This window comes from Brucella sp. RRSP16 (genome assembly GCF_052246815.1).
Lineage (GTDB): Bacteria > Pseudomonadota > Alphaproteobacteria > Rhizobiales > Rhizobiaceae > Brucella > Brucella intermedia.
Genome location: NZ_JBQQAM010000002.1, coordinates 340,453 through 513,081 on the forward strand (window position 1 = coordinate 340,453; position 172,629 = coordinate 513,081).

Here is a 172,629-nt window from a genome sequence, read left to right on the forward strand (position 1 = left end):
GAAATCTGTCGGCGAAGGCGTGAGCGAAATGCGCATTACGTACGGCCCCGGCTATCGGGTTTATTTCGTATCCATGGGATCAACTATCGTTGTTCTGCTGTGTGGTGGCGACAAGTCATCACAGAGCCGGGATATCGCGCTGGCGAAACAAATGGCGAAGGAGATTTAGAATGGTCCTTGAAACCACCCGTTTTGATGTTCTTGATCACCTCAAGACGCCGGAAGAGCGTGTTGCCTATCTGGAAGCGGCATTTGAAGATGGCGACCCTTCCCTTATTGCGCATGCTCTTGGTGACGTAGCCCGTTCCATTGGCATGACTACTGTCGCTAAAGAAGCCGGAATTACCCGTGAAGCCCTTTACCGCTCCCTGAGCGAGAACGGCGATCCAAAACTATCGACCTTGCTCGGCGTCATGAAGGCCCTTGGCCTGCACCTGTCTGTCACAGCCACGGATAAACGCGCCGCTTGACACTACGGTTGTAAAGTCGTCACGCCGTGGCGAAAAGTGTGATTTTCGCACACCAGAAGCTTCGCATAGTCCCGAAAAGTTGCAGGCTTTTCAGGATTATGCGAATGCAAATTGCTCTTTGCAGTCCTGCATCCCGAAGAATGCAACTGTAGTGCCAAGTTTCAGCCGGTTCTCCATATAAGGAAATTTCCATGCTCTGGACATTGTTCGGCATCCTTTCAGGTGCCTGTATTGCTATTCAGGCCCCCATCAATGCAGCATTGGCTCGGGGTCTTGGGTCGCCGGTAACGGCTGCCGCGATTTCGTTCCTTTCCGGCGCTGTGATCCTTGCGATCATTGCCGGGATTACCGCGCGCGCGACCGGCGCAATGCCGGCCTTCAACGTGCCTGCGGGCTGGCTGTTCGTGGCTGGCGGTGCGCTTGGCTGTATCTATGTGACCGCATCGGTGCTGCTGACGCCACGCATCGGCGCTGCCGCCGTGATGGGTCTGGCGGTCGCCGGACAGTTGATGGCCGGGCTCGCCGCCGACCGTATCGGCTTCATGGGCGTTGCCGTGCGTGAAATCACCGCCGGACGCGTCGCCGGTGCCGTTTTGCTGCTGACCGGCGCGCTGATGATCCGCTTCCTATAAGCAGAAAGGCCGCGCTTTTCAGCGCGGCCTTTTGTTTCCGGTGCAGAAACCGATCTCAGCCCCTGAACGTATATTCCGCAATCGACTGCGGCTTCATCTCGATGGAGAAACCCGGCAGCGACGGCGGCATATAGGCCGCGTTCCTGATGACGCACGGATCGATGAAGTGTTCATGCAGATGATCGACATATTCGATCACGCGGCCTTCCTTGGTGCCTGAAACGGCCACATAGTCGATCATCGACAGGTGCTGCACATATTCGCACAGGCCGACGCCGCCCGCATGCGGCCAGACCGGCTTGCCAAACTTGGCGGCAATCAGCAACACCGCCAGAACTTCGTTCAGGCCACCCATGCGGCACGAATCGATCTGGACGATGTCGATGGCGCCTTCCGCGATGAACTGCTTGAACATGATGCGGTTCTGGCACATTTCGCCGGTCGCGACCTTCACGTCGCCAATGGCTTCGCGAATCTTGCGATGGCCGGCAACATCGTCCGGGCTGGTCGGTTCCTCGATGAAGAACGGCTTGGAGAAGGCCAGCTTGTTGACCCACTCGATTGCCTGATCGACTTCCCACACCTGATTGGCGTCGATCATCAGGTAACGGTCCGGGCCGATCACTTCGCGGGCAATGGTGAGGCGGCGAATATCGTCCTCGAGATCGCGGCCGACCTTCATCTTGACGTGGTTGAAGCCCTCGTCGATGGCTTCCTGGCACAGACGGCGCAGCTTGTCGTCGTCATAGCCGAGCCAGCCAGCCGAGGTCGTGTAACAGGCATAGCCTTCCGCTTCGAGCGTGGCGATGCGCCCGGCCTTGCCAGCTTCGGCCTTGCGCAGGATTTCGACAGCCTCGTCGCGCGTCAGCGCATCGGTGAGGTAGCGGTAATCGACGATATCGGCGATTTCCTCCGGCGACATGTCGGCGACAAGCCGCCATACGGGCTTTCCAGCCTGCTTCGCAGCGAGATCACAGAAGGCGTTGACGACAGCGCCGGTTGCAAGATGCATGGCGCCCTTGTCCGGGCCGATCCAGCGCAACTGGCTGTCACCGGTCAAGTAGCGCCAGAATTTTCCAGGCGCCGCCCGGAAATCCTCCAGCGAGGCACCGACCACCAGATGCCGCATGGCGAGAATCGCCTGGCAGCAGATATCGTTGCCGCGACCGATGGTGAAGGTGAGACCGTGCCCCTTCAGCGCCTCGTCATCCGTGTCGAGAATGACATAGGCCGCGGAGTAATCCGGGTCCGGGTTCATCGCGTCGGAACCGTCCAGACTTTGGGAAGTCGGGAAACGCAGATCGAAGACGCGCAGATCAGTGATTTTTGTCATGATTTATCCGTGATCAGGGCGTGGTCCCGAAACAGGACGCCGGTTCGGGACCATGCTCAAACAAAGCCTAGATGTCGGCGCGCACGTTCTGCTTCTGGCTGCCGAGGCCTTCGATGCCAAGTTCCACGACGTCGCCAGCCTTGAGATAGCGAGGCGGCTTCATACCCATGCCGACGCCGGGAGGCGTGCCGGTGGAGATGATATCGCCCGGCTGCAAGGACATGAACTGCGACAGGTAGGAAACGAGGTGGCGAATGCCGTAGATCATCGTCTTCGACGAACCGTTCTGCATGGTCTCGCCATTGACCTTGAGCCACATGCCGAGGTTTTCCGGGTCTTCGATTTCATCCTTCGTCACCAGCCATGGGCCGGTCGGGCCGAACGTGTCGCAGGACTTGCCCTTCGTCCACTGGCCCTGACGCTCGATCTGGAAGGCGCGTTCCGACACATCATGGATGGTGCAATAGCCGGCCACGTAGTCGAGGGCGTCTTCTTCCGAGACATATTTCGCGGTCTTGCCGATGACGATGCCAAGTTCGACTTCCCAGTCGGTCTTTTCCGAACCGCGCGGGATGACGAGATCGTCATTCGGGCCGACGATGGCGGACGTTGCCTTCATGAAGATGATCGGTTCCGGCGGGACCGCCGCGCCGGTTTCGGCAGCGTGATCGGAATAGTTGAGGCCGATGCAGATGAACTTGCCGGTGCCTGCAACGCAAGGACCAAGGCGCGGATTGCCGTCGACCTTCGGCAGCGAATTGACGTCGATCGCGCCGAGCTTGGCCAGTGCATCAGGGGCAAGCGCCGCGCCGGAGAGGTCGCCTACATGGGCGGAGAGATCGCGGATCGCACCATCGGCATCGAGAATGCCCGGCTTTTCCTGACCGGCTTCACCGTAACGAAGAAATTTCATGAGTTTACTCCTTTGAGGGGATGAAAGAGAGGGCGTCAGGGTGGTCGACGCTATGGCTGCGCCATTTGCAGGCCGTCAGAGACTGAATGTCGACCGCCCTAGATCGTCCAGCCTCCGTCGATGTTGTAGGCCTGGCCGGTGGTGTAGGTGGCACCGGCGAGATAAACGGCGAGATCGGCGATTTCTTCCGGCTGGCCAATGCGGCCGATCGGCTGGCGGGCGATGAAGGCTGCGCGCTGCTCTTCATAATCGCCCTGCGCGCGCAAGCGGTCCTGCAGGGACGGGCTTTCCACCGTACCGGGGCAAATGGCGTTGCAGCGGATGCCCCTGGCAACATAATCGGCAGCGACGGCCTTCGTCAGGCCGATAACTGCGGCCTTGGTGACGCCATAGGCAAAGCGGTTCGGCACGCCCTTCACGCTGGAAGCGACCGAGGCCATGTTGACGATGGCGCCGTCCTTGCGTTCCAGCATGCCCGGCAGCACGGCGCGGATAGTGCGGATCATCGAACGAATGTTGAGATTGACCGCAAAATCGAGGTCTTCGTCCTTCATTTCGAGGATCGAGCCGCCATGGACGACACCGGCGCAGTTGAACAGGATATCCACCTGCCCGATTTCGGCGACGAGCGCCTTCACCTGCTCATCGTCAAGCACGTTGAGCTTGCGGGTGATGATGCCGTTGACGCCTTCGATCTCCTTGAGAGCATCGGTATTGATGTCGGTCGCGTAGACCTTCGCGCCCGCCTCCGCAAAGGCCAGTGCGCTTGCACGGCCGATCCCTTGCGCTGCGGCTGTCACCAGCGCGGTCTTTCCATCAAAACGTATCGTCATTTCCAAGCCTTCCGTTCGACAAGCAGGATGTGGTCGTCCCGCTGATTAAGCGTATTTCCGATATGAACCGCAGACGATCATAACCATGGGAAAAAGCAACCGGGTTGATGAACATCGCCGTGTCGCCGACGCCGCTTGCAAGGATCGGGGTGCCGTGGGCAAGATCGCAGACGCGACGGCGTGAATCATATCCGTCGCAGCGCGCTATTCCACGCTCCGCGCCAACAGGGCGGCTCCCGCCCGGCAGCACGCCTCGAAACTCACCTTGCATCCTGGCCTCCCGGCGGCGCTCCTCAACTCGCCCCCAATTGTAAATCATTTATTTATATGCAAACATATTACGCAAATCCGGTCAAGGCTTTCTCTGCCTGTTTGCACCTTTCGAATCCGCGGCCCTTCGTATATGAAGAATGATATTCACAAGGGGAGTTCACTTGGAAACAGAGGATCGCTATCGCGCCCCGGCGCTGGACAAGGGGCTGGATATTCTGGAACTGCTTGCAAGCGTGGATGGCGGCCTGACGCAGGCAGAGATTGCCAAACACCTCGACCGCAGCCCCAATGAATTCTACCGGATGCTGGACCGGCTGGTGAAGCGCGGTTATGTGACGAAGCTTGAAGGCGACCGCTATTCGCTGACCCTCAAGCTGTTCGGTCTGGCGCATCTTCATGCTCCGGTGCGCAGGCTTGCTTCCTTTGCCACGCCCTTCATGCGTGAACTCGCGGACCGCTCCAGACAGGCCAACCAGCTTGCGGTGTTCGACCGCGGGTCTGTCGTTGTCATCGCACAGCAGGAAGCCCCGGATTACTGGGGAATTTCGATCCGCGTCGGCTCGCATATCAGCCTGTTCGACACCGGTTCCGGCCATGTGCTTCTCGCCTTCCGTTCTCCCGAAGAACGCAAGATGATGATTGCCGAATATGCAAGGGACGTTGAAAGCGTAAAGCTTGATCAAGACTTCTACGAGCGCCTCGACCAGATTCGCGAACGCGGTTATGAAATGATGCCGAGCGCCCAGGTGGCGGGCGTCTATAATCTCTCGGCGCCCATCCTCGGCCCGGACGGTACCTGCATAGCCTCGCTGACCTGCCCCTATGTGACGCTCGTCAACTCGGCTTCCGCCCCCGACATCACACAGACCATCGGCCTGCTGCAAAAGACTGTCCAGGATCTGTCGAAACTGGTGGGCTCCGATATCGGAGCTGCCGAGTAGAGCGCCTTCCGAAAAGCGGAAGACCCCAATTCTTATTTGAAAACTCTCTTCTTTTTTGAAACTATGCGGGAGGAGGACGTTTTCATGATTATCGATACCCATCTGCATCTGATCGACAAAAGCGCGCTGAACTATCCATGGCTCGACGGCGTTCCGGCCCTCAATCGCGACTTCCTGTTCGAGACCTATCGGAAGCAGGCAGAGCGCTGCGGCATCGAGGCGGCGCTGCATATGGAAGTGGATGTGGCAGCCGCTGCCATTCAGGCTGAAACGGACCATATTCAGGAGATTTCCAGACGATCGGGTGATTTCATCAAGGGCGCAATCGCCTCCTGCCGCCCGGAGGAACCGGGCTTTGCGGAATATCTGGAACGCCAGCGCAGCAATCCCTTTGTCAAAGGCTTTCGCCGCGTGTTGCATGTCGTGCCGGACGATGTTTCCGAGGGCGCGCTTTTCCGCGAGAATATCAAGCGACTCGAAGGCACCGGCCTGACCTTCGATCTCTGCACCCTTCCCCACCAGATCGACAAGGTGCTGGCACTGGCCGACCTCGCGCCCGGCGTGCAATTCGTGCTCGATCACTGCGGCGTGCCGGATATCAGGTCGGGCGGGCTGGAAAGCTGGCAGAAGGGCATCAGCGAGGTTTCGCAGCGCGACAATGTGACGGCGAAGATTTCCGGCGTGATGGCCTATGCGGACGCGGAAAACTGGACCGTCGATACGGTGCGGCCGTATGTGGAGCATGTCATCCAGTCATTCGGCTGGGACCGTGTGGTGTGGGGCAGCGACTGGCCCGTCTGCACATTGGCAACCAATGCCGATGCAGGGCTTTCCACATGGGTGGCGACAACCCATGCGCTTCTTGAAGGATGCAGCAACGACGAAAAAACGCGCCTGTTGTCCGCGAATGCAATCCGTCTCTGGAAGCTCTAGGGTCCAGACTCGATTGATCCGGAGCCGGTGCGAAGCATCGTGTCAAAGAGAGGCGGATACCGGAGCGTTTTCCCTCAGCCCTTCGAGACGCCGTTTTCAACGGCTCCTCAGGATGAGGGAAGGAGCTGTCGCATCAAGCCCTCAAGGCAAAAACGCCGCCCGGTGGGGCGGCGTCTTTCGATCAGATTGCGAGTTCGACCTCGTTGCTGGCCAGTTCCAGCAAGGTCCACACATGATCGGCGAATGAGTTCCACACTTCGATGCGGTAATGATCCGCATTCCATTTCAGCAGGATGATCTGGGCCCGGTCGAAGATGGTGCGCGCAGCGCCCGGTGTCTGCATTTCAGCCAGATTGAGCGGAGACGCGGCATTGAGCAGCCATTCAGCCTGCGGGCCGGTAATGTCGATGCCGGTTTCGCGATGGCTCACTTCCGTCAGGCTGTGCGGCTCTGTTTCATAAAGCCCGGCGAAAGCCTGCGTGATGGCGGCACCCCTGGCTTCATCAGCCCAGATATACCATTCATCCGGTCCGATGCAGGCAACGGCAATATCATCCGTGCGGACAAGATCGCCGATCTTCGCCGGGATTTTTGCGCCCAGCGCCTTTTCAGCCAGGGCCAGCTTTGCCGGACCGATGCGCAGGACGAAGCGGGCGGCATCGTCCGCCGCGTGGATTTCCAGACGACCGGGAATGACGACCTTGCGGTTCGAATAAGGTTTGGTTTCAACGAGCATGGTTCAATCCTTATCCGTTCAGTTTCTTTCCTTCGGGGTCATAGAAGACCATGCCCGATACAGTGGCCTCATGCACGCTGCCATCCGGCATCGGCATATAAAGCGTTTCACCCATGCGAGCCTTGCCGCCCGACACCAACGCCATGGCGATGGACCGCCCGAGCGTCTCGCTCCAATAGGACGAGGTGACATGGCCAAGCATGGTCATCGGCAACGGCTGTTTTGGGTCGGCGACAATCTGCGCGCCTTCTTCCAGCACCAGCTTCGGATCATTGGTGAGCAGCCCCACGAGATGCTTGCGATCCGATTTCAGCATGTCCGGACGGGTGAGCGAACGCTTGCCGACGAAATCCGGCTTCTGCTTGCCGACGGCCCAGCCAAGGCTTGCATCGTCCGGCGTCACGGTGCCATCCGTGTCCTGACCGACAATGATATAGCCCTTTTCGGCGCGCAGGACGTGCATGGTTTCGGTGCCGTAAGGCGTGATGTCATATTGCTGGCCGGCCTCATAAAGCGCCTTCCACAGTGACAGGCCATAGCGCGCAGGCACGTTGATTTCATAGCCCAGTTCGCCGGTGAAGCTCATGCGGAACAGACGCGCAGGCACGCCGAGGAATTTGCATTCCGCAACCGACATATGCGGAAAGGCTTCGTCGGAAATATCCAGCCCTTCAACCATCGGCTCGATGAGCTTGCGCGCATTGGGGCCATTGATCGCGACCACGGCCCATTGCTCGGTGGTCGAGGTCAATGAGACTTTCAGCTCCGGCCATTCGGTCTGGAGATAGTCTTCCATCATGTTGAGAACACGCGCGGCACCGCCGGTCGTGGTGGTCACATGGAAGCGATCCTGCGTCAGGCGACCGACGACACCGTCATCGCGGATGAAGCCGTCTTCGCCGAGCAGCAGGCCATAGCGGCAGCGCCCGACGCCAAGCTTCGTCCATGGATTGGTGTACATGCGGTTCATGAATTCGGCTGCATCCGGGCCGACAACTTCGATCTTGCCGAGCGTGGAGGCATCGAACATGCCGAGCGACTGGCGGGTCGCCTTGCATTCACGCGCCACGGCCTGATGCATGTCTTCGCCGGTTTTCGGGAAGTACCATGCGCGCCGCCACAGCGACACCGGCTCGAAAGCCGCGCCATGCTGTTCGGCCCAGCTATCGATTGGCGTCTTGCGCGTCACGTCGAACAGCGGCCCACGGTTGTAGCCGCAGAAGGCGCCGAAGGTCGTCGGCGTATAGGGCGGGCGGAAGGTGGTGAGACCCACCTGCGGCGTCGGGCGCTTGAGCGCATCGGCTGCAACGGCCAGACCGTTGATGTTGGACGTCTTGCCCTGATCGGTCGCCATGCCGTTGGTGGTATAGCGCTTGACGTGCTCGATGGAGTGGAAGCCCTCGCGCACGGCCAGACGAATATCCTTGGCGGTCACATCGTTCTGGAAATCGATGAAAGCCTTGGCCTTGCCCGGATCGCGATCGGTCGGCAGTTCGCGACAGCTTACGCCGTCGCAGATGAAATCACCGGCCACAGCATAGTCTGATGGCTTGGCCTTGTGCCCGGCATCACTGGCTGCCGCGGCACCCGCTTCCGCACCCTCACGCAATGCGGCAGCCAAATCGAAATTGCCATTGCCCGCACCGGCACAGCGGCTTTCCTCGGTCGGCTTGCCCGGCAGATAGATCTGCCGTGCGTCGTCCCAGACCAGCGAGCCTTTCGTGTGCGAGAACAGGTGCACGCTCGGATTCCAGCCGCCGGACATCAGCAGCACGTCGCAGGCAATCGTGCGGGCAGCGCCGACAGAGCCATTGGAAACCGGATTGACCCGCACGGACGACACGCGGTGGCGTCCGCCCGTATCCGTCACCGTCCAGCCGGTCAGCGTCTCGATGCCGAGCATCTTCGCGCGGTTGACGAGGCTGTCGGCAACGCTTGAACGCACATCGATGATGGCCGGAACCTTGACGCCTGCGACCGCGAGATCGAAGGCCGCAAGCCATGCGCTGTCATGCGAGGTGACGACGACGGCCTGATTGCCGACCTTGACGCCATAGCGGTTGAGATAGGTGCGTGCGGCGGATGCCAGCATCACGCCCGGACGGTCGTTGCCAGCAAAGACCAGCGGCTTTTCGATGGAACCCTGCGCCAGCACGACCTGCTTTGCGCGCACCCGCCACATGCGTTCACGCGGCGCATTGGAGGCGGGTCTGGCCTGATGATCGGTCAGGCGCTCGCAAAGGCCGACCATGTTCTGGTGGTAATAGCCGATGGCCGTGGTGCGCGGCAGAAGCGTGACATTCGGATTGGCCTTGAGCGCGGCAATGGTTTCGCTGAGCCAGTCCCAGCTTGCACGGCCATTGATGACCGGCTCCGGCTCGGACAGAAGCGAGCCGCCAAATTCCGCCTGCTCGTCGCAGATGATTACCTTCGCACCGCTTTTCGCGGCCTCCAGCGCGGCGGCAAGACCGGCAGGCCCGCCACCGGCGATCAGCACATCGCAGAAGGCATAGCGGCTGGCATAGGTGTCGGGATCGGGCTCGGAAGGCGATTTGCCAAGACCGGCCGCGCCACGGATGAATGGCTCATAGACCTTGTTCCAGAAGCTCTTCGGCCACATGAAGGTCTTGTAGTAAAAGCCTGCCGAGAAGAACATGTAGAAGGCGTCGTTGATCGCGCCGACATCGTGCTTCAGCGACGGCCAGTGGTTCTGGGTTTCGGCCTTGAGGCCGTCATAGAGTTCCAGCACCGTTGCGCGGGTGTTCGGCTCGAAACGGCCCGGTCCGCGTGAAACGCCCATCAGCGCATTCGGCTCTTCGGAACCGGCGGAAAGAATGCCGCGCGGGCGGTGATATTTGAACGAACGACCGGCCAGATGCTCGCCATGGCTAAGCATGGCGGAAGCCAGCGTATCGCCCTCGAAGCCGGAATAGGACTTGCCGTTGAAGGTGAACCGCACGGACTTGGCCTTGTTGACGCGGCCTTTGTTATGAATGCGCATATCGGTCATTATTTCGTCTCCGCAGCCGGAGTTTCTGCCAAAGCAGGACGGGGTTCACCGGCCTTGTAGGTCATCGCGAACTTGTCGCTCACCGTGTCGCGCACCGCATTGAAGAAGCGGCCGCAGCCATTGATATGCCGCCAGCGTTCAAAATGGGTGCCGCGCGGATTGGAGCGCGTGAACAGGAAATCGCGCCATTCGTCGTCGGAAAGCGTCGATGGGTCGGCAGGGCGCGCAATATGCGCTTCGCCTGCATAGGCAAATTCCAGTTCCGGACGTTCCATCTCGCAATAAGGGCAACGGATTAAAAGCATATCATACCTCCCTTAGTGCGCGACGGCGGCGGCAGCCGCTTCGTCGATCAGGCGACCGGTGGTGAAGCGTTCAAGCGTGAAGGGTGCGTTGATCCAGTGCGGCTCATCGCGGGCAATCGTATGCGCGAAGACATGCGCCGAACCCGGCGTCGCCTTGAAGCCGCCCGTGCCCCAGCCGCAATTGACATAAAGCCCCGGCACCGGCGTCTTGCCGATGATCGGGGAGCGATCCGGCGTGACGTCGACGATACCGCCCCATTTGCGCAGCATCCGCATGCGGGTGAAGATCGGGAAGACTTCGCAGATGGCCGCAAGCGTATGCTCGATCAGCGGCAGGCCGCCGCGCTGGCTGTAGGACACATACTGGTCGGTGCCGGAACCGATCACCAGTTCGCCCTTGTCTGACTGGCTGATATAGGCGTGGACCGTGTTGGACATGACCACGCAGGGGAAGATCGGCTTGACCGGCTCGGACACCAGCGCCTGCAGCGGGAAGCTTTCAAGCGGCATGCGAACGCCTGCCGTGTCCATGACAATCGACGTGCTGCCCGCAGCAGAAACCGCCACCTTCTTCGCCTTGATGAAACCGCGTGGCGTATCGACGCCGGTGACGCGGCCCGAAGCATCGCGGCGGATAGCCGTGACCGGGCAATTCTGGATGATATCGACGCCGCGCTCGGTCGCGCCGCGCGCATAGCCCCAGGCGACCGCATCATGGCGGGCCACGCCGCCGCGCCGCTGCAAGGTGGCGCCCACAACCGGATAACGCGCAGTGGGGGAAATATCGAGCGGCGGGCAATATTCCTTCGCCTGCTCCTTGGTCAGCCATTCATTGTCGATGCCGTTGAGGCGGTTGGCATGGATATGACGCTTGAAGCTCTGCACGTCATGCACCGTATGCGCCAGCATCATGACGCCGCGCTGCGAGAACATGACGTTGTAGTTGAGGTCCTGGCTCAGCCCCTCCCACAGCTTCATCGCATGTTCGTAGAGATGCGCGCTCTCGTCATAGAGATAGTTGGAGCGGATGATGGTGGTGTTGCGGCCCGTATTGCCGCCGCCGAGCCAGCCCTTTTCGATGACGGCGACATTGGTGATGCCGTGCTCCTTGGCCAGATAATAGGCGGCACCCAGGCCATGCCCGCCCGCGCCGACGATGATTACGTCATATTCGGCCTTGGGTTCGGCATTGGGCCATTGCGGCTTCCAGTTCTTGTTGCCGGACAGCGCATTTTTAATAATCGAAGCTGCAGAAAAACGGGACATAGACAACCACCAGTTTCGCGACCGCAAGCGCCCTTCCGGCACATGCGAAGCCTTTGATGATATTTCTATTGTTTCCGTTTCAAACCCGACAGCAGGCTTGCGTCAAAAGACGCCACAAATACGACATGGCCACCATTTCGCGACATCCCGTCCGACGCCGGCGAGCCTGCCTGCGCCTGCAGCGGAACGGTAAAGCAGTTTCAAAAATGGCCCCTGTAAAATAGGACAACATTATTGTCCTTTTTCCTTTTCTTTTGTTGCGCAAAGGTCTACGCATTCTTTCGTAAAATCGCGTCCAAAATAAAAGAAACGCAAGAAAGGTGATTCCGTGACTAAGGAGAATCTACTCGAAAGCGCACTCGTTCGTCTGGACGAGGCGGCAAGCCACATCAACATCGATGCGGATGTCATCGAGAAGCTGAAATATGCACGTGAGACCATGAAAGTGCGACTGATGATTCGCATGGACGATGGCTCGCGCAAATCCTTTCTTGCGTGGCGCTGCCGCTACGACGACACGCGCGGACCGACCAAGGGCGGCATTCGCTACCATCCGGAATCGACCGCCGAAGAAGTCGAGACGCTGGCCTTCTGGATGACGTTCAAATGCGCGGTCATGAACCTTCCCTATGGCGGCGGCAAGGGTGCCATCCAGGTCGATCCGCGCCAGCTTTCTAAGGCTGAGCTTGAGCGCCTTTCGCGCGCCTATATCCAGGCTTTCTCCGGCATCATCGGCCCGGACCGCGATATTCCCGCACCCGACGTCTACACCAATTCCATGATCATGGGCTGGATGGCCGACGAATATTCCCAGATCGTCGGACAGTCCTCGCCTGCCGTCATCACCGGCAAGCCGCTGGCGCTCGGCGGTTCGCTCGGCCGCAACGATGCGACGGCGCGCGGCGGCTTCTATCTCGTGCGCCATCTGGCGCAGGATCTGGGCCTTGCTTCGCAGCTTCGCGTCACGGTTCAGGGTTTCGGCAATGCCGGACAGTTCATCGCCAAGCTGATGGCCGGCGACGGGCACAAGATCGTCGCCGTTTCGGATTCGTCCGGCGCCGTCTACTGCGCCGGCGGCCTTGATCTCGACCTGCTGATGCAGGCCAAGGAACAGGGCAAGTCGGTCGTTTCCACCGCCGGCAAGAATGGCCACGAAGCCATCTCCGCCGATGAGCTGCTTGCAGCCGAATGTGATGTTCTGGTGCCGAGCGCCATGGAAAACATGATCCATGCGGACAATGCGGCATCCATCAAGGCCAGGCTGATCGTCGAGCTCGCCAATGGCCCGGTGACGCCGGAAGCCGACAGGATACTGGGAGAAAACGGCGTCGTCGTTCTGCCGGATATTCTCGCCAATGCCGGTGGCGTGACGGTTTCCTATTTCGAATGGGTGCAGAACCGCCAGGGCTATTACTGGACGCTCGAAGAAATCCATGAGCGCCTGAAAACCATCATGGAACGCGAAGGCCGCGCCATCTGGAACCATGCCAAGCAGCATAATGTGACGGTCCGCTCGGCAGCCTATGTCCACGCGCTGCAGCGCCTTGCACAGGCCATCGAAGCACACGGCACGCAAAGCGATTTCATCGGCTGATCGAGCCCCCTGACATCACCCCTCCTGCCAGCCCGCTGTCAGGAGGGGTGTCGAACGACGGTTTCCTTTTCCCGCTCGCGCTATAGTTTACCTTCACGAGGAAAAACCAGCGCGATGGGATGAAAAGCATGTCGTACGGAAATCTATTCAAGGGAAGTGCCGTCGCACTTGCCCTCCTTGCGGGCGCAATCCAGTTTTCCAGCGTCGCGCATGCACAAGTGGTCGTCTCTTCCAAGATCGACACGGAAGGCGGCGTTCTCGGCAACATCATTCTGGCCGTTCTCAACGCAAACGGCATCCAGACCACGGATCGCATCCAGCTTGGCGCCACGCCCGTGGTGCGCAAGGCGATCACCGCAGGCGAAATCGACATTTATCCCGAATATACCGGCAATGCGGCCTTCTTCTTCAACAAGGCGGACGACCCGCTGTGGAAAGATGCCGCCAAGGCGTTCGAGACTGCGAAAAAGCTCGACTACGATGCCAACAAGATCGTCTGGCTCGCCCCCTCGCCGGCAAACAACACCTGGGGCATTGCGGTGCGCAAGGACGTCGCCGACGAAAACAAGCTTACGAATTTGAGCGAATTCGGAAAATACATTTCAGGCGGCGGAAAGGTCATTCTGGCCGCATCGTCGGAATTCGTGAATTCGGCGGCCGCCCTGCCAGCCTTCCAGACCGCCTACAGCTTCACCCTGAAACCCGACCAGCTGATCACGCTTTCAGGCGGCGACACGGCCGCGACCATCGCCGCCGCCGCCAACCAGACCAACGGCGCCAATGCGGCCATGGTCTACGGCACCGATGGCGGCATCGCGCCTTCCGGGCTTGTCGTGCTCGAGGACGACAAGCATGTGCAGCCGGTCTATCAGCCCGCCCCGATCATCCGGGAAGAGGTTTTGAAGAAAAACCCGAAAATCGAGGAGCTGCTGAAGCCGGTTTTCGCAAAGCTCGATCTCACGACCCTTCAGGAACTCAACGGCCGTGTGCAGCTCGGAGGTGAACCGGCAAAGGCGGTCGCTGAGGAGTTTCTCAAGACCAACGGTTTTCTGTAATAGGCGCGGGTATTTGCCGGGCATGAGTGCAGCAAATGAGACGATCCGGGCAAATGGCACGAAGGGCTTGCTTGCCCATATCGACAAGCTCGGACTGGTCATTGCGGCAATCGGCTTGTCGGGTTTGCTCCTGCCTTTTGCGAACTTTCGGGCAAACCGCATCGTTCACGGTGAGCCGCGCCATGTTTTCGACGCCCTGCCGACCGAACTGGCGCTGGCGCTTGCCGCTATCGTGGCGGGAGGGCTGCTGATCGGGCTTGTTCGCAGCAACAATTGGCTGCGGCTCGTGGCGGCTCTGTTCTGTCTTGCGACTGTGCTGGCGGCGATCGGGCTCGCCGCGACATATCTCTCGCCCGAAGGAAACAATTACGCACGCGTTTCTCCGGCTTCCGGCTTCTGGCTATTGTTTTTTGCCAGCGCCCTTTATGTCGCCGATGGGCTGGTGCGGCTGCGGGCCGGTCCGTTCCTGCGTGTGGGACTGCTGGTCGTTGCAGGTCTGCTTCTGGCGCTTCTGCTTTCGTCGGGCCTGTGGGACAGCATCTCCTTCATGAAGGAATATCAAGGCCGGGCGGACAGCTTCTGGAATGAAGCACAACGGCACATAGCGCTGGCACTGGGCTCGCTCCTCGCGGCCACGGTGGTGGGCATTCCGCTCGGACTTGTCTGCCATCGCGTGCCCAAACTGCGCGCTTTCGTTCTGAACAGCCTCAATATCGTGCAGACCATTCCGTCGATGGCGCTGTTCGGCATCCTGATTGCGCCGCTGAGCTGGGTCGCCACCCAGTTTCCATGGGTCGGCGCCCTCGGCATTCGTGGCATCGGCGCGGCACCGGCATTCGTCGCGCTTTTTCTCTATTCGCTGCTGCCAATCGTGGCCAACACCGTGGCAGGGCTGGCGCAGGTGCCGGAGCCGGTGACGGATGCCGCGCGCGGCATGGGCATGACCCGCCTGCAACGCCTCTTCAAGACCGAGTTTCCGCTGGCATTTCCCGTTATCCTCACCGGCATACGCATCGTCATGGTGCAGAATATCGGCCTGACGACCATCGCGGCGCTGATCGGCGGCGGCGGCTTCGGAACTTTCGTCTTTCAGGGGATCGGCCAGACGGCGATGGACCTCGTCCTGTTGGGCGCCCTGCCGACCGTTCTTCTCGCCTTTGCAGCCGCCGTCATCCTCGATGCCGCGATAGAAATCACGGAGAAAGGCAGCTCCCTATGATCGAGTTCGACCATATCACGAAGCGCTATAACGGGCGCGCAGCGGTCGACGCCGTGTGCTTCACCATCGAGCCGCACAGCATCGCCGCCATTGTCGGGACGTCGGGATCGGGCAAAACCACCCTGCTGCGGATGGTCAATCGTCTGGTCGAGCCGACCGATGGAGAAATCCGCATCGATGGGCGCAGCATCATGGATGAACCCGGCCATGTCCTGCGGCGGCGGATCGGCTATGTCATCCAGCAGAACGGGCTTTTTCCGCACCGCACCGTGGCGGAGAATATTGCAACAGTTCCGCTGCTGCTCGGATGGGATAAACCGCGCATCGACAGACGCGTCGATGAATTGCTGGACCTCTTCCAGCTCGAGGCTGCCGACTATCGCGACCGCTATCCGCACGAACTTTCCGGAGGGCAGCAGCAGCGCGTCGGCGTGGCGCGAGCGCTTGCCGCCGGGCCGAACATTCTTCTCATGGACGAGCCCTTCGGGGCACTCGATCCGGTTATCCGGGCCAAGGCGCAGGAAGACCTGAAGGCGATCCAGAAGCGGCTCGGCACGACCATAATCCTTGTCACGCACGACATGGAGGAAGCGATCTCGCTGGGCGACCGGATCGCCGTCATGGATGATGGAAAACTGCTGCAATATGGTCCACCGGCGGAAATCCTTGCTCGTCCGGCAACCGATTTCGTCGAGCGTCTTGTCGGTACGGGCGAACGGCCCTTCCGTCTCCTTTCGCTGATGGACCTGAAAACCGTGCTCCAGCCGGGTGATGCGAGCGGTGAAACCCTGCCGGTAACGGCATCGCAACGCGATGCGCTTGCCGCACTCCTGTGGTCCGGGCGCAAGGCGCTTCCCGTTCTCGACGCGGAAGGACGCCCTCTCGGCCGGGTCACGCTCGACAGGCTTCTGCATCAGGCAGAGCGTCCGGCATGAGATTGCTCGTGTCCATTGTCCCGCGCCTCATGCTTCTGGGCATCCTGCTCCTGTTCCTGGCGCGGCCCCGGCTGTTCGAGCCGCTGTTTCGCCCGCTCGTCGATGAAGGCGTGCCAGCCATCTATGATCACGCCAGCTTCGTGACATTGACCTTGCAGCATCTGGGCCTCGTGGCGCTCGCAACACTGGCCGCGACACTCGTGGCCGTCTCGTTGGCGATCTTCGTGACCAGAAAGCACGGCGCGGAGTTTCTGCCGCTTTCACGCAGCCTCGTGAACATAGGGCAGACTTTTCCTCCGGTCGCGGTGCTGGCGCTGGCCGTTCCCATCTTCGGTTTCGGGGACAAGCCGACCCTGATCGCCCTCTTCCTCTATGGCCTGCTTCCGATCTTTGAAAACACGCTGACAGGGCTGACCACCTTGCCATCGCCGGTTGTCGAAGCCGCGCGCGGCATGGGGATGACCAGCGCCCAAAGGCTAGTGAAAATCGAGGTTCCGCTGGCCATGCCGGTCATTCTGGCGGGCATCAGGCTTTCCGCCGTGATCAGCCTTGCGACTGCCACCATCGGGTCCACGGTCGCTGCCAGAACCCTTGGCGAAGTCATCATTGCCGGGCTGATTTCCAACAATCTCGCCTTCGTTTTGCAGGGCGGGCTCGTCGTGGCCGCACTTGCCATACTCATCTTCGATGGGTTTCAGGCAATTGAGCATTATCTCCTGAAACGTACCGGACGAACCGGAACCGCTCTTTGAAAGATGCCTCTGCATTCCTATATCCTTGGCTGGAACCAGCCAGCGAGGAACGGGATGAACATCGGGCAGGCAGCTGCAGCATCTGGCATATCGGCGAAGATGATCCGCCATTATGAAACAATCGGGCTCATCGAAGCCGCCGAGAGGACCGGTTCGGGTTACCGCGTCTATACGCAGAAAGATGTCGAAACCCTGCGCTTCATCCGCCGCAGCCGCGATCTCGGTTTTCAGGTTGAGCAGATCAAGGAACTGCTGGCGCTCTGGCGTGACCGCAACCGCGCATCGGCTGACGTGAAGAAGGTGGCGCTTGGGCATGTCGAGGAGCTGGAAGCCAAGATGCGCCAGTTGCAGGAAATGGCCGATACGCTGCGCTACCTCGCCAAGAACTGCCACGGCGACAACCGTCCCGATTGCCCGATCATCCACCAGCTTGCCGAAAACAGTGCCGAGGGCCGCAAACGTCCGGCTCCGCGCAAAGGCGAATTGCTGCACGGCAAGATCTGAGACCGTCAAATGAAAACGCCGGAATTGCTCCCGGCGTTTTTCATTCATATCGCTGCCTCAGCTCTTCGGCAGCGTATAGGCGATTACATAATCGCCCGGTTTGGTCCCGACCGAACCATGCCCGCCCGCCACCATCAGGACGAACTGCTGGTCGCCGACCGTATAGGTCATCGGGGTCGACTGGCCGCCAGCCGGAAGGCGGGCCTCCCAGAGCTGCTTGCCGGAAGTCAGGTCATAGGCGCGCAGATAGTCGTCCACCGCCGCGCCCAGGAAGACGACGCCGCCCGCGGTGATCATCGGGCCGCCGATACCCGGGACGCCTACCTTCAACGGAAGCGGAACCGGCGACATGTCGCGGATCGTCCCGTTGCGATGCTTGTAGGCAATCTTGCCGGTGCGCAGGTCCACCCCGGCGACATAGCCCCATGGCGGCGTCTGGCAGGGAATGCCGAGCGGACCGAGGAACGGCCCCATGAACACGCCATAGGGCGCGCCATCATTGCGGTTCAGGCCCTGCTCGCTTCCCTTTTCATCCTGTCCTTTCGGCGGAATATCGGCGCGTGGAACCAAACGGGAGGTGAAGGCGAGATAGGTCGCATGCCGAACATCACCTGCCGGACCGGATCGACCGCCACGCTACCCCAGTTGAACACGCCGAAATTGCCGGGATAGACAATCGTTCCCCGCAATGAAGGCGGCGTGTAGCGGCCTTCGTAAAACAACTGGTGGAACTTGATGCGGCAGGCGAGCTGATCGAACATCGTCACGCCCCACATGTCGCTTTCGCGCAAGGGCGGCGGGCTGAAAGTCAGATCGGAGATCGGCTGCGTGGGAGCCGTATGGTCTTCCGGTATAGCGCCTGTCGGCGCCGGGATTTCCCTGACCGGAATGATCGGTTCGCCGGTGCGCCGATCGAGGACATAGAGATCGCCCTGCTTGGTCGGGCCGACCAGCGCCGGGACACCGTTGATATCCAGCAGGACCGGCTGGGCCGGAACGTCCATGTCCCACAGATCATGGTGGACCGTCTGGCGCACCCAGCGAACCTGTCCGGTGTTCACGTCGAGCGCAACGATGGAGGAGGAATATTTCTCCACATTCTCGCTGCGGTCCATGCCAAGCTGGTCCGGCACCTTATTGCCGAGCGGCACAAAGACCAGTCCGAGCTTTTCATCCACACTCGAAACGGACCAGCTGTTCGGCGAGTTCGTCGTATAGTGCTCGCCTTCGGGGAGCGGCGTGGTCACATCCGGATTGCCGGAATCCCAATTCCACAACAGCTGCCCGGTGCGGATATCGAAGGCGCGAATGACGCCCGACTGTTCCTGCGTCGAGTAATTGTCATTGACGGCGCCGCCGACGATGATCTTGTCTCCGACAACGACCGGGGGCGAGGTGGAGTAATAATAGCCTGCCGGATTATATTTCATGCCATGGCTGAGATCGAGCGTCCCGCCATTGGCGAAATCCGTGCAGATTTCCCCGGTTGCCGTATCCAGCGCAATCAACCTTGCATCGGACGTCGGCAGATAGACCCGCTCGGCGCATTTCGCGCCTGCCGTTGCCGTTGCATCCTTCCAGTAGCTGACGCCGCGGCAGGTCTGGTGCTGGCGGTCCGTATTGAAGCCGACCTTCGGGTCGAACTTCCACTTTTCCTTGCCGGTCGCCGCATCCAGCGCAATCGCCCAGTTATGCGGGGTGCACAGATAGAGCGAATCGCCAATCTTGAGCGGCGTGACCTGATAGGTCGTTTCGCCCACGTCCTGCGGCTGCTTCACGTCGCCGGTCTGGTACTGCCAGGCAACCTGGAGTTTGGCGACGTTCTCCGGCGTTACCTGCGTCAGCGGCGAATAGCGCTGGCCGTAAGGCGTTCGACCGTATTGATGCCATTCGCCATCGGGCACGTTGCCGCCGAGATCGGGCGTCGCAGCCACTTTTTCCGTCGGCAGGTCGCCTGCGATATTGTAGGTGTCCTGCGTTATCGCATAACCGGCAACCAGGATTGCGATCACCGATGCCACGGCCAGCGGCAGGCCGCTGTCGCCTGCCCCCTTGTTCAGTGGCCTCCTGATCCATGGCGTCAGCAGCCAGAATCCAAGCAGCACGATGACGCCGCCGCGTGCGCCGAGCTGCCACCAGTCGAAGCCGACTTCATAAACGGCCCAGCCAAGCGATCCGAGAATGACGAGAGCGTAAACCCATAGTGCGGCGCCGCTACGCCGCGAAAGCAGAACGGCGGTCAGCAGAAAGCCGATCGCCGAAAGTATATAATACCAGCTGCCGCCCAGCAGGGCGAGCCAGATGCCGCCTGCTCCGAGCGAAAACCCGATCAAAAGAAGTACGAGAGAAGTTAACCAGATAAGCAAGATGTTACCCCCTTCCAGTACAATCGGCGTTCCGTCGCCGATGCGGGAAAACCGTGCGGACCAACCGCTCACCAATTTCGAGGCATTCCTGATATGGCCAGATATGGTTGCAAGTCTCGCAGCATTCGGTCTGCCGGACAACTCCCTACTGCGTGCCTATCCACATAGGCGAACATGGAAAAAATCCAGAGCGGCAGGTGTATCTTTCTATTGTCCGATTAGGAGGCGCGATCAGGACAAATGAGCGCCGCCCGTGATTAAGGCAAAGTGGCGGCAAAGGGGGTTTGCGCACTCAAAAGGCGCAAAACTGCACACAAACATGCATTTTTTCGCTCGACAATTGTGGCGAAGGAATGGCGAAAATGTGCGACCTGTGTCTTTTACGCGGCTTTTTCGGGATATCAGGCAGAGCCGCGCATGATGAGATGGCTGTCCAGACGCCGGATTTCCTTCTCGACTGCCGCCCCGCTTTCCTGCGCATTGATCCGCGAGAAAAGCATGTCGAGACCCAGTTGCGCGATTTGCCGGTAGTCCTGCGCGACCGTCGTCAGCGGCGGACAGGTGAAGCGGCTGAGAGGATGGTCGTCGTGACCGGCGACCCGAAGATCGCAGCCTTCTTCGCGCCCGACATGTCGCCGCCGTTCGAATGCTGCGGAAATGACGCCAAAGGCCAGGCGATCATTGGCGCATAAAACGGTTCGCGTCGGAAACCCGCCGCGATCCAGAATCCGGCCTGCTTCCTGATAGCCCAGTTCCTCGAAATTCCAGTTCTTGGCCGTGATGGGAAGCACGATCGGCTCAACGCCCAGCCTCTCCATGGTTTCGATATAGGCCGAACGCCGTTCCAGCGCGTTCTGGTTTACCGCCGGCATTTCGAGGAAGCAGGGATGTTCGCCCGTTCGGCAGAGATATTCGGTAATGTTGCCGATGCTCTGGCGATTATCGGTGCCGACAAAGGGTTGATCGTCGCCGATACGGCTGTCGAGGAAAACCGCAGGCGTCGAATCCGACAGGCTGGAAAGCAGCTTCGCATCCGTCTCGAAACCGAGCGGAGCCATCAGAACGCCCGCGATCTTGAGAGACATGAGCGTGCGCATCGCCCGCGCCTCGAGTTTCCTCTCGCCATGCGACGACAGAACGATCGGCCAGTAGCCTTCCGCCAGGCAGCGCATTTCGATCTGGCGGATGATTTCCGCATAGAACGGATCGGAAATATGGGGGACGATGACGCCGATATTCTTGGGCTTCTTGCGGTTGAGGCTGACCGCGAAGATGTTGGGCTGATAGTTGTAATCCTTCAGCGCCTTTTCGATACGAAGGCGCGTCGAGGGCTTTACGCTTTCTGGATTGTCGAAATATTTCGAGACCGTGGGACGGGACAATCCGCTTGCGGCTGCGAACTCTTCCATCGTCCTGATCTTCTGTTCGGTCATGCCCTGCTTTTCCCCTCGGGGTATCATAGCGATTTTACGGCGCCATCCAATTTGTTTTCATGCGTAAATTTTTTTCCGTTGAGACGCAACAAATTTCGGCGGGCGGTCCTTCGGCGATCCACGCTTTCCTGTTCTTGCGGCGGCTCATCCGCGCTGATGACGTTCAAATTCAATCGTTATAATTTTTACACGTGAAAAATTTTATATTGACACGTTGAACAAGCTCTATCATGTCTAGGGAAGCTCTTCTTGAGCTGGAGGCCCTGCCCTTCGGGAGGTTTGAAGTTGGCGACAACTGATGAACCTGCAGGAAAAACCCTTGTTCATGTCCCTACAGAAGGACGCCCCGGCGAGCGCCGGTCATTCGGAGGAAATCATGTTTCGCAAATCGCTCAGCCGTATTCTCTTTTCCGGCGTAGCCCTGGCCATGATGGCAGGCGCTGCATCTGCCGAAGGCATCGGCGCATCGCTTCTCACCCAGCAGCATCCGTTCTACATCTCGCTCGCAGACGCGATGAAGAAGGAAGCGCAGGCAGAGAATGTGCCGCTGGAAATCGCCATCGCCAATCAGGACCTGAGCAAGCAGCTCGCCGATGTGGAAGATTTCATCACCAAGGGCGTCGACGTCATCGTCATCTCGCCGGTTGACAGCAAGGGCGTTCGCTCGGCCATCAACAAGGCCCAGAAGGCAGGAATCAAGGTCATTACCGTCGATGTTCCGGCCAACAATGTCGATGTGACCTCCTTCGTCGGCACGGACAATTTCGCAGGCGGCGAGAAGGCCGCCGAACTGATGGCGAAGTCCATCGGTGAAAAGGGCAATGTCGCCGTTATCGATTACCCGACGGTCCAGTCGGTCGTCGATCGCATCGAAGGCTTCAAGAAGGGCATCGCCAAATATCCGGACATCAAGATCGTTGCGATCCAGCCGGGCATCACCCGTCCGGAAGCCCTTTCGGCTGCTCAGAACATCCTGCAGGCCAACCCGGATATCGTCGGCATCTTCGGCTTCGGCGACGACGCCGCACTGGCCGCTGCCTCGGCGGTGAAGTCGGCCAAGCTTGAAAGCCAGGTCAAGGTCATCGGTTTCGACGGCATGGAAGAAGCCCGCAACGCCGTGAAGAACGACCCGGTCATGGTTGGCGTCATTGCCCAGTATCCCGACCAGATGGGCAAGGTTGCGGTTGAAACCGCTGCCAAGGTCATCAAGGGTGAGGAAGTTCCGGCCAAGCAGCCGATCGTTCCGGGTGTCGTCACCAAGGACGGCGAAACCAAGTAACACCGCGTGAAACAGCGACGCTCCTCCCAGTCGCTGTTTCCATTCTGCGTGCGGCGGCCCGGCGAACACCACGCGCCTGCCGCCGCCGCATCCCTTTTGATCGCGGATTTCGTTCGAGCGAAGTTCCGCCGATAGACTGACAACGGAGAATGGAGGCCCCAAGAGTGACAGATACTGTGACAGCCGCCAAATCCGAACGAAAAGCCGTTTCGGACACCGTTCTCGAGATTCGCGATGTGGCAAAATCCTTCGGCCCGGTGGTCGCGCTGAAGCGTATGAACCTGACCGTTCGTCGCGGCCGCGTCCATACGTTGCTCGGTGAGAACGGCGCCGGCAAATCCACGCTGATGAAGATCCTCGCCGGCGTGTTCAAGCCGACTTCGGGAACGATACAGCTCAAAGGCGCGTCTTATGCGCCGAAAGACCCGCGCGATGCCCGCGCAAACGGCATTGCCATCGTCTTTCAGGAACTGAGCCTGTCGCGCAATCTCAGCGTCGCCGAAAACATCTTCGCCAATCACGAGCCAAGCCGCTTCGGCTTCATCCGGGAGCGCGAGCTGAACGCCGCCGCCGAAAAGCTTATCCATGAGCTTGGCCTGCCGGTCGATGCGCGCGCGAAGGTCGGCGACCTGTCGATTGCCCAGCGCCAGCTCGTTGAAATCGCCAAGGGCCTCAGCCAGCCCGCAGACGTCGTCATTCTGGACGAGCCGACCTCGTCGCTTTCCGACAGCGAAGCGGAAATCCTGTTCTCGATCATCGAGCGCCTGAAAGCACGCGGCACCGCCGTCATCTACATCTCGCACCGCATGGAAGAAATCATGCGGCTTTCCGACGATATTACGGTCGTGCGCGACGGCGAATATGTCACGACCACCGAAAAGAGCGAGACCACCATCGAGCGGCTGATCGCCCTCATGGTCGGCCGTGAGATGAACGACATCTATCCGCCGCGCGTCGCGCCAAGACCATCGGCGAGCGTGGCGCCCATCCTAGAAACGAAGAACCTTTCGGTCGCGGGCAAGTTTCACGATGTTTCCATCGGTGTGAAGCCCGGTGAGGTTCTGGGCCTTTTCGGACTGGTCGGCTCCGGCCGTTCCGACGTCATGAAGGCGCTGTTCGGGATGCTGCGGCCAACGGGTGAAATCCGCCTCGACGGAAAGCCTGTTGCCCTCTCCTCGCCTTCCGACGCCATTCGCAACGGCATTGCTTTCGTGACCGAAAACCGCAAGGAAGAAGGCCTCGTTCTTCCGCACAGCGTGGAACGCAACATCAACATGGTCGGGCTCGGCCAGCTGGCAGGCCCGCTCGGGCTCATGCGTTCCAGTGCGGAGCGTTCTGCCGCCAGGGCGGAAGTGCTGCGGCTTGCCATCAAGACAGCTTCGCTGGATACGGTTGCCGGATCGCTCAGCGGCGGCAACCAGCAGAAGATCGTGCTGGCAAAATGGCTCCAGACAAAGCCGCGCATTCTCATTCTCGATGAGCCGACACGCGGCGTCGATGTCGGCGCGAAATTCGAAATCTACCGCATCATCCGTGAACTTGCCGCCAATGGCGCGGCGATCCTGATGGTTTCCTCCGAACTGCCGGAAGTGCTGGGCCTCAGCGACCGCGTGGCCGTCATGCACAACAGGCATGTCGCCGCCATCGTCGATGCCGATGGCCTTACGCCGGAAACCGTCATGAGCTACGCAGCAGGAATGCATCAATGAGCAACGCAGATATTCAGAAGAAAGCCGTGGACGCCGAAGTCCGCCGTTCGCTTTTCAGCTCCCCGCTGGTGCGCCAATATGGCGGCATCATCATCTCGCTGGCCGTGCTCTGCGTGGTCTTCGCGGTGCTCAATCCGCGCTTTCTCGCCTTTAACAATTTCATGAACATCATGCAGCAGGTGGCGGTGATCGCCGTCGCCGCCTATGGCATGACCTATGTGATCCTGCTCGGTGAAATCGATCTTTCCATCGGTTCGATCATCGCCGTATCCGGCATGGTGGCGGCACAGGCCTTCGCCATGGGCTTCGGCTTCGTGCCGACGGTCGTTTTCACCCTTGCGGCGGGTGCCATCATGGGCGGGCTGAACGGTGTGCTTTCGGCAAAGCTGATGCTGCCATCCTTCATCGTCACGTCGCGACCATGGGCATCTATCGCGGCATGGTCAGCCTGCCGACCAATGGCGCGCCCGAAATCATCGACAATGATGCATGGCTTGCCATCGGTTCGGAAAGCTGGCTCGGCCTGCCGATCATCATCTGGATCGTCGGCGTCCTGTTCATCTTCAACTATATCCTCCTGTCGAAGACGGTCTTCGGTCGCCGCATCTATCTGTCGGGTGGCAACAAGGAAGCAGCGATCTATTCCGGTATCCGCGTCGACCGCATCAAGATCATCGTCTTCATGCTTTCCGGCGTCATGGCGGCGATCAGCGGCATCCTGCTTTCGTCGCGCCTGTCCTCGGCGCAGACCAATGCGGGCATGGGTTACGAACTCGACGCCATTGCCGCGGTCGTGCTTGGCGGCACCTCGCTTGCCGGCGGCGTCGGCACCATGGTCGGAACCATTCTTGGCGCGCTCATCATCGGCGTCATCAACAACGGCATGAACATGCTGTCCGTGCCCTATTTCTATCAGCTCATCGTCAAGGGCGTGGTCATTCTGGTCGCCGTCTGGCTCGACGTGCGCTCGAAATCCATGCGCACGTAATCGCGGTGCCCCATATGAAGAAGATCATCACCATCGGCGAGATCGTCGTCGAAATCATGGCCGTGGAAACCGGTAACGGTTTCAAGTCCGCCATCCCATTGATCGGCCCGTTCGCTTCCGGCGCGCCCGCGATCTTCATCGATCAGGCCGCCCGGATGGGCCAGCCATGCGGCATGGTCAGCGCGGTCGGCAATGACGATTTCGGCGCGCTCAATGTCGAGCGCCTGCAAAGAGACGGCGTGGATGTTTCGGCCATCGGCGTGCATCCGACAGCGGCGACCGGCAGCGCCTTCGTGCGCTATCGCCCGGACGGCAATCGCGATTTCATCTTCAATATCAAGCACAGCGCATGCAGCGCCATCGGCCTGACACCGGAAGCCGAAAGGCTGATCGAGACCGCCGATCACCTGCATATCATGGGTTCGGCGCTCTTCTCCGAAGGCATTGTCTCGGCGATCCACGAGGCGACGATCCGCATCAAGGCGAAGGGCGGCACCGTGTCCTTCGACCCGAATATCCGCAAGGAAATGCTGGAATTGCCCGGAATGCGCCAGGCATTGGCCCATGCGTTGGAGAATACCGACCTGTTCATGCCGAGCGGCCCGGAAATTTTCCTCTTCACCAGAGCGACCGAGGAAAAGGCCGCCGTGGAAGAACTGCTGGCGCGCGGCATCAAGGCCGTCGTCATCAAGCGCGGCGCGGAAGGCGCCAGCTATTTCGACCAGTCCGGCGAGGTTTTCGCGCCAGCGTTCAAGGTCGATGAAATCGACCCGACCGGCGCGGGCGACAGTTTTGGCGCGGCATTCGTCACCTGCTGGCTGCGCGACATGGCACCGAAGGACGCTCTCGTCATCGCCAATGCCACCGGCGCGCGCGCCGTTGGCGTCAAGGGGCCGATGGAGGGCACCTCGACCATGGCTGAAATCGATGCCTTCCTTCAGAAATACGGAGTTCCAGCATGAGCAGCACGAAAGTTCTGAGCGCACTTCCCGCACGTTACGCCAGCGGGGTTCGTGGCGGCATCACGTCGATCTGCTCTGCGCATCCTCTGGTGATCGAAGCAGCCCTGCTCGAAGGCGTGGCGACCGGCACGGATGTGCTGATCGAGGCCACCTGCAATCAGGTCAATCAGGATGGCGGCTATACCGGCATGACGCCTGCCGACTTCCGCCGTTTTGTGGAAGAAATCGCCACCCGCGTCGGCTTCGACACCAGGCGGCTCATTCTGGGCGGCGACCATCTTGGTCCCAACCCGTGGAAGCACCTGCCCGCCGAGGAAGCCCTTGCGAAGTCGGACGTCATGATCGACGCTTTCGTGCGCGCGGGCTTTACCAAGATCCATCTCGACACGTCGATGGGCTGCGCGGGCGAGCCGGTCGCCCTGCCCGATGCCGTGACCGCCGAGCGCGCGGCGCGGCTTGCAAAAGTTTCGGAAACTGCCGCCCGTGAAGCCGGCTACGATCTGCCGGTCTACATCATCGGCACCGAAGTGCCGATCCCCGGCGGCGCGATGGAAGAAATCGAAGAGCTGGAACTGACCAGGCCGGACGCGGCGGTCGAAACCGTCGCCATTCACCGCAAGGCTTTCGCAGCACTCGGACTGGACGATGCCTTTGCCCGCGCCATCGGCGTCGTGGTGCAGCCGGGTGTCGAGTTCGGCAACGAGAATGTCGTGTTCTACAATAGCGAGAAGGCGACGGCGCTGAGCGGCGTTCTCGGCGAAATGCCGCAATTCGTGTTCGAAGCCCATTCGACCGACTATCAGCCGGTGGAAGCGCTTTCCGATCTGGTTCACGACGGTTTCGCCATTTTGAAAGTCGGGCCGGGCCTGACTTTCGCGCTGCGCGAGGCGCTCTATGGCCTCGACCAGATTGCGGCTTTCCTTGACAAGCTGCCGGAAGAGGAAACCCTGCGCGGCAAGATGGAAGCGTTGCTTCTGGCCGAGCCGAAGAACTGGGAAAAATATTACCACGGCGATGGCGAGGAACTGCGTCTGCAGCGCCATTTCTCCTATAGCGACCGCATTCGCTATTACTGGCCGCATCCGGTGGCGACGGCTGCCGTGGACGCGCTTTTGAAGCGTCTGGAAGGCCGCAAGATACCGGAAACACTGATCAGCCAATATCTCGGCACGCTCTATCCGGCAGTCGCGGCTGGAGCGGTCGAAGCAACGCCGCATGCCTTGATGGTAGAAGCCGTCCGCAATGTTGTGCGGACATACGGCAAGGCTGTAGGCACCCACTAAAACAAAGGCGCGGTCAATACCGCGCCTTTCTTGTTCACGCCTCTATCGGGCTTTTGAAGGCCTTGAGCCGCAAGGCGTTGCTCAGGACAAAAATGCTCGAGAAAGCCATGGCGCCTGCCGCCAGAACCGGCGACAACAGCGTGCCGGTGAAGGGATAGAGAACACCCGCCGCGACGGGGATCAGTGCAACGTTATAGGCGAAGGCCCAGAACAGGTTCTCGCCGATATTGCGGATCGTCGCCTTCGATATGGCGATGGCATTGACCACGCCGCGCAGATCCCCCGACATCAGCACCACGTCAGCACTTTCAATCGCGATATCCGTTCCGGTGCCAATGGCGATACCGACATCGGCAGCGGCGAGTGCGGGCGCGTCGTTGATGCCATCGCCGACAAAGGCGATCCGCTTGCCGCCCGCCGAAAGGCGTTTCAGCGCCTCGACCTTGCCGTCCGGCAGCACTTCCGCAACCACTTCATCAATGCCCAGACGTTTGGCGATGGCCTCAGCCGTGCGGCGATTGTCGCCGGTGATCATCGCGACCTTCAGCCCCTGCTCGTGAAGGGCGGCAATCGCCGCTGGCGTGGTTTCCTTCATCGGATCGGCGACGGTGAGGATCGCCGCCAGCTTGCCGTCAATGGCCGCATAGAGCGGGGACTGTCCTTCATCGCCGAGGCGCTTCGCATCATCGGCAAAGGCAGCAACATCAGCCCCAAGCTTCGCCATGTAACGGTCGGCACCGATGGCCACCTCATGGCCGGAAACCTGCGCCTTCAAGCCGAAACCGGGGACTGCTTCAAAAGCCGATACGTCCGCGAGCTTCAATCCCTTCGCCTTCGCGGCTTCCACAATCGCGTCGGCGATCGGGTGTTCGGAGCGGGCTTCCACCGCTGCCACAAGCGCCAGAAGCTCGTCCCTGTCGAAGCCCTCGACCGTTGCGAAATGCGCGAGTGCGGGTTTACCTTGCGTCAGCGTGCCAGTCTTGTCGACGGCGATTACGGAAGCGTCGCGCAAGGTCTGCAAGGCATCACCACGGCGGAACAGGACGCCGAACTCGGCTGCGCGACCGGTGCCAACCATGATCGATGTCGGTGTGGCGAGGCCCATGGCGCACGGGCAGGCAATGATGAGAACCGCAATGGCGTTCACCAGCGCGTAACCCAGCATGCCCGTGCCGCCAATCGCCAGCCACAGGGCGAAGGTCAGGGCGGCGGCGACCATAACCGAGGGGACGAACCAGCCCGTCACCTTGTCGACCATGGCCTGAATGGGCAGCTTGTCGGCCTGCGCGTCCTCGACCATGCGGATGATCTGCGAAATCACCATGTCGCGGCCAACCTTGGTGGCGCGGAAGGTGAAGGCGCCGGTCTTGTTGATCGTGCCGCCCACCACTTCCGCGCCTTTTTCCTTGGCGACGGGCACAGGCTCGCCGGTGATCATCGATTCATCGACATAGGACGAACCTTCGATCACTTCGCCATCGACCGGCACTTTCTCGCCGGGACGAACCTGTACGACATCGCCTGCGCGCACATCTTCGAGCGGCACATCGACCGTTTCGCCGTCACGCACCACACGCGCCGATTTCGCCTGCAAGCCAACCAGCCGGCTGATAGCCGCACTGGTGCGCCCCTTGGCGCGCGCTTCCAGAAAACGCCCGATCAGGATCAGCGTGACGATGACGGCGGCGGCTTCAAAATAAATGTTTACCGTGCCTTCAGGCAGCACCGCCGGGAAAAAGGTCGCGACGACGGAGAAGCCCCAGGCCGCGAGCGTACCCACCACCACGAGCGAATTCATATCCGGCGTGCCGCGCAGGAGCGTCGGGATTCCCTTCCTGAAAAAGCGCAAACCGGGGCCAAACAGGACCAGCGTCGTGAGCACGAGTTGCAGATACCAGCTGTTCTGCATGCCGATGCGGTCCATGACGAACATATGAACCGCAGGGATGAGATGCGACCCCATTTCCAGCACGAAGACGGGCAATGTCAGAAGGGCGGCAAGGATGACGCTTTTCTTCAGCTCTGCCGCTTCCGCATCCCGCTTTTCGGACTGGGTTTCCTGCCTGTCGCTGCCTTGCCCGTCATCAAGCGACCGCGCCTCATAGCCGGCAGCTTCAACGGCCTTGACAAGCTCGTTGACCGACACCTGCCCGGCCAGATCGACATGCGCCCGCTCCGTTGCAAGGTTGACGCTGGCGCGGGTCACGCCCGGCACGCCGTTCAAAGCCTTCTCGACCTTGCTGACGCAGGACGCGCAGCTCATGCCCTCGATGGCCAGATCGATGCTGGCGGCTGGCACTTCATAACCCGCCTTGCGAATGGCATCGATCACCGACGGCAAATCCGGCGCGCCTTTGAAAGTCACGTCGGCGCGTTCAGTTGCGAGATTGACGGACACCTTGTCGACGCCAGGAACCTTGGCGACAGCTTTTTCCACGGACGACACGCATGAAGCGCAACTCATCCCTTCGACAGGGACAGGAAAGCTGATGGTTTCGTGATTTACAGGCTTGTTCATGGCAATCCCTTTCACCGCCCGGGAAGGGCATAATTCGAGAGTTGCTCCTTAAATAGTCCTTCCCACCGTTGGAAGGTCAAGCCTTTTCGACACAAGTTCCATATGGATATTGCGTTTGTCGCGAATGCGGCTCCCCACCCTTTCGGGAGATGTTTCTAGATCGGCAAGGTATTATGCGCCGCGACCAGCCCCAGCCCGGCATTGCTGCGATTCTGGATAAAGGAGTGCACGTCGCCCGCAGGCATTGGCCGACCGGTGAGGAAACCCTGAACCTCGCCAAACCGTTCCGACTTCAAGCGTTCAAGCTGCTGTGCGGTTTCCACGCCTTCTGCCGTGGTGACAATATTGAAACCGGCGCCAAGCGTCGCCACGGCCTGAATGATGGCGAGGTCACGCGTATCGACCTCGATGCCCGAAACGAAACTGCGGTCGATCTTGATCTTGTCGAACGGGAAGGAACGCAGATAGCTGAGCGACGAATAGCCGGTTCCAAAATCGTCCATCGCAATACGGACACCCAGCCGCCGAAGCTCGAACAGCAGCTCGATATTGTTCTTGCTGTTCGAGAGGAAGACCGATTCCGTGATTTCAAGCTCGAGCCTGTCTGGCGAAAGCCGCGCCGCTTCAAGCGCATCGGTAACCGATTGCAGGAGCGTCGTCTGGCTGAACTGGACCGGCGAGAGATTGACGGAAACCTTGATATCCTCCGGCCAGAGGACAGCTTCCCGGCAGGCCGCCCTCAAGACCCAGTCGCCAATCGGCCCGATCAGCCCGGTTTCTTCCGCCAGGGGAATGAACTCGGCCGGAGAAACCATGCCGCGCTCGGGATGACGCCAGCGGATCAGTGCCTCAAAGCCGGAAATCCTGCCGCTTTCAAGGTTGAAGATCGGCTGGTAGTGAAGCTCGAACTGTTCATCCAGCAATGCCTGCCGAAGCTCCCCGGTCATGACGTGACGCTTCTCGGCCGCCAGACGCAGGGAATGCTGATAAAAACGGAATGTGCGGCGTCCACCGGATTTTGACGCGTAAAGTGCCAGATCGGCGTTGCGCATCAACGCATCGGGATTGTCGCCATGCAGCGGCGCCTGGGAAATCCCCATGCTGCACGTTACAAATTCCGAATTGCCGACCAGTTTGAACGAGTCCTGAAAAGCCGAAAGCACGCGGACGGCGAACATCGCGATCTGCCCCAGCGTGCCGCTGCGATAGACGATTGCAAACTCATCGCCGCCCAGCCGCGCGATGAATTCGTCCGGGGTCGTAATCTGTTTCAGCCGGCGCGCGACTTCCTGCAGAAGCTGGTCGCCCGCCTGATGGCCGATACTGTCGTTGATGTTCTTGAAATGATCGATATCGAGATAGAACAATGCGAAAGGCTCGGAATCGCCGCCCTTCTTCAGCAGGCTCTCGACGTGATGGGCGAAATAGGCCCGGTTCGGCAGGCCGGTCAGGCTGTCGTGCATGGCGATATGCGCCATGCGCTCCTCGATTTCGCGCCGCTCGGTCACATCCTCGAGAAGGCCGATCAAATAGCGAGGCTCGTCGCCTTCGACCGGCGGAATGGAGCATCTTATGATCCGCATCGTGCGCGAGGTTCCGTCCTTGCGCTCGACCTTCCGTTCGACGCTCAGCACGTCCCGGCGCCGCATCGCCATGCGGTCCTGCTCGAGAATGACGGCTGCCTCGCGCTTTGGGAAAAGATCGAGGTCGGTAGCGCCGAGGGCTTCTTCTATCGGCTGTCCGCTCGCCACGGATGCCGCCTGATTGAAGAGCACGTAACGACCATTATCCTGCATGTCCTTGACGAACACACCAAGCGGCAAGTTGTTGACGAGGCTGTCCAGCAAGGTCTGCGCGTGACTTGCCTGACGATTGGCCTCCGTCACTTCCGTCCTGTCCTGAACGATGGCGAGAATGGCTTCCTTGCCGTCGAACAGCACCTGACGTCCGTAAGTCAGAACATCAATGGTTTCACCATTGGCGCGCAGATGCTGCCAGCGCTCCGGGCGCTCAAGGTCGCTGCGATCACGAATGGCGGCAAGCATCCGGTCCCGCTCGGTTTGCGGGCGAATATCGAGCACGGTCATGGCCGGGATTTCGTCGGCTGTATAACCATAAAGCCGGTATGCGGCGTCATTCATCACGATGAAACGCAGCGTTTCCGGGTCATAAACCCACATGGGTGTCGGATGCGTCGTAAAAAGGATGCGGAAGTCCTGTTCGGACGTGCGCGCCATCGTACCTTCCGCCGAAGCCGAAGCGCCCCCCCGCTTCCTCATCGCATTCCCCTCATCCTACTGATCCTACAGGATTATACGGCTCCACTCCACGAGCGGCCCGTCTCGTTTGTTAGCACTATGAGCAACCCGATTCAGATGCACCCCGAGCATAGATTAAAGCCGAGAATTTTAATAAACCATATACAAATTGGGGGTCGATTTAAGGAATTTCTTTAAAATCAGACTTTTTCCATCGCTTGACCGTCTTCAACTTCCGGCCTATGCCTATAGGCGCAAAAATTCGTTGGGGTGCCTTCGAAGCAATATCAGGAAAAGTGCCAAGCGGTTTTCCGTCCGGTATTGCGACACAAAAGGCTGAGAGGTGCGTTCTCGCGCCAACCCATTGAACCTGATCCGGGTAATACCTGCGTAGGGAACGGAGTTTGGCGCGTCGCGGACGGGGCAACACCCCAAATGGAGTCTCGGCTCCGACCAGGTTCATGACGTCTCATCTTCCGTTCGGAATGAGAGACGATATGATGGACCAACAGAACAGTTTCTCCCGAACCAAATCAACGAGCGACCCGTCGCGATCCGTGCCGATATGCGTCACGATCGCCGGTTCCGACAGTAGCGGCGGCGCTGGCATTCAGGCCGACCTCAAGACATTTTCTGCACTCGGTGTCTATGGCGCAAGCGTCATCGCCGCGGTGACCGTGCAGAACACCCGCACGGTCAGCGCCGTGCACGACATCCCGCCCGCCATCGTTGCAGGACAGATCGACGCCGTTTTCAGCGATCTCGACGTGGCGGCGGTGAAGATCGGCATGGTCTCCGTGCCCGAAACCATCGAGGCCATCGCGCGCGGCCTTGCCCATTTTTCCGGCCCCATCGTTCTCGATCCGGTCATGGTGGCAAAGTCGGGCGCCGCGCTCCTGAGTGAAAACGCCATTGCATTGCTGCGCGAGAGGCTGGTGCCGCTCGCCACCTTGCTGACACCCAACCGGCCCGAAGCAGCCTGCCTGCTCGACGCCGGAGTGGCGCGCGACGACGCCGAAGCTGAGGCGCAGGGGCGCGCGCTGCTGGAACTTGGCGCAAAGGCCGTCTTGATGAAGGGCGGACATGCGGAAGGCGAAACCTGCGTCGATCTGCTGGTTCGCCGGGACCAGCCGACGCTCCGTGTCGAAGCACTGCGTATCCTGACCGCCAACACCCATGGCACAGGCTGCACGCTCTCTTCGGCCATTGCCGCGGAACTGGCCCGGAACCTGCCGCTGGAAAAGGCGGTGCTGAGCGCGCATGCCTATCTGCAAGCGGCAATCCGCGCCGCCGACAGCCTGAAGATCGGACATGGCCACGGGCCGGTGCATCATTTCCACGGCCTCTGGAAAACCCGGACCGAGGAGATTGCCTGATGCGCGTCACCATTATCGGAGCGGGTGTGGCCGGTCTTGCCACCGCCGCCGAGTTCACCGATCAGGGCCATGCTGTGACAGTCATTGCCCGCAGCCCGCAGATCGGCGCCGATTGCTGTTCGTGGCTTGCGGGCGGCATGCTGGCGCCATGGTGCGAGGGCGAAAGCGCCGAAGAACCCGTCGTGCGGCTTGGGCAGGAAGCACTCGGCTGGTGGGAAAAGCACGTCTCCGGAGTCAAGCGTGAAGGCACGCTCGTCCTGTCGCACACGCGCGATGCCAGCGAGTTGCGTCGCTTCGTCCGCCGGACGGAAGCCTTCGACACAATCGATCAAGCACGCATTGATGCGCTGGAACCCGATCTGGCCGGACGTTTCCGGCAGGGTCTGTTCTTCGCGCGTGAAGGGCATCTCGACCCGCGCAGAACATTGATCGAGCTGGCCGGAAACCTGCAACGAAAAGGTGTCGTCTTCCATCTCGGTACGGAAGCGGACGCAGGGACAATCGACGCGGATATCGTGGTCGATGCCCGGGGCCTTGCCGCACGGGATGCGCTGCCCGACCTGCGCGGCGTCAAGGGGGAAATGCTGGTTGTCCGATCCCGCGACATCAATCTTTCGCGGCCCGTGCGGCTCCTGCATCCGCGCATTCCGCTTTACATCGTGCCGCGCGGCGACGGCGTGCACATGATCGGCGCGACCATGATCGAAAGCGGCGAGCGGTCCGGGATCAGCGTGCGCTCCACTCTGGAACTCCTGAGTGCCGCCTATGCCCTGCATCCGGCCTTCGGCGAGGCGGAAATTCTCGAAACCGGGGTCGATGCGCGCCCGGCCTTTCCGGACAACCTGCCTCGCGTCAGACGGCGCGGCAAAACCATCTATGTCAACGGGCTTTACCGCCACGGCTTCCTGCTCTCGCCGGCGATGGCGCGCATGGCGGTCGCCGCTGCGACCGCACCCGAAACCAGGCCCGAATTTGTGGAGGACTATGCATGACAATCGTGCTGAACGGTGAAGTCGTCACCACGACAGCCGCCAATCTGGCGGCGCTGCTCATCGAAATCGAACTGGATGAAGCGGTTGTCGCAACGGCGCTCAACGGCGAATTCGTGGCCAGCGACGAGCGCGAAGCCGCGATCCTGTCGGCTGGCGACCGCATCGAAGTTCTGGCCCCGATGCAGGGAGGCTGAGATGCTGGAATTTTATGGCAAGAAGTTTGAAAGCCGCCTGCTGCTGGGCACGGCGCTATATCCGTCACCGGCCATATTGGCCGATGCGGTGCGCGCCTCGCAAAGCGGTATCGTCACCGTGTCGCTCAGGCGTGAAAGCGGCGAGGCCCGCGCCGGACAGGATTTCTGGGCGCTGATCCGGGAACTGGGCGTGCAGGTTCTGCCGAACACGGCGGGCTGTCACACGGCCCGCGAAGCTGTCACCACGGCAAAAATGGCGCGGGAAATCTTCGGCACCAACTGGATCAAGCTCGAAGTCATCGGCGACCATGACACATTGCAGCCCGACCCGTTCGGCCTTGTGGAAGCGGCGCGCGCGCTATGCGACGACGGTTTCGAGGTCTTTCCCTATATGAATGACGATCTGGTCGTCGCGGAAAAGCTTCTCGAAGCCGGTTGCAAAGTGCTGATGCCGTGGGGCGCGCCCATCGGCTCGGGCCGCGGCCTGAACAATCCTTATGCGCTCAAAACCATGCGGGCGCATTTCCCCGACATTCCGCTTGTCGTCGATGCAGGCATCGGCGTGCCTTCCCATGCAGCGGCAGCAATGGAGTTGGGCTATGACGCCGTGCTCATCAACACCGCCGTCGCCAAGGCTGGCGATCCGGTCGTCATGGCACGCGGTTTCGCGCTTGCCGTTGAAGCCGGTCGGCTCGCCTTCGAGGCGGACGCCATCGAAGCCCGCGACATGGCCGCACCATCCACCCCTCTTCTCGGAAAGGCATTTTTGTAATGGCCCTCGATCCGTTCTACCCGATCTTCGACAGCGCCAGATGGCTGGAGCGCATGGTGCCGCTTGGCGTCAGGCTGGTGCAGTTGCGCGTCAAGGACAAGAGCGAACCGGAACTGCGCGGTGAAATCCGCGCCGCCCGGGAGATATGCCTTGCCCATGACTGCCAGCTGATCGTCAACGACTATTGGAAACTGGCGCTGGAGGAAGGCTGCGACTTCATCCATCTCGGACAGGAAGACCTCGACGATGCCGATCTCGATGCCATTCGCGCCGGTGGCCTAAAGCTCGGCGTTTCAAGCCATGACGAGGCGGAGCTGGACCGCGCCTTGTCGTTGAAGCCTGACTATATCGCGCTTGGCCCCGTCTATCCGACCATCCTGAAAAAGATGAAATGGCACGAGCAGGGCCTGCCTCGCCTCGGCCAATGGAAGGCGCGCATCGGCGACATTCCGCTGGTGGGCATCGGCGGTATGAGCGTGGAGCGCGCGCCGGGCGTTTTCGAAGCAGGCGCCGACATCGTTTCCGTCGTCACCGACATCACACTCAATGCCGACCCTGAAAGCCGCCTGCGCCAATGGATCGAAACCACGCGCGCTTATGCAGGCCATGCTCTGGAGCAAACCCTATGAAAAAGACTGCCTTTGCCGCCCTGTTCGGCCTCGCCCTCACCACTGCCACTTCGGCTCACGCCGATGACAAGCTGAAGCTCATTCTCGACTGGTATGTGAACCCCGATCATGGCCCGATCATCGTTGCCGACAAGCTCGGCTACTTCAAGGATGCGGGGCTGGACGTGGAAATCGTCGCCCCTGCCGATGCCTCGACCCCGACCAAGATGGTCGCGGCGGGGCAGGCCGATCTCGCCGTCTCCTATCAGCAGCAGGTGCATCTTCAGGTCCATGAGGGGCTGCCGCTCGTCCGTGTCGGCACATTGATCGACTCGCCGCTCAACTGCCTGATGGCCCGCGACGACGGCTCGGTGAATTCCATTGCCGATCTCAAGGGCAAGAAGATCGGCTATTCGGTCGCGGGCGTGGAGGAAACGCTCCTCGGCACCATTCTCGGACAGCATGGCGTGAAGCTTTCCGACGTCGAGCTCATCAATGTGAATTTCTCGCTTGCGCCGTCGCTGATGTCGAAGCAAGTCGATGCGGTGATGGGTGCCTATCGCAATGTCGAACTGAACCAGATGGCCGTCGAAGGCGTGCCGGGCAAATGCTTCTTCGTCGAGGAAGAAGGCGTGCCGGTTTATGACGAGCTGGTCTATGTCGCAGCCACGACCGGGCTCGACGCGGCGGAAAAGGACAAGATTTCCCGCTTCCTGTCGGCCACCGAGAAGGCCGCGCAATATATCGTCAATCACCCGGACAAGGGTTTCGAGCTGTTCTCGTCCTACAGCACCGAACTCAAGGACGAATTGAACCAGCGCGCCTGGAAAGACACCGTCGCGCGCTTTTCACGCGCACCTGCCAGCCTCGATACCGGCCGCTGGCGTCGCTATGAGGCTTATCTCAAGGAGCACAATCTGGTGCCCTCCATCCTGCCGGTCGAAAAATTCGCCATCGACGTCAATGCCGAAGGGAGCAAGTCATGAGCCAGCCGCAGCCGCATTATTCATCCGAACTGTTCACGCGCCTTCGCGCAGCGACGCTTGATGACTGGAAGCCCTATATCGAGCATGAATTCGTGCGGGGCCTTGGCGATGGCACGTTACCCAAGGCGGCCTTCCTGCATTATCTGCGTCAGGATTATGTCTATCTGCATCACTATGCCCGCGCTTTCGCGCTCGGTGTGGTCAAGGCGAATACATTGCAGGAAACCCGGCTCTGCGCCCAGATCATGCATCGGCTGACGGTGACGGAGCTGCCGCTTCATGTCGGCATCTGCGGCCGCGAAGGCATCAGCGAGGACGCGCTTTACGCCACGAAGGAAGAGCCGGAAAACCTCGCCTACACGCGCTATGTGCTCGATTGCGGACAGGCGGGCGATTTCCTCGACCTGCTGACCGCGCTCGTGCCCTGCGCGCATGGCTATGGCGAGATCGGCCTCAATCTCGCTGTGACGGCCCGCCCCGGCACGCCCTATCAGGAGTGGATCGATACCTATGCGGGGCCTGATTATCAGGACATGTGCCACACGGTGGGCAAGCTGTTCGATCAGGCCGCGAGGGACCGCATCGGCGATGACTTCGAGAAAAGCCCGCGCTGGCCAAGGCTCTGCCAGATATTTGCCACCGCAAGCAGGCTCGAAGCGGAGTTCTGGTCGATGGGGTTGAAGGCCGGATAGTGACCGAAGCGCTCTCGAACCGAAGCCGAATGAAACGCGCTGCCGATGGTCTGCTATCGGCAGCGGTGGCGCTCGCCATCTGGCAGGCGGTGGTGAGCATCGGCCAGATGCCGCGCTTCATCCTGCCGGGTCCGCTTGATGTTGTGCAGGCGCTGATCGGCAATGCCGGGCTGATTGCCGAGAACGCCATCGCCACCATCGGCGAAGTGCTGGGCGGTCTTGCCCTTGGCAGTGCGGTCGGCATTGCGACCGCCATCTGCCTGATGATGTCACCGCTGGCGCAGCGCCTCGTCATGCCCGCCATGGTGTTCAGCCAGGCGATCCCGATCTTCGCGCTCGCCCCCATCCTGACCTTGTGGCTCGGCTATGGCCCTGCATCGAAGATTGCGGTCACGGTGCTGATGATCTTCTTTCCCGTCGTTTCGACCTTCTTCGATGGTATGCGGCGCACTGACAGCAGCCTGATCGACGCGGCGGAAATCCTGGGGGCCGGGCGCATGGCGATCCTGTTTCGCATCCGCATCCCCTCCGCCTTTCCTTCGCTGGCGTCGGGCCTGAGCCTCGCTGCGGTCTATGCCCCCATCGGCGCCGTAGTGGGCGAATGGGTGGGGGCATCCAAGGGGCTCGGCTATCTGATGCTGCTCGCCAATGGACGCGCCAAGGTGGACCTGATGTTCGCCTGCCTGTTCGTTCTGGCGGCTTTCACCATGCTGCTGCACGGCACGGTGTCGCATTTCGCCCGCAAGCTTGCGCCTGGCCGCGAAAAGCCGCATAAAAAAACCGGCGGGAAATCGCCGGTTTTCATGTTTGTTCAAACTGCCATCAGGCCAGCGTATAGGCCGTCTTCACCGTCGTGTAGAACTCGGCGGCGTAGCGGCCCTGCTCGCGCGGACCGTAGCTCGAACCCTTGCGCCCGCCGAACGGCACATGGAAATCGACGCCCGCGGTCGGCAGATTGACCATCACCATGCCCGCTTCCGAATTGCGCTTGAAATGCGTGGCGTGCTTCAGGCTCGTCGTGCAGATGCCCGACGACAGGCCGAAATTCGTATCGTTGGCGGTGGCAAGCGCTTCTTCATAATCCTTGACGCGGATGACGGAAGCGACCGGGCCGAAGATTTCCTCGCGGCTGATGCGCATCTGGTTGGTGGCTTCCGTGAACAGCGCGGGCTGGAGATAGAAGCCCGGCGTTTCGCGGTTGAGGCGTTCGCCGCCAAAGGCAAGCTTCGCGCCTTCCTTGCGGCCGATCTCGATATAGTCCATGTCCTGCTTGAGCTGGCTTTCATCGACCACCGGGCCGATATGGGTGCCCTGCTTCAGCGCATTGTCGACCACAACGGTCTTCAGCTTTTCAATGGCGGCGGCAACGAACTTGTCGTGGATGCCTTCCGTGACGATGATGCGCGAGGAAGCCGTGCAGCGCTGGCCGGTAGAGAAGAAGGCGGAATTGACGACCGATTCCACAGCCACATTGAGATCGGCGTCATCGAGAACCACGACCGGGTTCTTGCCGCCCATTTCGAGCTGGAAGCGACGATTGTGCTCGATGGATGCAGCCGCAACGCGCTTGCCCGTGCCGGTGGAACCGGTGAAGGTGACGGCATTGACGTCGGCGCTGTCCAGAATGGTCTGGCCGACCACGGAACCCTTGCCCATGACGAGATTGAGCACGCCCTTCGGAAGACCGGCGCGATGCAGGATATCGACAATCGCCCAGGAACAGCCCGGCACGAGGTCAGCCGGCTTGAAGACGATCGTGTTGCCATAGCAGAGCGCCGGCGCAATCTTCCATGCCGGAATGGCGATCGGGAAGTTCCACGGCGTGATGATGCCGACGACGCCGACAGGTTCGCGGGTGATTTCGACGCCGATGCCCGGGCGCGCAGAAGGCAGAACTTCGCCTGCCAGACGCAGGGCTTCGCCGGCGAAGAAATCGAAAATCTGGCTGGCGCGGATGGTTTCGCCGATGCCCTCGGCCAGCGTCTTGCCTTCCTCACGCGACAGAAGACGGCCAAGCTCGTCCTTGCGCGCCAGAATCTCGTCTGCGGTTTTACGCAGGATCGCATGGCGCTCCAGAATGCCGGAACGCGACCATGCCGGGAAAGCGGCTTTCGCGGCGGCAATGGCTGCCTTGGTGTCTTCAGCCGTTGCGCGCGCATAGGTTCCAACGACATCATTGGTGTCCGAAGGATTGATGTTGGCGATCCCGTCGCCGCCGACCCATTCGCCCGCGATCAGATTTTGATGTACCGTCATGAACTCTCCCTGTGCGCCGCACGGCTCTGATATATCTCAGAACGACCCTTCACCCATGAGCGGCGGAATTGCAAGACCGGAGCCGTCCTGTAACGCAAAAAGTGAAAATAAGCCCCGGGCCAAGGCCTTGAAAGGCCCGCCTTGCAAATTTGTCACAGTCAATGACCAGTTGGAAAAATTGTCATTTTTCGCCTTGGCAAATATTTTTGCTCATTTATTGTGCACCTATCCGCAACACTGGCAAGAGGTATGAGATGCGTGTCTATTACCCATTCCCGATGGTGCCCAGTGTTCGCGCGGGCGCTTCCAAGCTTTAAGTCCTTGGCCCGCGATGCAGGCTGAGGCCTGAACGCCCTCCCTAAAGGGGCACATTCCAAAACTTCCAAATTTGCCGCAGCCCTCACCGGCTGCTTGTTTTGTCTTTGTTTTCACGCATCGTCCGACGCTGAACCGCTTCGCACTTTTGCTGAAAATGCTTTTAAAGGAACCAGAATCCGCCCGAACGCGGCCTGGTATTGTAGATATGACTCGGTTTCGCATCAATTTCCGGGGACCTGCTTTCCGCAACGTCCTCGGCTACACTTTCGGCCACTGGCGAAGTCAGCCCGTGCGGCTGACGCTGATGATAATCGGCATGCTGCTCGCAACAGCCGCAGATGTTCTGACCCCGCTCTATTCCGGGCGGCTGGTCGACGCGCTTTCATTGGGCAATGACGGCGCATGGGATGCGGCCATTCATGCGCTGATCGTCCTGCTTGCGCTGGGTGCATTGGCGCTGATCACGCGCCAGCTGACCTTCTATGTCATCACCGACTTCACCTTGAAGATCATGAGCGACATGGCAGCCAGCTCGTTCCGCAGGCTGCAGCGGTTCTCGACCGACTGGCATGCCAATGCCTTTGCCGGATCGACCGTGCGCAAGGTCTCGCGGGCCATGTGGGCGCTCGACCTGCTCAACGATACGCTGATCGTGGCCCTGCTGCCATCGGTCCTGATGCTGCTCGGCTCGGTCGCACTTCTATCGTGGTACTGGCCGCTGATGGGCCTGCTGGTTGCCATCGGTTCGGTGCTGTTCATCGTCTGCACCATCGTGATCTCGCTCGGCTTCGTCGCCCCTGCGGCAACACTTGCCAATAGCTGGGACACGCGCATGGGCGGCGCTTTGGCCGATGCCATTTCGTGCAATGCGGTTGTGAAGGCGTTCGGTGCGGAAAGCCGCGAGGATATGCGTCTTGCCAAGGTCGTCACCAAGTGGCGCGGCCGCACACGCCGCACATGGCTGATCGGTACGCTGAACGGTTTCATCCAGGGTGCGAACCTTCTGGTGATGCGCGGCGTCGTCATTGCCTTTGCGCTCTATCTGTGGAGCCAGGGCAAGGCAACGGCGGGCGATATCACCTTCGTCCTGACCGCCTTCTTCATGTTGCAGGGCTATCTGCGCGATGTGGGCATGCATATCCGCAACCTGCAGCGCTCGGTCAACGACATGGAGGAACTGGTCGATATCGAGGCGCAGCCTTACGGTATTGCCGACAAGCCGGGTGCTCCGGCCATCAAAATTGGAAATGGCGAGATCACTTTCGATCACGTCACCTTCCATTATGGCAGTCACGAATCCGCCCTCTATCGCGACTTCTCGGTCAAGATCGAGGCTGGCGAGCGCGTCGGTCTGGTCGGTCATTCGGGTTCGGGCAAGACGACCTTCGTCAAGCTGATCCAGCGGCTTTACGATGTCAGCGGCGGCGCTATCCGCATTGACGGGCAGAACATTGCCGATGTCACACAGGCATCGCTCCGATCGCAGATCGCCATCGTGCAGCAGGAGCCGATCCTGTTTCACCGGACGCTGGCCGAGAACATCGCCTATGCCCGCCCCGGTGCGACGCAGGCCGAGATCGAGGAAGCTGCGAAGCTTGCGAGCGCGCACGACTTCATCAGCCGCCTGCCGAAAGGCTATGCAACGCTTGTCGGTGAACGCGGTGTGAAGCTTTCGGGTGGTGAGCGCCAGCGTGTCGCCATTGCCCGTGCGTTTCTGGCAAATGCACCGATCCTCATTCTGGACGAGGCGACGTCGAGCCTCGATTCGGAATCGGAGGTGCTGATCCAGCAGGCGATGGAACGGCTGATGGTGGGCCGCACGACGCTTGTCATCGCACACCGGCTTTCGACGGTTCGGGCGCTTGACCGGCTGCTGGTCTTCGACAAGGGCAAGATCCTCGAAGAAGGCGACCATGATGCGCTTATCCGCAAGCCGGAAGGCATCTACCGCCGCCTGTTCGAGCGTCAGGCGCTGGAACTGACCAAGGGGCTGGAAGACGTCTTTTCGTAATCCAGTCTCCCATGTCGCCACCGACAGGGCCGGATGATTCCGGCCCTGTCTTCATTTCATATTCCCTATCTGTTTGTTTTTTCGCATGTCTTCGACCCGAAACCGCTTTCCGCTTTCGGGAGACATGCTCCATTCATCATCCGTTCAGATCACGGTGCGTATCACTCGCGGCCCAAGCGTGGCCCAAACGTGAGTTGACATTTCCATGACAGAAATGTGACAGGATTTTTGTGAAGTCTCGGAGTTGGTGAGTAAAAACATGCCGGGTGTGATGGAAAATACCGCAGCGCGTCGCTGGAGCGATGCCGCGATTTTCGGGCCTGCCCGTATTGCCTGGCCGCTGCGTCTGGCCGCCATTGCGCTTGCTTCCATGGTGCTTTCGACCCTGCTGGTTTTCGCCATCGAATGGATCGTGCGCGGCTCGTTCACCGATACGATGCAGTTCTTCCGCACACCGCACAAGCCCGCATGGACGACCGTGGCGCTTTTCGTCGTCGTGCTCACCGCAAGCGACGCCATTTTCGGGCGCATCCATTATGGCTTCATCGTCGTCGGGCCGCTGGCGCTGATTGCCGCCACGACCGCCCGTGAAAAAAGCCTTTATCTCGGCGATCCGCTCTACCCGAGCGATTTTCTCTATGCCCGTCAGATCGTGGATCTTCTGCCGCTGCTGGTGCGCGACCGGCCATGGAGCGCGGTGGGCATAGCCCTGCTGCTCATCGCCTCGGCAGCCTTGATGATCACCGTGACGCTGTTCTGGTGGCGGCGTTTCGACCCGATCCCGTGGAAGGGGCGGATGCTGCGTCTTGCCTTCGCGCTGCCGCTGCTCGCCTGGTTCGCGGTCATTTCTGATTATGCGAGTTTTTCGCTGGCCCGGGACCGTCTGCGCATTCTGCCCATCATGTGGGACCAGAAGGAAAATTACGCGCATAACGGCTTCACCATGGCTTTCATCCTGAATGTGCCGATGGCAACCGTCTTCGCGCCGGAAGGTTATTCCCCGGAGGCGATTGCCGCCATCGAACCGCCCGCGCAGCTCATCCCTGCCGCATTCGACAGCCGCAAGCCGGACGTCATCATGGTGATGAGCGAATCCTTCTGGGATCCGACGCGCCTTCCCGGCGTGGCCTTCAGCGCCGATCCGATCCCGACAGTGCGTGCGGAACAGTCCGGCCATGTCTTCTCGCCGGAATTCGGCGGCATGACGGCCAATGTCGAGTTTGAAGCATTGACCGGGTTTTCCAAGGCGTTCCTGCCTTCGGGCAGCATTCCGTACCAGCAATATATCCGTCGCCCGCTTCCCTCGCTTGCAAGCTTTTTCAAGGATCAGGGTTACGCCACGCGGGCCATCCATCCCTATCGCCAATGGTTCTGGAACCGTGGTCCCGTCTATGAAAGCATGGGCTTCGACCGGTTCATGTCAGAGGAAAACATGCCGCCGCTGGAAAAGCGCGGTGCGCTGGCGTCCGACGCTGCCTTGACCGATGAAATCATCCGCGAAGCCGATTCCATGGATGCGCCGTTCTTCTTCTTCGCCGTTTCTCTTCAGGGACATGGCCCATATGAGGCCAACCGCTATCCAGATTCCAAACTCGAGGTGCAGACCGACGCCAGCGAGCATACCCGCCAGTCGATCCGTTCCTATTCGCAAGGAGCGATGGATGCCGATGCAAGCCTTGCAAGGCTGATGGAGTGGGCATCCAAGCGTGACCGCGAAACCATTCTCGTCTTCTTCGGCGACCATCTGCCGCCACTCGGCCCCGTCTATGTCGAGACCGGCTTCATGGCAAACCGGGTTGCAAGCCGCACCGCATCTGCCGAAGATATGATGCTGCAGCACGAAACCCCGCTGGTTCTCTGGTCAAACAAGCGTGGGGCCGAACGGGGAACGGGCACGATCAGCCCCGCCTTCCTGCCGCTGCACATTCTGGACATGGCCGGGATGCAGCACCCCTATTACACCGGCTTCCTGCGCCAGTTGCACGAGCGCTACCGGGTCGTTGACAATCATGCAGTGTTTGACCGGTCGGAGAATGCCGAAGAGGGCTGGCAACAACGGCCGCCCTTCCCGCCGCTGCTGCGCGATTATCAGATGCTGCAATATGACATGATCTTCGGCAGCAATTTCGCCCGCGAGCGCTTCTTCCCCCCGCATCCCGAACAGAGTTAGACAGGTCTATACCGGCGCCTTGCCGGACGACTGGCGAATGACGAGTTTATAATCAATCTGCCGCGAAGCCGACAAATGGCCGGTTTCGATCTGTTTCAAGAGCATGTCCGCCGCGTCGCGCGTCATCTCGAAAATCGGCTGGCGGACAGTGGTGATCTGCGGCGAGACCATGCTGGCGATAGCGCTGTCATCGAAGCCCACCACCGTCAGCTGGTCGGGTATCGCAAGATTATGGTCATAGGCGACCTGCATGACGGCAGCCGCCATATCGTCGTTTGACGCAAACACCGCCGTCGGCGGCTCATCGAGCGAAAGCAATTTCTTTCCGGCAGCAAGGCCGCTTGTGAAACTGAAACCACCCTGCACCTCGTAATCCGGGTTACGCCCGATCCCCGCCTGCTCCAGCGCGCGCCGATAGCCCGCCAGGCGCAGTTCCGCCGAACGATGGGTTGGATCGCCAATGACGATGGCGATCCGGCGGTGGCCGAGTTTCAGAAGATATTCCATGAGATCGAAGGCGGCAGCCCCGTCATCAATCGTGACGCTGTCGGTCGGATGGACATTCACATCGCCCGCCACCCGCGCAAACGGCATTGCCGATGCCGTCAGTTCGGCGAGGATTTCAGGATCGTCCGACATGGGCGGCGTCACGATGATGCCGTCGAGGCCGGAGGCGTGCGCCGTTTCGATCAGCGCGCCGCGAATATCATCCCGATTTTCGACGGGAAAGATCAGCAGGCGGTATCGCGTGTCGCGCAGCCGTTCCAGCGCGCCCATCTGCAATTCGGTGACGTAGCTGGCGCTCGGATTTTCGAAGAAAAGACCGATCAGGTGAGACCGGCGTTCGACAAGGTTGCGGGCGGCGGCATTGGGGCGGTATCGCAACTCGCTTCCGGCCTGCCGGACCTTTTCGCGGATGGCCTCGCGCACATTCGGTTCGTCATTATAGACGCGCGAAACTGTCTTGATCGACACACCGGCAAGGCGTGCCACATCATGAATGGTTGCTCGTTTTCCTGCTGCGGCCATATCGGATCGTCTCCCTCCCTCTCCGATCTATCCTTCTGTTTTCACGCATTATCCGACGCAAAACCGCTTCGCACTTTTGCTGGAAATGCTCTAACCGCTTCGCCGCAAAACGAAAAGAGAAATCAGGGAATTGAGCAGACCCGCGATCGCGTCAGAAAGCGAACCTCGCGGCCATTGTCGAGCGAAAACATGCCTCCGCGTCCGGGGACGACATCGATGATGAGTTCGGTATGTTTCCAGGCTTCATATTGCGGGCCGCTGATATAGACCGGAGCACCACCGATTTCTCCGAGCTTCACGTCCGTGTCGCCCACCATGAATTCGCCTTGCGGATAGCACATCGGCGATGACCCATCGCAACAACCACCCGACTGGTGGAACATGATCGGCCCATATTCGGCCTGCAATTCCCGGATGAGATCAAGTGCGGCCTGTGTGGCGCTCACCTGTCCGTGGTCCGTATCGGGGCTTTTCTCCGCCATATCCTCCTCCCGGGACGACGAGCGGGCACTTGTGCAATGCCCGCCCGGATGTGCATTCTACCGCACCCTTGATGCGGCACGGGGCATTATTGCGTGAGGTCCATGACCACGCGGCCTTCGATATTGCCCTGCCGCATATCGTCAAAGATGGAGTTGATATCCTCCAGCTTTTCGGTGCGGATGGTGGCTCGCACCTTGCCATCACCGGCAAAATCGAGCGACTCCTGCAGATCGAGCCGGGTGCCGACAATCGATCCGCGCACTGTAACGCCGTTCAGCACCATATTGAAGATGGAAAGCGGGAAGTCGCCGGGCGGCAGGCCGTTCAGCGAGACAGTGCCGCCGCGCGACACCATGCCCAGCGCCTGTTCGAAGGCGATCGGCGAAACCGCCGTAACCAGCACGCCCTGCGCGCCGCCGTCGGTTTCCTTCTTGATATAGGCCGCCGGATCGTTATGCGTCTTGGCGTTGACGGTTACAGTTGCGCCGAGCCTGCGCGCAAGATCGAGCTTTTTGTCGTCGATATCGACAGCAGCAACATTGAGCCCCATGGCCCTGGCATACTGCACCGCCATATGGCCCAGTCCGCCCACGCCGGAGATAACAACCCAGTCGCCAGGCTTCGTATCCGTAACCTTGAGACCCTTGTAGACCGTTACGCCCGCACACAGGACCGGCGCGATTTCGTTGAAATCGATGCTCTTCGGCAAATGGCCGACGAAATTGGGATCGGCAACCACATATTCGGCAAAGCCGCCATTGACCGAATAGCCCGTATTCTCCTGTGCCTCGCAGAGCGTTTCCCAGCCGCCCAGGCAATGGCGGCAATGCCCGCATGCGGTGTAGAGCCATGGAACGCCGACCCGGTCGCCTTCCTTCACGTGTTTGACACCGCTACCCACGGCAGAGACGTAACCGACGCCCTCATGGCCCGGAATGAACGGCGGATTGGGCTTGACCGGCCAATCGCCCTCGGCTGCGTGCAGATCGGTATGGCAAACGCCCGACGCCTGAATGGCGACCTGTATCTGGCCGGGGCCGGGTTCGGGCACCGGCACTTCTTCAATCGTCAGGGGCTTTCCGAATGCGCGCACCACGGCGGCTTTCATTGTCTTTGCCATGAAGTTTCTCCTTCGTTGTCGAACTGAGCTGGCTTCCTGGGGGACGGAAGAAATGTGAAAATTCGCAGTCATGGACAAAAGGTCGCCCGGGCGTTTCCGCCCAGGCCCCTTGGGAGGGTATTGGGAATCGTTAAAGTCGACGCAATACTGGCATGAAGAGCGATCCCGACCCTTGATTGAACGCAATGCGAAGACGTTTTCTCCGCATTGCGTCTGCCGGGAGTTCTAGAAGAAGCCCAGCTTCTTCGGGCTGTAGCTCACAAGCATGTTCTTGGTGTTCTGATAATGGTCGAGCATCTTCAGATGGTTTTCGCGACCGATACCCGACTGCTTGTAACCGCCGAATGCCGCATGGGCCGGATAGGCGTGGTAGCAGTTGGTCCACACACGGCCAGCCTGAATGGCCCGTCCGAAGCGATAGGCGCGGGTCCCGTCGCGGGTCCATATGCCGGCGCCGAGGCCGTAAAGCGTATCGTTGGCAATCGATAGCGCTTCGGCGTCGTCCTTGAAGGTAGCGACGGACACGACCGGACCGAAGATTTCCTCCTGGAAGATGCGCATCTTGTTGTTGCCCTTGAACACCGTCGGCTTGACGTAATAGCCACCGGCGAGATCGCCCGGCAGAATATTGCGCTCGCCGCCGGTCAGCACTTCGGCGCCTTCCTGACGGCCGATATCGAGATAGCTCAGGATTTTTTCCAGCTGCTCGCTGGATGCCTGCGCACCGATCATCGTGGCCGGATCGAGCGGGTCGCCCTGCACGATGGCCTCCACGCGCTTCAGCGCTTTCTCCATGAACTTGTCGTAGATCGATTCATGGACAAGCGCGCGGCTCGGACAGGTGCAGACTTCGCCCTGGTTGAGCGCGAACATCACGAAGCCTTCGATGGCCTTGTCGAGGAAATCATCATCTTCCGCGGCAACATCCTTGAAGAAGATATTCGGCGACTTGCCGCCCAGTTCCAGCGTAACCGGAATGAGGTTCTGGCTGGCATATTGCATGATCAGGCGTCCGGTCGTCGTTTCGCCGGTGAAGGCGATCTTGGCGATGCGCGGGCTCGAGGCGAGCGGCTTGCCTGCCTCGAGGCCGAAGCCGTTGACGACATTGACGACACCGGGCGGCAACAGATCGCCGATCAGCTCCATAAGCACCAGGATCGAAGCCGGAGTCTGCTCGGCCGGTTTCAGAACGACGCAGTTGCCTGCCGCAAGGGCGGGCGCAAGTTTCCACGTCGCCATGAGGATCGGGAAGTTCCAGGGAATGATCTGGCCGACGACACCGAGCGGTTCATGAAAATGATAGGCGACCGTGTCGTGATCGATTTCCGAAATGCCGCCTTCCTGGGCGCGAATGACGCCTGCGAAATAGCGGAAATGGTCTATAGCGAGCGGCAGGTCGGCATTGGTGGTTTCACGGATCGGCTTGCCGTTGTCCCACGTTTCGGCAGCCGCCAGCGCGGGCAGGTTTTCCTCAATCCGGTCGGCGATGCGATTGAGGATGAGCGCGCGTTCAGCCGCGCTCGTCTTGCCCCAGGCATCCTTGGCGGCATGCGCTGCGTCGAGCGCCGCTTCAATGTCAGCGGCATCCGAACGGGCTATTTCGCAAAGCACCTGTCCGTTGACGGGCGACGTGTTGTCGAAATAGCGCCCCGATTTAGGCTCGACCCATTTGCCGCCGATGAAGTTTCCGTAACGCTTTGCAAAAGCCGGCTTCACGGTCCGGCTGAATTCAACCTTGTTCATGACATCCTCCCAGAAACAACGCTGCTCCTACAGCGCTTCATGGTTGAGGATCGCGCGGGAGCGGGGAAGAGTCATCCCACGCATTCAAGCTCGCAAGATCATGTGTCGCAATATTGAGACAGTTTCGCCCGCCTATTTCAGCGTGGCTTCATCAATGGGCGCGAATGATCTTCAGACGGTTCAGCTTGCGGTGCAGCGTCGCCCGGCTGATGCCCAGAAGCTGCGCCGCAAAGGAAATATTACCCTCCGCGCGGGCCAGTGCCCGCAGGATCACCCCGCGCTCCGATTCCGCCATGTCCTCGCGCGGGTCGGCGGGCGTCCCCAGAAGATCTGCGGCGGGCAAGGGGCCTGCCAGTGCATCATCGTCAAGCTCCAGGGCAAGGCGCGCCGCGCGCGTCGCGCCGACGACGAGGTCGTCCTTGTCGACGGCGATCAGCGCGCCACCGGTGCGGTCCGGGCTTGGCGCCAGCATGATGCGCGCATCGGGAAAAGCCTGACGGAAATTTTCAGCCTCGATGCGGCGCGCAGCGTCGATAACGGCCACCGATATAAGCTGCGCAAAAGCCTCGGTCAGATCGGCGCGGCAGGAGGAGACATCAAGTGCTGCCATCAGGCGTCCCTGATGGTCATGGATGGGAGCGACCGTGCAGGAAAGCCCGATATTGCGCGTATGGAAATGCTGGTCGCGATGGATCGTCAGCGGGCGCTGTTCAACGATGCAGGTGCCGATGCCGTTGGTGCCTTCGCTCTGTTCGCTCCAGACAGCACCGGTCCAAAGCCCCCAACGGTAGAAGGTGTCGTCATCGCCCGGCGCGCCGCGCCGTTCGACCGGCACGCCTTCGCTGTCGGCCAGCAACACACAGCAGCCAACGCCGCCGACGGCCAGATAAAGGCGGTCCATACTGGCTTGCGCTATGCTGACGAGGCGTTCGATCCGTTGATGGGCGGTTCGGAACTCGCCATCGGAAAGTGTGCGCACCGATCCCGGTTCGGCAGGGTCGAGCCCGTGCAGTTCCGCCGAGCGCCGCCACGAGGCGACGAGAGCAGACCGTGCAGCCCCACCCGCCGTCGTGATTGCGGATTGGATGCGGTCAGCATGTGTCCGGTCGTGCGGTGTGCCCATCTTTTCCTCCCAGGAAGGCTGGAACCCGCTATATGGGAGAATAATGACTGCTCAAAACACAACTGGCAAGTGCGGCTAGAGCGGCTCCTATTCTAACAGAATCGCCGGAACCGCTCTAACTATTTGTTTTATCGCATTATCCAACGCAAAACCGTTTCACACTTTTGCTGGAAATGCTCTAAAGATCGAGAGGGGTCAGGCGACGCGCGCTGGCTTCAGATATTCCTCAAGCGAGGAAACATCCGCCGCATTGAGGCGAAGACCCAGTTTCGTGCGCCGCCACAAGATATCCTCGGCGCTGACTGCCCACTCATTTTCCTGAAGATACCGCACTTCGGCTTCGTAAAGGTCGGCGCCGAAATATTGTCCGAGGTCGGTCAGGGAAGCGGCACCCTTGAGCAGGCTGTGGATGCGCGTTCCATATTGCCGGAACAGCCGTCGCGCATGGGCCGGGGCGAGGAAGGAATAAGCGGCGTTTACCTTCTGCAACTCACGCTCGAACTCGACATCCACGAAATCGCCGCCGGGCAACGGGGCGGCATGGGTCCATGGCGCTCCCTTCTGCCCCAGCCGCTGCTCGATCTTCTCCAGCATATGTTCGGCAAGCCGGCGCGCCGTGGTCAGCTTGCCGCCGAACACATTGATCAGGGGAGCAAGCCCATCGGGCGCATCCTCTTTCAGCACGTAATCGCGGGTCGCTTCCTGCGCCTTGCTCGCGCCGTCATCATAAAGCGGACGCACACCGGAATAGGTCCACACGATATCCGCGCGACTGACGGGTTCCTTGAAATATTCGCTGGCGGCCGCACAGAGATAGTCGGTTTCGCTGTCGGTGATCGCGACCTTGGCCGGATCGCCCTCATAATCCTGATCGGTCGTGCCGATCAGGGTAAAATCATCTTCATAAGGAATGGCGAAGATGATGCGCCCGTCATTGTTCTGGAAGAAATAGGAGCGCGGATCGGAAAATTTCCTGCGCACCACGATATGGCTGCCCTGAACGAGGCGGACATTGTGAAGCTGGCGATCTCCCTCCACGCCCTGCAGCACCTTGTCGGCCCACGGACCGGCGGCATTGACCAGCAGGCGGGCGCGAACTTCCTCGCGCTCGTGCGTGTCGGTATCTTCCAATGTGATGGTCCAGCATTCCCGGTCACGGCGGGCCGCCACGACCCTGGTCCGGGTGCGGATCATCGCGCCGCGATCCGCCGCATCCCGGGCGGTCAGGGCAACGAAGCGCGCATCGTCGACCCAGCAGTCCGAATATTCAAATGCCTTGGTAAAAAGCGGCTTCAAGGGCGCGGCCGCCGGATCGGAGCGCATATCGAGCGTCCGCGTGGCGGCAAGTTTTTTGCGTCCGCCCAGATGGTCGTAGAGGAACAGCCCCAGTCTCAGCAGCCATGCAGGGCGCACTCCGCCCTTGTGATAAGGCAGCACGAACCGCATCGGATGAATGATGTGCGGTGCATTGGCCCACAGCACTTCCCGCTCCATAAGCGCCTCGCGCACCAGACGAAATTCATAATGCTCGAGATAGCGCAATCCGCCATGGATGAGTTTGGTGGCCCGCGAGGATGTGCCGCTGGCCAGGTCGTTCATCTCGGCCAGGCCAACCGAAAATCCCCGGCCAATCGCGTCGCGCGCGATACCGCATCCATTGATGCCGCCGCCGATTACAAAAATGTCGAATAGTTTCTCTTGCGCCATGGCGAACCCCGAAGACCACTCTCCGAAAACCAAAGCGAATATAATTCATTTAATACGAAAGCAAATCGAAAATAAACGAAACTAGGACTCTTTTTCCGCTGTCGGGCTTTCGCCAAGGGTTTCAATCAGTTCGACCTCGTTTTCCCGGCACAGGTTCCGCAACTGGTCCGACGGGCAGTGATCGGTAATGAATGTGTCGATCTGCGATATATGGCCGATGCGCACCGGCGCCGTGCGCTCCAGCTTTGTGGCGTCGGTCACGAGGATGACATGCCGGGCATTGGCAATGATGGCCTGCGCCACTTTCACTTCGCGGAAATCGAAATCGAGCAGCGCCCCGTCTTCGTCCATGGCCGAGGCTCCGATGATCGCGTAATCGACCTTGAACTGCCGGATGAAATCAACGGCGGCTTCGCCGACGATCCCCCCGTCCGACGGACGCACGACACCGCCCGCGACCACTACCTCGATCGAGGCGTGAACCCGCAATGTATTGGCAACATTGATATTATTGGTGATGACCATAAGATTGTCATGGTCGACCAGTGCCTGGCTGACGGCCTCGGTCGTGGTGCCGATATTGATGAACAATGAAGCGCCATCGGGAATGATCTCCGCGGCAGCGCGCCCGATCGCTTCCTTCTCATGCGCCGCGATGCGACGCCGCGCCTCATATTCCATGTTCTCGACACCGGACGGATAGAGCGCCCCACCATGGATGCGGCGCAGCATCCGAGCCCGGCAGAGGTCGTTCAGGTCCTTGCGCACCGTTTGCGGCGTCACCTCGAATGCCGCGGCAAGATCGTCCACCAGAACCTGCCCCTGTTTGCGAGCGAGCTCTAGAATTGCGTTGTGACGGGGAGTGAGCTGCATTGTTGTCCTGAGGCTGGCATTATTCTGATCGCGTCCGGATAATTTCGCGGTTTTTCAATAGAAAGCAACCACTTCAGCCGGAACAATTTTCGACATAGGCCGCCTTTCTTCAGCGGCTGAAGCAGAATGGCCGGTTTGCCCAGCGCGAAAACGCGGGAAAAATCTGCACGTCAGGCAAGCGGGACCGGGTGCCGGCGCTCCCAATGTGGAGTAACGACACCGGACCAAACGAGAAATGATGATTTAATCGAGATCGAATTTTTCGCCATACATCCGGTGCAGCTTGCAAGCCACTTCCGTACGGTTTGCGGCGCCGATCTTCTTCATGATGTTATGGACATGCGCCTTCACTGTACCCTCGCTCATGCCGAGCTCGAAGGCGATGATCTTGTTCGACTTGCCGATCCGGATCGCATGGACAACCTCGATCTCGCGCGCGGTGAGCAGTTCTCCCAGAACGTCGTCGTCGATATCGGCCGGCGCGGTCTGAAAAACCATGGAAGCGGGCACATACATGCCGCCGGCGGTGGCAAGATGAATGGCCTCGACACAGACTTTTATATCGACCGAGGTGGGAATATAGCCGCGAGCGCCGATTTCCATGGCACGCACGACCTGAGCCCACTCCTCGCGTTCAGCGAGAAACACGACCGGCACCGGACGCCAGAGCTCGATCACAGCCTGCAGCTTTTCTGAGAAAAATGGGTCCGCCAGTCGCTTCGAACCTATATTGATCAGAACAACAGCAATATCCTCGGTTGGATCTGCCAGTTCGATCGTCGCTTGTGTTTCCACGGGAAGCTTGAGCCCGTTCAGCACAAGCCCGTTATAAAGACATTGCCGTTCAAGATTGCTCTTGCATACCAGCAACAGGCGCCGTTCCCGTACGGCCTCAATACCCGAAGCACCCCCCCTGTCATCCCCGTGCTCCGGAGCAGTCCAAATGCTATCCCCTCTTACTTCCAACATGTGATGCTCCCGGCATACTCAAGTTGCTCTATGTTTATGCATCCTACTATTACTTTCGTCAGAGACGAGTGTTTTCCAATGCTTACATGGATAGAGCCCTAACCATGACCAGCGTGAATATTGCTATCGGGAAATAATCGTGTCATTAACTTATGTTAGCAATGCATAAAATTTATGACCACTTGTAAGAAAGACTTGAACGGCAGGAGATATAGCCTCTATATCTTTGGTTTAGTTGATTTCCGATTTTACTGAAATTTGAGAAGCTCAAGACGGAATTTGAGTAACTCTTGCTCAAGGATATTCATGCTCACTGGCAGAAATATCCCTCGATTATTCATGTGTTCTTCCAAGCGGAAGATCGCCCTGTAGTTTTCAGAAAATGTTTGGAGCGCATTTCGATTTGCTTAGATGAGATCAGCGCCCTAACTGTTCGTCTTAATGCGCATTCTCGCCGAAAGGCCGTTTCACACATATCAAAATTTGCTCCAACGGGTTAAAAATGCACAGTGGCAGACAGACCACAGACCCATCGACTGAAGCGCTCATTGGTTTATTGGAGGCCTCTCCAATTTTCGCCAAGCTCGGAGCGCGGGAGATAGACGCGCTTTCTTCTCTCACCATTATCGAAGGCGACTTTGCCGCCGATGCCGCGATCATCAGGCAGGGAGAACAAATCAGAAGCCTCCATCTCGTGCGTTCCGGCTGGGGATGTGTCTATCGCGATCTGGCCAGCGGCGAGAGGCAGATCATCGACTTCCCCATGCGAAGCGATTTTCTGGGGCTGCGAACGGCGGACGGTTACAGCTATAACACCATCACGGCAATCACGCCCATGTCGGTGTTCGAAATTCCGCTCGTCTCTCTCGAGGCCTCCATTGAATACGCGCCGCGCCTCAGCCTGATCTTCATAGAGCTTCTCGCGCGCCAGCGATCCCTGCTTATCGAGCATCTTACCAATATCGGGTGCCGGGCTGCCTTCGTCCGCACCGCGCATCTGTTTCTCGAACTTTCCGACCGCGTGCAATCTTCGGGGATGGGCGATGCAAATTCCTTCTACTGCCCGCTGACACAATATCAGCTTGCCGATGCACTGGGGCTGACGCCAATTCATCTCAACCGGATGCTGCGCGACTTGCGGGAAGAAGGGCTGATCCTGTTCCGCTCAAACCGGGTGGAAATTCTGGACCGGAAGCGCGTGGCCGCCCTTGCCCAGTACGACGGAGAGTTCATGCGGATGTCGGTTTTCGGGAAAGAAGAATGACAACCGATGTAAGTACTCTATCCCACAGACCCCACATTAATTGTAGGTGCTGTTGTTTCCCGCTTTATTTCCGCTTTGGCGCTCTCCTCGGCAGTTCACCCTCTGGCCGAGGCGGATATGGCTTCAAGTTTTTAGGCGGCGACCATGAGTTGACCTTCGGTAGCGACTTTTTGATGCCTCGCTGATGAAGGTAAAGACCTGCTGTCAAGTACGCGTCCTCAAGCGCTCCGTGCCGCTTTCCGATACGTGATAAACCTATTCGGGCCAAGCAGTCATCGAGCTTGGCGGACTGGCCAGACCATATTTCTCGGGACCGCTCCATGGTGCAGAATACCGGATGGGGGAGCATATCCACTTCCGCCTTCCGAAACTCCCGTTGCACATAGCGCATATCGAAATCTGCGTTATGTGCCACGATTTCATCCGCCCAATCGAACCACTTACGGATTGGAGCGGCAAGATCAGAAAACAAGTCCTGATATCGTGTCATCCAATTATCGTAGCCATGCACGGCTTCCGCCTGCGGATGGCTGTCTTTCCTTGGATCGAATATCAGATGTAGAGACTGGTGAAGAAGTTCATCACCTTCGATTTTGACCGCCCCTATGGTCACGATCCGGTCGTATGGCAACAGTCCAGTCGTTTCAGTATCGACTACAATTACTCGCTTCTTGCGTGTATGGACCGCTGGGTTTGATAACTCGTCCATGCCTCCCCCCTATTTTTCGGGAATGAAGCATATTTCAGGTTGCATAATGGTGTAGCTTTTCGCCGCAGCATAGAAAAATCGCCCCGTAGGGCGCCATCTTGCATTTCAATGGGAGAAGATCACCAAGCCGAAACCAATAATCGGGGAATATCCAAGTTTCTCAGTAACTTGAAAGATGGTCGGAGTGAGAGGATTCGAACCTCCGACCCCCTCGTCCCGAACGAGGTGCGCTACCAGGCTGCGCTACACTCCGTGACCATGTGGCCTTGACCATTGAGGCGGCTTATAACGCTCCAGATTTCAAGCCGCAAGAGCATCTTGTCGTTTTTTTGAATGCCGAACCCGAAAAGCTGGAAAGAGCTTCAAACGGTCTCGAAAACCGGCAGCGTCCCGCCGCCAAACGCCACAAAATTGGGGTTGGCAAAACCGCCGACACCTTCGCTGGCGCGCTGGCCATAGGAGAGCGGTATCCCCTCGAAAGTGGTCGTTAGACCACCTGCGGCGCGCAGCACGGCATCGCCTGCCGCCGTATCCCACTCCATGGTGGGACCAAAACGCGGGTAAATATCGGCTTCGCCGCTGGCAATAAGGCAGAACTTCAGCGACGAACCGATGGAAACGCAGTTGGTAATCCGGTTGTCGTTCAAGAATTTTTCCGTTTCCGGGTTTTTATGGGACCGGCTGCAGACCGCCACCTGCTCGGCTCCATGAACGCGCACCCCTATCCCCCGCCGTGTTCCCAGCGCGTGATCCTTGGTCGTGGTTATTTCTTCCGCACCGCTGCCGGTTCCGACAAACAAGCGATTGCGAACGGGTGCATAAACGATGCCCAGAACCGGAGCGCCATCCTCGATCAGGCCAATATTCACCGTGAAATCGCCGTTGCGCAGCAGGAATTCACGGGTTCCATCCAGAGGATCGACCAGTAGAAACCGCCGTCCCAGTTGCGCGGGCAGGCGTCCCGCCGCCACTTCCTCTTCAGCCACAACCGGAATATCCGGGGCGACCGAAGCCAGTGCGGAAAGGATGATGGCCTCCGCGTCACGATCTGCTTCCGTGACCGGAGAAGAATCTTTCTTGCTGTGAACCGCGCAACCATTGGCATAGTGCTTCATGATCGTGCGGCCCGCCTCCAATGCGGCTTCCAGCAGCACGGCAAGCATTGCTTCGGCGCTCGGATCGGCTTTCGGGGAGGCTGAAATCTTCATTTGCTCAGATTGACCAGGTATCGCTGCCATAACTGCCGATGATACCACGTTCGGCAAGATACTTTTCTACTTCCGCGACGAGTTCGTCAACGTCCCGGCCCGTCGTGTTCAGCCGGAGCTCGGGCGATACCGGCGGCTCATACGGAGAATCGATGCCCGTAAAAGCCTTTATCTCGCCACGCAGGGCCTGCGCATAAAGCCCTTTCGGATCGCGGGCAATGCATTCCTCTATCGGCGTATCGACGAAGATTTCGACAAATTCACCTTCAGGCAGCCGGGAACGAATGCGATCCCGCTCGGCCCGAAAAGGCGAGATGAAGGAGACGAGCACCACCAGACCTGCATCGGTCATCAAGCGGGCGACCTCACCGACACGGCGGATATTTTCTGCCCTGTCTTCCTCGGAAAAACCCAGATCGCTGTTGAGCCCGTGGCGAACATTGTCGCCGTCGAGCAGATAGGTGTGCTTGCCGAGCGCATGCAGCCGTTGTTCCAGCCGGTTGGCGATGGTGGATTTGCCGGAGCCGGACAGGCCGGTAAACCAAAGCACAGCCGGTTTCTGAAATTTCTGTGCCGCGCGCGTCTGCTTGTCGAGATCGAAGGACTGCAGGTGCACATTCGTCGCTTGACGAAGCGCGCTGTCGATCATTCCAGCCCCAACGGTCGCATTGGTAAGCCGGTCGATCAGGACGAATGCCCCCGTTACGCGATTGTCGGCGTATGGGTCGAATGCAATCTGATCCACGGTCTGGAGATGGCAAAGCCCGATCTCGTTGAGGTCGAGGCGGGATGCATCCTTCCGGGTGAAGCTGTCAACGTCGGTCCTGTACACGATCTCATTGATCGTTACCGGCGTCTGATCGGTCTCGGTGCGCAGCAGATAGGAGCGGCCGGGATGCAAGGCATCCTCACCGAACCAGACTATATTGGCGGAGAAACGATCCGCCACTTCGGGCCGCGATTCCGTCCCCACCAGCATATTGCCGCGCGAGACCTCGATCTCATCCTCGAGCACCAAAGTGACAGCCTGTCCTTCGGAAGCCCGTGTCAGATCGCCGTCATAGGTGGCAATGCGCTTCACGCGGGATGCCTTGCCTGATTTGGCTACCACGACGGCATCGCCGACGCTGATCGAACCGGATGCGACGGTGCCGGAGAAACCGCGAAAATCGAGATTGGGCCGGTTCACATATTGCACCGGGAACCGAAAGGGCTTTGCCGCCACTTCCATGTCGATGCGCACGGTTTCCAGATGTTCGAGCAGATGCGGCCCCTGATACCAGCCCATGCGGGCGGATGGCAGGGTGACATTGTCGCCAAAGCGTGCCGAAAGCGGGATCGGCTGGATGCTGGCAAAGCCAAGCTCCTTTGCGAAGCCCATATAATCGGCAACGATGCGCTCAAAGGCCTCTTGCGAGAAATCGACGAGATCGATCTTGTTCACCGCCAGAACGATGTGGCGAATACCGAGCGCCGACGCAATGAAGGAATGGCGGCGTGTCTGGGTCAGCACACCCTGACGGGCATCGACCAGCACGATGGCAAGATCGGCTGTCGATGCGCCGGTCGCCATGTTGCGCGTATATTGCGCATGACCCGGCGTGTCAGCGACGATGAACTTGCGGCGGGGCGTCGAAAAGAAGCGATAGGCGACGTCGATGGTGATGCCCTGCTCCCGCTCGGCCTCCAGACCGTCCACCAGAAGCGCGAAGTCGAAATCGTCATCGGTCGTTCCGAACTTGCGGCTGTCGTTCTTCAATGACGCTAGCTGGTCCTCGAAGATCAGTTTCGTGTCGTAAAGCAGACGCCCGATGAGCGTTGACTTTCCATCATCCACCGAGCCGCAGGTGAGGAAGCGCAGCAGTGTCTTGCGTTCCTGATCGGCCAGAAAATCGCTGACTGCGGCATTGGTCGCAACAGGCTTGATTATAGCATTCATCAGAAATAGCCCTCGCGCTTCTTCTTCTCCATCGACCCGGCCTCGTCGCGATCGATGGCGCGACCTTGTCGCTCGGATGTACGGGCGATCAACATTTCCTCGACAATCCCGGAGAGGTCCGCCGCACTGGATTCAATTGCGCCGGTCAGCGGATAGCAGCCAAGCGTGCGGAATCGCACCAGACGGTTTTCCACCTGTTCGCCCGGACGCAATTTCATGCGCTCGTCATCGACCATGATCAGCATGCCATCGCGCTCGACCACCGGGCGATGCGCTGCAAAATAAAGCGGGACGATGGGGATGCTCTCTTGCAGGATATATTGCCAGATATCGAGTTCGGTCCAGTTCGAGAGCGGAAAGACGCGGATCGATTCTCCAGCGGAAACCCGCGTATTGTAAATCTTCCACATTTCAGGCCGCTGATTCTTCGGGTCCCAACCGTGCTGTGCGTTACGGAAGGAAAAGATACGCTCCTTGGCGCGTGATTTTTCTTCGTCGCGGCGGGCGCCGCCAAAAGCAGCATCGAACTTGTACTTGTCCAGCGCCTGCCGCAAGGCAACCGTTTTCATCACATGGGTATGGACATTCGACCCGTGGCTGAAAGGGCCGATGCCCTCGCGCACGCCATCCTCGTTGATATGCACGAGCAGCTCAAAACCCTTTTCGCGGGCCTGCGCATCGCGAAACTCGGTCATTTCGCGGAACTTCCAAGTCGTATCGACATGCAGAAAGGGAAATGGCGGCGGCGCCGGATAGAATGCCTTCATCGCCAGATGCAGCATCACCGACGAATCCTTGCCGACCGAGTAAAGCATCACAGGGTTGGAAAATGTTGCCGCAACCTCACGAAAAATATGGATCGCCTCCGCTTCGAGGCGCTGCAGATGCGTCAGGTTCTTGGTCAGGGATGCATGATGCACGACTACTTACTCCCGGCAACCGGATGGGGTCCAGAGCAGTTCCATCCAAACGGAGTTTGGAACCGCTCTATCTCTTTGTTTTTTCGCATTATCCAACGCAAAACCGCTTTGCGCTTTTGGCTGGAAATGCTCGAACGCGGGAGGGATGCCCAAGGTCAGAAAACGGGCCTTCATCCGGCGCAGATGCGGCAAAAGCCACAGTGCGCGCATTGTCGTGAAATGATGCGGGAAAGTGAAAGAAACCTATCGCGTATTGCAACTGGCTTGCGCGAAAAACTTACCGTATTTGCAAGCGGGGCCGGAACAAACTTGCGCGTGCTCGCAAAAGCCGATTTTCCGCCAAGTTACGGAAAATCCTACAATTTTTGTGCTATTAAACAAATTTTCCGTTCCGGAGCCGCCCGTCCGCCGGACGGCTCCAGAGCAAATTATTATCTGGCGAGGCTTGCCTGAACATCGTTCAGCGCCGCCTCCAGTGCGGACACCATCGTATCGATCTGCTGATCGTTGATGATGAGCGGCGGGCAGAAGGCGAGCGTGTCGCCCATTGCGCGCGAAATCACGCCGCGTTCCTGCAGGGCTGCATTGGCCTGTGCGCCCAACGCGCCTGCTTGTTCAAGGCCTGTCTTGGCCTGCTTGTCTGTGACAAGCTCGACACCGGCAATAAGACCGACGCCGCGCACTTCGCCGACCAGCGGGTGATCCTGCAAATCACGCAGGCGCTTCTGCATATAGGCGCCGCGGTCCCGCGCATTGGCAACCAGTTGGCGCTCTTCGATGATCGCAAGGTTTTCCAATGCCACAGCCGCCGCCACCGGATGGCCCGATGCGGTGAAGCCGGTGCCAAGTGTGCCGATCTTGTGGCTCTCTTCGGCAATCGGCGCGTAGACGCGCTCGTTGATGAGGAATGCGGAGATTGGCAGATAGGATGACGAAAGCTGCTTCGACATGACCAGGATGTCCGGCTTGATGTCAAACGTCTGGCTGCCGAACAGGTTGCCTGTCCGCCCGAAACCGCAAATGACTTCGTCGGCGACCAGCAGAATGTCGTAGCGCTTGAGAACAGCCTGTACCTTTTCCCAATAGGTTCTGGGCGGCACGACCACGCCGCCAGCGCCCATCACCGGCTCGCCGATGAAAGCGGCAATGGTGTGCGGACCTTCCGCGAGAATCAGTTGTTCCAGTTCATCGGCCAGCCGCGTTGCGAACTGCTCCTCGGTCTCACCCGCCTGCCCTTCGCGATAATGATGCGGACAGCCCGTATGCAATATCCGGTCGATCGGCAGGTCGAAGGAGCGGTGATTGTTGGGCAGGCCTGTCAGGCTGGCTGAGGCAATCGTCACGCCGTGATAACCGCGCTTGCGCGAGATGATTTTCTTGCGCTCCGGTTCGCCCAGCGCGTTGGAACGATACCAGATCAGCTTGATGACGGTATCGTTGGCTTCGGAACCTGAATTGGTGAAATAAGCCTTGCTCATCGGCACGGGAGCCATCGAAACGAGCTTTTCTGCCAGATCGATGACGGGACCATGCGAACGATAGGAGAAGGTATGATAGAAGGGCAGCTTCTTCATCTGCCGCGCAGCCGCTTCCGCCAGACGCGGCTCCGAAAAGCCGACGCCGACACTCCAAAGCCCGGCCATCGCCTCGATGTAACGCTTGCCCGTTACATCCTCGACATAAATGCCGTCGCCGCGCTCGATGACAAGCGGGCCCTCCGCCTCAAGTCGGACAGCATCGGTGTAGGAATGCAGATGATAACGGATATCGCGGGCTTCGAGAGAGTTTGGCTGAGCAGTCATTCATTGATCCTCCGGAAAGATAATGAATTTGTAGCCCGTTTCAGAAAAAGCGCAAACCGGAAGCTGCTGAAAAATGCCCTTCGGAACAAACCGCCGAGGGACTTAGGAAATATTTAGAGAAGTCCGAACGTGCGCGCCTTGGCGACCGCCTGAACCTTATTGACCGCAACCAGCTTTGTAAGCACGTTGCTGATGTGAAAATTCACCGTGCGTGTGGATATATTGAGGATCGTGCCGATGATTTCGGCAGTTTTCCCTTCACTCGTCCAGCGCAGGATTTCCCGCTCACGCATCGTCAGGTTCACTTCCGACACGCAGTTCATGGTTGGAACATCGAGATGTTCATACATGGCCAGATGCAGCATATTGGCTACGGTCTGCAATTGACGCCGCAACATTGAAATCTCGCCGGACGACAGCGCCGGACCGCTTCTGAGAAAGGACAGCATTCCAAACACGCCTTGCGCGGCCCAGCACGGTTGCGAAATACCGACCCTGATGCCGAATCGCTGGGCATCTGTCCATATCTGCGGAGCCTCCGCAAACAGCTTCGATGACCAGACCAGCGGCTCGATGCTGTTCAACGCCTTGCGAACCAACGGATCTATGTCCGCATATTTTCTGTCGGCATAATGATCGGTCCATTCCTGGGGCAACGAGCCAAAACTAAGCCATTTGACCACGCCGTTCAGCAGTGGAATGCGCATGAGATAGGCCGTGTGTGCAAATCCGCACTGTCTGGCATAGGTGTTTATGTATTCAAGGAGCTGTCCGGCATCGTCAGCAGATTGCATGGATTCATAAATTTGTTCCCATTTCATTGCAGACATCCCAATTAAAGACTAATTTTGAATTTATTAAAATGTAGCGCCCTTACACAAAACAGTTGCGCAGTGGATGGCTATCACAACCATCAGTTTCTGACTATATAGCAAAATAGTCTCATATGAACTCAAAGCGATAAATTGTGAATATTTTTATCACAACAGTCAGTTACTAAATTAGCACTAAATGAAATACTTTGACTTCCCATACAGCCGTGAGCAGGTCTGCGCTTCCGCTGCCGGAATAGCCAAAAACCTCCAACTGTTTCTTGTAAGCACTTCCGAATGGAACCCGTTTCATACTCCGCTGGAAATGCTCCTGCACCGCCGAACCTGAAACCGATTTGCATTCAGGAACAGTAGAGCCCTCTGACAGGTTCGGCAAACCTGTCAGAATGACTAGTATTTGAGATATGATTAATAAACGCCGATGAGCGAGAGGTCCGCGACGGCCGGTCAGGCCGCCGCATCCTCGTCTTTTCCAGCACCCGGCAAATAATTGAGTATAGGACCGAGCCAGCGCTCCACTTCCTCGACCGCCATGCCCTTGCGCGCAGCATAATCCTCGACCTGATCGCGCTCCACCTTGCCACGCCGAAATAGTAGCTTTCCGGATGGCCGATATAGAGACCCGATACCGAGGACCCAGGCCACATGGCGTAGCTTTCGGTCAGTTCCACGCCCGTATTCGCAGTCGCGTCCAAAAGGCGGAAAAGTGTCGTCTTTTCGGTATGGTCCGGCTGGGCCGGATAACCCGGAGCCGGACGAATGCCCTTATACGGCTCTCCGATCAGCTCTTCCGGCGTATAGGTTTCGTCGGAAGCATAGGCCCAGAACTCCTTGCGCACCCGCTCGTGCATCAATTCGGCAAAGGCTTCCGCGAAGCGGTCAGCCAGTGCCTTCACCAGAATGGCCGAGTAATCATCGTTGGCGCGCTCAAAACGTTCGGCTATCGCCACTTCTCCAATGCCCGCAGTCACGACGAAGCCGCCGACATAATCCTGCTTTCCGCTCTCGACCGGCGCCACGAAATCGGACATGGCCACGTTTGGACGACCATCGCGCTTGCTCAATTGCTGGCGCAGCGTGAAGAAGGTGGCAAGTTCCTGCTTCCGGCTTTCATCGGTGAAAAGACGAATATCGTCCCCTACCGCATTGGCTGGCCAGAAGCCGACGACAGCTTTCGGCGCGAACCATTTTTCGTCGATGATCTTTTTCAGCATCGCCTGCGCATCGGCCCAGAGCTGGCGAGCGGCCTCGCCCTGCTTTTCATCTTCCAGAATCGCCGGATAGCGGCCCTTCAGTTCCCATGTCTGGAAGAAAGGCGTCCAGTCGATATAGCGGGCGATCTCCGTCAGGTCGTAATCATCGAAGGTTCTTGTGCCGGTAAAAGTCGGCTTTGTCGGTACGAAGCTCTCCCAGTCGAGCTTGTGTGCATTGGCGCGAGCGCGGGCAAGCGGCAGGCGCTGCTTTTCCGCTTCGTTGCGGGCATGGGCGGCTGCTACCTTGGCATATTCCCCGCGCAGGCCATCAATATAGGCCTGCTTGCCTTCCGGCGACAGCAGGCTGGATACCACGCCGACGGCGCGGCTGGCATCGATGACATAAACAGCCTGCCCACGTTCGTAGCGCGGATGGATTTTCACCGCCGTATGAACACGGCTGGTCGTGGCGCCGCCGATCAGCAGCGGAATGTCGAAACCTTCCCGTTCCATTTCCGCAGCGACATGCACCATTTCATCAAGCGACGGCGTGATGAGGCCCGAAAGGCCGATCACATCCACTTTTTCGTCACGCGCCACCTGCAAAATCTTCTGCGAAGGCACCATGACGCCGAGATCGATGATCTCGTAATTGTTGCAGGCCAGCACGACGCCAACGATATTCTTGCCGATATCGTGCACATCGCCCTTGACCGTTGCCATCAGCACCTTGCCGGCGCTCTGACGTTCACCGCCACCGATGCCATTTTCGGCGTTAAGGCGTTTTTCCTCTTCCATGTAAGGCAGGAGCACGGCCACGGCCTGCTTCATCACGCGGGCGGACTTCACCACCTGCGGCAAGAACATCTTGCCCGCGCCGAACAGATCGCCAACCACGTTCATGCCGGCCATCAGCGGGCCTTCGATGACATGCAGGGGGCGTTCGGCAGACTGGCGCGCTTCTTCCGTATCGGCTTCGATATATTCGGTAATGCCGTTGACCAGCGCATGTTCAAGACGCTTTTCAACCGGCCATTCGCGCCATGTCAGATCCTGCGCCTTGGCTTCCTTCGAGCCGGAGTCGCGGAACCGCTCGGCGATTTCCAGCAGGCGCTCGGTCGAATCGGAGCGGCGATTGAGCACCACATCCTCGCAAGCCTCTCGCAGCTCGGGATCGATCGTGTCGTAGACCGCCAGCTGCCCGGCATTGACGATGCCCACATCCATGCCCGCCTGGATGGCATGATAGAGGAACACGGCATGCATCGCCTCACGGACCGGCTCATTGCCTCGGAACGAGAAGGACAGGTTCGACACCCCGCCCGACACATGCACATGCGGCAGGGTGGCGATGATCTGCCGGGTCGCCTCGATAAAGTCGACGCCGTAATTATTGTGTTCCTCGATACCGGTCGCGACGGCAAAGATATTCGGATCGAAGATGATGTCTTCCGGTGCAAAACCGACCTGTTCCGTCAGGATTTTGTAAGCGCGGGTACAGATTTCGACCTTGCGGGCTTCCGTGTCGGCCTGCCCGGTTTCATCGAAAGCCATCACGACCACCGCCGCGCCATAGGCACGGACAAGCCTGGCGTGATGAATGAAGGCTTCCTCGCCTTCCTTCATCGAGATGGAATTGACCACCGCCTTGCCCTGAACGCATTTCAGGCCAGCCTCGATCACCTCCCATTTGGAGCTGTCGATCATGATCGGCACGCGGGCAATATCCGGCTCGGCGGCAATCAGATTGAGGAATTCGACCATCGCCTTTTCGGAATCGATCAGGCCCTCATCCATATTGATGTCGATGATCTGCGCGCCATTGGCGACCTGATCCCGCGCGACATCGAGGGCTGCAGAGAAATCACCGGCCTTGATCAGCTTGCGGAAACGCGCGGAACCGGTCACGTTGGTGCGCTCGCCCACATTGACGAAGGGAATGTCCTTAGTCAGCGTGAATGGCTCAAGGCCGGACAGACGCATCAGCGGCGCAACTTTGACGGGCTTGCGTGGCGGGTGTTTTGCGACAGCCTCGGCGATGGCGCGGATGTGTTCCGGCGTCGAACCGCAGCAACCGCCAACCACATTGACCAGACCGTCACGGGCAAAGCCCTCGATCTGTGCGGCCATTGCTTCCGGCGTTTCATCATACTGGCCGAACTCGTTCGGCAGACCGGCATTCGGATAGGCGCAGACAAAGGTATCGGCAATCGACGACAATTCGTCGAGATGCGCACGCATGGCATTGGCACCCAGCGCACAGTTGAGACCGATAGTGAATGGCTTGGCATGACGCAGCGAATGCCAGAATGCGGTCGGCGTCTGGCCCGACAGCGTGCGGCCGGAAAGATCGGTGATCGTGCCGGAAATCATTACCGGTAGAAAAATGCCTTTTTCCGCAAACACTTCTTCACAAGCAAAGACGGCCGCCTTGGCATTGAGCGTATCGAAGATGGTTTCAATCAGGATGATGTCGGAGCCGCCGTCGATCAGCCCCCTGATCTGCTCGGCATAGGCAATGCGCAGGTCGTCGAAGGTGACAGCACGAAAACCGGGATTATTGACATCCGGCGACAGGCTTGCGGTGCGGTTTGTCGGCCCGAGAGCACCGGCAACGAAGCGGCGGCGACCATCCTTCTGCTCGGCACGCAGGGCGGCGCGGCGGGCAAGGCGCGCGCCATCCCGGTTCAACTCATAGACCTGATCTTCCATGCCGTAATCGGCCTGCGCAATCCTCGTGGAGGAGAAGGTGTTGGTTTCGAGAATATCCGCGCCCGCAATGGCGTAGGCGTAGTGGATTTCCTCGATAGCCTTGGGCTGCGTCAGTGTCAGAAGGTCGTTGTTGCCCTGAAGCTGGCAATCGCAGGCACCGAAACGCTCACCGCGAAAATGCTCTTCATGAAAACCAAGCCCCTGGATCTGGGTTCCCATCGCGCCATCGAGGATCAGGATGCGCTCACGCGCCGCCTTGGTGAGAGCTGCCAGTACTTCGGAGCCATCCGGCTGCGCTGCCGTTGCACCAAAAAGACCTTCGAGGGAAGAGGCCATAAAACACCGCCTGTATTCTGTCTGTTACCAGGCAACGGGGCCGGTTCGCGACGTCAAACCGGAATTGCCTGCCATACGCATCTTGCGAAGGTCGCTTAATGACATAAACATATCTTTATGTCAATTCGGAAGCCGTTCTCCAATCGCGTTGCCGGGACATCAACGATCTGTTGCTGGGTCCAAGAAATTGTGACTGCAGTGGGCCACCGCTCTGCCATAATGTCGGGCGTAAAATGGGCGCAGGGACGAAATGTATTGTTTATTTTTGCGCGCATCCTGACCGAAGGCGGTTTCGCATTCTCGGGATGCGCTGTGAGGAGAGACCAATGAAAAAGTTTGCTTATTCCCTGTTTGCCGCCTGCCTGTCACTCGGCCTGGGACTATCCGCAGCTTCCGGGACTGCGAATGCGACGCAACCATCTCTAATGGCGACGCCATCCGCACAGAATTCGGCGCCGAATGTGCATCAGGTCCAGTATTACGATTACCGGGGCGATCGTCGCTACTGGCGCGAACATCGCCGCCACTGGCGGCATGACTACCCGCGTTACCGTCCACACTATCGCTATGACCGACGCTATTGGGGACCGCCGCCTGCCTACCGCTACCGCGCAGCGCCGGTCTATCGCGGCGGCAACCCGCATGTGCGCTGGTGCTACAATCGTTATCGCTCCTATCGAGCCTATGATAACACGTTCCAGCCCAATTACGGGCCGCGGCGCCAGTGCTATTCGCCATATCTCTAAAACGAACAAGCCCCGGTTTCCCGGGGCTTTTTCTAAATGAACCGGCTCAAAAATCAGGTAACATAAGCACCGATGGAAGCCGCGACGAGGCCGATCGCGATCGCAATCATCACGCCATAGACGCGCGGCTTGTCGAAAAGAACGGCGAAAGCTGAAAACCAGCCGACGACCGCCGCGCCAAGCGCGAATAAAAAGCCCGGCTTGTCGCCGTGGTACAGGTTGGCCGCCATGAGACCGCCGATGATCAGCGCGCCAAAAACGATCATCAACCCTGTGGCATATCGCTCGTAATCGTCCATTTAAATTCCTCGGTTCCGCTCCCGCCGTGACAGGTGCCGGAAACTTTCGTCAATCCATTTGGCCATTTAAGGGCATTGGCCGGTCGCTTTCACACAATCATTATTCGTGTCGTTCTTCAACCATTTCGCTGCGCCATTTTTGGCAATTGTTGCGACTTTTCACGTGAACGTTCCTGTAGCGGCCCGATAAGCGGCCCGATAAACGGCATTGTCGTGATCAAAACCGTGCTAACATCACAGCCATGGAATCGTCAGGCGTCACCATTTTCGAAACAGAAATCGGACCGTGCGGCATAGCGTGGCGCGGGCAGAAAATCGTTGGCGTCGAAATCGGAGATGCCGACGAAAAGGAAACCCGGTATCGTCTGCGCGAGCGGTTTCCCGGGGCAGACGATAAAGAGGCGCCGGCTTTCGTTACCCGGGCAGTCGAGGGTGTGCGTGCGCTTCTGGCCGGAGCCGATGTTGATTTTTCGGGCACGCCGCTGGCGCTCGATGCCCAACCCGACCTCAACCGGCAGGTTTATGAAATCATCCTCGAACTGAAAACGGGCGAGACCACGACCTACGGCGCAATTGCCCGGCGGATCGGTGATGTGAGTCTCTCACAGGCTGTCGGCTATGCGCTGGGCAAGAATCCGTTTCCGATCATCGTTCCCTGTCACCGGGTGCTCGGCTCCAATGGCAAGGTCGGTGGCTTTTCGGCGGCGGGTGGCACGGCGACGAAACTGAAGCTTCTCAATATCGAGCGGGCGAGAACGTCCAGCGAGCCCGATCTTTTTGGCGGCCTGCCATTGCAGGAGAGGCCGCAGGCCGACTGGTAGTTATCATCTGCGAACGCAAAACCGCTTCGCACTTGGCTCGAAAGTGCTTCAGCCCTTGTCCGTCACCACATCTGCGGAAAAACGCAATTCGCGCATGGGACGCACAAGCTGTGTCGTGGCGTCGTAAGTCGGATGCCTTTTGAAAGCGAAAAGCGCTTCCTCATCCTTGAACTCGGCATAGACAACCAGATCGATGCGGTCGCACATCGGGTCGACCTTGGAATTCGGCAGGACTTCAAAAAGGTCAGCGTGGGGAATGGTGGCAAGTTGCTCCAATCCCCTTTTGACAGTCTCGATATCCTGATCTTGCCTGACGCTGAAGAAAACAATGTGCCGGATCACGCCGCGACTCCCTGAAATTGGTGAGGCGTGTCTAGCGCATCAAGGCGCGCAGAAAAATGGCAAATTTGAGCGATGCGCCTAACTTGCCTTGACGCGACGCCAGGCAAACCCGCCCTCTTCCGGAATGGAACCGCGACCCGGCTGATAATAGCCGGGGGTATCGACAAGCCGGTTTTCATCAAGCCGCTTCTGCGCGACCTTGTTTGTCACCTGCAATGTGTCGAAGCCCGTGCGCAGCATCAGGCTCGCCTGATCGATCAGCACGTCACCAACGGCGCGCAATTCGCCCGTAAAGCCTTCACGCCGTAAAATCTCGGCCTTGGAATAGGAGCGTCCGTCATTGAAAGCCGGGAACTGCAAGGCGATCAACGGTATGCTGCCAAGATCGTCCAGAAGCGGATCGATTGCTTCGCCCGGCGCAACAGTAACGCCGATCCGGCGGTTGGAGGCGCGGCGGCGCTCCTCATCCAGTCCGAGCCAGATGGCCAGCGGAATGATGACAGCCGAAGCATCGCCCGCTGCGTCCAGATCGTCGGCAAAGACATAGTCGTCCTCGCGAAAGCCATCGGCAGACCAGAGTTTTGTTTCGTTGATTTCACTCATTTGCGGTCCGTGGCTCCCAATGTTTTAAGGCTGTCGGCAAGACCCGTCAGATGGATGCCGCATTCCGTCTTTTCCGATCCGGCCCAGCGTCCGGCACGTTGATCCTCGCCATCGCTCACGGGGCGCGTGCATGGCATGCAGCCGATGGAGCGATAGCCCTGCGCCGTGAGCGGATGCGGCGGCAGTTCGTGCTTTTCGGCATAGGCCTTCAAGTCCGCCGCCTGCCAGCGCGCCAGCGGATTGATGCGGATGCGCGGGCCGACCGATTCAAATACCGGCAAACTTTCACGGGTCGATGCCTGAAACTGCTTGCGGCCTGTCATCCAGGCCCGATAGGGCGCGACCGCCCGCGCCATCGGCTCGACCTTGCGGATGAAGCAGCAGCGGTCCTTGTCGGTCATCGACAGGGCGCCGAACGGATCTTCGCTTTTGAGACTTTGCTCGACGGGAAGAATGTCCTGCACATCGGTCAGGCCAAGCCTGTCCACCAGATCGTGCCGATAATCGAGCGTCGCCCGGAAGTGCTTTCCCGTATCCAGAAACAGGACCGGGGTCGCCGGGTCGATTTCCGAAATCATGTGCAGAAGCACCGCGGATTCCGCGCCGAAGGAAGACACGACCGCGATCTGCCCCCCATAGAGTTCATGCGTGGCAAGCGCGATCACTTCCTGCGGGGAAGATGCGCCGTGGCTAGCCTCAAGAAGGCGGGCTTCGGCGGCAGCACTTTCTTCGGCATCAAGCTGCACGGCTGATTTCTCCATAAAGCGCGCGTTTGAAGGGCTCCATGCCGACGCGGCGATAGGCGGCAAGGAAGGTCTCGTCCGCGCTCTCGCGCAAGGCGAGATAGGTGTCCACCACCGTCTCGATGGCATCCACCACGTCTTCCGAGGAGAAACCGCGACCGGTGATCTCACCAATGGCCGAATGCTCGTCCGCCGAACCGCCAAGCGTGATCTGATAGAGTTCCTCACCCTTCTTCTCGACGCCCAGAATCCCGATATGGCCGACATGATGATGGCCGCAGGCATTGATGCAGCCCGAAATCTTGATCTTCAGATCGCCGATTTCAAGCTGGCGCTGCTGGTCGCCGAAGCGCTCGGAAATGCGCTGCGCCACCGGAATGGAACGCGCATTGGCAAGCGCGCAATAGTCGAGACCCGGGCAGGCGATGATGTCGGTGATGAGACCGGCATTGGGTGTCACCAGACCATCCGATTGCAACAGATCGTAGACGGCGGCGAGATCGGCCTTGGCGACATGCGGCAGAACCAGATTCTGCTCGTGGCTGACCCGGATTTCATCGAAGGAATAAGTTGCAGCAATATCCGCGACCAGCTCCATCTGTTCAGCGCTTGCGTCACCCGGAATGCCGCCAATTGGCTTCAGCGAAATGGTGACGACCGCGTAATCCGGGTGCTTGTGCGGCGTGACATTGCGGGCAACCCAACTCGCGAAAGCCGGATCGGCCTTTTGCGTGACGGCCAGTATCTCCCAGCCTTCCGGCCGCTGCGGCAGGTTCGGCATACGGAAATAGCTTTCGATGGCGTCAATATCGCGCTGCGGCAGCTTCAACTCACCGTAACGGATGTCTTCCCATTCGGCATCGATCTCGCGGGTCAGTTCTTCCACGCCCGTTTCGTGGACGAGAATCTTGATGCGCGCCTTGTACTTGTTATCGCGGCGACCATGCAGATTATAGACGCGGACGATTGCCGTCACATAGGTCAGCATGTCCTCGATGGGCAGGAAGTCGCGGATTTTCTTCGCCACCATCGGCGTGCGGCCCTGACCCCCGCCAATGTAGACGGCCAGCCCCAGATCGCCTGCCTCGTTCTTCTTCAGCTGCAAGCCGATGTCATGCACCTGAATGGCGGCGCGGTCATGCTCCGAGCCGACAATGGCGATCTTGAACTTGCGGGGCAGATAGGAAAATTCCGGATGCAGCGAAGACCACTGGCGCAGGATTTCCGCGAATGGGCGTGGGTCGGCAACCTCATCGGCGGCAGCGCCTGCGAAATGATCGGCAGTCACGTTGCGAATGCAATTGCCCGAGGTCTGGATAGCGTGCATCTCGACTTCCGCCAGTTCTTCAAGAATGCGCGGCACGTCCTTCAATGCAGGCCAGTTGTACTGGATATTCTGGCGCGTGGTGAAATGGCCGAACCCACGATCGTAGACGCGCGCGATGTGGCCGAGCTTGCGCAACTGGCGGCTCGACAGCGTGCCATAGGGAATGGCCACGCGCAGCATGTAGGCATGCAATTGCAGATAAAGACCGTTCATCAGGCGCAACGGCTTGAACTGATCCTCAGTCAATTCGCCCGCCAGACGGCGCTCGACCTGATCCTTGAACTGGGCAACACGGGCCGCAACGAAATCGCGGTCGAATTCATCATAACGATACATAGGCTAGGTCCAAATCCGCAATCAGGAAGCGCGCTTCAATTCAGGCTTGTCGAGAGGCAAATCGCCGAAGGTCACGATGGTCGGGCCGGAGAGACGGATGCGTTCGCGCAAGCGGATCGGGTAAAGCCCCTCCTCGCGTTCCTCGACATCGATCACGTTCACATCCACGACCAGATTGGCTTTCGCGGCAATCTTCCCAGCGTCTTCAAGCGCCTCGACGGCCTCCGCATGACGGGCGACCAGCGCGCCGTCGATGGTTTCCTGCCAGGAGCCATCGGCACCAAGCCACACAGCCTGCCCGTCGATGAGGCGGTTTGCAGTGAGAACTTTTACGACCATTTCCAAACTCCAAACTTTTGTTAACCGCGCATCCTGCGCTCTAACTTTTTGTTTTTGAGCGCATCTTGTCCGAAAACCGCTGCACACTTTTCGGGATGCGCTCTTAGGCTGCGACGGAAACCGGCTTGAGCGCCAGCGCTTCGGCCTTGTCGATTGCTGCACCAGCGACCGCATCGCCAATGATCACCATGACCGGGCCGGAAAGCTCCTTGCGGCTTTCGAGATCCGGCAGATCCTTCAACGTTCCGTGGAACAGGCGCTTGTCCTGACGGCTCGCATTTTCCACGACTGCCACGGCAGTATCTTCATGCAGGCCCGCCGCAATCAGGCGCGCGGCAACGGAAGCCGCGACCGTCGACCCCATATAGACGGCGATGGTTGCACCGGAGACGGCAAGCTTTGCCCAGCCCGGCAGCACATCGCCGGTCATGTCGTGGCCGGTCGTAAACACCAGCGAGGACGCGACGCCGCGCAGCGTCAGCGGCAGTTCCATATCAGCTGCGGCGGCGAAGGCCGAAGTAATGCCGGGCACGATCTCGAAGCCGATACCGGCGGCACGCAATGCCGCCATTTCTTCGCCTGCGCGTCCAAACACCAGCGGATCGCCGGATTTCAGTCTCACGACGCGCTTGCCTTCCCGGCCGAGCGTTACCAGCAGGCGGTTGATCTCTTCCTGGCTCTTGGAATGGCAGCCCTTGCGCTTGCCGACGGCAAGGCGTTCCGCGTCACGGCGGCCCATGGCAATGACACCCTCCGGCACCAGGGCATCATGCACGATCACGTCGGCTTCCATCAAAGCGCGGTGCGCCCGCAGGGTCAAAAGGTCCTCGGCGCCGGGACCGGCACCCACCAGCCAGACATAGCCGGATGCGTCCAGCGGCCACTCGATGAGATCATTTGCAGCGCGATAAGCCCCTTCACGGTCGCCATCTTCAATGGCGCGCGAAACGCTGCCCGAAAAGAAACCGCGCCAGAAGCTGCGACGCGCCAGCCCTTTCGGCAGCACGCGCTCGACCAGCGGACGCCAGCTTTCGGCAAAATGCGCAAGCTCGCCGAGGCGGGGCGAAAAGGCGGCATCGATCCGCGCACGCACCATCTGCGCCAGTACCGGGGCCGAACCTTCGGTGCCGATGGCGATTGCGATGGGGGCGCGGTTGACGATGGCTGGCGTCAGAAAATCGCAAAGCGCAGGCCGGTCCACCACATTCACCGGAACCTTCTGCGCTTTGGCCAATGCAGCGACGGCGCGATCCTGTGCTTCATCGCCGGTCGCGACGAAGACGAGCTTTGCGCCTTCCAGGTGCTCGCTGGCAAAGGGAGCTGCGACATGCTCCACATCATGCGCGGCGATGAAATCGGCCAGATGGCGTTCCGTTTCCTCCGCGACGATACGAATGCGGGCGGAGGTCTGCGCCACGAGGCGCGCCTTGTTCAAGGCTTCCTCGCCGCCGCCAACGACGACAACCACCTCGTCCGAAACCCGGAAGAAGGCGGGAAAATCAGCCAGCAGACGCTTCTGCGAAAAAGACATGAGCACCATCCTTTGAAGCATTTCCAGCGAAAGCGGATACCGGTTGTCCGGAAAAGCATCAGGCAACAAGACGGTGCTATTATTCATGGAAGGGCCTTGCTTTATAAGAAACGCCCTTGCGCGCGAAAATCTCGCCGCGCATCACTTTTTCTCAAATCAGGCGATTGCAGGATTTTCATTCCCGGAAGCGGGGCAAATATACTCTACAATTTTTATAGGATTTACATAGGCTTATAAGTAATTGCCGCTGGTGAAGAATGCTGGCACATGCTTCGGCCACCGCCTCGGCAGCACGGCGATCAGGTCGAAACGCAGCGACAGTCGGGCATGATCGGGCTGGCATTGCAACCAGAGATCGGCTGCGGCTTCGATACGGTGCATGGCCTGCGGCGTGACGGCCAGTTGCGCCGCTTCGAGGCTGTTCCGCGCCTTGACCTCGACGATGAGCACCAGATCGCCGCGCCGGGCGATCAGGTCGATCTCGCCAAGCCTTGTGCGATAACGCCGCGCGACGACCCGAAAACCTTTGAGGAGAAGCACCACCGAAGCAAAGCGCTCGGCGCTGTGTCCGCGAAAGAAAGCAGTTCGCTTTTTCTCGCGGAGGTCCGTCATCGCTGATCCGATTTCAGTTGCATGAGGCGCTGATAGAGCACCGATTTCTGGCCGCCGGTCATACGCGCCGCCTCGCCTGCGGCCTTGGACGGCGGCAGTTCGGCGGCAAGCGACAGAAGCAGCCTGTCGATATCTTCTTCGCTTTGCGCAACAGCATCGCCGACTGGCGGGCCAACCAGCAGCACGACCTCGCCGCGAATACGATCCTCGCCATCGAACTTTTCCGCAAGTTCACCCAGCGATGCCGTGACAACGGTTTCATAGGCCTTGGTCAATTCGCGGCAAAGCGCGCCCGCGCGTTCCGCTCCGAAAGCGGCAGCCATGTCGGCCAGTGTCGCGGCCGTGCGGTTGGGCGACTCGTAGAACACCAGCGTTGCATCGATATTTTTGAGGCTCTCAAGCTTCGACAATCGCTGTCCATGCTTGGACGGCAGGAAGCCGCAGAACATGAAGGCATCGGTCGGCAGGCCGGAAGCGGCAAGTGCGGCCAGCACGGCGGAAGCACCCGGAACAGGCACGACACGGATGCCCGCCTCGCGCGCCTCGCCCACCAGCCGGAAACCGGGATCGGAAACAAGGGGTGTACCGGCGTCGGAAACCAGCGCGACACTTTTGCCCGCCGTCAGCGCAGCAATCAGCTTTTCACCGGCCTCGGCGGCATTGTGCTCGTGATAGCTGATTGGACGGCGCGCTATGCCATAGCGGTCGAGCAGGACGCGGGTGACACGGGTATCCTCGCAAGCCAGAATATCGACGGAAGCCAGCGTTTCGATGCCGCGCAGCGTCATATCGCCGAGATTGCCGATAGGGGTCGAGACGATATAAAGCGCAGGCTCCAACGGTCGGGCACGCATCACCGTGCCGCCTACCACATATTCCCGCCGCTCACCGCCTGGTTCATCCGTCATCATGCGTCCTTCAGTGTCTGAATCAAGCGGCCAGATCGGCGACTAACGCATCCAGCACCAGCGCACCATCCGGCGTCGCGCGGATGAAGCTGCCATCCATCGGTTCGATCATGCCTTCCGCGATCAGTTTCGCCAATCGCTTTTCGTCCACGGCATGGCCCGAAAGCCGCTCGTAACGGGCAAGGTCGATGCCTTCACGCAAGCGCAGGCCCATCATCAGGAACTCGTCGCCTTCCTGCTCGCCATCGAGATATTCTTCCTCGATAATGCCGTGGCCGTTGCGCTCGACCTTGTCCAGCCAGGTTTCCGGGTGTTTTTCGGTCATGGTGACGGTACGCACATCGTTTTCCACGAAACGCCCATGGGCGCCGGGACCGATGCCGACATATTGCCCGTAACGCCAATAGACGAGATTGTGCTGCGACTCGCGCCCGGGCACAGCGTGGTTGGAAATTTCATAGGCTGGCAGTCCGTGCTCAGCCGTCACCCTTTGCGTTTCCTCATAAAGGGCTGCGGCGTGATCCGGGTCGGGCGTCGTCAGCTTGCCGGCCTTCCAGAGATTATAGAACTGCGTGCCTTCCTCGATCGTCAGCTGATAGAGCGACAGGTGATCGGCAGCAAGGCCGATGGCTTCCTTCAGTTCCTCGCGCCACGCCTCTATGGTCTGGTTCGGGCGCGCATAGATCAGATCAAAGGACAGGCGCGGGAAAATCTCACGCGCCAGCCGGATTGCCGCCTTGGCTTCCTCGACCGAATGCATGCGCCCAAGACGGCGCAGATCGGGATCGTTGAGCGCCTGAATGCCGAGCGACACGCGATTGACGCCCGCCGCGCGATAGCCGCGAAAGCGATCCGCCTCCACGCTGGTAGGATTGGCCTCCAGCGTCACCTCGATATCCGGTGCAACGGACCAATGGGACGCAATACCATCGAGAAGCGCGCCAACCGTTTCGGGCTGCATCAGCGATGGCGTGCCGCCGCCCAGAAATATGCTGGTGATCGTGCGCGGGCCCGTGCGTTCGCGCAGGCATTCCATCTCGCGAAGAAACGCCTCGGAAAAGCGGGCCTGATCGACCGGCTTGTGCCGAACATGGCTGTTGAAGTCGCAGTAGGGACATTTGGCCAGGCAGAACGGCCAGTGCAAATATACGCCGAACGCATCTTCCCCGTTTGCACGCGCGATCGGTATCGCCCCGGCGGTATTTGCGCGGGCAGCGTCCATTGCCTGCAAAGGGGGAAACAGCTTGTTCATTTCGCAGGCGCCGCTTCCACATTGAGCGCTTTTTCGGCAAAAAGCTTGAAGGCACGCGCACGGTGCGACAAGGCCGAAGCGTCGCCCGGTTTCCAGCCATGCTTCTCGTCGGCGGTCATTTCGCCGAAAGTCTTTGCATAGCCATCGGGCAGGAAAATCGGGTCGAAACCGAAACCGGTATTGCCCCGCGGCGGCCAGACAATCGTGCCTTCAACCTCGCCACGGAAATATTCCGCCTCGCCATCCGGCCAGGCAAGGCAGATGACCGACACAAACCGTGCCTTGCGCTGCTGCGGTTCGAGGGCGCCTTTTTCCTGCAGCAGGTTCTCCACCTTCTGCATCGCCATGTCGAAATCGCGCGTACCGTCCTCCGTCTCGGCCCAGTTTGCCGTGTAGACCCCCGGATCACCGTCAAGCGCATCGACCATCATGCCGGAATCGTCCGAAAGGGCGGGCAGTCCCGTTGCTTCGGCAGCCGCGAGCGCCTTGATATAGGCGTTTTCCTCGAAAGTCGTACCGGTTTCATCCGGCTCCGGCAGGCCAAGAGCAGCTACCGAACTGACCTCAAAACCGAACGGGCCGATCAGGCCGTCGAATTCCTTCAGCTTGCCCGCATTGTGCGAAGCAACGATCAGCTTGCCCTGTTCCAGTTTTCTCATTTTCAGTTCCATAGTTTGGGTTCGGCAATCTCCAGCGAATTGCCGGACGGATCACGGAAGTAAATTGAATGCGCGCCATTCGGCCAATCGAACTCGGCCTCTATCGCCACGCCATGTCTTGCCAGATGGCTGCGCCAGCCTTCCATCTCCTCGCGGCTTGCGGCGAAACAGACATGACCGGGCCCGCTGGTGCCGTGGGCCGGTACGGGCAAATGTCCGGCGGGCGGCGGCTTCAACGTTTCTTCCGCCTTGAAGAGAAGTAATATGCCCTCTCCGCAGCGGAAAAATGCATTGCGCTCGCTGACTTTGCCAACCGGCTCCAGTCCCATCGTTCCCTGATAGAACTCTATCGCCTCGGCGACATCGCGGACATAGAGAGCGGTTTCAAGAATGCGTGCTGCGCGCATGGATGAGGTCTCCTCGATATATGGAGCAGACCTCGTTCCTATCAGGCGACAGCCATTTTCTGCAAGGACACAAGACGATCAATGCCGCCGCGAGCAAGCTTCATCAGGCTGGCGAATTCTTCTTCCGAGAAAGGCGCACCTTCCGCCGTTCCCTGAATTTCAACGATCCCGCCCTTGCCGGTCATCACGAAATTGCTGTCGGTTTCGGCGACAGAATCTTCCGCATAGTCCAGATCGAGCACCGGCTCGCCTTCATAGATGCCGCAGGAAATCGCGGCGATATGGTCTTTCAGAACCTTCTCGACGCGCACCATCTGGCGTGCTTCCATCCAGCGCAGGCATTCATGAAGCGCCACCCAGCCGCCGGTGATAGCCGCCGTGCGGGTGCCGCCATCGGCCTGAATGACGTCGCAGTCCACGGTGATCTGCACTTCGCCGAGCGCCTGCATGTCGACAACGGCGCGGAGGCTTCGTCCGATCAGGCGCTGGATTTCCTGCGTGCGGCCACCCTGCTTTCCAGCGGCGGCTTCGCGGCGCATGCGGTCGCCGGTAGAGCGCGGCAGCATGCCGTATTCCGCCGTGACCCAGCCCTTGCCCGTGTTACGCATCCAGCCCGGCACCTTTTCCTCAAGGCTTGCGGTGCACAGGACATGCGTATCGCCAAACTTGACGAGGCAGGAGCCCTCGGCATGTTTGGAGATGCCGCGTTCGAAAGAGACGGCGCGCATTTCGTCAGCCGCACGCTTGGATGGACGCATTGAGAATTCCTCGATTCATTTACCTGTGCGGCTTTTTAGGCTTCCCACACACAAATAGAAAGGCGCTCTGCCCGAAAAACCGACAGAGATGTTGAGAGCCCTGTCACTATAGCCTAAAGCCTTTGACGCTTTGGCTTGTGCCCTTATATTTGGCCTATGTCATTCGTAAACTTCGCGACCATAATATGATGAAAACGCCGGAACACCAGCTTCTGAGTTCGCTCGACCAGCGTTCGCGCGATATTTTCAGGCTGATTGTGGAAACCTATCTGAACGATGGCGATCCGCTTGGTTCACGCAACCTGTCGCGATTGCTGCCGCACACGCTTTCTCCTGCGACCATCCGCAATGTCATGAGCGACCTGGAGCATCTGGGCCTGATCTATGCGCCGCATGTCTCGGCCGGACGCCTGCCTACGCAGATCGGACTGCGCTTCTTTGTCGACGCATTTCTGGAAGTGGGCGACCTGCCGCCGGAGGAACGCTCCTCCATTGAAGCGCAGGTTCGTTCCGCCGGCATAAACAATTCGGTCGAAAGCGTCCTGACAGAAGCAAGTCAGGTTCTTTCCGGCCTGTCGCGCGGTGCGGGCCTCGTGCTGGCCACCAAGGCGGAAGGCGCGCTCAAACATATCGAATTCGTTCGTCTGGAGCCGACCCGGGCGCTTGCAGTTATGGTCATGCAGAATGGCGACGTCGAAAACCGCGTCGTCAACCTCCCCGTCGGCATCAGCAATTCGCAACTGGTCGAGGCATCGAATTTTCTCAACGCGCATATTCATGGCCACACGCTTTCCGAAGCCAAGGCGGAGCTGAAAAAGCTGACGGAAGAAACGCGGCAGGAACTCGACCAGCTGTCGCAGGAACTGGTTGCCCAGGGACTGGCAGTCTGGAGCGGAGCCGGAACGGATCAGCCGGCGCGGCTGATTGTGCGCGGGCGCGCCAATCTTCTGGAAAACATCCATGCACAGGAAGATATCGAGCGGCTGCGCCATCTCTTCGATGACCTTGAAACGAAGGATGGCATGGTCCAGCTGCTCGATCTTGCCGAGGCTGGTTCGGGCGTCCGCATCTTCATCGGTTCGGAGAACAAGCTTTTCTCCCTTTCCGGCTCATCGCTGGTGGTGGCCCCCTATCGCGACAGCGAGCAAAGGGTTATTGGTGCCCTGGGAGTCATCGGGCCGACACGGCTCAATTATGCGCGGATCGTCCCGATGGTGGACTATACCGCACAGATCGTGTCCCGGCTCCTGCGTTAACTGTGAGACTTGCCGGGGCAAACCAAGGCACTGAAAATAGACCTTGATTTTATTGGCATGAAACTCGATATCCGCCCCAGACGATAGTTTGTTTTTCGCATTATCCGACGCAAAGGCTCATGCAGTTTTGCTGGAAATGCTCTATTCAAGACGGAAGTAGCATCATGGCTGACGAAAAAAACAAATCCCAGAACCCCGATCTTGAGCAGCGCGATATCAACAATCCCCGGGATCGTGAGGCGCTCAACCGTGCTGCCGACGAATTTCTGAAGGCACGCAAGGCCGAAGCCCGTGCAGAAGCTGCCGAGGACGAAGCCGAAGCGGAAGTGGACGATACCGCGAACCGGATTGCCATGCTGGAAGCAGATAATGGCGAACTGAAAGACCAGTTGCTGCGTGCCGCCGCAGAAATGGAAAACCTGCGCAAGCGCACCCAGCGTGACGTCCAGGATGCGCGCACCTATGCGGTGACCAATTTTGCCCGCGACATGCTGTCGGTTTCCGACAATCTGCGCCGTGCACTCGAGGCTATCCCTGCCGAAGCCATGGCAACCGATGCCAGCCTCAAGTCGCTCGCCGATGGCGTCGAAATGACCGAACGCGCCATGCTTCACGCTCTGGAACGCCACGGCGTCAAGAAGCTGGAACCGGAAGGCCAGAAATTCGACCCGAATTTTCATCAGGCCATGTTCGAAGTGCCGAATGCGGATCTGCCGAACAACACCGTCGTGCAGGTCGTGCAGGACGGTTACGCCATTGGCGACCGCGTTCTGCGCCCGGCCATGGTCGGCGTCTCCAAGGGTGGCCCGAAGGCTACTGCCGACAATGGCGCTGCCGCTCCCGAAGGCAATTCCTGATCCGAACAAAAACCGACGAGAATTGGAGCGGCGGCTTTGTCTGCCGCTCTTTTCATATCTGCGGTCTGGTTTCCGATAACATGCATATTGCTATTGGAGCACACCGGTGAAAAGTTGTCACAGAGCATGCTTCCCGAAAGTGGGAACCGGTTTCGGGGGATTCCGGCGTTTCGTTTAAACGGGATATGCTCCGGCATGTGCGGAGGAGAGCAACAGCGTGACGATTCCTGAGTTTTTGAATTTCGCAGGCGTTTTCGTTTTCGCTGCGACCGGTGCTCTTGCCGCCTCGCGCCGGCAGCTCGACATTATCGGCTTTCTGTTCCTTGCCAATATTACCGGTATTGGCGGCGGGACCTTTCGCGATCTCGTGCTCGGCGCGCCGGTTTTCTGGGTCGTCGAGCCCGCCTATCTGCTGGCCGGCACGCTGGCGGCGATCGTCGTCTATTTCACCGCGCACATGGTGGAATCGCGCTATCGCGTCCTGCTCTGGCTCGATGCCATCGGCATGGCCGCCTATACGGTATTGGGTGCCGCCAAGGGGCTGGCGCTCGGTTTCGGGCCGTCCGTCGCCATCGTGACCGGCATTTCCACGGCCACACTTGGCGGCATATTGCGCGACATGGTGGCTGGCGAGCCTTCCGTGCTGATGCGCCGCGAGATTTATGTCACGGCTTCGCTTGCCGGTGCGTGCCTCTATGTCCTGCTTGCCTGGCTGCATGTCGAACCAGCCATATGCGCAGTGGCGGCGGCTTTGACCGCCTTCGTTATTCGCGGGGGCGCCCTTTATTTCGGCTGGACATTGCCCGTCTATAAAAGCCGTCCCGGGCGCACCGAAGAAGAGCTTCAGCGCGACCGGATAATCAGGCCGGAATAAGCCTTATACCAGCCCGGCCTGGCTTGCGGCTGCCTGCAGGCTGAGTTGCGGGCGCGGGCCCATCTGCTGGATGATCAGGCCTGCCGCCAGCGAACCGAGACGCGCGCAATCTTCAAGCGAACGGTCGTTGGTATAGCCGTACAGGAAACCGGCGGCGTAAAGATCGCCTGCCCCCGTCGTATCGACCAGCGCATCGATTTCAATGGCGGGAACGGTCAGGGTCTGGTCGGGCGTGACCACGACCGCGCCTTTTTCCGAACGGGTGATGATTGAAAGCGCGCAATCCATGCGCATGGAGGCAATCGCCGTTTCGAGCGATTTCGTCTTATAGAGCGACTTGGCCTCGTCCTCATTGGCGAAGACGATATCGACCGTGCGCGAGCGCATAAGCTCCAGAAATTCCTCGCGATACCGGTCCACGCAGAACGGATCGGAAAGCGTCATCGCCATCTGACGGTTTTTCTCATGCGCGATCTTCGATGCAAGGACGATGGCTTCCTTGGCGCGCGGCGGGTCCCACAGATAGCCTTCGAAATAGGTCACTTTCGCATCGGACACCTTGGAGGTTTCGACATCCTCCGGGCCAAGTTCCACACAGGCACCGAGAAAGGTATTCATCGAGCGTTCGCCATCCGGCGTCACGAAAATCATGGAACGGGCGGTCGGCGATCCATTTTCCAACGGGCGCGTATCGAAGGCAACGCCCTGTGCGCGGATGTCATGCGCGAAAACACGACCCAGATGATCGGTCGCGACCTTACCGAAATAGGCCGATCGTCCGCCGAGACTTGCAACGCCTGCTGCGGTATTTCCGGCGCTGCCGCCAGACATTTCCGTCACCGGGCCTGCAATGCGGCCATAGAGCAATTCGGCACGATCCGCGTCGATCAGGTTCATCGCGCCTTTGACGATACCGTTTGTTTCCAGAAAAGACTCATCAGTGCGCGAAATAATGTCGACAATGGCATTGCCGATGCAAAGGACGTCGAATGTGGCCATGAGCGCGAGAAGCTCCCCTTTTGATTGGTCTCCTGTCCGCCAGAAGCAGATCGGTCACGTGGGTGCCGGTTTAGCCGTTTGCAATCCCTTTGGCTACCCTGCAAGCTTCCCTACCGTGATCGTGCGGCTTGCTTCGGAATGGAGGCATACCTATTTCCATCTTTGTCCACAGTCGGAATTGGGGCCCAAATGATCCTGGATGCTGCCTTGAAGGCTCTGAAGCGCCTGACCACACCGGAATTGCGCGCAGTTTTCTGGAAGACCCTCGGTTTGACGCTGTTGCTGCTAATCGGTCTTTGGGCCGCAGTCCGTCAAATCTTTTTTACTTTTGCCTGGCCATGGATGGAGCAGATATTGCCCGGCATGCCGGATTGGGCAGGCTGGCTCGGCATCGTTGCCGCCATCGTTGCAGGTCTTGGCCTGGCGCTTGTGCTCGCATTGATGATTGCACCCGTTACAGCGCTCGTCGCAGGCCTGTTTCTCGATGATGTCGCCGAAGTAGTCGAACGCGAGGACTATCCCAACGATCCTCGCGGCACGCCGTTGCCGACCGGCCGTTCCATCGTCGTTTCGCTGAAATTTCTCGGCATCGTCATCATCGGCAATATCGCCGCCCTGCTGATGCTGTTCATACCCGGCATCAACCTGATCGCCTTCTTCGTCATCAATGCCTATCTGCTCGGGCGGGAATTCTTCGAGTTTGCGGCCATGCGCTATCGGTCCGAAGCCGAGGCGAAGGCGCTACGGTCACATTATGGCGTGACGGTCTTTCTGGCCGGGCTGCTGATTGCAGGCTTCATGGCGATACCGATCGTCAACCTTCTCACCCCGCTTTTCGCGGCAACGATGATGGTCCATCTGCACAAGGCGATCTCGCAGCGCGAAAGCAAGCTCACGCCTGCGGCGGCAAGGGGATAAGCGGCGCGGGCACGTCGCAGGTTTTCGCCGGATATTTGCAGATATCCGCAATCACGCATTTCTCGCATTCGGGCTTGCGCGCCTTGCACACATAACGGCCATGCAGGATGAGCCAGTGATGCGCGTGAAGCATGTATTCGGCTGGAATGACCCGGACGAGGATGGCTTCCACGGCCTCCGGCGTCTTGCCGGGCGCAAGCCCGATCCGGTTGCCGATGCGCAGGATATGCGTGTCCACCGCCATGGTCGGCTGGCCGAAAGCCATGTTCAGCACCACATTGGCCGTCTTGCGGCCAACGCCCGGCAATTTCACCAGTTCATCCCGGTCGCCGGGAACCTCGCCGCCATGATCGCGGATCAGGGCTTCGGACAGGAGGATGACGTTTTTCGCCTTGTTGCGCCAAAGACCGATGGTACGGATATAGTCGCCGACTTTTTCCTCGCCGAGCGCCAGCATTTTCTGCGGCGTATCGGCAACGGCAAAGAGCCCTCGCGTCGCCTTGTTGACGCCTGCGTCGGTGGCCTGCGCCGAAAGAACGACGGCGACAAGAAGCGTGAATGCATTCACATGCTCAAGCTCGCCCTTCGGCTCGGGTCTCTGGATGGAGAAACGGCGGAATATCTCGTGAATTTCATCCGCCGTATAAAGCGTGCCCCGCACCCGACGCTGGGAACGGGCAGGAGATGCGTTCACGGGCGATTTGATTTTGGCCTTTTCCATTCCGCCTCTATAATGGTTTCCCTATCGACAAAACAATCAGCAGCTTGACGCAGGCCCGATGCGGCATTGCGAGATGATCTGAAAACGATGCACCACCCAGACGGCGCGGAACCCGACCGGTTCGACAAACCCATTTTCGAGGCCTTGCTCACGCCCTATCGTTCGCTCGGGCGGACGGGCTTTGCCGTGCTGATGGGAGCCCTGATCGGTTGCTGGATGTTCGTAGGCATTCTTTTCTGGTCCATCGGGGCCTGGCCCATCTTCGGGTTTTTCGGCCTTGATGTCCTGCTCATCTATCTGGCCTTCCGCTGGAATTATCGTGCCGCCCGGGCGCGGGAGGAAATCTCCGTATCGCGTTCCGCCCTGCATATTCGCAAATATGCGGCATCCGGCAAGGTGACCGCGCATCGCTTCAATCCGTTCTGGACACGGTTCAAGGTTGCGCGAAAGCCTGACATTGGCATCACCGGCATGAGCGTCGAGAGCCGCGAAATGAGCGTCGCGGTCGGCAAGTTCCTCAATCCCGATGATCGGGAAAGCTTCGCCACGGCCTTCGGCGCGGCACTCGCCGAAGCGCGTCGGTAAGCGCTCCTAAAGTTCCCGGGTATCTTGCGCCTGAACTTCACCCTACGATGGAGTGAAGGAATCCGGATTGGCCCTTGAAGTCAGGCTTTTCACAAGCCATATCAGTTAGCGAAGAGTACGCCGTATGGGTTCTCTTCATAACGGTCGCTTCTCATCAAGGACTGATGCAATGACAAGAATGACACCGTTTTCGAGCCCTCTGCTGCTCGGATTCGACACGATGGAAAAGACGCTGGAACGGATCGCTAAATCCGGCGATGGTTATCCGCCCTATAATATTGAACGCCTGCGTGGCGAGACTGGCTCCGAACGTCTGCGCATCACCCTGGCGGTGGCCGGGTTTTCCAGCGACGACCTCGAAGTCATGACGGAAGACAATCAGCTCGTCATCCGCGGACGCCAGACCGACGATACCGAACGGGAATTTCTGCATCGCGGCATCGCTGCCCGGCAGTTCCAGCGCGTTTTCGTTCTGGCAGACGGCATGCGGGTTCTCGGTTGCGATCTGAAAAACGGCCTTTTGGCCATCGATCTCGACCGCCCGGAACCGGAGCGGCTGATCAAACGAATCAACATAGCGGTGAAAGACTGAAACTGTTCAGTTTTTGTTCAGCACAAGTCCGCTATATTGAAAATGTGAAGCTCTGAAGCGGCATGGTCGCAAATGACATGCCGACGAAATGGAGGCTACGACCATGAACAGACAGATATTCACCGAAAACGAATTCGCCCATCTCGGCGAAGGTGAAGTTGCCTATGTGCGCAAGATCCGTTCTGATGACCTTGCACGCAGCTTCCCTGCCCTCCCACCGATCGAGCCGGGCCTGGAACTCTGGGCGCTCTTTGGCGCCAGCGGTGAGCCAATCGTGCTTTCCGATGTTCGCGCCACCGCGCTGCAGGGCGCACAGGAGCACGAACTGCGCACCGTGATGCTGCACTGATCTTTGGTGCGATAACGGCCGTCGCCGGTATCGCGTCGCTGGCGGCATCTGCCTTCCCGCACATCGTTTCTGCGAGCGGACAAACAAAACCGCCGTTCAAGCTGAACGGCGGTTTTGTTTACGAGAAACTATTTGAACTCAGGCCGCGTTGGACGCTGGCTGAGCGGTCAGGAATGAATAAAGCGCCTGCGCGTCATGCGTGCCGCGCAACTTCGCAACAGTATCGGCGTCGCGCAGCATACGGGCGATGCGCGAGAGAGCCTTCAGATGATCCGCGCCGGCATTTTCCGGCGCGAGAAGCAGAAAAACAAGATCGACAGGCTGATCGTCCAGCGCCTCGAAATCGACCGGGGTTTCCAGACGAGCGAAGATTCCGGCTATTTTGTTGATGTTCGCCAGCTTGCCGTGCGGAATGGCAACGCCATTGCCCACCCCGGTGGAACCGAGGCGTTCACGCTGGAGAATTGTTTCGAAAACTTCGCGCTCAGGGAGACCGGTCAGTTCCGCAGCCTTCTCAGACAGAATCTGCAAAAGCTGCTTTTTGGAGCTGGCTTTCAGCGCAGGGATAATCGCCCCTGGCTGAATCAGATCACTAAGATCCATTCTCTCCGTTCCTTCTTCAATCAGGCCTTTTCAGCCCGGTTTTGGGAAGCGCACGCGGCCGCCGATCGCGGTCCGCTGCGTGCGCTTCAGGTTTGCCGTCAGGCGCGGGGCGCGGCCTGGCGGGTGACCATCGATGGATCGACCCAGCCGATATTGCCGTCCGCCCGACGGTAGACGATATTAACTTCATCATTGCCGGCATTGCGGAATACCAGAACCGGATTCTCGATCAGATCCAGTTCCACGACCGCCGACGCCACCGACATGGTGCGCAGGGCGACGGACGATTCCGCAACAATTGTCGGCGCGTAATCCGCCGGAAGATCCTCCTCTTCCTCCGGCAGGGGTGCCATAACACGATATGCAACGTCATCATAGATCGCATCCGGCTGCGTGGCAGGACGCGATTTCAGACGGCGCTTGTAGCGGCGAAGGCGGGTTTCGATCTTGTCCGCAGCCGCTTCGAAAGCCAGTTGCGGATCCTGTGCCTCGCCAGTGCTTTGCAGAGTCGCACCGCTATCGAGGTGCAGGGTGCAATCGGCACTGAAACGCGAACCGGACTTGGTGACCGTAACCTGTCCGGAAAAGCCATGATCGAAATATTTGCCGACCGCTTCGTTAACCCGATCAATGATCCGGGTCGTGAAAGCTTCACCGACGTCCATATGCTTTCCAGATACACGCAGAGTCATTTGGCACACCTCATTTGCGTTACACCACAGAACCCAGTCTAATCACAAGGCGAGCGAAGCGCAAAGCGAACCAGCATCAAAGATGCTTTTCATCCAGTGCGTTTTCCAACCAGATCCATGATGCCGACGAGCTTCTCAGGCGCACTCTCCGCAGAGGTGTTGAAACACCTTCCGAAAAGCCTTCGAAGTCCTGGCTGCTCCCGGAAAAGCCCTTGAGGGGGTGGTTGCCACACATTTCTCTTACGTAACGCCCGGTTAGCGTCACCCGTTCGGGTGACATGCCTTGGAACGCCGCATTGTCCTTCCTTCAAACATATGCACAATCGCAATTTCTTCCAGAAATTACGCATTCCCGGACATTTCCCGCAGAAACATATGCTGGAAACGTCAATCTCATGCTTTCTCCCGAAAACCGGCCAATCCGGGAGATATGCTTCAATTCTGCTTTGACGCGGCTTCCGTGTAACAAGCCGTATTAGGGACCAGCGCCTCAGTTCACGCTGACCGCCTGTCGTGAAAGCCGGAAAACCGAGGCTTTAATTACGGGCCGCAGCGCGAGCCGGGCTTCTATTGGTTGAAATGGCGCTTGTCAATTGGCCCTCTTGCCAGTCGATCGCCCTGCAATATCGATCTTTTCACAAATCGAGATCGAATTTTTCTGAATGAACAGCGCGACAAGTCAAAAATTTTAGAGCGTTCCTCCCCTGTTTTCACAGGAGAACGAAGCTTGAAATACATTTCGGGGCCGCCTTGGCGGACGATCAGGAAGCCGACAATCTCGCCTTCTTTTCCCGCCTACGTTGTACCGATGAGGCAATATTCATCGATTCCCGGTATTTTGCGACCGTTCTTCGCGCTATATCCACACCGTCCTTCTTGAGGGCATCCACGATGGCGTCATCGGAAAGCACGTCGTCAGGCTTTTCGGCGTCAATCATCTGGCGGATGCGATGACGCACACTCTCGGATGAATGCGCGTCGCCCCCCTCGGAGGAGGCGATGGAAGCATTGAAGAAATAGCGCAATTCAAACACGCCGCGTGGCGACGCCATGAACTTGTTCGCGGTCACCCGACTGATGGTGGATTCATGCATGCCGACCGCATCCGCGACAATACGGAGGTTGAGCGGCTTCAAATGGGTCACTCCGTGACGCAGAAAACCGTCCTGCTGCCGCACGATTTCCTGCGTGACCTTCAGGATAGTGCGGGCGCGCTGGTCAAGGCTGCGCACAAGCCAGTTCGCAGTCTGCATGCAGTCCGAGAGAAACGCCTTTTCCTCGGCTTTCACCGAGGCGTTCACCTCGGCATAATATTCATTGTTGACGATGAGGCGCGGCATGGCTGCGGCATTCAACTCGATAGCCCAGCCGTCATCGCGCGACGGCGTCACCAGCACGTCCGGCACGATGGCATCGGCGACCGAAATCTCGAACAATGCGCCCGGTTTTGGATCGAGCATGCGGATTTCGGTCAGCATATCGATAATGTCGGCCTGATCGACGCCGCAGATTTTCTTGAGGGTAGCGAAGTCGCGCCGCGCCAGAAGATCGAGATTGTCGATCAAAGCTTCCATCGCCGGATCGAACCGATCCTTGAGGCGCAACTGTATCGCCAGGCACTCGCGCAGGTCACGAGCGAAAAGGCCATGGGGATCAAAGGTTTGCATTACACCGAGCACCCGCTCGATTTCGACCGTTTCCACCCCCAGGTTCTGGGCGAGCCCCACAATATCGACACGCAGATAGCCGCTCTCGTCCAGTGCGTCGGCAAGCGCGGTTGCGATGAACCGGTCCATCGTTGCGGAAAAAGTCAGCGCGATCTGTTCCGCCACATGCTCGCCCAGCGAAACCCGGCTCGCCGTGATCTGGTCGATGTCATAAGCGCTGGCTGAAACATATCCGTCGCCGCCGGCGGATTTCCATTGCGCGGCAAGGTCAGGCCCGATCTCATCGGAGCGCCCCGGATCGTCGGGAAAGATGTTCTCAAGCGAACTGTCGAAGGTGGAAGAAAGGCTCTCCGCATCGCCGGAGACTTCCGTCTTGAACCAGTCGTCCTCCGACGCTTGGGACTCTATCTCTCCCTCACCGGCCTCTCCATCGTCGCGGACGGAGTCCGAGCCTGCAAAATCATCATTTGCTGCCTCGATTCGGTCCAGAAGCGGATTTTTTTCGATTTCGGCGTCGAGAAACTGCTCCAGTTCCACATGCGTCATTTGCAGCAGTCTTATCGACTGCATCAACTGGGGAGTCATTACCAGCGATTGCGACTGACGGAAATCGAGCTTGGGCGACAATGCCATGCGACGCGTTATTCTCCCCGGTTTACCCCTGCCGACCTCCACGGACCGCATGTTCAGGCCGAACGGAATGAAAACTGGTATGAACCTTGCTTGTCAATTCAGAATGCGCGTTTTTCAAGCAAAAGGGGAAATTAGTCGCGGAAGGCATGGGCAAATGTGGAGGCGCGCTGTTTCGCGCGCTCCCAGATCATGATGCGTCAACATGGGAATTTGGAGCGCCGACCTGAATTCGTTCAGACCGATGGGCGCTCTAGAGAGTGAACTGGTCGCCGAGATAAAGCCTGCGCACGTCCGGGTTGGCAACGATTTCCGCAGGGCGTCCATGCGTCAGCACCTGACCGGCGTGAATAATGTAAGCGCGATCGATAAGGCCGAGCGTTTCGCGCACATTATGATCGGTGATCAGGACGCCGATGCCGCGGCTGGTCAAATGGCGGACAAGCTGCTGAATATCCGAAACGGCAATCGGATCGACACCCGCAAAAGGCTCGTCCAGCAGCATGAAATTCGGGCGCGAGGCAAGCGCACGCGCAATTTCGAGACGGCGGCGTTCACCGCCGGAAAGCGAAATGGCGGGTGCCTTGCGCAAATGCGCGATGTGAAATTCTTCCAGGAGCGCATCCAGTTCGGATGTGCGCTTGGAGCGATCCTTCTCCACCACTTCAAGCACGGCCTTGATGTTATTTTCCACCGAAAGCCCCCGGAAAATGGACGCTTCCTGCGGCAGATAGCCAATGCCAAGACGCGAACGGCGATACATCGGCATCGATGTGACATCAAAACCGTCGATCTCGATGGAGCCCGCATCAGCCGGAACAAGGCCGGTCACCATGTAGAAACAGGTAGTCTTGCCGGCACCGTTCGGCCCCAGAATACCGACGGCTTCACCCGCCCGCACGCCGAACGACACGCCGTTGACGACCTGACGGCCGCGATAGCTCTTGCAGAGACCGCGTGCCACCAGCGTACCCTTGAGACGCGCCGACTTACCCGGCTGGCCGGGCATGGCTCCGGCAACATCGGATGGTGCGTTCACATTTTGCGATGCGTCTTGCGACCCGTCGGCCTTCTTGTTCCAGAACAATCCCACGCCTGCTCCGGTCAGTTCTGCTTGGGCGCAGCACCGCCCTGCTGTTGATCTTTCGGAGCCATGATGATCGATACGCGACCCTTGGACTGCCCCTTGCAGCTTTCGACATTGGCGCGTCCCGTATCGAGATGCGCGGTCAGCTTGCAGCCGGTCACGACATTGTCGCCATCGGTCAGCACCACCTTCTGGCCCTGGAGAACCATCACCTGGTTTTTGGCATCATAGCGGCCCGTATCGCCGGTTGCGACCTGGGTGCCAGACTTGAGATAGACTTTTCCAGAAATGTCGATGTGATCGATGCTCGATGAATCGAGGCCACCCACGCCGGCACTTGCCGGTTCCGGCGCCTGAGCGTCACCGTCCTTCTTGGCCTTGTTGTAATAGACCGTCATCTGGCCGGCCTTGAGCAGCGCATCGCCCTGCGAAACGGCAACATTGCCGGTGAAGACCGCAACGCCTTCCTTGTCGCGCATTTCAAGCTTGTCGGCGTCGATCTTTACGGGAGCCTTGCTGTTGGAAAGCTTCAGGCCGTTCACAGCCGCGCCTTCCTGCGCCAGAGAGGCTGTCGGAGCCGCGACCATGCCGAGCGCCAGAACTGCAAATCCCATCCGCAAAGTGCGGGCCATCGTACCCTTGTTCATCTTGCCCGTCTCGCGTTCCATATATCACCAGCTCCCCGAAGCATTCGACCATTCCTGGGCCGACATGCGGTCAGACGCAACATTAAGCACTTTGCGTCCAAATGGGAACATTCGGCATCGCAAAATGCGATCAAAAAAGCGGTTTAGAGCCTGTGGTATTCCGATTGCATCAGAATCACGCTCTAACAATTTGTTTTCGAGCACATTTCAATCCGAAAACCGGCTTCGCAACGTACTCAAGCGCCCGCACAGATATGAATCGGTTCGAACGCTTCGCCTGTCCTCAAATCAGGCTTCCTTTTCAGGGAGCCTTGTTGGGCGAAACAACGCTGCCGTCAACGGTCATTCGAACCTTGTTCTCAAAAATCAGAACCTTGCCGTTGTCCTTGACCTGCATGCTGTCCGCCAGAATATGCGTGCTGCCGCTGCGGATGTCGACGGGCTTGTCGGTCGTGATCTGCCCGCTCTTGAGATTTACGTCCGCAGAATGCATCACCGCACGCAAACCATCATCCGTGGTAACAGTAAAGTCCTTATCAAGTTGCAAACGCCCATTGGCATTGTCGTAAACACCCGACGTCGCCTCGACCTTGGCCGTGCCCTTTTCACCAACCGGCAATTCGGCGGAAATGCCTTCCAGTGAAATCGCGCCGCTGTTCTTCGCATCCTGCGTCGCCTTGGCAGCGGTCATCGAATAAGGGCGGTTGTCCTTGGTGTATCCATTGAGATGCGGGCTCGTCATGACAAGCTTACCGCTTTCGCCGCCATTATTCACTTCCACCTTTATGGGTGTGTTCGGCGTCGCAAGAAACGTGTACCATGAGAACACGGCCGCCACGATAACAGCGGCCACCGGCAGCGCGGTCTTCAAGACACGAACACGGACAGAATGGCGCTGTGCCGCGTGGAAGAGCGCCTCTGCCTTCTCCGACGCCCCAAAGCGCATGCCGCCCTTGCCGCGACCCTGGGAGGTCACGTTCTGCGGCGCATGGCTGGGTGTCGTGTCGGCGGTCATGTTGCGTTCAGTTCCTCAATGCTTTCCTGGAATTCAATAATCGGCGCGCCTATGTCGCGCTTTTTCATTTCAATAAGGTTTATTTGGGGTGAAATAGACGGTCGCTCAATAGCTTCATACCGCACAAAACACCGCACCCGCCTCCCAACAGGGCAGCAGGAACGGTTTATGTGCTTGATAATTCATCCCATTTTGCACTCTACCGAGATTGATAGAATGCTAATCAACTCTTTGATATCACAAATCCGGGCCAAACTACAGCCGGGTGTGGCGTCATCATGAAAGCTGAACCGGCAACAAACCGGGAATCGCGGGCATCGCCCTGACAATATATATATCCCGGTAGGAAAGCATTTCGCGAAACAGACGATTTCCGGCCAGTCCTATTTTTCGAAGAGACTTGCCGCATGCCTTCATTCAAGGCAAAAGGTGAACTGCAAGCGCGAACCACGCTATTTGAACGAACGGATGGACGGGAATGGCTCAAGACGCCGAAGCAATCATCGAACGCCGGAAATTGCGCAGAAAGCTGACAGTCTGGCGCGGAGCGTTCCTGCTTCTGATCGCAGCCCTGATCGCCGGTTTCGCTTCGTGGTCCATGCGCGGCACCAATTTCAGCCAGCCGCACATCGCCAAGGTTCGCATCGAAGGCACCATCTTCGAGAATGAGGAATTGCTGAAGCGCCTCGACAAGATAGCCAGTGACGATGCCGTCAAGGGTGTGATTCTGGTCCTCGATTCGCCGGGCGGAACGACGGTTGGCGGGGAAGCCATTTTTGAAGCCGTGCGCAAGATTGCCGAGAAGAAGCCGGTCGTGACCCAGGTGGGCACGCTCGCCGCGTCCGCGGGCTACATGATTGCCAGCGCATCCGATCATATCATCGCGCGGCAGACATCCATCGTCGGCTCCATCGGGGTCCTGTTTCAATATCCCGACCTTTCGAAGCTTCTCGATACGATCGGCGTGAAAGTCGAAACCATCAAGTCGTCGCCGCTCAAGGCCGAACCCAACTATTTCAGCCCGGCCAGCGACGAAGCCAAGGGAATGATCAGCAATATGATCATGGATTCCTACGCCTGGTTCGTGGATATTGTCGAAAAACGCCGTTCATTTACGCATGAACAGGCGCTGGCGCTCGCCAATGGCGCCGTTTTCACCGGACGGCAGGCGCTGGACAAGAAGCTGATCGACGGGCTGGGCGGTGAAGAGGAAGCCGTTGCCTGGCTTGCAGGCAAGGGGCTCTCGAAGGATTTGCCTCGTCTGGAATGGAAGCCGGTCAACGACGATACCGGATTTTCGCTGCGCGACCTCATCATTCATGCCGGTGCGCGCCTCATCGGTGTGCCGCAGGAAGCCGATGGCATGTTGAAGCAGATTGCCAAGGAACGCATCTTTCTTGACGGACTTCTTTCGGTTTGGCACGTTGACGGTACGCCTGAAGCGAATTGACGCCGTCCGGGCAAACGCACACAATATCCGGCAGATACCGGACGAAACAAACAGAAGAACAGGGGTTTAAAGCCGTGATCAAATCGGAACTCGTTCAGATTATCGCCAGCCGCAATCCGCATCTCTTCCAGCGCGATGTCGAAAACATCGTCGGCGCGGTATTCGACGAGATCACAAACGCGCTTGCTGAAGGCAATCGCGTGGAGTTGCGTGGCTTTGGCGCATTTTCCGTGAAAAACCGCCCTGCCCGCAGCGGGCGCAATCCGCGTACCGGCGAAACGGTGGACGTGGAAGAAAAGTGGGTTCCGTTCTTCAAGACCGGCAAGGAACTGCGCGACCGTCTGAACGGCGCAGTCTGATAGACGCTATGGCGGCAAAACGCATCATCGCCATCATCGTTCTTGTACCGCTCGCCGTGGTTCTGATTGCGTTGTCGGTTGCCAATCGCGCGTCGGTGCAATTCACGATCGATCCGTTCAATCCGGGCAATCCGGCCCTCTCCTATCAAGCACCGCTGTTCCTGTTGCTGTTCGGAGCACTTCTCCTCGGTGTCGTCATCGGCTCCCTGGTGACCTGGTTCACGCAGGGCAAGCATCGGCGCAAGGAACGGATGTACAAGCAGGAGGCGGCCCGCCTGCTTGAACGCAGCACAGCCGCCGAAAAGCGCAATATATCGGTCGCGAATTCCTGAAACGGCCTTTATTCTCGAACCCGGAAGCAAACTTCCGGGTTTTCGACTGCTGAAATATCCTTTGTGCGCGGTTGAACGTCGTTTTCCCCTTCCACACCGGCCCTGTTTATCCTACCTAGACCCCAATCATGATGATTGGAGTTTCGGGTGAAAGCGCCAAAGGGAAAAGGCAAAAAGCCGTCGGGCGGCAAGCAGGAGCGTGGTTTCGAGCGCACAAGACACGATGCGCCACGTCCGGAAAACAAGCTTGAGAGCAGGTTTGAAGGCAAGTCCGATAAGGGCTCGTCCTTCAAAAAGCCTCGTCCCCAGTTCGCCAAGGCTGCACCCCGACCTGCGGACGACAAACCCGCCGCGCCGCTTCGCGAAATCAAGCCCTATGCCGGCGCCCGCCCGGCTGAAAAGCTCCCGCTCATCCTCGAAACGGAACCGTCACCCGATTATGCGCTTCTCGACAGCGGCAATGGGTTGAAGCTCGAGCAATACGGCCCCTATCGGATTGTCCGCCCGGAAGGTCAGGCTATCTGGCTGCCGAACCTGCCTCAGAAAGAGTGGGATCAGGCGGATGCCGTCTTCACCGGCAATACCGATGAGGAAGGCATGGGGCGCTGGGCATTTCCGAAACTGCCGCTCGGTGAAACATGGCCGATGCAGCACGACGGCATTTCCTTTCATGGCCGTTTCACCTCATTCCGCCATGTCGGCGTGTTCCCCGAACAGGCCGCGCACTGGTCATATATGGATGGGCGTATCCGGGACGGCGTAAAATCCGGGCGCAGCGTGAAAGTGCTCAATCTTTTTGGCTATACGGGCGTCGCCTCGCTGGTGGCGGCACGGGCCGGTGCGGAAGTGACCCATGTGGACGCATCCAAGAAAGCGATCCTGTGGGCGCGTGAAAACCAGGAAATGGCCGGGCTTTCCGATAAACCAATCCGCTGGATCTGCGAAGACGCGATGAAATTCGTGGCTCGCGAGGAACGGCGCGGCAGCTTCTACGACATCATCCTGCTTGATCCGCCTGCCTATGGGCGCGGACCGAGCGGCGAGGTCTGGCAATTGTTCGAGCATCTGCCCGCAATGGTCGATACATGCCGGTCCATCCTGACGCCGAAGCCGCTTGCAGTCATCCTGACCGCCTATTCGATCCGGGCTTCTTTCTTCGCCATTCATGAGCTGATGCGCGACCGTTTCACCGGTCTTGGCGGCACGGTCGAATCGGGCGAACTTATTCTGCGTGAACGTTCCGCCGACCAGTCGAAAGGGCGCGCGCTTTCCACATCCATGTTCAGCCGCTGGGTAGCAAAATGAGCCGTGACGACGATTTCTCAAAAGGCCAACGCGCCGAATATTCGAAAGTCGGACAGGTCAAGGAAGTCACCAGCCTTACCAATCCCATTGTGAAGGACCTGCGCTCGCTGGCGCTGAAAAAATTCCGTGACCAGCAGGGCGTGTTTCTGGCCGAAGGACTGAAGCTTGTCATCGACGCGCTGGAACAGGACTGGCGCATCAAGACGCTTGTCTTTGCGAAATCCGGCAAGGGCAACAAAATGGTTGAGCAGGTTGCCGCCCGCACCTTCGCCAAGGGCGGACTGGTGCTGGAAGTGACCGAAAAGATCATGGCCGCCATTACCCGCCGCGATAATCCGCAGATGGTGGTCGGCGTCTTCGAGCAGCAGTACCGCCCGCTTGCAAGCCTCAAGCCGAAGGGCAACGACGTCTATATCGCGCTCGACCGCGTGCGTGACCCGGGCAATCTTGGTACTGTCATCCGCACCGCGGATGCGGTCGGCGCCAAGGGCGTTATTCTGATCGGCGACACGACCGATCCCTATTCGCTGGAAACCGTGCGCGCCACCATGGGCTCGGTCTTTTCCATGCCGCTCTATAAGGTGAGCGAAGCCGATTTCCTCAACTGGCGCAAAGGCGTGTCCGGTCTCGTCGTCGGCACGCATCTGAAAGGCGCGGTCGACTATCGCACCATTCCCTATGCCAACAAGCCGGTCGTGCTGATGATGGGCAATGAGCAGCAGGGCCTGCCGGAAAGCCTTGCCGGTGCCTGCGACAAGCTTGCCCGCATCCCGCAGGCGGGACGTGCTGATTCTCTCAATCTTGCCATTGCCACCGGCGTGATGCTCTACGAAATCCGTCGCGACGCGCTCACGCTTGATGAAAGGGCTTCCGGATGAAGCGGCACGCTGTCTGGTCCTCACTTTTTGTCGTCATTCTCACGATACTGATCGATCAGGGCGTCAAGCATCTGGTGGAAACACGGATGGGCTACGGGCAGCAGATCGATCTCCTGCCGTTCCTCGCATTGTTCCGCACGCACAATGAAGGCATCGCCTTTTCCATGCTGGCCTGGCTGCACGACTGGGGACTGGTCGTGATCACGGCCGCAGTTATCCTGTTCGTGCTTTATCTGTGGTGGACCAACGCTCCGGACCGCATTTTCGCGCGTTACGGTTTTGCGCTTGTCGTCGGCGGGGCCATCGGCAATCTTATCGACCGGGTGATGCATGGCTATGTCGTGGACTATATTCTGTTCCACCTGCCGACATGGTCATTCGCCGTGTTCAATCTCGCCGACACGTTCATAACCATCGGCGCTGGGCTCATTATTCTGGAAGAATTTCTCGGCTGGCGTCGCGAGCGGGCCGCCCGCTGACAAGGCAGCTTGATCGGTTTCAGCCTTTCGCATAATTTAATCTCGTGAAATTATAAGATTTTTGAAGAGGATACGGTCCATCCACTTGAATTGACACATTGGTGACATGCTTCTGTCATCCTCGCGTAGCACTGAATCTGTAATGCTTCGGCCGAACTGGACGTCGTGTCCACGCAATCTTGTCGGAACATGGATTGGAATGGTTCCTGCTGAAATATCGGTGGGAAAGCCGTTCAGGAATACGTGAATAGACAAATCAGGAGCCATCATCATGACAGTACTGCTTGGAATGGACCAGCAAATCATTGATGATACCGTCATGTCAGGCTTAGAAGCACAACAGGCGCTGTTCGCGTCCGGCGGCGATCCCATTGTTCTGGGACGCATCGGATCGCTGGAAGTACGGCTTGCCAATTCACCTGAGGCCGTGGAAGCCGCGCAGGAATTGCGCTTTCGTGTCTTCTTCGACGAAATGGGTGCGCGCCGCGAAAGCATCGAGGCTGTGGAGCTTCGCGATGCCGACCGCTTCGACGCTATTTGCGATCATCTGCTTGTTTACGATACCGCCCTGCCCGTGCCGGAACACCAGCAGATTGTCGGCACCTATCGTCTGATGCGCAGCGATCAAGCCGACAAAGCGCTCGGCTTCTATTCCGCCGATGAATATGACGTGCAGCGTCTGGCCCTTTCGCGCCCCAATCTTCGTCTGCTGGAACTGGGTCGCTCCTGCGTGAAGGCGGAATATCGCTCCAAGCGCACCGTCGAGCTGCTGTGGCAAGGCGCCTGGGCCTACTGCCGCCGCCACTCCATCGATGTGATGTTCGGCTGCGCCTCCTTCCATGGGGCCGTGCCTGCAGCGCATGCGCTCGGCCTGTCGTTCCTGCATCATAACTGCCGGGCCACTCCGGACTGGGACGTGCGCGCCCTGCCGCACCGCTATCAGGCCATGGACCTGATGCCGAAGGAAGCCATCAACAACAAGGTTGCACTCTTCTCGATGCCGCCGCTGGTGAAAGGCTATCTGCGCCTTGGCGCAATGATTGGGGATGGTGCAGTGATCGATGAAGCATTCGGCACCACCGATGTGTTCATCATCCTGCCAATTGAGCGCATCTCCAGCCGCTACATTACTTATTACGGCGCTGAAGCGAATAGGTTTGTTTAGTCTGTAGATATTTCCCCTCGCCCTTCGAGACGGCCCTACGGGCCTCCTCAGGATGAGGGGAAATCATCTGGATACCCCTCGCCGAAAAACTCGACGCCCTCACCCTGAGGTGCGGAGCATAGCGAAGCCTCGAAGGGCGAGGGTCCAGAATCTCACGCCTTTCCGGCCAGTTCCTTCAACTTATAAATCAGGTCGAGCGCTTCACGGGGCGTCAGTTCGTCAGGGCTGATGGCAGAGACGGCTTTCACCAGTTCGCTGTCCTTCATTTGCACCTGCGGCTTCGGCTTTTCCTGCTGCAATACGACGGAGAACAGCGGCAGATCATCGATCAGCTTGTCCGCCTTGCCGGAGGTTTCACCGGCTTCCAGCTGGTGCAGAACATCGCGCGCACGATTGACGACCGCCTCGGGCAGACCCGCAAGACGCGCGACCTGCACGCCGTAGGAACGGTCGGCAGCCCCCTTTGCCACCTCATGCAGGAAGACGACATCATTGTCCCATTCCTTCACCCGCATGGTGACGTTGGAAAGCCGCTCCAGCTTTTCCGAAAGTGCCGTCATTTCGTGGAAATGCGTGGCAAACAGCGCACGGCAGCGGTTCTTCTCATGCAGATATTCGACCGCAGCCCAGGCAATGGAAAGGCCGTCGAAAGTCGCCGTACCGCGCCCGATCTCGTCAAGAATCACCAGCGAACGCTCGCCTGCCTGATTGAGGATCGCTGCCGTTTCCACCATTTCGACCATGAAGGTTGAACGCCCGCGCGCCAGATCGTCGGAAGCGCCGACACGGCTGAACAGGCGATCCACGACACCAATCTGCGCGGACCCGGCAGGGACGAAGGAACCCATCTGCGCGAGAATAGCGATCAGGGCATTCTGGCGCAGGAAAGTCGACTTACCGCCCATGTTGGGGCCGGTGAGAAGCCAGATCGCACCGTTTCCTCCATCCTTTTGCGGGGAGAGATCGCAATCATTGGCGACGAACGGATTGGCCGCCTGCCGTCGCAGGGCCTGTTCGACCACCGGATGACGGCCTGCCACGATATTGAAGGACAGGCTGTCATCGACCTGCGGGCGGCAATAGCCCTGCTCATCCGCCAGCACGGCGAGCGCTGCCGAAACGTCGAAGACTGCAAGCGCCGATGCAGCCGCTCGGATGCTGTCGGCATGGGAAACGGCTTCCGCCGTCAGTTCCTCGAACACGGCAAGCTCGATGGACAAGGCGCGGTCTGCGGCATTGGCGATCTTGCTTTCCAGTTCCGCCAGCTCGGTCGTGGTAAAGCGCATCGCATTGGCCATGGTCTGCCGGTGGATGAAACGGCCCTTGGCTTCATCCGTATCCGTCATCGCCCCGGCATTGTTGGCCGTCACCTCGATGAAATAGCCAAGCACATTGTTGTGCTTGATCTTGAGCGACTTGATGCCGGTCTCTTCTATATAATCAGCCTGGAGACCGGCGATTACCCGGCGTGACTGATCGCGCAAGGCCCGCATTTCATCAAGCTCGGCATTATAGCCTGCGCAAACGAAACCGCCGTCGCGTTTGAGAAGCGGCAATTCGTCGGCCAGGGCGCGGTCAAGATGCGCGGTAAAGATGGCGGGCATGGCGCTGACGGCATCGCGGGCATGTGCCAGTTCGTCCGGCAGCAACGCACTTTCCAACAGGTTTGCAATCGTGTGCGCAGCCTCGAAACCTCGCGCGAGGCTGCCCAGATCGCGCGGCCCGCCGCGTCCGACCGCAAGGCGCGAAAGAGCGCGCGGCATATCCGGCACACCTTTCAGTTCCGCACGCATGGCTTCGCAGAGCGACGGCTCGCTCAGGAACCAGGAAACGGAATCAAGCCGCAGCGCAATTTCCTTCGGATTGGTGAGCGGCGCGGTCAGGCGCTCGGCGAGAAGCCGCGCCCCGCCGCCAGTCACCGTGCGATCAACTGCCTTCAACAGGCTGCCGTCGCGGTTGCCCGACATTGTGCGGGCAAGCTCCAGGCTGGCGCGTGTGGCCGGGTCGATGAAAAGCGTGCCGCCCTCATGCTCGCGTTCCGGCCGCATCAGGGGGGGACGCTCGGAAATCTGCGTCTTTTCGATATAGGCAATCGCACCGGAAATCGCCGACAGCTCGGAGCGGCTGAACTGGCCGAAGCCATCCAGCGTCGCGACGTTGAAATAGCGCTGGATACGCGCTTCCGCAGCCGCGCTGTCGAAAAGTGTCGCCGGTTGCGGCGTCACCGCCTTGCCGACCAGATCGAAGACGGGGCGCAATTCCTCATCGTGGAAGGCGCTATCGGCTACCACCAGCTCACGCGGGTCCACCCGCATCACATCGGCGAAAAGCCGATCGGGCGTTGTTTCAGCCACGCGGAAGGTGCCGGTAGAAATATCGATCCAGGCAAGCGCCAATGCGCCATCGCCGCGCGTGCGCCCCATCGCCATCAGGAAATTGGCTTGCGCTGGGTCCAGCAGCTTTTCCTCAGTCAGCGTGCCGGGCGTGACGAGGCGGATCACATCGCGCTTCACCACGGACTTGGAGCCGCGCTTCTTCGCTTCCGCCGGGTCTTCGACCTGCTCGCAGACCGCAACCCGGTAGCCCTTGGCGATCAGCTTTTGCAGATAATCGTCGGCGGCATGGACGGGCACACCGCACATCGGAATATCCTCGCCCAGATGCTTGCCGCGCTTGGTAAGCGTAATGCCCAGCGCCGCAGATGCCTCCACGGCGTCATCGAAGAACAATTCGTAAAAATCGCCCATGCGATAAAAGAGCAGCGAATCGACATTCGCGGCCTTGATCTCGATATATTGCTCCATCATGGGAGTCAGGCGAACGGGCGCTGCCTCGGCGGCATCTTCTTCCGCTTCCAACATATTTTCGCTCGCCTTCGATTCCATCGGTAAACCTTCATTTATTGCCTGGCAAACAATGCCAAGGTCATAAAATTTCGTATTCCATCGTTTTTGGATGAATATCTATTCCCGCAAGCGCTGTTTACACAATGCGTGACTGGCGCTATCGAGGTTCTCCCGCAGATGAAACCGGAGGGAACATGCCAGCCTCGACGCCGAAGGGCAACACATCAGAACGCGCACCCACAGCCAGTGAGAAGGAAGCGCTAGACTTTCACGCGCAGGGTCGCCCGGGCAAGCTGGAGATCAACCCCACAAAGCCCATGACCACGCAGCGCGATCTGTCGCTCGCCTATTCTCCGGGCGTTGCCGTGCCGGTGAAGGCAATCGCCGAAGACGCCGCCCGCGCCTATGACTATACGGCGAAGGGCAATCTGGTCGCCGTCATTTCGAACGGCACCGCCATTCTGGGCCTCGGCAATCTGGGCGCGCTCGCATCCAAGCCCGTCATGGAAGGCAAGGCCGTGCTGTTCAAGCGCTTTGCCGACGTCGACTCCATCGATCTTGAAGTCGACACCACCGATATCGACGCTTTCATCAATGCGGTGCGCTATCTCGGCCCGTCCTTCGGCGGCATCAATCTGGAAGACATCAAGGCGCCCGACTGCTTCATCATCGAGAGCCGCCTGCGCGAATTGATGGACATTCCGGTTTTCCACGATGACCAGCATGGAACGGCCATCATCGCCGCCGCCGGCCTCATCAATGCGCTGCATCTGACGGGTCGCGACATGAAGACGACGAAGCTCGTCTGCAATGGCGCGGGATCAGCCGGCATCGCCTGTATAGAACTCATCAAGGCCATGGGCTTTGCTTCAGAAAACGTCATCTTGTGCGACACCAAGGGCGTCGTCTGGCAGGGTCGCGAAGAGGGCATGAACCAGTGGAAATCGGCGCATGCGGTAAAGACCGACAAGCGGTCGCTGGCGGATGCCATGAATGGCGCGGATGTGGTGTTCGGCCTTTCGGCCAAAGGCGCGTTTACGGAAGACATGGTGCGCTCCATGGCGCCGAACCCGATCATCTTCGCCATGGCCAATCCCGACCCGGAAGTGACGCCTGAAGAAGTGGCGCGCATCCGTGACGACGCCATCGTTGCGACTGGCCGTTCGGATTATCCGAACCAGGTCAACAACGTGCTCGGCTTCCCCTACATCTTCCGCGGCGCGCTCGACGTGCGCGCGACCACCATCAACGATGCGATGAAAATCGCCGCCGTCAACGCGCTGGCCGAACTTGCCCGTGAGGACGTGCCGGACGATGTTGTCGCGGCCTATCAGGGGAGCCGCCCGCGCTTCGGCCCGAACTACATCATCCCGGTCCCGTTCGATCCGCGCCTGCTTGCATCCGTCTCGGCCGCCGTCGCCAAGGCCGCGATGGAAACCGGCGTTGCCGGACGCGCCATTGCCGACATCGAAGGCTACAAGCGCGAACTGTCGGCCCGTCGCGATCCGATCGCCTCGACCCTTCGCGGTATCTATGAACGCGTGCGCCGCCAGCCGAAGCGCATCGTCTTTGCCGAAGGCGAGGAAGAACAGGTGATGCGTGCCGCCGTTTCCTACGTCAATCAGGGGCTCGGCACCGCTATTCTGGTGGGCCGCGAGGAACGGGTGCAGGATACGGCGAAGGCTGCCGGTCTCGACCTCGACCGTCCGGGTATCGAGATCATCAATGCGCGCCTGTCGAGCCGCAATGCTGCTTACGCCGACTATCTCTACGAGAAACTGCAGCGCAAGGGCTACCTGACGCGCGATTGCCACCGCCTCATCAATAATGACCGCAATCATTTTGCGGCATGCATGGTGGCGCTGGGCGATGCCGATGGCATGGTGACGGGCGTGACCCGCAATTATGCGACAGGTCTCGACGACGTGCGCCGCGTCATCGATTCCAAGCCGGGCCATCGCGTGGTTGGTGTTTCCATCGCGCTCTGCCGTGGGCGCACCGTGTTTATCGCCGATACCGCCGTCCATGAAATGCCGACCGCAGCCGAGCTTGCCGATATCGCAGTCGAAGCTGCGGGCATGGCGCGCCGCATGGGTTATGTACCGCGCGTGGCGCTCACCGCCTTCTCGACCTTCGGCCATATGGGCGGCGAACGTTCCGCCCGCATTCAGGAAGCCGTCCGCATTCTTGCAACGCGCCATGTGGATTTCGAATTCGACGGCGAAATGAGTGCCGATGTGGCGCTGAACCCCAAGCTGATGGAACAATATCCGTTCATCCGCCTGTCGGGTCCGGCCAATGTGATCGTCACACCCGACAATCACTCTGCGTCGATTGCCGCCGACATGCTGCAGGAACTGGGTGGCGCAACCATCATCGGCCCGCTGCTCGTCGGCCTCGACAAGCCTGCTCAGATCGTCACCATCGGTGCGAAGGATTCCGACATCGTCAACATGGCGGCAATCACCGCCTATAATGCGACGAACTGAAAGATCAGCGAATGGTAATACGAAGGCCGGGGTCTCCCCGGCCTTTGCTTTTGGATATTCATCATCCATAAAAGCGGCTATAGAGCGGTTCCGGTTAAAACGGAATCGTCGGAACCGCGCTAAGTATTTGTTTTGTCGCATTTGCCACACGCAAAACCGCTTCGCACTTTTGCTGGAAATGCTCTAGGATGGCCATCGTCCACTATCCTTTCCCCGCAAACCGGATCTACATGCCGCATGAGCGCACACGACCTTAAGCTGGAAGAGATCGTCAATCCCGAGACGCTGCGCCGCAAGCTCAACGAACTGGCGGATTCCACGGACGAAAACTACACCAGCCCTACCGTGCGCAAAGTGGTGCTTCAGGCCTTGAAGGACGCGCTGGTGCGCGGCCGCGCCAACGCGGAAGGCATGTTGATGAAGGACGGCGGCGGCACGCTCTGCGCCAAACGCCTTTCCTTTCTGATGGACACGCTGATCGAGGCGCTGTTCGAATTCGCCACCACCAAAGCCTATCCGATGATCAATCCGTCGAAGGCGGAAAATATGGCCATCGTCGCGGTGGGCGGCTACGGGCGCGGCGGGCTGGCGCCAGGGTCGGATATCGATCTTCTGTTTCTGCTGCCCTACAAGCAGACCCCGTGGGGCGAGCAGGTGGTCGAATACATGCTCTACATGCTGTGGGATATGGGACTGAAAGTCGGGCATTCCACGCGCAACATCGATGAGTGCATCCGTCTGGCGCGCGAGGACATGACGATCCGCACGGCAGTTCTCGATGCGCGGTTTCTCACCGGCAATCGTGAACTCTTCAAATCGCTTGTGGGCCGCTTCGACGAGGAAATCGTCAAGGATACGGGACCTGAATTCATTCAGGCCAAGCTTGCCGAGCGCGACCAGCGCCACCGCAAGGCAGGCGAAACCCGCTATCTGGTCGAGCCGAACGTCAAGGAAGGCAAGGGCGGGCAGCGCGACCTGCATACGTTGTTCTGGATCACCAAGTATTTTTACCGCGTCAAGACGAAGGAAGAGCTGGTCAAGCTCGGTGTTCTGTCGCGGGCCGAACTGAAACTGTTCAACAAGGCGGAAGATTTTCTCTGGGCGGTGCGGTGCCACATGCACTTCGCGACGCTTAAGGCAGAAGAGCGGCTTTCCTTCGACATCCAGCCGGAAATCGCCCAGCGCCTTGGCTATACGGCGCATCCCGGCCAGAACTATGTCGAACGGTTCATGAAGCATTACTTCCTCGTGGCGAAGGATGTGGGCGATCTCACCCGCATCATCAGCGCAGCGCTGGAGGAGCAGCAGGCCAAGCATGTGCCGGGCTTCAACCGCATCTTCCTCACCTTTTCACGGCGCAAGCGCAAGCTTTCCGCAGACGGCGATTTCGTTTCGGAAAATCACCGCATCAACATCGCGCGGCCCGATGTTTTCAAGGAAGACCCGGTCAATATCATCCGTCTCTTCCATCTGGCGGACAAGCACGGGCTGGAATTTCATCCAGAAGCGATGCAAAGCCTCACCCGCTCTTTGAAACTAATCAACGCCGATCTGCGCGAAAATCCCGAAGCCAACCGGCTTTTCCTCGAAGTCCTGACCTCGCCGCGCAATCCCGAACTCATTCTGCGCCGCATGAACGAATCCGGCGTACTCGGAAAGTTCATTCCGGACTTCGGCAAGATCGTCGCCATGATGCAGTTCAACATGTACCACCATTATACGGTGGACGAGCATCTGCTGCGCTGCATCGCCGTGCTGTCGGAAATCGAGCATGGCGAGCTTGAAAACGAACATCCGCTTTCAAACCACCTCATCACGACGGTGAAGCGCGACCGCAACCTGCTTTATGTGGCCCTGCTCTTGCACGACATCGCCAAGGGGAGACCGGAAGACCACTCGGTTGCCGGTGCGCGCATTGCCCGCAAGCTCGGTCCCCGCTTCGGTCTTAGTCCCGCCGAAACCGAAACCGTCGAATGGCTTGTGCGGGAACATCTGACCATGAGCATGGTGGCGCAATCGCGCGACCTTAATGATCGCAAGACCATCATCGACTTCGCCGATACAGTGCAGACGATGGAGCGGTTGAAACTTCTCCTGATCCTCACCGTCTGCGACATCAAGGCGGTCGGCCCCGGTGTATGGAACGGCTGGAAGGGCCAGCTTCTGCGCACGCTCTTCTACGAAACCGAGCTGGTCCTGACCGGCGGTTTCTCGGAACTGTCCCGCGCCGACCGTGACTATCAGGCGCGAGAGGCCCTGGCAGAACGGCTTTCCGACTGGCCCAAGGACAAGCGCGATGCCTATCTGGCCCTCCACTACACCAACTATTTCCTGACCGTCAGCCTCGAAGATCAGGTCCGGCACGCTCATTTCATCCGCGAAGCCGACCGCAACGAGCGGGCGCTGGCCACCATGGCGAAGCCACACACCTTCGAGGCCGTGACCGAAATCACGGTGCTGGCGCCCGACCATCCGCGCCTCCTGTCGATCATCACGGGCGCCTGCGCGGCGGCAGGGGCCAACATCGTCGACGCGCAGATTTTCACCACCGGCGACGGGCGGGCGCTCGATACCATTCTCATCAGCCGCGAATTCGACACCGACGACGACGAGCGCCGCCGTGCTGAACGCGTCGGCAAGGTTATCGAGGATGTCCTGTCCGGTAAGGCGCATTTGCCCGACGTTCTGGCCAAGCGTACCAAGCCGAAGAAGGCCGCCAAGGCTTTCAAGGTGGAGCCGCGTGTCGAGATCAACAACACGTTCTCCAACAAGTTCACCGTCATCGAGGTGGAAGGCCTGGACCGCCCCGGCCTGCTTTCGGAGTTGACCGGCCTTATTTCCGACCTTTCTTTGGATATTGCTTCTGCCCATATCACCACGTTTGGCGAGAAGGTGATTGACAGTTTTTACGTAACCGACCTAGTGGGCCACAAGATTTCAAATGCCACCCGTCAGGGCAATATCAGGCGCAAGCTGCTTGGTGTGCTGGGCGCGGAAAATGGCAGCAAGACAAACGGCCGCTCGTCGCAGGCCGCAGCATAGGTTTTTCAGTAAATGAGTTTGGTCAAAAAGTTCGCCACGGTCGCGTCCGGAACGCTGATGAGCCGGATTTTCGGCTTCACCCGCGAGATGTTCATGGCGGCGGCACTCGGCACAGGTCCGGTGGCCGACGCCTTCAATGCCGCTTTCCGTTTCCCGAACACCTTTCGACGACTTTTTGCCGAAGGCGCCTTCAACTCCGCTTTCGTGCCGCTTTTTGCCAAGGAAATCGAAAAGAACGGCATGGACGGCGCGCGTCGCTTTTCCGAAGAAGTGTTCGGCGTGCTCTTTACCGTGCTCCTGTTCCTGACCATCGTGATGGAACTTTCGATGCCCTTCATCGTGCGAACCGTGATCGCGCCGGGCTTCACGGACGATCCGGTGAAGTTCGAGAACACGGTGCACCTCGCCGTCATCATGTTCCCCTACCTTGCCTGCATGTCGCTTGCCGCGATGATGGGCGGGATGCTGAATTCGCTGCACCGTTATTTCGCGGCGGCAATAGCCCCGGTCTTTCTCAACATCATCCTGATCGGCGTCCTGGCCGTGGCCTGGTGGCGCGGCTATGATGCGCTGGCCGTGGGATATGGCCTTTCCTGGGGCGTCATGGCTGCGGGTCTGGTGCAGCTTGCCATTGTCTGGATTGCCGTGCGCAATGCAGGCATCAAGATCGGTTTCCGCCGCCCGCGCCTCACGCCCAATGTCAGGCGGCTTCTGGTGCTGGCGCTTCCTGCCGCCATTACCGGCGGCATCACGCAGATCAACCTACTCATCAACACCAATATCGCGTCGGGCATGGAAGGCGCGGTTTCCTCGCTCGTTTATGCGGACCGCATCTATCAGCTTCCACTCGGTGTCGTCGGCATCGCGGTCGCGACCGTGCTTCTGCCGGAACTGTCACGCGCATTGCGTGGCGGTCACATGAAGGAAGCGTCGAACCTGCAAAACCGTTCGGTCGAGTTCACCTTGTTCCTCACGCTGCCAGCCGCAGCCGCTCTCCTCGTCATGTCGGAGCCAATCGTGCGGCTTTTGTTCGAACGCGGCAAGTTCAGCCCGGATTCCACGCTCGTCGTCTCCAATATTCTGGCAATCTATGGCCTAGGCCTGCCGGCTTTCGTGCTGATAAAGGCGTTCATTCCGGGCTTCTTTGCCCGCGAGGATACCCGCACGCCGATGATTTTCGCTGCCATTTCGGTCGCGGTGAATGTCTCGCTTGCCATCTCGCTTTTCCCGCATTTCGGGCCGACGGGCATCGCCACCGCCGAAATCGTCGCGGGGTGGGTCAATGCTGTGCTGCTTTTTGCGACACTGGTGAAGCGGGGCCATTGGGGGCAGGATATTCCACTCCTCACCCGCATCCCGCGTCTTCTCGTGGCTGCCGCGATCATGGCTGTCGGCATCCATTTTGCCATCGGCTACTTCGCCCACGAGCTTTCCTCGGCTGCGCCGCTTGTTGTACGGGCGGGAACCGTGACCGCAATCGTCGTTGCCGCAATGGTCGTTTATTTTGGCTTTGCCTTTGGTCTCGGCGGCGCCAATACCGGGATGATCCGCCGCAACATCAAGCGCGGTGCGGCGAAGAAAGCGCCTGAAAGCGAGCAATAATTCGCGCTTGAAAGGCGACTGCGTCTCTGCGAAAAGACCAGCATTCAAAATCCCCGCTCTCCACCGGCGGGGCTAACTTTTTTAGGAAACGATCATGAGCACGTTCAAACCGCTTGTTTTCTCCGGCGCCCAACCGACCGGAAATCTTCACCTCGGCAATTATCTCGGGGCAATCAAGCGGTGGGTAGACATGCAGGACACCAACGACTGCATTTATTGCGTCGTTGATATGCATGCGCTGACCATTTCACCCGATCCAGCCGAGTTGACGAACTCGACCCGGGAAGTGACCGCTGCCTATCTCGCCGCTGGCGTCGATCCGAAGAAGAGCATCGTCTTCAACCAGAGCCGCGTCATGCAGCATGCGGAGCTGGCATGGGTGTTCAACTGCGTCGCGCGCATCGGCTGGATGAGCCGCATGACCCAGTTCAAGGACAAGGCAGGCAAGGACCGCGAAAACGCTTCGCTCGGGCTGTTCGCCTATCCGAGCCTTATGGCCGCCGACATCCTGCTTTACCGCGCCACTGCCGTCCCTGTTGGCGAGGACCAGAAGCAGCATCTGGAACTGACCCGCGATATCGCGCAGAAGTTCAACAACGACTATTCCGACCGTATCGCCTCGCTTGGGGTCGGTGTGGATATGAAGGTCGGTGACGAGCAGGTCTCTGGCTTCTTCCCGCTCACCGAGCCGGTTATTTCCGGCCCGGCCATGCGGATCATGTCGCTGCGCGACGGCACCAAGAAGATGTCGAAGTCCGATCCGTCGGATCTGTCGCGCATCAACCTGATCGACGACGAAGAGACCATCACCAAAAAGATCCGCAAGGCAAAGACCGACTCGGATGGCCTGCCGACGGAACTCGACGGCCTCGCCGGACGTCCGGAAGCGGATAACCTGGTTGGCATCTATGCAGCACTTTCCGCTCGATCGAAGGAAGACGTGCTCAACGAATTCGGCGGACGCCAGTTCTCCGAATTCAAGGCATCGCTTGCCGATCTGGCGGTCGCGAAACTTTCGCCGATCACCCATGAGATGCGTCGGCTGGTGGCTGATCCGGCCTACATCGACAGCGTTCTGCGCGATGGAGGCGAACGGGCCGGCGTGATAGCCGAACAGACCATGCGTCATGTCCGCGACATTGTCGGCTGGCTGCAGAACTAAATTCCGATTGACCAGCGGGCGGCAGCTTTTTTGCTGCCGTCCTCCCCGTTCGAAGATCGACTTTCGATCCTCAAGCTCCTGCAAATGTCAGCTTGCAGATGGCCGGTCCCGATGGCAAATTGCGGCCATGGTATCAAAACGACTTAGCCGGGAAGCCGGTCACCGCCGCAAGTTTCTTGCCGTCATCGACGAGACGCCCGAGTGCGGGCGCGCCGTTGCCTATGCCGCTCGCCGTGCAAAAAACACGGGCGGCTCGCTCATCCTGCTTTTCGTGATCGATGACTCCGATTTCCAGCAAATTCTGGGCGTCGGAGAAATCATGCGCGCAGAAGCACAGGATCGCGCGCAGGCGGCGCTGGAAAAATTCGCGGCAACCGTGCGCACGGATCAAGGGATCGAGCCGGAAATCAGCATTCGCGAGGGCGAAACCGCCGCAGAGCTGATCAGCCTCATCGAGGAAGATCAGGATATCGCCATTCTGGTTCTGGCTGCCGGTTCGGGCAAGGAAGGCCCCGGCCCCCTGGTGCAATCGCTTGCCAGCCGCTCGCAGTTCCCGATCCCGGTCACGGTCATTCCGGCAGGTATGAGCGACGACGACATTGATGCGGTGACGTGATCACCCTATATTGATGGCAACTGATATGCGCAGCATCGGGACAGCACTTGCGTCCATATGGATCTGCGCTTACGAGAATCGTTCCAAAATCTGAAAGCGGGACAACTGGCATGTTCATCCAGACTGAAACCACGCCCAACCCGGCGACCCTGAAGTTTCTTCCCGGCAAGGTCGTCATGCCGGAAGGCACCGCCGATTTCCGCGACCCTTCCACCGCCGGCAACACGTCGCCGCTCGCAGCCAAGCTTTTTTCGGTTCCGGGCGTAACCGGTGTTTTCTTCGGCTATGATTTCATCACCGTGACGAAGGAAGACGGCGAGTGGCAGCACTTGAAGCCTGCCATTCTCGGCACGATCATGGAACATTTCATGTCCGGCGCGCCTGCAATGGCAGGTAACAGCAATGCGGATGCCGCCGCTGCCCATGGCGATGAAGAATTCTTCGATGAAGCCGATGCGGAAACCGTCGAAATCATCAAGGAACTGATCGAAACCCGCGTTCGTCCAGCCGTTGCGCAGGACGGCGGCGATATCACGTTCCGTGGCTTTGAAAACGGCACCGTATTCCTGAACATGAAGGGCGCCTGCTCGGGCTGCCCGTCATCGACGGCAACGCTGAAGCACGGCATTCAAAACCTCCTGCGCCATTTCGTGCCGGAAGTGCAGCAGGTCGAACAGATTTGATCTGTTTGAAATTGCAAATGAAAAAGGCCGCGTGAAGCGGCCTTTTTCATATCCGGATGGCCCGGCTTATTGCTTTACGATGACCTTCGCGCCCTGTTCGGTGCGGTCGTAAAGATCCATGATATCCTGATTCATGAGACGGATGCAGCCGGAAGACATTGCCTTGCCGATGGACCACCATTCCGGCGTTCCGTGAAGACGATAGCCCGTGTCACCACCCTTGTTGTAAAGATAAAGGGCGCGCGCGCCAAGCGGATTACGCAGGCCGGGGTCCATGCCATTGCGATATTTTGCAAGTTCCGGCTGGCGCTTGATCATGGCGGAAGGCGGTGTCCAGGTCGGCCATTCGCGCTTCATGGCGACCCGCGCCGTGCCCGACCATTCAAAACCTTCACGCCCGACGCCAATGCCATAGCGCATGGCCTTGCCTTCCGGCATGATGAGGTAAAGGAATTTTTCCCGCGTATCGACGATGATCGTGCCCGGCTTTTCGTCCGTCGGATATTTGACGATCTGGCGACGATATTGCGGTTGAATCTTTTCACTCGGGATCGCCGGGACGACATAGCCGGCATCAGTGACCGAGGAATAGGAAGCGGTATAAAAGGTGCCGCCTACGGTCGAGCAGCCAGCCAACACACTGCCCAGAAAGAGAGCCGCCGTCAGATTTAGGACGCGAGAATTCATGCATTCCCCCAGATTGGTTCATTCCGTCAATAGGACCGCGATGGGCCGGAGATAGATGCGAATCGTTCGTTGTCGTTGAAGATGGGGCAGTATTGTTAACCAGACGTTAACCGTAAATTGAAAATTCCTTGATTAAGACATTTTTTGGCCATGTTTTGCCCAGCCGCCGCAGTTTTCGCCCGGCATGCGGCTCATTTCCGATTGTTTCGCTCTCAAACCGGGCACAAAATGCGCCCATGCCCATTGTGATTCCCAACCAGACCCATCCACTTTCCGACGGCAGGCAGTCCGAGAACGCCATGCTTGTGCGGCGTGGCGTCCAGCGCCTTTTTCTGGAAATGGGACTTGCCACTTTGCCCGAACTGCCGCTGGCGTCGGGCCGGCGCGCGATCTGATTGCGCTCAGCCGCAAAGGTGAAATCTGGATCGTGGAGATCAAATCGTCCATCGAGGACTGGAAGACAGATCGCAAATGGCCGGAATATCGCGCCTATTGCGACCGACTGTTCTTCGCCACCCACCCGGCAGTGCCGAGCGAAATCTTTCCGCAGGAATGCGGCTTCATTCTCTCTGATGGCTATGGAGCGGAAATTATGCGCGATGCCCCAGAGCACAAATTGCCCGGTGCGACGCGAAAAGCGCTGATGCTTCGCTTTGCGCGGGCGGGCGCCGCCCGCCTGACGATCGCCGAACTGGCCGGTCTCGACGTACCCGAGACGGAAATCGATTGATCTGGCAGCCGGAATTAGAGCGCGTTTCGATCTGATTAAATCAAATCGGCGCTCCAGGTTCTTCTATTTTATGCTCTAACGCGGTGCGCGCTTGGCCAGAATGCGCTGCAAAGTGCGGCGGTGCATGTTGAGACGACGTGCGGTTTCGGAGACATTGCGCTCGCACATTTCGTAAACCCGCTGGATGTGCTCCCAGCGAACCCGGTCGGCGGACATGGGATTTTCCGGCGGCGCAACCTTTTCACCCGGACGGCGGGTCAATGCTGCAAAGACCTCATCGGCATCGGCGGGCTTCGACAGATAGTCGATGGCGCCAAGCTTAACGGCATTCACAGCGGTTGCGATATTTCCGTAGCCGGTAAGAACGATAGCGCGCGTGTCAGCGCGGCGCGAGCGAATCGCCTCGATGATGTCGAGACCATTGCCATCGCCGAGCCGCATGTCCACGACCGCATAGGCCGGTGCAGCTGCCTTGGCGGCGGCGATGCCTTCCTCAACCGATTCCGCAGTCGTCACCTGGAAACCCCGGCTCTCCATGGCGCGGGCAAGGCGCTGCAAGAAGGGCTTGTCGTCATCAACCAGAAGGAGGGTCGGATCGTTGCCTATGGCTTCGGTGTCTTCCTGCTTCAAGTCGTCCATCGGGTGCTTCCTGCCTGTATTTTTCTTTCCTTATTGATACCCCTGCGTCAAAAAGTCAAATAGCCACTGAATTGTTGAAGCAATTTCAGCAGGAGGCCCCCCACTGGGACAATGCAAGCCCTTGTATTCAAATGCTATTTTGAAATGCGGACACGAGGATTTGATAGGTACGTGCCCGTAAGCGTCCTTCAGACGGACGTAAATGCGGAACGCGGCCAGACCACCTTTACCTCCGCGCCCTGCCCCGGATTGTTGCGATTGCGGAAGGTGATGTGCGCGCCCGAGCGTTCCAGCAGGGTTTTGGCGATGAAGAGGCCGAGGCCCAAACCGCCGCCATTTCGGGTATTGTCGCGGCTTGTCATATAGGGCTCGCCGATCCGGTCGAGGATTTCCGGTTTGAACCCCTCGCCGTCATCCTGGATGGTTACGCTCACATTGCCGTCAGTCCAGCCCCAGGTGACATTGACTGTCCCGCGCGCAAAATCGACGGCATTCTCCACCAGGTTGCCCAGGCCATAAAGCAGCCCGGGGTTGCGGCGGGTAACGGGTTCCGGCTTCGGACCTTCCATCTTTTGCACGTCGATGGTGATACCGAAGTTGCGGTGCGGCGCGATGACCTCCTCGATGAGCGATGAGAGGGGAAGGCGCGACATGTGTTCCTCGCCTTCGGAGGAAAGACTGGTCAGGCGCCTGAGAATTTCCCGGCATCGCTGGGTCTGCGAATGCAGCAAGGCGATATCTTCGGCAAGGCCCGGATCGGTGGTGTGGGCGCGCTGCATTTCCTTCACCACCAATGCAATGGTTGCAAGCGGCGTGCCCAGTTCATGGGCCGCTGCAGCAGCCAGCCCATCCAGCGCCGACAGATGCTGTTCGCGCTGGAGAATAAGTTCGGCGGCGCTCAATGCGTCGCCCAGCTGGCGCGCTTCCTCGGCGATGCGATAGGCATAGACCGCGGTGAACCCGAGCGCCGAAATGATCGCGCACCAGATGCCGATCACGAACAGGAACGGCAGGTTCAGCGTTTCGCCCGGATACCAGGGCAGCGGTTCGTGCCTGATGGTGAGCACCGATGTACAGGCAACCACCAGCAAGCCAAGCACGAGCGTGTGGCGGGCAGAAAGCGATGTCGCCGAGATGATGACGGGCACGATCATCAGGATGACGAACGGATTTTGCAGGCCGCCGGTAAGATAGAGAAGGCCTGCCAGTTGCAGAATGTCGAATGCCAGAACCAGACTTGCCGCCGCCGGATTGAGCCGATGGTTGGTCGGAAAACGGAAGGCAAGATAAAGGTTGAGCCAGGCCGAACAGGCGATCAGCGCAAAACAGATGCCGACTGCAAACGCAAATTGCAGATAAAGCGCCACGAACATGACTGCGGCGGTCTGTCCCGCAATTGCCAGCCAGCGAACGCGGACCAACGTGGTGAGGCGCGGGCGGCGCGAAAGATTGGAAGCGCGATTCTCGAATTCTGCGTGCATGGGGTCCCTCGTCAGGCCCTTATGAGGCAAGCCCGGACCAGAAAGCAAGCGAAACTGCGTTATCCGGTCGCAGGCCGGATTCAGGTTCCGCGCGGCTTGGCGCGACGGGTCGCTTCCGCATTGGCAGGGTCTTCCGGCCAGACATGTTTCGGATAACGCCCGCGCATGTCGGAGCGCACATCCGCCCATGAACCCTTCCAGAAGCCAGGAAGATCACGGGTGATCTGGATCGGGCGGTGAGCCGGAGAAAGCAGTTCAAGCAGGAGCGGAACCTTGCCGTTGGCGATGGCCGGATGCACGCCAAGACCGAACAGTTCCTGCACGCGGACCGCTATGACAGGCTCCTCCGCATCGTAGCGGATCGGAATATTCGATCCGGTCGGCACTTCGAAATGCGTCGGCGCAAGCTGCTCCACGCTGCGCTGCAAATCGAATGGCACGAGGCTCATCAGGCCGTTTTTCAGCACATGCCCCGGAATGCGGTCGAGCTGTGCTTCACCTGTCAGGAAAGGCAGCAGCCAGTCTTCCAGCCTTTCGACAAGATGTTCATCATCCATGGCCGGCCACGGATCGCCGAGACCACGGTGAAGCCAGCCAAGCCGTCGGCGCAGAATGTCGGCCTCCTTGCTCCACGGCAGGATATCGAGGCCTTGTTCACGCACGGCGGCAATAACGCCTTCGTCGGCGGTACTTCCTGAAGGAGCGGCAAGCGGCTTCTCGGAAAGAGCGATAGCGCCGATACGCACGGCTTCGCGCGCCCGCAAGGCATTCTTTTCCGGGTCGTAGACAACTTGTCGTCCACTCTCGATTTTGCCGCCCAAGGCAGCGCGGATTTCTGTTTCGCTGACTTCCGCGGCAGAAAGGACACGCGCCCGGCCTGCCTTGCCCGACATATCGGCAACCACCAGCCACGGCGCGCGGCTAAGGCTGATGGCGGGATCAACCTCTCCGCCGCGTCCATTGGCGAGCAGGAATTGCCCCGCCGCCCCACGCGCCTTCGCGATGCGATCAGGATAAGCATCGATGAGCATTCGCCCAATGCTTGAACCTGCGGCTTCGCCGTTGTTTGGGACATTCGCGGCGAGCCGCCTTGCCAGTCCTTTTGCACGCTGCGCCCGGTCCGAGCGGTCATTGCGAAAACGCGACATGCGGGTGTCCAGGTCGGTTTCATTGCCGCCAAGACCGCGTTCGGTCAAAAGTACGGCAAGTTCAGCCGCCTTTTGCGCCTCGCCCCGCTTGGCCGCCTCCGCAACCATATGCGCCAGACGCGCGGGCAGAGCTAAGGAACGCATTGCTTCGCCATCCGGCGTCAAGCGCCCCGCTTCATCCAGCGCGCCCAGCCGCAACAGCAGAACCTTAGCCTCTTTCAGCGCGGGCCCCGGCGGAACATCGAGAAAACTGAGCGTCGCCGGATCGGTCACACCCCATGCAGCCGCATCGAGCACCAGTCCGGACAAATCAGCTTCCAGGATTTCCGGCGGAGAGAAAGGGGGGAGCGCTGCCGTCTGTCCCTGATGCCAGAGACGGATGGCGATGCCGGGTTCGGTACGCCCGGCGCGCCCTGCCCGCTGATCGGCGCTTGCGCGAGACGTGCGCACTGTTTCAAGGCGCGTCAGTCCCGTGGCCGGTTCATATTTCGGCAGGCGGGCAAGGCCGCTATCGATCACCACACGCACCCCATCGATCGTGATGGAAGTTTCGGCAATAGAAGTCGCCAGAACGACCTTGCGATGACCAGCCGGTGCAGGTTTGATCGCCGCATCCTGTGCTCCGCCTTCCATGGCGCCATAAAGCGGCGCAAGCAGCACGTTGGCCGGAAGCCGATCGTCCAGAAGCCGTGCGGTGCGTTCAATCTCGCCCTGCCCCGGCAGGAAAGCCAGAATGCTGCCTGTCTCTTCGGCCAGCGCATCGCGGATCGCCCGCGCCATTACGTCTTCGATCCGTTCATCGGCCTTGCGGTCGCGATAGCGGATATCGACGGGAAAAGCGCGGCCTTCGCTCTCGATCACCGGTGCATCGCCAAGAAGCGATGCCACACGAGCGCCATCGAGCGTCGCCGACATGACGAGGATTTTGAGATCGTCGCGAAGCGCCGCCTGCACATCGAGCGCCAGCGCCAGACCAAAATCCGCATCGAGGCTGCGCTCGTGGAATTCATCAAACAGAACCGCTGCAACGCCCGTCAAATCCGGATCATCAAGAATCATGCGGGCGAAGACGCCCTCGGTGACGACGAGAATTCTGGTTTTGTCCGACACCTTGCTTTCAAGGCGCATCCGGTAGCCAACGGTTTCGCCCGGCTCCTCGCCGAGAAGCTGCGCCATGCGGCGCGCGGCGGCGCGTGCCGCGAGACGGCGCGGCTCAAGCAGCACGATCATGCCGTCCTTGCGCCAGGCGGCATTCAGCATATGAACCGGCACCAGTGTCGTCTTGCCCGCACCGGGCGGCGCGACAAGGACTGCACTCGCATGATGCGCCAATGCCTCATCCAGTCGAGGCAGAATCTGTGTCACAGGAAGATCGGGCAGGCTCGTCAAATTAGTTTCCGTCAGATAAGGCTTTCGCTTTCGTGCTTATCACACAAGGAGCGCACATGATCCATATTCGAAAATCGAGCAGGAGCGACGCGCCTGCGCTGACCGAAATCTGGCGCGCCAGCGTGCTCGCCACGCATGACTTCCTTAGCCGTGATGATTTCCTGGAAATCGAAAAGCTCGTGGCCGAGCAATATCTGCCGAATGTCGAAGTCTGGCTTGTTGAAGATGCCGGCAAGCCGGTCGGCTTCATGGGCATGAGCGATCATCATATCGACAGCCTGTTCATCGCCCCCGACCAGCGCGGCAAAGGCATCGGCAAACTTATGATCGCCCATGCAAAAGCTGTCGGCAATCCTTTGACCGTCGATGTGAACGAGCAGAACCTGCAAGGCGTCGGCTTTTACCGGCATATGGGATTTGTCGAAACCGGGCGTTCCGAAACAGACGATCAGGGACGCCCCTATCCGCTTCTGCACCTGCGGCTGGCGAACAGTGATTGACGTACTCCCCCGGAGTATATAGATTTCGTTGAAATCGGGAGATTCCATGCCGCATTCACCGGAAGACAAGAAGCGCGCCCTGACGCGTCTGCGCCGCATTCGCGGACAGGCCGAAGCGCTGGAGCGCGCGGTGGAGGCTGGCACGGAATGCGCGGCGCTGCTGCAGCAGATCGCGGCGTTGCGAGGCGCGGCCAACGGGTTGATGGCGGAAGTGCTGGAAAGTCATTTCCGCGAGACGTTCGGCCATGAAGCCAATGCCGATCCCGATACGCAAATCGACGAAATCATGCGGATTTTGCGCACCTATCTGAAATAGGCGCGCAACACACAACTGGAAGGGAAACATCGCCATGAAATCACGCGCAGCCGTCGCCTGGGAAGCGAAGAAGCCGCTCACGATCGAAACAGTCGAAATCGGTGGTCCACGGGCTGGCGAAGTGCTGGTCGAAATCATGGCGACAGGCGTTTGCCATACCGATGCCTACACGCTGTCGGGCCTCGATTCCGAGGGCAAATTCCCCGCCATTCTTGGCCATGAAGGCGCGGGCATCGTGCGCGAAGTAGGCGCGGGCGTGACCTCGGTCAAGCCGGGCGATCACGTCATTCCGCTCTACACGCCAGAATGCCGCCAGTGCAAGACCTGCCTGTCGCAGCGCTCGAACCTCTGCACGTCGATCCGCGCCACGCAAGGTCAGGGCCTCATGCCCGACAAGACCACGCGCTTTTCCTGCGATGGCGGTGAAGTTTTCCACTATATGGGCTGCTCCACCTTCTCCAATTTCACCGTTCTGCCGGAGATCGCAGTTGCGAAGGTGCGTGAAGACGCGCCTTTCGACAAGATCTGCTATATCGGCTGCGGCGTGACCACCGGCATCGGCGCGGTGATCTATACCGCAAAGGTTCGCCCGGGTTCCAACGTCGTCGTGTTCGGTCTCGGCGGCATCGGCCTCAATGTCATTCAGGGCGCCCGCATGGTGGGCGCTGACAAGATCATCGGCGTGGACATCAATCCGGCCAAGGTCGAGATGGCGAAGAAATTCGGCATGACCGACTTCATCAACCCGCGTGAGATCGGCAATGACAAGGTGGTGCAGGCCATTCAGGACCTGACCGATGGCGGCGCTGACTATTCCTTCGACGCAACCGGCAATACGGATGTCATGCGTCAGGCGCTGGAATGCTGTCATCGCGGCTGGGGTGAATCGATCATCATCGGCGTGGCCGAAGCGGGCAAGGAAATCGCCACGCGTCCGTTCCAGCTTGTGACGGGACGCGTCTGGAAAGGCACCGCCTTCGGCGGCGCGCGCGGTCGCACCGACGTGCCGAAGATCGTCGATTGGTACATGGAGGGCAAGATCAATATCGACGATCTTATCACCCACACCATGCCGCTCGATGAAATCAACACTGCCTTCGATCTCATGCATGAAGGCAAGTCCATCCGTTCGGTGGTTGTCTACTGATGGCTGAAAAGCTTCTCGTTTCCCGGTGGGACCAACTCGACAACCTGACCCCGCGCGCACTTTATGCGATGCTGAAGCTGCGCGTGGATGTCTTCGTGGTCGAACAGAAATGTCCCTATCCGGAGATCGACGGCAAGGATTTCGAGGCGTATCACCTGCGCATTCTCGACGGGGAAGAGCTTGCAGCGTCGCTGCGGGTTCTGCCGCCGGAACAGGATGGCAAGCCGGTGAAGATCGGACGCGTCGTCGTGGCGCCGGATTACCGGGGCTACAAGCTCGGCCAGCGTTTGATGAAAGAGGCCATCGAATTTGCGCAGGCCCGTTTTCCGGGTACGGCGATCGAGCTTGGCGGACAAAGCCATTTGCAGAAATTCTATGGCTCGTTCGGCTTCGAGGCGATTTCCGACGAATATCTCGAAGATGGCATTCCACATGTCGATATGCGTTTAGAACCAAGGGAAACGCTTGCCTGATGTTTCTGCTGCGCCGCCATATGTCGTTCTATCTTGCTGCCCTGGGCGGCGTTGCAGCTTTCATCATTGCGTGGCTTGTCGACAGGGAGCTCGCCCCCGTCATCGGGGCCAACTGCTTCTTCGTGTTCTATCTCGCGCTGACGCTCTTTGCGCTGCCAAAACTCACCGCAGCACAGCTGAAAAAACACGCCGCCAGCGCCGATGAACCGGTCTGGATCATCTTTCTTGTGACCTTCGCGACCGTGCTCGTCGCGGTCGTCTCGCTATTCATCCTGATCAACCGGCAGCCACAGGCCGATGCCTTCTCGCTGGTGATGACGCTGGCGTCGGTGCCGCTCGGCTGGTTTACCATCCACATGATGGCGGCGCTGCATTACGCGCATGCTTACTGGCAACCCGGCGAACCTGCCGGCAACGACAGCAGCCATGCCAGCCGCCATCGCGGCGGTTTCGAGTTTCCCGGCACACCGGAACCTTCCGGCTGGGATTTTGCCTATTTCGCCTATGTGATCGGCATGACGGAGCAAACGTCAGATACCAGCGTGACGACGCCTGCCATGCGCAGGATCACGCTGCTGCACAGCATCGTCTCCTTCTTCTTCAACACCGTTCTGGTCGCCGCTTCGGTCAATGTTGCGGTGGCGCTCGGAAGCTGAACAAAACCAGGAATTTTCCATGGAAACCATTTCAACCGCAAAGAGCTTTGGTGGAACGCAGGGCGTTTATCGCCACAAGAGCGCGACAAACCAGTGCGACATGACCTTTGCCGTTTTTTTGCCGCCGCAGGCCAAGGATGGACCGGTGCCGGTCCTATGGTATCTGTCTGGTCTCACCTGCACGCATCAGAATGTGATGGACAAGGGCGAATATCGGCAAATGGCCGCAGAATTGGGAATTGCCGTCATTTGCCCTGATACGAGCCCGCGCGGAGACGACATTCCCGATGAACCGGACAACTGGCAATTCGGCAAGGGAGCTGGATTCTACGTCGATGCGACGCAGGAGCCTTTTGCCAAAAACTACCAGATGTACAGCTACATCACGGAAGAACTGACCGATCTGGTGGCGCGCGAATTTCCGCTCGACATGGCGAGGCAGGCGATCACCGGTCATTCCATGGGCGGCCATGGCGCGCTGACCATCGCACTTAAAAACCCGGACCGCTTCAAGTCGGCCTCGGCCTTCGCGCCCATCGTTCAGCCTACGACGGCGGGCTGGTCCAGACCGGCGCTGGAAAAATATCTCGGCTCCGAAGAGCGGGCCTGGCGTAGCTATGATGCCACGCTGCTTATCGAGGATGGTTACCGCTTCCCGGAATTTCTGGTCGACCAGGGTACAGCCGACGGCTTTCTCGATGAAGGCTTGCGTCCATGGCTTCTGGAAGAAGCCTGCAGGAAAGCCGACATTCCCCTCACGCTCAACATGCGTGAAGGCTATGACCATTCCTATTTCTTCATCTCCACCTTCATGGGCGATCACCTCCACTGGCACGCGGAGCGTCTGAAGCGCTGATCAGCGCTTCAAAACCTTCATCGGCAGGCAGCCTTGCGGCTGGGTGGTGAGCTTTTGCACTGGCCAAGGCCTTGTCGTTTCGAGCACGTCGAAACGACGGCCGTCGAGCAGGACGGCAAGTGCAATCACGGCTTCCTGCAAGGCAAAGCTCGCGCCGATGCAGACGCGCGGGCCCGCCCCGAACGGCAGATATTGAAAGCGGTCTAGCCTCTCGCGGTTTTCGGGCCAGAAGCGTTCCGGCATGAAGGCATCCGGCTGATCCCAGTAGAGCCTGTGGCGGTGAATGACCCATGGCATGACCAGCACGGTGGCGCCCTTCGGGATTTTCAGATCGTCATATGTATCGTCGGTCGCGGCCTCGCGATTGATCGAGGGAGCGGGTGGATAAAGCCGCATCGCCTCCTCGAAGGCCGCGCGCGTGAAAGGCAGCGACGCCAGCCAGTCCTGCGGCGGCAGATCGCGCCCGCCCCGTGCAAAAAAGCCGTCGATTTCCGTCTCGATGCGTTCGCGCTCGCGTGGCGCCTTGGCGAGCAGATAGAGCGTCCAGCCCAGTGCGCGGGCGGTGGTCTCATGGCCAGCGCCAATGAAGGTGATGATGTTGTCCTCGATCTCGGAGCGGCTCAAGCCATCTGGCCTTTCGGCGCGCAAAAGCAGGGTAAGGAAGTCGCTCGGCACGTCCTCGCCCCTGTCCATGCGGGCTTTGCGCAGCGCGATGGTGTTTGAAACCAGTTCGCGGAAAAAGCCCAGCGATTGCTGTCCGCGCAGGCGCGTGAAGCGCGGCAGCCAGTCGGGCAGCCCCAGAAGGTCGAACGGATCGACCCGGCCCATGGTCTCAAACAGCCTGTCGATCTGATGGGCGAAATCATTGGGATCGCCCGCGATCTCGCCCGAAAACAGGGTTTCGGCGAGAATGTCGTAGGTCAGGAGCGTCATGTCATGGGCGACATCGGTAATCGTGCCGGGCGTCTTGTATCGTTCGGCGAAACGAAACGACCGGTCACGCATGGTCTCGGCGAAACCGCCGATATGGCGCGGCGTGAAAACCGGAGCCATGGCCTTTCGCGACCGCTTCCACACCTGCCCCTCGGCTGTCAGCAGACCGTCGCGCAGCAGCGGACGCAGCACGCGCTGGCGGATGGCGGACATGGGATAATTGGCGGCATTGTCGACCAGCACATGACGGATCAGCCCCGGATCGTTGGCAATGATGGTCTTCATGCCGAACCAGCTGACGGAAATCCAGCGCTCGTTATAGGAAGGCTCGCCCCAAAGCTCGAGCGGGTTCTTGTAGACGACCCGCATCATCTCGAAACGTCCCACGGGTTTTTCCCGCGGACGCGGTGCAGGCGGCACGAACGGTCCCGATCGGTCGCTCACATTCGCAATTTCCATCAAGCGTTCCTTTCGTCATGGAGCGCGTTTCGATCTGACGGGATCAGATCGCCGCTCCAGCTTCACTTTAGGCACAATCCGGTCGGATCATGCTTTAAACAGGTCGAGAACGCCCCCGTCAGACCAGATATAAGCGTCAATTGTGGCGGTTCCAGAAGCCGGACGGCAGCCGGATCGCCCTCATATGGACAGACTGCCGGAATCCCCGGCAAATTTACCGCCAGAATTTGGAAAAATGGCCGTTAGCACCTATATTAAAGCCATGTTTGTCGCGTGATTCGACATATCTTTGAAGCTGCATTCGCAGCGCGTTTTTCGAAAGATTTTCATGAGCGAGATGCCCGAGATGAATTCCGAAGCCCCCGCCGAATACGGCGCGGATTCCATTCGTGTTCTGAAAGGTCTGGATGCCGTTCGCAAGCGCCCCGGCATGTATATCGGCGACACGGATGACGGCTCCGGCCTGCATCATATGGTCTACGAGGTCGTGGACAATGCGATCGACGAAGCGCTGGCAGGACATGCCACGCTTGTGACCGTCACTCTCAACCCGGACGGTCCTGCACCGTGACCGACAACGGCCGCGGCATCCCGACCGATATCCATAAGGAAGAAGGCGTTTCGGCAGCCGAGGTCATCATGACCCAGCTTCACGCCGGCGGCAAGTTCGACCAGAATTCCTACAAGGTTTCCGGTGGTCTGCACGGCGTCGGCGTGTCGGTGGTGAACGCGCTGTCGATCTGGCTGAAACTGAAGATTCGTCGCGCCGGCAAGATCCACGAAATGAGCTTTACGCATGGCGTTGCCGATGCACCGCTTGTCGTGACGGGTGATGCGGGCGGTGAAACCGGCACGGAGGTCAGTTTCCTGCCTTCGCCGGAAACCTTCTCGATGGTCGAATTCGATTTCGATACGCTGGAGCGTCGCCTCCGTGAACTCGCCTTCCTCAATTCCGGCGTGCGCATCAAGCTTGCCGACCGCCGCCACGCCGATCTGGTGGAACACGAGCTGCACTATGACGGCGGGCTTGTCGAATTCGTGAAGTATATCGACCAGAGCAAGAAACCGCTTCTGGAAGAGCCGATCTATATCCGCAGCGAAAAAGACGGCATGACGGTCGAAGTCGCCATGTGGTGGAACGATTCCTACCATGAGAAGGTGCTGTGCTTCACCAACAACATTCCGCAGCGCGATGGCGGCACGCATCTGGCCGGTTTCCGTGGCGCGCTGACCCGTCAGGTGACGGGCTATGCCGATGCTTCGGGCATGACCAAGAAGGAAAAGGTCACGCTTACCGGCGATGATTGCCGCGAAGGCCTGACCGCGGTTCTTTCCGTCAAGGTTCCCGATCCGAAATTCTCGTCGCAGACCAAGGACAAGCTGGTTTCCTCGGAAGTTCGCCCCGTCGTGGAAAGCCTCGTCAACGAAGCGCTTTCGACATGGCTGGAAGAACATCCGGCAGGCGGCAAGGCCGTGGTCGAGAAGGTCATCCAGGCAGCCGCTGCCCGTGAAGCCGCCCGCAAGGCCCGCGACATCACCCGCAAGAGCAATCTCAGCGTCACATCGCTTCCGGGCAAGCTTGCCGACTGTCAGGAACGCGATCCGGCCAAGTCTGAAATCTTCATCGTCGAGGGTGACTCGGCAGGCGGTTCCGCCAAGAGCGGCCGTTCGCGCCAGAACCAGGCCATCCTGCCGCTGCGCGGCAAGATTCTCAACGTGGAACGCGTTCGCTTCGACCGCATGATCTCCTCCGATCAGGTCGGCACGCTGATTACCGCGCTTGGCACGTCGATCGGCAAGGATGAAACGCACGGCTTCAACCCGGACAAGCTGCGCTATCACAAGATCATCATCATGACCGATGCTGACGTCGACGGCGCGCATATCCGCACATTGCTGTTGACTTTCTTCTTCCGTCAGATGCCGGAACTGATCGAGCGCGGCCATATCTATATCGCGCAGCCACCGCTCTATAAGGTGTCGCGCGGCAAGTCCTCGCAATACATCAAGAACGAAGCGGCCTTTGAAGATTTCCTCATCGAGACAGGGCTTGAAGAAGCCACGCTGGAAATGGCAAGCGGCGAAGTTCGCGCCGGGCCGGACCTGCGTTCGGTGGTGGAAGATGCACGCACCATGCGTCAGCTTCTGGGCGGCCTTCACACGCGCTATGACCGCCGTGTCGTGGAACAGGCGGCCATTGCCGGACTGCTCAATCCGGATGCCTCCAAAGACAATGCGACCGCGCAAGCTTCCGCCGATATTGTTGCAAAGCGTCTCGACATGATCTCGGAAGAAACCGAGCGTGGCTGGACGGCCTATGTGACGGAAGATGGTGGCTACCGCTTCGAGCGCATGGTGCGCGGCGTGAAGGACATTGCCGTTCTCGACATGGCGCTGCTCGGTTCTGCCGATGCCCGCCAGATCGACCGTGTGGCTGCACGCCTTTCGGAAGTCTTTGCCGAACCGCCGGTGCTGCGCCGCAAGGACAAGGTGGAAACGCTTTCCGGTCCGATGGCCCTGCTCGATGCGATCTTCGCGACGGGCCGCAAGGGCCTGACCTTGCAGCGCTACAAAGGCCTGGGCGAAATGAACGCCGAACAGCTTTGGGAAACCACGCTTGACCCGAATGTGCGTTCGCTGCTGCAGGTCAAGGTGACGGATGCGACCGACGCGGATTCCTTGTTCTCGCGCCTGATGGGCGACGAAGTGGAGCCGCGCCGCGAGTTCATCCAGGAAAACGCGCTGAGCGTCGCCAATCTGGACGTTTGATAAAGAAAGCAACGGTGTATCGAGCACCGTTGCTTCCTATTGCCTGTCTTTCCTTCCCCGTAGGAATGGAAAGCAGGATAGCGGTAAACTGTGTAGCGCCGCGCCGAGCAGGATTGCCAGTCCGCCCACATAGCTGCGGGCGGACAGGTGCTCGCCGAGGATGCCGGCGGCGAAAACTGCGCTCCAGATCGGCTCGAGGGTATAGAGAAAGGCCGTGGTGACCGGCGGCACATAGCGCTGGAACATGATCGAGATCGCCGTGGGGATCACCGTGGTCGCGATCCCGACATAACAGGCGCTCCAGTACAATGACGGCTCCCGGTTCAGCAGGAGCCTTCCGCTGCCTATCACCAGCACGAGAATGCTGCCATAAGCAGCCATGGTCAGCAGTTCGGATGCAAAAATGATCCATACGTCCGCGTCATCATCCCGCGTTACACGTTCGGCAACGTAGATATAGCTGGTATAGGCCACGGCACCCAGCAGAGCGACAAGATTGCCGACAAATCGGTTTCCAAAGGCGGGCAGGACGAACAAGACACCAATTGCTGCAACGATACCGGCAATCCACGTCTTCCTCTCCGCCCCACGCCCCAGGAACAGCCATGCAAACGCAACCGCCAGAAGCCCGTTCAGGGCCGGAAACATTGCGGTTTCCGTCGCGGTGGTCAGATAGAGCGCGCCTGCGCTCAGCAACACTACCGCATAAAGGCTCGTGCCCGCGATCACGCCCCGCAGCAAATCACGTAGCGTGATATGGTGGATCAGGCAGGCGAGGATGAGGACTCCCACCGGAACAGTCCAGAGCAGCTCGAGAGTTGAGAACAGGAGCGGATCGGTTTCGATGATCCCCGGCTTGGCTACGGTATAGAACGACGCCCATAGAATGGGATTGAGGGCAAAAGCAAGGAGTGCGATCTTGCGCATCAGCCGTGCTTTCACTTAAAGCGCCGCACATCCATTGTGCATCGGAATGAACACATGGAATTCCAGAAACCCGCAGCAAAATGGCCATACATGCACCGCTCCATTGGCTGTGCGGCCGTCGGGAAAAATCAAGGAAGTATTATTTTAATCGGAAAGAGGAGTGCTGGCTATTATGTGAAATAGCCGCCTATAAATCCGCTCTTCTCGGACTTCCAGTGGACTGGCGGTTGACTCGCCCCTGATACCAGCCAAAACGACTGGAGCGTTTCTGATTGAGAAACGCTCCATCCGGTCAAATCACTCGCCGCGACGCTTCTTGCTGTAACCGCCGCCTTCGGGCTTTTTACCGCTCTTCTTGAAGCCGTCTTTCTTGAAGTCGTCTCCACGGGAGAAATCGCGCGGCTTGTCCCACTTGTCGCCCTTCGAGCGGTCGCCTTTGTAGCCGTCGCTCTTGTAGCCGTCGCGGAAGCCGCCTTCCTTGAACTTGTCGCCGCGCGGCTTGAAACCGCCCTTGCCTTCGCGCGGGGCAGCGTCGCCGCCTGCACCTGCAACAGCGGTGCGGATCACGAGACCCTTTTCGCCGGTGCCGCGTTCTTCGACCGAACGACGGAACTCGTCAGCCTTGGAGGCTGTAATTTCGAAGCGGGTTTCATTGTCGAAAATCTTGATCGATCCGACATCGCGCTTGGAAACATCGCCCGCCTTGCAGATCAGCGGCAGCAGCCATTTTGGATCGGCGCGATGTTTGCGGCCTGCGGACACCGAGAACCACACGCCGTCAAACTGTGCATTGCGGTCGAAACGTTCGCCCGGTTCGCCACGATCACGACGCTCGAAGCGGTCGCCACGGTCAGAACGCTCGCCTTTTTCAAAACGATCCCGGGGCTTCTTGCCGCCAACCGGATGCACCGGCGCGTCGGAAACTTCTTCCGCTGCCGGGTAGGAAGCCACTTCGCGGTTGAGGAAGGCACTCGCAATCTGCTCGGGCGTATAACGCTCGGTCAGCGCCTTCAGGAGATCCTGATATTCTTCTTCGACCGGCTGGTTGAAGACTTCGGCATTCAGGATGCGCTCATTGGTCTTGCCCTGAACCGCAGCAATGCTTGGCGCGGGGACCGTCTGCGCATCGAGCTTCGCCATATGCAGAAGGCGCTCGGCCGTGCGGCGGCGCGAGAACGGCACGACCAGCACGCAGGTGCCCTTGCGACCGGCGCGGCCGGTGCGGCCCGAACGGTGCAGCATCGTTTCAGGATTGTTCGGCAGATCGGCGTGGATGACGAGGTCGAGATTGGGCAGATCGATACCGCGCGCGGCAACGTCGGTTGCCACACAGACGCGGGCGCGGCCATCGCGCATTGCCTGAAGTGCATTGTTGCGTTCGGCCTGGCTCAATTCACCCGACAGCGCCACAACCGCAAAGCCACGATTGGAAAGCCGGCTTGCCATGTGCTTCACCGCTTCGCGGGTCGAGCAGAAAATGATCGAGTTCTGGCTGTCGTAATAGAGCAGCGTGTTGATGATCGCGTGGTCGCGCTCATGCGGCGGCACCGGCATGGCGACATAGTCGATGTCGGCGTGCTGGCTGGTTTCGCTCTGGACCGTGAGACGAAGCGCGTCGTTCTGGAAGCGCTTGGCAAGCTGGGCAATCGGCTTCGGCACGGTTGCCGAGAACATCAGCGTGCGACGATCTTCCGGCGCTTCGCCGAGGATGAATTCGAGGTCCTCGCGAAAGCCCATGTCGAGCATTTCGTCGGCTTCATCGAGAACAACCGCGCGCAGTTCCGACATGTCGAGGGCATCGCGGGTGATATGGTCGCGCAGGCGTCCCGGCGTGCCGACAACGATGTGGGCGCCACGTTCAAGCGCACGGCGTTCGGTGCGGATATCCATGCCGCCGACGCAGGATGCGATGCGCGCGCCGGTATCGGCATAGAGCCATTCCAGCTCACGGCGAACCTGAAGCGCCAGTTCGCGCGTCGGCGCGATGATCATGGCAAGCGGTGCACCGGCATCGCCGAAATGCAGCTCGTCTTCGAGGATGGTATTGGCCATTGCAAGGCCGAATGCGACCGTCTTGCCCGATCCGGTCTGTGCCGAAACGAGAAGATCGGCATCGAGCGTTTCGGATGCCAGAACGGCATTTTGAACGGCGGTGAGCGTATTATAACCGCGAGCGGCTAATGCTCCGGACAGAGCCGGAGCGATGGTTTCGGGCAAAGACATGAACCACTTTCACGAAAAAAGCTTCTCAAGCCGTATACCCATTGGTCGCGAACCACATGTCCACGACTCCCCTGACGACCACCGAAGCAACAGAATTAATGCTTCCCTATAGGGTTGGGCCGCTCAGGTCAACCGGCCAAACCTCAATGCGCCTCATCCCAGTTATGCGCTGCACGCGCATCGACATGCAGCGGCACTGCAAGCGAGACGGCAGGCATCGCCGCATTTTCCATGACGTGCCGAACCACGGAAACGGTCTTTTCGACTTCATTTTCCGGCACTTCGAAGATCAGTTCGTCATGCACCTGCAAAAGCATGCGGGCGGCAAGCTTTTCCTTCGCCAAGGCATCTTCCATGCGGATCATGGCACGGCGAATGATGTCGGCCGCAGAACCCTGGATCGGCGCATTGATGGCGGCGCGCTCGTTGAAGGCACGTATCTGCGGATTGGAGGCCCTGATATCCGGGTAGTGCGCACGGCGGCCGAAAATGGTTTCGACATAGCCATGCTCGCGCGCAAAGGCTTTGGTTGCTTCCATGTAATCCTTGATGCCGGGGAAGCGCTCGAAATAGGTGCGGATATATTGCCCGGCTTCCTCGCGCGGGATCGACAACTGGTTCGCCAGACCGAAGGCTGAAATGCCGTAGATGATGCCGAAATTGATCGCCTTGGCGCGGCGGCGCACTTCCGAAGGCATGCCCTCCACCGGCACACCGAACATCTCGGATGCGGTCATGGCGTGAATGTCGATGCCGTCTGCAAAGGCCTGCTTCAGTTGCGCGATATCTGCGACATGCGCCAGCACACGCAGCTCGATCTGGCTGTAGTCTGCAGAGATCAGCTTGTTGCCGGGTTCGGCGATGAAGGCCGTCCTGATCTTGCGGCCCTCTGCCGTGCGCACCGGAATATTCTGCAGGTTGGGATCGGATGACGACAGGCGACCGGTCGAGGTGGACGCCATCGCATAGCATGTATGAACGCGTCTGGTTGCAGGGTTTATGAACCCCGGCAACGCATCGGTATAGGTGGATTTGAGCTTGGTGAGCTGTCGCCAGTCCACGATCTTGCGGGGCAGCGGGTGGCCCTCGGCGGCAAGATCTTCCAGCACCTGCGCGGAGGTGGACCATTGGCCGGTCTTGGTCTTGGATGCGCCGGGCAGGCCCATCTTGCCGAACAGAATATCACCAAGCTGCTTGGGCGAACCGATGGTAAACCTCTCGCCTGCCAGTTCGTAGATCTCGTCTTCATAGGCCGCAGCAGCCTGCGCCAGATCGCCGGAAAGACGCGAAAGCACCTGACGGTCGACGGCGATGCCGCGCTCTTCCATGCGCGCCAGCACATCGACCAGCGGACGCTCCAGACGTTCATAAACCGACATCAGCCCTTCTGCGGCGAGGCGGGGTTTTAACACCTGCCAGAGGCGCAGTGTGACATCGGCATCTTCCGCCGCATAGGCCGTCGCCCGGTCGATATCGACCATATCGAACGTGACCGAACTCTTGCCGCTGCCCGCCACGTCCTTGTAGGCAATCGGCGTGTGACCGAGCCAGCGTTCGGACAGCGGGTCCATGCCGTGGCTGCCGGTGCCTGCGTCCAGCACATAGGAAATCAGCATCGTATCGTCGAACGACACGGTGTTGATCCCATAGCGCCGCATGATCAGCCAGTCATATTTCATGTTCTGCGCGATCTTGAGGACCGAAGCGTCTTCAAGCACCGTCTTCAAGGCGGCCAGCGCCTCGCCCAGCGGAATCTGTCCCTCCACCATGCCGCCGCCCAGAAGATCGCCCGCGCCGGATTTGTGCTGAAGCGGAATGTAAGCGGCTCTGCCCGGCGCAAGCGCCAGCGAAAAGCCGACCAGTTCCGCCTGCATCGGATCGACGGAAGTGGTTTCCGTGTCGAAAGCCATGAGGCCGATTTCCACTGCTTCGGCGAGCCACAGCTTCAATGTCGCGATATCGCGAATACAGGTATAGGCGCTGGTATCGACCTTTTGCGCACGCGCCGCTTCCGCGCGTCTGTCAGCAAGCGCGGTCGGTGTGTAGCCGGCTTCTGTTGTGGAAACGGTCACCGTTGCCGTCACGGCCACGACCGTCACTTCGCCATCCGCCTTCAGCGGAATATCCATGTCCGGCCCGTGAAGGTCGGCAGTGGACGCATCGGCGCCCCAGCCGGTCTCCACATGGCTCGGCTCCACCGAGGAAGCATCCGTATCAGTCGCCTCGGCAACACGGCGCGTAAGCGAGGTGAATTCCATGGCCTTGAGGAAACCGATCAGTTTCGGCCCGTTCTGCGGCTCCAGCACAAGCCCGTCCAGATCGACATCCAGCGGCACGTCGTTCTTGAGCGTCACCAGTTCGCGCGCAATCTTGGTCTGGTCGGCAAAGGCCAGAATATTCTCGCGGCGCTTGTTCTGCTTGATTTCCGAGGCGCGGGCCAGAAGCGTGTCGAGATCGCCGAATTCCTCCAGCAACTGCGCCGCGGTCTTTGGGCCGATGCCGGGAATGCCCGGCACATTGTCGGTGCTGTCGCCGGTCAGCGATTGCAGGTCGATCATCTTTTCCGGCGGAACGCCCCATTTCTCGATCACTTCCGGGATCGAAATCTGCTTGTCCTTCATGCTGTCATACATCGACACGCTTGGCGTCACGAGCTGCATGAGGTCCTTGTCGGACGAGACGATGGTGACATCGCCGCCCGCTTCCGCCGCAATGCGGGCGTAGGTCGCGATCAGGTCGTCGGCCTCGAAACCCTCCTTCTCGATGCAGGGCAGGTTGAAGGCGCGCGTCGCCTGACGGATGAGACCGAACTGCGGGATCAGGTCTTCCGGCGGCGCGGTACGGTTGGCCTTGTAATCGGGATAAAGCTCGTTGCGGAAGGTCTTCGACGAATAGTCGAAGATAACCGCGAAATGGGTCGGCACCACGCCCACATCCGTGTTGCGCGCATCCTTCAGGAGCTTCCACAACATGTTGCAGAAGCCCGAGACGGCGCCGACCGGCAGACCGTCCGTCTTGCGGGTCAGCGGTGGCAGGGCATGATAGGCGCGGAAAATGTAACCCGAGCCGTCAACGAGAAAGAGATGATCGCCTTTTTTCATACGGTAGAATTAGAGGAAAGCGGCGCCAAAGGAAACCGCTCCCTTGTCAGGAGAAACAACCGTCCACGTGAAAGAAACCGATCACGTCGCGATAACGGGTTTGTTACAGATTTGTAATCTTCCACGCCCTTGAATAGCCACAGTTGAAAGGCCAAATCCAGGTCATCGACAGTTCGTCGGTCGCCGGTTTTCTGACCCGTCCCCCGTTGGATGCCGGATGTTAGCGGCAGCCTCATTTCCCCTCTCCGGGCTGCCGCTTTGAGTGTAGTGATATGGCCGTTACGGTACCCCCCTCACCGTAACGGCCAATTCATTTTTCGGAGAACGGCTTTCCTTCAAATTGGGTTTCTTCTTGACGACGCTGGTTGTAGTGTGCCGCCAGTTTACGTTACGACTCGTCAGGAAATCTTCATGTCCCAGCAATCGTCTGCGCCATCGCTCGACAAAGTCCTCGCCCATCTCGACAACAATCTCGACAAGAGTCTCGATCGCCTGTTCGATCTCCTGCGGATCAAGTCGATTTCCACCGATCCGGCCTACAAGGCCGACTGCCGCAAGGCCGCCGAATGGCTGGTCGAGGATTTGAAGACGATCGGCTTCGATGCGAGCGTGCGCGATACGCCCGGCCATCCGATGGTGGTTGCCCATCATGAAGGCGCGACACCCGATGCCCCGCATGTGCTGTTCTACGGCCATTATGACGTGCAGCCGGTCGACCCGCTCAATCTTTGGGAAAACGACCCGTTCGAGCCTGCGATCAAGGATGTGGGAAACGGCCGCAAGATTCTGACCGGACGCGGTACATCCGACGACAAGGGCCAGCTCATGACCTTTGTGGAAGCCTGCCGGGCCTATAAGGCAGTGAATGGCAATCTGCCAGTCAAGGTAACGCTGCTGTTTGAAGGCGAGGAAGAATCCGGTTCTCCATCGCTCAAGCCTTTCCTCGACGCCAACAAGCAGGAACTGAAAGCCGATGTGGCGCTTGTCTGCGACACGGCCATGTGGGATGCGGAAACGCCTGCGATCAGCGTTGGCCTGCGTGGCCTCGTGGGCGAAGAAATCGTCATCAAGGCAGCAGACCGCGATCTGCATTCCGGCTTCTTCGGCGGTGCTGCGGCAAACCCGATCCATATCCTGACCAGGATTCTGGCTGACCTGCACGACGAAACCGGGCGCGTGACGGTGCCTGACTTCTACGAGGGCGTAGAAGAAACCCCGACGCAGATCCTGAAGTCCTGGGAAAGCCTCGGCCGCACGGCGGAAAATTTCCTCGGTCCGATTGGACTTTCCATCCCGTCCGGTGAGAAAGGCCGCAGCGTGCTGGAACTGACATGGGCGCGCCAACGGCGGAAGTCAACGGCATTACCGGCGGCTATACCGGCGAAGGCTTCAAGACAGTCATCGCCGCACAGGCTTCCGCCAAGGTTTCGTTCCGCCTCGTCCACAGCCAGGACCCGGTCAAGATTCGCGAATCCTTCCGCACCTTCGTCAAGGAACGCGTGCCCGCCGACTGTTCGGTGGAGTTCCATCCGCATGGCGGCTCGCCCGCCATCCAGCTGCCCTATGATTCACCGCTCGTTTCCAAGGCCAAGGACGCGCTTTCCGACGAATGGCCGAAGCCAGCCGTGCTGATCGCCATGGGCGGCTCGATCCCGATTGTCGGCGATTTCGACAAGTTCCTCGGCATGGAGTCGCTGCTGGTCGGCTTCGGTCTCGAAGATGACCGCATCCATTCGCCCAACGAAAAATACGAGTTGAACTCCTTCCATAAGGGACAGCGCTCATGGGCCCGCATTATGGCGGCTATCGCCGCCAAGTAGGGCACGCATCATGGCGGCTATCGCCGCCAAATAAGGACAGTTAAATGACAATCCGTTTTCATAAGAACGATCTGCCGAACCTCGATCATTATCAGGTCGATGCGGTCGCCATCGACACCGAAACGCTGGGCCTGAACCCGCATCGCGACCGGCTTTGCGTGGTGCAGATTTCGCCCGGCGACGGCACGGCGGATGTGATCCAGATCGAAGCAGGACAAAAGAAAGCGCCAAATCTGGTCAAGCTTCTGAAAGATCGCTCGATCACCAAGATCTTTCATTTCGGTCGCTTCGACCTAGCCGTACTGGCGCGCGCATTCGGCACCATGCCGCAGCCCGTGTTCTGCACAAAGATCGCATCGAAGCTGACCCGTACCTATACGGACCGTCACGGTCTGAAGGAGCTTTGCAACGAGCTTCTCGACGTTTCGATTTCCAAGCAGCAGCAATCGTCGGACTGGGCGGCGGAGACGCTGTCGGCGGCACAGCTCGAATATGCGGCTTCTGACGTGCTTTACCTGCATCGCCTGAAAGCCGTGCTTGAGCAGCGGCTAGAGCGCGACGGCCGTGCCAAGCAGGCCGAAGCCTGCTTCAAGTTCCTGCCGACACGCTCGGAACTCGATCTCATGGGCTGGCCGGAAGACGATATTTTCGCGCATAGCTGAGGCTTGCGTGAAAAGCTCTTCAACCATCAAACGGCGGCGGCAGCCGCCGTTTTCTTTTGCGGAACCTCATCGATATAGGCCCAGGCCGGACGGCGGAACAGAAACCGACCGTAGCCGCTCCACTGGATAAGGCCATAAAGAATGACCGGACCGACGACGCCGCTCGCCGTGGTCAGAAGCGAGACGGTACCGATATCGCCCACGTCGAGTTTCAGCAGCACCGTGCGGGCAATGGCCATCGGCAGGAAGAAAGCCAGATAGACGACGATCGAATGCGCGCCGAGCCAGCTCAGGCCCCGATGCAGCCAGCTGCCAGCTGGCAGAAGGCTCAAGAGCGAGGAGATGGAGATGATCGCCAGCGCCCCCACCAGACCCAGCAGGAGTGAGACGACCGGCAGATCGCTGACCGCGCCGCGTCCGTCCAGAAGATCACCTGCCGGCGATATCAGCGCGGCGAGACTTTCCGGCACCGGCATGAAGATGAGCATATATTCGACGAGCCCCCAGACGAGCAGTCCGGCAATGCCGATGAGTGGTCGCTGGCGCAGCCAGTCTGCAACCCGGAAGATGGCGGGAGCAAAGGCATAGCCCGCATAGAAATAGACGAACCGCGAGCAGAACTCGTCCACCATGACCCAGCCGGTGTGGATCGGCAGGATTTCCAGCAGTGCCAGCACCGTAAAGGTCACCCCCGCCGGAACGCGCTTCAACAGCCGCGTCGCAATGAAGAAAACGGGCAGGATATAGATGAACCAGAGCGTGCCGAACGGCTCGATGAAAGCCATCAGATAGGCATTCACCACACCCGAAATTCCGGCTTCGCTGGCGATGCCGGGTGCCTTGAATGCGAACTGGATCGTGAGCCAAAGAATGTAGAAATAGAGGAAGTGCACCACCTTGCGGTCGAGATAGCGCCGCCAGGGCCGGTCAATGACGAGACCGAGGAACAGGCCTGAAATCATGAAGAAATCCGGCATGCGGAAGGGCTTGGCGAAGGCCACCACATAGTGCATCCAGCCTTGCGCACCGGCAGCCTTCTCCACGCCGAGCGTCGAATGCATCATGACCACGAAGATGATGCAGATGCCCTTTGCAATATCGACCCAGTCGACCCGCTCCCTTACGCCCGTCATGCCATGCATTTCCATGTTCCCCGCAAGTTTTCCTGCCCTCTATAACCTGAATGGCGGCATAATCACATCCCGAAGAACTTGCGCCTGCCTGCGCCATATTGCGCCTGTCTCCGGTCGAGACTCATCACAAGCGGATCACGGGAACGTGTACTGCGGGGGCGACATTCCCCTTGCTGTGTCCCGTTTGCTACAGACTTTTGACAGCAATCGCTTATATTGGGGATAAATATTGGTTCTGAGACTTTCCTTCAGGAGGTTTATCATGAAGCTCAAGGCCCTTCTTCTTGCATCGACTGTCGCCCTTGTGGCCGCTACGGGCGCAAAGGCTGCCGACGCCGTCATCGAACAGGAACCAGCTCCTGTTGTAGTTGCTCCGTCCTTCACCTGGACCGGCGCCTATATTGGTGGCCAGATCGGCTACGGCTGGGGCAAGTCGAACTTCGACGGCGATGCGTTCAGCTATGGCAATGTCAAGCCGGATGGTTTCCTCGGCGGCGTTTATGCCGGTTATAACTTCGACCTCGGCAACAACGTCGTTCTCGGTATCGACGGCGACGTGACCTATAACGACGTCTCCAAGGATATCGACGTATTCGCCGGCGGCGTCCCAGTTGGCGATTTCGAAACCAAGCTTCGCTGGTCCGGTGCCGTTCGCGCCCGCGTCGGCTATGCGGTTGATCGCTTCATGCCTTACCTTGCTGGCGGTGTGGCCTTCGGCAACATCAAGAACAGCGGCAGCATCGACAATATCGGCAGCTTCTCCGAAAGCAAGACGCTCACCGGCTGGACCGCAGGTGCCGGCGTGGATTACGCCGCGACCGACAACCTGATCGTTCGCCTTGAATATCGCTACACCGACTACGGCGACAAGGACATCGACTTCGGTGGCCTGAACATCAATCAGGACTTCAAGACCAACGAAGTTCGCCTCGGCGTCGCATACAAGTTCTAAGCTCCAGGCAGCTTGTGATTGTGAAAGGCCCCACTCCGGTGGGGCCTTTTTTTGTGCATTGAAGATTTACGTCCCTTTAAACTGCCGCATTTACCCTGCACCGCATTAGGCCCTATTTGCTTTTGCGGCGCAAAACCCCGTAAAGCACGCAGACATTGTTCAAAATGACCGGTCCGCATCACGGCATGGACCGGCAATCGGGTGGGCGGCTCCAGACTGACATGGCATCGCGTGACGACAAAAACCGGCGCATCGAACCTTCCTTCGGTGGCGAAGAGAAAGAAGACGATGAGGTTTTTCGCGTAGACGAGGAGGACCGCATGGCTCGCTCGCAGCAGCGCCGACGCAGGCAATCGGATGGACCGGAACCGCGCGCCTCGCGCCGCGGCAAGAAGAAGCCGCGTGGCTTCTTCGGCTTTGTGCGCCGCTCGATCTACTGGTGCCTGGTGCTGGGTCTGTGGGGCGGCATCGCCTTTGCGAGCATGCTGGTCTATTTCGCGGCCAAGATGCCACCGACGACCGACTGGGCCATTCCCGATCGTCCGCCCAATGTGCGCATCGTCGACGTCAACGGCAACCTGATCGCCAATCGCGGCACGACCGGCGGCGAGGCGGTCACCCTGCAGGAGATGTCTCCTTTCATCCCGAAGGCCGTCATCGCCATCGAGGATCGCCGCTTCTATTCGCATTTCGGCATCGACCCCATCGGCCTTGCCCGCGCGGTTGTAACCAATGTCGTTTCTGGTCGCGCCGTTCAGGGCGGCTCGACCCTCACGCAGCAGCTTGCCAAGAACCTGTTTCTTTCGCCCGACCGCACGCTGGAACGCAAGGTGCAGGAAGTCATGCTCGCCCTGTGGCTGGAGCACAAATACACCAAGGACCAGATTCTGGAGATGTATCTGAACCGGGTTTATCTCGGTTCCGGCGCTTTCGGCGTCGATGCAGCCTCGCGGCGTTATTTCAACAAGTCCGCCAAGGAGGTGAACCTGATGGAAGCGGCGACCCTGGCCGGTCTCCTGAAGGCTCCGTCACGCCTGTCGCCTGCCCGCGATCCGGAAGCCGCCGCCGCGCGCGCCAAGCTGGTGCTGGGCGCGATGCGTGAGGAAGGCATGATCGACGACAGCCAGATGGCCATCGCCGAAAGCGAACCGCCGACACGGGCGCCTTCCTACTGGCAGGGCTCGGAAAACTATGTCGCCGACAAGGTGGTGGCCGCGCTGCCCGAACTGATCGGTGAGGCGAAGGACGACATTACCGTTCACACCACGATCGATCTCAACCTGCAACGCGCAGGCGAAGAGGCTATCAAGGACCAGATTTCCCAGAACGGCAAAAAGATGAATGCGAGCCAGGGCGCGCTGGTTTCCATCGACAGCACCGGCGCGGTTCGCGCCATGGTCGGCGGGGTCGATTATGCCACCAGCCAGTTCGACCGTGTGACGGATGCCCGCCGCCAGCCCGCCTCCTCCTTCAAGCCCTTCGTCTATCTGACGGCGCTTGAACAGGGCCGCACACCGGACTCCGTGCGCAACGACGCACCGGTCCGCATCGGCAAATGGACCCCCAGCAATGACAACGGCAAATATATGGGGCAGGTGACGTTGGCCACAGCACTTTCCCACTCGCTGAACTCCGTCGCCGCACAGCTCGTCATGGAAGTCGGTCCGCAGACCGTGATCGACACGGCGCACCGGCTCGGCGTTCAGTCGAAACTCGAGGCCAACGCCTCGCTGGCGCTTGGCACATCGGAAGTGACATTGCTGGAACTGACCGATGCTTATGTGCCATTTGCCAATGGAGGCTATCGCGCGCCGGTCTATTTCATAACCAAAGTGACCGATTCCGAGGACAAGGTTCTCTACCAGAAGGAAGATGGCGTCGGGCCGCGCGTCATAGACGAGCGCAATGTGGGCATGATGAACGCGATGCTGCGGCGCACCGTCGAAGACGGGACCGCAAAGCGCGCCGCCTTCGGCTGGCCCGCCGCAGGCAAGACCGGCACCAGCCAGAATTTCCGCGATGCATGGTTCGTCGGCTATACCGCCAACCTCACGACCGGCGTGTGGTTCGGCAATGACGATGGCAAGGGCATGAAGCGCGTGTTCGGCGCGACCTTGCCGGTCGCCGCCTGGAAAAGCTTCATGAAGGAAGCGCACAAGGGCGTGCCGATCGCCGAGCTTCCCGGCCATTACGACATCCAGAACATCGTTCCCGGCGGCAGCGACGGCATCGACCCGAATGCACCTTACGATCCAAGCATGATGCCGCAGGATCCCTATGGCGGCCAGCCGATGGCGGGTAATGGCGATGACGGCTATTGGCCGCCTGCCCCGGATTCCACGATGCGCGGCACCGTCCAGCAGCCCGGTGCTGTGGCCTACCCGGCCAATGCCAATGACGATTTCCGTCCGTTGCCCCCCGGGGATGTCGGCGGCGGACAACCGCAACAATCGGGAAAATCCACGACACTGCTCGATATCATAATGGGGAACTCGCAATAGACCTTAGCAACAAAAGTCATTTTAGAAGGAAGGCAGAGAATGAATAGTTCATCGAAACCGGTCTGCCGGATCGTCCGTCCCGGAAACACTTATTCCGGGAAACAGGGCCTTGATTATTTTGAAGGAATTGCAGCCGAAACTGTCGGTTCGGAAGGCATTTGCATGCATCTTCTGACCATCCCGCCGGGTGCCCGCGCCAAGGCCCATCTTCATGCTTCCCACGAGACGGCGATCTATGCACTTTCCGGCGAAACGCATTGCTGGTTCGGCGAAAAGCTTGAGGAGCATGTCATCGTTCGCGAAGGGGAGATGTTCTACATTCCGGCAGGCGTCCCGCATCTTCCGGCCAATCTCAGCGACAAGCCCGCGACAGCCATAATAGCGCGAACCGATCCAAACGAGCAGGAAAGCGTCGTCCTGTTGCCGGAGCTGGAGCAATACGTTCCGCGCTGAGCAAGCCATGAGCGCCGGTTCCCGATGAATTTCACTCACCGGGAACTGGTGAACCATGCAGTAGCTCTCACTTTTCAGAATGTGCTCCGATTCCCCTCGAAATCTTGAGCGGCTTGGTCTATTCAAGATCGGAGAGCGAGGTTTCCATGTCCCCAGTCACCAAAACAGACGTTGCCGGTTCCGATACTTCCAAGGCAGATGCCGAACGCAAGACGCTGGTCCTGACCGGCGCCAGCCGTGGTATCGGCCACGCGACAGTGAAGCGCTTTTCGCGCGCCGGGTGGCGCGTCATCACCTGCTCGCGACAGGATTTTTCCGACAATTGCCCGTGGCCGGCCGGCCCGGAAGATCACATCAAGGTGGACCTCGCCGATCAGGAGGATGTCGGCAAGGCAATTGCCGAAATCCGCCGCCGCCTCGAAGCCGATGGCAGCAAGCTTCATGCACTGGTCAACAATGCCGGCATTTCGCCCAAGGCGGAAGGCGGACGCCGCATGAATTCCATCGAAACGCCGATGGCGGTCTGGCGCGACGTGTTTCAGGTGAACTTCATGGCCCCGATCATGCTGGCGCGCGGCCTGTTCAAGGAACTGGAAGCGGCGCAAGGCTCGGTCGTCAATGTGACCTCTATAGCTGGCAGCCGCGTGCACCCCTTCGCTGGCACAGCCTATGCGACATCCAAGGCCGCACTCGCCGCGCTTACCCGCGAGATGGCATCCGATTTCGGCCCCTATGGCATTCGCGTCAATGCCATCGCGCCGGGCGAGATCGATACGGCGATCCTTTCGCCGGGAACCGACAAGCTGGTTGAACAGCTTCCCATGCGCCGCCTCGGCAAGACATCGGAAGTGGCGGAAACCATATACTTCCTTTGCTCCGAAGCCTCATCCTATGTGACCGGCTCGGAAATCCATATCAATGGCGGCCAGCACGTCTGACACCATGCAAGGCGCGGAGATTGAAATTCTCCGCGCTTTTTGTTTATCTCCATTCAATCGATTTAGAACCAGAGAAACGACCGATGATCCTTTGCTGCGGTGAATCCCTGATCGACATGCTGCCCCGTGAAACCGCAGCGGGCGAGACCGCGTTTCAGCCCTTTGCAGGCGGTTCGGTTTTCAATACGGCCATTGCGCTTGGGCGTCTCGACGTTCCGACCGGATTTTTCTCGGGCATCTCGTCGGATTTTTTCGGCGAGATATTGCGCGACACGCTGGCGCGCTCCAATGTCGATTATTCCTTCGCCGCCATCTCGGATCGTCCGACGACACTGGCTTTCGTGCGTCTGGTGGATGGGCAGGCCCGCTACGCCTTCTACGACGAGAACACGGCGGGCCGCATGCTGGCCGAGAGCGACATGCCCTATGTCGACGACACTGTCGACGCCATGCTGTTTGGCTGCATCAGCCTGTTTTCCGAGCCGTGCGGCAGTGTCTATGAGGCGTTGATGACGCGCGAGGCGCCTAAGCGGGTCATGTTCCTCGATCCGAATATCCGCACCAGCTTCATCACTGACCGCGAAAGGCATCTGGCCCGCATGAAGCGCATGATCGCGCTTGCCGATATCGTCAAGCTTTCCGACGAAGACCTGGACTGGTTCGGCGAAAAGGGCAGCCACGATGAAATCGCCGCCGAATGGCTGAAGCTTGGGCCTAAACTGGTGGTCATCACCAAGGGTGCGCATGGGGCCGAGGCCTATACCGCGCGGGCAACCGTGCGCGTGCCCGGCGTGAAAGTGGACGTGGTCGACACGGTTGGCGCAGGCGATACGGTCAATGCGGGCATTCTCGCCAGCCTTCACAATCAGGGCCTACTCGACAAGGATGCGCTCGCGGACCTTACCGAAGACCAGATTCATTCCGCTGTCGCGCTAGGGGTGCGGGCTGCTGCCGTAACCGTCGCCCGCGCAGGGGCGAACCCGCCATGGGCGCATGAGATGAAGGATTGACGCACGGCAAAGCCGTGACATGATGCCCGCACGAGCATTGCCAGTTCGCCATTACCATTAAGGGCATTTCCAGCAAAAGTGCGAAGCGGTTTTGCGCGGACAATGCGCAAAGGAAAGCTGACGCATCATGAGCATCGAATTTCTGCTGACATCCTTCATCATAGTTGCGTCGCCGGGCACCGGCGTGCTGGTAACGCTTGCGGCAGGCCTTTCCCGTGGCGCACGCGCCTCAGTCATTGCCGCGCTCGGCTGCACGCTTGGCATCGTGCCGCACATGCTGGCTGCCGTGACCGGGCTTGCTGCCCTGCTCCATGCCAGCGCACTGGCTTTCGAGCTGATCAAATATGCGGGCGTCGCCTATCTGCTCTATATGGCCTGGATGACGCTCAAGGAGCACGGCACGTTGAAAATCGAGACCGATGACGCGCCGCGTTCAGACCGGGAAGTCATCCGGTCTGCGATCCTCGTCAACCTTCTCAACCCCAAACTGTCGATATTCTTCTTTGCCTTCCTGCCGCAATTCGTGAATACGCAGCAGGGCGCAACGGTGGCGCGCATGGTCGAACTGTCGCTCGTCTTCATGGCCATGACATTCGTGGTGTTTGCGATCTACGGTGTCTTTGCCGCTGCCGTCCGTAACCAGATCATCTCACGCCCCGCCGTGCTCGCATGGATGCGCCGCAGCTTTGCAGCCGCCTTCGTCGCGCTCGGGGCCAAACTCGCACTGACCGAACGATAGACCATGGCCCAGAACATTTATGACCGCGACGATTTCTTCACTGCCTACAGCCAGTTGCCGCGCTCGGTCCACGGGCTGGACGGCGCACCGGAATGGCCCTTTGTCCGTTCCCTTCTGCCCGACCTGACAGGCCGTGACGTTGCCGATCTCGGTTGCGGTTTCGGCTGGTTCGCCCGCTTCGCCCGCGAACAGGGCGCGGCTTCTGTCATCGGTTATGATCTTTCGGAAAACATGCTCGAACGCGCGCGCCGCGACACGCCGGATGAAGCTGTCCGCTATGTTCAGGCGGACATGGAAGAGCTGGAACTTCCCGAAGCGAGCTTCGATCTCGTCTATAGTTCGCTGGCGTTTCATTATATTCGCGATTTCCCGCGCCTTTTGAAAACGATCCGTGCGGCTTTGCGGCCGGAAGGCCGTTTCGTGTTCACGATCGAGCATCCGATTTTCATGGCACCGCTGGCGCCGGGCTGGATCGAAGACCAGAATGGCGGGAAGCACTGGCCTGTCGATCATTATGCCGTGGAGGGTGAGCGGCGGACCGACTGGCTGGCCGAAGGCGTCATCAAATATCACCGCCGTCTCAGCACCACGGTCAACGCCCTGATCGATTTAGGATTTGCCATCAATCGCCTGGAGGAATGGCGCCCCTCAGCGGAGCAGATCGAGGCATGGCCGGGGCTGTCGGAGGAAATGGAGCGGCCCATGCTGTTGATAGTTTCCGCTAGCCGACAGACAGCTTGACCAGCCACATTTCACGCTCTTTATAGGGAGGGGCGGGACACGAATCAGACTGGCGAGGAGAAACCATGGACGTGTTGCGCATTGCAGCCTTTTCGCAAGGCAATCAGGGCGGCAATCCCGCTGGAGTGCTGATTGCCGATCACCTGCCCTCCCCGCAAGACATGCAGAAGATCGCCAAGGATGTCGGCTTTTCCGAAACCGCCTTTGCAGCGCCGGAAGGCGACAGCTGGCGCGTTCGTTATTTTGCGCCGGAAATGGAAGTTCCCTTCTGCGGCCATGCCACCATTGCGCTCGGCGCTGCGCTGGCCATGCGCGAGGGCGACGGGCGTTTCGCGCTCAAGCTCAACAATGGCGATATCAGCGTCGATGGCCGCAAGGAAGGCGAGTTGTTCGCCGCCAGCCTGCAATCGCCGCCAACCCGCCAGCGCGCTGCCAACGATGCGGAAGTGGAGCAGGCGCTGGCGCTGTTCAGCTTTGAAAAGGACGATCTGGCGCCCGGCCTTGCTCCCGCGCTGATCCACGCCGGTGCGGATCATATCGTGCTGCCGCTTCGTTCCCGCGAGAGGCTTGCCTCGATGCATTACGACATGGCGCGCGGGCGAACCCTGATGAACCGGCAGGGCTGGACGACGATCCTGCTCATCTATTCCGAGACGCCGAGACGCTTCCACAGCCGCAACCCGTTTGCATCGGGCGGCGTTTATGAAGACCCGGCCACCGGTGCCGCGACCGCTGCCTTTGCCGCTTATCTGCGCGACAGCGGCTGGCCGCATGGCGGTGAGATCGAAGTCTTTCAGGGCGAGGATATGGGCAGCCCTTCGCACCTGCGCGCCCAGATCGGCAATGAGCGCGGTGGTTCCATCCGCGTTTCCGGCACCGCACGGCTGATGGAATAGCAACGCATCCCGAAAAGCGTGAAACGGTTTTCGGAAAGATGCGCGTCAAAACAAAGGATTAAGCGCGTTGCAGCTCGTCACACGCGGACGAGCTGCTCCACCCGTTCCTCATTTCCGAAGAACTTGAGATAGCGCGCCACTTCCTTGGGGTCGCCGGTCGCCTTTTGCGGATTGTCGGAAAGCTTGACCGCCGGATGGCCGTTGGCATCCGTCACCTTGCAGACGAGCGAGATGGCGTTCAGCCCCTCGATTTCCTTCGGGGCGCAGCCCGCGAAATCATTGGTGAGGTTGGTGCCCCAGCCGAAGCTCATGCGCACGCGCCCCTCGAAGTGACGATAGGTTTCCTCGATCGTATCCACATCAAGCGCGTCGGAAAAGATCAGCAGCTTTTCGCGCGGGTCCTTGCCGCGTGACTTCCACCATTCGATGATGCGCTCGCCGCCTTCGATGGGCGGGGCGCTGTCGGGGCGGAAGCCGGTCCAGTCGGCAACCCAGTCCGGCGCATTGCGCAGGAAGGCAGCCGTGCCGAAAGCATCGGGCAGCACGATCAGAAGATTGCCGCCATAGTAGCGGTTCCAGTCCTGCAGGACGCGATAGGGCGCGGAACGCAGTTCATCGTCATTCCTTGCAAGGGCCGCCAGCACCATCGGCAATTCATGCGCATTGGTGCCCAGTGCTTCGAGGTCCGTATCCATGGCCAGAAGCACATTGCTGGTGCCGGTGAAGGCATCGCCGATGCCTTCCTTCAGCGCCTCGACGCACCAGCGCTGCCACAGGAAGGAATGGCGGCGGCGCGTGCCGAAGTCGGAAATCTTGAGGCCCGGAAGCTGGCGCAGGCGTTCGACCTTGCTCCACATCTTTGCCTTGGCGCGCGCATAGAGCACGTCGAGCGAGAAGGGACCGAGGTTTTTCATCGCCGCGCGCGAGCGCAGCTCGTTGATGATGGCAAGTGCGGGAATTTCCCACATGGTCGTATGCGACCAGGCGCCATGGAAATGCAGCTCGTACTGCCCGTCCTTGCGGCGCAGCTCATATTCCGGCAACTGAAAATCATGAAGCCAGTTCAGGAATTCGGGCTGGAAAATCTGCTTGCGGCCATAGAAGCTGTTACCCGCCAGCCAGATCATTTCCTTCTTGGAGAAACGCAGTGTGCGGGCATGGTCGAGCTGTGCGCGCAATTCGCCCTCATCGATCTCATCGGCAAGGCGCACGGAAGTGGTGCGGTTGATGAGCGAGAAGGTTGCATCCACCTTGGGGTAGAGGCCCCAGATCATCTGCAGCATCAGAAGCTTGTAGAAGTCCGTGTCCAGAAGGCTGCGGACGATAGGATCGAGCTTCCATGCGTGATTGTAGACGCGGCGCGCAATATCAGTCTTGGCCATGACGGCCTCCATTGCATGAACTTGTACTGCAACCGCCCCAGAGGAATTGCAGCAAAAAGAAAGGCGGGTTTTTCACCCGCCTTTTTAATCGGTTCACTTCTGTTTGGGAAGCTCTACGACGATTTCATGTTCGCCGTCCGGCTTGATCGGCACGCCCTCTTCCGGCTTGCCGATCTTGCGGCCATTGAGCTTGACCGCCTTGTCCTTGCCACCGGCCACGACCTTCACGCGGTAGAGCGCTTCGCCGAAGCGGAGTTCCGCTTCATAGCCATCCCATTCCGGCGGCAGGGCCGGGTCGAGATGCAGGCGGTCGCCGCGTTTGGTGACGCCGAGGATACCCTCGGTTGCCACGCGGTAGAACCAGCCGGCAGAGCCGGTATACCAGGTCCAGCCGCCCTGCCCGCGACGCGGCTCGACGGAATAGATGTCGGCTGCGATCACATAGGGCTCGACGCGGTAGATATCCGGATTGCGACCATGGTTGACCGGGCTGATGAGCGAGAAGAGCTTCCAGGCTTCCGCCGCCCTGCCCATGCGGGCAAGCGCCATGATCGCCCAGGTCGCGCCATGGGTGTACTGGCCGCCATTCTCGCGGACACCCGGCGGATAGCCCTTGATATAGCCCGGCTCCTGCACGGTCTTGTCGAAAGGCGGCGTGAACAGACGCAGCAATTCGCCCTCGTCATCCAGCAGGTATTTTTCGAGCGACGCCATCGCCTGTTCGGCGCGTTTCGGATCGGCCACGCCGGACAGCACGCTCCACGACTGGGCGATGGCATCGATCTGGCATTCATCGCTGTCCTTGGAGCCAAGCGGCGCGCCGTTATCGAAGAAGCCGCGGCGATACCATTCGCCGTCCCAACCGTCGCGGTCGAGCGCAGCCGTCAGGCTTTCCAGATGTGCCTTCCATATGTCGACGCGCTTTACGTCCTTGCGTGCTTCGGCAATCGGAATGAACTTGCCGAGCGTATAGGCGAGGAACCAGCCGAGCCAAACGCTCTCGCCCTCGCCCTTCACACCGACGAGATTCATGCCGTCGTTCCAGTCGCCGCCAAGCATCAGCGGCAGGCCGTGCTTGCCGGTGCGCGCGACGGCGAGGTCGAGCGCCAGCGCGCAATGCTCGTAGAGGCTTGCTGTCTGCCTGGAGATTTCCGGCTGATAGAAGGCATCATGTTCGCCCTCCTCCAGCTTGCGCCCTTCGAGGAACGGCAGCTTTTCGTCGAGGATGGCGCGGTCGCCCGTCGTCTCCACATAGAGCGAGGTGCCATAGCCGAGCCAGACGACATCGTCCGAGATGAGCGTGCGGACGCCAGCACCCGTTGCCGGCAGCCACCAATGCTGGACATCGCCTTCCGGGAACTGGCGCGATGCGGCGTTGAGGATCTGCGCACGGGCAAGCCTCGGATCGATGAGCAGCAGCGACAGCGTGTCCTGCAACTGATCGCGGAAGCCGAACGCACCGCTTGCCTGATAGAAGGCGGCGCGCGCCCAGATGCGGCAGGCGATTGCCTGATAGGGCAGCCAGCCATTGACCAGAAGATCGAAAGCCGGGTCCGGCGTCTTGACCTGAACGCGGTCGAATAGGCCTTCCCACTGCTGCCTCGCGGCCGCAAGCATATCGCTGAACGAAACCTTGCGGGTCTCGGTGATCAGCGCCTTTGCCTGTTTCTGGTCGGCGGCATTGCCGAGCAGGAAGACAATTTCACGGGCTTCACCCGGCCCGACTTCAATGTCGAGGGCGAGCGCGGCACAGGGATCGCGGCCCGCTTCAACGGTACCCGAAAGCGCCTTGCCTGCCAGCACGATCTCCGGCTTGTCCACCGAACCGGTGGTGCCGATGAATTCACTGCGGTCGGCAGTGACGGATTGCGGCTTTTCGGTCGCCGCAAAGAAAGCAACCTGCCCTGACTTGTCGGGATGATACGGATTGCCCGCAAAGAGCGCGCCCAGTTCCTCGTCCTGCGACGGCACGATGAAAGGCACATTCTTGGCGCGGGCATTGCCCAGCACCCATTCGACATAGCCATAGACGCGCAGCTTGCGCTTCGAGCGGCCCTTGTTGGTGATCGTGAGGCGCGAGAGACGCACCGGCTTGTCCGCATCCACGATATGGGTGAGGTCGAGCGCCAGCTCGCCATGCTGCGCCCCGAAGCTCGAATAGCCGTGGCCATGACGCGCTTCATAAGTCACCGCCTCGTCGCGCAGCACGCTTGCGGTCGGCGCAAAGGTGCGGCCCGTTTCACGGTCGAGGATATAGATCGCCTCGCCCGGACGGTTGGTGACCGGATCGTTCGCCCATGGGGTGAGCTGGTAATCGCGGCTGTTGCCTGCCCAGGTGAAGGCCGAACCTTCCGCCGAAACATGGAAACCGAAATTCGGATTGGCGATCACATTGATCCACGGATGCGGCGTGGTGGTGCGATTGTTGATGCGCACCACATAGGAGCCGTCCTCGGCAAAGCCGCCATAGCCGTTCCAGAAGCGGAGGTCGTCGCCTGCCGGAGCAGGACGGTTCACCGCTGGCTTGACAGCCGGGCGGCGTTCTTCCGTCCCGCGTTCGATGGCGATGGGCGCGAGACCGGCGGCACCGAGCCCCTGGCTCGAAGCCTGTCCGCCAATCGCGGTCTTGGCATCGCGCGCGGCGAGATCGACGGTGATTTCCTCGCTGCGGCGCAACTGTTCGGCCAGCGAGCCGTTCTGTGCGTGCATGACGATACGCGCCGAAGCGAGCAGCGTGTTGTAGCTTTCGTCGCTCATCTGGTCGCGGCGCACCGCGAAAATGTGCGGCTGGCCGCCGCCACGCGCCCGGAATCCTTCAACGATCCAGTCGATGGCGCGCTGCGTATCCTGCGCATAGGAGAAGGCGCGCTCATTGACCGCCACGACATCGACCGTGAGGCCCTTCGAGCGCCAGTATTCCTGCGCACGCAGCACACCGCGCAACACGTCGAGATCCGCTTCATTGTCGATGCGCAGCGCGAAGATCGGATAATCACCCGAAATAGACATCGGCCACAGGTCCGACTGCTTGCCGAGGCCGCTGGCGATGGTTTCAGGCGGCTGGCGCAGCGTCCGCTCGGGATAGAGCAGATAGGCGGCGACCTTCTGGTAATCCGCAGCCTCTGCGGGTTTGATGCCGATATGATAGAGCTGCACCTGCGACGAGGTCCAGGAAAGGGAATATTCGCGGGCGAAGGTTTCGGGGTGACGATGGGTCGCCACGGCGTGTTCCACCGCATCGCGGCTGCCGCCTGCGAAGGTCCAGAACACGAGGCTCACCTTCTTGTGCGCCGGAACGCGGACACGTGTGCGCACCGAAGCAATCGGATCGAGCACGCAACCCTGGCTGCCGGTGAATTTGGCGCCGGCGTCGAAGGCTGCCGCATCGCGCAAGGAACGACCGCGTCCGACAAAGGCACGGCGGTCGGTTTCGACTTCCGTTTCGCGGATCGAGCCGGAAAGATCGGTCACGAAATGCGCGACATGAATATCGGGATCGGACGGCGCGCGCTTGCGGCGCTTGGCATAGATGGTCGAACCGTTATCGGAGATTTCGGTTTCCACGAACATCTTGGCAAAGGCCGGATGGGCGGCGTCGCTGTCGCTGTCGGTCAGCACCAGTTCCGCATAGGAGGTGACCTCGATCATGCGGTCGCGGGCGGAGGTGTTGATGATGTCGAGCCTGCGGCCCTCACCATCGGATTCCGACGACACGATGACTTCCATGACCGTCTTGATATCACCGGCGGTCTTGTAGAATTCCGCCTTGTCCTCGGTGAAGACCGTCTTGGTTTCCTCATCCGGATTGCGGACCGGTTCGCCGGTTGCCGACCACCAATAGCCGCTTTCCATGTCGCGCAGGAACAGGAAAGTGCCTTGCAGGTCTTCCGACGCATCGGCGTGGAAGCGGGTGATGTCCCAATTGTGCCAGCGGCTGTAGCCCGAGCCGTTGGCCGTCACCATCAGCGCATATTGTCCGTTCGACATCATATGCGTGGTGCGCGGCGCCTTGAAGGGCTTGTCGACGATCCGCATCGGCGCATCGTCGAAACCGCCGGAATCCACGCGCATCGGGTTTTCCGTCTTGGCGTAGATCATCGGGATTTCGCGCGGCGCCTTTTCCTGCAGCAGCAGTTCGGCAGCCTCGATCACGGGGTCGGAGTGGAAACGCTCGCGCATCCGGCCTTCGAAGATCACGTTGTTGACCGCGATGATCGACATGCCATGATGGTGGGCATAGTAGTTCTTCACGACGGCGCAGAGTTCGCCTTCGCGGACACGCGACGGGGTGAAGTCCACCGAATCGTGGAAGCCGTAGCGTCCAAGCGCGCCGAGCTTGGCAAGACGCTTGAGGTTGGCGACGGCGGCGGCAGGCTGGTATTGCGCGGCGAGCAGGCTCGCATAGGGCGCGATGACCGCGTTGCGCGACAGGCCGCGCTGCAGGCCGAGATTCGGCACGCCGAAGTTGGAATACTGGTAGTTCATATGCGCGTCGCGCGCATTGAACGCCGCTTCCGAAATACCCCAGGGCAGGCCGCGCGAGGTCGCATAGTCGATCTGGCGCTGCACCACGAGCTTGTTGGTCTGGTCGAGCAGCGAACCGAGCGGCTCCGACATGACCAGCGGCGGCATCAGATATTCGAACATCGAGCCGGACCAGGACAGCAGAGCGCCCTTCCAGCCCACCGGGACCAGAAGACGGCCAAGCTTGAACCAGTGTTCGACCGGCACGTCGCCCTTGGCGATGGCAAACAGACTCGCCAGACGCGCTTCCGATGCGAGAAGATCGTAGCAGCTTTCGTCCAGCTCGTTTTCCTGCACGCGGAAACCGATGGAAAGCAGGCGGCGTTCCTTCCGCTCAAGGAAGCCGAACTGCATGTCGAAGGCAAGCTGGCGCGAGCGGGTCGCCAGATCGCGCAGGCGCTCGCGCAGCGCGTCCGTGTCATGCTCGCCGATGGAATCGTCGGTATGCGCCTTGCAGGTATCGACCAGAATGCGCGCCCATTCCACCGCTTCCGCGCTTGCGGAGGTTTCGATTTCGCCATCGAGTTCATCCATCAGGCGAACGATATCGGTAGCGAAAAGCGACAGGTTGATGGTGCGGAAGGATGCCGTCTCCGGCTCGTCCTTGATGGACAGGACAGCACGGCGGAAATTGGCGATCCGCTCTTCCAGGCGGCGGCGCAGCGGACGCAGGATCCGGCGGTCGTCGGGGATTTTCGCGATGGACTCTTCAAGAATGTCGTTGACATCGAGAATGCCGTCGAGGTCGCCCTGCATGTAGACGGAGGGTGCTTCCGCCCATTCTTCCAGCGCGGACGACAGCGTAACCAGATGACCGGCGAGATTGCCGCTGTCCACCGCCGACACATAGAGGGGCCGCATCGGCGTCAGCGTGTTGGTCTCGTACCAGTTGTAGAGATGGCCCTGGTACTTCTCCATCTTTTCGAGCGTATTGACGGTGGCGGCGACGCGATCCAGCGTTTCGCCGAAGCCGATCCAGCCGAAATCGCGCGCGGCGATGACCGACAGCAGATAGACGCCGATATTGGTCGGCGACGTGCGCTGCGCGACGATGGGCGCCGGGTCTTCCTGGAAATTGTCCGGCGGCAGATGGTGGTTTTCCTCATTGGTGAACTCGGCGAAGTAACGCCAGGTCCGGCGCGCATAGCGGCGCAGGTCCGACTTGTCGGAAGAAAGCACTTCCAGCGTGTCCTGCGGCTTGGCCGAGCGGCTGACGAGCCAGGCGATCAGCGGCGAGGCAAACCAGATGACGGCGAAAGGTGCGGCGATCAGCGCGGCATGGCTTTCAGCGGCAAGGGGGAAGAAGATCGCCAGACCCGCAATGGCCATGGCGGGCCACATGAGCTGGAAATAGAAAAGCAGCGTATCTGGAGAGGTTCTCGCCTGCGCCGCCGTGCGCCATTCCAGAAGGTTGCGGTGCGAAACGAACAGACGATAGACGGTGCGCGCAATAGCGTCCGCCATCAGGAACGCCGAATGGGCGATGAAGGTGGTGCGCAGCGCCACATCCGCCGTGCCGAGCGCAATATCGGTCAGCACCGACTGCGCATGGCCTTTCAGCGAATAATCCATGTTGCGCGGGATGAGATTGGTAACGATCCCGAAGGTCGGCGCCACGAACATGGAAAGGATGAGAAAGCCCTGCCAGACGGCGGCAGGCCCGATCGGCAGCACGCTCCAGCCGACGACGGCTGCAATCAGCCACAGGATCGGGTTGAGCGAGCGGCGCAGGTTGTCGACCATTTTCCAGCGCGTGATGGCGCTGACGCCTGCATTGGTCGAGAACAGCCATGGCAGAAGCTGCCAGTCGCCGCGTGCCCAGCGATGGTGGCGCGAAACATCGACATTGTAGCCGGTCGGATAATCCTCAACCACCTCCACATCGCTGACCAGCGCGGCGCGGGCATAGCCGCCTTCCAGAAGGTCGTGGCTGAGGAGCGTGTTTTCCGGCACGCGGCCCTTCAGCGCGGCCTCGAAGGCGTCGATGTCGTAAAGGCCCTTGCCGGTGAAGGTGCCTTCACCAAGCAGGTCCTGATAGGTGTCGGACACAGCAAAGACATAAGGATCGATGCCGCGATTGACCGAGAAGACGCGCTGCAGGAACGATGCTTCGTCGCCGGTCGTCAGCGACGGCGTGACGCGCGGCTGGAGAATGCCATAGCCTCGGATGACCTTGCCGGTCTTTTCGTCAATGATCGGGCGGTTCAGCGGATGGCTGAGCTTGCCGGCCAGATGGGTGACGGATTCCGGCGTCAGACGCGTATCGGCGTCCAGCGTCATCACATATTTGATTTCCTTCGGCAGGCGTTCGTCCGGCGGGAAGAAGCTCGTATCCTGATCGCCGCGCAGCAACAGGTTCAGCTCATGCAGCTTGCCGCGCTTGCGCTCCCAGCCCATCCAGCAGTTCTGCTTCTCGTTGAAGAGGCGGCGGCGGTGCAGAAGGAAAAAGCGCGGCTGGTCGTCGCCCGTATAGTGCTCGTTGAGCTTGGCGATTTCCTCACGCGCATATTCGTAGATTTCCATATCCGCAGGCGTGATCTCGTGCTTCGCATCGGTCCAGTCGCTGACCAGCGCGAAGTAGATTTCGCCACGCGGATTGGTGAGATAATGCACTTCGAGATTGCGAATCTGCTCGTCGATGGAATCACGCGAGGTGATGAAGGTCGGCACCGCGACCAGCGTGCGCGCCTCTTCGGGCAAGCCTTCCTTATACTCAAAACCGATGAGGCGCGTCGGCTGCACGAACCACGGCACCAGCGCGTTGAACAGCGAATAGGACGCATCCATCGCCGGGAAGAGCGCCAGCAGCGTGAACAGCGTGCGCAGATCGGTCGAAAGACCGGCGCGGATCATGCAGTAATTGACGAGAGTGAGAATCAGGATCGTGAAGATCGCCGTCGGAATGAACAGGCCCCAGAGGCCCAGCCCGCGATAGAAACGCAGCGCCCTGACACCGAACGGCGCCTTGTAACCGCAGACCCTTTCAAGCTCGGTGCGGCCTTCGCCCGACAGGTAATAGGCGATTGCACCCTTGCCCTCGGCTTCCGGATGACCGGCCTTTTCCGCCCGGTGGCCGTCTTCCGCCAGCTTGAGCGCCGCCCATGTGATGTCGATTTCGCTCATGTCCGAATAGCGGGCGAGCTTTTCGATGGTCACGCGGTAGGCATTGCGGGAGCGGAAGTCCAGAAGCTCGAAATCGCTGTGGTCGCGCAGGATCGCATCAACCTCGTTGACGGTTTCAAACCAGGTTTCCCAGTCCACGTCATCGATGGATTTCAGGCTGCGGATGACATTGCCCATCGTAACGCCGCCGGTGGACTGGCGGGCATGTTCCTCGACGATGGCGTCTTCCGGGTTGCTGCCTTCCTGTTCCAGAATCCGCTCCAGCCAGTGGGCGGCTGCCGTGGTGTCGGTGGAGGAGGAACGCAGGCGATAAAGGAGATGCGTCGCGAAGGTGCTGTCGCGGGCGGCATCGGCATATTGCGCCAGGACCGAATCCAGCTCGGCTCCGTCAGCAGCGACCACGATGCGGTCGGCAGCCGTATTGGCGAGATTGCGCATGATGCGCGCGCGGTCGACGCGCAGCGCCAGACGTCGCGCATTCTCGATCAGGAAATAGCGCACCGCAGACGGCAGCGCCCACAATTCACCGATCTTCAGCGGCTCGACGGTCTGGAAACCCTTGACGATGGCCGTCAGCGTCTTCAGCGAGAAATTGCTGTCCGTATGCGCGACATAGAGCCAGGCCAGCGCGAAGATGCGCGGCATGCCCTCGTATTTTTCAACCGGCGCCTTGTAGAGCGGCAGCTGGCGGATAAAGCGGCGCGGCAGGTCGCGGCGGGCCTGCTGGACGTTCTTGTCGATCTGGTAGTGGTTGTCGAGCAGCCATTGCGCGGCAGGGGTGATGGTTTCACCCGCGCGCGAGGCGGCATCGGAGGCGCGATAGGCATGCAGGATCAGCTTGCCGTTTTCCGACAGGCGCTGATCGAACGGGAAGGCAATATAGCCCGGCAGCGGAATGTCTTCGCCCCGCGCCACGGCAGCGGCAAGCGCGCCAAGTTCTTCCTCGGTTTTATACAAGGCCCGGATGGGCGACGGCTGTTCGGGGGGAATCTGGCCCGACGCATCGCGTTCGCTGGATTTGGGCTCCATCGAAGGCTGCTGCATCGGCGATTTATTCTCGGTAGAGGTTGATTTGGAGAGCGAAGAAGACAATTCCGGCATCTGCCTTAACAGCCTTTCCGAAGGAAATGAGTTATATGCGGCGGGTGGACACTGACATTAGTCTGAATTTTCATTTCAGGGAAACGGCAGTATCCGTGATCGGTTCCCTGAATGTCGGCTGCATTTGGCTAAAATGCGACGGCGCAATGTGCTGATATTCAAACCGTTTAAATCGCAACGCACAATTCTTTCCGCCTATTAATGTTGCGTTATGAAACACCCCGTTTCCTGCAACCCTAACATATTGAAAACAAAAATAATACCACCCCTGGTAAGGTGCCGGGAAATTTCGGCGCCGCGCGCGCCGCATCCGCCAATATGGAGGAAGCCCGGCGGATGCGCGGGAATCACCGCGCATCCGCCGGGCCTCGTGTTTCGACAGACCGGCCCTTCACCGTAAAGTGACGATCAGGAAGCTGGTTCGGATGCCGGAAAAAGCTTCCAGTAACGTGGGCGGAAAGCGATGCGGCTTTTTTCCGCCGCCGGATGTTCGGCCGGGATTTCGATCTCGACCCGCTCGCGCGCGCCGCCGACTTCCAGTTCGACGCGCCGCTTGCCGCCCGAACGGCGGCTCGCCACCACCGTACCTGCGATGCAGCCGCCGCAACCGTCCAGCAGTTCGACATCGTGCGGACGGAAGAAGAGCTGCGCGTCCCCATCGGCCACACCATCGGCGGTCAGGCCGATATTGCGGTCCACCAGCCAGACCTCACCCTTTTCGACCCGGACCGGAAGCGTGCTCGATTCTCCGATGAAGCCATAGACCCCGGGGGAATTCGGATTGTCGTAGACCTCATCCGGCGTGCCAACCTGCTCGATACGGCCCTGGCTCATCACCACCACGCGGTCGGCCAACTCCAGCGCCTCGTCCTGATCGTGGGTCACGAAAACGGTGGTGTGGCCCGTCTTGTCGTGGATCTCGCGCAGCCAGCGGCGCAACTCCTTGCGCACCAGCGCATCAAGCGCGCCAAACGGCTCGTCGAGAAGCAGGACTTTCGGTTCGATCGCCATGGCGCGGGCCAGAGCGACGCGCTGGCGCTGGCCACCGGAAAGCTGCGCCGGATAGCGCTTTTCCAACCCCTGCAACTGGACGAGATCGAGCAGTTCCAGCGCGCGGCTGCGAATGGCGTCGCTCGACGGGCGCGTCGCGCTCGGGCGCACCTTGAGGCCGAAGCCGATATTGTCCGCAACCGTCATATGGCGGAACAGCGCATAATGCTGGAAGACGAAACCGACATTGCGCTCCTGAACGCTCTTCTGCGATGCGTCCTCGTCGCCGAAGAAGATCGTCCCCTCGGTCGGCGTTTCCAGCCCGGCAATGAGGCGCAAAAGCGTGGTCTTGCCCGAACCGGAAGGCCCCAGCAAAGCGATCAGCTCGCCGGAACGAATATCCAGCGAGACATTATGCAACGCCGGGAAGCGAGCGAACTCCTTACGCACTCCGGCAACACGAACTTCCATTCCCAATCCTTTCCCCTGCCGCCATGCGGGCGACCGTCGATTTAATTTCAATGCCCGTTTCCGCTGCCAGCCAGTTCATCGCCATAGCGCAATTCGAGCGCCGTCTTGATGGCAAGCGTCAGCAACGCCAGAAAAGCCAGCAGCGACGCCACCGCGAACGCACCGACGAAGTTATATTCGTTGTAGAGAATTTCCACATGCAGCGGCATCGTATTGGTGAGACCGCGAATATGTCCAGAGACGACGGAAACCGCGCCGAACTCGCCCATAGCCCGGGCATTGCAGAGCAGCACGCCATAGAGAAGCCCCCATTTGATATTGGGCAGCGTCACATAGCGGAAGGTCTGCCAGCCATTAGCGCCGAGCGAAATCGCCGCCTCCTCGTCGCCCGTTCCCTGTTCCTGCATCAGCGGGATCAGTTCGCGCGCGACGAAGGGAAATGTGACGAACACCGTCGCCAGCACAATGCCCGGAACGGCGAACAATATCTCGATGCCATGCCGCGACAGCCACGGCCCGAGCAGGCTGTGGCTCGAGAAAAGCAGCACGAAGACAAGGCCGGAAATGACCGGCGAGACGGAAAACGGCAGGTCAATCAGCGTCGTCAGCAGCGCCTTGCCCTTGAATTCGAACTTGGCGATCGCCCACGCCGCCGCAATGCCGAAGACCAGATTGAGCGGCACGGCAATGGCTGTAACAAGGAGGGTCAGCCTTATCGCAGCCCACGCATCCGGCTCGACCAGCGCCGCCAGATATTCGCCCGCTCCCTTGCGGAAGGCTTCAACGAAGACCGCGATGACCGGCAGGATGAGGAAGAGCGCCAGGAAAGCCAGCGCCAGAGCGATCAACGTGAAGCGCGTTAGCGGGCTCTCGGTGACGGCGCTCCGGCTTTCGCGGGGCGCGGAAGAAGCAGGTTCATTCGCCATGACCATATTTCCTCCGTGTCCACGCCTGGATGAGATTGATGAAAAGCAGCATCGCAAAGGAAAGCGCCAGCATCACCGTGGCAAGCGCGGTCGCTCCGGCATAATCATATTCCTCAAGCTTGATGACGATCAGGAGCGGCGCGATTTCCGACACATAGGGCGTATTGCCCGCAATGAAGATGACGGAGCCATATTCGCCGACGCCGCGCGCAAAGGCGAGCGCGAAGCCGGTCAGGATGGCCGGTTGCAGGCTTGGCAGCAGCACCCGCCAGATCGTCTGGAACCGGGAAGCGCCAAGTGTTGCCGCAGCTTCTTCCACCTCACGGCTGATTTCCTCCATGATCGGCTGCACCGTGCGCACCACGAAGGGCAGGCCGATGAAGATCAGCGCGATGACGATGCCCGCCCGCGAGAACGCGACGCGAATGCCCAGCGGCGCCAGCAGGCTGCCGACCCAGCCATTCGGCGCGTAGATCGCGGCAAGCGCGATACCGGCCACGGCCGTCGGAAGGGCGAAGGGAATATCGACGATAGCATCGACGAAGCGGCGTCCGGGAAAGCGATAGCGCACGAGAACCCAGGCGAGGATGACGCCGAAGACCACATTGACCAGCGCCGCGATGAAAGCGGTGCCGAAACTCGTTTCGAGCGCTTTCAACGTGCGCTCGTCGGTGACAAGGCGCCAGAAGCCGGAAATCCCGACTTCGCTGGAACGCAGCACCAATGCCGCAAGCGGAATGAGAATGAGAAGGGTCAGATAGGCAACACTGAAGCCGAACGTCAGCCCGAAACCGGGAATGACGCTCGGCTTTCTGAAGTGCGACCCTGCCCTGGCCCGTGCAGGGAGCGAAGTCATGCGCTGGTTTGTTCCCTCTTCAGTATTTGATATTGCCGATTGCTCACGGTTTCCGGGTTATTTTCCCGGCTTGTAGAGCTGGTCGAACGTTCCTCCATCGCCAAAATGATAGGGCTGCGCCTTGGCCCACCCGCCGAAAATCGGATCATCGATCGTTACCAGCGTCAAATCGGGAAACTTGCGCTGCTTGTCGGCCGGGATGATTTCGGGCTTCGACGGACGGTAGAAATGCTTGGCGGCAAGCGCCTGGCCTTCCGGCGAATAGAGATATTCGAGATAGGCCTGCGCCAGCTTGGTGGTGCCGTTTTCCTCGGCATTCTTGTCCACGACCGCGACCGGCGGTTCGGCCAGAATGGACTGCGGCGGCACGACGATGTCGAATGCGTCCTCGCCAAATTCCGCGACCGAGAGATAGGCTTCGTTTTCCCAGGCGAGCAGCACATCGCCCAGCTGGCGCTGCACGAAAGTGGTTGTCGAGCCGCGCGCGCCGGTGTCGAGCACGGGCACATGGCGGAACAGCTCGCCGATGTAATCCCTGATCTTCTGTTCGTCGCCGCCAAACTGCTTGTGGGCCCAGGCCCAGGCGGCGAGATAGTTCCAGCGTGCGCCACCGGAGGTCTTCGGGTTCGGCGTGATGACCTCGACGCCATCCTTCACCAGATCGCCCCAGTCCTTGATGCCCTTGGGATTGCCCTTGCGCACGAGGAAGACGATGGTTGACGTATAGGGGGCGGAATTGTTGGGCAGGCGCTTGCGCCAGTCCTTGTCGATCTTGCCCGACAGCTGGGCAATGGCATCGATATCGCTTTCAAGCGCCAGCGTCACCACGTCGGCCTTGATGCCGTCGATCACCGAACGCGCCTGTTTGCCCGACCCGCCATGGGAAGCGCGAATGGTGACGGTTTCGCCGGTTTCCGCCTTCCAGTGGGCGGCAAAGGCGGCGTTGTAATCCTTGTAGAGTTCACGCGTCGGATCGTAGGACACGTTGAGAAGTGTCTGGTCGGCGAAGCTTGATCCAACCGTTCCGGCCAGCGAAGCCGCAGCCACCAATGCCGCCAGAGTGAGCGAAAATCTCGATATCTTCATGACCGCCTCCATGTTTCATTGGTCAAGACAGTATCAGAGCTCTTTGACGACAGGATGCCACAAGCCGGTCGTTATTTGAAACGACTTCGAAAAATCCGCGCAGTTTTAAGGAGATTTCGAGGATAATTTTTTCACCGGCAGGTCGAAACATGCGGGCGATAGCATCATTAACTCATTGGGCCGACGCGGGTTTGACGGAAGGCGCCGGCGTGCCGCTCGTGGCCAGTTCAAGCTCGGGCTGCCTCGGCTCGTTCCAGCCCATGAAATTGTAGAACGTGTAGCGCCAGAGACCGATTTCCTCGTGAAGCGCCACATCCGTCACCAGGAAATAAAGGGCAGTTGAAGACATGTTGGTATGGGAGCCCGTCAGAAAACCGGCGGCGACCGGCTCGGGCTTCACGCCGAAATGCGCCAGATAAAGAAGATCGCGGGTCAACATGGGCGCGGCCTGCAACAGTACGACCCTCGCCGGCCTGATCTCGCGCAGGATCGCAGCCGTGTTTTTGGAATTCTGCCAGCTGTTGCGGCTCTTTTCGTCAAGCAGGATGGAGGCCGGATCGATCCCGACCTTTTCAAGCTGCACGGCGATGGCCGTGGCCTCGGAAACGCCGGTGCCGCTCACATCCGCGCCGCTGGCGATGAACTTGCAGCTGACCCCCTTGTCGACGCACTGGCGGTTCATGGCGGCTGCCGCCAGAAGCGGAGCATAGGAGAAGGCCAGCGGCTCGACCGCTTTCTGGCCACGCTCGTCAACGACCTGCGTTCCCGTGCCGAAGATGATGAAGGCGGTATTGTCTTCAAGCGGCCTCTGCAATTGCGATGTATAGGGCGATTGCAGGCGGTTCATCAGGTAATCCGGGGCCAAACCAGAAGCAATCGCGCCATAAAGAATGACTGCAAGGCCAATCAGCACAGTACCCGGCTTGCGCCATTTGAAACAGAAAAGGATTAAACCGACAGCGGCAAAGGAAAGCATGATATTGATCGTCATGGAAAATCACCGCTTTCAATATAATATTTCATCAATCGGCGGATTTGTGATATACGTGAACGCGTTGCTTGATAACAACCCCAAGAATTTTGGAAATAACGATCTGTTTGTTGTGAGAAGCCGCTGTTCAGGATGCGCCCTGCCCCGAAAGGGTGAGGCCCGGACTGGGGTTGCGGGGGGCAAGTATTCATCCGGGCCTCGGCCAGTCTCGCGACCAGCAGGCTAACAACGGATGAAACCCGTTTCGGTTGCACGAAATATCGACAGGCAGCGAATATTTTTTCGCTTTCATTTGCAGGCCCTTCGGCGGCCGGATCGCTCTTGAACCGTACAGGCGAAGAGTTATTCTTCCCGGATGGATTGGCTGACCAGAGGATTTTTCACCATGGCATTTGGCAAACGCTCTATCGGCACGCTTTTCGTGATTGCCGCAGGCCCGGCACTGCTGCTGGCGTCGTCTCTTTCCCTGAAGGCCGAGGAGGCGAATCCGATCGAGCGGGTCGATTACATCTGCGAGCGTGGGTCGTCGTCCCGGTCACCTATATCCGCAAGGGCAGCGCGCCCGGATTTGCGGTCCTCGACGCCGAGGGCAAGATGATCGCGATGCAATGGCATGAAAGCGTGAAGAAATATGTCGCCCTCGACGAACAGGACAGCTATCGCTGGAGCGACAATGACGGTCAGGCCGTGCTGAGCCATCTGGAAGCCGATCACACCGCCAAGGAGGTGACGCTGCTTTCGGCCTGCCGCTCGGACGATGCGGAAGAATAGGAACTCCCGCTACGGGACGAGGTAATGCCGGTCCCACTGATCCTGCGGCACTTCATCGCCAATGTCGTAACGGAAGGACACGATATTGATGTGGTCCTGATCCGTCTTGCAGACGAAGGACAGCCTGTACCAGTGCTCGCGGCTGCGGAAGGCCGCGCCATCGGCCTTGATGGAATTTTTCTTGGTCACAGGATCGGAAAAGGCATAGGCCAGAACCTTGTCGACGGAAAACTTGCCTTGTTCCCGCGTGATGCGCTCCATGGCTTCCACGTCGCAACGCTGCTCGAGGCGGGTCGCCGGATCGAGCTTTTCAAGCTGGGCCTTTTCGGAAGCATTCATGGCGAAGGACGGGAAAACCGCCAGGCCGAAGGAAAGGAAACCGGCAAGGGTGGACGCAGGCAACACAAGGGACGTGCATTTCATCGGACTTTCGGGAACTCCTCGCGCGAATATTGTTGGTCACAATAATAAGCATGATTTGCTGCCCTGTCTGGATTATCACCGGAAAGTTACCGGGGACCAACAGCAAAGCCGACCTGCGCGAAACCGCATCGCGCTTTTGCTGGAAATGCTCCAATGCGGGCTATGGCGCGCGGCTCAGCCCTGCCGCTTCCACATAGGTGCGGTTGCGACCGTCCTTCTTGGCGGCATAGAGGACCTTGTCGGCCTTGTCGACCGCCTGCCACAGATCGCCCTGCTCCTGCAGGCGGACGCAGCCGATGCTGCATGTGACGCTGGTTTCATCCGACAGGCGCTGGAAACGATGGGTTTCGATGTTCCGGCGCACGCCCTCCATGAGTTCCAGGACGTTATCGGCCTGCATATCATGAAGGCAGATGACGAATTCCTCGCCGCCGGTGCGGGCAATCAATGACCGCTCGCCGAGGAGCTTGCGCAGGATTCCGGCAAATTCCTGCAGCACGGCGTCGCCGGCCGCATGGCCGTAGTCGTCGTTCAGAGCCTTGAAATAGTCGATATCGCAGACGGCAACCCAGCCCGATGCGCCCCTCTTCGTATGCGAAAGGGCGTTGTAGCGCATTTCCAGCCCACGCCGGTTGAGAAGGCCCGTCAGGGGATCGCTGTCACGTTCATGGGAAAGCTCGCCGATCCGGTCATGTCCAGCCGCCGCCAGCAAGGCGAAGCCGGTGAGAACCGCGGCGATGGCCGTGGAAAACACCGTCCATTGCCAGAAGACCGTCGCCGCGAAATTCTCACCGTCGACTTCGCCGAGCAGGGAACGGGCGGTCAGGAGCGTGCGCGGCACCAGTTGCAGCGCCACCAGAACGAGCATGACCAGCAGAAGCTTGTCCACCAGCGGCCCCTTGAACAGGCGCCGCGCCCGCCAGGCGAAGGAAAGAATCAGCGTCGCCATGCCGAGATTGAGCACATAGACCCGTGCCAGAAGATTGGACTCGACATAGCAGAAATACCAGACGCCGCCGACAATGAGCGCGAAGCTCAATATGTAGAAGGCGGAGGTCAGGCGCAGCCCGCTGCGCTGCAGAATGCCATAGCCGCCGACCAGCGTGCCGCCCACATAGAATGCGGCCGAAAGCACCGTGTTCAACCGGTCGTCGGCGGGAAAATTGCCAAGCTGCACCAGCATGGCAAGGCCGATCAGCAGGAAACATACCCCGCAGGACACAAGAAAACGACGCCCGCGATCCGACAGCCAGGCCGTGAAAAAGGCGAGTGAGAATAATAGAAGGACGGCGGGGAGTACGAACTTCATATAAACCGGATGTGCAATTTGCAGTTTCAATAAGAATCCTTATTGCGTCCTCTCATCAAAATTACAATTCAGTAAATTAACACGTTTTGTGAACCGACATGCATCGAGCCGCCAGCCCGGACGCCTTGCCCCGCCGTGCTTTCGCTCTTGATTTCATCGGGCCGTCCGTGTTTGTAACCTGCAAACAGTGCTGCCATATGCGCTATCATGCGCATCAAGCAGTCCCGTCGCGAAAGGTAGAGACATGAAGCCCGTTTTCCTGCAACTGCAGTGCACGCCCGGCAAGACCTACGAAGTTGCCGATACGCTCTTTCAGCGCGAAATCGTCTCCGAGCTTTATTCCACCAGCGGCGAATTCGACCTTCTGGCCAAGATTTACATTGCCGAGGATCAGGATATCGGCAAGTTCATCGCCAGCAATGTTCTCGACATTCCCAATATCGTGCGCTCGCTGACGACATTGACCTTCACCGCCTTCTGACGCTCCTGAAAGCTGCCAGCGGGCGGCAGATGCAGCCGGGGAAACCGGTAAAGGTTTGATTCACCATTAACGAATTATCATGCCGGCGAAAGGAACCTCTGCTTGCGCTCGCGCATTTGTTGCGTGATGGGCTTACCTCGAAAAGGGAGGCAGCGAGACAAGTGATGAACGATCTTGGACATCGGCGGGTGCTGGTGGTGGAAGACGAGGTTTTCGTCGCCCTTGACGTTGCCGCGACTGTCGAGGACGCGAACGGAACCGTTCTCGGCCCGGTCGGCACCGTGCGGCAGGCGATAGATATCATCAACCGCAATGAAATCGACGCTGCCATTCTGGACGTGAATCTCGCCGATGGCGATGTGGAAGCCGTGCTTGACCGGCTGAAAAGCCGCGATGTCTTCGTGGTCATCCATACCGGCGGCGGGCTGCCCGCGCGCCTGGCGGACCGCTATCCGGAAGTGCCGGTTTTCCAGAAGCCCATCCCGCCATCCGTGCTGACACGCACGCTCGCCTCCGCTCTTGCCTCTCACATGGCCTGACGAGGCAGGATGCAGCTGACATTTCCCGATTTCGCAACCGTGCTGAAGGAAGTCGAGGCTGATCAAGGCCCTGCGGAGGACATTCGCGGCCCGCAATTCGGATTTGCCTCCGCCGTTTTTTCCGCCAGCCTGTCCGACCTGCCGGCCTCCCCTCGCCAGCCGGACGATCTGGAAAGCCTGTTCGACATTGGAAGCCCGCCGGAAGCGGCGCCCGATCCGGAGCACGAACGGCAGGAGATTGCCGCGCGTATGCAAAGCCAGTCGGCGGACGCCATCCGCCGCGAGCTTGACCTTCAGCCGGGCCTGAAACGCGCCGAACTGCAGCGCCGCCGCCGCAGCTTTGCCGCGAGGAACCACCCCGACCGCCTGCCGGAAGAATTTCGCCCTGCCGCCGAACAGCGGATGAAAACCGCGAATGCCCTGCTGGACAAGGCCATGGCCGAGGCCTTGCGCTGACGCGCCAGCGCATTGCCAGTTTGAATTGAACCATTGGAAATGCTCTACTTCGTGATTGCAGGCTTTATCCTGCGCCAAACCGGTTCGCACTTTCGCTGGAAATGCTTAAAGCAACTTCCTTACGTTTGGCGCTCAAAATCTTTTGCCTTATAACAATAACGTGCTAGATTGCCTTGTCTGTGCCTGCGAAAGCTGTCGCACGCCGGAACCCTTTCCGTTGTCCGCAAGCCCGCAAACGGTCCCGCTGCTCCCCCGCACACCGGGGCAAAATGGGCGATATGGGGCAATTTGCGCTTTGCTCGGCGGGAGCGGTTCTGTCATATCGACGTTACACATTGGAATAGTTCCTAAAAGGTTTGAAAATGCCTCCTTATCGTTCGCGTACAACCACCCACGGTCGCAACATGGCCGGCGCGCGCGGCCTATGGCGCGCCACCGGCATGAAGGATGAGGATTTCGGCAAGCCGATTATTGCCGTGGTGAACTCGTTCACCCAGTTCGTGCCCGGCCACGTGCACCTGAAGGACCTCGGCCAGCTCGTCGCGCGCGAAATCGAAAGCGCTGGCGGCGTCGCCAAGGAATTCAACACCATCGCTGTCGATGACGGCATCGCCATGGGCCATGACGGCATGCTCTATTCGCTGCCCTCGCGCGAACTCATCGCCGACTCGGTCGAATATATGGTCAATGCGCACTGCGCCGATGCGATGGTCTGCATTTCCAACTGTGACAAGATCACCCCCGGCATGCTGATGGCAGCCCTTCGCCTCAATATCCCGGTCGTGTTCGTTTCCGGCGGACCGATGGAAGCAGGCAAGGTCGTCTGGGACGATCAGGTCAAGAAGCTCGACCTCGTCGATGCAATGGTTGCCGCTGCCGACGATCATTATACCGACGAGCAGGTCAAGACGATTGAACGTTCCGCCTGCCCGACCTGCGGTTCGTGCTCGGGCATGTTCACCGCGAACTCGATGAACTGCCTTACCGAAGCGCTCGGCCTGTCGCTACCGGGCAACGGCTCGACGCTCGCAACCCATGCCGACCGCAAGCGCCTCTTCGTGGAAGCCGGCCATCTCATTGTCGACCTCGCCCGCCGTTATTACGAACAGAACGACGAAAGCGTGCTGCCGCGCTCGATTGCGAGCTTCCCGGCCTTTGAAAACGCCATGACGCTCGACATCGCCATGGGCGGCTCGACCAATACGGTCCTGCATCTGCTTGCCGCCGCGCAGGAAGCCGAAATCGACTTCACCATGGCCGACATCGACCGCCTGTCGCGCCGCGTGCCGGTGCTCTGCAAGGTCGCGCCAGCCAACAACACGGTTCACATGGAAGATGTGCACCGCGCAGGCGGCATCATGGGCATTCTCGGCCAGCTCGACAAGGCAGGCCTGATCAATACCGATCTGCCGACCGTGCACAGCGAAACGGTTGGCAAGGCGCTCGATCATTGGGACGTGACGCGCACCAACAGCGAAATGGTGCACAAGTTCTATTCGGCGGCCCCCGGCGGCGTGCCGACGCAGGTTGCCTTCTCTCAGGAGCGCCGTTTCGACAGCGTCGATACAGACCGTGAAAAGGGCGTCATCCGCTCCAAGGAACATGCTTTCAGTCAGGATGGCGGTCTGGCCGTGCTTTACGGCAATCTGGCCGAAGACGGCTGCATCGTGAAGACGGCAGGCGTGGATGATTCCATCCTGAAATTCTCCGGCCCTGCCCGCATCTTTGAAAGCCAGGATTCGGCAGTGCTCGGCATTCTGAACGGCAAGATCAAGCCGGGCGACATTGTGCTGATCCGCTATGAAGGCCCGCGCGGCGGCCCCGGCATGCAGGAAATGCTCTACCCGACCAGCTATCTGAAGTCGAAGGGCCTCGGCAAGGCCTGCGCGCTGATCACCGACGGACGCTTCTCGGGCGGCTCTTCGGGTCTCTCGATCGGTCACGTCTCGCCGGAAGCAGCCGAAGGCGGCACGATCGGCCTGGTGCGCGAAGGCGACATCATTGATATCGACATTCCAAACCGCAAGATTCATCTGGCTGTGGACGATGCGACGCTTAGCCAGCGCCGCGCCGAGCAGGATGCAGCAGGCTGGAAGCCAGCAGAGGAACGCAAGCGCAAGGTCTCGACCGCGCTGAAGGCTTACGCCGCCATGGCAACCAGTGCCGCCAAGGGCGCGGTGCGGAAACTGCCGGATTGATTGATAATGAAGAAAAGCAAAAGCCCCGCACATGCGGGGCTTTTTCATTTTTGCGTCGTCGTGAACCTGTTGCGTCTACCCTCATCCTGAGGAGGGCCCTGAGCCTGCGAAGGGAACCGTCTCGAAGGACGAGGGTGACGCGCTGTGCATTTTCCCTCAACCCTTCGATCCTTCGACAAGCTCAGGGTGATGCGCTGTTTTCAACAGCTCCTCAGGATGAGGGAAAATAGCGGCGTATCAACATCCGTATTCCACCCAAAGTCATCACATTTTAGAGGCGGCTTTATTTCCGAAGCGTCTTCTCCACAGCGGGCATCAGATCGTTCTTCACCGACTCCGGCGTAAACGGCCCGACATGCTTGTAGACGATCTTACCTGTCTCATCGACGAGGAAGGTTTCCGGCACGCCGTAGACGCCCCATTCGATGGCTGAACGCCCAGTGCGGTCGGCGCCGACGGCAGCAAACGGATTGCCGAGATCGCCGAGGAAGCGGCGCGCATTTTCCGGCTGGTCCTTGTAATTGAGGCCCACCACGCGGATGCGCTCGTCCATGCAGCCGGAGGGCGGCGCAAGCCGCTTTTTCCTTGCAACTATAAGCAATTCTCACGCTATACCTTCAATCGAAGAATCACTCGATGCTACGGGGGTATATTTAGTGGTGCGAGAAAATTTTAAAGCCAACAAGGCGCTTTTGTGCGCGGTAATCTTTATGCCTTTTATATTGGGTGCTGTATCGTTTTATCTGGAGAGCATACTCGGTATGGGCGGAACGTTTAAGGAACTAACCGTCGCCGCTTCCGGCATTATACTTCTCATAGCATCGCTTCAGGCACTTAATTCCGATGCGCTGATCAACGGCCATTCGCTTCCTTCTCGTGGGTTAATGTTCGTCGGCGTTATACTGCTTCCCCTTGCGCAACTGGTTTATCTACTGCGTACCCGCAAACCGTTGCGCGCGATCTGGCTGCTGGTCCTCTTCTGGATAACAATTCTTCTGTCGCTCATCGCGGGAGCAATCGCCTGTTTGATCGTCGTCCTGATCATTAATCAATTTTGACACCTGAATACTCAAATCAAGTGCCGTAATATCCCTATTATCGGCTGCCAAGCACGCCAGTCACCGCAGGCATCAGATCGTTCTTTACCGACTCCGGCGTGAACGGCCCGACATGCTTGTAGACGATCTTGCCGTTCTGATCGACGAGGAAAGTTTCCGGCACGCCGTAGACGCCCCATTCGATGGCTGAACGCCCGGCGCGGTCGGCGCCGACGGCGGCAAACGGATTGCCGAGATCGCCGAGGAAACGGCGCGCATTTTCCGGCTGGTCCTTGTAATTGAGGCCCACCACGCGGATGCGCTCGTCCTTGGCAATTTCCATCAATAACGGGTGTTCCTGACGGCAGGGAACGCACCACGATCCCCATACGTTCACCAGCGTCAGCTTGCCGCCCGGACCCGTTTTGAAATCTTCGCTGTTGAGCCCCGGAACAGGTGCGCCATCGCGCACCAGACCCTCGACAGGCGGCAGGTTCGTCTGCGGGGCCTGCTTGCCGATGAGCGCGGAAGGTATCGTCGTATTGTCCTTGCCCGACAGAAGCTGGACCGCGAACACAGCCGCCAGTGCGACGAAAATCGCCAGCGGCAGCAGGGCAACCCAGGTGGAGCGCTTTTTCGGCGCAGCGGGCTTTTCGGTCGTTTCGGTCATTGTGCCTTACCGGGGACTTTCGCGGAACGGCGGCGCACGCCCTGCACTTCCAGCCGCTTCAACTCGTTTTTCTGGATACGCTGGTTGATCAATATCCAGCCGATGGTGACGACAAGTGCCGCGACCGTGATGCCATATGAGGCGAGAACAAAGCCGAGGTGATTCATACCGTGTCCTCCTGTGCCTTGCGGTTGCGGTCGGTTCCTCGGTCGGCATTGCGTGCGGCAAGCTTCTTCATCGACGCGACGCGGCGGCGCCAGATTTCATTGCGCATGGCCATCATGTGCAGCGTGAAAAACAGAAGCGAAAAGCCGATCGCCATCACGAAAAGGGGGCGCAGCATGGATGCGTCGATGGTCGGGCCGTCCATGCGGAACACCGAGGCTGGCTGATGCAGCGTGTTCCACCAGTCGACCGAGAATTTGATGATCGGGATGTTGATGAAGCCGACCAGCGTGAGCACAGCCACCGGCTTGGCGCTCTTCGCCGGATCGTCCATGGCACGCGACAGCGCGATGATGCCGAGATACATCAGGAACAGCACGAAGACCGATGTCAGCCGCGCATCCCACACCCACCATGTGCCCCACATCGGCTTGCCCCAGAGCGAGCCGGTGGCAAGCGCAAGCGCGGTGAAGACAGCGCCGAGCGGCGCGGCGGCGCGGATCGACACATCGGCCAGCGGATGCCGCCAGACCAGCGTGCCCAGCGCCGAGACCGCCATGATCGAGTAGCACATCATGGAAAGCCATGCGAAAGGCACATGGATATACATGATGCGGACCGTCATGCCCTGCTGGTAGTCCTCAGGCGACAGGAAGAAGACCATGTAGAGGCCAGCCGCCAGAAGCAGCGCCGAAAGCCCGGCCAGCCATGGCAATACCTTGCCTGCAAAGGCAAGGAACCGCGTGGGATTGGCCAGATCGAGCCGGCTCGTGGTTTTAACGGCGTCTTTGGTCATGTCTTTTTCCATGGCCTATGTTTACCTTCCGCCCCCGTGCCGTTCAATTGACCGAAATCAACTGCGTCAATCGGTCGAACATGATCGTTTCCGAAAACGGGTGCCCACTTTTCGGGATCATGTTCAATCCGCCGAACTTTTCAGGGCCGCGCTCGCGGCCAGAGGCCCGAGGACGGCAAAGAACAGGGTAAGTGCAGCAAGAATGAGGAATGGCGCCAGAAAGGGCGCATTGTCTACCGTCGCCCCGTGCGAAGCTGATACACCGAAAATGAGCACCGGAATGGTGAGCGGCAGAACGATCACCGACACCAGCAGCCCGCCGCGCGGCAGCGCCACGGCAAGGGCCGCGCCAACCGCACCGATGAAGGCGATGGCGGGGGTGCCCACCAGAAGCGTCAGCGATGTCGCGCCGATTGCCGATGCATCCATGTTCATGAACAGGCCCAGCATCGGCGATGCGATCACCAACGGCAGCACGCTTGCCACCCAATGCGCCACGCATTTCACGAAAACCGTGAAGGGTAGCATGTGGCTGTCCGCGCCGATCAGCAGCAGGTCGAGCGAACCGTCCTCCCGGTCGGCCTGAAACAGCCGGTCGAGGCCCAGAAGCGTTGCCAGCAGCGCGCCGATCCACAGCATGGCCGGGCCGATGCGCGCCAGAAGGTTGAGGTCGGGTCCGACGCCGAAAGGCATGACGGCGATGACCGCGAGGAAGAACAATATGCCGATCAGCGCGCCGCCACCGGCGCGGAAACTGAGGCGCAGGTCTCTCAGGAAAAGCGCCAGCATCAGGCAGCCTCGAGCGAACAGGCGGCCATGTCGAGCGTGCGGACACCTTCAAGGCCAAGGGGAATATGCGTTGCGGCGACGATCATGCCGCCCTCCCGCATATGCCCGCGCATGATTTCCGCAAAGCGGGCTTCCGACGCCTTGTCGAGACCGGCGGTCGGCTCGTCGACGATCCAGAGCGGACGATGGCTAACCAGAAGCTTGGCAATGGAGACACGGCGTTTCTGCCCCGTCGACAGATAGCCGAACGGCAGATGCTCGACGCCGGGCAGGTCGACCGCCTCCAGCGCCTCATCGATCTCAGATTGCGGGGCGCCGTTGAACTTCTGCCAGAAGGACAGGTTCTCGCGTACGCTGAGCGCCGGTTTCATCGCATTCTGGTGTCCGAGATAGTGGCAGGCGGCTCGCACCGGCAAAACGGTTCCATCTTCGCGAAGCTCAACCTTGCCCGCTTGCGGCGCGAGCAGGCCGCAGATGATTCGCAAAAGCGTGGACTTGCCGGAGCCGTTCGGACCGGTCACCACCAGCGCCTCGCCGTCACCGAGCGCAAAAGACAGGCCAGCGAAAATCGTTTCGCCACCCCTTTCGCCCGCCAGATTGTCGGCTTCCAGCCGCATTTTATACCCTCTAAGCCCCGATGGATAATTGCCAGACCATTAGAACCGGAACCCCGGAAGATCCATGGAAAGGCATCGCAACATTTCGCCGCAAGGGGCCGAATTCACGATATTCTGTCTGGAATCGTTTTAGAAAACTCTCTATATGAGGGCTACCACGCCAGCGGTCGGCGTGGAAACCATTTTTGGCCGATCTCAACCTGTTGCCCGTAAGGATGCAGGCTTCGGGACGGACAGCGGAAATGACTGCACCCGCACCTTGGCGCGTCCTTGAAACGCTAGCCTAGGCGTTCGTCCTGGTTTTCCGGCCAGCAGCATAAGGACGAACGCAGTGTCGCACATCGACAGCTTTAAATGCCGCAAAACCCTTACCGTAGGCGGTAAGGATTATGTTTATTACAGCCTGACCGAAGCCGAAAAGAACGGCCTCGAAGGCGTTTCCAAGCTTCCATTCTCCATGAAGGTTCTGCTTGAGAACCTGCTCCGCTTCGAGGACGACCGCTCCGTCAAGAAGTCGGACATCGAAGCTGTTGCCAAATGGCTGAACGACCGTGGTTCCGCGGGCGCGGAAATCGCCTATCGTCCGGCGCGCGTTCTCATGCAGGACTTCACCGGCGTTCCTGCCGTCGTCGACCTTGCAGCAATGCGCGACGGCATCAAGGCGCTCGGCGGCGATCCTGAAAAGATCAACCCGCTCGTTCCCGTCGATCTCGTCATCGATCACTCGGTCATCGTCGATGAATTCGGCAATCCAAGCGCGTTCAAGGCCAATGTGGACCTCGAATACCAGCGCAATGGCGAACGCTACCGCTTCCTCAAGTGGGGCCAGCAGGCATTCCAGAACTTCCGCGTCGTTCCTCCGGGCACGGGCATCTGCCATCAGGTGAACCTCGAATATCTGGCGCAGGCCGTCTGGACCAAGGAAGAAGACGGCGAGACCGTCGCTTACCCCGACACCTGCGTCGGCACCGACAGCCACACCACCATGGTCAACGGCCTTGGCGTTCTGGGCTGGGGCGTGGGCGGCATCGAAGCTGAAGCGGCCATGCTCGGCCAGCCGGTTTCCATGCTCCTGCCGGAAGTCGTCGGCTTCCGCCTGACCGGCAAGATCAAGGAAGGCGTGACCGCGACCGACCTCGTGCTCACCGTCACGCAGATGCTGCGCAAGAAGGGCGTTGTCGGCAAGTTCGTCGAATTCTTCGGCGAAGGCCTCGAAAACATGACGCTGGCCGACCGCGCAACAATCGCCAATATGGGTCCGGAATATGGCGCGACCTGCGGCTTCTTCCCGGTTGACCGCGAAACGCTCAACTACATGAACACCACCGGCCGCGACGAGCATCGCATCGAACTGGTCGAAGCCTACTGCCGCGCGCAGGGCATGTGGCGCGACAAGGGTGCAGCCGATCCGGTCTTCACCGACATTCTCGAACTCGACATGGGCGACGTCGTTCCGTCGATGGCTGGCCCGAAGCGTCCGGAAGGCCGCATCCCGCTGGAAAACATCGGTTCCGGTTTCGCGACCTCGCTCGAAAACGAGTACAAGAAGACCACCGGCCAGACCACGCGCTATGCCGTTGAAGGCGAAGACTACGACCTCGGCCATGGCGATGTCGTGATTGCCGCCATCACGTCCTGCACCAACACCTCGAACCCGAGCGTGCTGATCGCCGCCGGCCTTCTGGCCCGCAATGCGGTCGCCAAGGGCCTGAAGACCAAGCCATGGGTCAAGACCTCGCTTGCGCCCGGTTCGCAGGTTGTCGCCGCCTATCTCGAATCCGCTGGTCTCCAGAAGGATCTCGATGCGCTCGGCTTCAACCTCGTCGGCTTCGGCTGCACGACCTGCATCGGCAATTCCGGTCCGCTGCCTGCTCCGATCTCCAAGACGATCAACGAAAAGGGCCTCATCGCGGCTGCCGTCCTGTCCGGCAACCGTAACTTCGAAGGCCGCGTCTCGCCGGACGTGCAGGCAAACTACCTTGCTTCGCCGCCGCTCGTTGTCGCCCACGCTCTTGCCGGTACGGTCACCAAGGACCTGACCAAGGAGCCGCTTGGAGAAGACCAGAACGGCAACCCGGTATATCTCCGCGACATCTGGCCTTCCTCGCAGGAAATCCAGGAATTCATCGCCAAGAACGTCACCCGCAAGATTTTCTCGGAAAAATACGCGGACGTGTTCAAGGGCGACGAAAACTGGCAGGCCGTTCAGGTGCCCGCTGGCCAGACCTATGCATGGGACGACAACTCGACCTATGTGCAGAACCCGCCTTACTTCGTCGGCATGGGCAAGTCGGCCGGCACGATCGGCGACGTCAAGGGCGCCCGCATTCTGGGCCTCTTCGGCGACAAGATCACGACCGACCACATTTCGCCTGCCGGTTCCATCAAGGCGCAGTCGCCTGCCGGCAAGTATCTGCTGGACCATGGCGTCGGCGTTGCCGACTTCAACCAGTACGGTACGCGTCGCGGCAACCATGAAGTGATGATGCGCGGCACTTTCGCAAACATCCGTATCCGCAACCACATGCTGGGCGAAAACGGACGCGAAGGCGGCTACACCATCCACTATCCGTCGAAGGAAGAAACCTCGATCTATGATGCTGCCATGCAGTACAAGGCCGAGGGCGTTCCGCTCGTCGTCTTCGCAGGCGTCGAATACGGCAACGGCTCCTCGCGTGACTGGGCTGCCAAGGGCACCAACCTGCTCGGCGTCAAGGCCGTGATCGCGCAGTCCTTCGAGCGTATCCACCGCTCCAACCTCGTGGGCATGGGCATTGTGCCTTTCGTCTTCGAGGAAGGCACAAGCTGGCAGACGCTTGGCCTCAAGGGTGATGAAATCGTCACCATCGAAGGTCTGGCCGATGTGCGCCCGCGCCAGAAGGTCGAAGCCTCTATCACCTATGCCGACGGCACGGTGAAGAAGGTTCCGCTCATCTGCCGCATCGATACGCTGGACGAGCTGGACTACATGAAGAACGGCGGCATTCTGCAGACCGTTCTGCGTGACCTGGCTGCCTGATCCACACGCTCCTGAAATTCAGAAGCCGCCGGAGAAATCCGGCGGCTTCTTTATTTTGGACTGAACCCGTCCCCGCACAATCTGTTGGGAGCCAATTTTGAGAGGAGATTCGCAACCCTTACGAATCTCACCGCAACGTGAATTCCTATTGATCGCAAGGCTTCTTACATAATAGATGTCAGCGACAATTATTGCAGGATGAAACGAAGTGATACTCCACGCCCCCTTCTACGGGACAGGTCCATGGCTTACAGGCGAGCATCTGCCCGGCTGGCGTAGCATCTGTGCCGTTCTGGGGCTGGCGGTTACCGGCTGCATCTCCATGCAGGGCCCGGCGCGGGCGCAGGACAGCGACAAGAAGACGACCGTTCTGGAGCTTTACACCAGCCAGGGCTGCAAATCCTGCCCGCAGGCCGACCGCAACCTCGCCAGATATGCCGATGATCCCAATGTTCTGGCGCTGTCGTTTCACGTCAATTACTGGGATTACATGGGCTGGCGCGACACGCTTGCCAATCAGGAAAACACCGACCGGCAGAATGCCTATCGCAATTCCTTCAATGCGCGCATGATCTATACGCCGCAAGCCGTCATCAACGGTACTGCCGAAGTGAATGGCCGCGACAGCGAAGCCATCAAGACGCAGATCGCGGCAAACAAGCTGGACGTGCCGGTTTCGATCAAGCAGCTCGATGACGGGCGCCTGTCCATCGATATCGGCGCAGGCAAAAAGCCCGACGCGCCTGTGCACGTGGTCCTGTTCTATTTCCGCGATTCGGTGACGATCCCGATCACGGAGGGCGAAAATGCCGGGGAATCCATCACCTATCGCAATACGGTCAGCGATACCGATACGATCGGCATGTGGGACGGCAAGCCGTTGAAGATCGAGATTCCGGCGTCAGAACTGAAACGCAAGGACGTGTCGGGTTGCGCCGTGGTGTTGCAGGAGACCCGCAACGACAATTCGCTCGGCGCCATACATGGCGCAGCCATGTTCAAGCAGTCGAGGCCCGTGGGCCTTTAGAGCGGTTCCTGTTCTAACAGAATCGCCGGAACCGTTCTAACTATTGTTTTATCGCATTATCCAACGCATCGAAGCGGGATAAGAAATCAGTCCAGTGAACTGATTTCCCCGCGTAGACGTTTCACACTTTTGCTGGAAATGCTCTAGTCCCGCAGCAATTCGTTGATCGAGGTCTTGGAGCG

General features: G+C 59.5%; 141 protein-coding genes, 1 tRNA gene, 9 pseudogenes and 1 riboswitch (1 of these 152 only partly in view). Of the genes and pseudogenes, 76 read left to right on the forward strand and 75 right to left on the reverse strand.

The genetic code is table 11. The features are described from left to right. The 3 genes from ACS5UA_RS04810 to ACS5UA_RS04820 form a co-directional block, all read left to right on the forward strand. On the forward strand, positions 1-169 hold the 3' portion of the coding sequence (locus ACS5UA_RS04810; RefSeq protein WP_021586313.1) for a type II toxin-antitoxin system RelE/ParE family toxin. The gene continues 122 nt to the left of window position 1, outside the view; 169 of the gene's 291 nt are visible here — the last part of the coding sequence; its start codon lies beyond the left edge, outside the window; it ends in the stop codon at positions 167-169. Position 170: 1 nt separating this feature from the next. Further along, positions 171-470, forward strand: a complete 300-nt coding sequence (locus ACS5UA_RS04815; protein ID WP_006470801.1) for an addiction module antidote protein — start codon at positions 171-173, stop codon at positions 468-470. Between the two features lie 191 nt (positions 471-661). After that, positions 662-1,102 (forward strand): DMT family transporter, encoded by a 441-nt coding sequence (locus ACS5UA_RS04820; protein ID WP_006465968.1) that lies wholly within the window; start codon positions 662-664, stop codon positions 1,100-1,102. Positions 1,103-1,157: 55 nt separating this feature from the next. Here the strand turns inward: ACS5UA_RS04820 and ACS5UA_RS04825 are convergent, their stop codons facing one another. From ACS5UA_RS04825 to ACS5UA_RS04840, 4 genes and pseudogenes are all read right to left on the reverse strand, one after another. Beyond that, a complete protein-coding gene (locus ACS5UA_RS04825) occupies positions 1,158-2,435 on the reverse strand; it encodes an L-fuconate dehydratase (RefSeq protein ID WP_443101205.1) in 1,278 nt (425 codons plus the stop codon). Positions 2,436-2,502: 67 nt separating this feature from the next. Then, the gene (locus ACS5UA_RS04830; protein ID WP_021586315.1) at positions 2,503-3,348 is read right to left on the reverse strand and encodes a fumarylacetoacetate hydrolase family protein; all 846 of its coding nucleotides are present in this window, start codon (positions 3,346-3,348) and stop codon (positions 2,503-2,505) included. A 98-nt stretch (positions 3,349-3,446) separates the two neighbouring features. Then, positions 3,447-4,181, reverse strand: a complete 735-nt coding sequence (locus tag ACS5UA_RS04835; protein WP_021586316.1) for an SDR family oxidoreductase — start codon at positions 4,179-4,181, stop codon at positions 3,447-3,449. 46 nt (positions 4,182-4,227) lie between these two features. Next, positions 4,228-4,500, reverse strand: a pseudogene (locus ACS5UA_RS04840) (hypothetical protein); the annotation flags it as partial. A gap of 91 nt (positions 4,501-4,591) precedes the next feature. Between ACS5UA_RS04840 and ACS5UA_RS04845 the strand changes: the two are divergent. Further along, positions 4,592-5,395: an IclR family transcriptional regulator gene (locus ACS5UA_RS04845; RefSeq protein WP_051556896.1), complete on the forward strand. Its 804-nt coding sequence runs from the start codon at positions 4,592-4,594 to the stop codon at positions 5,393-5,395. A gap of 84 nt (positions 5,396-5,479) precedes the next feature. After that, positions 5,480-6,328 (forward strand): amidohydrolase family protein, encoded by an 849-nt coding sequence (locus tag ACS5UA_RS04850; RefSeq protein ID WP_443101206.1) that lies wholly within the window; start codon positions 5,480-5,482, stop codon positions 6,326-6,328. A gap of 181 nt (positions 6,329-6,509) precedes the next feature. Here ACS5UA_RS04850 and ACS5UA_RS04855 read toward each other — a convergent pair whose 3' ends face one another. From ACS5UA_RS04855 to ACS5UA_RS04870, 4 genes are read right to left on the reverse strand one after another with little or no spacing between them, the layout of a single operon-like run. Further along, positions 6,510-7,064 (reverse strand): sarcosine oxidase subunit gamma, encoded by a 555-nt coding sequence (locus ACS5UA_RS04855; RefSeq protein WP_021586320.1) that lies wholly within the window; start codon positions 7,062-7,064, stop codon positions 6,510-6,512. Positions 7,065-7,074: 10 nt separating this feature from the next. Then, the gene (locus ACS5UA_RS04860) at positions 7,075-10,074 is read right to left on the reverse strand and encodes a sarcosine oxidase subunit alpha (protein WP_021586321.1); all 3,000 of its coding nucleotides are present in this window, start codon (positions 10,072-10,074) and stop codon (positions 7,075-7,077) included. After that, positions 10,074-10,379, reverse strand: coding sequence for a sarcosine oxidase subunit delta (locus ACS5UA_RS04865; RefSeq protein ID WP_025089722.1), 306 nt, complete (start codon positions 10,377-10,379; stop codon positions 10,074-10,076). The genes ACS5UA_RS04860 and ACS5UA_RS04865 overlap by 1 nt, the downstream gene beginning before the upstream one ends. Before the next feature lie 12 nt (positions 10,380-10,391). Then, positions 10,392-11,645, reverse strand: a complete 1,254-nt coding sequence (locus tag ACS5UA_RS04870) for a sarcosine oxidase subunit beta family protein (RefSeq protein WP_021586323.1) — start codon at positions 11,643-11,645, stop codon at positions 10,392-10,394. A 328-nt stretch (positions 11,646-11,973) separates the two neighbouring features. Between ACS5UA_RS04870 and ACS5UA_RS04875 the strand changes: the two genes are divergently transcribed. The 6 genes from ACS5UA_RS04875 to cueR all read left to right on the forward strand — a co-directional run bounded on the left by ACS5UA_RS04875 (position 11,974) and on the right by cueR (position 17,704). Then, the gene (locus ACS5UA_RS04875; RefSeq protein ID WP_021586324.1) at positions 11,974-13,239 is read left to right on the forward strand and encodes a Glu/Leu/Phe/Val family dehydrogenase; all 1,266 of its coding nucleotides are present in this window, start codon (positions 11,974-11,976) and stop codon (positions 13,237-13,239) included. A gap of 128 nt (positions 13,240-13,367) precedes the next feature. After that, positions 13,368-14,294 carry a glycine betaine ABC transporter substrate-binding protein OsmF gene (osmF, locus tag ACS5UA_RS04880; protein ID WP_443101207.1) on the forward strand — a complete coding sequence of 309 codons (927 nt, stop codon included), beginning with the start codon at positions 13,368-13,370 and terminating at the stop codon, positions 14,292-14,294. 22 nt (positions 14,295-14,316) lie between these two features. Beyond that, the gene (locus ACS5UA_RS04885) at positions 14,317-15,513 is read left to right on the forward strand and encodes an ABC transporter permease (RefSeq protein WP_443101208.1); all 1,197 of its coding nucleotides are present in this window, start codon (positions 14,317-14,319) and stop codon (positions 15,511-15,513) included. Continuing rightward, positions 15,510-16,448, forward strand: a complete 939-nt coding sequence (locus ACS5UA_RS04890; protein ID WP_021586326.1) for an ABC transporter ATP-binding protein — start codon at positions 15,510-15,512, stop codon at positions 16,446-16,448. Before ACS5UA_RS04885 ends, ACS5UA_RS04890 begins: the two co-directional genes overlap by 4 nt. Continuing rightward, a complete protein-coding gene (locus tag ACS5UA_RS04895) occupies positions 16,445-17,200 on the forward strand; it encodes an ABC transporter permease (protein WP_443101209.1) in 756 nt (251 codons plus the stop codon). The genes ACS5UA_RS04890 and ACS5UA_RS04895 overlap by 4 nt, the downstream gene beginning before the upstream one ends. Positions 17,201-17,254: 54 nt before the next feature. Next, entirely contained in the window at positions 17,255-17,704 is a 450-nt protein-coding gene (gene cueR / locus ACS5UA_RS04900) for a Cu(I)-responsive transcriptional regulator (RefSeq protein ID WP_006470808.1), read from the forward strand. A gap of 57 nt (positions 17,705-17,761) precedes the next feature. On the opposite strand, the pseudogene ACS5UA_RS04905 reads toward cueR, so the two are convergent. After that, a pseudogene (locus tag ACS5UA_RS04905) lies at positions 17,762-20,070 on the reverse strand (glucose/quinate/shikimate family membrane-bound PQQ-dependent dehydrogenase). Between the two features lie 401 nt (positions 20,071-20,471). Continuing rightward, a complete protein-coding gene (locus ACS5UA_RS04910) occupies positions 20,472-21,503 on the reverse strand; it encodes a LacI family DNA-binding transcriptional regulator (RefSeq protein ID WP_443101210.1) in 1,032 nt (343 codons plus the stop codon). Between the two features lie 376 nt (positions 21,504-21,879). On the opposite strand from ACS5UA_RS04910, the gene ACS5UA_RS04915 reads away from it, so the two are divergent. The 5 genes and pseudogenes from ACS5UA_RS04915 to ACS5UA_RS04935 all read left to right on the forward strand — a co-directional run bounded on the left by ACS5UA_RS04915 (position 21,880) and on the right by ACS5UA_RS04935 (position 27,724). Then, positions 21,880-22,782, forward strand: coding sequence for a substrate-binding domain-containing protein (locus ACS5UA_RS04915; protein WP_025089726.1), 903 nt, complete (start codon positions 21,880-21,882; stop codon positions 22,780-22,782). 149 nt (positions 22,783-22,931) lie between these two features. Continuing rightward, the gene (locus ACS5UA_RS04920; protein ID WP_031346502.1) at positions 22,932-24,491 is read left to right on the forward strand and encodes a sugar ABC transporter ATP-binding protein; all 1,560 of its coding nucleotides are present in this window, start codon (positions 22,932-22,934) and stop codon (positions 24,489-24,491) included. Then, a pseudogene (locus ACS5UA_RS04925) lies at positions 24,488-25,479 on the forward strand (ABC transporter permease). The gene ACS5UA_RS04920 and the pseudogene ACS5UA_RS04925 overlap by 4 nt, the downstream one beginning before the upstream one ends. A gap of 14 nt (positions 25,480-25,493) precedes the next feature. Continuing rightward, on the forward strand, positions 25,494-26,441 hold the full coding sequence (locus ACS5UA_RS04930; protein ID WP_021586332.1) for a tagatose kinase: 948 nt from the start codon (positions 25,494-25,496) through the stop codon (positions 26,439-26,441). Beyond that, positions 26,438-27,724, forward strand: a complete 1,287-nt coding sequence (locus ACS5UA_RS04935; protein ID WP_021586333.1) for a D-tagatose-bisphosphate aldolase, class II, non-catalytic subunit — start codon at positions 26,438-26,440, stop codon at positions 27,722-27,724. Before ACS5UA_RS04930 ends, ACS5UA_RS04935 begins: the two co-directional genes overlap by 4 nt. A gap of 34 nt (positions 27,725-27,758) precedes the next feature. Here ACS5UA_RS04935 and ACS5UA_RS04940 read toward each other — a convergent pair whose 3' ends face one another. Together ACS5UA_RS04940 and ACS5UA_RS04945 are read right to left on the reverse strand one after the other, a co-directional pair. Further along, the gene (locus ACS5UA_RS04940; protein WP_021586334.1) at positions 27,759-30,242 is read right to left on the reverse strand and encodes a heavy metal translocating P-type ATPase; all 2,484 of its coding nucleotides are present in this window, start codon (positions 30,240-30,242) and stop codon (positions 27,759-27,761) included. A 155-nt stretch (positions 30,243-30,397) separates the two neighbouring features. Then, the gene (locus ACS5UA_RS04945) at positions 30,398-32,521 is read right to left on the reverse strand and encodes a putative bifunctional diguanylate cyclase/phosphodiesterase (protein WP_443101211.1); all 2,124 of its coding nucleotides are present in this window, start codon (positions 32,519-32,521) and stop codon (positions 30,398-30,400) included. A gap of 235 nt (positions 32,522-32,756) precedes the next feature. Continuing rightward, positions 32,757-32,914, forward strand: a riboswitch (TPP riboswitch). A gap of 86 nt (positions 32,915-33,000) precedes the next feature. On the opposite strand from ACS5UA_RS04945, the gene thiD reads away from it, so the two are divergent. The 8 genes and pseudogenes from thiD to ACS5UA_RS04985 all read left to right on the forward strand — a co-directional run bounded on the left by thiD (position 33,001) and on the right by ACS5UA_RS04985 (position 38,895). Then, positions 33,001-33,876, forward strand: a complete 876-nt coding sequence (gene thiD / locus ACS5UA_RS04950; RefSeq protein WP_025089728.1) for a bifunctional hydroxymethylpyrimidine kinase/phosphomethylpyrimidine kinase — start codon at positions 33,001-33,003, stop codon at positions 33,874-33,876. After that, a complete protein-coding gene (thiO, locus tag ACS5UA_RS04955) occupies positions 33,876-34,868 on the forward strand; it encodes a glycine oxidase ThiO (protein ID WP_021586336.1) in 993 nt (330 codons plus the stop codon). Before thiD ends, thiO begins: the two co-directional genes overlap by 1 nt. Then, positions 34,865-35,062, forward strand: coding sequence for a sulfur carrier protein ThiS (thiS, locus tag ACS5UA_RS04960; RefSeq protein WP_021586337.1), 198 nt, complete (start codon positions 34,865-34,867; stop codon positions 35,060-35,062). The genes thiO and thiS overlap by 4 nt, the downstream gene beginning before the upstream one ends. A gap of 1 nt (position 35,063) precedes the next feature. After that, positions 35,064-35,834, forward strand: a complete 771-nt coding sequence (locus tag ACS5UA_RS04965; protein ID WP_021586338.1) for a thiazole synthase — start codon at positions 35,064-35,066, stop codon at positions 35,832-35,834. Next, positions 35,834-36,463, forward strand: a complete 630-nt coding sequence (locus tag ACS5UA_RS04970; RefSeq protein WP_021586339.1) for a thiamine phosphate synthase — start codon at positions 35,834-35,836, stop codon at positions 36,461-36,463. The genes ACS5UA_RS04965 and ACS5UA_RS04970 overlap by 1 nt, the downstream gene beginning before the upstream one ends. Beyond that, the gene (locus tag ACS5UA_RS04975) at positions 36,460-37,428 is read left to right on the forward strand and encodes an ABC transporter substrate-binding protein (protein ID WP_021586340.1); all 969 of its coding nucleotides are present in this window, start codon (positions 36,460-36,462) and stop codon (positions 37,426-37,428) included. Before ACS5UA_RS04970 ends, ACS5UA_RS04975 begins: the two co-directional genes overlap by 4 nt. Continuing rightward, positions 37,425-38,120 carry a thiaminase II gene (gene tenA, locus ACS5UA_RS04980; RefSeq protein ID WP_021586341.1) on the forward strand — a complete coding sequence of 232 codons (696 nt, stop codon included), beginning with the start codon at positions 37,425-37,427 and terminating at the stop codon, positions 38,118-38,120. The genes ACS5UA_RS04975 and tenA overlap by 4 nt, the downstream gene beginning before the upstream one ends. A 29-nt stretch (positions 38,121-38,149) precedes the next feature. Then, positions 38,150-38,895 (forward strand): annotated as a pseudogene (locus ACS5UA_RS04985) (ABC transporter permease). A 47-nt stretch (positions 38,896-38,942) separates the two neighbouring features. Here ACS5UA_RS04985 and ACS5UA_RS04990 read toward each other — a convergent pair. Next, positions 38,943-40,376 carry an aldehyde dehydrogenase family protein gene (locus tag ACS5UA_RS04990; protein ID WP_006465935.1) on the reverse strand — a complete coding sequence of 478 codons (1,434 nt, stop codon included), beginning with the start codon at positions 40,374-40,376 and terminating at the stop codon, positions 38,943-38,945. Positions 40,377-40,899: 523 nt separating this feature from the next. On the opposite strand from ACS5UA_RS04990, the gene ACS5UA_RS04995 reads away from it, so the two are divergent. Continuing rightward, positions 40,900-42,705 carry an ABC transporter ATP-binding protein gene (locus ACS5UA_RS04995; RefSeq protein ID WP_021586343.1) on the forward strand — a complete coding sequence of 602 codons (1,806 nt, stop codon included), beginning with the start codon at positions 40,900-40,902 and terminating at the stop codon, positions 42,703-42,705. Between the two features lie 259 nt (positions 42,706-42,964). Next, the gene (locus ACS5UA_RS05000; RefSeq protein ID WP_021586344.1) at positions 42,965-44,875 is read left to right on the forward strand and encodes an LTA synthase family protein; all 1,911 of its coding nucleotides are present in this window, start codon (positions 42,965-42,967) and stop codon (positions 44,873-44,875) included. Positions 44,876-44,881: 6 nt separating this feature from the next. Here the strand turns inward: ACS5UA_RS05000 and ACS5UA_RS05005 are convergent, their stop codons facing one another. The 8 genes from ACS5UA_RS05005 to ACS5UA_RS05040 all read right to left on the reverse strand — a co-directional run bounded on the left by ACS5UA_RS05005 (position 44,882) and on the right by ACS5UA_RS05040 (position 53,922). After that, complete coding sequence (locus ACS5UA_RS05005) at positions 44,882-45,904, reverse strand: LacI family DNA-binding transcriptional regulator (protein ID WP_021586345.1); 1,023 nt, start codon at positions 45,902-45,904, stop codon at positions 44,882-44,884. Positions 45,905-46,026: 122 nt separating this feature from the next. Next, positions 46,027-46,386, reverse strand: a complete 360-nt coding sequence (locus ACS5UA_RS05010) for a DUF779 domain-containing protein (RefSeq protein WP_021586346.1) — start codon at positions 46,384-46,386, stop codon at positions 46,027-46,029. 86 nt (positions 46,387-46,472) lie between these two features. Next, positions 46,473-47,507, reverse strand: coding sequence for an alcohol dehydrogenase AdhP (adhP, locus tag ACS5UA_RS05015; RefSeq protein WP_021586347.1), 1,035 nt, complete (start codon positions 47,505-47,507; stop codon positions 46,473-46,475). A gap of 225 nt (positions 47,508-47,732) precedes the next feature. Beyond that, positions 47,733-49,250 (reverse strand): aldehyde dehydrogenase, encoded by a 1,518-nt coding sequence (gene adh, locus ACS5UA_RS05020; RefSeq protein ID WP_021586348.1) that lies wholly within the window; start codon positions 49,248-49,250, stop codon positions 47,733-47,735. A 151-nt stretch (positions 49,251-49,401) separates the two neighbouring features. Then, the gene (locus tag ACS5UA_RS05025; RefSeq protein ID WP_021586349.1) at positions 49,402-50,373 is read right to left on the reverse strand and encodes a GAF domain-containing protein; all 972 of its coding nucleotides are present in this window, start codon (positions 50,371-50,373) and stop codon (positions 49,402-49,404) included. A gap of 195 nt (positions 50,374-50,568) precedes the next feature. Then, a complete protein-coding gene (gene glpD / locus ACS5UA_RS05030; protein WP_021586350.1) occupies positions 50,569-52,080 on the reverse strand; it encodes a glycerol-3-phosphate dehydrogenase in 1,512 nt (503 codons plus the stop codon). 81 nt (positions 52,081-52,161) lie between these two features. Continuing rightward, entirely contained in the window at positions 52,162-52,953 is a 792-nt protein-coding gene (locus tag ACS5UA_RS05035; protein ID WP_025089729.1) for a DeoR/GlpR family DNA-binding transcription regulator, read from the reverse strand. Between the two features lie 243 nt (positions 52,954-53,196). Beyond that, entirely contained in the window at positions 53,197-53,922 is a 726-nt protein-coding gene (locus tag ACS5UA_RS05040; RefSeq protein WP_006465924.1) for a response regulator transcription factor, read from the reverse strand. Positions 53,923-54,424: 502 nt separating this feature from the next. Here ACS5UA_RS05040 and ACS5UA_RS05045 point away from each other — a divergent pair. After that, positions 54,425-55,186: a Crp/Fnr family transcriptional regulator gene (locus tag ACS5UA_RS05045; protein WP_006470823.1), complete on the forward strand. Its 762-nt coding sequence runs from the start codon at positions 54,425-54,427 to the stop codon at positions 55,184-55,186. Between the two features lie 64 nt (positions 55,187-55,250). Here ACS5UA_RS05045 and ACS5UA_RS05050 read toward each other — a convergent pair whose 3' ends face one another. From ACS5UA_RS05050 to cysD, 5 genes are all read right to left on the reverse strand, one after another. After that, positions 55,251-55,895 (reverse strand): 3'-5' exonuclease, encoded by a 645-nt coding sequence (locus ACS5UA_RS05050; RefSeq protein ID WP_021586355.1) that lies wholly within the window; start codon positions 55,893-55,895, stop codon positions 55,251-55,253. Between the two features lie 176 nt (positions 55,896-56,071). Further along, a tRNA-Pro gene (locus tag ACS5UA_RS05055) sits at positions 56,072-56,148 on the reverse strand. Between the two features lie 109 nt (positions 56,149-56,257). Then, on the reverse strand, positions 56,258-57,103 hold the full coding sequence (gene cysQ / locus ACS5UA_RS05060; RefSeq protein WP_021586356.1) for a 3'(2'),5'-bisphosphate nucleotidase CysQ: 846 nt from the start codon (positions 57,101-57,103) through the stop codon (positions 56,258-56,260). A gap of 4 nt (positions 57,104-57,107) precedes the next feature. Further along, positions 57,108-59,042, reverse strand: coding sequence for a sulfate adenylyltransferase subunit CysN (gene cysN / locus ACS5UA_RS05065; RefSeq protein WP_021586357.1), 1,935 nt, complete (start codon positions 59,040-59,042; stop codon positions 57,108-57,110). Beyond that, the gene (cysD, locus tag ACS5UA_RS05070) at positions 59,042-59,962 is read right to left on the reverse strand and encodes a sulfate adenylyltransferase subunit CysD (RefSeq protein ID WP_021586358.1); all 921 of its coding nucleotides are present in this window, start codon (positions 59,960-59,962) and stop codon (positions 59,042-59,044) included. The genes cysN and cysD overlap by 1 nt, the downstream gene beginning before the upstream one ends. On the opposite strand from cysD, the gene ACS5UA_RS05075 reads away from it, so the two are divergent. Further along, a complete protein-coding gene (locus ACS5UA_RS05075; RefSeq protein WP_162178181.1) occupies positions 59,927-60,415 on the forward strand; it encodes a hypothetical protein in 489 nt (162 codons plus the stop codon). The genes cysD and ACS5UA_RS05075 overlap by 36 nt on opposite strands. Here the strand turns inward: ACS5UA_RS05075 and ACS5UA_RS05080 are convergent. The 3 genes and pseudogenes from ACS5UA_RS05080 to metH all read right to left on the reverse strand — a co-directional run bounded on the left by ACS5UA_RS05080 (position 60,394) and on the right by metH (position 66,838). Continuing rightward, positions 60,394-61,764 (reverse strand): aspartate aminotransferase family protein, encoded by a 1,371-nt coding sequence (locus ACS5UA_RS05080; protein WP_021586359.1) that lies wholly within the window; start codon positions 61,762-61,764, stop codon positions 60,394-60,396. The two genes, ACS5UA_RS05075 and ACS5UA_RS05080, sit on opposite strands and share 22 nt — an antisense overlap. A gap of 113 nt (positions 61,765-61,877) precedes the next feature. Continuing rightward, positions 61,878-62,585 carry a LuxR family transcriptional regulator gene (locus ACS5UA_RS05085; RefSeq protein WP_021586360.1) on the reverse strand — a complete coding sequence of 236 codons (708 nt, stop codon included), beginning with the start codon at positions 62,583-62,585 and terminating at the stop codon, positions 61,878-61,880. Between the two features lie 459 nt (positions 62,586-63,044). Then, positions 63,045-66,838, reverse strand: a pseudogene (metH, locus tag ACS5UA_RS05090) (methionine synthase). A gap of 326 nt (positions 66,839-67,164) precedes the next feature. Between metH and ACS5UA_RS05095 the strand changes: the two are divergent. Further along, positions 67,165-67,584: a BA14K family protein gene (locus ACS5UA_RS05095; RefSeq protein ID WP_021586362.1), complete on the forward strand. Its 420-nt coding sequence runs from the start codon at positions 67,165-67,167 to the stop codon at positions 67,582-67,584. 53 nt (positions 67,585-67,637) lie between these two features. Here ACS5UA_RS05095 and ACS5UA_RS05100 read toward each other — a convergent pair whose 3' ends face one another. After that, positions 67,638-67,883 (reverse strand): hypothetical protein, encoded by a 246-nt coding sequence (locus ACS5UA_RS05100; RefSeq protein ID WP_002965436.1) that lies wholly within the window; start codon positions 67,881-67,883, stop codon positions 67,638-67,640. Positions 67,884-68,125: 242 nt separating this feature from the next. Here ACS5UA_RS05100 and ACS5UA_RS05105 point away from each other — a divergent pair, with 242 nt between their 5' ends. Next, positions 68,126-68,704 (forward strand): methylated-DNA--[protein]-cysteine S-methyltransferase, encoded by a 579-nt coding sequence (locus ACS5UA_RS05105; protein WP_021586363.1) that lies wholly within the window; start codon positions 68,126-68,128, stop codon positions 68,702-68,704. A gap of 48 nt (positions 68,705-68,752) precedes the next feature. Here ACS5UA_RS05105 and ACS5UA_RS05110 read toward each other — a convergent pair whose 3' ends face one another. The 12 genes from ACS5UA_RS05110 to rph all read right to left on the reverse strand — a co-directional run bounded on the left by ACS5UA_RS05110 (position 68,753) and on the right by rph (position 78,521). Further along, positions 68,753-69,046, reverse strand: coding sequence for a Dabb family protein (locus tag ACS5UA_RS05110; protein WP_021586364.1), 294 nt, complete (start codon positions 69,044-69,046; stop codon positions 68,753-68,755). 78 nt (positions 69,047-69,124) lie between these two features. Next, entirely contained in the window at positions 69,125-69,649 is a 525-nt protein-coding gene (locus ACS5UA_RS05115) for a DUF934 domain-containing protein (protein ID WP_021586365.1), read from the reverse strand. Continuing rightward, positions 69,646-70,410 carry a phosphoadenylyl-sulfate reductase gene (locus tag ACS5UA_RS05120; protein WP_025089791.1) on the reverse strand — a complete coding sequence of 255 codons (765 nt, stop codon included), beginning with the start codon at positions 70,408-70,410 and terminating at the stop codon, positions 69,646-69,648. Before ACS5UA_RS05120 ends, ACS5UA_RS05115 begins: the two co-directional genes overlap by 4 nt. Continuing rightward, positions 70,385-72,055: a nitrite/sulfite reductase gene (locus ACS5UA_RS05125; protein ID WP_021586367.1), complete on the reverse strand. Its 1,671-nt coding sequence runs from the start codon at positions 72,053-72,055 to the stop codon at positions 70,385-70,387. The genes ACS5UA_RS05120 and ACS5UA_RS05125 overlap by 26 nt, the downstream gene beginning before the upstream one ends. 21 nt (positions 72,056-72,076) lie before the next feature. Then, entirely contained in the window at positions 72,077-72,394 is a 318-nt protein-coding gene (locus tag ACS5UA_RS05130; protein WP_006470893.1) for a DUF2849 domain-containing protein, read from the reverse strand. A gap of 103 nt (positions 72,395-72,497) precedes the next feature. Further along, positions 72,498-73,934, reverse strand: coding sequence for a siroheme synthase CysG (cysG, locus tag ACS5UA_RS05135; RefSeq protein WP_080697267.1), 1,437 nt, complete (start codon positions 73,932-73,934; stop codon positions 72,498-72,500). 222 nt (positions 73,935-74,156) lie between these two features. Next, complete coding sequence (locus tag ACS5UA_RS05140; RefSeq protein ID WP_021586369.1) at positions 74,157-74,537, reverse strand: YraN family protein; 381 nt, start codon at positions 74,535-74,537, stop codon at positions 74,157-74,159. Continuing rightward, positions 74,534-75,445: a 16S rRNA (cytidine(1402)-2'-O)-methyltransferase gene (gene rsmI, locus ACS5UA_RS05145; RefSeq protein WP_025089793.1), complete on the reverse strand. Its 912-nt coding sequence runs from the start codon at positions 75,443-75,445 to the stop codon at positions 74,534-74,536. The genes ACS5UA_RS05140 and rsmI overlap by 4 nt, the downstream gene beginning before the upstream one ends. 22 nt (positions 75,446-75,467) lie before the next feature. Then, complete coding sequence (hemW, locus tag ACS5UA_RS05150) at positions 75,468-76,697, reverse strand: radical SAM family heme chaperone HemW (protein ID WP_006465901.1); 1,230 nt, start codon at positions 76,695-76,697, stop codon at positions 75,468-75,470. Then, entirely contained in the window at positions 76,694-77,356 is a 663-nt protein-coding gene (gene rdgB / locus ACS5UA_RS05155) for an RdgB/HAM1 family non-canonical purine NTP pyrophosphatase (RefSeq protein WP_025089794.1), read from the reverse strand. Before rdgB ends, hemW begins: the two co-directional genes overlap by 4 nt. 2 nt (positions 77,357-77,358) lie before the next feature. Then, on the reverse strand, positions 77,359-77,763 hold the full coding sequence (locus ACS5UA_RS05160; RefSeq protein WP_006465899.1) for a VOC family protein: 405 nt from the start codon (positions 77,761-77,763) through the stop codon (positions 77,359-77,361). A 41-nt stretch (positions 77,764-77,804) separates the two neighbouring features. Continuing rightward, a complete protein-coding gene (gene rph, locus ACS5UA_RS05165) occupies positions 77,805-78,521 on the reverse strand; it encodes a ribonuclease PH (RefSeq protein WP_006465898.1) in 717 nt (238 codons plus the stop codon). 185 nt (positions 78,522-78,706) lie between these two features. Between rph and hrcA the strand changes: the two genes are divergently transcribed. The 3 genes from hrcA to ACS5UA_RS05180 all read left to right on the forward strand — a co-directional run bounded on the left by hrcA (position 78,707) and on the right by ACS5UA_RS05180 (position 81,508). Beyond that, positions 78,707-79,777, forward strand: a complete 1,071-nt coding sequence (hrcA, locus tag ACS5UA_RS05170) for a heat-inducible transcriptional repressor HrcA (protein WP_443101212.1) — start codon at positions 78,707-78,709, stop codon at positions 79,775-79,777. Positions 79,778-79,941: 164 nt separating this feature from the next. After that, positions 79,942-80,634, forward strand: coding sequence for a nucleotide exchange factor GrpE (grpE, locus tag ACS5UA_RS05175; protein ID WP_006470898.1), 693 nt, complete (start codon positions 79,942-79,944; stop codon positions 80,632-80,634). Positions 80,635-80,851: 217 nt separating this feature from the next. Then, positions 80,852-81,508, forward strand: coding sequence for a trimeric intracellular cation channel family protein (locus ACS5UA_RS05180; RefSeq protein WP_006470899.1), 657 nt, complete (start codon positions 80,852-80,854; stop codon positions 81,506-81,508). 3 nt (positions 81,509-81,511) lie between these two features. Here the strand turns inward: ACS5UA_RS05180 and ACS5UA_RS05185 are convergent, their stop codons facing one another. Beyond that, complete coding sequence (locus ACS5UA_RS05185) at positions 81,512-82,507, reverse strand: adenosine kinase (protein ID WP_021586373.1); 996 nt, start codon at positions 82,505-82,507, stop codon at positions 81,512-81,514. Positions 82,508-82,696: 189 nt separating this feature from the next. Here ACS5UA_RS05185 and ACS5UA_RS05190 point away from each other — a divergent pair, with 189 nt between their 5' ends. After that, entirely contained in the window at positions 82,697-83,425 is a 729-nt protein-coding gene (locus tag ACS5UA_RS05190) for a sulfate transporter family protein (RefSeq protein ID WP_006470901.1), read from the forward strand. On the opposite strand, the gene nth is transcribed toward ACS5UA_RS05190, so the two are convergent. Continuing rightward, positions 83,400-84,146: an endonuclease III gene (gene nth / locus ACS5UA_RS05195; RefSeq protein ID WP_021586374.1), complete on the reverse strand. Its 747-nt coding sequence runs from the start codon at positions 84,144-84,146 to the stop codon at positions 83,400-83,402. The genes ACS5UA_RS05190 and nth overlap by 26 nt on opposite strands. 87 nt (positions 84,147-84,233) lie before the next feature. Here nth and ACS5UA_RS05200 point away from each other — a divergent pair, with 87 nt between their 5' ends. From ACS5UA_RS05200 to ACS5UA_RS05210, 3 genes are all read left to right on the forward strand, one after another. Then, a complete protein-coding gene (locus tag ACS5UA_RS05200) occupies positions 84,234-84,731 on the forward strand; it encodes a DUF2244 domain-containing protein (RefSeq protein ID WP_021586375.1) in 498 nt (165 codons plus the stop codon). A 169-nt stretch (positions 84,732-84,900) separates the two neighbouring features. Beyond that, positions 84,901-85,323: an Hsp20 family protein gene (locus ACS5UA_RS05205; RefSeq protein ID WP_006470903.1), complete on the forward strand. Its 423-nt coding sequence runs from the start codon at positions 84,901-84,903 to the stop codon at positions 85,321-85,323. A gap of 103 nt (positions 85,324-85,426) precedes the next feature. Further along, positions 85,427-85,672 (forward strand): DUF1150 family protein, encoded by a 246-nt coding sequence (locus ACS5UA_RS05210; RefSeq protein WP_006470904.1) that lies wholly within the window; start codon positions 85,427-85,429, stop codon positions 85,670-85,672. Between the two features lie 138 nt (positions 85,673-85,810). On the opposite strand, the gene ptsN is transcribed toward ACS5UA_RS05210, so the two are convergent. From ptsN to lptC, 6 genes are all read right to left on the reverse strand, one after another. Continuing rightward, positions 85,811-86,275 (reverse strand): PTS IIA-like nitrogen regulatory protein PtsN, encoded by a 465-nt coding sequence (gene ptsN, locus ACS5UA_RS05215; RefSeq protein ID WP_006465889.1) that lies wholly within the window; start codon positions 86,273-86,275, stop codon positions 85,811-85,813. A gap of 98 nt (positions 86,276-86,373) precedes the next feature. Beyond that, on the reverse strand, positions 86,374-86,967 hold the full coding sequence (gene hpf / locus ACS5UA_RS05220) for a ribosome hibernation-promoting factor, HPF/YfiA family (RefSeq protein ID WP_006470905.1): 594 nt from the start codon (positions 86,965-86,967) through the stop codon (positions 86,374-86,376). 761 nt (positions 86,968-87,728) lie between these two features. Next, positions 87,729-89,267, reverse strand: a complete 1,539-nt coding sequence (gene rpoN / locus ACS5UA_RS05225) for an RNA polymerase factor sigma-54 (RefSeq protein ID WP_021586378.1) — start codon at positions 89,265-89,267, stop codon at positions 87,729-87,731. 250 nt (positions 89,268-89,517) lie between these two features. Beyond that, positions 89,518-90,357: an LPS export ABC transporter ATP-binding protein gene (lptB, locus tag ACS5UA_RS05230; RefSeq protein WP_025089796.1), complete on the reverse strand. Its 840-nt coding sequence runs from the start codon at positions 90,355-90,357 to the stop codon at positions 89,518-89,520. A gap of 11 nt (positions 90,358-90,368) precedes the next feature. Further along, complete coding sequence (locus ACS5UA_RS05235) at positions 90,369-91,019, reverse strand: LptA/OstA family protein (RefSeq protein WP_006465884.1); 651 nt, start codon at positions 91,017-91,019, stop codon at positions 90,369-90,371. 280 nt (positions 91,020-91,299) lie between these two features. Beyond that, positions 91,300-92,013, reverse strand: a complete 714-nt coding sequence (gene lptC / locus ACS5UA_RS05240; RefSeq protein WP_021586380.1) for an LPS export ABC transporter periplasmic protein LptC — start codon at positions 92,011-92,013, stop codon at positions 91,300-91,302. 478 nt (positions 92,014-92,491) lie between these two features. Here lptC and sppA point away from each other — a divergent pair, with 478 nt between their 5' ends. The 7 genes from sppA to ACS5UA_RS05275 all read left to right on the forward strand — a co-directional run bounded on the left by sppA (position 92,492) and on the right by ACS5UA_RS05275 (position 97,981). Then, positions 92,492-93,463, forward strand: coding sequence for a signal peptide peptidase SppA (gene sppA, locus ACS5UA_RS05245; protein WP_021586381.1), 972 nt, complete (start codon positions 92,492-92,494; stop codon positions 93,461-93,463). Positions 93,464-93,537: 74 nt separating this feature from the next. Continuing rightward, positions 93,538-93,822, forward strand: coding sequence for an integration host factor subunit beta (locus ACS5UA_RS05250; RefSeq protein WP_004687882.1), 285 nt, complete (start codon positions 93,538-93,540; stop codon positions 93,820-93,822). An 8-nt stretch (positions 93,823-93,830) separates the two neighbouring features. Continuing rightward, positions 93,831-94,154 (forward strand): lipopolysaccharide assembly protein LapA domain-containing protein, encoded by a 324-nt coding sequence (locus ACS5UA_RS05255; RefSeq protein WP_021586382.1) that lies wholly within the window; start codon positions 93,831-93,833, stop codon positions 94,152-94,154. 147 nt (positions 94,155-94,301) lie between these two features. Then, a complete protein-coding gene (locus tag ACS5UA_RS05260; protein ID WP_021586383.1) occupies positions 94,302-95,459 on the forward strand; it encodes a class I SAM-dependent rRNA methyltransferase in 1,158 nt (385 codons plus the stop codon). Next, positions 95,456-96,337, forward strand: a complete 882-nt coding sequence (locus ACS5UA_RS05265; protein WP_021586384.1) for a TrmH family RNA methyltransferase — start codon at positions 95,456-95,458, stop codon at positions 96,335-96,337. Before ACS5UA_RS05260 ends, ACS5UA_RS05265 begins: the two co-directional genes overlap by 4 nt. Next, positions 96,334-96,816, forward strand: coding sequence for a signal peptidase II (lspA, locus tag ACS5UA_RS05270; protein ID WP_021586385.1), 483 nt, complete (start codon positions 96,334-96,336; stop codon positions 96,814-96,816). Before ACS5UA_RS05265 ends, lspA begins: the two co-directional genes overlap by 4 nt. A 271-nt stretch (positions 96,817-97,087) precedes the next feature. Next, positions 97,088-97,981, forward strand: a complete 894-nt coding sequence (locus tag ACS5UA_RS05275; protein WP_006465876.1) for a GNAT family N-acetyltransferase — start codon at positions 97,088-97,090, stop codon at positions 97,979-97,981. A 152-nt stretch (positions 97,982-98,133) separates the two neighbouring features. Here ACS5UA_RS05275 and mutS read toward each other — a convergent pair whose 3' ends face one another. Beyond that, positions 98,134-100,866 (reverse strand): DNA mismatch repair protein MutS, encoded by a 2,733-nt coding sequence (gene mutS, locus ACS5UA_RS05280; RefSeq protein ID WP_025089797.1) that lies wholly within the window; start codon positions 100,864-100,866, stop codon positions 98,134-98,136. A gap of 155 nt (positions 100,867-101,021) precedes the next feature. Between mutS and ACS5UA_RS05285 the strand changes: the two genes are divergently transcribed. The 6 genes from ACS5UA_RS05285 to ACS5UA_RS05310 all read left to right on the forward strand — a co-directional run bounded on the left by ACS5UA_RS05285 (position 101,022) and on the right by ACS5UA_RS05310 (position 110,421). Then, positions 101,022-103,316 carry an NADP-dependent malic enzyme gene (locus tag ACS5UA_RS05285; protein ID WP_006470910.1) on the forward strand — a complete coding sequence of 765 codons (2,295 nt, stop codon included), beginning with the start codon at positions 101,022-101,024 and terminating at the stop codon, positions 103,314-103,316. A gap of 237 nt (positions 103,317-103,553) precedes the next feature. Further along, a complete protein-coding gene (locus tag ACS5UA_RS05290) occupies positions 103,554-106,358 on the forward strand; it encodes a [protein-PII] uridylyltransferase (RefSeq protein WP_021586387.1) in 2,805 nt (934 codons plus the stop codon). 12 nt (positions 106,359-106,370) lie between these two features. Next, positions 106,371-107,960: a murein biosynthesis integral membrane protein MurJ gene (murJ, locus tag ACS5UA_RS05295; protein ID WP_021586388.1), complete on the forward strand. Its 1,590-nt coding sequence runs from the start codon at positions 106,371-106,373 to the stop codon at positions 107,958-107,960. Positions 107,961-108,054: 94 nt separating this feature from the next. Next, positions 108,055-109,122, forward strand: coding sequence for a tryptophan--tRNA ligase (gene trpS, locus ACS5UA_RS05300; protein WP_121994763.1), 1,068 nt, complete (start codon positions 108,055-108,057; stop codon positions 109,120-109,122). A gap of 127 nt (positions 109,123-109,249) precedes the next feature. After that, positions 109,250-109,738 carry a universal stress protein gene (locus tag ACS5UA_RS05305; RefSeq protein WP_006470912.1) on the forward strand — a complete coding sequence of 163 codons (489 nt, stop codon included), beginning with the start codon at positions 109,250-109,252 and terminating at the stop codon, positions 109,736-109,738. Positions 109,739-109,848: 110 nt separating this feature from the next. After that, the gene (locus ACS5UA_RS05310) at positions 109,849-110,421 is read left to right on the forward strand and encodes a NifU family protein (protein ID WP_063619955.1); all 573 of its coding nucleotides are present in this window, start codon (positions 109,849-109,851) and stop codon (positions 110,419-110,421) included. A 66-nt stretch (positions 110,422-110,487) separates the two neighbouring features. On the opposite strand, the gene ACS5UA_RS05315 is transcribed toward ACS5UA_RS05310, so the two are convergent. Further along, complete coding sequence (locus ACS5UA_RS05315; RefSeq protein WP_006465868.1) at positions 110,488-111,108, reverse strand: L,D-transpeptidase; 621 nt, start codon at positions 111,106-111,108, stop codon at positions 110,488-110,490. Positions 111,109-111,344: 236 nt separating this feature from the next. Here ACS5UA_RS05315 and ACS5UA_RS05320 point away from each other — a divergent pair. Next, positions 111,345-111,838: pseudogene (locus tag ACS5UA_RS05320) on the forward strand (MmcB family DNA repair protein). Positions 111,839-111,913: 75 nt separating this feature from the next. Here the strand turns inward: ACS5UA_RS05320 and regA are convergent. The 3 genes from regA to hrpB form a co-directional block, all read right to left on the reverse strand. Beyond that, positions 111,914-112,477: a global response regulator transcription factor RegA gene (gene regA / locus ACS5UA_RS05325; RefSeq protein WP_006465866.1), complete on the reverse strand. Its 564-nt coding sequence runs from the start codon at positions 112,475-112,477 to the stop codon at positions 111,914-111,916. A 188-nt stretch (positions 112,478-112,665) separates the two neighbouring features. After that, positions 112,666-113,958 (reverse strand): ActS/PrrB/RegB family redox-sensitive histidine kinase, encoded by a 1,293-nt coding sequence (locus ACS5UA_RS05330; RefSeq protein ID WP_006470914.1) that lies wholly within the window; start codon positions 113,956-113,958, stop codon positions 112,666-112,668. 80 nt (positions 113,959-114,038) lie between these two features. Beyond that, positions 114,039-116,495 carry an ATP-dependent helicase HrpB gene (gene hrpB / locus ACS5UA_RS05335; protein WP_262074637.1) on the reverse strand — a complete coding sequence of 819 codons (2,457 nt, stop codon included), beginning with the start codon at positions 116,493-116,495 and terminating at the stop codon, positions 114,039-114,041. A gap of 56 nt (positions 116,496-116,551) precedes the next feature. On the opposite strand from hrpB, the gene ACS5UA_RS05340 reads away from it, so the two are divergent. Genes ACS5UA_RS05340 through fghA form a run of 6 tightly spaced genes read left to right on the forward strand, consistent with a single transcriptional unit; the run spans position 116,552 to position 120,443 of the window. Then, positions 116,552-116,995 carry an acetyltransferase gene (locus tag ACS5UA_RS05340; RefSeq protein WP_443101213.1) on the forward strand — a complete coding sequence of 148 codons (444 nt, stop codon included), beginning with the start codon at positions 116,552-116,554 and terminating at the stop codon, positions 116,993-116,995. Between the two features lie 46 nt (positions 116,996-117,041). Beyond that, positions 117,042-117,311, forward strand: coding sequence for a metal/formaldehyde-sensitive transcriptional repressor (locus ACS5UA_RS05345; protein ID WP_006470917.1), 270 nt, complete (start codon positions 117,042-117,044; stop codon positions 117,309-117,311). A 34-nt stretch (positions 117,312-117,345) separates the two neighbouring features. Next, the gene (locus tag ACS5UA_RS05350; RefSeq protein WP_021586396.1) at positions 117,346-118,458 is read left to right on the forward strand and encodes an S-(hydroxymethyl)glutathione dehydrogenase/class III alcohol dehydrogenase; all 1,113 of its coding nucleotides are present in this window, start codon (positions 117,346-117,348) and stop codon (positions 118,456-118,458) included. Beyond that, positions 118,458-118,931: a GNAT family N-acetyltransferase gene (locus tag ACS5UA_RS05355; protein WP_262074633.1), complete on the forward strand. Its 474-nt coding sequence runs from the start codon at positions 118,458-118,460 to the stop codon at positions 118,929-118,931. Before ACS5UA_RS05350 ends, ACS5UA_RS05355 begins: the two co-directional genes overlap by 1 nt. Beyond that, positions 118,931-119,587, forward strand: coding sequence for a DUF1345 domain-containing protein (locus tag ACS5UA_RS05360; protein WP_443101214.1), 657 nt, complete (start codon positions 118,931-118,933; stop codon positions 119,585-119,587). Before ACS5UA_RS05355 ends, ACS5UA_RS05360 begins: the two co-directional genes overlap by 1 nt. Positions 119,588-119,606: 19 nt before the next feature. Further along, on the forward strand, positions 119,607-120,443 hold the full coding sequence (fghA, locus tag ACS5UA_RS05365; RefSeq protein WP_262074630.1) for an S-formylglutathione hydrolase: 837 nt from the start codon (positions 119,607-119,609) through the stop codon (positions 120,441-120,443). On the opposite strand, the gene ACS5UA_RS05370 is transcribed toward fghA, so the two are convergent. Next, entirely contained in the window at positions 120,444-121,835 is a 1,392-nt protein-coding gene (locus ACS5UA_RS05370; RefSeq protein ID WP_443101215.1) for a cytochrome P450, read from the reverse strand. It abuts the gene before it with no gap. 328 nt (positions 121,836-122,163) lie between these two features. Here ACS5UA_RS05370 and gyrB point away from each other — a divergent pair. Then, positions 122,164-124,604: pseudogene (gene gyrB / locus ACS5UA_RS05375) on the forward strand (DNA topoisomerase (ATP-hydrolyzing) subunit B). A 36-nt stretch (positions 124,605-124,640) separates the two neighbouring features. Here gyrB and ACS5UA_RS05380 read toward each other — a convergent pair. The 3 genes from ACS5UA_RS05380 to polA form a co-directional block, all read right to left on the reverse strand. Beyond that, complete coding sequence (locus ACS5UA_RS05380; protein WP_151567097.1) at positions 124,641-125,546, reverse strand: DMT family transporter; 906 nt, start codon at positions 125,544-125,546, stop codon at positions 124,641-124,643. A 282-nt stretch (positions 125,547-125,828) separates the two neighbouring features. Then, a complete protein-coding gene (locus ACS5UA_RS05385; protein ID WP_262074623.1) occupies positions 125,829-127,754 on the reverse strand; it encodes a DEAD/DEAH box helicase in 1,926 nt (641 codons plus the stop codon). 143 nt (positions 127,755-127,897) lie between these two features. Next, the gene (gene polA / locus ACS5UA_RS05390; RefSeq protein WP_262074621.1) at positions 127,898-130,855 is read right to left on the reverse strand and encodes a DNA polymerase I; all 2,958 of its coding nucleotides are present in this window, start codon (positions 130,853-130,855) and stop codon (positions 127,898-127,900) included. A 411-nt stretch (positions 130,856-131,266) separates the two neighbouring features. On the opposite strand from polA, the pseudogene ACS5UA_RS05395 reads away from it, so the two are divergent. Next, positions 131,267-132,675, forward strand: a pseudogene (locus ACS5UA_RS05395) (dipeptidase). 44 nt (positions 132,676-132,719) lie between these two features. After that, positions 132,720-133,337 (forward strand): ribonuclease D, encoded by a 618-nt coding sequence (locus ACS5UA_RS05400; protein ID WP_262074618.1) that lies wholly within the window; start codon positions 132,720-132,722, stop codon positions 133,335-133,337. Between the two features lie 26 nt (positions 133,338-133,363). On the opposite strand, the gene ACS5UA_RS05405 is transcribed toward ACS5UA_RS05400, so the two are convergent. Beyond that, entirely contained in the window at positions 133,364-134,485 is a 1,122-nt protein-coding gene (locus tag ACS5UA_RS05405; protein ID WP_262074616.1) for an acyltransferase family protein, read from the reverse strand. Positions 134,486-134,732: 247 nt separating this feature from the next. On the opposite strand from ACS5UA_RS05405, the gene ACS5UA_RS05410 reads away from it, so the two are divergent. From ACS5UA_RS05410 to ACS5UA_RS05445, 8 genes are all read left to right on the forward strand, one after another. Further along, positions 134,733-135,422 carry an outer membrane protein gene (locus ACS5UA_RS05410; protein ID WP_021586405.1) on the forward strand — a complete coding sequence of 230 codons (690 nt, stop codon included), beginning with the start codon at positions 134,733-134,735 and terminating at the stop codon, positions 135,420-135,422. 221 nt (positions 135,423-135,643) lie between these two features. After that, complete coding sequence (locus ACS5UA_RS05415; RefSeq protein WP_262075763.1) at positions 135,644-137,923, forward strand: transglycosylase domain-containing protein; 2,280 nt, start codon at positions 135,644-135,646, stop codon at positions 137,921-137,923. 39 nt (positions 137,924-137,962) lie between these two features. Further along, the gene (locus ACS5UA_RS05420) at positions 137,963-138,376 is read left to right on the forward strand and encodes a cupin domain-containing protein (protein WP_021586407.1); all 414 of its coding nucleotides are present in this window, start codon (positions 137,963-137,965) and stop codon (positions 138,374-138,376) included. Between the two features lie 146 nt (positions 138,377-138,522). Next, the gene (locus tag ACS5UA_RS05425) at positions 138,523-139,314 is read left to right on the forward strand and encodes an SDR family NAD(P)-dependent oxidoreductase (RefSeq protein WP_006470925.1); all 792 of its coding nucleotides are present in this window, start codon (positions 138,523-138,525) and stop codon (positions 139,312-139,314) included. An 83-nt stretch (positions 139,315-139,397) separates the two neighbouring features. Further along, entirely contained in the window at positions 139,398-140,324 is a 927-nt protein-coding gene (locus ACS5UA_RS05430; RefSeq protein ID WP_262074613.1) for a carbohydrate kinase family protein, read from the forward strand. Positions 140,325-140,451: 127 nt separating this feature from the next. Continuing rightward, on the forward strand, positions 140,452-141,063 hold the full coding sequence (locus ACS5UA_RS05435; protein WP_006465844.1) for a LysE family translocator: 612 nt from the start codon (positions 140,452-140,454) through the stop codon (positions 141,061-141,063). Between the two features lie 3 nt (positions 141,064-141,066). Then, complete coding sequence (locus ACS5UA_RS05440) at positions 141,067-141,804, forward strand: class I SAM-dependent methyltransferase (RefSeq protein WP_262074610.1); 738 nt, start codon at positions 141,067-141,069, stop codon at positions 141,802-141,804. A gap of 65 nt (positions 141,805-141,869) precedes the next feature. Next, complete coding sequence (locus ACS5UA_RS05445) at positions 141,870-142,700, forward strand: PhzF family phenazine biosynthesis protein (RefSeq protein ID WP_021586411.1); 831 nt, start codon at positions 141,870-141,872, stop codon at positions 142,698-142,700. 77 nt (positions 142,701-142,777) lie between these two features. Here ACS5UA_RS05445 and pncB read toward each other — a convergent pair whose 3' ends face one another. The 7 genes from pncB to ACS5UA_RS05480 all read right to left on the reverse strand — a co-directional run bounded on the left by pncB (position 142,778) and on the right by ACS5UA_RS05480 (position 158,150). Then, the gene (gene pncB / locus ACS5UA_RS05450; RefSeq protein WP_006470929.1) at positions 142,778-144,082 is read right to left on the reverse strand and encodes a nicotinate phosphoribosyltransferase; all 1,305 of its coding nucleotides are present in this window, start codon (positions 144,080-144,082) and stop codon (positions 142,778-142,780) included. Between the two features lie 93 nt (positions 144,083-144,175). Beyond that, complete coding sequence (locus ACS5UA_RS05455; protein ID WP_443101216.1) at positions 144,176-152,830, reverse strand: GH36-type glycosyl hydrolase domain-containing protein; 8,655 nt, start codon at positions 152,828-152,830, stop codon at positions 144,176-144,178. Positions 152,831-153,238: 408 nt separating this feature from the next. Further along, positions 153,239-154,291 (reverse strand): sulfate/molybdate ABC transporter ATP-binding protein, encoded by a 1,053-nt coding sequence (locus ACS5UA_RS05460; protein WP_063619938.1) that lies wholly within the window; start codon positions 154,289-154,291, stop codon positions 153,239-153,241. Positions 154,292-154,338: 47 nt separating this feature from the next. Continuing rightward, positions 154,339-155,223 carry a sulfate ABC transporter permease subunit CysW gene (gene cysW / locus ACS5UA_RS05465; RefSeq protein WP_391530004.1) on the reverse strand — a complete coding sequence of 295 codons (885 nt, stop codon included), beginning with the start codon at positions 155,221-155,223 and terminating at the stop codon, positions 154,339-154,341. Continuing rightward, positions 155,207-156,073: a sulfate ABC transporter permease subunit CysT gene (gene cysT, locus ACS5UA_RS05470; protein WP_021586416.1), complete on the reverse strand. Its 867-nt coding sequence runs from the start codon at positions 156,071-156,073 to the stop codon at positions 155,207-155,209. Before cysT ends, cysW begins: the two co-directional genes overlap by 17 nt. A gap of 57 nt (positions 156,074-156,130) precedes the next feature. Then, positions 156,131-157,159 carry a sulfate ABC transporter substrate-binding protein gene (locus tag ACS5UA_RS05475; RefSeq protein WP_006472933.1) on the reverse strand — a complete coding sequence of 343 codons (1,029 nt, stop codon included), beginning with the start codon at positions 157,157-157,159 and terminating at the stop codon, positions 156,131-156,133. Between the two features lie 172 nt (positions 157,160-157,331). Further along, on the reverse strand, positions 157,332-158,150 hold the full coding sequence (locus ACS5UA_RS05480; RefSeq protein WP_262074600.1) for a YdcF family protein: 819 nt from the start codon (positions 158,148-158,150) through the stop codon (positions 157,332-157,334). A gap of 321 nt (positions 158,151-158,471) precedes the next feature. Between ACS5UA_RS05480 and ACS5UA_RS05485 the strand changes: the two genes are divergently transcribed. Beyond that, entirely contained in the window at positions 158,472-158,921 is a 450-nt protein-coding gene (locus ACS5UA_RS05485; RefSeq protein ID WP_443101217.1) for a hypothetical protein, read from the forward strand. Between the two features lie 9 nt (positions 158,922-158,930). Here the strand turns inward: ACS5UA_RS05485 and ACS5UA_RS05490 are convergent, their stop codons facing one another. Further along, positions 158,931-159,344 carry a DUF930 domain-containing protein gene (locus ACS5UA_RS05490; RefSeq protein WP_391530003.1) on the reverse strand — a complete coding sequence of 138 codons (414 nt, stop codon included), beginning with the start codon at positions 159,342-159,344 and terminating at the stop codon, positions 158,931-158,933. 160 nt (positions 159,345-159,504) lie between these two features. Next, the gene (locus ACS5UA_RS05495; RefSeq protein ID WP_262074598.1) at positions 159,505-160,653 is read right to left on the reverse strand and encodes a GGDEF domain-containing protein; all 1,149 of its coding nucleotides are present in this window, start codon (positions 160,651-160,653) and stop codon (positions 159,505-159,507) included. A 244-nt stretch (positions 160,654-160,897) separates the two neighbouring features. On the opposite strand from ACS5UA_RS05495, the gene ACS5UA_RS05500 reads away from it, so the two are divergent. From ACS5UA_RS05500 to ilvD, 4 genes are all read left to right on the forward strand, one after another. Then, on the forward strand, positions 160,898-161,134 hold the full coding sequence (locus tag ACS5UA_RS05500; RefSeq protein WP_006472935.1) for an Lrp/AsnC ligand binding domain-containing protein: 237 nt from the start codon (positions 160,898-160,900) through the stop codon (positions 161,132-161,134). Between the two features lie 164 nt (positions 161,135-161,298). After that, positions 161,299-161,673, forward strand: coding sequence for a response regulator (locus ACS5UA_RS05505; RefSeq protein ID WP_021586420.1), 375 nt, complete (start codon positions 161,299-161,301; stop codon positions 161,671-161,673). 9 nt (positions 161,674-161,682) lie between these two features. Further along, a complete protein-coding gene (locus ACS5UA_RS05510; protein ID WP_262074595.1) occupies positions 161,683-162,129 on the forward strand; it encodes a hypothetical protein in 447 nt (148 codons plus the stop codon). Between the two features lie 362 nt (positions 162,130-162,491). Further along, complete coding sequence (gene ilvD / locus ACS5UA_RS05515) at positions 162,492-164,327, forward strand: dihydroxy-acid dehydratase (protein WP_100647822.1); 1,836 nt, start codon at positions 162,492-162,494, stop codon at positions 164,325-164,327. Positions 164,328-164,610: 283 nt separating this feature from the next. On the opposite strand, the pseudogene ACS5UA_RS05520 reads toward ilvD, so the two are convergent. After that, positions 164,611-164,877, reverse strand: a pseudogene (locus ACS5UA_RS05520) (redoxin family protein); the annotation flags it as partial. A gap of 1 nt (position 164,878) precedes the next feature. On the opposite strand from ACS5UA_RS05520, the gene ACS5UA_RS05525 reads away from it, so the two are divergent. Further along, positions 164,879-165,385, forward strand: a complete 507-nt coding sequence (locus ACS5UA_RS05525) for a hypothetical protein (RefSeq protein ID WP_151684513.1) — start codon at positions 164,879-164,881, stop codon at positions 165,383-165,385. Between the two features lie 37 nt (positions 165,386-165,422). On the opposite strand, the gene ACS5UA_RS05530 is transcribed toward ACS5UA_RS05525, so the two are convergent. From ACS5UA_RS05530 to ccmA, 5 genes are all read right to left on the reverse strand, one after another. Then, the gene (locus tag ACS5UA_RS05530; RefSeq protein ID WP_262074591.1) at positions 165,423-166,034 is read right to left on the reverse strand and encodes a DsbE family thiol:disulfide interchange protein; all 612 of its coding nucleotides are present in this window, start codon (positions 166,032-166,034) and stop codon (positions 165,423-165,425) included. Beyond that, positions 166,031-166,201, reverse strand: coding sequence for a heme exporter protein CcmD (gene ccmD / locus ACS5UA_RS05535; protein WP_247353191.1), 171 nt, complete (start codon positions 166,199-166,201; stop codon positions 166,031-166,033). Before ccmD ends, ACS5UA_RS05530 begins: the two co-directional genes overlap by 4 nt. Further along, positions 166,198-166,995, reverse strand: a complete 798-nt coding sequence (locus ACS5UA_RS05540; protein ID WP_262074586.1) for a heme ABC transporter permease — start codon at positions 166,993-166,995, stop codon at positions 166,198-166,200. Before ACS5UA_RS05540 ends, ccmD begins: the two co-directional genes overlap by 4 nt. A gap of 123 nt (positions 166,996-167,118) precedes the next feature. After that, positions 167,119-167,784, reverse strand: a complete 666-nt coding sequence (gene ccmB, locus ACS5UA_RS05545) for a heme exporter protein CcmB (RefSeq protein WP_006465824.1) — start codon at positions 167,782-167,784, stop codon at positions 167,119-167,121. Further along, positions 167,784-168,401 (reverse strand): heme ABC exporter ATP-binding protein CcmA, encoded by a 618-nt coding sequence (ccmA, locus tag ACS5UA_RS05550; protein ID WP_196107428.1) that lies wholly within the window; start codon positions 168,399-168,401, stop codon positions 167,784-167,786. The genes ccmB and ccmA overlap by 1 nt, the downstream gene beginning before the upstream one ends. Positions 168,402-168,732: 331 nt before the next feature. On the opposite strand from ccmA, the gene acnA reads away from it, so the two are divergent. Both acnA and ACS5UA_RS05560 read left to right on the forward strand, forming a co-directional pair. After that, positions 168,733-171,420 (forward strand): aconitate hydratase AcnA, encoded by a 2,688-nt coding sequence (acnA, locus tag ACS5UA_RS05555; protein WP_262074581.1) that lies wholly within the window; start codon positions 168,733-168,735, stop codon positions 171,418-171,420. A 292-nt stretch (positions 171,421-171,712) separates the two neighbouring features. Beyond that, complete coding sequence (locus tag ACS5UA_RS05560) at positions 171,713-172,447, forward strand: DUF1223 domain-containing protein (RefSeq protein WP_025089819.1); 735 nt, start codon at positions 171,713-171,715, stop codon at positions 172,445-172,447. Positions 172,448-172,629 lie beyond the last annotated feature (182 nt).

Coding starts and splice junctions, on each gene's coding strand:
- ACS5UA_RS04965 (WP_021586338.1), top strand. CDS start 35,064: ATGCTGGAATTTTATGGCAAGAAGTTTGAAAGCCGCCTGCTGCTGGGC.
- ACS5UA_RS05460 (WP_063619938.1), bottom strand. CDS start 154,291: ATGGAAGTTCGTGTTGCCGGAGTGCGTAAGGAGTTCGCTCGCTTCCCG.
- ACS5UA_RS05275 (WP_006465876.1), top strand. CDS start 97,088: ATGACAGTACTGCTTGGAATGGACCAGCAAATCATTGATGATACCGTC.
- ACS5UA_RS05495 (WP_262074598.1), bottom strand. CDS start 160,653: ATGAAGTTCGTACTCCCCGCCGTCCTTCTATTATTCTCACTCGCCTTT.
- hpf (WP_006470905.1), bottom strand. CDS start 86,967: ATGACTCTGCGTGTATCTGGAAAGCATATGGACGTCGGTGAAGCTTTC.
- ACS5UA_RS04935 (WP_021586333.1), top strand. CDS start 26,438: ATGAGCAGCACGAAAGTTCTGAGCGCACTTCCCGCACGTTACGCCAGC.
- murJ (WP_021586388.1), top strand. CDS start 106,371: ATGAGTTTGGTCAAAAAGTTCGCCACGGTCGCGTCCGGAACGCTGATG.
- ACS5UA_RS04895 (WP_443101209.1), top strand. CDS start 16,445: ATGAGATTGCTCGTGTCCATTGTCCCGCGCCTCATGCTTCTGGGCATC.
- ACS5UA_RS05415 (WP_262075763.1), top strand. CDS start 135,644: ATGGCATCGCGTGACGACAAAAACCGGCGCATCGAACCTTCCTTCGGT.
- cysG (WP_080697267.1), bottom strand. CDS start 73,934: ATGGTGCTCATGTCTTTTTCGCAGAAGCGTCTGCTGGCTGATTTTCCC.
- polA (WP_262074621.1), bottom strand. CDS start 130,855: ATGAAAAAAGGCGATCATCTCTTTCTCGTTGACGGCTCGGGTTACATT.
- ACS5UA_RS05100 (WP_002965436.1), bottom strand. CDS start 67,883: ATGGACGATTACGAGCGATATGCCACAGGGTTGATGATCGTTTTTGGC.
- adh (WP_021586348.1), bottom strand. CDS start 49,250: ATGAACAAGGTTGAATTCAGCCGGACCGTGAAGCCGGCTTTTGCAAAG.
- ACS5UA_RS04870 (WP_021586323.1), bottom strand. CDS start 11,645: ATGTCCCGTTTTTCTGCAGCTTCGATTATTAAAAATGCGCTGTCCGGC.
- ACS5UA_RS04815 (WP_006470801.1), top strand. CDS start 171: ATGGTCCTTGAAACCACCCGTTTTGATGTTCTTGATCACCTCAAGACG.
- rph (WP_006465898.1), bottom strand. CDS start 78,521: ATGCGTCCATCCAAGCGTGCGGCTGACGAAATGCGCGCCGTCTCTTTC.
- hrcA (WP_443101212.1), top strand. CDS start 78,707: ATGATGAAAACGCCGGAACACCAGCTTCTGAGTTCGCTCGACCAGCGT.
- rdgB (WP_025089794.1), bottom strand. CDS start 77,356: ATGAGAAAACTGGAACAGGGCAAGCTGATCGTTGCTTCGCACAATGCG.
- ACS5UA_RS04820 (WP_006465968.1), top strand. CDS start 662: ATGCTCTGGACATTGTTCGGCATCCTTTCAGGTGCCTGTATTGCTATT.
- ACS5UA_RS04910 (WP_443101210.1), bottom strand. CDS start 21,503: ATGACCGAACAGAAGATCAGGACGATGGAAGAGTTCGCAGCCGCAAGC.
- ACS5UA_RS04855 (WP_021586320.1), bottom strand. CDS start 7,064: ATGCTCGTTGAAACCAAACCTTATTCGAACCGCAAGGTCGTCATTCCC.
- ACS5UA_RS04945 (WP_443101211.1), bottom strand. CDS start 32,521: ATGAGGAAGCGGGGGGGCGCTTCGGCTTCGGCGGAAGGTACGATGGCG.
- ACS5UA_RS04860 (WP_021586321.1), bottom strand. CDS start 10,074: ATGACCGATATGCGCATTCATAACAAAGGCCGCGTCAACAAGGCCAAG.
- regA (WP_006465866.1), bottom strand. CDS start 112,477: ATGGACGACTTGAAGCAGGAAGACACCGAAGCCATAGGCAACGATCCG.
- ACS5UA_RS05115 (WP_021586365.1), bottom strand. CDS start 69,649: ATGAGTGAAATCAACGAAACAAAACTCTGGTCTGCCGATGGCTTTCGC.
- ACS5UA_RS05185 (WP_021586373.1), bottom strand. CDS start 82,507: ATGGCCACATTCGACGTCCTTTGCATCGGCAATGCCATTGTCGACATT.
- ACS5UA_RS04920 (WP_031346502.1), top strand. CDS start 22,932: ATGGAGGCCCCAAGAGTGACAGATACTGTGACAGCCGCCAAATCCGAA.
- cysT (WP_021586416.1), bottom strand. CDS start 156,073: ATGACTTCGCTCCCTGCACGGGCCAGGGCAGGGTCGCACTTCAGAAAG.
- ACS5UA_RS05140 (WP_021586369.1), bottom strand. CDS start 74,537: ATGACGGACCTCCGCGAGAAAAAGCGAACTGCTTTCTTTCGCGGACAC.
- ccmA (WP_196107428.1), bottom strand. CDS start 168,401: ATGCGGCTGGAAGCCGACAATCTGGCGGGCGAAAGGGGTGGCGAAACG.
- ACS5UA_RS05475 (WP_006472933.1), bottom strand. CDS start 157,159: ATGAAGATATCGAGATTTTCGCTCACTCTGGCGGCATTGGTGGCTGCG.
- ACS5UA_RS05385 (WP_262074623.1), bottom strand. CDS start 127,754: ATGTCTTTGCCCGAAACCATCGCTCCGGCTCTGTCCGGAGCATTAGCC.
- ACS5UA_RS05505 (WP_021586420.1), top strand. CDS start 161,299: ATGAACGATCTTGGACATCGGCGGGTGCTGGTGGTGGAAGACGAGGTT.
- ACS5UA_RS05330 (WP_006470914.1), bottom strand. CDS start 113,958: ATGCACGCAGAATTCGAGAATCGCGCTTCCAATCTTTCGCGCCGCCCG.
- ACS5UA_RS05350 (WP_021586396.1), top strand. CDS start 117,346: ATGAAATCACGCGCAGCCGTCGCCTGGGAAGCGAAGAAGCCGCTCACG.
- trpS (WP_121994763.1), top strand. CDS start 108,055: ATGAGCACGTTCAAACCGCTTGTTTTCTCCGGCGCCCAACCGACCGGA.
- tenA (WP_021586341.1), top strand. CDS start 37,425: ATGAGCCAGCCGCAGCCGCATTATTCATCCGAACTGTTCACGCGCCTT.
- ACS5UA_RS05265 (WP_021586384.1), top strand. CDS start 95,456: ATGAGCCGTGACGACGATTTCTCAAAAGGCCAACGCGCCGAATATTCG.
- ACS5UA_RS05285 (WP_006470910.1), top strand. CDS start 101,022: ATGCCAGCCTCGACGCCGAAGGGCAACACATCAGAACGCGCACCCACA.
- ACS5UA_RS05235 (WP_006465884.1), bottom strand. CDS start 91,019: ATGGAACGCGAGACGGGCAAGATGAACAAGGGTACGATGGCCCGCACT.
- nth (WP_021586374.1), bottom strand. CDS start 84,146: ATGGAAAAGGCCAAAATCAAATCGCCCGTGAACGCATCTCCTGCCCGT.
- ACS5UA_RS05490 (WP_391530003.1), bottom strand. CDS start 159,344: ATGAAATGCACGTCCCTTGTGTTGCCTGCGTCCACCCTTGCCGGTTTC.
- ACS5UA_RS05435 (WP_006465844.1), top strand. CDS start 140,452: ATGAGCATCGAATTTCTGCTGACATCCTTCATCATAGTTGCGTCGCCG.
- ACS5UA_RS04890 (WP_021586326.1), top strand. CDS start 15,510: ATGATCGAGTTCGACCATATCACGAAGCGCTATAACGGGCGCGCAGCG.
- ACS5UA_RS05125 (WP_021586367.1), bottom strand. CDS start 72,055: ATGTATCGTTATGATGAATTCGACCGCGATTTCGTTGCGGCCCGTGTT.
- ACS5UA_RS05540 (WP_262074586.1), bottom strand. CDS start 166,995: ATGACCAAAGACGCCGTTAAAACCACGAGCCGGCTCGATCTGGCCAAT.
- ACS5UA_RS05455 (WP_443101216.1), bottom strand. CDS start 152,830: ATGCCGGAATTGTCTTCTTCGCTCTCCAAATCAACCTCTACCGAGAAT.
- grpE (WP_006470898.1), top strand. CDS start 79,942: ATGGCTGACGAAAAAAACAAATCCCAGAACCCCGATCTTGAGCAGCGC.
- ACS5UA_RS05010 (WP_021586346.1), bottom strand. CDS start 46,386: ATGGCGGAGAAAAGCCCCGATACGGACCACGGACAGGTGAGCGCCACA.
- cueR (WP_006470808.1), top strand. CDS start 17,255: ATGAACATCGGGCAGGCAGCTGCAGCATCTGGCATATCGGCGAAGATG.
- ACS5UA_RS05400 (WP_262074618.1), top strand. CDS start 132,720: ATGACAATCCGTTTTCATAAGAACGATCTGCCGAACCTCGATCATTAT.
- cysN (WP_021586357.1), bottom strand. CDS start 59,042: ATGAATGCTATAATCAAGCCTGTTGCGACCAATGCCGCAGTCAGCGAT.
- ACS5UA_RS05025 (WP_021586349.1), bottom strand. CDS start 50,373: ATGGGCACACCGCACGACCGGACACATGCTGACCGCATCCAATCCGCA.
- rpoN (WP_021586378.1), bottom strand. CDS start 89,267: ATGGCATTGTCGCCCAAGCTCGATTTCCGTCAGTCGCAATCGCTGGTA.
- ccmB (WP_006465824.1), bottom strand. CDS start 167,784: ATGCTGGCGCTTTTCCTGAGAGACCTGCGCCTCAGTTTCCGCGCCGGT.
- ACS5UA_RS05105 (WP_021586363.1), top strand. CDS start 68,126: ATGGAATCGTCAGGCGTCACCATTTTCGAAACAGAAATCGGACCGTGC.
- ACS5UA_RS05095 (WP_021586362.1), top strand. CDS start 67,165: ATGAAAAAGTTTGCTTATTCCCTGTTTGCCGCCTGCCTGTCACTCGGC.
- ACS5UA_RS05290 (WP_021586387.1), top strand. CDS start 103,554: ATGAGCGCACACGACCTTAAGCTGGAAGAGATCGTCAATCCCGAGACG.
- ACS5UA_RS05080 (WP_021586359.1), bottom strand. CDS start 61,764: ATGACTGCTCAGCCAAACTCTCTCGAAGCCCGCGATATCCGTTATCAT.
- ilvD (WP_100647822.1), top strand. CDS start 162,492: ATGCCTCCTTATCGTTCGCGTACAACCACCCACGGTCGCAACATGGCC.
- cysQ (WP_021586356.1), bottom strand. CDS start 57,103: ATGAAGATTTCAGCCTCCCCGAAAGCCGATCCGAGCGCCGAAGCAATG.
- pncB (WP_006470929.1), bottom strand. CDS start 144,082: ATGGCCAAGACTGATATTGCGCGCCGCGTCTACAATCACGCATGGAAG.
- lspA (WP_021586385.1), top strand. CDS start 96,334: ATGAAGCGGCACGCTGTCTGGTCCTCACTTTTTGTCGTCATTCTCACG.
- thiD (WP_025089728.1), top strand. CDS start 33,001: ATGGACCAACAGAACAGTTTCTCCCGAACCAAATCAACGAGCGACCCG.
- ACS5UA_RS05035 (WP_025089729.1), bottom strand. CDS start 52,953: ATGCAGCTCACTCCCCGTCACAACGCAATTCTAGAGCTCGCTCGCAAA.
- ccmD (WP_247353191.1), bottom strand. CDS start 166,201: ATGAATCACCTCGGCTTTGTTCTCGCCTCATATGGCATCACGGTCGCG.
- ACS5UA_RS05355 (WP_262074633.1), top strand. CDS start 118,458: ATGGCTGAAAAGCTTCTCGTTTCCCGGTGGGACCAACTCGACAACCTG.
- ACS5UA_RS05345 (WP_006470917.1), top strand. CDS start 117,042: ATGCCGCATTCACCGGAAGACAAGAAGCGCGCCCTGACGCGTCTGCGC.
- ACS5UA_RS05420 (WP_021586407.1), top strand. CDS start 137,963: ATGAATAGTTCATCGAAACCGGTCTGCCGGATCGTCCGTCCCGGAAAC.
- ACS5UA_RS05440 (WP_262074610.1), top strand. CDS start 141,067: ATGGCCCAGAACATTTATGACCGCGACGATTTCTTCACTGCCTACAGC.
- ACS5UA_RS04940 (WP_021586334.1), bottom strand. CDS start 30,242: ATGAACAAGCCTGTAAATCACGAAACCATCAGCTTTCCTGTCCCTGTC.
- ACS5UA_RS05410 (WP_021586405.1), top strand. CDS start 134,733: ATGAAGCTCAAGGCCCTTCTTCTTGCATCGACTGTCGCCCTTGTGGCC.
- thiO (WP_021586336.1), top strand. CDS start 33,876: ATGCGCGTCACCATTATCGGAGCGGGTGTGGCCGGTCTTGCCACCGCC.
- osmF (WP_443101207.1), top strand. CDS start 13,368: ATGTCGTACGGAAATCTATTCAAGGGAAGTGCCGTCGCACTTGCCCTC.
- ACS5UA_RS04845 (WP_051556896.1), top strand. CDS start 4,592: ATGATATTCACAAGGGGAGTTCACTTGGAAACAGAGGATCGCTATCGC.
- ACS5UA_RS05050 (WP_021586355.1), bottom strand. CDS start 55,895: ATGGACGAGTTATCAAACCCAGCGGTCCATACACGCAAGAAGCGAGTA.
- thiS (WP_021586337.1), top strand. CDS start 34,865: ATGACAATCGTGCTGAACGGTGAAGTCGTCACCACGACAGCCGCCAAT.
- ACS5UA_RS04850 (WP_443101206.1), top strand. CDS start 5,480: ATGATTATCGATACCCATCTGCATCTGATCGACAAAAGCGCGCTGAAC.
- ACS5UA_RS05045 (WP_006470823.1), top strand. CDS start 54,425: ATGCACAGTGGCAGACAGACCACAGACCCATCGACTGAAGCGCTCATT.
- ACS5UA_RS05005 (WP_021586345.1), bottom strand. CDS start 45,904: ATGGCCGCAGCAGGAAAACGAGCAACCATTCATGATGTGGCACGCCTT.
- ACS5UA_RS05340 (WP_443101213.1), top strand. CDS start 116,552: ATGATCCATATTCGAAAATCGAGCAGGAGCGACGCGCCTGCGCTGACC.
- ACS5UA_RS04865 (WP_025089722.1), bottom strand. CDS start 10,379: ATGCTTTTAATCCGTTGCCCTTATTGCGAGATGGAACGTCCGGAACTG.
- ACS5UA_RS05405 (WP_262074616.1), bottom strand. CDS start 134,485: ATGGAAATGCATGGCATGACGGGCGTAAGGGAGCGGGTCGACTGGGTC.
- ACS5UA_RS05205 (WP_006470903.1), top strand. CDS start 84,901: ATGACAAGAATGACACCGTTTTCGAGCCCTCTGCTGCTCGGATTCGAC.
- ACS5UA_RS04990 (WP_006465935.1), bottom strand. CDS start 40,376: ATGACGGTACATCAAAATCTGATCGCGGGCGAATGGGTCGGCGGCGAC.
- ACS5UA_RS05510 (WP_262074595.1), top strand. CDS start 161,683: ATGCAGCTGACATTTCCCGATTTCGCAACCGTGCTGAAGGAAGTCGAG.
- sppA (WP_021586381.1), top strand. CDS start 92,492: ATGGCTCAAGACGCCGAAGCAATCATCGAACGCCGGAAATTGCGCAGA.
- ACS5UA_RS05085 (WP_021586360.1), bottom strand. CDS start 62,585: ATGAAATGGGAACAAATTTATGAATCCATGCAATCTGCTGACGATGCC.
- adhP (WP_021586347.1), bottom strand. CDS start 47,507: ATGGCAAAGACAATGAAAGCCGCCGTGGTGCGCGCATTCGGAAAGCCC.
- ACS5UA_RS05040 (WP_006465924.1), bottom strand. CDS start 53,922: ATGTTGGAAGTAAGAGGGGATAGCATTTGGACTGCTCCGGAGCACGGG.
- ACS5UA_RS04995 (WP_021586343.1), top strand. CDS start 40,900: ATGACTCGGTTTCGCATCAATTTCCGGGGACCTGCTTTCCGCAACGTC.
- ACS5UA_RS05210 (WP_006470904.1), top strand. CDS start 85,427: ATGAACAGACAGATATTCACCGAAAACGAATTCGCCCATCTCGGCGAA.
- ACS5UA_RS05425 (WP_006470925.1), top strand. CDS start 138,523: ATGTCCCCAGTCACCAAAACAGACGTTGCCGGTTCCGATACTTCCAAG.
- ACS5UA_RS04930 (WP_021586332.1), top strand. CDS start 25,494: ATGAAGAAGATCATCACCATCGGCGAGATCGTCGTCGAAATCATGGCC.
- ACS5UA_RS05305 (WP_006470912.1), top strand. CDS start 109,250: ATGGTATCAAAACGACTTAGCCGGGAAGCCGGTCACCGCCGCAAGTTT.
- ACS5UA_RS05370 (WP_443101215.1), bottom strand. CDS start 121,835: ATGGAAATTGCGAATGTGAGCGACCGATCGGGACCGTTCGTGCCGCCT.
- lptC (WP_021586380.1), bottom strand. CDS start 92,013: ATGACCGCCGACACGACACCCAGCCATGCGCCGCAGAACGTGACCTCC.
- mutS (WP_025089797.1), bottom strand. CDS start 100,866: ATGGAATCGAAGGCGAGCGAAAATATGTTGGAAGCGGAAGAAGATGCC.
- ptsN (WP_006465889.1), bottom strand. CDS start 86,275: ATGGATCTTAGTGATCTGATTCAGCCAGGGGCGATTATCCCTGCGCTG.
- ACS5UA_RS04885 (WP_443101208.1), top strand. CDS start 14,317: ATGAGTGCAGCAAATGAGACGATCCGGGCAAATGGCACGAAGGGCTTG.
- ACS5UA_RS05000 (WP_021586344.1), top strand. CDS start 42,965: ATGCCGGGTGTGATGGAAAATACCGCAGCGCGTCGCTGGAGCGATGCC.
- ACS5UA_RS05445 (WP_021586411.1), top strand. CDS start 141,870: ATGGACGTGTTGCGCATTGCAGCCTTTTCGCAAGGCAATCAGGGCGGC.
- ACS5UA_RS05500 (WP_006472935.1), top strand. CDS start 160,898: ATGAAGCCCGTTTTCCTGCAACTGCAGTGCACGCCCGGCAAGACCTAC.
- glpD (WP_021586350.1), bottom strand. CDS start 52,080: ATGGCGCAAGAGAAACTATTCGACATTTTTGTAATCGGCGGCGGCATC.
- ACS5UA_RS04830 (WP_021586315.1), bottom strand. CDS start 3,348: ATGAAATTTCTTCGTTACGGTGAAGCCGGTCAGGAAAAGCCGGGCATT.
- hemW (WP_006465901.1), bottom strand. CDS start 76,697: ATGAACAAGCTGTTTCCCCCTTTGCAGGCAATGGACGCTGCCCGCGCA.
- fghA (WP_262074630.1), top strand. CDS start 119,607: ATGGAAACCATTTCAACCGCAAAGAGCTTTGGTGGAACGCAGGGCGTT.
- cysW (WP_391530004.1), bottom strand. CDS start 155,223: ATGGTCATGGCGAATGAACCTGCTTCTTCCGCGCCCCGCGAAAGCCGG.
- ACS5UA_RS05310 (WP_063619955.1), top strand. CDS start 109,849: ATGTTCATCCAGACTGAAACCACGCCCAACCCGGCGACCCTGAAGTTT.
- ACS5UA_RS04825 (WP_443101205.1), bottom strand. CDS start 2,435: ATGACAAAAATCACTGATCTGCGCGTCTTCGATCTGCGTTTCCCGACT.
- rsmI (WP_025089793.1), bottom strand. CDS start 75,445: ATGACGGATGAACCAGGCGGTGAGCGGCGGGAATATGTGGTAGGCGGC.
- ACS5UA_RS04835 (WP_021586316.1), bottom strand. CDS start 4,181: ATGACGATACGTTTTGATGGAAAGACCGCGCTGGTGACAGCCGCAGCG.
- ACS5UA_RS05120 (WP_025089791.1), bottom strand. CDS start 70,410: ATGGAGAAATCAGCCGTGCAGCTTGATGCCGAAGAAAGTGCTGCCGCC.
- ACS5UA_RS05075 (WP_162178181.1), top strand. CDS start 59,927: ATGCGTCAGGTTCTTGGTCAGGGATGCATGATGCACGACTACTTACTC.
- ACS5UA_RS05315 (WP_006465868.1), bottom strand. CDS start 111,108: ATGAATTCTCGCGTCCTAAATCTGACGGCGGCTCTCTTTCTGGGCAGT.
- ACS5UA_RS05190 (WP_006470901.1), top strand. CDS start 82,697: ATGATCCTGGATGCTGCCTTGAAGGCTCTGAAGCGCCTGACCACACCG.
- ACS5UA_RS05530 (WP_262074591.1), bottom strand. CDS start 166,034: ATGACCGAAACGACCGAAAAGCCCGCTGCGCCGAAAAAGCGCTCCACC.
- ACS5UA_RS05480 (WP_262074600.1), bottom strand. CDS start 158,150: ATGACGATCAATATCATGCTTTCCTTTGCCGCTGTCGGTTTAATCCTT.
- ACS5UA_RS05130 (WP_006470893.1), bottom strand. CDS start 72,394: ATGGTCGTAAAAGTTCTCACTGCAAACCGCCTCATCGACGGGCAGGCT.
- ACS5UA_RS05360 (WP_443101214.1), top strand. CDS start 118,931: ATGTTTCTGCTGCGCCGCCATATGTCGTTCTATCTTGCTGCCCTGGGC.
- ACS5UA_RS04975 (WP_021586340.1), top strand. CDS start 36,460: ATGAAAAAGACTGCCTTTGCCGCCCTGTTCGGCCTCGCCCTCACCACT.
- ACS5UA_RS04915 (WP_025089726.1), top strand. CDS start 21,880: ATGTTTCGCAAATCGCTCAGCCGTATTCTCTTTTCCGGCGTAGCCCTG.
- ACS5UA_RS05200 (WP_021586375.1), top strand. CDS start 84,234: ATGCACCACCCAGACGGCGCGGAACCCGACCGGTTCGACAAACCCATT.
- ACS5UA_RS05430 (WP_262074613.1), top strand. CDS start 139,398: ATGATCCTTTGCTGCGGTGAATCCCTGATCGACATGCTGCCCCGTGAA.
- ACS5UA_RS05160 (WP_006465899.1), bottom strand. CDS start 77,763: ATGCGCGCAGCACGCATTCTTGAAACCGCTCTCTATGTCCGCGATGTC.
- ACS5UA_RS05525 (WP_151684513.1), top strand. CDS start 164,879: ATGCAGCCGGAGGGCGGCGCAAGCCGCTTTTTCCTTGCAACTATAAGC.
- ACS5UA_RS05255 (WP_021586382.1), top strand. CDS start 93,831: ATGGCGGCAAAACGCATCATCGCCATCATCGTTCTTGTACCGCTCGCC.
- ACS5UA_RS04970 (WP_021586339.1), top strand. CDS start 35,834: ATGGCCCTCGATCCGTTCTACCCGATCTTCGACAGCGCCAGATGGCTG.